The 228,496-nt window shown below is 57.3% G+C and carries 218 protein-coding genes, 4 tRNA genes and 2 pseudogenes (1 of these 224 cut by a window edge); 115 read left to right on the forward strand and 109 right to left on the reverse strand.

Features of this window, described 5'->3' with window-relative positions; all coding sequences use genetic code 11:
* The first annotated feature begins 136 nt into the window (after positions 1–136).
* The 7 genes from VOI23_RS03905 to VOI23_RS03935 all read left to right on the forward strand — a co-directional run bounded on the left by VOI23_RS03905 (position 137) and on the right by VOI23_RS03935 (position 7,236).
* Positions 137–820, forward strand: a complete 684-nt coding sequence (locus VOI23_RS03905; protein WP_323781879.1) for an adenylate kinase — start codon at positions 137–139, stop codon at positions 818–820.
* A gap of 58 nt (positions 821–878) precedes the next feature.
* Positions 879–1,151, forward strand: a complete 273-nt coding sequence (locus VOI23_RS03910) for a DUF4212 domain-containing protein (RefSeq protein WP_323781881.1) — start codon at positions 879–881, stop codon at positions 1,149–1,151.
* A gap of 3 nt (positions 1,152–1,154) precedes the next feature.
* The gene (locus VOI23_RS03915; RefSeq protein ID WP_323781884.1) at positions 1,155–2,942 is read left to right on the forward strand and encodes a sodium:solute symporter family protein; all 1,788 of its coding nucleotides are present in this window, start codon (positions 1,155–1,157) and stop codon (positions 2,940–2,942) included.
* Positions 2,943–3,153: 211 nt separating this feature from the next.
* On the forward strand, positions 3,154–4,977 hold the full coding sequence (locus tag VOI23_RS03920; protein WP_323781887.1) for a DUF294 nucleotidyltransferase-like domain-containing protein: 1,824 nt from the start codon (positions 3,154–3,156) through the stop codon (positions 4,975–4,977).
* Positions 4,978–4,998: 21 nt separating this feature from the next.
* Entirely contained in the window at positions 4,999–5,523 is a 525-nt protein-coding gene (locus tag VOI23_RS03925) for a hypothetical protein (protein ID WP_323781890.1), read from the forward strand.
* Entirely contained in the window at positions 5,523–6,935 is a 1,413-nt protein-coding gene (locus VOI23_RS03930) for an exonuclease domain-containing protein (protein ID WP_323781892.1), read from the forward strand. Before VOI23_RS03925 ends, VOI23_RS03930 begins: the two co-directional genes overlap by 1 nt.
* A 109-nt stretch (positions 6,936–7,044) precedes the next feature.
* On the forward strand, positions 7,045–7,236 hold the full coding sequence (locus VOI23_RS03935; RefSeq protein WP_323781896.1) for a hypothetical protein: 192 nt from the start codon (positions 7,045–7,047) through the stop codon (positions 7,234–7,236).
* A 15-nt stretch (positions 7,237–7,251) separates the two neighbouring features.
* On the opposite strand, the gene VOI23_RS03940 is transcribed toward VOI23_RS03935, so the two are convergent.
* Together VOI23_RS03940 and VOI23_RS03945 are read right to left on the reverse strand one after the other, a co-directional pair.
* Entirely contained in the window at positions 7,252–7,989 is a 738-nt protein-coding gene (locus VOI23_RS03940) for an RlmE family RNA methyltransferase (RefSeq protein ID WP_323781899.1), read from the reverse strand.
* A 74-nt stretch (positions 7,990–8,063) separates the two neighbouring features.
* Complete coding sequence (locus VOI23_RS03945; RefSeq protein ID WP_323781902.1) at positions 8,064–9,176, reverse strand: Ppx/GppA phosphatase family protein; 1,113 nt, start codon at positions 9,174–9,176, stop codon at positions 8,064–8,066.
* Between the two features lie 192 nt (positions 9,177–9,368).
* Between VOI23_RS03945 and VOI23_RS03950 the strand changes: the two genes are divergently transcribed.
* From VOI23_RS03950 to VOI23_RS03960, 3 genes are read left to right on the forward strand one after another with little or no spacing between them, the layout of a single operon-like run.
* Positions 9,369–9,671, forward strand: coding sequence for a virulence factor (locus VOI23_RS03950; protein ID WP_323781905.1), 303 nt, complete (start codon positions 9,369–9,371; stop codon positions 9,669–9,671).
* 32 nt (positions 9,672–9,703) lie between these two features.
* A complete protein-coding gene (locus VOI23_RS03955; RefSeq protein ID WP_323781907.1) occupies positions 9,704–10,636 on the forward strand; it encodes a methylenetetrahydrofolate reductase in 933 nt (310 codons plus the stop codon).
* 4 nt (positions 10,637–10,640) lie between these two features.
* On the forward strand, positions 10,641–11,699 hold the full coding sequence (locus VOI23_RS03960) for a methyltetrahydrofolate cobalamin methyltransferase (RefSeq protein ID WP_323781910.1): 1,059 nt from the start codon (positions 10,641–10,643) through the stop codon (positions 11,697–11,699).
* 171 nt (positions 11,700–11,870) lie between these two features.
* Here the strand turns inward: VOI23_RS03960 and VOI23_RS03965 are convergent, their stop codons facing one another.
* Complete coding sequence (locus VOI23_RS03965; RefSeq protein WP_323781913.1) at positions 11,871–12,485, reverse strand: response regulator transcription factor; 615 nt, start codon at positions 12,483–12,485, stop codon at positions 11,871–11,873.
* 361 nt (positions 12,486–12,846) lie between these two features.
* On the opposite strand from VOI23_RS03965, the gene VOI23_RS03970 reads away from it, so the two are divergent.
* Together VOI23_RS03970 and VOI23_RS03975 are read left to right on the forward strand one after the other, a co-directional pair.
* A complete protein-coding gene (locus tag VOI23_RS03970) occupies positions 12,847–13,212 on the forward strand; it encodes an oxidoreductase (RefSeq protein ID WP_323781918.1) in 366 nt (121 codons plus the stop codon).
* Positions 13,213–13,452: 240 nt separating this feature from the next.
* The gene (locus tag VOI23_RS03975; protein WP_323781921.1) at positions 13,453–15,906 is read left to right on the forward strand and encodes an ATP-binding protein; all 2,454 of its coding nucleotides are present in this window, start codon (positions 13,453–13,455) and stop codon (positions 15,904–15,906) included.
* 58 nt (positions 15,907–15,964) lie between these two features.
* Here VOI23_RS03975 and VOI23_RS03980 read toward each other — a convergent pair.
* Positions 15,965–16,054, reverse strand: a tRNA-Ser gene (locus tag VOI23_RS03980).
* A 310-nt stretch (positions 16,055–16,364) separates the two neighbouring features.
* Here VOI23_RS03980 and VOI23_RS03985 point away from each other — a divergent pair.
* The 7 genes from VOI23_RS03985 (at position 16,365) to VOI23_RS04015 (ending at position 22,599) form a co-directional block, all read left to right on the forward strand.
* Positions 16,365–17,183 (forward strand): hypothetical protein, encoded by an 819-nt coding sequence (locus VOI23_RS03985; protein ID WP_323781924.1) that lies wholly within the window; start codon positions 16,365–16,367, stop codon positions 17,181–17,183.
* Between the two features lie 244 nt (positions 17,184–17,427).
* Complete coding sequence (locus tag VOI23_RS03990) at positions 17,428–18,033, forward strand: 50S ribosomal protein L21 (RefSeq protein WP_323781926.1); 606 nt, start codon at positions 17,428–17,430, stop codon at positions 18,031–18,033.
* 22 nt (positions 18,034–18,055) lie between these two features.
* Positions 18,056–18,325: a 50S ribosomal protein L27 gene (rpmA, locus tag VOI23_RS03995; protein WP_058260937.1), complete on the forward strand. Its 270-nt coding sequence runs from the start codon at positions 18,056–18,058 to the stop codon at positions 18,323–18,325.
* 250 nt (positions 18,326–18,575) lie between these two features.
* A complete protein-coding gene (locus VOI23_RS04000) occupies positions 18,576–19,115 on the forward strand; it encodes a GNAT family N-acetyltransferase (RefSeq protein WP_323781931.1) in 540 nt (179 codons plus the stop codon).
* 48 nt (positions 19,116–19,163) lie between these two features.
* The gene (gene obgE, locus VOI23_RS04005) at positions 19,164–20,201 is read left to right on the forward strand and encodes a GTPase ObgE (RefSeq protein ID WP_323781934.1); all 1,038 of its coding nucleotides are present in this window, start codon (positions 19,164–19,166) and stop codon (positions 20,199–20,201) included.
* Positions 20,189–21,295 (forward strand): glutamate 5-kinase, encoded by a 1,107-nt coding sequence (gene proB / locus VOI23_RS04010; protein WP_323781937.1) that lies wholly within the window; start codon positions 20,189–20,191, stop codon positions 21,293–21,295. Before obgE ends, proB begins: the two co-directional genes overlap by 13 nt.
* 44 nt (positions 21,296–21,339) lie before the next feature.
* Complete coding sequence (locus VOI23_RS04015) at positions 21,340–22,599, forward strand: glutamate-5-semialdehyde dehydrogenase (RefSeq protein WP_323781941.1); 1,260 nt, start codon at positions 21,340–21,342, stop codon at positions 22,597–22,599.
* A 6-nt stretch (positions 22,600–22,605) separates the two neighbouring features.
* Here the strand turns inward: VOI23_RS04015 and VOI23_RS04020 are convergent, their stop codons facing one another.
* Positions 22,606–23,199 carry a histidine phosphotransferase family protein gene (locus VOI23_RS04020; protein WP_323781943.1) on the reverse strand — a complete coding sequence of 198 codons (594 nt, stop codon included), beginning with the start codon at positions 23,197–23,199 and terminating at the stop codon, positions 22,606–22,608.
* Between the two features lie 26 nt (positions 23,200–23,225).
* Here VOI23_RS04020 and VOI23_RS04025 point away from each other — a divergent pair, with 26 nt between their 5' ends.
* From VOI23_RS04025 to VOI23_RS04035, 3 genes are all read left to right on the forward strand, one after another.
* Positions 23,226–23,408, forward strand: coding sequence for a DUF3553 domain-containing protein (locus VOI23_RS04025; RefSeq protein WP_323781946.1), 183 nt, complete (start codon positions 23,226–23,228; stop codon positions 23,406–23,408).
* A 132-nt stretch (positions 23,409–23,540) separates the two neighbouring features.
* Positions 23,541–24,320: a GNAT family N-acetyltransferase gene (locus tag VOI23_RS04030; protein ID WP_323781949.1), complete on the forward strand. Its 780-nt coding sequence runs from the start codon at positions 23,541–23,543 to the stop codon at positions 24,318–24,320.
* A gap of 14 nt (positions 24,321–24,334) precedes the next feature.
* Positions 24,335–25,147 carry a lysophospholipid acyltransferase family protein gene (locus VOI23_RS04035; protein WP_323783677.1) on the forward strand — a complete coding sequence of 271 codons (813 nt, stop codon included), beginning with the start codon at positions 24,335–24,337 and terminating at the stop codon, positions 25,145–25,147.
* A 61-nt stretch (positions 25,148–25,208) separates the two neighbouring features.
* On the opposite strand, the gene mnmA is transcribed toward VOI23_RS04035, so the two are convergent.
* Positions 25,209–26,348, reverse strand: coding sequence for a tRNA 2-thiouridine(34) synthase MnmA (gene mnmA, locus VOI23_RS04040; RefSeq protein WP_323781951.1), 1,140 nt, complete (start codon positions 26,346–26,348; stop codon positions 25,209–25,211).
* A 124-nt stretch (positions 26,349–26,472) separates the two neighbouring features.
* Here mnmA and VOI23_RS04045 point away from each other — a divergent pair, with 124 nt between their 5' ends.
* The 5 genes from VOI23_RS04045 to VOI23_RS04065 all read left to right on the forward strand — a co-directional run bounded on the left by VOI23_RS04045 (position 26,473) and on the right by VOI23_RS04065 (position 32,422).
* Positions 26,473–26,751 carry a DUF1153 domain-containing protein gene (locus VOI23_RS04045; RefSeq protein WP_323781954.1) on the forward strand — a complete coding sequence of 93 codons (279 nt, stop codon included), beginning with the start codon at positions 26,473–26,475 and terminating at the stop codon, positions 26,749–26,751.
* Positions 26,752–26,855: 104 nt separating this feature from the next.
* Positions 26,856–27,572: a response regulator transcription factor CtrA gene (gene ctrA, locus VOI23_RS04050; RefSeq protein WP_323781956.1), complete on the forward strand. Its 717-nt coding sequence runs from the start codon at positions 26,856–26,858 to the stop codon at positions 27,570–27,572.
* Positions 27,573–27,648: 76 nt separating this feature from the next.
* A complete protein-coding gene (ligA, locus tag VOI23_RS04055; RefSeq protein ID WP_416376501.1) occupies positions 27,649–30,060 on the forward strand; it encodes an NAD-dependent DNA ligase LigA in 2,412 nt (803 codons plus the stop codon).
* Positions 30,057–32,147, forward strand: coding sequence for an ATP-dependent DNA helicase RecG (gene recG / locus VOI23_RS04060; protein ID WP_323781959.1), 2,091 nt, complete (start codon positions 30,057–30,059; stop codon positions 32,145–32,147). The genes ligA and recG overlap by 4 nt, the downstream gene beginning before the upstream one ends.
* A gap of 152 nt (positions 32,148–32,299) precedes the next feature.
* On the forward strand, positions 32,300–32,422 hold the full coding sequence (locus VOI23_RS04065; RefSeq protein ID WP_323781961.1) for a hypothetical protein: 123 nt from the start codon (positions 32,300–32,302) through the stop codon (positions 32,420–32,422).
* Positions 32,423–32,621: 199 nt separating this feature from the next.
* Here VOI23_RS04065 and VOI23_RS04070 read toward each other — a convergent pair whose 3' ends face one another.
* Positions 32,622–33,077, reverse strand: coding sequence for an iron-sulfur cluster assembly scaffold protein (locus VOI23_RS04070; protein ID WP_323781964.1), 456 nt, complete (start codon positions 33,075–33,077; stop codon positions 32,622–32,624).
* Between the two features lie 48 nt (positions 33,078–33,125).
* Here VOI23_RS04070 and hisI point away from each other — a divergent pair, with 48 nt between their 5' ends.
* Positions 33,126–33,503 (forward strand): phosphoribosyl-AMP cyclohydrolase, encoded by a 378-nt coding sequence (gene hisI, locus VOI23_RS04075; RefSeq protein ID WP_323781967.1) that lies wholly within the window; start codon positions 33,126–33,128, stop codon positions 33,501–33,503.
* 61 nt (positions 33,504–33,564) lie between these two features.
* Here hisI and gluQRS read toward each other — a convergent pair whose 3' ends face one another.
* The 4 genes from gluQRS to VOI23_RS04095 all read right to left on the reverse strand — a co-directional run bounded on the left by gluQRS (position 33,565) and on the right by VOI23_RS04095 (position 38,076).
* Positions 33,565–34,437 (reverse strand): tRNA glutamyl-Q(34) synthetase GluQRS, encoded by an 873-nt coding sequence (gluQRS, locus tag VOI23_RS04080; RefSeq protein ID WP_323781969.1) that lies wholly within the window; start codon positions 34,435–34,437, stop codon positions 33,565–33,567.
* Complete coding sequence (gene trmFO, locus VOI23_RS04085; RefSeq protein ID WP_323781971.1) at positions 34,434–35,780, reverse strand: methylenetetrahydrofolate--tRNA-(uracil(54)-C(5))-methyltransferase (FADH(2)-oxidizing) TrmFO; 1,347 nt, start codon at positions 35,778–35,780, stop codon at positions 34,434–34,436. Before trmFO ends, gluQRS begins: the two co-directional genes overlap by 4 nt.
* A 40-nt stretch (positions 35,781–35,820) precedes the next feature.
* The gene (locus VOI23_RS04090; protein ID WP_323781974.1) at positions 35,821–37,134 is read right to left on the reverse strand and encodes a cytochrome-c peroxidase; all 1,314 of its coding nucleotides are present in this window, start codon (positions 37,132–37,134) and stop codon (positions 35,821–35,823) included.
* Between the two features lie 156 nt (positions 37,135–37,290).
* Positions 37,291–38,076 (reverse strand): enoyl-CoA hydratase, encoded by a 786-nt coding sequence (locus tag VOI23_RS04095; protein WP_323781977.1) that lies wholly within the window; start codon positions 38,074–38,076, stop codon positions 37,291–37,293.
* Positions 38,077–38,133: 57 nt separating this feature from the next.
* Here VOI23_RS04095 and VOI23_RS04100 point away from each other — a divergent pair, with 57 nt between their 5' ends.
* On the forward strand, positions 38,134–38,553 hold the full coding sequence (locus VOI23_RS04100) for a PaaI family thioesterase (protein ID WP_323781980.1): 420 nt from the start codon (positions 38,134–38,136) through the stop codon (positions 38,551–38,553).
* A gap of 61 nt (positions 38,554–38,614) precedes the next feature.
* Positions 38,615–39,736: an acyltransferase gene (locus tag VOI23_RS04105; protein ID WP_323781983.1), complete on the forward strand. Its 1,122-nt coding sequence runs from the start codon at positions 38,615–38,617 to the stop codon at positions 39,734–39,736.
* A gap of 40 nt (positions 39,737–39,776) precedes the next feature.
* Here VOI23_RS04105 and VOI23_RS04110 read toward each other — a convergent pair whose 3' ends face one another.
* On the reverse strand, positions 39,777–40,010 hold the full coding sequence (locus VOI23_RS04110) for a DUF1127 domain-containing protein (protein WP_323781987.1): 234 nt from the start codon (positions 40,008–40,010) through the stop codon (positions 39,777–39,779).
* A 95-nt stretch (positions 40,011–40,105) separates the two neighbouring features.
* Between VOI23_RS04110 and VOI23_RS04115 the strand changes: the two genes are divergently transcribed.
* From VOI23_RS04115 to rpsI, 3 genes are all read left to right on the forward strand, one after another.
* On the forward strand, positions 40,106–41,482 hold the full coding sequence (locus tag VOI23_RS04115; protein ID WP_323781990.1) for a PLP-dependent aminotransferase family protein: 1,377 nt from the start codon (positions 40,106–40,108) through the stop codon (positions 41,480–41,482).
* A gap of 181 nt (positions 41,483–41,663) precedes the next feature.
* The gene (rplM, locus tag VOI23_RS04120) at positions 41,664–42,125 is read left to right on the forward strand and encodes a 50S ribosomal protein L13 (protein ID WP_058260957.1); all 462 of its coding nucleotides are present in this window, start codon (positions 41,664–41,666) and stop codon (positions 42,123–42,125) included.
* Positions 42,126–42,128: 3 nt separating this feature from the next.
* Positions 42,129–42,617: a 30S ribosomal protein S9 gene (rpsI, locus tag VOI23_RS04125; protein ID WP_323781993.1), complete on the forward strand. Its 489-nt coding sequence runs from the start codon at positions 42,129–42,131 to the stop codon at positions 42,615–42,617.
* A gap of 107 nt (positions 42,618–42,724) precedes the next feature.
* Here rpsI and VOI23_RS04130 read toward each other — a convergent pair whose 3' ends face one another.
* The 9 genes from VOI23_RS04130 to VOI23_RS04170 form a co-directional block, all read right to left on the reverse strand.
* Positions 42,725–43,369 (reverse strand): hypothetical protein, encoded by a 645-nt coding sequence (locus VOI23_RS04130; protein ID WP_323781995.1) that lies wholly within the window; start codon positions 43,367–43,369, stop codon positions 42,725–42,727.
* Positions 43,370–43,551: 182 nt separating this feature from the next.
* Positions 43,552–44,169 carry a TetR/AcrR family transcriptional regulator gene (locus VOI23_RS04135; RefSeq protein ID WP_323781998.1) on the reverse strand — a complete coding sequence of 206 codons (618 nt, stop codon included), beginning with the start codon at positions 44,167–44,169 and terminating at the stop codon, positions 43,552–43,554.
* Complete coding sequence (ppk2, locus tag VOI23_RS04140) at positions 44,162–45,031, reverse strand: polyphosphate kinase 2 (RefSeq protein ID WP_323782001.1); 870 nt, start codon at positions 45,029–45,031, stop codon at positions 44,162–44,164. Before ppk2 ends, VOI23_RS04135 begins: the two co-directional genes overlap by 8 nt.
* A 312-nt stretch (positions 45,032–45,343) precedes the next feature.
* Complete coding sequence (locus VOI23_RS04145; RefSeq protein WP_323782004.1) at positions 45,344–46,285, reverse strand: homoserine O-acetyltransferase/O-succinyltransferase family protein; 942 nt, start codon at positions 46,283–46,285, stop codon at positions 45,344–45,346.
* 52 nt (positions 46,286–46,337) lie between these two features.
* Positions 46,338–47,198 carry an ATPase gene (locus VOI23_RS04150; RefSeq protein WP_323782007.1) on the reverse strand — a complete coding sequence of 287 codons (861 nt, stop codon included), beginning with the start codon at positions 47,196–47,198 and terminating at the stop codon, positions 46,338–46,340.
* Between the two features lie 50 nt (positions 47,199–47,248).
* Complete coding sequence (locus tag VOI23_RS04155) at positions 47,249–48,166, reverse strand: DMT family transporter (protein ID WP_323782010.1); 918 nt, start codon at positions 48,164–48,166, stop codon at positions 47,249–47,251.
* A 52-nt stretch (positions 48,167–48,218) separates the two neighbouring features.
* A complete protein-coding gene (locus VOI23_RS04160) occupies positions 48,219–49,085 on the reverse strand; it encodes a DMT family transporter (RefSeq protein WP_323782013.1) in 867 nt (288 codons plus the stop codon).
* 85 nt (positions 49,086–49,170) lie between these two features.
* A complete protein-coding gene (gene guaA / locus VOI23_RS04165) occupies positions 49,171–50,742 on the reverse strand; it encodes a glutamine-hydrolyzing GMP synthase (protein WP_323782015.1) in 1,572 nt (523 codons plus the stop codon).
* Between the two features lie 137 nt (positions 50,743–50,879).
* On the reverse strand, positions 50,880–52,127 hold the full coding sequence (locus tag VOI23_RS04170; RefSeq protein ID WP_323782018.1) for an OmpP1/FadL family transporter: 1,248 nt from the start codon (positions 52,125–52,127) through the stop codon (positions 50,880–50,882).
* Positions 52,128–52,444: 317 nt separating this feature from the next.
* Here VOI23_RS04170 and VOI23_RS04175 point away from each other — a divergent pair, with 317 nt between their 5' ends.
* A complete protein-coding gene (locus VOI23_RS04175) occupies positions 52,445–53,989 on the forward strand; it encodes a trimethylamine methyltransferase family protein (protein ID WP_323782020.1) in 1,545 nt (514 codons plus the stop codon).
* Positions 53,990–53,996: 7 nt separating this feature from the next.
* Here the strand turns inward: VOI23_RS04175 and VOI23_RS04180 are convergent, their stop codons facing one another.
* The gene (locus VOI23_RS04180; RefSeq protein ID WP_323782023.1) at positions 53,997–54,299 is read right to left on the reverse strand and encodes a DUF6477 family protein; all 303 of its coding nucleotides are present in this window, start codon (positions 54,297–54,299) and stop codon (positions 53,997–53,999) included.
* Positions 54,300–54,783: 484 nt separating this feature from the next.
* Here VOI23_RS04180 and VOI23_RS04185 point away from each other — a divergent pair, with 484 nt between their 5' ends.
* Positions 54,784–55,629, forward strand: a complete 846-nt coding sequence (locus VOI23_RS04185; RefSeq protein ID WP_323782025.1) for a DUF6456 domain-containing protein — start codon at positions 54,784–54,786, stop codon at positions 55,627–55,629.
* A 165-nt stretch (positions 55,630–55,794) separates the two neighbouring features.
* A complete protein-coding gene (locus VOI23_RS04190) occupies positions 55,795–56,730 on the forward strand; it encodes a hydrogen peroxide-inducible genes activator (RefSeq protein WP_323782028.1) in 936 nt (311 codons plus the stop codon).
* 89 nt (positions 56,731–56,819) lie between these two features.
* On the opposite strand, the gene VOI23_RS04195 is transcribed toward VOI23_RS04190, so the two are convergent.
* On the reverse strand, positions 56,820–57,371 hold the full coding sequence (locus VOI23_RS04195) for a peroxiredoxin (RefSeq protein WP_323782031.1): 552 nt from the start codon (positions 57,369–57,371) through the stop codon (positions 56,820–56,822).
* 256 nt (positions 57,372–57,627) lie between these two features.
* Here VOI23_RS04195 and lipA point away from each other — a divergent pair, with 256 nt between their 5' ends.
* Positions 57,628–58,581 carry a lipoyl synthase gene (gene lipA / locus VOI23_RS04200; RefSeq protein ID WP_323782034.1) on the forward strand — a complete coding sequence of 318 codons (954 nt, stop codon included), beginning with the start codon at positions 57,628–57,630 and terminating at the stop codon, positions 58,579–58,581.
* Positions 58,582–58,777: 196 nt separating this feature from the next.
* Here the strand turns inward: lipA and VOI23_RS04205 are convergent, their stop codons facing one another.
* From VOI23_RS04205 to hpt (VOI23_RS04220), 4 genes are all read right to left on the reverse strand, one after another.
* Positions 58,778–59,668 (reverse strand): cytochrome c, encoded by an 891-nt coding sequence (locus tag VOI23_RS04205; RefSeq protein WP_323782037.1) that lies wholly within the window; start codon positions 59,666–59,668, stop codon positions 58,778–58,780.
* 16 nt (positions 59,669–59,684) lie between these two features.
* Complete coding sequence (locus VOI23_RS04210) at positions 59,685–60,158, reverse strand: cytochrome c (RefSeq protein WP_323782040.1); 474 nt, start codon at positions 60,156–60,158, stop codon at positions 59,685–59,687.
* An 82-nt stretch (positions 60,159–60,240) separates the two neighbouring features.
* A complete protein-coding gene (locus VOI23_RS04215) occupies positions 60,241–60,417 on the reverse strand; it encodes a hypothetical protein (RefSeq protein ID WP_323782044.1) in 177 nt (58 codons plus the stop codon).
* Positions 60,417–60,968 carry a hypoxanthine phosphoribosyltransferase gene (gene hpt / locus VOI23_RS04220; protein ID WP_323782047.1) on the reverse strand — a complete coding sequence of 184 codons (552 nt, stop codon included), beginning with the start codon at positions 60,966–60,968 and terminating at the stop codon, positions 60,417–60,419. The genes VOI23_RS04215 and hpt (VOI23_RS04220) overlap by 1 nt, the downstream gene beginning before the upstream one ends.
* 69 nt (positions 60,969–61,037) lie before the next feature.
* On the opposite strand from hpt (VOI23_RS04220), the gene VOI23_RS04225 reads away from it, so the two are divergent.
* Both VOI23_RS04225 and VOI23_RS04230 read left to right on the forward strand, forming a co-directional pair.
* On the forward strand, positions 61,038–61,484 hold the full coding sequence (locus tag VOI23_RS04225; RefSeq protein ID WP_323782051.1) for a type II toxin-antitoxin system RatA family toxin: 447 nt from the start codon (positions 61,038–61,040) through the stop codon (positions 61,482–61,484).
* Positions 61,485–61,587: 103 nt separating this feature from the next.
* Positions 61,588–63,147, forward strand: coding sequence for a calcium-binding protein (locus VOI23_RS04230; protein ID WP_323782053.1), 1,560 nt, complete (start codon positions 61,588–61,590; stop codon positions 63,145–63,147).
* A 247-nt stretch (positions 63,148–63,394) separates the two neighbouring features.
* Here VOI23_RS04230 and hpt (VOI23_RS04235) read toward each other — a convergent pair.
* Positions 63,395–63,941 (reverse strand): annotated as a pseudogene (hpt, locus tag VOI23_RS04235) (hypoxanthine phosphoribosyltransferase).
* Between the two features lie 69 nt (positions 63,942–64,010).
* Here hpt (VOI23_RS04235) and VOI23_RS04240 point away from each other — a divergent pair.
* Both VOI23_RS04240 and VOI23_RS04245 read left to right on the forward strand, forming a co-directional pair.
* Entirely contained in the window at positions 64,011–64,457 is a 447-nt protein-coding gene (locus tag VOI23_RS04240) for a type II toxin-antitoxin system RatA family toxin (protein WP_323782056.1), read from the forward strand.
* Positions 64,458–64,579: 122 nt separating this feature from the next.
* Complete coding sequence (locus tag VOI23_RS04245) at positions 64,580–65,689, forward strand: calcium-binding protein (protein ID WP_323782059.1); 1,110 nt, start codon at positions 64,580–64,582, stop codon at positions 65,687–65,689.
* An 88-nt stretch (positions 65,690–65,777) separates the two neighbouring features.
* On the opposite strand, the gene VOI23_RS04250 is transcribed toward VOI23_RS04245, so the two are convergent.
* The 4 genes from VOI23_RS04250 to VOI23_RS04265 all read right to left on the reverse strand — a co-directional run bounded on the left by VOI23_RS04250 (position 65,778) and on the right by VOI23_RS04265 (position 69,208).
* A complete protein-coding gene (locus tag VOI23_RS04250; RefSeq protein WP_323782062.1) occupies positions 65,778–66,956 on the reverse strand; it encodes an ammonium transporter in 1,179 nt (392 codons plus the stop codon).
* Between the two features lie 154 nt (positions 66,957–67,110).
* Entirely contained in the window at positions 67,111–67,584 is a 474-nt protein-coding gene (locus tag VOI23_RS04255) for a CinA family protein (RefSeq protein ID WP_323782064.1), read from the reverse strand.
* Positions 67,581–68,072, reverse strand: a complete 492-nt coding sequence (locus VOI23_RS04260) for a phosphatidylglycerophosphatase A (protein WP_323782068.1) — start codon at positions 68,070–68,072, stop codon at positions 67,581–67,583. Before VOI23_RS04260 ends, VOI23_RS04255 begins: the two co-directional genes overlap by 4 nt.
* Positions 68,069–69,208, reverse strand: a complete 1,140-nt coding sequence (locus VOI23_RS04265) for a bifunctional 2-C-methyl-D-erythritol 4-phosphate cytidylyltransferase/2-C-methyl-D-erythritol 2,4-cyclodiphosphate synthase (protein ID WP_323782071.1) — start codon at positions 69,206–69,208, stop codon at positions 68,069–68,071. The genes VOI23_RS04260 and VOI23_RS04265 overlap by 4 nt, the downstream gene beginning before the upstream one ends.
* Before the next feature lie 205 nt (positions 69,209–69,413).
* On the opposite strand from VOI23_RS04265, the gene dusB reads away from it, so the two are divergent.
* The 5 genes from dusB (at position 69,414) to VOI23_RS04290 (ending at position 76,659) form a co-directional block, all read left to right on the forward strand.
* The gene (gene dusB, locus VOI23_RS04270) at positions 69,414–70,397 is read left to right on the forward strand and encodes a tRNA dihydrouridine synthase DusB (RefSeq protein WP_323782074.1); all 984 of its coding nucleotides are present in this window, start codon (positions 69,414–69,416) and stop codon (positions 70,395–70,397) included.
* A complete protein-coding gene (locus VOI23_RS04275) occupies positions 70,394–71,491 on the forward strand; it encodes a two-component system sensor histidine kinase NtrB (RefSeq protein WP_323782077.1) in 1,098 nt (365 codons plus the stop codon). Before dusB ends, VOI23_RS04275 begins: the two co-directional genes overlap by 4 nt.
* Entirely contained in the window at positions 71,491–72,861 is a 1,371-nt protein-coding gene (locus VOI23_RS04280) for a sigma-54 dependent transcriptional regulator (protein WP_323782080.1), read from the forward strand. Before VOI23_RS04275 ends, VOI23_RS04280 begins: the two co-directional genes overlap by 1 nt.
* A 174-nt stretch (positions 72,862–73,035) precedes the next feature.
* Positions 73,036–75,216, forward strand: coding sequence for an ATP-binding protein (locus VOI23_RS04285; RefSeq protein ID WP_416376502.1), 2,181 nt, complete (start codon positions 73,036–73,038; stop codon positions 75,214–75,216).
* Between the two features lie 30 nt (positions 75,217–75,246).
* Positions 75,247–76,659: a sigma-54 dependent transcriptional regulator gene (locus VOI23_RS04290; protein WP_323782085.1), complete on the forward strand. Its 1,413-nt coding sequence runs from the start codon at positions 75,247–75,249 to the stop codon at positions 76,657–76,659.
* 64 nt (positions 76,660–76,723) lie between these two features.
* On the opposite strand, the gene VOI23_RS04295 is transcribed toward VOI23_RS04290, so the two are convergent.
* From VOI23_RS04295 to VOI23_RS04315, 5 genes and pseudogenes are all read right to left on the reverse strand, one after another.
* On the reverse strand, positions 76,724–76,912 hold the full coding sequence (locus VOI23_RS04295; protein ID WP_323782087.1) for a DUF2892 domain-containing protein: 189 nt from the start codon (positions 76,910–76,912) through the stop codon (positions 76,724–76,726).
* 69 nt (positions 76,913–76,981) lie between these two features.
* Complete coding sequence (gene mmsB / locus VOI23_RS04300) at positions 76,982–77,854, reverse strand: 3-hydroxyisobutyrate dehydrogenase (RefSeq protein ID WP_323783681.1); 873 nt, start codon at positions 77,852–77,854, stop codon at positions 76,982–76,984.
* A 96-nt stretch (positions 77,855–77,950) separates the two neighbouring features.
* Positions 77,951–78,901, reverse strand: a pseudogene (locus VOI23_RS04305) (enoyl-CoA hydratase/isomerase family protein); the annotation flags it as partial.
* Positions 78,898–80,043 carry an acyl-CoA dehydrogenase family protein gene (locus tag VOI23_RS04310; RefSeq protein ID WP_323782090.1) on the reverse strand — a complete coding sequence of 382 codons (1,146 nt, stop codon included), beginning with the start codon at positions 80,041–80,043 and terminating at the stop codon, positions 78,898–78,900. The gene VOI23_RS04310 and the pseudogene VOI23_RS04305, both read right to left, overlap by 4 nt.
* Before the next feature lie 168 nt (positions 80,044–80,211).
* Positions 80,212–81,345 (reverse strand): carboxylate-amine ligase, encoded by a 1,134-nt coding sequence (locus VOI23_RS04315; RefSeq protein ID WP_323782092.1) that lies wholly within the window; start codon positions 81,343–81,345, stop codon positions 80,212–80,214.
* A 158-nt stretch (positions 81,346–81,503) separates the two neighbouring features.
* On the opposite strand from VOI23_RS04315, the gene VOI23_RS04320 reads away from it, so the two are divergent.
* Complete coding sequence (locus VOI23_RS04320) at positions 81,504–81,965, forward strand: DsrE family protein (protein ID WP_323782094.1); 462 nt, start codon at positions 81,504–81,506, stop codon at positions 81,963–81,965.
* 74 nt (positions 81,966–82,039) lie between these two features.
* On the opposite strand, the gene VOI23_RS04325 is transcribed toward VOI23_RS04320, so the two are convergent.
* From VOI23_RS04325 to VOI23_RS04335, 3 genes are all read right to left on the reverse strand, one after another.
* Positions 82,040–82,465 (reverse strand): hypothetical protein, encoded by a 426-nt coding sequence (locus tag VOI23_RS04325; RefSeq protein WP_323782096.1) that lies wholly within the window; start codon positions 82,463–82,465, stop codon positions 82,040–82,042.
* 89 nt (positions 82,466–82,554) lie between these two features.
* Positions 82,555–82,974, reverse strand: a complete 420-nt coding sequence (locus VOI23_RS04330) for a hypothetical protein (RefSeq protein WP_323782098.1) — start codon at positions 82,972–82,974, stop codon at positions 82,555–82,557.
* An 81-nt stretch (positions 82,975–83,055) separates the two neighbouring features.
* Positions 83,056–84,555 (reverse strand): CoA-acylating methylmalonate-semialdehyde dehydrogenase, encoded by a 1,500-nt coding sequence (locus tag VOI23_RS04335; RefSeq protein ID WP_323782100.1) that lies wholly within the window; start codon positions 84,553–84,555, stop codon positions 83,056–83,058.
* Positions 84,556–84,659: 104 nt separating this feature from the next.
* Between VOI23_RS04335 and VOI23_RS04340 the strand changes: the two genes are divergently transcribed.
* The 4 genes from VOI23_RS04340 to VOI23_RS04355 all read left to right on the forward strand — a co-directional run bounded on the left by VOI23_RS04340 (position 84,660) and on the right by VOI23_RS04355 (position 87,127).
* On the forward strand, positions 84,660–85,550 hold the full coding sequence (locus VOI23_RS04340; RefSeq protein ID WP_323782101.1) for a LysR family transcriptional regulator: 891 nt from the start codon (positions 84,660–84,662) through the stop codon (positions 85,548–85,550).
* Positions 85,551–85,608: 58 nt separating this feature from the next.
* Entirely contained in the window at positions 85,609–86,043 is a 435-nt protein-coding gene (locus tag VOI23_RS04345; RefSeq protein ID WP_323782103.1) for a CBS domain-containing protein, read from the forward strand.
* 93 nt (positions 86,044–86,136) lie between these two features.
* On the forward strand, positions 86,137–86,631 hold the full coding sequence (gene coaD, locus VOI23_RS04350) for a pantetheine-phosphate adenylyltransferase (protein ID WP_323782105.1): 495 nt from the start codon (positions 86,137–86,139) through the stop codon (positions 86,629–86,631).
* A 4-nt stretch (positions 86,632–86,635) separates the two neighbouring features.
* Positions 86,636–87,127 (forward strand): hypothetical protein, encoded by a 492-nt coding sequence (locus tag VOI23_RS04355; protein WP_323782107.1) that lies wholly within the window; start codon positions 86,636–86,638, stop codon positions 87,125–87,127.
* Here VOI23_RS04355 and VOI23_RS04360 read toward each other — a convergent pair.
* The 3 genes from VOI23_RS04360 to gap form a co-directional block, all read right to left on the reverse strand.
* Positions 87,077–88,063 carry an alpha/beta hydrolase gene (locus tag VOI23_RS04360; RefSeq protein ID WP_323782109.1) on the reverse strand — a complete coding sequence of 329 codons (987 nt, stop codon included), beginning with the start codon at positions 88,061–88,063 and terminating at the stop codon, positions 87,077–87,079. The genes VOI23_RS04355 and VOI23_RS04360 overlap by 51 nt on opposite strands.
* An 85-nt stretch (positions 88,064–88,148) precedes the next feature.
* Complete coding sequence (locus VOI23_RS04365; protein ID WP_323782111.1) at positions 88,149–88,292, reverse strand: hypothetical protein; 144 nt, start codon at positions 88,290–88,292, stop codon at positions 88,149–88,151.
* Positions 88,293–88,319: 27 nt separating this feature from the next.
* Positions 88,320–89,366 (reverse strand): type I glyceraldehyde-3-phosphate dehydrogenase, encoded by a 1,047-nt coding sequence (gene gap / locus VOI23_RS04370; protein WP_323782113.1) that lies wholly within the window; start codon positions 89,364–89,366, stop codon positions 88,320–88,322.
* A 193-nt stretch (positions 89,367–89,559) separates the two neighbouring features.
* Here gap and VOI23_RS04375 point away from each other — a divergent pair, with 193 nt between their 5' ends.
* Entirely contained in the window at positions 89,560–90,519 is a 960-nt protein-coding gene (locus tag VOI23_RS04375; RefSeq protein ID WP_323782115.1) for a DUF808 domain-containing protein, read from the forward strand.
* A gap of 636 nt (positions 90,520–91,155) precedes the next feature.
* Positions 91,156–93,204, forward strand: a complete 2,049-nt coding sequence (locus VOI23_RS04380; protein WP_323782117.1) for a HAMP domain-containing methyl-accepting chemotaxis protein — start codon at positions 91,156–91,158, stop codon at positions 93,202–93,204.
* Between the two features lie 205 nt (positions 93,205–93,409).
* Here the strand turns inward: VOI23_RS04380 and tkt are convergent, their stop codons facing one another.
* Positions 93,410–95,428 carry a transketolase gene (gene tkt, locus VOI23_RS04385; protein ID WP_323782119.1) on the reverse strand — a complete coding sequence of 673 codons (2,019 nt, stop codon included), beginning with the start codon at positions 95,426–95,428 and terminating at the stop codon, positions 93,410–93,412.
* Between the two features lie 200 nt (positions 95,429–95,628).
* Between tkt and VOI23_RS04390 the strand changes: the two genes are divergently transcribed.
* Together VOI23_RS04390 and VOI23_RS04395 are read left to right on the forward strand one after the other, a co-directional pair.
* Positions 95,629–96,132, forward strand: coding sequence for a hypothetical protein (locus VOI23_RS04390; protein WP_323782121.1), 504 nt, complete (start codon positions 95,629–95,631; stop codon positions 96,130–96,132).
* On the forward strand, positions 96,132–96,527 hold the full coding sequence (locus VOI23_RS04395; protein ID WP_323782123.1) for a cell division protein ZapA: 396 nt from the start codon (positions 96,132–96,134) through the stop codon (positions 96,525–96,527). Before VOI23_RS04390 ends, VOI23_RS04395 begins: the two co-directional genes overlap by 1 nt.
* Before the next feature lie 9 nt (positions 96,528–96,536).
* On the opposite strand, the gene VOI23_RS04400 is transcribed toward VOI23_RS04395, so the two are convergent.
* From VOI23_RS04400 to VOI23_RS04425, 6 genes are all read right to left on the reverse strand, one after another.
* The gene (locus tag VOI23_RS04400; protein WP_323782125.1) at positions 96,537–97,154 is read right to left on the reverse strand and encodes a VTT domain-containing protein; all 618 of its coding nucleotides are present in this window, start codon (positions 97,152–97,154) and stop codon (positions 96,537–96,539) included.
* Positions 97,151–97,495, reverse strand: coding sequence for a hypothetical protein (locus tag VOI23_RS04405; protein ID WP_323782127.1), 345 nt, complete (start codon positions 97,493–97,495; stop codon positions 97,151–97,153). The genes VOI23_RS04400 and VOI23_RS04405 overlap by 4 nt, the downstream gene beginning before the upstream one ends.
* A gap of 54 nt (positions 97,496–97,549) precedes the next feature.
* Positions 97,550–97,912 carry a Grx4 family monothiol glutaredoxin gene (gene grxD, locus VOI23_RS04410; RefSeq protein WP_323782130.1) on the reverse strand — a complete coding sequence of 121 codons (363 nt, stop codon included), beginning with the start codon at positions 97,910–97,912 and terminating at the stop codon, positions 97,550–97,552.
* A 141-nt stretch (positions 97,913–98,053) separates the two neighbouring features.
* A complete protein-coding gene (locus VOI23_RS04415) occupies positions 98,054–98,290 on the reverse strand; it encodes a BolA/IbaG family iron-sulfur metabolism protein (protein ID WP_323782133.1) in 237 nt (78 codons plus the stop codon).
* Between the two features lie 136 nt (positions 98,291–98,426).
* Positions 98,427–100,586, reverse strand: coding sequence for a phosphoribosylformylglycinamidine synthase subunit PurL (gene purL / locus VOI23_RS04420; protein ID WP_323782136.1), 2,160 nt, complete (start codon positions 100,584–100,586; stop codon positions 98,427–98,429).
* A gap of 454 nt (positions 100,587–101,040) precedes the next feature.
* Positions 101,041–101,946: a LysR family transcriptional regulator gene (locus VOI23_RS04425; protein WP_323782138.1), complete on the reverse strand. Its 906-nt coding sequence runs from the start codon at positions 101,944–101,946 to the stop codon at positions 101,041–101,043.
* A gap of 172 nt (positions 101,947–102,118) precedes the next feature.
* Here VOI23_RS04425 and VOI23_RS04430 point away from each other — a divergent pair, with 172 nt between their 5' ends.
* The 9 genes from VOI23_RS04430 to VOI23_RS04470 all read left to right on the forward strand — a co-directional run bounded on the left by VOI23_RS04430 (position 102,119) and on the right by VOI23_RS04470 (position 112,583).
* Complete coding sequence (locus VOI23_RS04430; RefSeq protein WP_323782141.1) at positions 102,119–105,541, forward strand: indolepyruvate ferredoxin oxidoreductase family protein; 3,423 nt, start codon at positions 102,119–102,121, stop codon at positions 105,539–105,541.
* 115 nt (positions 105,542–105,656) lie between these two features.
* Positions 105,657–106,535, forward strand: coding sequence for a lysophospholipid acyltransferase family protein (locus VOI23_RS04435; protein ID WP_323782144.1), 879 nt, complete (start codon positions 105,657–105,659; stop codon positions 106,533–106,535).
* Between the two features lie 24 nt (positions 106,536–106,559).
* Positions 106,560–107,372, forward strand: a complete 813-nt coding sequence (gene murI / locus VOI23_RS04440) for a glutamate racemase (RefSeq protein ID WP_323782147.1) — start codon at positions 106,560–106,562, stop codon at positions 107,370–107,372.
* 142 nt (positions 107,373–107,514) lie between these two features.
* Positions 107,515–107,958: a cytochrome c maturation protein CcmE gene (gene ccmE, locus VOI23_RS04445; protein WP_323782150.1), complete on the forward strand. Its 444-nt coding sequence runs from the start codon at positions 107,515–107,517 to the stop codon at positions 107,956–107,958.
* 86 nt (positions 107,959–108,044) lie between these two features.
* On the forward strand, positions 108,045–108,656 hold the full coding sequence (locus VOI23_RS04450) for a holin-associated N-acetylmuramidase (RefSeq protein ID WP_323782153.1): 612 nt from the start codon (positions 108,045–108,047) through the stop codon (positions 108,654–108,656).
* Positions 108,647–109,204 (forward strand): holin family protein, encoded by a 558-nt coding sequence (locus VOI23_RS04455; protein WP_323782156.1) that lies wholly within the window; start codon positions 108,647–108,649, stop codon positions 109,202–109,204. The genes VOI23_RS04450 and VOI23_RS04455 overlap by 10 nt, the downstream gene beginning before the upstream one ends.
* A 122-nt stretch (positions 109,205–109,326) precedes the next feature.
* The gene (locus tag VOI23_RS04460; RefSeq protein WP_323782158.1) at positions 109,327–111,294 is read left to right on the forward strand and encodes a heme lyase CcmF/NrfE family subunit; all 1,968 of its coding nucleotides are present in this window, start codon (positions 109,327–109,329) and stop codon (positions 111,292–111,294) included.
* Positions 111,291–111,743, forward strand: a complete 453-nt coding sequence (locus tag VOI23_RS04465) for a cytochrome c-type biogenesis protein (protein WP_323782161.1) — start codon at positions 111,291–111,293, stop codon at positions 111,741–111,743. Before VOI23_RS04460 ends, VOI23_RS04465 begins: the two co-directional genes overlap by 4 nt.
* A 66-nt stretch (positions 111,744–111,809) precedes the next feature.
* A complete protein-coding gene (locus VOI23_RS04470) occupies positions 111,810–112,583 on the forward strand; it encodes an enoyl-CoA hydratase-related protein (RefSeq protein ID WP_323782164.1) in 774 nt (257 codons plus the stop codon).
* A gap of 88 nt (positions 112,584–112,671) precedes the next feature.
* Here the strand turns inward: VOI23_RS04470 and gltA are convergent, their stop codons facing one another.
* Both gltA and gltX read right to left on the reverse strand, forming a co-directional pair.
* On the reverse strand, positions 112,672–113,967 hold the full coding sequence (gene gltA / locus VOI23_RS04475; protein WP_323782168.1) for a citrate synthase: 1,296 nt from the start codon (positions 113,965–113,967) through the stop codon (positions 112,672–112,674).
* An 83-nt stretch (positions 113,968–114,050) separates the two neighbouring features.
* Positions 114,051–115,451, reverse strand: a complete 1,401-nt coding sequence (gene gltX / locus VOI23_RS04480) for a glutamate--tRNA ligase (protein WP_323782171.1) — start codon at positions 115,449–115,451, stop codon at positions 114,051–114,053.
* A gap of 78 nt (positions 115,452–115,529) precedes the next feature.
* On the opposite strand from gltX, the gene VOI23_RS04485 reads away from it, so the two are divergent.
* On the forward strand, positions 115,530–117,533 hold the full coding sequence (locus VOI23_RS04485; RefSeq protein ID WP_323782174.1) for a ComEC/Rec2 family competence protein: 2,004 nt from the start codon (positions 115,530–115,532) through the stop codon (positions 117,531–117,533).
* Here the strand turns inward: VOI23_RS04485 and lexA are convergent.
* The 7 genes from lexA to VOI23_RS04520 form a co-directional block, all read right to left on the reverse strand.
* Positions 117,527–118,219: a transcriptional repressor LexA gene (gene lexA / locus VOI23_RS04490; RefSeq protein WP_323782176.1), complete on the reverse strand. Its 693-nt coding sequence runs from the start codon at positions 118,217–118,219 to the stop codon at positions 117,527–117,529. The genes VOI23_RS04485 and lexA overlap by 7 nt on opposite strands.
* A gap of 69 nt (positions 118,220–118,288) precedes the next feature.
* A complete protein-coding gene (gene glp / locus VOI23_RS04495; RefSeq protein ID WP_323782179.1) occupies positions 118,289–119,461 on the reverse strand; it encodes a gephyrin-like molybdotransferase Glp in 1,173 nt (390 codons plus the stop codon).
* Entirely contained in the window at positions 119,458–119,934 is a 477-nt protein-coding gene (gene moaC, locus VOI23_RS04500; RefSeq protein WP_323782182.1) for a cyclic pyranopterin monophosphate synthase MoaC, read from the reverse strand. Before moaC ends, glp begins: the two co-directional genes overlap by 4 nt.
* A gap of 2 nt (positions 119,935–119,936) precedes the next feature.
* Positions 119,937–120,749, reverse strand: coding sequence for an indole-3-glycerol phosphate synthase TrpC (trpC, locus tag VOI23_RS04505; protein WP_323782185.1), 813 nt, complete (start codon positions 120,747–120,749; stop codon positions 119,937–119,939).
* Positions 120,746–121,408, reverse strand: a complete 663-nt coding sequence (locus VOI23_RS04510; protein WP_323782188.1) for a uracil-DNA glycosylase — start codon at positions 121,406–121,408, stop codon at positions 120,746–120,748. The genes trpC and VOI23_RS04510 overlap by 4 nt, the downstream gene beginning before the upstream one ends.
* Positions 121,408–122,430 carry an anthranilate phosphoribosyltransferase gene (trpD, locus tag VOI23_RS04515; protein WP_323782191.1) on the reverse strand — a complete coding sequence of 341 codons (1,023 nt, stop codon included), beginning with the start codon at positions 122,428–122,430 and terminating at the stop codon, positions 121,408–121,410. The genes VOI23_RS04510 and trpD overlap by 1 nt, the downstream gene beginning before the upstream one ends.
* Positions 122,427–123,008, reverse strand: a complete 582-nt coding sequence (locus tag VOI23_RS04520; protein WP_323782194.1) for an aminodeoxychorismate/anthranilate synthase component II — start codon at positions 123,006–123,008, stop codon at positions 122,427–122,429. The genes trpD and VOI23_RS04520 overlap by 4 nt, the downstream gene beginning before the upstream one ends.
* A 132-nt stretch (positions 123,009–123,140) precedes the next feature.
* Between VOI23_RS04520 and VOI23_RS04525 the strand changes: the two genes are divergently transcribed.
* Positions 123,141–124,568 (forward strand): divergent polysaccharide deacetylase family protein, encoded by a 1,428-nt coding sequence (locus VOI23_RS04525; protein WP_323782198.1) that lies wholly within the window; start codon positions 123,141–123,143, stop codon positions 124,566–124,568.
* Here the strand turns inward: VOI23_RS04525 and VOI23_RS04530 are convergent.
* The 7 genes from VOI23_RS04530 to fabI all read right to left on the reverse strand — a co-directional run bounded on the left by VOI23_RS04530 (position 124,565) and on the right by fabI (position 132,194).
* Entirely contained in the window at positions 124,565–125,110 is a 546-nt protein-coding gene (locus VOI23_RS04530; protein ID WP_323782201.1) for a pseudouridine synthase, read from the reverse strand. The two genes, VOI23_RS04525 and VOI23_RS04530, sit on opposite strands and share 4 nt — an antisense overlap.
* Positions 125,111–125,237: 127 nt before the next feature.
* The gene (gene trpE / locus VOI23_RS04535; RefSeq protein WP_323782204.1) at positions 125,238–126,749 is read right to left on the reverse strand and encodes an anthranilate synthase component I; all 1,512 of its coding nucleotides are present in this window, start codon (positions 126,747–126,749) and stop codon (positions 125,238–125,240) included.
* A 15-nt stretch (positions 126,750–126,764) separates the two neighbouring features.
* Entirely contained in the window at positions 126,765–128,591 is a 1,827-nt protein-coding gene (locus VOI23_RS04540; RefSeq protein WP_323782205.1) for a peptidyl-prolyl cis-trans isomerase, read from the reverse strand.
* Positions 128,592–128,643: 52 nt separating this feature from the next.
* Complete coding sequence (locus tag VOI23_RS04545) at positions 128,644–129,840, reverse strand: aminotransferase (protein ID WP_323782207.1); 1,197 nt, start codon at positions 129,838–129,840, stop codon at positions 128,644–128,646.
* 85 nt (positions 129,841–129,925) lie between these two features.
* On the reverse strand, positions 129,926–130,861 hold the full coding sequence (locus VOI23_RS04550) for an acyltransferase (protein ID WP_323782210.1): 936 nt from the start codon (positions 130,859–130,861) through the stop codon (positions 129,926–129,928).
* A complete protein-coding gene (gene gpt / locus VOI23_RS04555) occupies positions 130,861–131,370 on the reverse strand; it encodes a xanthine phosphoribosyltransferase (RefSeq protein WP_323782213.1) in 510 nt (169 codons plus the stop codon). Before gpt ends, VOI23_RS04550 begins: the two co-directional genes overlap by 1 nt.
* Positions 131,367–132,194: an enoyl-ACP reductase FabI gene (gene fabI, locus VOI23_RS04560; RefSeq protein WP_323782215.1), complete on the reverse strand. Its 828-nt coding sequence runs from the start codon at positions 132,192–132,194 to the stop codon at positions 131,367–131,369. The genes gpt and fabI overlap by 4 nt, the downstream gene beginning before the upstream one ends.
* A 131-nt stretch (positions 132,195–132,325) precedes the next feature.
* On the opposite strand from fabI, the gene pdxH reads away from it, so the two are divergent.
* From pdxH to VOI23_RS04590, 6 genes are all read left to right on the forward strand, one after another.
* On the forward strand, positions 132,326–132,931 hold the full coding sequence (gene pdxH, locus VOI23_RS04565) for a pyridoxamine 5'-phosphate oxidase (protein ID WP_323782217.1): 606 nt from the start codon (positions 132,326–132,328) through the stop codon (positions 132,929–132,931).
* A gap of 106 nt (positions 132,932–133,037) precedes the next feature.
* A complete protein-coding gene (locus VOI23_RS04570; RefSeq protein ID WP_323783683.1) occupies positions 133,038–133,583 on the forward strand; it encodes a cold shock domain-containing protein in 546 nt (181 codons plus the stop codon).
* A gap of 3 nt (positions 133,584–133,586) precedes the next feature.
* Positions 133,587–134,069, forward strand: a complete 483-nt coding sequence (locus tag VOI23_RS04575) for a DUF192 domain-containing protein (RefSeq protein WP_323782220.1) — start codon at positions 133,587–133,589, stop codon at positions 134,067–134,069.
* Between the two features lie 43 nt (positions 134,070–134,112).
* Positions 134,113–134,189, forward strand: a tRNA-Pro gene (locus VOI23_RS04580).
* Between the two features lie 709 nt (positions 134,190–134,898).
* A complete protein-coding gene (locus VOI23_RS04585) occupies positions 134,899–138,573 on the forward strand; it encodes a vitamin B12-dependent ribonucleotide reductase (protein WP_323782223.1) in 3,675 nt (1,224 codons plus the stop codon).
* A gap of 244 nt (positions 138,574–138,817) precedes the next feature.
* Positions 138,818–140,260 carry a methyl-accepting chemotaxis protein gene (locus VOI23_RS04590; protein ID WP_323782226.1) on the forward strand — a complete coding sequence of 481 codons (1,443 nt, stop codon included), beginning with the start codon at positions 138,818–138,820 and terminating at the stop codon, positions 140,258–140,260.
* A gap of 45 nt (positions 140,261–140,305) precedes the next feature.
* On the opposite strand, the gene VOI23_RS04595 is transcribed toward VOI23_RS04590, so the two are convergent.
* A complete protein-coding gene (locus VOI23_RS04595) occupies positions 140,306–140,767 on the reverse strand; it encodes a disulfide bond formation protein B (protein WP_323782228.1) in 462 nt (153 codons plus the stop codon).
* Positions 140,764–141,342, reverse strand: coding sequence for a YqaA family protein (locus tag VOI23_RS04600; RefSeq protein WP_323782231.1), 579 nt, complete (start codon positions 141,340–141,342; stop codon positions 140,764–140,766). Before VOI23_RS04600 ends, VOI23_RS04595 begins: the two co-directional genes overlap by 4 nt.
* Before the next feature lie 181 nt (positions 141,343–141,523).
* On the opposite strand from VOI23_RS04600, the gene VOI23_RS04605 reads away from it, so the two are divergent.
* The 3 genes from VOI23_RS04605 (at position 141,524) to VOI23_RS04615 (ending at position 147,847) form a co-directional block, all read left to right on the forward strand.
* Positions 141,524–141,609: transfer RNA gene (locus VOI23_RS04605), tRNA-Leu, on the forward strand.
* 817 nt (positions 141,610–142,426) lie between these two features.
* Complete coding sequence (locus tag VOI23_RS04610) at positions 142,427–144,694, forward strand: Hint domain-containing protein (RefSeq protein ID WP_323782234.1); 2,268 nt, start codon at positions 142,427–142,429, stop codon at positions 144,692–144,694.
* Positions 144,695–145,162: 468 nt separating this feature from the next.
* On the forward strand, positions 145,163–147,847 hold the full coding sequence (locus tag VOI23_RS04615; RefSeq protein WP_323782237.1) for a Hint domain-containing protein: 2,685 nt from the start codon (positions 145,163–145,165) through the stop codon (positions 147,845–147,847).
* Here the strand turns inward: VOI23_RS04615 and VOI23_RS04620 are convergent.
* From VOI23_RS04620 to VOI23_RS04635, 4 genes are all read right to left on the reverse strand, one after another.
* Entirely contained in the window at positions 147,836–148,429 is a 594-nt protein-coding gene (locus VOI23_RS04620; protein ID WP_323782240.1) for a nucleotidyltransferase family protein, read from the reverse strand. The genes VOI23_RS04615 and VOI23_RS04620 overlap by 12 nt on opposite strands.
* Positions 148,430–148,847: 418 nt before the next feature.
* Entirely contained in the window at positions 148,848–150,155 is a 1,308-nt protein-coding gene (locus tag VOI23_RS04625; RefSeq protein WP_323782242.1) for an HlyC/CorC family transporter, read from the reverse strand.
* Positions 150,156–150,249: 94 nt separating this feature from the next.
* Positions 150,250–151,176: a site-specific tyrosine recombinase XerD gene (locus VOI23_RS04630; protein WP_323782245.1), complete on the reverse strand. Its 927-nt coding sequence runs from the start codon at positions 151,174–151,176 to the stop codon at positions 150,250–150,252.
* A 3-nt stretch (positions 151,177–151,179) separates the two neighbouring features.
* Positions 151,180–152,691 carry a hypothetical protein gene (locus tag VOI23_RS04635; protein WP_323782249.1) on the reverse strand — a complete coding sequence of 504 codons (1,512 nt, stop codon included), beginning with the start codon at positions 152,689–152,691 and terminating at the stop codon, positions 151,180–151,182.
* Between the two features lie 257 nt (positions 152,692–152,948).
* Here VOI23_RS04635 and VOI23_RS04640 point away from each other — a divergent pair, with 257 nt between their 5' ends.
* The 3 genes from VOI23_RS04640 (at position 152,949) to VOI23_RS04650 (ending at position 156,314) form a co-directional block, all read left to right on the forward strand.
* Positions 152,949–153,494: a shikimate kinase gene (locus tag VOI23_RS04640; RefSeq protein WP_323782252.1), complete on the forward strand. Its 546-nt coding sequence runs from the start codon at positions 152,949–152,951 to the stop codon at positions 153,492–153,494.
* On the forward strand, positions 153,494–154,606 hold the full coding sequence (gene aroB / locus VOI23_RS04645; RefSeq protein ID WP_323782254.1) for a 3-dehydroquinate synthase: 1,113 nt from the start codon (positions 153,494–153,496) through the stop codon (positions 154,604–154,606). Before VOI23_RS04640 ends, aroB begins: the two co-directional genes overlap by 1 nt.
* A gap of 61 nt (positions 154,607–154,667) precedes the next feature.
* The gene (locus VOI23_RS04650; protein WP_323782257.1) at positions 154,668–156,314 is read left to right on the forward strand and encodes a U32 family peptidase; all 1,647 of its coding nucleotides are present in this window, start codon (positions 154,668–154,670) and stop codon (positions 156,312–156,314) included.
* Between the two features lie 111 nt (positions 156,315–156,425).
* Here VOI23_RS04650 and VOI23_RS04655 read toward each other — a convergent pair whose 3' ends face one another.
* Both VOI23_RS04655 and tyrS read right to left on the reverse strand, forming a co-directional pair.
* Positions 156,426–156,683 (reverse strand): hypothetical protein, encoded by a 258-nt coding sequence (locus VOI23_RS04655; RefSeq protein WP_323782260.1) that lies wholly within the window; start codon positions 156,681–156,683, stop codon positions 156,426–156,428.
* Between the two features lie 127 nt (positions 156,684–156,810).
* A complete protein-coding gene (gene tyrS, locus VOI23_RS04660; RefSeq protein WP_323782261.1) occupies positions 156,811–158,064 on the reverse strand; it encodes a tyrosine--tRNA ligase in 1,254 nt (417 codons plus the stop codon).
* Between the two features lie 95 nt (positions 158,065–158,159).
* On the opposite strand from tyrS, the gene VOI23_RS04665 reads away from it, so the two are divergent.
* Positions 158,160–159,260: an anhydro-N-acetylmuramic acid kinase gene (locus VOI23_RS04665; RefSeq protein WP_323782263.1), complete on the forward strand. Its 1,101-nt coding sequence runs from the start codon at positions 158,160–158,162 to the stop codon at positions 159,258–159,260.
* A 104-nt stretch (positions 159,261–159,364) separates the two neighbouring features.
* Here the strand turns inward: VOI23_RS04665 and VOI23_RS04670 are convergent, their stop codons facing one another.
* Positions 159,365–160,318, reverse strand: a complete 954-nt coding sequence (locus tag VOI23_RS04670; protein WP_323782265.1) for a radical SAM protein — start codon at positions 160,316–160,318, stop codon at positions 159,365–159,367.
* Positions 160,319–160,513: 195 nt separating this feature from the next.
* Here VOI23_RS04670 and zwf point away from each other — a divergent pair, with 195 nt between their 5' ends.
* The 3 genes from zwf to pgi are packed head-to-tail and all read left to right on the forward strand — an operon-like array spanning position 160,514 to position 164,237.
* Positions 160,514–161,968 (forward strand): glucose-6-phosphate dehydrogenase, encoded by a 1,455-nt coding sequence (gene zwf / locus VOI23_RS04675; RefSeq protein WP_323782268.1) that lies wholly within the window; start codon positions 160,514–160,516, stop codon positions 161,966–161,968.
* Positions 161,965–162,636 (forward strand): 6-phosphogluconolactonase, encoded by a 672-nt coding sequence (gene pgl / locus VOI23_RS04680; RefSeq protein ID WP_323782271.1) that lies wholly within the window; start codon positions 161,965–161,967, stop codon positions 162,634–162,636. The genes zwf and pgl overlap by 4 nt, the downstream gene beginning before the upstream one ends.
* Positions 162,636–164,237, forward strand: coding sequence for a glucose-6-phosphate isomerase (pgi, locus tag VOI23_RS04685; protein WP_323782274.1), 1,602 nt, complete (start codon positions 162,636–162,638; stop codon positions 164,235–164,237). Before pgl ends, pgi begins: the two co-directional genes overlap by 1 nt.
* Before the next feature lie 46 nt (positions 164,238–164,283).
* On the opposite strand, the gene VOI23_RS04690 is transcribed toward pgi, so the two are convergent.
* Together VOI23_RS04690 and VOI23_RS04695 are read right to left on the reverse strand one after the other, a co-directional pair.
* Complete coding sequence (locus VOI23_RS04690) at positions 164,284–164,784, reverse strand: DUF1097 domain-containing protein (RefSeq protein ID WP_323782277.1); 501 nt, start codon at positions 164,782–164,784, stop codon at positions 164,284–164,286.
* A gap of 141 nt (positions 164,785–164,925) precedes the next feature.
* The gene (locus VOI23_RS04695; RefSeq protein WP_323782280.1) at positions 164,926–165,354 is read right to left on the reverse strand and encodes a cupin domain-containing protein; all 429 of its coding nucleotides are present in this window, start codon (positions 165,352–165,354) and stop codon (positions 164,926–164,928) included.
* 198 nt (positions 165,355–165,552) lie between these two features.
* Here VOI23_RS04695 and VOI23_RS04700 point away from each other — a divergent pair, with 198 nt between their 5' ends.
* Positions 165,553–166,230 (forward strand): hypothetical protein, encoded by a 678-nt coding sequence (locus VOI23_RS04700; RefSeq protein ID WP_323782283.1) that lies wholly within the window; start codon positions 165,553–165,555, stop codon positions 166,228–166,230.
* Positions 166,231–166,298: 68 nt separating this feature from the next.
* On the opposite strand, the gene eno is transcribed toward VOI23_RS04700, so the two are convergent.
* From eno to VOI23_RS04735, 7 genes are all read right to left on the reverse strand, one after another.
* The gene (eno, locus tag VOI23_RS04705) at positions 166,299–167,573 is read right to left on the reverse strand and encodes a phosphopyruvate hydratase (RefSeq protein WP_323782285.1); all 1,275 of its coding nucleotides are present in this window, start codon (positions 167,571–167,573) and stop codon (positions 166,299–166,301) included.
* A 111-nt stretch (positions 167,574–167,684) separates the two neighbouring features.
* Positions 167,685–168,581 carry a DMT family transporter gene (locus tag VOI23_RS04710; RefSeq protein ID WP_323782288.1) on the reverse strand — a complete coding sequence of 299 codons (897 nt, stop codon included), beginning with the start codon at positions 168,579–168,581 and terminating at the stop codon, positions 167,685–167,687.
* A 136-nt stretch (positions 168,582–168,717) separates the two neighbouring features.
* On the reverse strand, positions 168,718–169,131 hold the full coding sequence (locus VOI23_RS04715; RefSeq protein WP_323782291.1) for a Fur family transcriptional regulator: 414 nt from the start codon (positions 169,129–169,131) through the stop codon (positions 168,718–168,720).
* Positions 169,132–169,243: 112 nt separating this feature from the next.
* Positions 169,244–170,092, reverse strand: a complete 849-nt coding sequence (locus tag VOI23_RS04720) for a PhzF family phenazine biosynthesis protein (protein ID WP_323782294.1) — start codon at positions 170,090–170,092, stop codon at positions 169,244–169,246.
* Positions 170,089–170,631 (reverse strand): DUF1697 domain-containing protein, encoded by a 543-nt coding sequence (locus tag VOI23_RS04725; RefSeq protein ID WP_323782297.1) that lies wholly within the window; start codon positions 170,629–170,631, stop codon positions 170,089–170,091. The genes VOI23_RS04720 and VOI23_RS04725 overlap by 4 nt, the downstream gene beginning before the upstream one ends.
* An 8-nt stretch (positions 170,632–170,639) precedes the next feature.
* Positions 170,640–171,899, reverse strand: coding sequence for a sodium:proton antiporter (locus VOI23_RS04730; protein WP_323782300.1), 1,260 nt, complete (start codon positions 171,897–171,899; stop codon positions 170,640–170,642).
* A gap of 54 nt (positions 171,900–171,953) precedes the next feature.
* Entirely contained in the window at positions 171,954–172,676 is a 723-nt protein-coding gene (locus VOI23_RS04735; protein WP_323782303.1) for an endonuclease/exonuclease/phosphatase family protein, read from the reverse strand.
* A 37-nt stretch (positions 172,677–172,713) separates the two neighbouring features.
* Between VOI23_RS04735 and VOI23_RS04740 the strand changes: the two genes are divergently transcribed.
* Together VOI23_RS04740 and VOI23_RS04745 are read left to right on the forward strand one after the other, a co-directional pair.
* A complete protein-coding gene (locus tag VOI23_RS04740) occupies positions 172,714–173,349 on the forward strand; it encodes a hypothetical protein (protein WP_323782306.1) in 636 nt (211 codons plus the stop codon).
* Between the two features lie 45 nt (positions 173,350–173,394).
* Entirely contained in the window at positions 173,395–174,276 is an 882-nt protein-coding gene (locus VOI23_RS04745; RefSeq protein WP_416376503.1) for a DMT family transporter, read from the forward strand.
* Positions 174,277–174,278: 2 nt separating this feature from the next.
* On the opposite strand, the gene VOI23_RS04750 is transcribed toward VOI23_RS04745, so the two are convergent.
* The 5 genes from VOI23_RS04750 to mazG all read right to left on the reverse strand — a co-directional run bounded on the left by VOI23_RS04750 (position 174,279) and on the right by mazG (position 179,243).
* Positions 174,279–175,697, reverse strand: a complete 1,419-nt coding sequence (locus tag VOI23_RS04750) for a protein adenylyltransferase SelO (RefSeq protein WP_323782309.1) — start codon at positions 175,695–175,697, stop codon at positions 174,279–174,281.
* Between the two features lie 37 nt (positions 175,698–175,734).
* Positions 175,735–176,181, reverse strand: a complete 447-nt coding sequence (locus VOI23_RS04755; RefSeq protein WP_323782312.1) for a GNAT family N-acetyltransferase — start codon at positions 176,179–176,181, stop codon at positions 175,735–175,737.
* On the reverse strand, positions 176,178–177,119 hold the full coding sequence (locus VOI23_RS04760) for a nucleoside hydrolase (RefSeq protein ID WP_323782315.1): 942 nt from the start codon (positions 177,117–177,119) through the stop codon (positions 176,178–176,180). Before VOI23_RS04760 ends, VOI23_RS04755 begins: the two co-directional genes overlap by 4 nt.
* Before the next feature lie 199 nt (positions 177,120–177,318).
* Positions 177,319–178,332 (reverse strand): Fe(3+) ABC transporter substrate-binding protein, encoded by a 1,014-nt coding sequence (locus VOI23_RS04765; protein WP_323782318.1) that lies wholly within the window; start codon positions 178,330–178,332, stop codon positions 177,319–177,321.
* Between the two features lie 77 nt (positions 178,333–178,409).
* A complete protein-coding gene (mazG, locus tag VOI23_RS04770; RefSeq protein WP_323782322.1) occupies positions 178,410–179,243 on the reverse strand; it encodes a nucleoside triphosphate pyrophosphohydrolase in 834 nt (277 codons plus the stop codon).
* A 64-nt stretch (positions 179,244–179,307) separates the two neighbouring features.
* On the opposite strand from mazG, the gene VOI23_RS04775 reads away from it, so the two are divergent.
* The 3 genes from VOI23_RS04775 (at position 179,308) to VOI23_RS04785 (ending at position 182,000) form a co-directional block, all read left to right on the forward strand.
* The gene (locus tag VOI23_RS04775) at positions 179,308–180,483 is read left to right on the forward strand and encodes a M20 aminoacylase family protein (RefSeq protein ID WP_323782325.1); all 1,176 of its coding nucleotides are present in this window, start codon (positions 179,308–179,310) and stop codon (positions 180,481–180,483) included.
* 56 nt (positions 180,484–180,539) lie between these two features.
* Complete coding sequence (gene speB, locus VOI23_RS04780) at positions 180,540–181,499, forward strand: agmatinase (RefSeq protein WP_323782328.1); 960 nt, start codon at positions 180,540–180,542, stop codon at positions 181,497–181,499.
* Positions 181,500–181,595: 96 nt separating this feature from the next.
* Positions 181,596–182,000, forward strand: coding sequence for a DUF1499 domain-containing protein (locus VOI23_RS04785; protein WP_323782331.1), 405 nt, complete (start codon positions 181,596–181,598; stop codon positions 181,998–182,000).
* Here VOI23_RS04785 and VOI23_RS04790 read toward each other — a convergent pair.
* Positions 181,923–182,222, reverse strand: a complete 300-nt coding sequence (locus VOI23_RS04790) for a hypothetical protein (protein ID WP_323782334.1) — start codon at positions 182,220–182,222, stop codon at positions 181,923–181,925. The genes VOI23_RS04785 and VOI23_RS04790 overlap by 78 nt on opposite strands.
* Positions 182,223–182,285: 63 nt before the next feature.
* On the opposite strand from VOI23_RS04790, the gene prfA reads away from it, so the two are divergent.
* The 3 genes from prfA (at position 182,286) to VOI23_RS04805 (ending at position 185,024) form a co-directional block, all read left to right on the forward strand.
* Positions 182,286–183,335, forward strand: coding sequence for a peptide chain release factor 1 (gene prfA, locus VOI23_RS04795; protein WP_323782336.1), 1,050 nt, complete (start codon positions 182,286–182,288; stop codon positions 183,333–183,335).
* Entirely contained in the window at positions 183,332–184,189 is an 858-nt protein-coding gene (prmC, locus tag VOI23_RS04800; RefSeq protein ID WP_323782339.1) for a peptide chain release factor N(5)-glutamine methyltransferase, read from the forward strand. The genes prfA and prmC overlap by 4 nt, the downstream gene beginning before the upstream one ends.
* 232 nt (positions 184,190–184,421) lie before the next feature.
* Positions 184,422–185,024 (forward strand): DUF4167 domain-containing protein, encoded by a 603-nt coding sequence (locus VOI23_RS04805; protein ID WP_323782342.1) that lies wholly within the window; start codon positions 184,422–184,424, stop codon positions 185,022–185,024.
* Between the two features lie 76 nt (positions 185,025–185,100).
* On the opposite strand, the gene rsmA is transcribed toward VOI23_RS04805, so the two are convergent.
* Genes rsmA through lptF form a run of 6 tightly spaced genes read right to left on the reverse strand, consistent with a single transcriptional unit; the run spans position 185,101 to position 192,523 of the window.
* Positions 185,101–185,943, reverse strand: a complete 843-nt coding sequence (gene rsmA, locus VOI23_RS04810; protein ID WP_323782344.1) for a 16S rRNA (adenine(1518)-N(6)/adenine(1519)-N(6))-dimethyltransferase RsmA — start codon at positions 185,941–185,943, stop codon at positions 185,101–185,103.
* The gene (gene pdxA, locus VOI23_RS04815) at positions 185,940–186,914 is read right to left on the reverse strand and encodes a 4-hydroxythreonine-4-phosphate dehydrogenase PdxA (protein WP_323782347.1); all 975 of its coding nucleotides are present in this window, start codon (positions 186,912–186,914) and stop codon (positions 185,940–185,942) included. Before pdxA ends, rsmA begins: the two co-directional genes overlap by 4 nt.
* A complete protein-coding gene (locus VOI23_RS04820; RefSeq protein WP_323782349.1) occupies positions 186,911–188,137 on the reverse strand; it encodes a peptidylprolyl isomerase in 1,227 nt (408 codons plus the stop codon). Before VOI23_RS04820 ends, pdxA begins: the two co-directional genes overlap by 4 nt.
* On the reverse strand, positions 188,134–190,299 hold the full coding sequence (locus tag VOI23_RS04825) for an LPS-assembly protein LptD (RefSeq protein ID WP_323782352.1): 2,166 nt from the start codon (positions 190,297–190,299) through the stop codon (positions 188,134–188,136). The genes VOI23_RS04820 and VOI23_RS04825 overlap by 4 nt, the downstream gene beginning before the upstream one ends.
* Positions 190,299–191,396: an LPS export ABC transporter permease LptG gene (gene lptG / locus VOI23_RS04830; RefSeq protein WP_323782354.1), complete on the reverse strand. Its 1,098-nt coding sequence runs from the start codon at positions 191,394–191,396 to the stop codon at positions 190,299–190,301. The genes VOI23_RS04825 and lptG overlap by 1 nt, the downstream gene beginning before the upstream one ends.
* Positions 191,393–192,523: an LPS export ABC transporter permease LptF gene (lptF, locus tag VOI23_RS04835; protein WP_323782356.1), complete on the reverse strand. Its 1,131-nt coding sequence runs from the start codon at positions 192,521–192,523 to the stop codon at positions 191,393–191,395. Before lptF ends, lptG begins: the two co-directional genes overlap by 4 nt.
* A 129-nt stretch (positions 192,524–192,652) precedes the next feature.
* On the opposite strand from lptF, the gene VOI23_RS04840 reads away from it, so the two are divergent.
* A complete protein-coding gene (locus VOI23_RS04840; protein WP_323782360.1) occupies positions 192,653–194,122 on the forward strand; it encodes a leucyl aminopeptidase in 1,470 nt (489 codons plus the stop codon).
* A gap of 6 nt (positions 194,123–194,128) precedes the next feature.
* Positions 194,129–194,590 (forward strand): DNA polymerase III subunit chi, encoded by a 462-nt coding sequence (locus VOI23_RS04845; RefSeq protein ID WP_323782363.1) that lies wholly within the window; start codon positions 194,129–194,131, stop codon positions 194,588–194,590.
* 82 nt (positions 194,591–194,672) lie between these two features.
* Here VOI23_RS04845 and VOI23_RS04850 read toward each other — a convergent pair whose 3' ends face one another.
* Both VOI23_RS04850 and hemB read right to left on the reverse strand, forming a co-directional pair.
* On the reverse strand, positions 194,673–195,233 hold the full coding sequence (locus VOI23_RS04850) for a YSC84-related protein (RefSeq protein ID WP_323782365.1): 561 nt from the start codon (positions 195,231–195,233) through the stop codon (positions 194,673–194,675).
* A 109-nt stretch (positions 195,234–195,342) separates the two neighbouring features.
* Positions 195,343–196,350 (reverse strand): porphobilinogen synthase, encoded by a 1,008-nt coding sequence (hemB, locus tag VOI23_RS04855; RefSeq protein ID WP_323782368.1) that lies wholly within the window; start codon positions 196,348–196,350, stop codon positions 195,343–195,345.
* 116 nt (positions 196,351–196,466) lie between these two features.
* Between hemB and VOI23_RS04860 the strand changes: the two genes are divergently transcribed.
* Positions 196,467–197,066, forward strand: coding sequence for a component of SufBCD complex (locus tag VOI23_RS04860; RefSeq protein ID WP_323782371.1), 600 nt, complete (start codon positions 196,467–196,469; stop codon positions 197,064–197,066).
* The gene (gene mfd / locus VOI23_RS04865; RefSeq protein ID WP_323782374.1) at positions 197,023–200,481 is read left to right on the forward strand and encodes a transcription-repair coupling factor; all 3,459 of its coding nucleotides are present in this window, start codon (positions 197,023–197,025) and stop codon (positions 200,479–200,481) included. Before VOI23_RS04860 ends, mfd begins: the two co-directional genes overlap by 44 nt.
* A 283-nt stretch (positions 200,482–200,764) precedes the next feature.
* Here the strand turns inward: mfd and VOI23_RS04870 are convergent, their stop codons facing one another.
* The 3 genes from VOI23_RS04870 to VOI23_RS04880 are packed head-to-tail and all read right to left on the reverse strand — an operon-like array spanning position 200,765 to position 202,738.
* Positions 200,765–201,838 carry an HD domain-containing protein gene (locus VOI23_RS04870; protein WP_323782377.1) on the reverse strand — a complete coding sequence of 358 codons (1,074 nt, stop codon included), beginning with the start codon at positions 201,836–201,838 and terminating at the stop codon, positions 200,765–200,767.
* Positions 201,835–202,074: a hypothetical protein gene (locus VOI23_RS04875; protein WP_323782380.1), complete on the reverse strand. Its 240-nt coding sequence runs from the start codon at positions 202,072–202,074 to the stop codon at positions 201,835–201,837. Before VOI23_RS04875 ends, VOI23_RS04870 begins: the two co-directional genes overlap by 4 nt.
* Positions 202,075–202,081: 7 nt before the next feature.
* Positions 202,082–202,738 (reverse strand): alpha/beta hydrolase, encoded by a 657-nt coding sequence (locus tag VOI23_RS04880; RefSeq protein ID WP_323782382.1) that lies wholly within the window; start codon positions 202,736–202,738, stop codon positions 202,082–202,084.
* 159 nt (positions 202,739–202,897) lie between these two features.
* On the opposite strand from VOI23_RS04880, the gene VOI23_RS04885 reads away from it, so the two are divergent.
* The 15 genes from VOI23_RS04885 (at position 202,898) to VOI23_RS04955 (ending at position 215,488) form a co-directional block, all read left to right on the forward strand.
* Entirely contained in the window at positions 202,898–203,359 is a 462-nt protein-coding gene (locus VOI23_RS04885; RefSeq protein ID WP_323782385.1) for an Rrf2 family transcriptional regulator, read from the forward strand.
* 115 nt (positions 203,360–203,474) lie between these two features.
* Positions 203,475–204,518, forward strand: a complete 1,044-nt coding sequence (locus tag VOI23_RS04890) for a cysteine desulfurase family protein (protein WP_323782388.1) — start codon at positions 203,475–203,477, stop codon at positions 204,516–204,518.
* A gap of 27 nt (positions 204,519–204,545) precedes the next feature.
* Positions 204,546–206,081: a Fe-S cluster assembly protein SufB gene (sufB, locus tag VOI23_RS04895; RefSeq protein WP_323782391.1), complete on the forward strand. Its 1,536-nt coding sequence runs from the start codon at positions 204,546–204,548 to the stop codon at positions 206,079–206,081.
* 21 nt (positions 206,082–206,102) lie between these two features.
* Positions 206,103–206,975: an FkbM family methyltransferase gene (locus VOI23_RS04900; RefSeq protein WP_323782394.1), complete on the forward strand. Its 873-nt coding sequence runs from the start codon at positions 206,103–206,105 to the stop codon at positions 206,973–206,975.
* Positions 206,972–207,178 (forward strand): hypothetical protein, encoded by a 207-nt coding sequence (locus VOI23_RS04905; protein ID WP_323782397.1) that lies wholly within the window; start codon positions 206,972–206,974, stop codon positions 207,176–207,178. Before VOI23_RS04900 ends, VOI23_RS04905 begins: the two co-directional genes overlap by 4 nt.
* Before the next feature lie 4 nt (positions 207,179–207,182).
* Positions 207,183–207,497 (forward strand): heavy metal-binding domain-containing protein, encoded by a 315-nt coding sequence (locus tag VOI23_RS04910; protein WP_323782400.1) that lies wholly within the window; start codon positions 207,183–207,185, stop codon positions 207,495–207,497.
* A 2-nt stretch (positions 207,498–207,499) separates the two neighbouring features.
* Positions 207,500–208,099: a hypothetical protein gene (locus VOI23_RS04915; protein WP_323782403.1), complete on the forward strand. Its 600-nt coding sequence runs from the start codon at positions 207,500–207,502 to the stop codon at positions 208,097–208,099.
* Between the two features lie 32 nt (positions 208,100–208,131).
* Entirely contained in the window at positions 208,132–208,887 is a 756-nt protein-coding gene (gene sufC, locus VOI23_RS04920; protein WP_323782406.1) for a Fe-S cluster assembly ATPase SufC, read from the forward strand.
* A complete protein-coding gene (gene sufD / locus VOI23_RS04925; protein WP_323782409.1) occupies positions 208,887–210,170 on the forward strand; it encodes a Fe-S cluster assembly protein SufD in 1,284 nt (427 codons plus the stop codon). Before sufC ends, sufD begins: the two co-directional genes overlap by 1 nt.
* The gene (locus VOI23_RS04930) at positions 210,170–210,667 is read left to right on the forward strand and encodes a YIP1 family protein (RefSeq protein WP_323782411.1); all 498 of its coding nucleotides are present in this window, start codon (positions 210,170–210,172) and stop codon (positions 210,665–210,667) included. The genes sufD and VOI23_RS04930 overlap by 1 nt, the downstream gene beginning before the upstream one ends.
* On the forward strand, positions 210,654–211,235 hold the full coding sequence (locus VOI23_RS04935; RefSeq protein ID WP_323782414.1) for a Yip1 family protein: 582 nt from the start codon (positions 210,654–210,656) through the stop codon (positions 211,233–211,235). The genes VOI23_RS04930 and VOI23_RS04935 overlap by 14 nt, the downstream gene beginning before the upstream one ends.
* Before the next feature lie 2 nt (positions 211,236–211,237).
* Positions 211,238–212,458, forward strand: a complete 1,221-nt coding sequence (locus VOI23_RS04940) for a cysteine desulfurase (protein ID WP_323782417.1) — start codon at positions 211,238–211,240, stop codon at positions 212,456–212,458.
* 109 nt (positions 212,459–212,567) lie between these two features.
* Positions 212,568–213,581, forward strand: a complete 1,014-nt coding sequence (locus tag VOI23_RS04945) for a methyltransferase (RefSeq protein WP_323782420.1) — start codon at positions 212,568–212,570, stop codon at positions 213,579–213,581.
* 186 nt (positions 213,582–213,767) lie between these two features.
* Positions 213,768–213,844 (forward strand) — tRNA-Arg (locus VOI23_RS04950).
* Positions 213,845–213,979: 135 nt separating this feature from the next.
* Entirely contained in the window at positions 213,980–215,488 is a 1,509-nt protein-coding gene (locus VOI23_RS04955) for an SDR family NAD(P)-dependent oxidoreductase (RefSeq protein WP_323782423.1), read from the forward strand.
* Positions 215,489–215,565: 77 nt separating this feature from the next.
* Here the strand turns inward: VOI23_RS04955 and VOI23_RS04960 are convergent, their stop codons facing one another.
* Together VOI23_RS04960 and VOI23_RS04965 are read right to left on the reverse strand one after the other, a co-directional pair.
* Positions 215,566–216,303 carry a glutamine amidotransferase gene (locus VOI23_RS04960; RefSeq protein ID WP_323782426.1) on the reverse strand — a complete coding sequence of 246 codons (738 nt, stop codon included), beginning with the start codon at positions 216,301–216,303 and terminating at the stop codon, positions 215,566–215,568.
* 145 nt (positions 216,304–216,448) lie between these two features.
* On the reverse strand, positions 216,449–217,018 hold the full coding sequence (locus VOI23_RS04965; protein ID WP_323782429.1) for a YcbK family protein: 570 nt from the start codon (positions 217,016–217,018) through the stop codon (positions 216,449–216,451).
* 325 nt (positions 217,019–217,343) lie between these two features.
* On the opposite strand from VOI23_RS04965, the gene VOI23_RS04970 reads away from it, so the two are divergent.
* The 4 genes from VOI23_RS04970 to VOI23_RS04985 are packed head-to-tail and all read left to right on the forward strand — an operon-like array spanning position 217,344 to position 221,588.
* Positions 217,344–218,963, forward strand: coding sequence for a L,D-transpeptidase family protein (locus VOI23_RS04970; RefSeq protein WP_416376504.1), 1,620 nt, complete (start codon positions 217,344–217,346; stop codon positions 218,961–218,963).
* Positions 218,964–218,997: 34 nt separating this feature from the next.
* Positions 218,998–220,089 (forward strand): UDP-3-O-(3-hydroxymyristoyl)glucosamine N-acyltransferase, encoded by a 1,092-nt coding sequence (gene lpxD / locus VOI23_RS04975; protein WP_323782432.1) that lies wholly within the window; start codon positions 218,998–219,000, stop codon positions 220,087–220,089.
* A 33-nt stretch (positions 220,090–220,122) separates the two neighbouring features.
* On the forward strand, positions 220,123–220,383 hold the full coding sequence (locus VOI23_RS04980) for an acyl carrier protein (RefSeq protein WP_323782435.1): 261 nt from the start codon (positions 220,123–220,125) through the stop codon (positions 220,381–220,383).
* The gene (locus tag VOI23_RS04985) at positions 220,380–221,588 is read left to right on the forward strand and encodes a beta-ketoacyl-[acyl-carrier-protein] synthase family protein (RefSeq protein ID WP_323782438.1); all 1,209 of its coding nucleotides are present in this window, start codon (positions 220,380–220,382) and stop codon (positions 221,586–221,588) included. The genes VOI23_RS04980 and VOI23_RS04985 overlap by 4 nt, the downstream gene beginning before the upstream one ends.
* A gap of 94 nt (positions 221,589–221,682) precedes the next feature.
* On the opposite strand, the gene VOI23_RS04990 is transcribed toward VOI23_RS04985, so the two are convergent.
* Positions 221,683–222,294: an invasion associated locus B family protein gene (locus VOI23_RS04990; protein ID WP_323782441.1), complete on the reverse strand. Its 612-nt coding sequence runs from the start codon at positions 222,292–222,294 to the stop codon at positions 221,683–221,685.
* 425 nt (positions 222,295–222,719) lie between these two features.
* Here VOI23_RS04990 and VOI23_RS04995 point away from each other — a divergent pair, with 425 nt between their 5' ends.
* On the forward strand, positions 222,720–224,270 hold the full coding sequence (locus tag VOI23_RS04995; protein WP_323782443.1) for a helicase HerA-like domain-containing protein: 1,551 nt from the start codon (positions 222,720–222,722) through the stop codon (positions 224,268–224,270).
* A gap of 156 nt (positions 224,271–224,426) precedes the next feature.
* Here VOI23_RS04995 and VOI23_RS05000 read toward each other — a convergent pair whose 3' ends face one another.
* From VOI23_RS05000 to VOI23_RS05020, 5 genes are all read right to left on the reverse strand, one after another.
* Positions 224,427–225,731 carry a branched-chain amino acid ABC transporter permease gene (locus VOI23_RS05000; protein WP_323782446.1) on the reverse strand — a complete coding sequence of 435 codons (1,305 nt, stop codon included), beginning with the start codon at positions 225,729–225,731 and terminating at the stop codon, positions 224,427–224,429.
* Entirely contained in the window at positions 225,728–226,738 is a 1,011-nt protein-coding gene (locus tag VOI23_RS05005) for a branched-chain amino acid ABC transporter permease (protein ID WP_323782449.1), read from the reverse strand. Before VOI23_RS05005 ends, VOI23_RS05000 begins: the two co-directional genes overlap by 4 nt.
* Before the next feature lie 2 nt (positions 226,739–226,740).
* Positions 226,741–227,565 carry an ABC transporter ATP-binding protein gene (locus VOI23_RS05010; protein ID WP_323782452.1) on the reverse strand — a complete coding sequence of 275 codons (825 nt, stop codon included), beginning with the start codon at positions 227,563–227,565 and terminating at the stop codon, positions 226,741–226,743.
* Entirely contained in the window at positions 227,562–228,344 is a 783-nt protein-coding gene (locus VOI23_RS05015; RefSeq protein WP_323782454.1) for an ABC transporter ATP-binding protein, read from the reverse strand. Before VOI23_RS05015 ends, VOI23_RS05010 begins: the two co-directional genes overlap by 4 nt.
* Before the next feature lie 116 nt (positions 228,345–228,460).
* On the reverse strand, positions 228,461–228,496 hold the 3' end of the coding sequence (locus VOI23_RS05020; protein ID WP_323782459.1) for an ABC transporter substrate-binding protein. Its footprint extends 1,155 nt past the window's final position; the window shows 36 of its 1,191 coding nt (coding positions 1,156–1,191); the start codon falls outside the window, past its right edge; it ends in the stop codon at positions 228,461–228,463.

Genomic DNA, 228,496 nt, shown 5'->3' on the forward strand with positions numbered 1-228,496 from the left:
GTCCGGCAAGATCATGCGCCGGATCCTGCGCAAGATCGCCGAAAACGACTACGGCGCGCTTGGCGACACATCAACCCTCGCCGACCCTTCCGTCGTCGACGACCTCATCGAAAACAGGATGAATAAGGGGTAAGTCATGGAATCTGTTGTAAAAACGATCCCTTCCGTCCTGATCTTGCTGGGACCTCCTGGGGCCGGTAAGGGCACTCAGGCGCGGATGCTGGAGGAAGAATTCGGTTTGGTGCAGTTGTCGACTGGCGATCTTTTACGCGCCGCCGTGGCCGCTGGAACAGAAACCGGCCAGAAGGCCAAGGCGGTGATGGACGCTGGCGATCTGGTCAGCGATGACATCGTCATCGCCATCCTGCGTGACCGTCTGGGCGAACCCGATTGCGCACGTGGCGTTATCCTTGACGGGTTCCCGCGCACAACGGTGCAGGCCGAAGCGCTGGATGATCTGCTCGCGGAAACCGGGCAGAAAATCAATGCTGCGGTCAGCCTTGAGGTCGATGATGCCGCGATGGTGGCCCGGATTTCGGGCCGCTACACCTGCGCCGGGTGTGGCGAAGGCTATCACGACAGGTTCAAACAGCCACAACGCACGGGCATGTGCGACAAATGCGGCGGCGCAGATTTCAAGCGGCGGGCGGATGACAACGCCGAAACCGTTGCTCAGCGGTTGCAGGCCTATCACGCCCAGACGGCCCCTTTGATCACGTATTACGACAGTAAAGACGTGCTGCAGCGTATCGACGCGATGGGGGACATCGCAGCGATTGCGACAGATCTTACGGCCATGGTCGAAAAATCCATGACGTGAGTTCAGCCCCCGGCGGAACGGTCCGGCGGGGTTCAGGAGGAAGAGGAGGACCCGCATTATGGCGGACCACAACACACCACAAGCGTCGGATGGGGCCTATTGGGCCGCTAATCTGCGTATCATTTTTATCAGCCTGGTGATTTGGGCATTGGTTTCATTCGGGTTCGGCATTTTGCTGCGACCGGCCTTATCGGGTATTGCCGTCGGCGGAACCGATCTGGGCTTCTGGTTCGCTCAGCAGGGCAGCATCCTGGTGTTCCTGGTGCTGATCTTCAACTACGCGTGGCGCATGAACAAGCTGGACCGTGAATACGGCGTGGATGAGGAATAAGTCATGGATCAGTTTACCATCAACCTGCTGTTCGTGGGTGCGTCTTTCGCGCTTTATATCGGCATCGCGATTTGGGCCCGCGCCGGGTCCACGTCTGAATTCTACGCCGCAGGCCGTGGCGTCCACCCGGTCACCAACGGGATGGCCACGGCGGCCGACTGGATGTCGGCGGCCTCTTTTATCTCGATGGCGGGGCTCATCGCCTTTACCGGTTATGACAATTCGTCCTTCCTGATGGGGTGGACCGGCGGTTACGTGCTGCTGGCGCTGCTGCTGGCGCCTTATCTGCGCAAGTTCGGCAAATTCACCGTGTCGGAATTCATCGGCGACCGGTTCTATAGCCCGACCGCACGTTTGGTGGCGGTGGTCTGCCTTATCGTAGCCTCGACCACTTATGTGATTGGTCAGATGACCGGCGTCGGCGTTGCATTTGGCCGCTTTCTGGAAGTGGACAATACTACCGGGCTGCTGATCGGCGCTGTGATCGTGTTCGCCTATGCTGTGTTTGGCGGCATGAAAGGGGTGACCTATACTCAGGTTGCACAATATTGTGTGCTGATCCTGGCCTATACGATCCCGGCGATTTTCATCTCGTTGCAGCTGACCGGCAATCCAATCCCCGCTCTGGGTCTGTTTGGCGATCACGCTGCCAGCGGCGAGCCTTTGCTGGCCAAGCTGGATGCCATCGTCAAGGAGCTGGGCTTCAACGAATATACCGCGCATCATGCCGATACATTGAACATGGTATTGTTTACCCTTTCGCTGATGATCGGAACGGCGGGGCTGCCGCATGTGATCATGCGCTTTTTCACCGTGCCGAAAGTGGCGGATGCCCGTTGGTCGGCCGGTTGGGCGCTGGTTTTTATTGCGCTGCTGTATCTGACCGCCCCGGCGGTGGGCGCGATGGCGCGTCTCAACATCACTGAAATGATGTGGCCCAATGGCGGTATCGATGGTGGTGCGGTGACCGTTCAACAGATCGAAAACGACCAACGCTATGCCTGGATGGCAACCTGGGAAAAAACCGGTCTGTTGGGCTGGGAAGACAAGAACGGCGATGGTGCGATCCAGTACTATAACGATCAAAGCGCCGATCTACAGGCCATTGCTGCTGAAAAGGGTTGGACCGGGAACGAATTGACCAACTTCAACCGCGACATCCTTGTGTTGGCCAATCCCGAAATTGCCAACCTGCCGGGTTGGGTGATCGGTCTGGTCGCGGCTGGTGGTCTGGCCGCGGCGCTGTCGACTGCTGCCGGTCTGTTGTTGGCAATCTCGTCGGCCGTGTCGCACGATCTCATCAAAGGTTCGCTCAATCCGAACATTTCGGAAAAGGGTGAACTTATGTCGGCTCGTGTCGCCATGGCAGTCGCGATCTGTGTGGCAACCTATCTGGGGCTGAACCCCCCGGGTTTCGCGGCTCAAACCGTGGCTTTGGCGTTTGGTTTGGCGGCGGCTTCGATCTTCCCGGCTCTGATGATGGGGATCTTTTCGACCAAGATCAACAATACTGGTGCTGTGGCGGGTATGCTGGCTGGTCTGACCGTGACCTTGGTCTATATCTTCCTGCACAAGGGGTGGTTCTTCGTCCCCGACACCAACAGTTTCACAGATGCTGAGCCGCTGCTGGGAACTGTGAAGTCGACCTCGTTCGGGGCCATTGGCGCGATGATCAACTTTGCTGTGGCCTATCTGGTCGCAGGAATGACCAAGGAGACTCCGGAAGAGATCAAGGCCCTGGTTGAGAGCGTGCGCATCCCTCGTGGCGCAGGCACTGCCCAGGATCATTGATCCATGGATCGGACCTGCCTCCCCGGGTCCGATCCTAAAATCAGCATCCCGCCCGGTTTTTTTGCCGGGCGGGATGTTTCGAATTTGCCTCAATTTTTGAATGACGATGTCCGGGCCTGTCGCGGCTGACCCCGGAGAAACCGCCCGGGCGGGTTGTAGCCCGGTAGAATTGACGTAAACCTGTCCCTGCCTTCTTTTTTCGGAGCGCCCCATGCCTGCAAGCTTGCCTGATCTGCATCGCTTTCTGACCTCGGTCCATCCCTATGATGCGATCCCGGCAGAGGAGTTGGCGCGGCTCGTTGAGGCATTCGAATTGCACAAGTTTAGCGCCGGTCAGCAAGTCTATGGTTTTGGTGACGCATTGGAAGGTCTTTATCTGATCCATTCCGGCCAAATCGAAATTCGTGATGAAAACGACGTCCCGGTTTCCCTTTTGGGGGTGCGTAACAGCTTTGGCGAACGCGGGCTGATCCGCGATGGGCATGCCGCTACCACGGCGCGCGCATTGGAAGAAACCGTTTTGCTGTTGTTGCCAAAAATGGCGTTCGAAACGCTGATCGAAACCAATGATGCGGCGCGGCGGTTTTTCGACAGGTCCCGCGCGCCCCGACCCAAATCAAATGATCTGGCGACCAGCCGGGTCGAAGAACTTATGACACGAAACCCGATTTCCTGCGCTCCGGATACAACCGTGCAGCAGGCGGCGCGGATGATGCGCGATAAACGGATCGCGGCGCTTTGCGTGACCGAAGGCGACCAGCTGGTCGGGATATTGAGCGTGCGCGATCTGGCGGGGCGTGTTTTGGCGGATGCAATGGCGCTGGATACGCCTGCCAACCAGGTCATGACCGTGGGGCCTTTGACATTGCCCCCGTCCGCGATCGGATCGGACGTGCTGCATGCGATGATGGAACGCAAGATCAGTCATATACCGATTTGTGAATCCGGGCGATTGATCGGCATGGTCAGTCAGACCGATCTGACCCGGTTTCAGGCTGTGTCTTCGGGCGAACTGGTTTCGCAGATCGTCCATGCCGATACGGCAGAGGATATGGCCATTGTCACTGCCCGCATTCCTCAGTTGCTGGTGCAACTGGTCGGCGCGGGCAACCGGCATGAGGTGGTCACCCGACTGATCACCGATGTCGCCGATACCGCGACTCGCCGCTTGCTGATGCTCGCAGAAGAAAAGCTGGGTCCGCCGCCGGTGCCTTATCTGTGGCTGGCCTGCGGCAGTCAGGGACGGCAGGAACAGACCGGGGTCAGTGATCAGGACAATTGCCTGTTTTTGGACGATACGGTGACGGACGACCAGATGCCCTATTTCACGGCGTTGGCGCAGTTCGTTTGCGATGGGCTCAATACCTGCGGTTATGTCTATTGCCCGGGCGACATGATGGCGACCAATCCGAAATGGTGTCAGCCGTTACGGGTCTGGCGCGACTATTTTCATCGCTGGATCACGCAACCTGATCCAATGGCGCAGATGCTGGCCAGCGTAATGTTTGACCTGCGCCCGATTGGCGGCACGCTGTCGTTGTTTAACGATCTGCAACGGGAAACGCTGATCAAGGCCAGTGCAAATTCGATTTTCGTGGCGCATATGGTTGGCAATTCTTTGAAACATACGCCGCCATTGGGTCTTTTGCGCGGGTTTGCTACGATCCGCTCCGGAGATCACAAAAATAGCCTTGATCTGAAACACAACGGAGTGGTGCCGGTTGTCGATCTGGGCCGCATTTATGCGCTGATGGGCCAGATCGAACCGGTCAACACACGGGCACGTTTGGAACTGGCGGGCGGGGCAGGGGGGCTCAGCCTCTCAGGTGCGCGCGACCTGCTGGATGCCTATGATTTGATTGCCGAAACCCGACTGGCACATCAGGCCCGACAGGTGCGGCGCGGCGACGTGCCCGACAACTATATGGAACCGGCGGAATTGTCGGATCTGGAACGCAGCCACCTGCGCAATGCATTCGTGGTGATTAAATCGCTGCAATCGGCCTTGGGGCACAGTCGCAGCGTCGGCGGTTAACGCCGAGGGGGAGAAAAAGAGATGTTTCTGGAGCTAATAGCAACCTTTGTGGCCGGGATCGCTGCGGCGGGCGTGATGCTACTATTGAATATGGGGATGGGCGGGCGATTGCCGCGCTGGTTGATCCCGGTGGCCGCCGGGGCGGCGATGATTGTTGCCACGATATCCAACGAATATAGCTGGTATGGGCGGACAACGTCGAACCTGCCACCGGAAATCGTTGTCGCGCAGAGGGTGGAAAGTAAGGCCATCTATCGCCCATGGACCTACCTGCATCCGTTTGTGACCCGTTTCATGGCGGCCGATACCGCGTCCATTCGTACCAACGCAGCTGTGCCAGATCAGAAAATGGCCGATCTGCTGTTTTTTGGCCGCTGGGCACCGGTTCAGGCCCGGCCGGTTCTGGTGGATTGCGCCAATCGCCGTCAGGCGCCGCTGACACCCGGTGCGACCTTCGATGAGACCGGCCAGGTGACCGATGCAAACTGGTCCGCTCTCGCTACCGAGCATGGACTTTTCGAAGTGCTATGCGCCGAGGTCGACTGATGTTCCTGCAACTGAGCCTGCGCCTGCGTGTTTTCCTTTTCTTTGTTCTGGTCGCCTTTGGTGGCATCGCGGCGATTTGTGCAGGACTTTATGTCGGATATCTCAGGGCGCTGTCGGGTGATTTGCTGTCGGCTTTCGTACAGGCTGGCATAATCGCCGCGTTTGGCATTCTGGGGTTGGCGGTAGGGATCTGGCTGTTGTTCGATGAAAATGTCGCCAAACCGATTGAGCGCCTCTCGGCCCGGCTGCGGGTCGGGGCCCACGCCGGAGTGTTTGGCGGCGTGGATATCGGTGATGCGCGCTATCTCGGAGATCTGGCCCCGGCGGCCGATGCGCTATCGCGGCAATTGGCCGAGAGTACTCTCGATAGCGCGGGCGAAATCGCCAGGAAAACAGCACGGTTGCAGCAGGAAATGGAGCGTTTGACCGCGCTATTATCCGATATCCCGGTGGCGATGGTCCTGATCAATGCCCGTCACCAAATCGTGCTATATGATGCGCAATCGGCAGCGGTTCTGGGGCAAATCCACACGCCCCGACTGAATGCGTCGATTTTCGACTATTTTGAACGCACTGCCATTGAAACGGCATGGGCCAAGCTGATCAAAACCGGACAAGAGGTGGCGTTTAACGCGGACGGTGCAGAGGGCGAACAGGATTTCGAACTGAGAATGACGCCGCTGGACAACGGATCGGGTTACATGCTGATCATCGACGAAGCCCATGCGACGATAGAACCGGAAGCCGCGCGGCCTTTGATCTATGATTTCGATCTGCTGGAACAGGCTGATGGTACCTGTGCCGATGACACCCGGCTGTCAGACCTGACTTTCGTGGTGTTTGACAGTGAAACCACCGGCCTGCTGCCACACAAGGACGAAATCGTGCAGCTTGGCGCGCTGCGCGTCGTGCGCGGCAAAATCGTTCAGGGTGAAGCTCTGGATATGCTGGTGAACCCGTCGATGCCGATCCCGCCCGGGTCGACAAAGGTGCATGGGATCACGGATGCGATGGTGGCGGATGCGGCCCCGGTCGATAGCGCGGTACGGGCGTTTCACAAATTTTCCCGTGATGCAGTGATCGTCGCCCATAACGCGCCTTTCGATATGGCCTTCATGCACCGGCACGGCAATCGGCTGGGCTTGGGTTGGGATCATCCGGTGCTGGATACGGTGTTGGTTTCAGCGGTGCTGTTTGGGGCTAGCGAAAACCATACACTGGATGCGCTATGTGATCGGTTGGGGGTAGAGATCCCTGAGGCGGAGCGTCATAGCGCGTTGGGCGATGCGTGCGCCACGGCACGGGTGTTGTGCCGAATGCTGCCAATGCTGGAAGCGCGCGGTCTCGTCACCTTTGGTGATTTACTGAATGAGATGCGCAAACATGGTCGTTTGTTGAAGGACCTGAACTGAACAGGAGTTGAGCCGAAACGTGGATTTTCCCTGCTTTCGCTGCGAAGGCGATCAAAATCCGCCACAATTGGGCGTGAGAGTACTTGTCTAGTCAAAGATGAGGCAGGCAATGCAGCCCATGGTCAATGATATCATTCGCGCCCGGCACGGGCGTCTGTTCGAATTGATCCGCCAGGAAAACCTGTCGGACCAACGCCGCAGACATTGTGAAGAACCGCTGAAAGCGCCGCTGGCCGCAGCGTTGCGCCATTCCGCATGCACAAGCCTGAGCCCGTTTTCTCAGCGGACCGGCCGGGCCTGAAGTAACTTTTACAGGCTAGTCTTCTTCCGATCCGGTGTCGCCTCGAAAACCGGTGGCCACAACGAATTTTTCCGAACTGTCGGATCGCGATGCAGGCGGTTTCACATTCACCACCTTGGTGAACTTTTGCTTCAGTAGCTTTTGCAGCTCACCCTCGGCACCGCCGGCCAGAACCTTGGCGACGAAAGTGCCTCCGTCTTCCAGAACGTCGAAGGCGAAATAGGCGGCTGCTTCGCAGAGCGCGATAATGCGCAAATGGTCGGTCTGTTTGTGCCCCGAGGCCGAGGCAGCCATATCCGACATCACCACATCGGCCATACCGCCCAGCCAATCCTTGACCTGCTGGTCGGCATCGTCCTCCATGAAATCCAACTGATGGGTTTCAGCCCCGGCAATGGGTTCGACTTCCTGCAGGTCGATGCCCAGAACAGTCCCGACTTTTTTGCCCTGTTTTTCGCCCAGCGCATTGACCCGGCCTACCGCGACCTGACACCAGCCGCCGGGGGCGCAGCCCAGATCGACCACCCGCGCACCGGGTACGAGGAAACGGAACTTATCGTCCAGTTCAAGAATTTTGAATGCCGCGCGACCACGGTAGCCTTCGGCCTTGGCACGTTTGACATAAGGGTCGTTCAACTGACGCTGTAGCCAGAGGGTCGAGCTCATCTTGCGCCCGCGTGCAGTCTTGACCTTGACGGTCAGGTCGCGCTGCCCGCGCCCGGAGGTGTTTTTGGTGCTTGGTTTCTTTGCCATTGTCTCAACTATTCGTTCTAAGGGGGCCAAATGTTAAATTTCTGGCCCGGAATCAAGGTGGTTCAGGGGACGCGTCAGAACGGTCCGTCTTCCAAAACCCCGTCCGCGCTCATCTGCGCATAAAGCAACCCTTCGCGCAGACCGCGGTCGGCTACTGACAATCGGTCGGTTGGCCAGCAGCGCAGCAACGCTTGCAGGATCGCTGCACCCGACATGATCAGTGCCTGTCGGTCCTGGCCAATACGCGGATCGCGGCGGCGGCCTTGCGGGCCCAACATCAGGTAGTTGCGGATCACCTTGTCGATCTGATCCGAGGTCATGCGCAGCCCATCCACCTTGGTCCGGTCATAGCGTTTCAACCCCAGATGCGAAGCCGCCACTGTGGTCACGGTGCCGCTGGTGCCGACGATCTGAAACCCTTCGCGTATCTGTTCATTAGCATAAGGCGCAAATTCGGACAGGTTTTCTTCGAAGAACCAGCTCATCAGGGCGAAGCGGGCAGAGTCGTCTTCGACATCGCGGAACTGATCGCGCAGCGTTGCCACGCCCAGCGGAACACTGATCCAGTCGACCACCTTGGCTGCTGGAAAGGGGCTGTCGCTGGGATGGAAACCGGCATGCAGCCGCATGATCGCCCGGGGACGATCCCGATTTGGCACCGATCTCAGGTCGATCCAGACCAGTTCAGTCGATCCGCCGCCGATATCAACCACGAGCAATTGTTCGGTCTTTGTGGACACCAGTGGCGCACAAGATATCACCGCCAACCGGGCTTCTTCTTCGGGTTGGATAATTTCCAGCTGCAGGCCGGTGTCACGGCGGACCTGGCGAATGAATTCACGGGAATTCTTGGCGCGGCGGCAGGCTTCGGTGGCCACAAGCCGCATCCGCTTGACCTTGTGCCGCTTCAGCTTCTGCTGGCAAATGCGCAGTGCCTGTGTGGTGCGCGCCATCGACGCCCGGCTTAGACGGCCGGTCGTTTCCAAGCCCGATCCCAGTTGGACGGACTTGGAAAAACTATCCACCACATGAAACTGGCTGCCCTTTGGTTGGGCAATCAGCATGCGACAACTATTGGTCCCCAGATCCAGCGCGGCATAAAGCTCAGCTGTATCCGGCGGTTTCGGCGCGGGGCTCTCAACCGGTTTTGGGAATGCGCCCGCACCTTTGGGACGCTTGGGCGCCATAACAACACGCCCTCCATTTCGAGTTGCCTCCAAGGTAGTGATAACTTTGTCCTTGCGCAAGCGGCACGTCGGCAAATCTGTCACGATGCTGCATTTGGTCGCTCGACGTCGCGGGAATGTCGAAAACCGTCCTCGTACCGCAAATTGACCGGTTTAAGCATGAAGGAGAAGAACAGGAGAATCACACCGACCATGCCAGATGTCACCATCGTTTATTGGCGCGATATTCCGGCGCAAGTGATTGTCGGAAAGGGACGTCGCGGGGCCAAAAAGCCATTGGCCGAACGGTTTGAGCAAGCCATTGATCGCGCCGCAATGAAGGTGGGGGCGTCAGATACCGACAGCTATCTGGCCGAATGGCGCAAAGCGGCACCATATCCGGTTGAGGGTGATCCGGTGGAAATCGCAACGCGCGAAGCGGCGCGGCTTGAAGACGAATTTGATCAACAGCGCCTGAAGGCGTTGATCGACAATGAAGGATGGGACCGGGCGTGAGCCTTGATCCAGCAAAATTGAAGGAAACTGTGATGGCATTGCTGAATTTCCGCAGACGCGAAGAAACGTCGGCAACGACGGTCATTCCTCAGGTCGAGGCTTTGTTGCAGGGCTATTCGATCGAAGTCATGCCGCGCACGGCGGCGAAAGTGGACAATTTCCGCGATCTGTTGCCCGAGGGAACACGCGTCTATATCGCCCATATTGACGGCACCCCCATCGAAGAGATGGTGGCGACCGCCGCGCGGCTGGCTGCCGACGGTTTCAATGTGATGCCGCATTTCCCGGCGCGGATCATCAGGGACGCCGCGACGTTGTCCGACTGGATCGCCCGCTACCAGGGCGAGGCCGGAGTCAAACAGGGTTTGCTGCTGGCCGGTGGCGTTGCCGACCCGGTTGGGGAATTTGAGTCCTCGATGCAGCTTCTCGAAACCGGCCTGTTCGACAAGGCTGGGTTCGACCGGCTGCACGTGGCGGGGCATCCCGAGGGCAACAAGGATATCGATCCTGATGGCGGCGACGCGCAGGTGATGCAGGCGCTGCGCTGGAAGCAGGCGTTCAACGACCGAACAGATGCTCAGATGGCTCTGGCGACGCAGTTCTGCTTCGAGGCAAAACCGATCATCGAATGGGCCAACCGTCTACAGACCGAAGGCATCGACCTGCCAATCCATATCGGCATCGCCGGTCCGGCAAAGTTGCAAACTCTGATCAGGTTCGCCGTGGCCTGTGGTGTGGGTCCGTCGCTGAGAGTTTTGCAAAAACGTGCGATGGACGTGACCAAGCTGGTCCTGCCATATGAGCCGACCGAGGTGATCGCAGAGCTGGCTGCACACAAGGCGGCCAACCCCGATTTCAATATTGAACACGTTCATTTCTTCCCGTTGGGCGGCATCACGAGCAATGCCAACTGGGCGATCAAAAACGGCGGCGCTGCGGCGACCCCCGCCAACCAGCAAGGATAACACTATGACCCGCACCATCGTTGAATCGAAATCCAAGACCGCGATCATCGGCTTCGATCAGCCTTTCTGCGTGATCGGCGAGCGGATCAATCCCACGGGCCGCAAGAAACTGGCCGCAGAACTGGAAGCGGGCGATTATTCGACCGTCGAAAAGGACGCGCTGGCGCAGGTCGCCGCCGGGGCGACCGTTTTGGATATCAATGCGGGGGTGGTCTATAATTCGAACCCCAATCCGAATGAAACCGAACCGCCCTTGATGCGCGATCTGATCAACCTTGTGCAGGGGCTGGTCGACGTGCCGCTGTGCATCGATAGCTCGGTGCCGGCGGCTTTGGAGGCAGGTCTGGAAGCCTGTGAGGGCCGCCCGCTGTTGAATTCGGTGACGGGCGAAGAAGAGCGGCTGGAATTCGTGCTGCCGCTGGTTAAGAAATACAATGTGCCGGTGGTGGCGATCTCCAATGACGATACCGGTATTTCCGAAGACCCCGACGTGCGCTTCGCGGTGGCCAAAAAGATCGTCGAACGCGCTGCGGATTTCGGCATTCCTGCCCATGACATCGTGGTTGACCCGCTGGTGATGCCGATCGGCGCGATGGCGACGGCAGGCAATCAGGTGTTTCAGTTGGTCCGGCGATTGCGTGAAGAATTGGGGGTCAACACCACATGTGGCGCTTCGAACATTTCTTTCGGCCTGCCCAATCGGCATGGCATTAACAACGCCTTTTTGCCGATGGCAATGGGGGCGGGCATGACCAGTGCGATCATGAATCCGGTGGCTCTGCCCATTTCGCAGATGAAAATCGCCGAGAAAAAGGCGCTGATTGAAGCGACGGGCATCATCCTGCCGGCGGATATGGATGATGAAGACTTTGTGAAGATATTTGGCATGGGGTCGACCCAGCCACGTGCGGGGTCTGAAATGGAGGCGATCCGCGCGGCCAACCTGCTGACCGACAACGATCCGCATGGCGCCGCCTGGATTCGAACCAACAAGGCCCCCGAAACGCCCGGCGCCGCCGAAGGGCGTGGTCGGCGTAGCGGCGGGCGCCGTCGGCGAGCGTAAACCTTGAGATCACGGCGATATGGTGCTGTGTAAATGACGTTTGCCTGATTAACGGAAAACGCTTTTGCTTGATTTGGCTGGGGATATCAGCGCCCCCAGCGGTCGCTCTGCATTCGTGCAAGGCGGGTTCCTGTGTCGTTGCCAAGACGGTATATGCAGCAGGGGTGGCGGTTAGGGCCAGATCAGGTTCATATCCCGTGCGATCATCGCCGCATGGGTGCGGTTACGGGCCTGTAGCTTTCGGCTGAGTGTTTTAACATGCAGCTTGATCGTCACTTCCTGCACCTCCAGATCGCGGGCAATTTCTTTGTTCGCTTTGCCTTCGCAAATTCCGCGCAGCACATCCAATTCACGCGGGGTCAAATGTGGGGCATGGTCACCACCTTTTTCCGATTCCAGAAATTGTTGAGGCGTGTAGATGCCTCCGCTCAGCAAATGACGCACCGCGCTGATCAGGGTTTCCGGTGCGATCGTTTTGGGCAGAAAACCCGCAGCTCCAGAGGCCAGCGCGCGGCGCGCAGTTTCTGGCGAAGCGGTACCGGAAATGATTGCGACCGGATGGTTCGAATTTGCTTCCAGCGTATGCAGAAGCCCGTCGGGCAATGTCATGCCCGGCATGGTGAAATCAAGAAGCACCAAATCGTAGGCGCCGTTTTGATGGATCTGGTCAAGGCATTCATCAAGGCTGGAGGCTTGATCGACGCTGAATTCACCGGCATTGCGAATATAATCGGCGAGCGTTTCCCGGACGAGATCATGATCGTCCGCGATCAAAATTTTCTTCATGTGAAATGCTCCACCAATTTGCCGAAATTTGGCAATCCAAAACAGTCTTGGGACCTATGAACCTTGATAGTAATCAGATTAAGCAAAGTGAATTTACAATATCCTATGCTTAGGGATAGGGCTATAGACAGCTTAGTTTTTTCTGGTGATCTTTCGAGCACCTATGTGGAGGTACTGAACTGACATGCCACGATTCGTTTGCGCTATCCTGGCTGCCTCTGCAGCGTTAGGTATATGGGGAAGTGTTGCGGTCGCCGAAGATGCGGCCTCCAACACGTCTGAACAAGGCCAATCCGTCGCGACACAAGAACAGAAATTCGTTCTCGAGTTTCAGTATCCGGAGGCGTCCGGACAAGAGCCGGTGCGTATGACTGTGGAGGATTTGAAAAAGCTGCCCCATGCCGGGTTCGAGACCTCGACCATATGGACCGAAGGGCTTCAGACATTCGAAGGGGTTTGGCTGAAAGATTTGATCCGGCATCTGGACGTAAGCGAAGGCACGCTGGAGTTGAGCGCGCTGAATGAATATTTGATCGAGATCGAAGTCGAGGAAGTCGGCGATCTTGGTGCACTTGTCGCCTATATGCGCAATGGCAAACCGATGACGGCGCGCGATAAGGGGCCGCTATGGGTCGTGTTTCCTTATGATAGCGATGTGAAATTCCAATCCGAAACCACCTATGCCCGCAGCGTCTGGCAGTTGGATCGCATCGCGCTGCTGCAATAGGCTGTTCTGCCCGCAACATTTCTTATAGCTTTAAGGCCGTCCACACCAATGTCAGTTTTACTGGCTTCGTTGGGACGAATCTTTTTTGCTGAATTGGAAAAGGACGGTTGCATGAGCGGGCCGCGGGATTTGAGGGGTAATTTTCGCTGGGTCCACATTTTTCTGCTTTGCCTTGCCATCGGAGTAACCTTGGTGCTCTCGATCCAGCTTTGGACATTATCGGCGCAAAAGATAAGGGATTTGCGCAGCTCGCAAACGGATAACGTGGTTTGGACGCTGGGCCAGCTCGAAGTTGAGTTTTTACAGCTTGAAATAAGTCTGATAAACCTATCCGTGGCGCAGGCCGATCCCGCCGAGGCCGCGGTCGAAGTGCAGCGGCGTTTCAATGTCTATTACAGTCGGATTGAAACGCTTTGGAACAGTCCGCTTTACCGGGCTGCGCTGATTGCCTCCGGCAACATTGAAACATTAGAGAAATTAAGGGTTCAGAACGATAATCTGGCACCGCTGATTGATGTTGATAACAGTGTGTTGGCTTCCAATGCTTCGCGCCTTGCTGCCGAATATGGCGCGGTCGAAAAACTGGTGCGGCAGCTTGCCGTGCGGGGCAATGCGGTCGGAGTGGTACAGGGGCAGCAGGCGCGTGAAGAGGTAGGCCGTGTCATGCTGCGGCTGTCCATCGTGACAGTGATCCTGATGGCATCCCTGGCCATGTTGGCGGCGTTGCTTTTCCGGCTCAACCTGAAGACCGCTAAAAGTGCCAGGGAACATCAGGCTACATCGGTGCGGTTGGCCGAAGTTTTGGGTACCACGTCGGATGCGCTTATTGTGACCGACGGAAACGGTCATATAGTTGAATTCAATCACGCCGCCGAGGAACTGCTGAAAATCGAAAGGGATGCCGCGTTGGGCCAAGCTTTCGACCGTTCGTTGATGAACGAACACGGCGAATTCGCCAGTTTACCCTTTGTGTCCAGCGGCCGGATTGCTGGGCTGCAATTGCGGCTTGGATCTGCCGATGGACGGGAAATCCCGGTAGAGGTTTCTCAGGGGGTGGCTGAGGTTGGAACCAGCAAGTTCCACGTCTACTTTCTGCGCGATATCACCGAACGGAAGAACGCCGAACAGGCGTTGCGGCAATCGCGCGACAGGGCTTTGGCTGGAGAGCGGGCGAAATCCCGGTTCCTCGCGGTGATGAGCCATGAAATGCGCACCCCGCTCAATGGGATTTTGGGCGTCGTCGATCTGATGCGCGATGAGCAACATCAAACACACTACGAAATCGAACATTATCTCGATCTGCTGCAGAATTCTGGCGAGACGCTTCTCAATCATGTCAACGACGTTCTTGATATTGCCCGGTTAGAAGCGGACGAGATAACGCTGAACGAAACCAGTTTCGATTTGGATAAGCTTCTCGAACGGTCAATTGCGCCGATGAAACTTGCTGCGTCACGACGCGGGAACCGGCTTTTGCTGGAAAAACATCCTGAAAATCTGGGCTGTTTCCATGGCGATGAAAAACGATTGCACCAGGTTCTTCTTAATCTTCTTGGAAACGCGGTGAAGTTCACCGAAAACGGCGATATCACCGTTACCGTGAATGCTTCCCGGTCCAAGGGACAGGGGTCGACCAGTCTGGAAGTGCAGGTCGCTGATACCGGGGTTGGTGTGCCGGAGGACGAACAGGCGCGCATTTTCGACGACTTCGCTCGTGTTGAAGACAACAATCGGGAACAGCGCGAAGGCACCGGACTGGGGCTTGGCATTGCCCGGCGTATCATCACTGCAATGGGGGGCGAAATCGGGGTCGACAGTATCCCCGGCGAAGGCAGCGTGTTCTGGATCCGCATCGCATTGCGACCGGCGGACCCTGCCGAATTGTTGCTTTCCGACGACGACGATGTGGCACCACCGGAAAAGGCGCTATCGATTCTGATCGTCGAAGACAATCCCACCAATCGTTTCGTGCTGCGCAATTTGCTGCAGCGGGACGGCCATCAGGTGACCGAGGCCGTCAACGGCAAGGATGGGCTGGAAAGGGCGCGCGAAACGCGGTTCGATACCATCCTGATGGATATCAGCATGCCGGTCATGGGTGGGATTGAAGCCACCCGCTTGATCCGCGCTGGCGGGGCTTCTTGCGAAAGCCGGATCGTCGCGGTGACGGCCCATGTCTTTGATCAGGACACAACCGAGTTCAGCGACGCGGGAATGGATGCGGTCGTGTCCAAGCCGATCAGTCGCAGCAGCGTGCGGGCGGTGTTGACCGGCGAAGGCGGGATGGAAATGAACCGCAATGAATCTGTCTTGCTGGACCAAGCGCATCTGCGACAGGTCATTCAGAATCTGGGACCGGATAAGGGGCGCGAACTGATCAAAGATTTCTGCCGCGAAGTCCAGGAGGTATTGGCAGGGCTGGACCAAACCGATTGGCAGGTACCGGGCGATATCGCCATCAAGCTGCATCGGCTGGCCGGCACCGCGGCGATTACAGGGGCAGAGCGGTTTCGTGCCGCTCTTAACCAGATGGAAAGCAGTCTGCAAACCGGGGATGACTGTGACCTGAACAACTTGGGTCCGATTATTTCATCGCTCTGGAACGATACCCGGACCGAGCTGAAAGAGTTTCTTGCCAACGCCGATATCCCTGATCTCAACGACCAGACTATCCGAACGCAATACTCCAATTGACCAAGCCCGGTGCTCATACGCAAACGGGTGGCCGACACCAGTCGATTCTGGGGTAAAATGGCGGAGAGACAGGGATTCGAACCCTGGGTGGGCTTGCACCCACAACGGTTTTCGAGACCGCCCCGTTCGACCACTCCGGCACCTCTCCGCGGGGGTCTGTGGAAGGTGCGTTTAATCACTCTTTGAACGGGTGGCAAGGGCGTTTCGTCCGAAATGCGAAACTTTTTCAGACCGGGTCTTGAAGGAGTGTAGCCGCCGCAGATCGTGGCGCTGGATCGCGGTTTTGCCCGGGAGGAGGCGGCATGGACCGGTACTGTCCCGGTTGTGGGGTTGTCGCAAAATTTTTGCCCCACGCTTGAGCAAGCCTGCCACCTGCGCTAGGTTTTGAGGACCAGGAGCGCCAAGCAAAGGATCGTCGCGTGTTTCGATCCGCCCGCCCCATCCCGTCTGGAGGATCGATGCGTAAATTTCTGATTGCATTTAGCCTTTTGGTTCTGACCGCACACTCTGCCGCCGCTGCAACGCGGGCTCAAATCGACGCATTGTTCGACCTGTTGTCGATGGATGCGATGTTTGAGGTAATGCGTGATGAAGGTCTCGCTTATAGTGATGAACTGGCCGACGAAATGCTGCCCGGGGGCACCGGGCCGGGCTGGCAGGGCATTGCACGGCGCATTCATGACCCTGAGAAGATGCGGATGATCGTAAAAGCCGAGTTTCTGGCAAGTTTCGGAGATGCAGATGCCGCGCCGCTGCTGGAGTTTTTTGCCAGTGAGACCGGTCAGCGGATCGTGGAGCTGGAAGTGCAGACCCGTCGCGCTTTCCTGAACGATGCCATCAGTGATCAGGCCTTAGAAGCGTTTCATGATCGACAGGAACCTTATGATCCTCATCTGCGAGCGATCTCGGACTATATCGAGGCCAATCAGTTGGTCGAATATAACGTGTCGGGCGCTTTGAATTCCAATTTCATGTTCTATCGCGGGTTGGTCGAAGGCGATGCCTTTGCCATGACCGAAGAGGATATTTTGCGCGAGGTCTGGACCGGTGAAGACGCGACCCGTGCCGATACTCGTGACTGGCTCTATTCTTTCCTGATGGTTGCCTATGCGCCGTTAAGCGTTGAAACAATCGGAGCCTATGTCGAGTTGTCAAAAACCGCCGAAGGGCAGGCGCTGAACCGGGCGTTGTTTGCCGGGTTTGACGAGATGTACAAGGCAATCTCCCTGTCGCTTGGAATGGCGCTGGCGCGACAGATGCAGGGGGAAACTCTGTAAAGTGCCAGAACCAATTCGCAGGTCGGGCGATGTCGCGGCTGTTGGGTGTGAAACTTCGGAAATCCCGCTCAAAATGCCTTGACTTCCCGGCATGAACCGACAATAAGCCCGCAACTCGGGTAGGGGTTTCTCTGCCCTTGTTTGTTTTAATGACTGTCTGACAAGACGCGCTGTTCTCGGTGGCCTATGCCGAAACTCCCATGACTGGGGACCAAAGAACGCGGTAAAAATGAAGGAAAAGCAAATGTTTGCGGTCCTAAAAACCGGCGGCAAGCAGTACAAGGTTCAATCGGGCGATCTGCTCCGCGTTGAAAAGTTGGCTGCCGATGCAGGTGAAAAAATCCAATTCAATGAAATTCTGATGCTGGGCGGGGACGATATGGTCGTCGGCGCGCCTCTGGTTGATGGTGCTGCGGTCCAGGCCGAAGTTGTCGATCAGATCAAAGGCGAGAAGCTGATCCACTTCGTCAAGCGTCGCCGGAAGCACAGCTCGAAGCGCACCAAGGGTCACCGTCAGCAGCTGACGCTGATCAAGATCACCGACATCCTGGCCTCGGGCGCGGATGCGTCGGGCGTCAAGGCTGCCATCGGTGCCGGTTCGGTTTCGTCTTCTGCGGCTCCTGCCGCTGCCAAGCCCGCCAAGAAAGCTGCTGCCAAGGCCGAAGCGCCGGCCGCCGCTGCGGGCGGTGACGACCTGACCACCATCACCGGTGTCGGTCCGGCCGCCGCCAAGAAGCTGGCCGAAGCCGGCATCACCACTTTTGCACAGCTGGCTGCTGTTGACGTCGACACGTTCGAAGTCAAAGTCAAACCCGAATGGGTTGAGCAGGCCAACGAGCTGGCGAAGTAAGATAGGTTAAAGGAGACACCCCATGGCACATAAAAAAGCTGGCGGTTCATCCCGTAACGGTCGCGACTCAGCCGGTCGCCGCCTTGGCGTCAAGCTCTTCGGTGGCCAAGCAGCCATTCCGGGCAACATCATCGCGCGTCAGCGCGGCACCAAGTGGTGGCCGGGTGAAGGCGTTGGCATGGGCAAGGATCACACGATCTTTGCGACCATCGAAGGCAAGGTGACTTTCCACAAGGGCCTCAAGGGGCGCACCTTTATTTCGGTAATGCCAGCCGCGGAGGCAGCCGAGTAAGCCGATCGTTTCGGATGACGAAATTGGGGGATCGGCTAAGATGCCGGTCCCCTTTTCCGTTTTAAAGACTTATGGCTGAAAGGTATTTTGCGGCAGCCGCACGAAAGAGTGAGCAACGAACGATCTTGTGTCAGATCGTACCATTGCCATCTGTTTGACATCTCGACGATCTATTTTGGCGTTCCAATCGGTTGGAGGAACCGGGGCAGCACCGGGTAGGTCGGTGATTAATATTCGGAGGAGTATGTTTATGATGCTCGAAACTGTGCCGCAGCAGGCGGTCATTGAAACGGAACGGTTCGATCTGCGCCCGTTGCGCAAGTCGGATAAAGGATTGATCGAAATGCATGGGGGTGACAAGCGCGTTGCCCGCTTTACCCGGTCAATTCCGCATCCGCTGCCACCCGGAGCCGCCGACGCTTTCATTGCCCGCGCATTGTCGGCCGAGCGTAGCGAAGATGTTTGGGCCATCGATGGCACCAAATCGAATGGTGGCGAATTGATGGGAATTATCTCATTGGAACACATGGATCGCGATCAGTCGCAGATCGGTTACTGGGTGGCACCGCCCTATTGGAATACCGGCATCGCGTCAGAAGCGGTCACCGCCCTGATTGAAGCCAATCCGCAGAACTGCAATACGCTGTTTGCTGAAGTGTTTCAGGACAACGCAGCTTCGGCCCGGGTGCTGACCAATTGCGGTTTTGAATATCTGGGTGATGCCGAAACTTTTTCGGTTGCCCGCAATGCCAAGGTTGCAACCTGGACCTATAGCTGCCGACTGGATTAAGCAAAGACCGGATTGAGCATCCCCGGGCCTTTGCGATAGGAGAGACGTATGAAATTTCTTGATCTCGCAAAGGTCTATATTCGTTCGGGTTCCGGCGGGAATGGCTGTGTCAGCTTCCGCCGCGAGAAGTACATCGAATATGGCGGCCCCGATGGCGGCGATGGCGGCACTGGCGGCTCGGTCTGGGCCGAGGCGGTCGATGGCCTCAATACGCTTATTGATTTTCGCTATCAGCAACATTTCTTTGCCAATAACGGAATTCCCGGAATGGGGCGGCAACGCACCGGTGCGGACGGTGACGATATCGTCCTGCGGGTGCCGGTGGGAACTGAAATCCTTGATGAAGACGAAGAAACCCTGATCGCCGACATGACCGAAATCGGTCAGCGCGTGTTGCTGGCCAAGGGCGGCAATGGCGGCTGGGGCAACCTGCATTTTAAAAGCTCGACAAATCAGGCGCCGCGCCGGGCCAATCCGGGTCAGGAAGGGGTTGAACGGACCCTTTGGCTGCGGCTGAAGCTGATCGCCGATGTCGGCCTATTAGGTTTGCCCAACGCCGGAAAGTCGACCTTTTTGGCCGCCACATCGAATGCAAGACCGAAGATCGCCGATTATCCCTTCACGACCCTGCATCCCAATCTGGGCGTGGTGGGCATCGACGGGGTGGAATTTGTCGTCGCCGATATTCCCGGCCTGATCGAAGGCGCCAGCGAAGGCCGCGGATTGGGGGATCTGTTCCTCGGCCATGTCGAGCGCTGTTCGGTGCTGTTGCATCTGGTCGATGGCAGCTCGGGCACGTTGATCGAGGATTACCATACCATCATTGGTGAATTGGAAGCCTATGGCGGGGCCTTGGCCGACAAGCCACGGGTGACGGTGCTGAACAAAATCGACACAATGGATGAAGAAGAACGCGATTTCCTGAAGTCCGAGCTGGAAGAGGCGTGCGGTCGTCCTGTTTTGTTGATGTCAGGGGTATCAGGTGAAGGAACCGATACCGTGTTGCGCGCGCTTCGGGCACAGATCGACGATGATCGTCTGCGCCACAAAGAACCCGAGGAAGAGGACGAAACGTGGCATCCCTGAGCCAGGCACAACGGGTTGTTATTAAAATCGGTTCGGCGCTTCTGGTGGATCGTCAGACCGGTCAGTTGCGCGCCGATTGGCTGCGCGGATTGGCTGAGGATCTAGACTGGCTGAAAGGGCTGGGGTTGGATGTGGTTCTGGTGTCCTCGGGCTCCATCGCTTTGGGTCGCGGTGTGCTTGGGCTGCCAGCCAGCGAACTGCCGCTGGAACAAGCGCAGGCTGCCGCCGCCGTCGGGCAAATCCGTCTGGCCCGCGCCTATGAAGAAGTGCTTGCGCCGCATGGGATTACCACCGCGCAGGTGTTGGTGACACTGGAAGACAGCGCAGACCGCCGCCGGTATCTGAACAGCCGTGCCACGCTGGAAACGCTGATCAGGCTCGGCGTGGTACCGATTGTGAACGAAAACGACACCATTGCGACCGATGAAATCCGCTATGGCGACAATGACCGACTGGCCGCGCAGGTCGCCGTGACGGTGGGGGCGGATCAGTTGATTTTGCTGTCGGATGTCGATGGGTTCTATTCCGCAAATCCGCAGACCGATCCGACCGCCCGACGGTATGATGTGATCGACATTATAACGCCAGAGATCGAATCTATGGCGGGCGATGCCGGATCTGGCCTGTCCAAGGGTGGCATGAAAACCAAACTGATGGCTGCCAAGACCGCCACCGGTGCGGGCTGCGCAATGGCGATCACCGAAGGGTCGGTTCTGCGTCCGCTGCAAGCGCTGGAAAATGGTGCCAATGCGACATGGTTCAGTGCGCATGGCAACCCGCATGAGGCCCGCAAGGGCTGGATCGCGGCAATGAAGCCAAAAGGCGAGGTTGTCTTGGATGCCGGAGCCGTGGCGGCGTTGAAATCCGGCAACAGCCTGCTGCCGGCAGGTGTTTCCGGCGTGACCGGCGTGTTTGGTCGTGGCGATCCGGTGGCGATCCTGGGGCCTGATGGGGCCAGACTGGGGCAGGGGCTCGCGCGTTATACCGCACAGGAAGCCTTTACCATCAAGGGTCACCGGTCCGATGAAATCGAAGCGCTTTTGGGCTATCCAGGCCGCGCTGCGCTGATCCACCGTGATGATATGGCGCTTTGATCGGGCGCCATGATAGAACAGACGAAGTTTTCGAGGGCTGAGACATGAAAGACACCGATGATATTGCCGGCCTGATGACCGCGATCGGTAGACGCGCCAAGGCAGCTGCGACGGAATTGGGCTATGCCAGCGCCGAAGCCAAGCGTCAGGCTCTTGAAGCGGCGGCCGATGCGGTATGGGTCAACCGGGCCGACATTATCGCGGCCAACGAAAAGGACATGGAATTTGGTCGCCAGAAGGGCCTGACCCCGGCGATGATGGACCGGCTGATGCTGGACGAAGACCGCATTCTGGGCATTGTGAACGGTCTGCGCGCCGTTGCCGCGCAGGACGATCCGGTGGGCGAGGTGATGACCGAATGGGACATGCCCACGGGGCTGCATATCCGCCGTGTGCGCACACCGCTGGGCGTGATCGGAGTGATCTATGAAAGCCGCCCCAACGTGACCGCCGATGCCGGTGCTCTGTGTTTGAAATCGGGCAATGCGGTGATCCTGCGTGGCGGATCGGAAAGTTTCCATTCCAGCCAGGCCATCCATGCCTGTCTGGTGGTCGGTCTGAAAGCCGCAGGCTTGCCCCAAGACGCCATTCAACTGGTACCGACCCGCGACCGTGCGGCGGTGCAGGCGCTGCTGACCATGACTGATTATGTCGACGTCATCGTGCCGCGTGGCGGCAAAGGCCTGGTCGGGTTGGTGCAACGCGAAGCGCGGGTGCCGGTTTTCGCCCATCTCGAAGGCATAGTGCATATTTTCGTCGACAAAGCCGCCGATCCTGAGAAAGCCTTGCGCGTTGTGCTGAATGCCAAGACCCGCCGCACGGGCATTTGCGGGGCCGCGGAATGCCTGCTGATCCATGCCGATATCGCCGAAACGTTGGGTGCGGACCTGATCCGTGCCTTGATAGAGGCAGGCGTCGAGGTGCGCGCCGAAGGCCTGCCGGTGGAGGGTGTGGTTCCGGCCACCGAGGACGACTGGGGCAAGGAATACCTCGACAGTATCATCGCGGCCAAGGTGGTTGCGGATGTTGATGGCGCTATCGCCCATATCCGCCGCTACGGGTCCAATCACACCGACTGCGTGATCACCGAAGATGATGCTGTGGCAGAGCGGTTTTTTGAACGGTTGGACAGCGCGATTCTGATGCGTAACGCCTCGACCCAGTTTGCCGATGGCGGTGAATTCGGCATGGGGGCTGAAATCGGCATCGCCACCGGTAAAATGCACGCTCGCGGACCGGTCGGTGCGACCCAACTGACCAGCTTTAAGTATCTGGTCGATGGGGATGGCAGCATCCGCGCTTGAACGGTTTCAAAACGTGATAGCGATCGTCTCGTCGGTGACGTCAACCTCTGCTGCCCGACCGATCTGGTCCAGCGCGTTGGGCAACAGAGCAAAATGCACCTGATTAGCGGCGATATCGCCGGGGCACCATGGACCGTCCCACAGCGCCGTATCCCAATCCACCCGCCGCCCGCTTCCGCGGATGTGCCAGCGGCCCGCGGACCGGTCAATCACGATCTTGCCGCCGAACGGCAGCGCGCTTTCCATACAGAGCAACGCCAGGAACACCGCCCGAGCTTCGCGTCTTTCACAATCCATGGTTTCTTGCCAGTCATAGGTCTGACGACCGCTGCGCATCAGGTCACCCAAAATCGATTGCAGCTCATTGGCGCTGACCATCTGACCGTCAGAGGCGTGCCCGAACGCGATCCGGAAAAACCGAATACGCGCATTGGCGTTTTCCAAGCTGTCGGTAATCAAGCTCATCTCAGCGGATGGGGACGCAGGGGTTTCCATCTGAAGCAACTCTAAACCGTTGCCAATTGCGCCGATCGGGCTGATAAGATCGTGGCAAATACGGGACGCGATCAACTGGGGCAGATCAGGTTTATTCTGGTTCATGGCCGGTCCTCCGAAAGGATGATGTGATGACAAACCTGAACAGTTTTCTGGAACCCGGAATGCGGGTGCGCCATCCAACGCAGCCGGATTGGGGCATCGGACAGGTACAATCGAATATCGGTGGTAAAATCACGGTGAATTTCCCCGAATCTGGAAAAGTCGTCATTGATGGGTCCCGTATCGAATTGGTACCGGTGTTTGATGAATGAGATTGGTTTGCAAACCGTTAACTCCACTCTAGCGGGAATATTCTGTCATTAAAACGCGTATTTATACGTCCTGTTGCCAAGCCACGCCTGCTTGCCTAAAACCCCAGTAAAATACGGGATAAGAAAGAACCGATGGCCATGAGCGCGCCGCAATTTTCTGTAAAACTGGCGGAATCCGAGGCGGAATTGCAAAGTGCACAGCGTCTGCGCTACAGGGTCTTTGTGGAGGAACTTGGCGCTGGCGGTGCTTTGGTCGATCATGATCAAAGACTGGAAAAAGACCGGTTCGATCCGTTTTTCGATCATCTGATCCTGTGCGATGAGAGCTATGAAGGTGATGCGTCCCAACAAGTGGTCGGCGTTTACAGGGTGCTTCGTGATGATCAGGCCCTGAAAGCGGGGCAGTTCTATTCCGAAGATGAATATGATCTGACCGTTTTGAAAAACAGCGGTCGCAAATTGCTGGAACTGGGCCGATCCTGCCTGCACCCGGATTATCGCGGTGGGGCGGCGATGTATCATTTGTGGAATGCGCTGGCGGCCTATGTTTTCGAACACGAGATCGAAGTTCTGTTTGGCGTGGCCAGTTTCCACGGCACCGACCTGGACTCTTTGGCGCAGCCGCTATCGATGCTTTATCACAACCATCTGGCACCCGAAGACCTGCGGGTGCGGGCGCAGGCAGATCACTATGCAGATATGAATCTGGTGCCCAAAGCACAGCTTGACCGGCGCCGGGCAATGCTGGAAGTGCCCGCGCTGATCAAAGCCTATCTGCGATTGGGCGGTTTCGTCGGCGATGGTGCTTTTGTTGACCACAATTTCAACACCACAGATGTGTGTCTGATTATGGATACAAAACGTCTGAACGAAAAACAAAAAAGCATTTATACAAAAGGGATTGCACGGTGATCTCAAACTGGGAGATGCCGCCGGAACCGGCACCGGAACCGATCCCGGCAATGGGATGGGTCAGGGTCATTCGGCGGGGTGTGCCGCTGGCAATCCTGGTCTTTGGCGGTTTGCTGATCCTGTTGTTTGTACGGCTTATCGAGCGTCCGATCTGTGGCCTGAAACGCCCCGCTACGCCGCATATCACTCAATTCGTCTGCCGCAATGCATTCCGGATTCTTGGGATACGCTTTGCCACCCAGGGTCAGCGGATGGAGCAGCGTGGTGCGGTGGTCGCGAACCATTCGTCCTGGCTTGATATCTTCACGCTGAACGCGCGCAAACGGATTTATTTCGTATCGAAGTCCGAAGTCGCCGAATGGCCCGGTATCGGCTGGCTGGCTCGCGCAACCGGAACCGTGTTCATCAACCGCAATCCGAAAGAAGCGAAAGCGCAGCAGAAAATTTTCGAGGACAGGCTTCTGGCCGGGCACAAATTGCTGTTCTTTCCAGAAGGGACCTCGACTGATGGAATGGTGGTTTTGCCATTTAAATCAACTCTTTTTCAGGCGTTTTTCAGTGATCACCTCAGACATGAAATGCACATACAGCCGGTGACGGTAGTTTATCATGCCCCACATTCGGAGGATGAAAGGTTCTATGGCTGGTGGGGCGATATGGATTTCGGGTCGCATCTGCTCAAGGTGCTGGCGGCACCACGACAGGGCAAAGTTGACGTGATTTATCACATCCCGGTCGCGGTTGACGATTTTCCGAACCGTAAAACGCTTGCTGCTCATGTTGAGACGGTAGTGCGATCGGGCATGCCATATGGCAGACAGGGTTAGTGGGCGTTTACTGACCCGGTAAACGGATCGAAATCCGGCACGGATTCCGGTCTGCTGCCGCTTAGCCTTTCCAGATCCAGCCGCCGCCATAGATGCGGCTGCCGCCGGTTTCATAAAATACGCAGGCCTGACCCGGTGAAACGCCTTCTTCTGGTGCCAGAAGTTCTATCTCGGCTTCGGTAGACGACAGCGGTCGAAGGATCGCTTCGTGCGGGGGACGGGTAGAACGGACCTTGACCGAAAGATGCCATTCGGGCCGTGAATCAAAGGGTTCATCCCCGAGCCAGTTGATTTCGCGCACCGGCACACGGCGGGTGGCCAGCATTTCCTTGGGGCCAACGACGACCTGTTTGTTATCCACATCGAGTTTGACCACATAAAGCGGGTCGCTCAACCCGCCGATGCCCAACCCGCGGCGTTGACCGATCGTGTAATGAATCACACCTTTATGATGCCCCAGAACATGGCCTTCCAAATCCACGATATCGCCCGGTTCCGCCGCGCCCGGGCGCAGTTTTTCGATCACGCTGGCGTAATCGCCATTCGGGACAAAGCAGATGTCCTGACTGTCAGGTTTGTCGGCTACTGCCAGCCCGTATTTCGCCGCCAAGGCGCGCGTGGCATGCTTAGAGGGCAGGTGCCCCAACGGGAAGCGCAGGTATTCCAATTGTTCAGGCGTGGTGGAGAACAGGAAATAGCTTTGGTCGCGATTCGCGTCCTCGGCACTATGCAGTTCCGGGCCATTCGGGCCCGTCTTGCGCTGAATATAGTGGCCGGTGGCCATGCAGTCGGCCTCCAGATCACGGGCGGTTTGCAGCAGATCCTTGAATTTTACCCGTTCATTGCAGCGGATGCAGGGCACTGGTGTCGCGCCCCCCAGATAGCTGTCGGCAAATTCATTGATCACCGCATCCTGGAATATGTTTTCGTAATCCAGAACGTAATGCGGGAACCCCATTTCTTCGGCGACCCGGCGGGCATCGTAGATATCGATCCCGGCGCAGCAGGCCCCCTTTTTGGCCAGAGCCGCGCCGTGGTCGTACAGTTGCAGCGTCACACCGACTACGTCATAGCCTTCTTCTGCCAGTTGCGCCGCAACGACGGAACTGTCGACGCCTCCCGACATCGCAACCACCACCCGCGTTTCCGACGGGGGTTTGGCAAAGCCAAGCGAATTGAGTTTGGTGCTATCGTCCAACATGTAAACGACTCCTCTGGAAAGTCTGCGAGAATATAGGAAAATTGCAGATACTCTCAAGTCCCGCTTTCACTTCCCGTTAAACCTGACAGGCAACACTGCCCCAGAACACACAAGGAGCAGGGCGATGTATTTGAAAAAGGTGGAAGGGCCGCGCGCGATAAGGTTGCCGGACGGGACAGTAATGACCATAGCAGATCTGCCTTCGATCAAGACCCGCCGATGGGTCGCCAGCCGCAAAGCGGCTGTGGTGCGAGGGGTTCTTTATGGTCTGATTTCTCAGGATGACGCGATGAAACGTTATGGTCTCAGCGATGAAGAGTTTGGTGAATGGGCGACGGCCATGTCATCCCATGGCGAAAATGCGCTTAAGGTAACGGCATTGAAAAAGTATAGACAACCATAGGTAGTTATCTATAATTGGTCATACGGCGATAACGGGCGGTTAACCTTTTTTCTTCACGGTTAATTCCAGCGAAATCTGTCCAAGACCGATTATGGAGATTTATGATGCGTATTTTATTAGTCGAAGACGATCCGACCACGTCCAAGAGCATTGAATTGATGCTGACCCATGCCAACCTGAACGTCTATACGACCGATCTGGGCGAGGAAGGGATCGATCTGGCCAAACTTTATGATTACGATTTGATTCTTCTTGATTTGGGGCTTCCGGATATGAACGGGCACGAAGTGCTGCGCCAGTTACGTTTGGCGCGGGTGGAAACCCCGATCTTAATCCTGTCAGGCGCCGATGACACCGAAAGCAAGATCAAGGGCTTCGGCTTTGGCGCAGATGATTATCTGACCAAGCCGTTCCACAGGGATGAGCTGGTGGCGCGGATTCACGCCATCATCCGTCGCTCAAAGGGCCACGCGCAATCGGTCATCCGAACCGGCAAGGTGAATGTCAATCTGGATGCGAAAACCGTGGACGCCGGTGGCAAGGCGGTTCATCTGACTGGCAAAGAGTATCAAATGCTGGAACTTTTGTCTTTGCGCAAAGGCACGACGCTGACAAAAGAAATGTTTCTCAACCATCTATATGGCGGGATGGATGAGCCGGAATTGAAGATCATCGATGTCTTTATCTGCAAACTGCGCAAGAAACTAAGTAACGCTACCGAGGGCGAGAATTATATCGAAACCGTCTGGGGCCGCGGCTATGTGCTGCGCGATCCCGAACCGGTCAGTGCCGCAAGCGAATACGTTGCTGTCAGCGCCTGAAATCTGACGCTCGGCTCTGGACCTCGCGCGCACGCACCCCTATCACTTTCAGCGGTTGAACAGGGGGCGCAGCAGAGTGTCGGACAAGGCGATCGATGATCTGAACGAAACGGAAGCCAGCGCGGAACTGGAACGTTTGGCGCGCTTGCTGATGCAAGCCAATACCGCTTACCACGGCGAAGACGCGCCGGAGATTTCCGATGCCGAATACGATGCGCTGAAGCGACGCAATGCGGCGATTGAGAACCGCTTTCCCCATCTCAAACGCGCCGACAGCCCGACCGAACAGGTCGGCGCTGCCCCGGCGGAAGGGTTCGGCAAGATCATCCATGCGGTGCGGATGATGTCGCTGGGCAACGCCTTTGAAGACGAGGATGTTCAGGAATTCGATGATTTCATCCGCAAATACCTGGGCCGGGGCACTAATCCGGTGGCCTATACTGCCGAGCCGAAAATCGACGGGCTGAGCCTGTCGTTGCGCTATGAAAGCGGGCAATTGATCCAGGCGGCGACGCGCGGCGATGGCGAGGTCGGCGAAAACGTCACAGAAAATGCGCGCACCATTGCCGATATTCCTCAGGTCCTGACCGGCGCGCCCGAGGTTCTGGAAGTGCGTGGCGAAGTCTACATGGCACATGTCGATTTCGAGGCGCTGAACGTGCGGCAGGCGGACAAGGGCGACAAAGTGTTCGCCAATCCGCGCAACGCCGCCGCCGGTTCGCTGCGCCAGCTGAACCCGGAGATTACCCGCGAGAGGCCGCTGAAATTTTTTGCCTATGGCTGGGGGGAGCTGTCAGAGCCCCTGTCTGACACCCAGAAGGGCGCAATCGACCGGCTGGCGGCGCTTGGGTTCCAGACCAACGATCTGACGCGTCTGTGCGATGGCATTGGCGACATGATCGAACATTACCGGATGATCGAACAGAAACGCGCCACGCTTGGCTATGACATCGACGGTGTGGTCTACAAGGTCAACGACCTGGGCTTGCAGAGCAGGCTCGGTTTCCGCTCGACCACGCCGCGTTGGGCGATCGCGCATAAATTCCCCGCCGAACTGGCCTGGACAAGGCTGGAAGCGATAGACATTCAGGTTGGTCGAACCGGCGCGCTGAGCCCGGTGGCGCGGCTGACCCCGGTGACGGTGGGCGGCGTGGTGGTCAGCAACGCCACCCTGCATAACGAAGACTATATCGCCGGACGCGACGCCAAGGGCGAAGAGATCAGGGGCGGCAAGGATATCCGCGTGGGCGACTGGGTGCAGGTTTACCGCGCCGGCGATGTCATCCCGAAATTGGCCGATGTGGACCTGTCAAAACGGCCCGAGGAGGCAGCCCCTTATGTTTTCCCCCACACATGCCCCGAATGTGGATCGGACGCGGTACGAGAAGAGGGCGATGCGGTGCGTCGCTGCACCGGCGGTATCATTTGCCCCGCGCAAGCGGTTGAGAAACTGAAGCATTTCGTATCCCGCGCCGCGTTTGATATCGAAGGGCTTGGCGCCAAGCAGGTGGAATTTTTTTATTACATCTGCAGGATCACCGAACCGGCAGACATTTTCCGGCTGCGGGACCGCGATGGCAACCCCGATCTATTGACCGCCGATCCGCGCGACCGCATCCAACAACAACTGAACGATCCGGAACGGCGGTTCGAAACGTTGGACAAACTGGCCGAGATGCTGCGCGCTTCGGGCGTGCCGGTGGATGAGCAGGACGTAGACCACGTGATTGCAGGCGTCCGGCATCTGGCGGGAAAGCCGCTGTCACAGGTGAAGGGTTGGGGCGAAAAATCGGCGCAGAACCTCTTCGCCGCGATCACGGAACGGCGCACTGTCCCGCTGAACCGAGTGATATTTGCTCTTGGTATCCGGCATGTCGGCGAAGTTGGGGCTTCGGATCTTGCCCGGCATTATATGACTTGGGAGGCGATGATTGATGCGCTAGACGCGGCGCGTCCAGCGTTGGATCGGCATCTGAGAGCCGAAGCTGCAGTTGCCGCCGAGCGGGTCGAGGCCGCGCGGGATGGCCGCCGTGCCCGCATCGCAGACACCCGCGAGAAGGTCTGGACCGAGGCTCCTGTGGTGCCTCAAGCGGCGCGGGCGGCGTGGGAAGACCTGGTTGGCGTAGATGGCATCGGCACCACCGTCGCGGTGGCGCTTGTCACTGCGTTCAGCCAACCGGCCGAACGCGCCTCGATCGACCGGCTGGCGCGGGAATTGGCCATTCAGCCGGTAGAAGTGCCGGAAACCACCGGTAGCCCGGTGGCGGGCAAGACGGTGGTGTTCACTGGCACGCTGGAAAAAATGACCCGGGCCGAGGCCAAGGCGCGGGCCGAGGCTTTGGGCGCCAAGGTATCGGGATCGGTGAGCAAGAAGACCGATCTTCTGGTGGCCGGACCCGGGGCCGGGTCAAAGGCGAAAAAGGCTGCCGACTTGGGCGTTGAAACTATCGACGAAGACACCTGGCTGGAGATGATCGAGGGGCTATGAGCGGGCGTCCGGAACAGCTTTTCCCGCTTTTCGCGGATCTGGAAACGCTGGAGGGCGTGGGGCCAAAGACGGTGCAGAATCTGGCCCATCTCGATGTGACGCGCCCGCGCGACCTGATCTTCACGTTGCCTCATTCCGGCGTCGACCGGACCAGACGTGACACGGTGCAAGGCGCTGTCCTGCCAGATGTTTTGACCGTGGAGGTGACGGTGGTGGCACATCGCGCGCCACGCTCACGCGGTGGTGCCTACCGGGTAACGGTGGAAGATTCCCAAACCTCATTTCAGTTGGTGTTCTTTCATGCGCGTGGAGAATATCTGAAAACCATCCTGCCCGTTGGCGAACGACGGGTGGTTTCGGGCAAGATCGAGATATTTGACGGGATTGCCCAAATGGTGCATCCCGACCACGTTCTTCCGATCGAGGATGCGGACGAAATTCCTGCCTTTGAACCGGTTTACCCGCTGACTGCTGGGGTCAGTCTGAAACAGATGACCAAAGCGGCGCGGGCGGCCGTGGCGCGGGTGCCCGATCTGCCCGAATGGATCGATGCGGAACAGAAAGCGCGGTCTGGCTGGCCCGACTGGTCCGAAGCCGTGCGGGCGGCGCATGCGCCGCAAAACCTTGAAGATCTGGCCGCGACCGCGCCAGCGCGGGAACGTCTGGCTTATGATGAATTGATGGCGCATCAACTGACTCTGGCCCTAGCGCGATCCAAATTGCGCCGGGCCAAGGGGCACCGGACAAAGGGCACTGGTGCGTTGCAGGCGCGGGTAATGACCGCGCTGCCTTACAAGCCCACCGGGGCGCAGATGCGGGCGATTGACGAAATTCAGACCGACATGGCCGCGCCGTTACGGATGAACAGGCTGCTGCAGGGCGATGTGGGGGCGGGTAAGACGCTGGTGGCCTTCATGGCATTGCTCTTCGCTGTCGAAGCGGGCGGGCAGGGTGTCATGATGGCCCCGACCGAAATCCTGGCCCGGCAGCATCTGGAAGGGCTGCAACCGCTGGCCGAAAATGCCGGGGTAGTGGTGGAGATTTTGACCGGGCGCGACAAGGGGGCTGAGCGCAAGGCCAAGCTGGCGGCTTTGGCGCGCGGAGATATTCATATTCTGGTCGGTACCCATGCGGTGTTTCAGAAGGACGTGGAATTTCACGATCTGCGGCTCGCCGTGGTCGATGAACAGCACCGGTTCGGTGTCCGGCAACGGCTGGAACTGGGCAAGAAGGGGGCCGCGGCGGATGTTCTTGTGATGACCGCGACACCGATCCCGCGGTCGCTGGCTTTGGCACAATATGGCGATATGGACGTGTCAGTGTTGGATGAAAAGCCGCCCGGACGCAAGCCGATCAAGACCGTCCTGGTGTCCTCGGGCCGGATGGACGAGGTGGTCGAGCATCTGCGCCGTGCAGTCGCCGAGGGCAAACAAGCCTATTGGGTTTGTCCGTTAGTCGAAGAAAGCGAGGTCGTCGATCTGACCGCTGCAGAGGATCGGTTCAAACGGCTGCGGGCAGCCTTGGGCGAAGGGGTGGTCGGATTGGTGCATGGACAAATGCCCCCGGCAGAAAAAGATGCGGCGATGGCCCGTTTCATGTCCGGCGAAACTGCCGTTCTGGTCGCCACCACTGTGATCGAAGTCGGGGTGAATGTGCCCAATGCGACCATCATGGTGATTGAGCGGGCCGAGATTTTCGGGCTGGCGCAGTTGCATCAGCTGCGCGGTCGCGTCGGACGCGGGAGCGCTGAATCGACCTGCTTGCTGATGTATCAGCCACCGTTGAGCGAGAGCGGAGAGCGCCGCCTGACCACGCTGCGCGATACAGAGGACGGATTCCACATCTCGGAAGTCGATCTGGAGATGCGAGGGGCGGGGGATTTAATCGGAACCGCGCAGTCCGGTGTGCCGCGGTTCCGGGTCGCCGACCTGGAACGACAATCGGCGCTCATGGCCGTGGCGCAATCGGATGCACGCACGCTGATGGCGGAAGACCCGACTCTTGAAGGAGATCGCGGCAAAGCGGCAAGAATTCTGCTATGGCTGATGGAGCAGGATCAGGCAATCCGTTTGATTTCAGTCGGATAGAGAAAAATTTGCCTTCTCAAACGCGGTTAGCGTGACGGCTCTTTTCGCTTGGAAAAACATTTTGTTCACAAATGTTCTCAAAAAGTTCTTTACTCGACTCGGTCGATATGAGAACAAAGTGGCAACAAATGAGTTACCAGGGAGAGCCGCCCATGTTTCGCGAAATCAAATCTATCATCGACAGGTCACAAGATACCTTGCTGGCCGATGCGATTGGCGCGGCAGCCCTGATCATCATGTTCGTGATCGGTCTTCATCTGCCGCTGATTGCCTGATTTTCTGCCTGCACGGTCCTGCCGGCCCCATCTGTCGCGCGATCAGTCCCCATGATGCGCATAGTGACACTGCCTGTCCCACGTCACCGGGAATTGCCTCTTCCCCTTTGACGGGTCACCGGAACTGCACTGGACCGTGCGACTTCTCCGCCGCCACCCTAACGGGTGTGCGGCGGTTTTTTCGGAATTTGGAAAAAGGTCAGGCGCAGCTGCTGGCGTCAAGCGCGTGATCGAAGGCTTCCAGCGTCGCTTCGAGAACCAGCATGATTGAGGCGTGGCGGTTTTTGTATTCCCGTGCCGGGCGCAGCACTTCGAGCCCGTCGAACGGGGCAGAGGGCGTCGGCCCGTCGGATTTCAGCATCTCTTTCAATTCGTCGCGGGCACGTTCGATTTGTTCGCGGCTGCAACCCTGAACATGTGCCCCGACAACAGAGGCTGCAGCCTGGCCCAAGGCGCAGGCTTTGACGTCCTGACCGAATTCATCGATCTTACCGTCCTTCAGCGTGATATCCACTGTTACGGTCGAGCCGCATAGCGGCGAACGGCGTTTGGAGCTGGCGTCGGGATGGTCAAGCCGATCCGTATGCGGAATATCGGCGGCCAGTTCTAGAATCCGTGCTGAATAGAGTTTGATCAGATCGCTGGTATCGCTCATGGCTTTTCCTTTTGGCCGCTTCCCCATAGATAGGGGGCGGATGCGGAGATGCAAAAGGTTTTTCACATGTCATTCGATGCTGCGACACTAAAGTATGATGCCAACGGGTTGATCCCCGCGATTGCACAGGACGACGCTTCGGGCGAGGTTCTGATGATGGCCTGGATGAACCGGGAGGCGGTAGACCGCACGCTAACAAGCGGCAAGGTTACGTATTGGAGCCGGTCGCGGCAAAGTTTCTGGGTCAAGGGAGAAAGCAGCGGTCATGTTCAGGAACTGGTCGATCTGCGGGTCGATTGTGATCGAGATTGCCTGTTGGTGGTGGTGACGCAGACCGGCCCGGCCTGCCACACCAATCGGCGCAGCTGTTTTTATACCGCGATCCGAGATGGGGACGAGGTTGAGTTAATGAAGCCTGAATCATAAGGGGGCGCTGCCCCCGTCGCGCATTGCGCGACTCCCCCGGAGTATTTCGACCAAGATGAAATCACAGGCCAACCATTGCCCGGATGTCGTGTGGCGTTACGCCTTCGGCACGGTATTTGGCGATGGCACGGGCGTCGTCGCGCTTGGCGAGGCGTTTACCAGTCTCGTCGCGGATCAGCTTGTGATGCGTGTAGACCGGGGTTTTGAGACTCAGGAGCTGCTGCAGGACCACATGGATTTTTGTTGCTTCGAACAGGTCTTTACCACGGATCACATGGCTGATGCCCTGAGCCGCGTCATCAAGCACCACGGAGAGGTGGTAGGAGCCGAGGAAATCTTTTCGTGACAGGACGATATCACCGACGGTTTCAATCATGCTCTGCGCGGTGAAGCGGATGCGCGTCGGGGTATCAGTTAAGATCGGGCCGGTTTCTTCAAAACAGAACGGGGCGTTATCGCGAAGCCGATGCAGAGCTTCGTGCATATCCAGACGCAGCGCCGTGTCGTCTGGCAATGGTCCTGACCGGGTGCTGGTACCCCTGCAGGTGCCCGGATAGATCAGCCCGTCAGGCCCGTAGGCCGGTTCGGCGCCTTCCTGCGGGGCGCTGGCGGCGGCGGCGATATCGCGTCGGCTGCAATGACAGGGATAAAGCAGGCCGCGGTCCCACAAGGATTGCAGAGCGGCGCGATAGGCCGGCAGACGGTCGGATTGCCGCATCGGCGATCCGTCCCAATGGATCCCCAGCCAGGAAAGGTCACTATAGATTAGCTCTTCCCATTCCGGGCGCGACCGGGCGGTATCGACATCCTCGATCCTGAGCAAGAACCGCCCATCCGTCGCGCGCGCGAAGTCATGGGCCAGCAAGGCCGAGTAGGCATGGCCCAGATGCATCGGTCCGGTCGGGCTGGGAGCGAACCGGGTCGTGAATTTCAATGGGTTTGGCCTTCAAGCCATTGACAAAACGCAACTTTGGCACGGTCTGTATATGCTTTGTAACGATCCTTGCGACCACGGCGTCCGCCCTTCAGCCCGTCCACCGGGCGGAACAGTCCGAAATTCACGTTCATCGGTTGGAACGTCTTGGCCTCGGCGCCACCAGTGATGTGATGGATCAATGCTCCCATGGCGCTATCCTGCGGCGCAGTTTCCAATGTGGTGCCGAGGATTTCAGCCGCGGCTAAACGACCTGCCAAAAGCCCCATCGCGGCGCTTTCGACATAGCCCTCGACGCCTGTTACCTGACCGGCAAAGCGGATATTTGGTTTCGATTTCAACCGCATTTGGTTGTCCAGCAGCGTCGGCGAGTTCAGGAAGGTGTTGCGGTGAATGCCGCCCAGACGTGCAAAACTGGCATTTTCCAGCCCCGGGATCATCCGAAACACGTCTGTCTGGGCGCCGTATTTCATTTTTGTCTGAAATCCTACAATGTTATACAGCGTTCCTAAGGCATTGTCGCGGCGTAGTTGCACCACCGCATAGGCCTTTTCCTCAGGCTTGTGGCTGTTGGTCAGACCGACCGGCTTCATTGGGCCGTGGCGCAGCGTTTCCCGGCCGCGTTCGGCCATAACTTCGATCGGCAGGCAGCCGTCGAAATACCCTGCAGTTTCGCTTTCGTGGAATTCGGTTTTGTCGGCGGCCAGAAGAGCGTCGATGAACGCCTCATACTGGTCCTTGGTCATCGGGCAATTAAGATAGGCTTTTTGTTCTTCTTCGGTTTCGCCCTTGTCGTAGCGCGACTGCAGCCAGGCCACGTTCATGTCGATGCTTTCGGCATAGACGATGGGGGCGATAGCATCGAAAAAGGCCAGCCGCTCGGCCCCGGTTTCGGCCTGAATTGCCGCGCCAAGAGAGCTCGACGTTAGAGGACCGGTGGCGATGATCCAATGCCCGTCTTCGGGCAGTTCGCGGATCTCGCCCGGTTCCACGGTTACATTCGGATGATCCGCCAATGCTTTGGTAACGCAGTCAGAAAAATCTTCACGATCCACAGCCAGAGCGCCGCCAGCGGGCAGACGGCAGCGGTCGGCCATCGCCATGATCAAGCCGTTCGCCGCGCGCATTTCCCAATGCAGCAGACCCACCGCATTCTGTTCGTCATCGTCCGAGCGGAACGAATTGGAACACACCATTTCGCCCAGCTTGCCGGTCTGATGGGCAAAGGTTTCGACCTCAGGGCGCATTTCGTGGATGACCACCTCAACGCCCATATTGGCGGCCTGCCAGGCCGCTTCGGAACCGGCCATACCGCCGCCGACAATATGTAATTTTTTATCCATGTCGCGCGATGTAGGCCAAGCAGCGCGGTTTGGGAAGCCCTCAGCGATCCACTGGTAGGCCAGAGGGCACTGTTTCGGGAATTCCCAGACGGCCTTTGGCGGCTTCCTTGTCGGTCAGCGCGTTCAAAAACGCCAGAATGTCGTCGACTTCGCTGTCGCTCAACGCTATCGGTTCCAGTTCGATCGCGGCGGCGATGAAGGCGACTTCCAGACCTTCATCATAGGCTTGCCAGTCATCGATGACATCGACATCCTGCAGGATGGCCTGCTTGCGGTCATAATGGACCAGAGATTTCACCGGATCGAGGTGATGGCGTACCATTCCCTCTAGCGTCGGGAAGGCACCGGAATGACCGTAGGGTGCGGTCAGCGCTACATTGCGCAGCGCCGGGGTGCGGAAGCGGTAGCTGTCACGCGGATCTCCGGTCACCATTTCGCGGCCCAGATCGACATAGGGGCGGTCATCCTCTTCCTGATCACCTTTGCCGGGGCCAAACTGTGGCACGCCGATGGCGTGAAAATCCTGATCGCTCAGGAACGTACCAGAATGGCAATCGGCACAATCGGCTTTGCCGTAAAACAGGTCCATACCGCGTTTTTCGGCGTCGTTCAGCGCCGTTTCGTCGCCAGCCAGGTAGGCATCGAATGGACTTTCGCAGGCTTGGAATTCGAAATTGATGAATTCAGCCATCGCTATGGCGATGTCGGTGATGTGGACTGGTTTGTCGGCACCAATCAACGCATCAAATTGCTTGCGGTATTCGGGGATAGCATCGACCCGCTCGGCCAGTATTTTCCAGCCTTTTCGTTCATTTCCTCTATCTACGGCATCGGCGACAGGATTTTCACCTTCCACTCCAGCCATTTCATCCTGAGAAAGAAGCGGCATCAATGCCTGTACCGACAGAGAGGATGGCATCAACCGGTCCAGCGGACGGTTTCTGGGGGTCATGAAGCCGAAGGTGGCATCGCTTTCGACTTCAACCCGGCCATCATGAAACTGCGAGATGTATTCCAGCGCACCGACGTTCCAAAGTGCCGGTGCATTTCTCGGCACACGGTTTTCCACTTTCACACCGTTGGGCAACTTTCGATCGGGACCCAGTCCAATTCCGCCTTCGCCGATCGACAGCGAAACGCCATCTGCGCTGCCGAACTTGGGATGGTGACAGGTTGCGCAGCTGATATTCTTGTTGCCCGACAGGATCGGATCGTAAAAAAGCTGCTGACCCAGTTTGACACGCGCCATATCGGGTTCGGGAAATGTATCATGGGAGACGGGCGAGGGCAGGTTCGCGGCATGCACCAATCCGGCCTGAAGCATCAATGCGCCGACCGCTAATAAATTTTTCATTTTGAAAATTTCCATTGAACAAAAAACTCCCGTTCAGAGCTTCTACAGAGTAGCAGACCGGACCTTATGCAGGAAGACCTTAGCGAAAAGATGCTTTCGGTATCAAACTGCCGACAAGTTAAAGTTCACTAAATCTTACTCCATCGTCCCTGATTTCTACTGATCCCAGTCAGGAGGGCGCTTTTCCAGAAAGGCCGAAATGCCCTCGGCAGTGTCGCGGTAGAGCATGTTTTGTGCCATCACATCGCCAGCGTATTCATACGCCTCGGCAACCGGCATCTGGATCTGACTGTAAAACGCTTCTTTACCGATCTTGACCGCCACGCCCAGCTTGGATGCGACCAGTTCAGCCAATTCCAAGGTTGCCGTGTCGAGTTGTTCATGCGGCACAACCTTGTTCACCAAACCCAACGCTTCGGCCTTTTCGGCGGAAATGAACTGTCCAGTGGTGAGCATTTCAAAGGCCTGCTTGCGCGGAATGTTTCGGGACAGGGCGACCATCGGTGTCGAACAAAACAGCCCGATATTCACGCCATTGACGCCAAAGCGGGTGCCTTCGGCTGCGATTGCCATATCGCAGGCAGCGACAAGCTGGCAGCCTGCGGCGGTGGCGATTCCATGCGCTTGGGCAATTACGGGTTGTGGCAGTTTCTGGATCGACATCATCATCCGCGCGCAACGTTCAAACAGGTCTTTGAAATAGGCCTTGCCACCGTCTTCAGCCTGACGACCAGCGGTCATTTCTTTCAGGTCGTGTCCGGCGCAGAATACCTTGCCCGCCCCGGAAAGCGTAATGGCGCGAATCGCCGTATCATCAGCGAGCCGGTCAAATTCGTCCTGAAGCGCCGCCAACATGGCATCGCTCAGTGGATTGAGCTTTTCGGGATTGTTCAGTGTCAGACGGGCAACCGCGCCGGTGTCGTGACGTTCCAATAATGCCATCTTGTCCTCCTCGATTTCCCGGGTAACTCTAAGCGCTGAGTTTGAGGGAGGGAAGAGATGTCGGCAAAAATGACCGGTCCGGAACTGATGGATTTTCTGGAAACCGTATTTCCACAGGTGAAGAGCGATTTCGATGTCGAAGAGGTTGCCGATATGCGGGTGCGGGTGCGGATGAAAATTGCCGAACGGCATTTGCGCCCGGGTGGTACGGTTTCAGGCCCCTCGATGTTCGCACTGGCTGATTGTTCGGTTTACATGGCGGTACTGGCGATGATCGGACCCGAAGCTTTGGCGGTCACTACGAACTGTTCGATGGATTTCATGCGCAAACCCGCCGCCGCGACGGATTTGATCGCGGAATGCCGGTTATTGAAGCTGGGTCGCGTGCTGGCCGTTGGGGATGTTCTGATTTATTCCGAGGGGATAGAGGCCCCGGTGGCACGTGCAAGCATGACTTATTCGATCCCGCCGCGTTGATCTTTGCGTAGCTTGTGAAGCGTGTTAGGAGCAACGCACAGGCGTTGTAAGGATATCTTTCGTGGCTGCAACCGACATCGCGGACAATCAGGATCGCCATGCCGCGTTTAAAGCCTATCGAGACACCACCCGTTTCGGAAGTCTCGACGGTCTGCGTTTCTTGTGTATTTTGGCCGTTCTCTGGCATCATTCGCCGCTGACACCGATCTATCTTGACCAATTGCAGCTGGCTGGGCGGGGCTTTGCCGGAGTGGATTTCTTTTTTGTCCTCAGCGGTTTTCTGATCACGACGCTGTTGTTGCGGGAAGAGGCGGAGAAGGGGGGATTTTCCCTGCGCGGTTTTTATTGGCGGCGAATACTGCGGATCGTGCCGGTATATTTTTTGGTCGTAACGCTGGTGGCGGTCTATTTCATTGGCTGGAAAGGGCAAGGGCAGTGGTCGGAACTACTGCCTTACTATTATCTGTTCCTGTCGAATTTTCTGGTCGGTGATATTCCGCTACTTGATCCAACCTGGTCGCTTGCGGTCGAAGAGCAGTATTATCTCATCTGGCCGCTGACTTTGCTGATCCTGCCGCGGCGTTGGGTTGCGCCTGTTTTGATCGCAGGTATCGCGGTGAACGTCTTGGGCGGGGCTGGCTTGGGGCAGCTGATCGGGATCACGGCCTTTGATATCGGACCCTTGCATATTGCCCTGCCAACGGCGACCTATGCGCCGATCCTGATGGGGTCTCTTCTGGCGTTGATGCTGCGCTCGCCGCGTGGATTTGCGATGCTGTTCAGACTATGCGGTGGCCGTTTCGCGGCTCTGTTCTGGATGCTGACGGTGCTGTTTGCGCTCCAGTATCTGCCCTTCGATCTGAACGGCTGGCCCAATCTGGTGCTGCATGTGACGATGGCATTGGCGCTATCGTCTCTGGTCGTGCGGGAAGATAACGGTTTGCGTCCGGTCCTAAGCTGGTCCCCGATACGACGGGTTGGGCAGGTAAGCTATGGCATTTACCTTTACCATCTCATTGCCCTGCATTTTGCGACCGCCGGTCTGGCGGCATTCGGGGTCAGCAATGGCTGGATTGTGTTTATGGTCTATATCGCCCTGTCGGTTTTGATCGCCGATCTGAGTTTTCGTTTTTTCGAAGCCCGTTTTTTGGCACTGCAGCGGCCACAAAAAAAGCCGGGGTAAAAACCCCGGCTTCAAGTACGCCCTGGCACGGACGGGGATGTCAAGCGTGCCAGAACGGGCGACGGGCCTCCGTATAAGCCGCGTCACGTGTCAACCCGATGTCATGAAGCAGGCTGTCAGGCAGCTGCGCCAGAGCTTTGCGGGTGTGATGTCGCATGTGCCATTTGGTGACCGTCACAGCAAACGCCAGCGCAAAACGGGCCACGACAGGCGCGTTCAGGTTCAGGTCATAATTAATGATCTGAGCGGTGAGGATGGGCTGTTGCTGTGACATTGAACAAATCCTTCAATTGTATTGACACAATATAGCTATGTTGCTACATAAAAAGAATACAATTAGAGACACAATATATCCAGAGAAACATTGTTATGGGTACAAATTGGACGCCTGTTCTGGCTGCCGGCGGGAAATCGAAATACAAAGCCTTGGCCGACAATATTCGTGACGCGGTGGCTGAAGGGCTGTTGCCCAGTGGTGAAAAACTGCCTCCGGTGCGCGATTTGGCCTATCAGCTATCGGTGACGCCGGGCACGGTGGCCCGGGCCTATTCGATCCTCACGCAAGAGGGCGTTTTGCAGGCAGGGGTAGGGCGCGGCACCTTTGTGGCTGAGAACCAGGCCCGGGCCGATCCCGCGCATGCGTGGCCACAGGTGTTGAACCTGCGTAGCCCGCAATTGCCGGATGTCGGTCAAAGCCAGTTACTGCGTGATGCGTTGCGCGAAACTGCGGATACCGTTGTTTCCGAAGACCTGCTTTCCTATCCCAGCCGGGCGATGGATTTGCCGCTACGACGGGCGCTGCGCCGTTGGATGGCCGACTTGCCTATAGGGGCATTTACCGCAGAAGATATGGTTTTGGCCCATGGCGCGCAAAGCGCGATTTCACTTGTGATGCAGACTGTCTTGCGCGGGAGCGATCCGGTGGTGGCTGTGGAAAACCTGACCTATCCCGGATTCCGCCGTGCGGCTGAATTGTGCCGGGCCCGGGTGGTTGGGATTGATTGTGATGAAGAAGGACCACGTGTCGATCATTTAGAACAAATGGTCCGTGATCATGGGGTTCAGTTGTTTTGCACTTCGTCCGAGGTAAGTAATCCCACCGTGCAATTCACTACAGACCGCCGTCGCCGAGAAATTGCAGCCTTGGCGCAGCGACTGGGGCTGAATGTTTTGGATGACGATTGCTATGCTCTGGGCACGCATCGCGCCGAAAGTTACCATTCTCTGGTGCCTGAATTCGGCTGGTATGTTTCATCCCTGTCGAAAACGCTGACACCGGCTTTGCGCATCGGCTATGTCGTTGCGCCGCGTGACCGGGTGCAGGATTTGGCGCGAACGGCGGCCTTCAGTCATTTCGGAATGTCGCGCCCACTGACCGAACTGACCCTGAATTTCATGTCTGACCCGCGTTTGTTAAGCGTCGCCGCGCGGGGACGGGCGCGGATTAACGAACTGGTTCGCATAACCGTCAATCATCTTGGCCGGTATGACGTGATCTGGAACGAAGACGTCCCTTTCATTTGGCTGCAATTGCCGAAGGGATGGCGCGGCCCCATTTTCGTGCGTGCAGCCGAAGAGCAGAATATCCTGTTGAAGGGTGCCGAGGAATTCACCCTGCGCGACGCCCGTACGCCACATGCTGTGCGCATCGCAATCAATGGGTTGGTCGACCCGGCCTGTTATGAGGCCGGAATCATCCGCCTGCGCATACTTTTGGACAATCCGAGGGAAGAAATCACGGTTTGAGCCGATGGGCGTCGAAAGATGTGGGGTAAAATGATACCTATTTTGTAAGACATTGATTGCAATTGATTTATTCGTTGTTGTTGTGCTTGACGTGAAGTTTATGCCCTGTATAACCCGGCAATCGAATTCGGAACGCGGGACTTGTACCCGCCTCCATAACTGAACCAAGGGTAATCCCGCGATGAAAACTTTCTCTGCTACTCCGGCAGACATCGAGAAGAAGTGGATCGTGATCGACGCTGAAGGCGTCGTTCTGGGTCGTCTCGCCTCGATCGTTGCCATGCGCCTGCGCGGCAAGCACAAAGCGACCTTCACTCCCCATATGGATATGGGTGACAATGTGATCGTCATTAACGCTGACAAAATTCAGCTGACCGGCAAGAAGCGCTCGGACAAGAACTACTACTGGCATACTGGCCACCCTGGCGGCATCAAGAGCCGTACAGCCGGTCAGATCCTGGAAGGTGCCTATCCTGAACGTGTCGTGACCGCAGCGGTCAAGCGCATGCTCCCGGGTAACCGCCTGAGCCGTCAGCAAATGACAAATCTGCGCGTTTATGCCGGTGGCGAACACCCGCATGAAGCCCAGAACCCTGAAGTTCTGGACGTAAAATCCATGAACTCGAAAAACACCCGGAGCTAATCGATGACCGATCAAATCAATTCGCTCGAAGAGCTGGGTGCAGTGGCCGGCGAAGTCGCCGCTGTAGTCGAAGAAACCATCGTTCGTGAACCCGTTCGTGACGATCTGGGCCGCTCCTATGCCACCGGCAAGCGGAAAGACGCGGTTGCTCGCGTTTGGATCAAGCCGGGCTCCGGTAAGGTCACCGTGAACGGTAAGGACCAGGATACGTATTTCGCCCGTCCCGTGCTGCAGTTGATTCTGCGCCAGCCGTTCCAGGTTGCCGGTGTCGAAGGGGAATTCGACGTGGTTGCCACCGTCAAGGGCGGCGGTCTGACTGGTCAGGCGGGTGCGGTCAAGCACGGCATTTCCAAAGCTCTGCAGCTTTACGAACCCAGCCTGCGCGCGCCGCTGAAAGCGGCCGGTTTCCTGACCCGCGACAGTCGCGTTGTGGAACGTAAAAAATATGGTAAGCGCAAAGCCCGCCGTTCGTTCCAGTTCTCGAAGCGTTAATCTGCTTCAACCGGACTTGCGAAAGGCCGCCCTTGGGGCGGCCTTTTTCTTTTATCGGGAAAAGGGGGGTAAGAACCCGCCTGCGTTCGATTGAAACCCGATCCCGGTTATCCGCCCAGCAGACCGAAATCGTACGAAACGCTCAAAGACAAAGCGCCTGCGCTGTCATCGGCGTCTTCATAGAGCAGTTCAAGCGCTGTATTTTCTGTCAAAGCATAGCTGATACCGATTTCGCCAAACATGTTGTTATCCGCTTCGCTGCGGCCGATTTCACCGGCCAGAGTGAATTTGTCGGTTAGCGCGTATTCCAAGCCGATGGTGGTTTCGATCGTTTCGGCCTCAGGGTCCCATATGACCTCGAGTGCGCCGTTGGTCCGACCGTTCAGCACCGCTGAAAGTTCGAATGCGATGTCATAGTTCTGATAACCACCGTTGTTCAGATAGTAGCGCGTCGCTGTGATGTCATAGCCCAGAGTATCGCTGATATTGCCGCCGTAACCCAGTGACAATTCGTATTCTGCGTCATCGGTCGGATCGTCGAACAGAGATCCGATCCAGACGCCGGCATGGACTCCGTTCAACTCGCCTTCGATATAGCCTTCAACAGTGTTTTCTGAATGGCTCAGCCCGTTAGCGGCGTCGAAAGCCGCAGTGGCGGCAACGCCGCCAGACAGCGTCAATCCATCTGCGCTTGCCATGATGGGTAAAAGCCAAGCCGCCGATATTCCGGCAAAGGTTAATCTTATATTCATATTTGCGTCCCTCATTTAGTCAAAAAAGACCCACCGCGAGGGATTATGCCCTCCGGTTGGAGAAGTTTTTGGCTGGCGGGGAAGCGGACTAATAAACCTGAGTAAATTAATTAGTTAATGCATGCGCAAAGGTCCAGAGGCAAAGCATAGAGAGAGAAGGCTTTCTATCATCACGACGGGTATTACTGGTCCGGGTCGATCAACCCGAGCCCACGCAGATATATTCCGATGCCGGATTCCAGTAGATCCTCCGGTGAAAACGGCGATTGGCGCCCAGGCGAATTTCGCGCGAACAGTTCGACAACACCATGGCTTAGCGCCCAGATATGGGCGGAAAACATGCTGGCAGGCGGGCGTTTATCCTGTGGGATATGTTGGGACAGATCCGAAGCTGCTTTTTCCAATACGCCCCAGGCGCGTTGCGCTACCGATGCCAGTTCGGGTGTCCGGTTCACCGATACGCCGCTTTCGAACATCGCGATATAATGACCGGGATATTTGCGGGCAAAGGCCAGATATGCCCGCCCGGTCGCTTCGAACGCGGACAGCGCCGAAGGCTGGCCCTTGTCATACGCATATTGCATCACATCGGCAAAAATCTCATAGCCCTGGCGCGCGGCTTCGGCAATCAGGTCTTCGCGCCCATCGAAGTGGCGATAGACCGCTGCCGGAGTTACCCCCGCCTGCTTGGCCGCTTCGGACAAGGTAAACCCGGTCGGGCCTTTTGCCTCAATCAGCTGCAACGCGGCTTCGACCAAAGCCTGCCGCAGATTGCCATGATGGTAGCCGCGTTTAGCCATCCCAGAGTTCCGGGCCACCGCAAATCGATGCATCGATTTTCCCGATCGCCTTGAAATCCTTGCGATCATAATTGATGCTACTCAAGACCCGGCGCATCGCCGCCAGCCTGGCCCGTTTTTTGTCATCGGATCTGATCACGGTCCAGGGGGCGTGAACGGTATGGCTCAGTGACAGGGTTTCGCCGATCGCTTTGGAATAGTCGTCCCATTTTTTCAGCCCCTCGACATCGATCCAGCTCAGTTTCCACTGTTTCAACAGGTCTTTTTCGCGGGCGAGAAAGCGCTTCAACTGTTCAGCCCGGCCGACATTGAGCCAGAATTTGAACAGCATGATACCTTCATCCACCAGCATTTTTTCAAACTCCGGCGCCTGACCGAAGAAATGGTCACGCTGTTGATCCGTACAGAAACCGAAAACCTTCTCCACCACTCCGCGATTGTACCAACTGCGGTCGAAGAACACGATTTCGCCCCCCGCAGGCAAGTAGTCGACATAGCGCTGGAAATACCATTGAGTGGCTTCCTTTTCGGTGGGTTTGGGCAGGGCCACCACACGCGCGCCGCGCGGGTTAAGGTTTTCACGGAACCGTTTGATTGTTCCCCCTTTGCCAGCCGCATCACGACCTTCGAACAAGATCGCCACGCGGGCACCGGTATCGCGCACCCAACCTTGCATTTTTGCCAGCTCGATCTGCAGGGCCAGCAAATCCTTTTCATAGTGTTTCCGCCCCATCCGTTCCGAATGCGGATACTTGGGGTTCAAGATATCGTCCTTGTCAGCGCGCCTGATCGCTTCGCGGATGTGTTTGGGGGCATCGTTTTCGAAAAACTTGGTGATCGCACCGTCAAAGGGCAAATCCATCCGCCACTCCTTTATTCTTTGTTTTCAATATGGGGCGATATGCAGGTCAGCGCAATCCGGCTCTTTTCGTGTCCCGGCAAAGGACCGCTGCCTCATCAACCCCGGCAACATGGCGAACTGCAGTTGCGGATTTTTTCATAAATCACTCGCATATCGGGTTCGTTGAGGTGCATCAACGCCAGACCAAGTGCACGAAATTTTTAGCAATTCACCCCTGAATCGATAGCTGGTTTCGGAGTGCAGGTGCCTTTCAGTCCCGCCCGCCTTGGCCAGCTTTGAGGCCCAGTGCCAAGGCTGGCTTCACGGTGTCGGCTATTTACGCCAATCGGTGCTGGCCTGTCCGATCTGATCCATGTCGAACGGCGTGGTCAGATAGATTTCCGACACCCAATTGCCAAAAAGCAGATGCGCATGACTGCGCCAGCGGTTTTGCGGCGTCTTGCTGGGATCGTCATTGGGGTAATAATTGGCCGGAATATTGATTGGTGTGCCAGAGGCGATATCGCGGTCGTATTCTTCCTTCAGTGTGTTGCTGTCATATTCGAAATGGTTGAAAACATAGAGCGCGCGATGAGCGGTATCTTCGACCAGCGCTGGACCGGTTTCGTCGGAATCGATCAGGATTGTCAGACCGGCGGCTTCTATTTCATCGCGCCTAAGCTCGGTCCAGCGGCTGACCGGGATGACCATGTCGTCGGAAAACCCGCGCAGATAAGGCGAGGATGGTGCGCAATTGCGATGCCGGATACAACCAAAGGCCTTGTGGTCCAGGATGTGTTTGGGCACGCCGTGGAAATAGTTGATCATTGCCATGCCGCCCCAGCACACACCGAAGGTGGAATGGACATGGGTCTGGGTCCAGTCGAAAATCCGGGTCAGTTCTTCCCAGTATGTGACCTCTTGGAAATCCAGATGTTCGATTGGTGCGCCGGTGATGATCAGACCGTCGAACTTGGTGCCTGCCGCTTCGACTTCGCTGAAGGGGCTGTAAAACGCCTCCATATGATCTGAGGCGGTGTTCTTGGCTTGGTGTTCGCTCATCCGGATCAGATGAAATTCGATCTGCAGCGGCGTGGCTCCGATTAGCCGGGCGAATTGGTTTTCCGTCTGGATTTTCTTCGGCATCAGGTTCAAAAGCCCGATCCGGATCGGCCTGATATCCTGCTGTGCCGCGCTGTGTTCCGGCATGACCATGACACCCTCACGCGACAGCACGTCGAAGGCAGGTAGGTCCGCTGGAAGTTTAATCGGCATTGGTCAGGCTCCGGATATATATGAAACGGGAAACGGTCAGATTGGTCATGGCTCAGTCGCGTTCAAGTGCGCTGGCGATCAGCGTATTGAAATCGTCTACGGTTTTTATCTTGGCGATCTCGTCGGCGGTGACGGTGATTCCCCAGTTTCTGGCCATCGCTTCATAGCGCGGCTGGCGATGCGCCAGCGCCTGAGCATAAGCCCAACGAATGAAATCGTCCGGATCTACCTGCGCTTCGGTCTGCTGAAACAGCGTCAGATATTCCTGCCAGACCCGGTCCAGAAACGCCGGCTGATAAGACATCGGCTTGGGTGCCTTGTCGAACCGCCGGATCAATTCGTCGGTGTGGGCGTCATCGCCTTTGATCCAGACCATCAAAGTATTGTTGGCCAGAGTTTTTAGCACTGTGTCGCTGGAATCTTCGGGGTCTACCCATTCGCAGATCGATCCGCCGGTATCGCAGATGAAATGCGGATAGCGATACAGCGCCTCGGCCCGTTCTATGAAATAAGGCGTGTCCATCAACGCCTTGATTTCAGCCTGACGAAACTGGTCCTGGCGGCGAGTGAATTCGGCATAGGGCAGGCCACCCTTGGCAGGATTGCCCGGCTTGCCCAGATAGGCCGCCACCGGGGTGAGATTGTCAAAGGTAATATTCGAACCGATATAGATCGAATCTGACATCAGCAGGTCGCGCAGGAACGGCACCTTCATCGCTTCGCGCTTTGCGTTGTCGGCGATGTATTCTCCCATGTAGCGGGTGCCGATGCGGTAATCTATGGAATAGTGGAACCAGTCGCCGTGGTCGCGCAGGATGTTCGAAACATAGGTTTTACCCAAGCCTGACATGCCGAAAAACAGCACCCGCTTTTGCGGCGCTCGCAGCCAGTCCTGTGCGGATTTATAGATCATGGGTCACCTGTCAGTCGTTCATGATTTCCTATCTTTGCCGGATCGGGGGGTCAAACCCTATTCCTGTTCCAGCCCGCCAGCCGCAATACGCGCCCGTCAATTACCAAGAGCCCAAGCGCCAGCAGAAGGAACCCGCCATAGGCGCGTGGCGGCAAGTCTTCGCCCAGTACCAGCGCCCCCAAAAGGATGGCGACCGGCGTCAGCAGCAGCGTGACCAGCAGCAGGTTTCCGGCACCGGCCATCGCCAGCACCCGGTAGTACAGCAGGTAAGCCCCGGCGGTGGCGATGATCGACAGATAGAACAGCGCCATCCAGGTCGTCGCGGAGAAGGCCAGATCCGGCACGCCCTCGGTTGCCAACGCGACCGGGATCATGATGAGAGTGCTCATGCTCAGCATTCCTGCCGCTGCCATCTGCGGTGGCAGCCCGCCCAGCCGTGCCCGCGCCCAACTGCCCGCCAATCCATAGCTGATCGCGGTGCCCAGCATCGCCAGCTGCGCCAGCGACGTCATGTCGATCTGCGCCAGCGCCGAGGGACCGATCACCACCGCCGCCCCGGCAAAGCCCAGCGTGATGCCGGTCAGCTTGCGGCGGGTCAATCGTTCATCGGCGAAAACCAGTGCCGCGATCAGCACCCCGAATATGGCGGTCGAGGCGTTGAGGATACCGGTCAGGCCGGTTGGGATATGTTGCTGTGCCCAGGTGATCAGGGTGAAGGGGATGGCATTGTTCAGCAGCCCCATCACCGCGAAGGCGGCCCAGATGCGCGGGCTGCGCGGCACCGGCACCCGCCGGATCAGCACCACGGCCCACAACGCCACCATCGCCCCAAAAAGCCGCAGCGCGACTGCGCTCAGATAGTCGACCTCGCGCAGGATCAGCGCGGTGGACAAAAAGGACGCGCCCCAGATCAATGCCAACAACAGCAATTCGGACCAAGCGCGCAGGGAAAGGGTTTTCTGTGTCATGGCGCGACGCTAAGGCGGCGGAAGTTTCCACTCAATCCGAATGATGCGAAAATCAACGGCGGGTCTCGCCCCAGATATTCAGGTAGTTGCCGGCAAAGATGACCAAAGCCCCGACGACGACCCAGATATCGATCATCTCGCCGTAAAAGAGCATTCCAACCACTGCGATAATCGGCAGCCGGGTGAAATCGATTGGCATCACCACCCCGGCCGGGGCCAGCGACAAGGCTGTCGTCAGGCAGAAATGCGCAAACAGACCGGCGCAGCCGATTAACACCAGCCAAGGAAGCGATTGCCCCGAAGGCAGGGTCACATCGCCATCAATACCGGCGCAGATCATGCCAAACACCGCCTGCATGACAGTCAGGTAAAACAGAATGCTGATAACGGTCTCGGTGCGGGTCAGCTTGCGGGTGAAAATCGCGGTGCAGGCAAAGGCGATGGCGGTCATCGCCGCCGCCACCTGACCAAATTCCAGCGTCCCGGCCGTTGGCCGGGCAACGATCAGGATGCCGATGAACCCGATCATGGCACCGGTGGCGCGGATCGGCGTGATCCGTTCCCCCAGCAACAGAGGCGACAGTACAACCACCCAAAGCGGAGAGGTGAATTCCAGCGCGAATACCTGAGCCAAAGGTATGACGGTGATGGCAAAGAACCAAAGGTTCTGGCCGGTGAAATGGCACAGATTGCGGATCAGGTGCAGTCGTATGTTGCGTTTGTGGATTTGATTCAGTGTGCCGCTGCCCACTGCAACGGCCAGAACGATGCAGATACCGACAAAGCTGCGGTACATCATGATTTCGAACGTATCGAGTTCGAAACTGATCGCGCGTCCCGCCACCGCCATCGAGGTGAAGGACGCAATCGCGCCGCTCATCCAGAGCGCCGCTTTGAAAACATCTGCTCTGGCAGTCATCTACGCTTTAGCTTCTTCTTTTTTTTAATAAATCTTGAGGGCGGCTCTTGAGGGCGGCACCCCCTTACTCCGCCCTCAAGAGCCACTATTCCAGTTCGATGGTTCCCGGCGGCTTTGATGTGCAATCGTAAAACACCCGGTTCACGCCCTTCACCTCGTTGATGATCCGTGTCGCGGTTTCGCCCAGAAACTCGTGGCTATAGGGATAATAATCCGCCGTCATTCCGTCGACGCTGGTCACCGCGCGCAGGGCGAGCGCGTAATCATAGGTCCGGCCGTCGCCCATCACGCCGACAGTGCGCATCGGAAGGATTGCCGCAAACGCCTGCCAGATCTCGTCATAGAGCCCGTGTTTGCGGATCTGGTCGATGTAAACCGCGTCGGCTTCGCGCAGGATATCGAGCTTTTCACGGGTAATTTCGCCGGGACAACGGATCGCAAGGCCCGGTCCGGGGAAGGGATGCCGGCCGATGAAAGAGGCCGGAAGACCCAGTTCATGGCCCAATGCCCGCACTTCGTCCTTGAACAATTCGCGCAACGGTTCGACCAGTTTCAGACCCATCTTTTCCGGCAAACCGCCCACGTTGTGGTGCGACTTGATGGTCACCGACGGCCCACCCGAAAAACTGACCGATTCAATCACGTCCGGATAGAGCGTGCCCTGAGCCAGGAATTCCGCATCGTCGATCTGATCGGCGTATTTCTGGAACACGTCAATGAACAGCTTGCCGATGATCTTGCGCTTGGTTTCGGGGTCGGACACGCCGTCCAGTTCGCCCAGGAACAGGTCCGATTCATCGGCGTGAATCAGCGGGATGTTGTAGTTGTCACGGAACATCGTGACGACCTCGTCGGCCTCGTTCTTGCGCAGCAACCCGTGATCGACAAAGACGCAGGTAAGCTGATCGCCGATCGCTTCGTGGATCAGAACGGCAGCGACAGAACTGTCGACCCCGCCGGACAGACCACAGATGACCTGACGGTCGCCCACTTGCTCGCGGATCTGCTTGATCGCTTCCTCTCGATAGGCGCCCATGGTCCAGTCGCCCTTGAACCCGGCTGTGCGCACAAAGTTCTCATAGAGCGTCTTGCCGTTCGGCGTGTGGTGTACCTCGGGATGGAACTGCACCGCGTAAAAGCGGCGGTTCAGGTCGGCGGTGATTGCGAAAGGCGCCCCCGGCGAGGTTCCGAATACTTCGAAACCAGGTGCGATTTCAGACACATGGTCGCCATGGCTCATCCATACTTGTTCGCGGCCCAATCCGTCCATGAACCAGCCGGTCAGGAAATCGGTGCGGTCCTCGGTCGGGGTCACATAGGCGCGGCCAAACTCGGCGGTGGCGTGTTCGCCGGCTTCTACCTTGCCGCCCAAATCGTGCATCATCACCTGCTGGCCATAGCAGATGCCCAAAATCGGCACGCCCATTTCGTAGACCGATTTCGGCGGCCGCGGCGATCCTTCGCGCATCACGCTGTCGGGCCCGCCCGAGAAGATCACCGCTTTCGGCCTGAATTCGGCCAGAAACGCGTCGGTGACGTTCTGATAGGGGTGGATTTCGCAATAGACGTTCAGTTCGCGCAGACGACGCGCAATCAGCTGCGTTACCTGGCTGCCGAAGTCGATGATGAGAAGGCGGTCATGCGATATCTGTGTCATGTTTGCCTAGTAGGGCTGAAGCCGCGCAAGGTCAATGCAGGACAGACCACAGGGCGCTTTCGGATTGATATTTCGGCGCGCTACGAAAAACGCGAGGCCCCAAAGGGCCCCGCGCTGCAAGATTCGACACTGGCTGTCTACCACTTCCAGGTCATGGCGAAGGACAGCTCGTCCTGACTCATCTGAGTTGAAATGGGTGCCGCGCCAGGGAAAGGCGGGCTGGGAAGCGCCCCGGACAGTGAATTGTCGAAGGCGTGGGTGTAAGCGATGTGGAATTCGCGCCGGTCGTTGATACGCATCGTGCCACCGATCGAAGCGTGCCATTGCGGCGTTGCAGGGGCGAGAGCATTCAGCGTGGTCTGACTGGAATCGGTGAACATCGTGTTGTAGGAAACACCACCACGCAGCGTCCATTTCGGGTTCATCTGATATTCGGCCCCGATGCGGATCACGTCCATGTCTTTCCAGCCGAAACCGGGACCATTCGCGGCCCCAAGCGGACCGGCTGAAGGGAACTGGTTTCCCAAGGCGGCCACCTTGGAATAGAAAATCCGTTCCCATTCCGCGGTGAGGGTCAAGGCGGCGTTCGATTGCGGAGTGTAGGACAGGCCGAGTTTCGCTGTGGCCGGGATGTCGAAATCGCCACCTTCGGCGAACAGCCCCTGATATTTTTGGAACGGCTCCATATAGATGCGCGACCGGTAACTGGCTCCGAAGGTGAACCCGTTGCCCGCATCGACGGTGGCACCGATCATTGCACCGGCGCCGAAGGACCAGTCATCGCCGTTATCGGTCAGTGCCGTCGGGTCCGCAGAAAAACCGCTGAACCCAGCAAGGCCAGAAGCCGAGAACCTCTGCGCGGCTAAAATCGGCGCAAAGCCAAGAGAGACCCCGCTGTCCAGTTCTTTGGCGTAGTTCACCTGAATGAAAAGCTGTTCGAGATTAACCCCCAACGGACCGGGTACCACGCCACCGCCAAAGAAATTGGTCTGATATTCGGTGTTCATGCCGCCGTTGCCGTACATCAGTACGCCGAGCGTGGCGTTGTTCTTCAGCCTGAAATTCGCCCCGCCGCAGGGGACCGGGAAAAACTCCTTGTCGCTTTGAAAGGTGCCCATACCGGTGATTGTGGTCGACCGCTTGGGCGAAAAGAAACTCAGGCAGGCAGCAGCCTGGTCTGGATAACGGGTGCCCATGGCAGGGTTAGCGGTGAGGCCCATAATGCCGGTGCCGATGGCGACGCCGTTCCCGGCCAATCCCTTTGATTCAACGCTGGTACCATTGGAAAAATAGCCGTTCGTGGCTGCCGCCGGCGCGGCCGCGAGTGCAAGCGCTGTGGATGCCAGAACGCACCAATGGCGCTGGCTGTCGAGTAGTCTTATCATTTCTTCTCCTCCCAGAGGGGGTGATCCCCAGAAGCCGGGCCTGCGAAGTTTCCTTTCGCTTGACCTGGTCTTCACGCAACATAGTTAAATGCGAATATTTTAATGTAAACATAAAATGCGACTTTCCGAATATAAGATCGCAGTCCGTGTCTTGTCGCGTCCTGTTTTGCCGGGCCAGAGGTGCGCATGGGTGTCCCGGGCAATGTCGCATTTTTCCCCCGAAAGCCGCAAAACGCGCAAGCTTTCGTACTCTCATGGAATAAACATATCTCAGCGGCGGGATCCGCTTCGCGCAATGGACAAGGGCAAGACCAAAGATGACCGAAACATCAACACGGCGGCGGACCAGATCAGGCGGCGGCGCGGCGCGGCGGGCGGAACGCTCTGCTGTGTCATTTGAAACCGCAAAATATATCGAACGCAACATTCCAAATTTCGAAGTGCTGACCGAAGAAGCGCTGGAAATCATCGAAACCAACGCCGAAACGATACTTGAAGAAATTGGCGTCAATTTCGTGAACAATCCTGCAGCGTTGCAACGCTGGCGCGACGCCGGCGCCGATGTCAAAGGAGAACGGGTCCATATCCCACGTGGACTGGCGCGCGAACTGTGCAAGACCGCACCGGCCAGCTTCACCCAGCATGCCCGCAACCCAGACCGCAACGTGGAAATCGGCGGCAAGAACCTTGTACTTGCGCCGGTCTATGGCCCGCCTTTCGTGCATGATGTCAAAGGTGGCCGCCGCTATGCCACGATGGAAGATTTCCGCAATTTCGTGAAGCTTGGCTATATGTCCAAATGGCTGCACCATTCCGGCGGAACCGTGTGCGAACCAACCGATGTTGCTGTGAACAAACGCCATCTGGATATGTTGCACGCCCATATGACGTTATCCGACAAACCCTTCATGGGATCGGTGACCGAACCCAGCCGGGCGCAGGATAGTGTCGATATGTGCAGCATCCTGTTCGGCAAAGATTTTGTGCAGGACAACACCGTTCTGACCTCGCTGATCAACATCAATTCGCCGATGACGTTCGACGACGTGATGATGGGCGCGCTGGAGGTCTATGCGCAGAACAATCAGGCCTGCATCATTTCGCCCTTCATTGTTGGCGGTGCGATGGCTCCGGTTTCGGTGGCCGGAACGCTGACGCAGGTTATGGCCGAGGTTCTGGCAGGAATCGCCTATAGCCAATTGATCCGCAAAGGGGCGCCGGTCATTATGGGGGCCTTCGTGACCTCAATCGACATGAACTCAGGGGCCCCGACCTTCGGGACGCCAGAGGCCAGCCATATTACGTATGGTGCGGGGCAGCTGGCCCGGCGGCTGAACTTGCCGTTCCGGTCGTCGGGATCGTTCTGCGGATCGAAACTACCGGATGCGCAGGCAGCTTACGAAACTGCAAACAGCCTGAATATGGGGCTGCTCTCAGGGGTCAATTTCATGCTGCACGCCTGTGGCTGGCTGGAAGGCGGGCTGGTGGCATCCTTTGAGAAATTCGTGATGGATGCCGACCAGCTGGGTGCATTGCACAAATTTGCTGCCGGTGTCGCCATCGATGAAAACGCTCAGGCGATGGACGCCATCCGCGAAGTCGGCCCTGGCGGTCATTATCTGGGATGCGCCCATACTCAGGCGAATTTCAAATCTGCGTTCTGGCGGTCGGATTTGTTTGATTACAAACCGTTTGAAACCTGGGCCGAAGAAGGCAGTCGCGATACCATGGCTCTAGCCTCGGCGCGCGTTGAGAAATTGTTGTCCGAATACCAGCCGCCAGCCATGGATCCGACGGTGAACGAAGCTCTAGCGGTCTATGTGGCCGAAAAGAAAGCCGCGATGCCAGACTCTCTGGGCTGATCCGGTTTCAGGATGGGGTGAGATCGTCAACAGAGGCGCGCAGCAGCCGCGCCTCACCCATCATCGCGACCAGAACCTCGATATGATTTGCGCAGGAATAGCTTGCGCTGTCTTTTTGGCGCTGTTGGTTCAGTTCATCCTCGATCTCCAGCAGGCGCGATAGAGCCGGACCATTCGCCGGCAAGGTAATGGTCGCAAGAAGGCGGCGCAAATGCAGGTTTCGATTATATTCTGTTGCACCGTGCCGCGCCGCACGGATCAACAATGAAGGCCGGCGCAATTGCTGCAGAATTCCAAGCAAATCGGTCATTTTATGAACTCCAACTCGAAAATTACCCACTTTCGCTAACACAACCAAAGAGGGTGTTGCGCTTTTGTTGCACTCTGCGTGCGGGCGTTTCCGATACTGTTCATAATTTGGAAACAATGATTGCTAACGAGGAAACCGTTAACCAACAGTTAGCAATACCATTCCTAGGTTGTGGATTGTTTGGGGGGAAAGTTGTGCATAAGCAAGGAATTACCCCTGACCTAAAGGAATAGACTATGTCGGACAGTATGTTGTCAGATATCAGCCCAAACCGATTGCCTGGATGGGTCCCGTCGGCGGCATGGTTATATCTGGAACACACTGAAAAAGGCCTGTCGATGCGCCAGCTGGCGCAGCGAACTGGATGTCATGCCTCGACCGTGATGACCGATTGGTTGATGAGGCGTTGAAACGACTGGGTCGACAATATTGCAAAACAGCCAAAACGGAATCCTCGCCCCCTCATAAGCACAAGGATTCCACGATGAATATGCAAAACCCTGCGGTGTCTGTGTTGCCTGACGACGCTCTTTTGAATGACGAAGCCTTGCGCATCTTGCGCCGACTTGCTGAACCTGCTGCCGTGCTTGCGGTGGCGGCAGAACTGGAAAAAGCAGTGGTTGTGCGAGAGACCGAAAGTGGCGCGAACACCCGCACCGCTGTGGTCGATCGTCACGTTGCTGAGGCAATGGCATTAAAAAACTGGATCGACTGTGCTGAGCCGGGGCGGATTTCCAGATATCATATCACGTCTGAGGGGCGCACGGCGCTGGCGCAGTTGCTGGCGTGGTCTGAATCGCGGGTCCAGAATGGTTCAGTTGAAGCACAAACGCCCTTTGTCAGCTGGACCAGAAATAGGAAAGGCCAAACCGACGGAAGAACGCGCAGACTACGCTATAATGCTGCGGAATCGCCCTTGATTTTGTTGGCGCGGCGCAAGGATAGAAACGGAGAACCGTTTTTAGGGGCCGATCTGGTCGCAGCAGGTGAAAGACTGCGGGAAGATTTCGAACTGTCGCGTTTGGGCGCGCACGGGGTGCAGAACTGGGATCGTTTTCTGACCGAGGCGGAACACTTTGGTTCGCCTGCTTTGGAACAGGGCTATAGACCGGATGTGGCACGTGAACGCGTTACCGGTGCGCTAAGGGAACTGGGCCCCGGTCTGGGCGATGTTGCGCTGCGCTGCTGCTGTTACCTGGAAGGGTTGGAGGCTGCGGAAAAACGGATGGGTTGGTCGGCGCGATCCGGCAAGATCGTTCTGAGGATCGCGTTGCAACGGCTGAAGCGCCATTACCGATCGTTAGGAGAGGCCGGTGCCATGATCGGGTAGGGTGCCGTCGTCGGCTTCTTAGAGTTTGGAAACATCTCCGCTACTTTAGATCACGGTCTTACAGCGCTTTGGCGCTTTGCGCGGAGCGCCAACCGTAGTACCAGCATTGTGTTTCCTTCTATAGCGAAGGCTTGCGGGATTTTTCAATTGTGATAACCGGATATTATGAATGTCACTCTGAAACAACTTGAATATTTCGTGGCTCTAACCCGGCATCGCAATTTCGGTCGGGCGGCTGCTTCCGTCCATATTTCCCAGCCAGCGCTGTCGGTACAAATCAGGGAGCTCGAGGCACAATTGGGGCAGCCACTGGTCGAGCGCAAAATCCGCGACGTCGCCCTGACACCGTTCGGCCGGACGATTCTGGAGCACGCGGAGAGGGTTTTGGGGGAAATGCGGGCGCTCAGGGAAGCTGCGCGCTGGCATGATGGTTTGTCGGGGCAATTGCGGCTGGGCATCATTCCCACCGTCGCTCCTTATATCTTGCCGGCTGCGCTTGCGGCACTACGCTCGCGCGATATTTCACTCGATGTACAGGTGCAGGAAGCCGTGACCGCCCGGCTGATCGACAGGCTGCGTTCCGGGGCTCTTGATGTCGCCCTGATGGCGTTGCCCTGCAACAAAGAAGGGATGAACGAAGTGCCTCTGTTCGAAGACCGCTTCGTTCTGGCAGGTACCCGATCAAGGCTTGAGGCATTGGGGGCGTTGCGGGAAAATCTGCGCCCGACCGAGTTAGGGCAAAATTCTTTGATGCTGCTGGAAGATGGGCACTGTCTGACCGATCAGGCGCTTGAGGTCTGTGGCCGGGGCAGCGGGCACGCGCAGATCAACATGGGAGCCTCGTCGCTCGCGACGCTTTCGCGCCTTGTCGAGGCAGGCTTCGGTCTGACCCTGATGCCGGAACTGGCACTGCGGTCTGAAGCACTGGCAACGCCAAATCTGCGGCTGGCCCGGTTTGCTGATCCGCAACCGGCGCGGCAGATCGGTCTGGTGCACCGGAAAACCACCAACGAAGGCAAGTGGTTGCAGGATCTCGCAGAGATACTGACCAAAGCGGGGCGGGAACAGATCGCCCAGGCAAATGATCTTGTCATGGCCTGACTGCTGTTGTCCGGCTGAATCGAAACGTTAACAAAAACGCCCGCAGGTTCCGGAACCTGCGGGCGGGTATTGGTCGGACTCGGTTTTTTTTATTCTGCGGCCACGGCGGATGCTGCGGTTTCCAGATATTTCATCAGGTTTTCCGGCGAACTTTCGCCATAGGGGTCTTCACCGTGATTATCGGCACGACCGGGTTCTTCGAACCAGGCCTCGACGGTGCCATTGTTAACGATGGCGGCATAGCGCCACGACCGCATGCCGAAGCCCAAGTTGTCCTTGGCGACCAACATGCCGATCTTGCGGGTAAACTCGCCCGATCCGTCGGGGATCACCTTGACGTTGGCAATACCCTGAGCTTCGGCCCATTTGTTCATAACGAAGCTGTCATTCACCGACATGCAGTAAATGTCGTCGATACCAAGGTCCTGAAATTTTCCGGCATTATTTTCAAAACCGGGAAGCTGATAGGTTGAACAGGTCGGCGTGAACGCTCCGGGCAGCGAAAACAGGATCACCCGCTTGCCGGAGAAATAATCTGCGGTGGTCATATTCTGCCAACGGAAGGGATTCGAGCCGCCGATGGAGTCGTCGCGTACTCGGGTGTGGAAGGTAACGTCGGGCAGTTTCAGGCCAGCTTGCATTTTTTGGGAATCCTTTTTGTTGGTTCGGCCCCAATTAATAATCATTCTAAAACTGACGGCAATTTGTTTCTGCGGGTGCATTGTAAGTATTACTGTGACAAATCATGGTATTGGTTTGATTAGAGCCGTGATAACGTTGAAAAATGCCGCGCCTGCAGCGTTGTGCCAGTAGGGATTTGCATGGCGGCTATGCGGCTCTGGCGGTTCTGGCGTCGAAGAATTATAGTATGGATTGAAAAACATCAGGACAGACCCCGTGCGCGATTTAAAAATCCCCCAGCAACGGCATCCGGAAAAGGCGCATCGCCCCGATAATGCCCAGCCCAAGAAACCCGAATGGATTCGCGTCAAGGCACCGGTTTCCGAAGGCTATAAAAAAACTCACAAAATCATGCGTGACCACAAGTTGGTCACGGTTTGTGAAGAAGCTGGGTGTCCCAATGCCGGCGAATGCTGGAGCCAGGGTCACGCCACCATGATGATCATGGGCGAGGTTTGTACCCGGGCCTGTACCTTCTGCAACATCGCCACCGGCAAACCGCCCGAAGCGTTGGATGCGTTTGAACCGGGACGTGTCGCCGACGCGGTGCAAAAACTGGGTCTCAACCACGTGGTGATAACTTCGGTGGATCGTGATGACATCACTGATGGCGGGGCAGAGCATTTCGCCCAGACCATCCGTGCCATCCGGCATCGCAGCCCGAAAACCACGATCGAGATTCTGACCCCGGATTTCATAAAATGCGATCCTTCGGTGCTTGAAGTGGTGGTCGAGGCCAAGCCCGACGTCTTCAACCACAATCTGGAAACCGTGCCCGGTCTCTATCCCGAGGTGCGCCCGGGCGCGCGATATTTCCATTCCCTGCGGCTGTTGCAGCGGGTCAAGGAACTGGACCCGACGATGTTCACCAAATCCGGCATTATGGTAGGGCTGGGCGAAGACCGGCAGGGCGTTCATCAGGTTATGGACGACATGCGCGCTGCCGATATCGATTTCCTGACCATCGGGCAATATTTGCAGCCGACGCCAAAACATCATGCGGTCGATCGGTTCGTGCATCCGGATGAATTCAAATCCTATGAAAAAACCGCCTATGGCAAAGGGTTCCTGATGGTTTCGGCTACCCCGCTGACCCGGTCGTCCTACCACGCTGGCGACGATTTCGCCCGGCTGCGTGCGGCGCGGCTGAAAAAGCTCGGCCAGGCCTGATTTCAGTCAACGCCCGATTTTACTGGCGGATGGGGGCTCCGCCCCCAAACCCCCGGAGTATTTTTTCCAAGAAGAAGAGCAGAGATAATGGCGTTTCTTCTTGGCGCAAATACTCCCGCCGGAGGCATACCTGAGGATAATCCGGCAGGGATTGTCCTGAGATATTCTGCACGCCGGGCACGGGCGCACCTTTTGGTTAGTCTACCGCGGGCACGATTTTCAGATAAACCGCAATGGCATGGAGGTCCTCCCGCGGCAGGTTAGCCAGATTTTGGACCACCTCTGCCATTTCGCCACCGGCGCTGTCGTATTCAGGCGTGAAGCCAGACGTGAAATATTCCACCAGATCAGCCTCTGACCAGTGGAGTTTCGCGGGGGTGATATTGGGAATTCTGCCTTTGCCAGATGGGTTTGGCGCGCCACCGAGCCAGCGGGCGTAATCAATCCCGCCAAGCGCGTTGCGGGGACTGTGACATTCGCCGCAATGGCCCAGCCCTTCGACCAGATCACGGCCCCGGGTTGCCATCGGAGGCAACGTCCCGGACAGAATCTGTGCCGGGCCGCCGAACAGAATTTTCCATCCCCCCAGAGCCCGGCGGATGGAGAATGGAAACCCAACCTCGTGTCTTTTGCTGGGGATGTCGGAGGCAGGTAGTGTTTGCAGAAAAGCCCAGAGATCGGCGACGTCCTGCGGACTTATTCTTGCATAGGAGGTGTAGGGAAAGGCCGGGTAGTAATGTTGCCCCGACGGAGAAGTTCCATGCAACATGGCATTGGCCAGGTCGACCAGTTCCCAGGTCCCGATCCCATTTTCAGGGTCGGGTGTAATATTGGGCGCGTAAAAAGTGCCAAAGTCGGTGATGAAGCTGCGCCCGCCTGACAGGATCGTTCTTTCCGCGTCTTCCGAACGTGGGGCCGAGTGGCAGGCGGCACAGCCCCCTGCCCAGAACACGGTTTCGCCATGTGCTGCATCGCCGCTCAGCGCTGCGAACTGCGCTTCGGAAACGCGTTCGGGCGCGGTGGCCCACCAGCCAGCCGCGCCCGCCAAGAGGGCAAACAGGACGCCATATCGCAGCAGTCGTTTCATCCCCGACGGTCCCGGATCAATTTTCCGGAGCGCGGTAGGTTTTGTGGCAGCCACCACAGGCGCCGCCCAGTGGTCCCATTGCGCCTTGCAGGGCTTCGAGGCTGGTGCCTGCTGCCATTTCCATTGCGGCCGCAGCTTCGGAAAGCGCTGCGGCTTTTTTCATCACATCGTCCTGATTTTCCCACAGGTCGGGCAGGGCGCGGGTGTCGTCGGCTGACATTTCATCCGAACCTTGTGGCCACAAACGCGACGCGTCTAGTTGGGTCAACAGAACCAGACTGGAGGCCGCAGCCTTGGCGGCATCAGCGTTATAGGGAATAGCCCCTTTGGCCATGCCGCCCAGAAGGCCCAAATTATGAGCGTAAAGGCGCATCTGCCCCTGGCGGGCCTCGATCACGCTGTTGATTGCGCTGTCATTTTCAGCAAACACCGCGCTGCCGAGCCCGGTGATAAAGGCCGCGGTTAGAACACATTTGGAAATGGCTTTCATTGGCGAAACTCCTGTTGAATGAAAAACACTCGCAGCTTAGCGGCGCGAAGCATGAATGGTGTTCACAAAATCGTTAGCGATGCTAGCGGAGCGGGAAACGGCCAGTGCCGGCTTCAATCGTCATCCAGCCCGGCCAGCCGATCCAGCGCTCTATTGCAAAAATCAATAAACACAAGGCGATCACCGCGAGCACAAGTTTGACCCGGCGCTCGGACGGTGGGCGGTGGGCCCATTTCGACATGCGAAACAGCCAATGCATCAGCCGTCTTTAGCCTCAACAAAGCGGACCTTGCCGATAAACGGCAGGTTGCGGTTGCGTTGTGCGAAATCAATGCCATAGCCGACAACGAAGTCATCGGGAATATCAAAGCCGATCCAGTCGGCTTTCACGTCGGTTTCCCGGCGCGACGGCTTGTCAAGCAGGGCGATTGTCCGCAATCGTCTGGGATTGCGAGATTTCAGCAGTCCCAGGACATGAGAGAGCGTATAACCAGTATCGACGATATCCTCGACAACCAGAACGTCGCGGCCTTCGATTTCACCGCGCAGATCCTTCAAGATACGCACTTCGCGACTGCTTTCCATTGCATCCCCGTAAGAAGAAGCTTCCAGGAAATCTACTTCGACCGGCAGGTCCAGTTCGCGCACCAGATCAGCGATGAAAACGAAACTGCCACGCAACAATCCAACAACAATCAGTTTGTTGGTTGTGGCGAATTCCGTTTCGATTTCGCGCGCCAATGCTTCAATCCGCGCGGCGATCTGCTTGGCTGAGATGATTTCGTCGATGACATATGGACGCTCTGGCATGACACCCCCTTGCATTTTCGTGCTCAGTCTACGAAATGGTCCCCCATTGTCACGCGAAATAGGGGCGACATGCCGACCCATTCCGAAACCCGGTACCTGCCATATAGCGCGCAGCAGATGTACGATCTGGTCGCCGATGTAGCGGCTTATCCGAAATTCCTGCCTTGGTGCGCGGCGGCACGGATCCGTAGTGTGACCGCTCAGTGCGATGGGTCGCAGCTCATGGAGGCGGATCTTGTGATCAGCTTCAAAGTGTTCCGCGAAAGATTCGGCAGCCGGGTGGTTTTGCATCCGGAAACCAAACAGATCGACACCGAATATCTGGACGGTCCGTTCAAATACATGAAGCCGAACTGGGCGTTTGCCGAAGCCGAGGGCGGTTGCGAAGTGTCTTTCTTTGTCGATTTCGAAATTAAGAATGCCGTGCTGCAGGGTATCATCGGCGTGGTCTTCAACGAGGCGATGCACCGCATCGAGAAAGCCTTCGAGGACGGGGCCGAGGTGCTCTACGGCTAACCGTTCCGCGCCAGCGACAACCCGCATCATTGTTCATTTTCGCCCCTTGTTGCGCAGCTATAGGGGGGGGTAGGATGTGGGTGCTGCTAGTAGGGGTTGATTTATGGAAGTGCTGTTGATGTTGTTGGGTCTGGGAGGCGTCGCCGCCCTGATGGGGATGTTTGAAGCGGAGGGGGAAAGTGAATTTGAAGCGGAGGGGGAAAGTGAAGAGGAACCGGATATTGAGATCGAAGGCACTCACGCTGCGTTTGAAAACTTTGCGGTCTTAAACGACACTGTTTTTTTGGCAGACGGCTGGCGTGATGAAGAGATCATTGTTGATTCGCAAGGTGTTGAGGCGGGCGTGGATCGTGTGGGTGTTTATCTCGAAAGCAATCCTGGTGAGCAATCCGATATTCAGTTCGAATTGAATGATGACGAAAACCTGGAAATTCAGGGCTTGCCTTGGACACCGTCAATTGTTCTTGAGGGGGTTTCGTCTGCGCCAGAAGGGCTAATGGAAGTTCATTTCGGCTATGTTGGGTCGGATGGGGTTGTCGAAGCCGAAGACATTGACGCGAGTTTCGAAAGCGTTGAGGTTTTGACCGGCAATGAATCCGACGAGCATTTGACGGTTGAAGCCGGTGGACTTGATTTAGCTGCGGTGCTCGGCGAAGGCGGCGAAGATACCATCAGTTATAGCAATGACGCCATTCTCCGCGCTTATGGTGGCGACGGAAACGACCATATTGACACCTCTGAGGCATCTTCCAGCTATGAAGGGCAAGCCATTCTCGACCATGATTCCACAGTAACGATCTTCCGCATTCTGAATGACGGTGGCAGCTTTGAACCCGTTTTGATTGATGGCATTTATGGCCAAGCAGGCGATGATCAAATCCTGCTCGGCGAACGAATGGCCGTCGTCGATGGCGGAGAAGGTGATGACGTTATCACCGGCACTGCGGACGCTGCGTTGTTGGTGTCAGGCGGCGCCGGGAACGATTTGATCGACATGCGCACAACCGGTGATACCAGCGATATTGTTGCCTTTGGAGGAGACGGAACAGACACATTTTTGGGCGGCGCGGGTGATGATGTTTTTATTGACTACGGCGACGACGGTGACGGTATCGAGCATTTCGACGGTGGTGGCGGCGATGACACCATCTGGGGCAACACTGGCTCGGCCCTAATCGAAGGTGGGACCGGAGACGACTTCATCTCGGGCTATGATGTCAGTGAAGACTATGCCTACTTCGCGACCACACCGTTTAGTTCCTGGATCGACAATGCGCCTGATACGCTCGACGGTGGCACGGGCGACGACACGCTGGTCGGCAGCACCGGGGATGTGATGGCCGGAGGCGACGGAAATGATACATTCGAAATCTATTCCGCTCTGGGCGCTGCTGAGGATGGTGAGGCAGCGGTGATCACTGATTTCGAACCCGGCGAGGAACAACTGACCGTGACCATCCATTTCGACGACATCGGAGCCAGCTCAGATTATTGGGTGGATGACGAAGATTGGGACGCTGGATTCAACCCCGATCTGGTGGAGGTGGATGGCGATACCCATGTGATGTTCGAAGGCCAGACTCTGGTGGTGTTGGAAGGGACGACGGGGGTTTCGGCGGACTCAATCAGCGGCGAGGTCTTCCTGCCCTATCACCGCTGGTAGGATCTGCTCAGAAACCCGCAAAAGGCCGCTTCTCCAGCGGCCTTTTTTGTTGCGACTGGCAAGGAAGGTCACCGCAGGAACCGGCCGCGCCCGTTGTCGATCTCCATCCAGTCCGGCCAGCCGATCCAGCGTTCCACCGCATAGAGCGCCAGGCACAGCCCCAGCACGGCAAGCACCAGCTTGACCCGTTGTTGGCTCGGCGGGCGACGGGCCCATTTGGCCACGCGAAAAAAAACCAGAGCATAGCTCAGTCCTGTCTGGTGAAGCGCACCTTGCCGATCACCGGCAGGTTGCGGTTGCGTTGGGCAAAGTCGATGCCGTAGCCGACGACAAATTCATCCGGGATTTCAAAGCCGATCCAATCGGCGCGCACATCGGTTTCGCGCCGCGACGGCTTGTCCAGCAGCGCGATCGTCTTCAACTTTTTGGGATTGCGGACCTGCAGCAGGTTCAGCACATGGCGCAGGGTAAAACCGGTATCGACAATATCCTCGACCAGCAGCACATAGCGCCCCTCGATCTCGCCGTGCAGGTCTTTCAGAATCCGCACCTCGCGGCTGCTTTACGTTGCATTGCCATAAGAGGAGGCCTCGAGAAAATCGACCTCGACCGGCAGGTCGAGTTCGCGCACCAGATCAGCGATGAAAACGAAACTGCCACGCAACAACCCAACAACAATCAGTTTGTTGGTTGTGGCGAATTCCGTTTCGATTTCGCGCGCCAATGCTTCAATCCGCGCGGCGATCTGCTTGGCTGAGATGATTTCGTCGATGACATTATGGACGCTCTGTCATGACACCCCCTTGCATTTTCGTGCTCAGTCTACGAAATGGTCCCCCATTGTCACGCGAAATAGGGGCGACATGCCGACCCATTCCGAAACCCGGTACCTGCCATATAGCGCGCAGCAGATGTACGATCTGGTCGCCGATGTAGCGGCTTATCCGAAATTCCTGCCTTGGTGCGCGGCGGCACGGATCCGTAGTGTGACCGCTCAGTGCGATGGGTCGCAGCTCATGGAGGCGGATCTTGTGATCAGCTTCAAAGTGTTCCGCGAAAGATTCGGCAGCCGGGTGGTTTTGCATCCGGAAACCAAACAGATCGACACCGAATATCTGGACGGTCCGTTCAAATACATGAAGTCGAACTGGGCGTTTGCCGAAGCCGAAGGCGGTTGCGACGTGTCCTTTTTTGTCGATTTCGAGTTCAAGAATGCGGTGCTGCAGAAAATCATCGGCGTTGTGTTCAACGAGGCGATGCACCGCATTGTGCGGGCGTTCGAAGCACGGGCGGCGCAGCTTTATGCCTGATGTGATCGGGTTGCGGTCAAGAAAATACCTGTTTCTCAACGGAAAGTTTCATAAATCTGCCTTGTTTATTCTACTACGGGTAGGCTAGGCTTGTCCAAACACATGTCAAAGTGAGGCAAGGGATGGAACTTCTTCTTCTTCTTTTTCTGGGGTTGGGCGGAATTGCCGCCATGGCGATGGATGGTTCGGAGCAAGATGAAGTCGATACTGCGCCAGAGGATGACGGGCAGTGGGAAACAATCACCGGGACCGAGGGGAATGACACGCTCAGCATTGCGGGCGCTGATGGCCCGGAAGGTGTAAGTGATCTGCACATTCACGAATTCTCTCTGGCGGAGTGGGCGATTTTTCCGGTTGGATCTCAGCAATATGAGGACATCGTGGATCCCTCACAGCTGGACGCTGGCGAAGGGGATGACCTGATCCAGGTGCATGATGGTGCTTCCTCTGTTGATGCAGGAGCGGGCAACGACACGGTGACAGGCAGCGCAGCCAGCGTGACGATCGTGGACGCGGGCACCGGTGACGACCTGATTGACATGAGCGCGGGTGAAGCGGGTCATGCCAGCAGTCTGGTCGTTTCCGGGACCGGTGCGGATACCTTTATGGGGGGGGAAGGGGAGGATTGGTTTTTCGGCACATCTTCCTTCAATGGCGAACAGGGGACGGGCGGAGACATTGCATACGGTAATGGAGGTAACGACACCCTTCTGGGAAGCTATGATGCCGATTTGATTGACGGTGGCGACGGGGATGATTTCCTTTCTTCCGTGCGAGATGTTGTCGAATACCACCCCAGTGAGGGATCCGGGTTCCCAAATGTCGATGCGCTGGACTACGCCGATAGCAGCGCCGACACGCTGATCGGTGGTGAGGGCAATGACACGCTGACCGGCGATGGTATGGACGTCATGACGGGCGGCGCAGGTGTCGATACATTCAATGCTTACCTTCGGCCACAGGATCCGGGCGAAGCGGTCACGGTTACGGATTTTGATCCTGAGACGGAATCGCTGACCCTGACCATTCATTTCGATGAAATCACCACACCCCCGTCCCATTGGGACGATGCGCTTGACTGGGAGGCCGGTATCATCCTCGATTTGATGGAAGCTGGGGGTGATACGCTGGTCCAGTTCGAAGGCGAAACATTGGCTGTTTTGCAGGGGGTTACCGGTGTTCCGGCCAGCGCTGTGGCTGGCGAGGTCTTCATGCCCTATGATCGCTGGTAGGTTACGGCAAGCTCCAGATCAGAAAACAGAACAACTTGAAAAGGCCGCCCCGCAGGGCGGCCATGCTGCGTTCCGTGCGTAAACGCCTTTACGAGCTGTGATCGTAGGCCCGTTCGCCATGAACGCTCAGGTCCAGACCGTTGGTTTCGGTTTCGACATCCACCCGCAGCGGCGTCACCAAGCTGACCAGCTTGGCAAGGATCACCGAAACGACCAGGGTGAACGCCCCGACAATCGCCAGGCTGCCCAGCTGCGCCGCCCAGGTTCCCGCCCCAAAGGCTGCGATCATGATGGTGCCAAAGATGCCGCCAACACCGTGTACAGCAAACACATCCAGCGTGTCGTCGATTTTTACCTTGTTGCGGATGAGATTCACCGCTTCCTGACACAGGATACCAGCGATCGTCCCGATCATCAGCGCCTCCACTGGACCGACAAAGCCGGAGGCCGGGGTTATAGAGGCCAGACCGGCAATGGTGCCGGTAACAAGCCCGACCAATGAAGCTTTGCCGTATTTGATCCGTTCCCACAACGCCCAGCTGAGCGAGGCTGCTGCGGCAGAAAGATGGGTCACGGTCAGAGCCATCGCAGCGCCGCCATCAGCGGCCAGTTGCGACCCGCCGTTGAAGCCGAACCACCCGACCCACAACATTGCTGCCCCGATCATCACGTAACCGGGATTGTGCGGCGGGGTGGTATGATTGCGCCGGGGGCCAAGAAGAAAGGCAATAACCAAAGCTGCAATGCCTGCGGTTTCATGCACAACGATGCCACCGGCGAAATCCTTTACTCCGGTGTCGCCGAAGATGCCGCCGTCAGCCAGAAAACCACCGCCCCAGATCCAATGCGTTACCGGCGCATAGACCAAAAGCATCCACAAAGCCGAAAACAACAGGACAAAGCCAAAGCCGATCCGTTCAACATAAGCGCCAACGATCAGCGCCGGGGTGATGATGGCAAAGGTCATCTGGAAGGCAAAGAACAGCACTTCGGGCAGTGTCCCCGACAGGCTGTTGGCATCAATGCCGTTGAGGAAGGCCTTGCCCAATCCGCCCCAATAGCCGTTGCCGTCGCCAAAGGCGATGGAATAGCCCGCGATGAACCATAAAACACTCATTAAACAAGCGATGGCATAGCAATGCATGAAAACGCTCAGCACGTTGCGCGCACGCACCAGGCCACCGTAAAACAGCGCCAGACCGGGCAGCGTCATGAACAGCACAAGAGCTGTCGCAACGATGATCCATGCGGTATCCGCTCCGTTCATTGATCCTTCCTTCCTTTGTTGGTTGGCGCGGATCAATCGTGGATTTGCCGCAAAAGAAAGCAGCAATCCGTTTTCAGAGCGATTAAAAAACGCTCAATACGCAAAACGATTACAAATTAGGCTGATAAATTGACTATTGACGAAATAATGGTCGTTAGTTGTCTGCCGCATTTAACAGCAGCTTGAGCGATTTTTGAACAGATCGGGCGCGCACTTCTGCCCGTCCAAGCGGGCCGAATTCGACGGTTTCCGTCGCCGTAGCGCGTCCTTTGACCGCGATACCAAAGCAGACGCGGCCTTCGGGTTTGAAGTCTGATCCGCCCGGACCGGCGATACCGGTGACGGCCACGGCGACATTGGATTCGGATCGGGCCAGCGCCCCTTCGGCCATTTCCCGGGCAACCTGTTCCGACACCGCGCCGTGGGCGTCGAGCGTGGCTTGCGACACGCCCAGCATCTGAACCTTTGCAGCATTGGTATAGGTGACAAAGCCGCGATCAACCACGTCGGAAGATCCCGGCACATCGGTCAATGCGGCCATCACCATGCCGCCGGTGCAGCTTTCAGCGGCGGCAATATGTAGTCCGAGGGCCCGATAACGGTCGAGGATGTCGGACGCCGCGCTCATAGCCCCAGCACCCCGTGCGAGATGCCGGCACCGATCATCACCACGATCCCCGCGAAAACTCCGGCGATGACATCGTCCAGCATTACGCCCAAGGCGTCGCCGCGCCGGTCGGCCCATCCGATGGGGCCGGGTTTCCAGATGTCGAACAGGCGGAAGGCAAGGAAAGCGGTGACCCAGCCGGGCCAAAGCGCCAAAACATCCGCCCCGTTCATGTCAGCACCGATCAGCGCCGGGGCTAAGGCAATCCATTGACCGGCGACTTCGTCGATGACGATTTCGCTGGGATCGTGATCGTCCTTGCCCGCGGTATCCTTTGCTGTGGCCCACCAGCCGAGGCCGAAAACCGCGACGGTGGCAATCAGGAACAGCGGCACGCCGCCCAGCAGGTAAAGCGCGTAGGCGGCGGGCAGGGCGGCCAGTGACCCCCAGGTGCCGGGGGCAGGGCGCAGATGGCCGACATAGAAAAAGGTCGCGATCAGATGTGTCATGGTTTCACCAATGTTGCTGTTGCCAACGCGGCGATGCCTTCGCCGCGGCCAGTGAAGCCCAGCCTTTCGCTGGTCGTGGCCTTGACCGATACGCGGTCAGGCGCCAATCCCATGATCCGGGCCATTTCCGCCTGCATCGCGGCGGCGTGCGGCCCGATCTTGGGATATTCGCAAACCAGGGTACAATCGACATTGCCGATGCCAAAGCCCTTCGATGTCGCAAGTTCGACGGCGTGGCGCAGAAAAATCTCGCTCGCCGCGCCTTTCCACTGTGGATCGGAGGGCGGGAAGTGGCGGCCAATGTCGCCTTCGGCCAGGGCACCGTAGATCGCATCGGTCACCGCATGCATGCCGACATCGGCATCGGAATGGCCTTGCAGCCCGCGATCATGCGGCACGGTGACGCCGCACAGCACCACGTGATCGCCATCCCCGAAACGGTGCACGTCATAACCATTGCCCAATCGTATATCCATCTGACCTCGCAGAATGTTTTCGGCCCGGGTGAAATCCTCTGGCCGGGTAATTTTGAGATTAGTTTCTTCGCCTGATACGATGGCAACTTCGATTCCGGCGGCACGGGCGACCTCGACATCATCGGCGGCGGGATCCGAATGGGTGCGGTGCGCTGCCAGCACTGCTGCAAAATGAAACCCCTGCGGCGTCTGTGCCCGATAAAGCCCGTCGCGGTCCCGTATCTCCTGAACCAATCCGTCTGCACCCTGCCAAAGCGCATCGACCACCGGCAGGGCCGGGGCGGCGCCTTGATGGCTGTACAGCGCTTTCAGAACTCGGTCGATAATATCTGAGCTTAGACAGGGGCGGGCGACATCATGAATCAGAACATTCCCGATCACTTCCTCTGTCAGAGCATCCAGTCCATTGCGAACCGAGGCGTCGCGGGTCGCGCCGCCATAGCATATCCGGATCTTGTCATGGTTCACCCAGTCCCCCAATTGGCCCTGATCGTCGGGATGAATGACCAGCATCACCAGATCAATCGCGGCATGGTCCACGAAGGCCTGCAAGGTCCAGTCCGCCACACGGCGTCCGGCCAGTGCGCGCCATTGCTTGGGTTGCCCGCCGCCAGCACGTGTGCCACGGCCAGCAGCAACAATCAGCGCGGCGGTCTTCATCTCGCTTAGGTCCCTTGGAATGAACTTGCTTTCAGCACATCCGTGCATAGGCCCTGTGGGTCCAAAGGGCAATCCGTCCGATTGGTTCGGGTTGCATGCTTAAATATTAGGCATATATGAAGTTGCAGGTATAAAACTGGGCGTGATTTATTGATGCTGCTCCGCCACTGAGGTAGCCAGAGGCAAATGCACAAGGATTAGGCATGTGTCTCTGACGCTCGCTGACAAGACCCTCACACCTTCGGTTTTCTTGGCTCCGCTAGCGGGAATCACCGATTTGCCGTTTCGCGATCTGGTCGCAGATTTCGGCGCTGGTCTGGTGGTCAGCGAAATGGTCGCCAGTCAGGAAATGGTGCAGGCCAAGCCCGGCGTACGGGAACGGGCCGAACTGGGATTTGAAAAGGCCAACACCGCTGTGCAACTGGCCGGACGCGATCCCGAATGGATGGCGTTGGCCGCGCGCATGGTCGAAGACAATGGCGCCCGGATCATCGATATCAACATGGGATGCCCAGCCAAAAAGGTGGTGAACGGCTATTCCGGATCGGCTTTGCTGAAAGACCTCGATCATGCGCTGACCCTGATCGAGGCGGTGGTGGAGGCGGTTGACCTGCCGGTGACGCTGAAAACACGGCTTGGTTGGGACGAAGCGATGATGAATGCCCCGGTGTTGGCCAAACGGGCAGAAGATGCAGGTGTTCGTATGATCACCATCCATGGCCGTACCCGGTGCCAGTTTTACAAGGGACGCGCCGATTGGGCGGCGATCCGGGCGGTAAAAGACGCCGTGTCGATCCCGGTCATCGCGAATGGGGATATCTGTTCGGCCGATGATGCCCGTCGGGCCATGAAACAATCCGGCGCAGATGGGGTGATGATCGGGCGCGGTGCGCAGGGGCGGCCCTGGCTGCTGGCGCAGGTGGCCGCCGAACTGTTTGGCCATACGCCGCCGCAGGTGCCCGAAGGGCAGGATCTGGTGGATATGGTAATCGCCCATTACGAGGCGATGCTGGATTTCTATGGTCTCGATCTGGGTCTGCGCGTCGCACGCAAACATCTGGGCTGGTACATGGATGAAGTCGGAACCGGGCCATCCCGTCGCCGCGCCATCCTGACGCAACGCGATCCCGCGCAGGTGATCGCTGATTTGCCCACAGCATTGTTAGAAGCGGAGCGCGTGGTCGCATGATACAGGATGCCGAAGAAAAAATGATCTGGTCGTCACTTCCAATTCCGGGCGTGATCGTCGATCCCGGGGACAAGATCACTGAGATAAATTCTGCGGCTGAAGGTTTCCTCAACGCATCCTCCAAGACGATTATCGGCGAACCGGTCTGGGACCGGATCATGATTGATGCGCCGCTTGAAGAAGCTTTCGAACGTGCCCGAAGCAGCAATTCCCCGCTTTTCGTCAACGACGTGGATGTCGGCACCGGCAGCCGCGCGCCATTGCATTGCAACCTGCAGATAGCGCCGTTGCAGGGGCGCCCCGGTTATATGATTTTCCTGATTTCACCGCGCGAACTGGCAGGTCGCATGACCCAGAGCCATTCGGTGAAATCGGCTGCCAAATCCGCCATCGGCATGGCCGAAATGTTGGCGCATGAGATCAAGAACCCGCTGGCAGGTATCACCGGTGCGGCGCAGCTGTTGTCAATGAATCTGAGCGCCGAAGACATGGAATTGACCGATCTGATCGTGGCTGAAAGCCGCCGGATCGTAAAGCTGTTGGAACAGGTCGAACAGTTCGGCAATCTGAGTGAGCCGCACCGGGTTCCGGTTAATGTGCATGATGTGCTGGACCGGGCGCGTCGGTCCGCGCTGTTGGGATTCGGGGCGCATATGAAGATCGTAGAGGATTACGATCCGTCGCTGCCCCTGGCGATGGGGGATCCCGATCAACTGCTTCAAGTGGTTCTTAACCTGATTAAGAACGCATCGGAAGCTGCAGATAAGAAAGGTGGAAATATCCGCCTGCACACTTTTTACGAACATTCTTTCCGACTGCGCCGGGCCGATGGAACCGGGCAGTCCCTGCCGCTTCAGATCGAAATCATAGATGACGGTCCCGGCCTGCCCGAAGATATCAAGGGCGATATTTTCGACCCCTTTGTGTCGGGCCGCGAAAACGGCACCGGGTTGGGGCTGGCTTTGGTCAGCAAGATCATATCCGACCATGACGGTTGGATTTCCGTCGAGTCCGTGCCTGGTCGCACGGTGTTTAAAATTTCCCTTCCGATGGCGCCCGATCCCACGCGGCGTAATAAAAAGGAGAGCAGCTAATGGACGGTACAGTTCTGGTCGCAGATGACGACCGCACGATCCGAACGGTTTTGACACAGGCCCTGACCCGGGCGGGGTGCAAAGTACACGCCACGTCGTCGTTGACCACGCTGATGCGATGGATCGGCGAAGGCAAAGGCGATGTGGTGATCTCGGATGTGATGATGCCAGACGGCAATGGGTTGGAAATGCTGCCGAAGATCGCCGAAGATCGCCCCGGCCTTCCAGTCATCGTGATCTCCGCCCAAAACACGATCATGACCGCCATCCAGGCGGCCGAGGCGGAAGCCTATGATTATCTGCCCAAGCCTTTCGATTTGCCTGACCTGATGAAGAGGACGGCCAAGGCGTTGGAGCAGCGCCGGCGTGCTGTGCCCCCATCCCCGGTTGAGCAGGAAAAAGAGCGCCCAGATGATCTGCCTCTGGTCGGGCGTACGGCGGCAATGCAATCGTTGTACCGGTTGGTTGCGCGGGTGATGAATACTGACCTTCCAGTGCTGATCGCCGGAGAATCGGGCACCGGTAAATCACTTATCGCCCGGGCTATCCACGATTTTTCTGATCGACGCACCCTGCCTTTTATCACTGTCACAGCGGCTGATTTGCAGGATATTGAAGGTCCGGCGCGCGTTCTGGCCCGGGTCAAGGGCGGCACCGTTTTGTTCGATGAAATCGGCGATGTCGATGCGGATATTCAGGCGCGTATCGTGCGGATGATGGACAATCCCGGCGATCACGTCCCGCGCTTCATGGCCACTAGTCAGGGCGATCTGTCGGACGCGCTGGACAACGGCAAGATGCGGCAGGATCTTTATTATCGTCTCAGCGGGGCCACTATCCAGGTCCCGTCTTTGCGCGAACGGGTCGAAGATATTCCGCTGCTGGCTGAACATTTTCTGTTGCGTGCAGAACGCGATGGGGCGCCATCACGCAGTCTGTCGCCCGAAGCTCAGGAACTGATGCGCACCTATAGCTGGCCGGGCAACGTGCGACAGTTGGAAAACGCTGTGCGGCGGTTGGTCCTGACCTCGCGGGCCGAAGAAATTACCCGGTCCGAGGTTGAAATGGTGTTGGGCAATCAGCCCGAGATGGAACCGGTACTTGGCGGTGGCGATGCCGAAAAACTGTCGGCCTCGGTCGCGCGTCATCTGCGCCGCTATTTCGACTTGCATGGCAACATGTTGCCGCCACCGGGGCTTCATGCCCGAATCCTGCGTGAAGTCGAACAGCCGCTTATTGAAATCGCGCTGGAAGCGACCGGCGGAAATCAGGCGAAATGCGCAGATCTGCTAGGCATAAATCGAAATACTCTGCGTAAGAAGATCAACGATTTGGATATTCGCGTGACACGCCGACGCAAGTTGATGTAAAACCGCAACATAACGTTGCAAATGGGTGTCAAAGGCGCCTAGGAGCACAAGAATTAGCGGTAAGTCGCGCAAAGCGGCGCATCAGGAAGAGGGCAGCGGGTGGCAACCCGGGCACATAGAAAACGCGGCTGGGCGAAAATCAGCAGATTGCGGCGTCAGCGTCGGGTTCAAACCATGGCCACGATTGGGCTGGTGGTGTTGGGGCCGGTTCTGACGATCGCAACCTTCTTGATTCTGGGACCATTGGATCAGGGGGCGGCCTCGACCAGTCTGCGGATGATTCTGCTGGCCGATTTCGTCTATGTCTTGTTGGTGGCTGCGCTGGTGCTGCAGAGGATCGTGGCTCTTATTTCGGCGCGGCGGGCTAAATCGGCCGGATCGAGGCTTCACCTGCGGTTGACCGGCGTCTTTGCGATTTTGGCGCTGCTTCCGACCGTCACGGTGGCCATATTTGCCGCATTAACCGTCAATATCGGGCTTGAGGGCTGGTTTTCAGACCGGGTTAGGCAGGTGGTTGGTACGTCGCTGGAAGCGGCGCAGGCCTATGAGGGCGAACACCGACGCGATTTGACCGTCGATGTCGAAGCGCTGGCGGCGCATATCAACCAGACCGGAAAAACGACCTTCTTCATTACCGATGCCGATATCCGCCAAGTGCTGACATCTGGGCAAACACAGATTCAGCGCGGCTTGCGTGAAGCGTATGTGATCGACGGGACCGGTGAAATCCGTGCCCGTGGCGACCGGTCCTATCTTTTCGATTTCGAGAAACCGACACCAGAACAGATCGAACTGGCCAGTTCCGAAGGCGTTCAGATCATTGAGGACTGGGCCAATAACGAATTCCGTGCTCTGGTACGGCTCGATGCTTTTGCCGACCGCTTTCTCTATGTCAGCCGCGCCGTTGATGGTGAACTGCTGAGTCTGCTGGACGATACTCAGGAAACCGCGCAATTCTACCAGCAATTGGAAAGCGAACGGGGCAGGGTCCTGTTTGAATTCGGCCTAATCTATCTGGGTTTTGCGGTGATCTTGATCCTTGCGGCGATCTGGCTGGGCCTGTGGTTTGCAGAGCGTTTGTCGCGCCCGGTCGGTCGGTTGACCGGGGCAGCACAACGGGTTGGCGCGGGCGATCTGGATGTGCAGGTGGTCGAGGAGGAGGGCGACGACGAAATCGCCATGCTGGGCCGGTATTTCAACCAGATGACTCGCCAGTTGAAAGGGCAGCGCGATACGCTGCTGAAAACCAACCACCAGATTGAACGCCGACGGCGGCTGTTTGACTCTGTGCTTGGTTCGGTCACTTCGGGCGTGGTTGGGCTGGACGCCGACGGGCGGGTGACCTTCGTCAACCGGTCGGCAGAACGCTTGCTTGATTGGAACGAGGACCAGCAATTGCTGTCGCTTTCCGTTACGGTGCCGGAATTCAGCGCCCTGTTCGAGCGGTTGCAGCAGGGTGGTTTACAAACGGTTCAGGACGAAATCAAAGTGTCCCGGGGCGGACGGTTAGAAAATCTTTTGGTTCGAATGGCCCCCCGGTTCAACGAAGATGGCCAATTGGAAGGCTATGTTGTCGCCTTTGACGATGTCAGCGATCTTGTCGCGGCTCAACGGATGGCCGCGTGGGGCGATGTGGCGCGGCGCATTGCGCATGAGATCAAGAACCCGCTGACCCCGATCCAGCTATCTGCGGAACGTATCAAACGTAAATTTAGCCGCCATCTGGACCCGGTAGAGGCCGAAAGCCTGGAACAACTAACCGAAGTTATTGTGCGTCAGACCAATGATTTACGGCGCATTGTTGATGAGTTTTCGAAATTTGCCCGTATGCCGGAACCCGAACGCCGCCCGGAAAGCCTGACGCAATTGATCCGGGATGCAATCCTGCTTCAGCAATCTGGTCAACCGGATGTCGAAATCATCACTGATCTGATCGAAGATCCATTGCTGGCCGAACTGGATTCGACCATGATACATCAGGCGCTAACGAATTTGTTAAAGAACGCCGGTGAAGCCATTGAAAGTTATGTAAATTCAAAGGATCTGAAAAAATATCACGGGGTCATTCAGGTCAGTAGTGAAATTGAGGGTCACAGCGCCATCTTAAGGATTGCTGATAATGGCATCGGTTTGCCCGAAGACCGGACCCGGCTTTTCGAACCTTATGTGACCACACGGTCGGAAGGCACCGGACTTGGGCTGCCGATTGTGAAAAAGATCATCGAAGAACATGGTGGCACACTCAGCCTTGAGAATGCACCTGTGTTCAATCCCGACGACTCCGATGCCCATATGGGTGCAATGGCCGTGATCCGGATTTCGCTGAGCGAAACCTTGGACAAGGCCGCAGAATAAGCGGAATAACAAGACGCATTTGAGGACGATATGAGTGATATTTTGATCGTGGATGACGAAAAGGACATCCGGGAGCTGATCTCGGATATTCTTCAGGATGAAGGTTTCACGACACGTCTGGCCGGTACCTCCGACGAGGCGATGAGCGAAATCAATAGCGAGCCGCCGTCGCTTCTGATCCTTGATATCTGGTTGAAGGACAGCCAAATGGACGGAATTGATATTCTCAAGACCGTCAAACGAGACAATCCGGATGTCCCCGTGGTGATCATTTCCGGCCACGGCAACATAGAAATCGCGGTCGCGGCGATCAAACAGGGGGCTTACGATTTCATCGAAAAGCCCTTCAATATTGATCAGCTTTTGGTGGTTATCCGGCGGGCTATGGAAACGGCGCGACTGCGGCGGGAAAATCAGATTTTGCGCCGAAACGATTCCCAGAACTCAGAAATGATCGGCAATTCAGCGACGTTCCGGGCGATGATCGGGCAATTGGAAAAGGTGACCAAATCCAACGGCCGGGTGATGCTGTCGGGGCCGTCGGGCGTCGGCAAGGAAGTCGCAGCGCGCTTTATTCACGCGCATTCCAACCGATCCGACGGGCCATTTGTAACGGTGGGCTGCGCCTCTATCGAACCGGAACGGATGGAAGAGGTCCTTTTTGGTCGCGAAACCCCCGAGCGCGGTGTCGAACCGGGACTGCTGGAACAGGCCCATGGCGGCGTGATCTACTTCGACGAAGTGGCAGATATGCCACCCGGATCGCAATCAAAAATCCTGCGCGTTTTGGTAGACCCGCAATTTCAGCGCGTCGGTGGATCTGACAAGGTGCGAGTCGATCTGCGGGTGATTTCATCCACCAGTCGGGATCTTGATTCCGAAATAGCCGCCGGCAGGTTCCGGCAGGAATTGTATCATCGCCTTAATGTGGTGCCGATCGCGGTGCCGTCGTTGGAGGAGCGGCGGGAAGATATTCCGGTTCTGGCCGCGCATTTCATCGAAAGCCTGAACAAATCCCAAGGGTTACCGCAGCGTGTCCTGAGCGAGGATGCCGCCGCGTTGATGCAAACGATGGTGTGGCCGGGCAATGTGCGCCAGCTGCGCAATCTTATCGAACGGGTCTTGATCCTGGGCGAAGGCAGCGGTCCGATCGAGGCCAAGGAATTGCCTGCCAGCGAAGAGAATACCTCCGAAGAAGACCGGGTCGTGCTGACCGGCAGTTTGGCAACCTTGCCGCTGCGCGAAGCGCGCGAGGTGTTCGAGCGTGAATATCTGCTGACTCAGATTAACCGCTTTGGCGGCAATATCAGCCGCACTGCGAATTTCGTCGGGATGGAACGCAGCGCGTTGCACCGCAAACTGAAATCGCTGGGGGTTGTGACAACCAGCAAATCCGGTGCCCGGGTGGCGCGGGTGGAAAAGATGGAAGAAGAGACCGAATAAAAACGGCCCCGCCTTTTTCCAAGGGCGGGGCCTCAATATGAGCCGTGCTAGGCCGGTATCCGAGCTACTTCCTGGGACAGGTGGATATTCCAAGGATCGAATAGATCAGGCAGCTTCCCATCAGTCCTGTGACCAAGGGGATTACCCCGATCCACATCCACACGCCATAGCCCATCAACGCCCCTGCGATCAGAAGCGCACCGATGACAATTCGCAGAACCTTGTCAATGGTACCAATATTCTTTCCAAACATCTCAAAGCTCCAATGATAACTTTCGAAGTCAGGTTAGAGCAAATTGCCAAGGTCGGAATATGATATGGATCAATCGTGACCGCGTTTTTCAAACCGGGGCAACATGGCGCTGAAATCGGTCCCTCGACCGTCTTCGTTTTCAACAAATTGCTCGTACAGCGCTTTGGCAAGTGCGCCCATCGGCGTGTCGGCATCCGCTGATTCCGCCGCCTTTTGCGACAGCCGCAGGTCTTTGAGCATCAACTCTGAGGCAAAGCCAGGTTTGTAGTCGTTGTCTGCCGGCGATTGCGGCCCGACACCGGGGGCAGGGCAATAGGCATTCATCGTCCAGCTATAGCCGGAAGATGTTGAAACCACATCGAACATCTTCTGCCGGTCCAGCCCCAGTTTGTCAGCCAGGGCAAAGGCTTCGCAGGTGGCGATCATGGTGACGCCCAGGATCATGTTATTGCAAATCTTGGCCGCTTGTCCGGCGCCCGAGGCGCCGCAATGCACCGCCTTCTGCCCCATGATGTCAAAGAGCGGCTTGACGGTGTTGAACGCGTCCTCGCTGCCGCCGACCATGAAGGTCAGGGTGCCGGCGGTCGCGCCGCCGACACCGCCTGAAACCGGCGCGTCCAATGCGCCCAGACCTGCCGCCTCGGCCTTTTCGGCCACGGCGCGGGCGCTGTCCACGTCGACGGTAGAGCAATCGCAGAGTACTGCACCGCGTTGCATCGCCGGGATGATTTCTTCTGCGACGGATCGCAGGATTTCGCCGTTTGGCAGCATGGTGATGACAACGTCTGCGCCATCCGCTACGGCTGCGGCGCTGGCGGCTTTACTGACGCCTTCGGGCATGGGCGCGGCAAGGTCGAAGCCGGTTACCTCATGTCCCGCTTTAATCAAATTGGCGGCCATCGGCCCGCCCATATTGCCCAACCCGATGAATCCGATCTTCATGGTCTTTTCCTCCTCCTCGAAACTCAGTGTGTCTTGGCCCAGCGGCATCAGCATTTTCGAAACGGCGATAGCTGGCAGGCTGTCTTGATCATAACGCCATTGCGGATTGCGATCCTTGTCGATGATCTGTGCCCGGATGCCTTCGAGAAAATCGCCATGCTCCATGATCCGGTGCGAGACGCGATATTCCATTTCCAGCGCTTTGCGGATGGTCAGCGACGGGCCGCGCAAACGGTGGATCATCTCAATTGTCACCGCCATCGACAGCGGGGCGTTGCGCATCAGGGTTTTCAGCGTCTTGGCCGCGAAATCACTGTCCGATGCGCGCAGGAGATTCAAAATGTCTTGCAAGGCTTCGCCGCCGAACAGGGCGTCGATATCGTCCTGTTGCGCGGCCAACGGGGTGTCCGGGGCAGGGGATGCCATATCAGGCAATACCTTGATGTCGCCTGTTTCTGCCAGACGGGCGATTAAATCGGGCCAGCGGTCCTGCGGGACGTAATGATCGGCAAATCCCGCATGGATCGCGTCGCCAGGGCCCATCCGCGCGGCTGTCAGGCCCAGATATTCTCCCAACCGGCCCGGCGCGCGGGCCAGCAGGAAACTGCCGCCAACATCGGGCACGAAACCGATGCCGCATTCCGGCATCGAAATCTGCGATGTTTCGCAAACGACACGATGGCTGACATGACCGCCAAGCCCGACGCCGCCGCCCATCGTGAAACCCTGCATAAGGCTGACGATTGGCTTGGGATATTCCGCCAGCTTGGCATTCATCCGGTATTCGTCACGCCAGAATTTGCGACCATAGCTGTAATCGCCCGCGATTCCGGTACGATACATCTCGGCTATGTCGCCGCCCGCACAGAACGCTTTGTCGCCTTCTGCGTCGATCACGATCACTGCGACATCGTCATTTTCCCGCCAAGCGTCCAGCGCCTTTTCGGTCGCCATGCACATGTCATAGCTCAGCGCATTCAGAGCTTTGGGCCGGGTCAGGGTGATATGACCGACCCGGCCTTCGATACGGATGGAAATGTCACTCATGCGCGGTCGCTCAGCAATTGACGCGCCACGATCAGGCGCATGATTTCATTGGTGCCCTCAAGAATTTCATGGACCCGCAGATCGCGGACGATCTTTTCGATGCCGTAATCGGCCAGGTAGCCGTAACCGCCATGCAGTTGCAGGCACTGGTTGGCGACCTTCGACCCGGTTTCGGTGACGAAACGTTTCGCCATAGCGCAGAACTTGGTCGCGTCCGGCGTGCCCTGGTCCAGTTTCCACGCTGCCTGACGCAGGAAGGTGCGGGCGGCTTGCAGCTCGGTCTCCATATCAGCCAAACGGAATTGCAGTGCCTGAAACTGGTCGATGGGTTTGCCGAAGGCTTTGCGTTCACCCATATAGGTCAGGGTCTTGTCCAGTGCCGACTGCGCCGCGCCCAATGAACAGGCAGAAATGTTCAGCCGCCCGCCATCAAGCCCCATCATCGCGTATTTGAAACCCTTGCCTTCCTCGCCGACGAGGTTGTCTGCGGGCACTTTGCAATCGTCGAACTGGACCTGACGGGTGGGTTGGCTTTTCCAACCCATCTTGTCTTCCAGCCCGCCAAAGCTGAGACCGTCATTGCCGTCCTCGACCACTACGGTGGAAATGCCTTTCGGCCCATCGTCGCCGGTGCGACACATCACAACATACGCATCCGAATAGCCGCCGCCCGAGATGAAGGCTTTGGTGCCGTTCAGCACATAACCGTCATTGCTGCGTTCGGCACGGGTTTTCAGGGCGGCCGCGTCGCTGCCCGATCCCGGTTCGGTCAGGCAGTAGGACAAAACCGTGTCCATGCTAATCGCAGGGGTTAGATAGCGGGCTTTCACGTCGTCACTGCCGAAAGCATCGAGCATCTTGGCGCACATGTTATGGATCGACAGGAAGGACGCGACCGACGCGCAGGACATCGACAACGCTTCAAAAATAAGCGTGGCATCCAACCGCGACAACCCCGATCCGCCGCTTTCTTCCGACACATAAATACCGCCCAAACCCAGTGCACCGATCTCGGTCCAAAGGGTTTTGGGGATGGTTCCTTGTCTTTCCCAGTCCTGAGCGAAGGGGGCGATTTTTTCTTCGCCGAACGCTTTCGCCATGTCGAATATGGCGGTCTGTTCCTCGGTCAATGCGAAATCCATTCGTCTCCTCCAAGATGGCGTATTTCGACGTTATTGAACGTATGTTTAATTATGAAATCCTACAGAAGTTTTGCAAACTTCACCAGAGTTTGTCTGAGGCCTACAGACAGTTTCTGAAGACCCCGATATGCGCGGTTTTGTGCAATGCTTTACTACAAGTTGTCACGGTTAGAGATCGGCGTGGAATTCTTCGACCAGATGTTTGACAACGCGTTTCAGGGCATCCTGCGGAGTGTCTTCGGCATGGATGGCGTCCTGATATATCTGTCTTTGCACCTGGGCTGCGGTTCCCCGGGTCAGGATGGATCGGGCATTTTCCACCTCGGCGGTGCAATTCAGCGCGGCGGCATCTTCGGCAACCAGACTTATCAAGTCCTCCACCAGAATATCAAAGGGGACGATTTCATGCGCGCCATAGTCGATCAGACCTGCTTCGGTTCCGTATCGCTGTGCCCGCCAGCGGTTTTCCGAGAGCAGGAAATTGTCATAGATGCGCCAACGCTGGTTTTTCTGTGACAACCGCCACAACATTCGGGTCAGAGACTGGATCAAAGCAGCAAGGGTCAGTGTGGTTTCCAACCGGGGGGAGACATCGCAAATCCGCGATTCGATGGTGGGAAACCGCGATGAGGGGCGCAGATCCCACCAGATTTTCGAAGCGTCCTCAATCAGTCCCATATCAACCAACGCATGGACGGATCGTTCGAAACTGGACCAACTGTCGAATTGCGGCGGCAAGCCGGTGCGCGGCAGGTTGTCGAACACGGTGAGGCGATAGCAGGATAAACCGGTATCTTCGCCCTGCCAGAACGGCGATGAACTGCTGAGCGCCAAAAGGTGTGGCAGGAAATATTTCAACTGATTCATCAGGTCGATACGCTGATCTTCGTAGGCGATACCGACATGGACATGCATACCGCAGATCAACATGCGCCGCACAACACCAGCCAGATCGTCACGCAAATGGTTGTAGCGTTCCTTGTCTGTGTGATGCTGATCGCGCCAATCCGAAAACGGATGGCAAGAGGCCGCGATCGGCGCGAGATTGTAGTCTTTTGCCACCCGCGCCACTGTCGAACGCAGATGTTTCAGGTCTTCGCGCGCTTCGGCCACATCGACGCAAACGCGACTGCCGATTTCCACCTGGCAATCCAGAAATTCCGGGCTGAACTGGCCTTGCAGCTCGGTGCCGCAACGGGCCATCAATTCAGGCGGCGCGGTCGCCAGGTCAAGTGTTTCCAGATCGACAAGAAGATATTCCTCTTCAACACCGATGGTGAAATCCGGTTCGGGGATCGACATATACGGGGCTCCCGTTTGTCTCTGTGACAGGTCGACTAGACCACGGTCGTCTTAGCCGTGCAACTGCTGTAAAATTCTGAATTTGGAATATTTTGATGTGGATCATGGAGTGCCCGTTTGCCGCTGTAGAAGTTCCTTTTGCAACCAAGGAGTTTTTTATGAAAAGAATCACAACGTTATTTTTGACCATGGCGCTGATGACGCTGGCCTTTTTCGGTCCGGTTCAACAGGTCTCTGCCCAAGACGCCAAGCCGGGACTGTTTGTTAACCTGACCACCGATGATACCTGGGCCGCCGCCAAAGCGATCCATTTCGCCCATGCAAAGGCGCTGAAAAACGGGCATGAGCCCGTCGTGATCTGGTTGAATGTGCGTGGCGTTTATCTGGCCGACAAGAAACGACCCAGTAATTTGCCGGGCCTGATGCGTGAGGCCGACAAGTCGATCCAAGACATGTTGAAAGATTTCATTTCTGATGGCGGTCAGGTGATCATGTGTCAGGCCTGTTCGAATGCAGCAGGACTGTCGCTCGATGACTATATCGACGGTGTCACCATGGGCACTTGGCCGGTTGTTGAAAAGTTCTTGTTCGATCCGAACATGAAAACGTTATCCTGGTAATTGCAGGTTCGAAACTGGAACTACCCCGGCGTACGCGCCGGGGGAATATGTGTCGTAACCGTTAGAAAAGCGATTTATAGACCAGTATTCAAAGCCTCGTCCGTTAGCCCGTCCCAGATTTCTTGCTCGATCTCCAGATGGGTCAGTAATTCGGTGTCGGATGAAAATACCTGATAAGTTACCATAGGGTGACTTGCCCATAATCCGCGTAGCAATTCGGCCATTGACAGGCTGGTTTCGGTGGGCGCCAGAACGGCGATACTGCCTCCTTCACGGGGAAAATTGCTGCCGACCTTTGCGACCTTGTCGGAACTTCGCGTCACGTCGATCTTGATCGTCGTCAGCCGGGACAAATCAAAAATGATCCTATGGATGCGTTCGAATTCCTGATCCGCAGTGAACGCAGCCACCAAGTCGTCGGCCTTGCCGAACAGGAAGGGTTCCTCGAATCTAAGATAGAGACAGCCATATTGGGGCAGGAATTTGTATCTTGCTGGCATCTGGCACCCTTAGTTTCGTTGCACGACTGGCTGTTGTTCCAATCGTCATTCGTAGTGCTGAACTTTGCTTCGACGATAGGCAAGTCGGCTCATGCCGTGTGTTCCAGAAGCTGTTCGAAACTCGTCATTTGCATACCAAGGATCGAAAGAGCATCGGCTTCATTTTCCTGAATGACCGCGATAACGCCGGGAAAAGGTTCCCAACTGCGTTGAATCATTTGCGCGATTTTGTGCGTTGCGGGGGACGGCGCGTGATAAACGGCCAAGGTTTGCGTTCCTTCCGCAAGGAACACGTCGGCCTTGCGCGCCTGCAATTCCATCAGCTTGGGAAAATCTTCGTCAAATCCGGTGACCCGGGCAAGATCAACCAGCTGTTTCTGACCCGGACGGCAATCAGGGTGGTGCGCGTAGTCATTGAACGCGGCGAAGCTTTCAGCGGCGGTAATTGTGCCTTCGTAGCGTACAAAGACCAATCCTTGTGGCGGTATGATGCGAAAGCTGACGGACATGAAATAATGTTATCGGGTAAAAACAAATAGTGAAGGGGGCGTGAAACACGCCCCCTTCAGAAAATTATTCAGAGTTGCAGATTAATCCATTGCCTTGAAGGCAAATTCGCCACCGTCTTTGATGCCCGAGAACCAGCGTGCGGTTACAGTCTTGGTCTTGGTGTAGAAGCGGAACGCGTCAGGACCATACTGGTTCAGGTCGCCGAAGGCCGACTTCTTCCATCCGCCGAAGGTGAAGTAGGACAGCGGAACCGGGATCGGGAAGTTGATGCCGACCATGCCGACATTCACCTTGGCGGCGAAATCGCGCGCGGTGTCGCCGTCGGCGGTATAGATTGAGGTGCCGTTGCCGTAGTTGTTCTTCATGATCAGATCCAGCGCTTCGTCATAGGACTTGGCGCGCACCTGGCTCAGAACCGGGCCAAAGATTTCTTCTTTGTAGATGTCCATGTCCGGCGTGACGTTGTCGAACAGCGACGGGCCAACGAAGAAACCGTCCTCATAGCCCTGCAGGCTGAAGTCGCGACCATCGACGACCAGGTTGGCGCCTTGATCCACACCACTATTGACCAGTCCGTTGATCCGATCCTTGGCCTGGGCGGTGATAACCGGGCCGAAATCGACGTCGTCGCCAGCAGTGTAGGGGCCGACCTTCAGCGCTTCGATGCGCGGGATCAGACGTTCGATCAGCGCGTCGGCGGTTTTGTCGCCGACCGGAACCGCAACCGAGATCGCCATGCAGCGTTCGCCCGCTGCGCCGAAACCGGCGCCGACCAGCGCATCGGCGGCCTTGTCCATGTCAGCATCGGGCATGATGATCATGTGGTTCTTGGCACCGCCGAAGCACTGGGCGCGCTTGCCGTTGGTGGCTGCGCGGCCGTAGATGTACTGTGCAATCGGGGTTGAACCGACAAAACCCACCGCCTGAATGGTTTCATTGTCGAGGATTGCATCGACGACTTCCTTGTCACCGTTGACGACCTGCAAGACGCCATCGGGCAGACCTGCTTCTTGCAGCAGTTCGGCCAGCATCAGCGAAGTGGTCGGGCAGCGTTCGGATGGTTTCAGGATCATCGCGTTACCGCAAACCAGCGCCGGCGCCATTTTCCACAGCGGGATCATGGCGGGGAAGTTGAACGGGGTGATGCCGGCAACAACGCCAAGCGCCTGACGCATCGAATACAGGTCGATGCCCGGGCCGCCGTCGTTCATGTATTCGCCCTTCAGCATGGCGGGGGCGCCGATGCAGACTTCGACCACTTCCAGACCACGCTGTACGTCGCCACGGGCGTCGGGCAGGGTCTTGCCATGTTCGCGGCTCAGAACTTCGGCCAGCTTGTCCATATTTTCGTTGATCAGCGCGGCGAATTTCATCATCACGCGGGCACGACGCTGCGGGTTGGTTGCCCCCCATGCGACTTGTGCCGCAGCGGCTTTTTCTACCGCTGCATCCAGTTCGGCCTTGGTCGCCAACGACACTTTGGCCTGAACTTCGCCAGTGGCCGGGTTGTACACATCGGAAAAGCGTCCCGAAGTCCCTTTGACTTCGGCACCATCGATATAGTGATGAATTTCTTGCATAGCACACCTCCATTTTGGGTTTGGCGCTACAATAGGCTTGCAAATTTCGCCTGAAAAGGCAGAAAAGATCAAAAAGGTTTTGCAATAATGCAGAGTGGGGCAAGATGAACTGGGATGATCTAAAGGTTTTTCTGGCCGTCGCGCGGTTTGAAAGTCTATCGGCGGCAGGGCGAGAATTAAGGGTCGACCCAGCCACGGTGGGGCGACGTATCGCACGACTGGAAGAAGAACTCGGCGCGCCTCTTTTTGGAAAATCGCCGCAGGGTTATGCCATGACGGATGCCGGGCAGCGGCTTCTGGCCCATGCAGAACGCGCCGAGCAGGCAATGGCCGGTGCGGTCGAGGAATTGGCCGGACAAGCGGGCGACCTGTCAGGCCAGATACGCATCGGTGCACCAGATGGCTGCGCCAACTACCTGTTGCCGCAGGTCTGTTCCAACATCATGGATGAAAATCCCAACCTTGAAGTGCAGATTGTTGCGCTGCCACGCGTGTTCAACCTGTCGAAACGCGAAGCAGATATGGCCATCGGGGTCAGTCCCCCGGCTGCGGGTCGGCTGACCGTACAAAAGATAACCGATTACAAACTGCACCTGGCCGCCGCGCGGCAATATTTGATCAAGCACCCCAAGATCACCAGAATCGAGGATCTGAAAGACCATCGCGTTATTGGCTATATTCCTGATCTGATTTTCGACAAGGAACTGGATTACCTTGGTGAAGTCGGCATTGATTTGGTCAATCTGGCTTCGAATTCGGTTTCGGTTCAGTTCAACTGGGTGCGCAATGCTTGTGGGGTCGGAATCGTGCATGATTTTGCCATCCCGTTTGGGCGCGGGATTCGCAAGGTTCTGACCGACGAGCTTAGCCTGACGCGCAGCTTCTATCTGATCCGTCATGCCGATGACCGGCGGCTGGAACGACTTAACCGTTTCGCGGTTCTGCTCGGCGATGGATTGCGTGCCGAAGTGGCCCGGCTTGAAGCCATGACTTGACAGGTTGTCGCAGCTGGGTGACGCTGGGGAAGTAATAATATTGCGGAGGAGGCCCGCCATGCTTGTCCATCAAATCCTGAAAGCGAAAGGCGACAACGGTGTCGTGACGGTAAAACCGGGGACTCCGATTTCGGATGTGGCGCAGATATTGGCGGAGCGCAGGATCGGGGGGGTCATTGTATCGAAGGATGGTCAAGACGCCGAGGGCATCGTTTCCGAGCGTGATATCGTGCGGGCGCTGGCCGTGAAAGGCGCGATGTGTATGCAGGAAAATGTCGAAGACCTGATGACCCGCAATCCGGTCTGCTGCACCCGAAACGACAACGCCGATCATGTCCTGACCCGGATGACCGACGGACGGTTCCGGCACATGCCCGTTGTCGAAGATGGTGTGCTGATCGGGATTGTTACCATCGGGGATGTGGTTAAAGCGCGGCTAGAAGAACTTTCGATGGAACGAAATGCGCTCGAAGGGATGATCATGGGGCATTGACGCAGCGAATTGCGTTATTCTCCCTTGCATTCTGCGGCGCAATATTATTGCGTGCTCTCAACTTGAAACACTGCGTTTGAAGGGGGAACTTCCATGCGCATTGGCCTTTATCCGGGCACGTTCGATCCAATAACATTGGGTCACGTCGATATTATTCGCAGATCTGCTACGTTGGTCGATCGTTTGGTGGTTGGGGTTGCAATCAATCGCGACAAGGGACCGCTTTTCACGCTGGAAGAACGCGTTGAAATGATCGAAATGGAAATTTCGCAGTTGCAGCAGGAAACCGGCGTGGAAATCGTGGTTCATCCGTTTGAGAACCTCTTGATCAACTGCGCCCATGATGTCGGCGCGCAGATGATCGTGCGAGGTCTGAGGGCCGTTGCAGACTTCGAATATGAATTCCAGATGGTTGGCATGAACCGTGCATTGGACAGTTCAGTCGAGACAGTGTTCCTGATGGCCGAAGCAAAACATCAGGCAATTGCCTCGAAACTGGTCAAGGAAATAGCACGGCTCGGCGGCGATATTACGAAATTCGTCACTCCAAACGTAAAGGAGAAGCTGCGAGCCAAACTGGATAAGTGAGGCAATGCAGAAGTCTTCGCAGTCGGATGAAAACGAAGTCATCTTGGGTATTCCGCGTAAGCGCATGGTGCTGTGGCTGACCATAGCGCCTATGATCCTGATGTTGTGCTGGGTCAGTTGGAGCGTGTCCAAGAACCGATATGTTGTTACTGCCGAAATGGTTGAAATGGATGCGCCCAGGGAATGTTGGGAAGCCAGCGAAGGCGGGCTTTTCAGCGAGACGCGAAAGGCTTATCGAAGCCGCGAAACGTTGCGCCCATACTTGGGTTTTTGCGGTGTGGCGCGCACGAGCATGGGTGATTTTGCACTGCCCCCCAGCACACCACGGCCCTGGTTGGGGCAGAAACGGTCCGACATTTACAAACGACTGCACCACGGCTGTAAGTATGACCTGATCGTGATCAGCCCGGATGGACGACCGACAGAACGTGACCGGGGCAGGGGATCACCCAATCCGCCCCTGATCCGACGGGTTCTGTTCACCTATCCCTGCTGACTCTGCGGCGGCTTTACGAATGAATTTTTCACAGATCTCCGGCTGTGTGACCGGCAGCATGTGACCTCCATCGATCAGCGTCAGATGGATTGCCGGGTTTTGCCGGGCGAATTCCGCGCCGTGCAAATTGGCGTCAAGGATCCGGTCTTCTCGGGCAAATAACACCGAAACTGGAACCGGTAGGTGATCGTATTGGCTGTTCATCCATTTCAGGTCTCTGGCGGAGGCCAGAAAGTCGCGGCAGGTATTGCGGAATGACACCGGCCGTAATCCCAACAATCCACCGCCCTGTATCGAATAGGCTTTTGGGACCGTCTCAGGCCCGAACGTGTAATTGAGAACCATATCCGTGTTACGGATGCTGTTCGGGATAGCGAGCGTCCAGCTTAGCAGGAAACGCTTTAGGCCCGACTTTACCGCCAGTGCCTGAAACGGCGGCGCAACCTTGCCGCCCAACATTGTCAGCGGGGCAAGCAGCGCTAGCCCTCGGGTTTTGTGTGGGAAATCCAACGCCAAACATAGTGAAATTGCGCCGCCCAGAGAATGTCCAACCACCAAAGGCCGGTCGAGGTCCAGAGCATCTATCAGTTCGACGATCTGGGCAGCTTGGGCGCGCGGGTTGGCGGGAGTCTCATCTCCGCGTTCCGACCATCCCATACCGGGGCGGTCTATAGCAATAACACGGTGATCACGGGCGAGTCCGTCGATCAACCCCATGTCGAAATTGCCCAGTTGTGCGCCCAGCCCGTGAATCAGTACAATCGCTGGCCCTTCACCCCTGTCGACATAATGTTGCCGCCCGGTGGAGGTCTGAAGAAACGTGCCGCGCGGTGGCACGGCCTTTTCAACTCGCCGCTTGATCAGCCAGGTTTTCAACGGCAACCAGCCTACAGCACACAGCAGGCCGAGCCCCGCCAATCCGATGATCCAAAACACAAGCTTTCTCCCCTAAATCCCCAACGTGATGCTAGGGATGGGGTGGACTGCGGGCTAGCGGTAGATTGGAAAACGTCGCGTCAGTTCAGCGCCAAAAGGCCAGCCATTCCAGCATGTCGGCGAATTTCTTAGCCACAAAGAGCAGGTTGTCACCGCCTGTCAAAATAAAATCGCCGCCGATTACGGCAGCGATCAAAATTCCAAGTCCAATGGCAATATGGTCAGTCATAAGTCCAAGGGTCCGGATGAAATGGCGTTACACCAATTCATGCCGGACTGTCCCGCTCGGCGCAACCTCAGACTTCAAGAGCTTTCCCATGGCCACCGCCACATCCGCCATCCGGCAAGAAAAGCCCCATTCGTTATCATACCAGCTCAGCACCCGCACCAGACGCCCGCCGATAACCTTGGTCTGATCGGCGGCAAAAATCGAGCTTGCCTCGGTATGGTTGAAATCGATCGACACTTTCGGTTCGGTATCGAATTCCAGAATACCCTTCATCGCGCCTTGTGCGGCTTCGGCCATGATGGCGTTGACCTCTTCCTCGGTCACGTCACGAGAGGCGACAAAAGTCAGGTCTACCGCCGATACATTCGGAGTCGGCACCCGGATGGCGGACCCGTCCAGCTTGCCTTTCAAGGCGGGCAGTACTTCGCCCAAGGCTTTGGCGGCCCCGGTCGAGGTCGGGATCATCGACATCGCCGCCGCACGGGCGCGGTACAAATCCTTGTGACGGCGGTCCAGCGTCGGCTGATCCCCGGTATAGGAATGGATCGTTGTCATGATGCCCGATTCAATTCCGATCTTGTCATTCAGCACCTTGGCCAGCGGTGCGAGGCAATTGGTGGTGCAGGACCCGTTCGAAACCATCACATCGCTCGCGGTCAGCTGTTCGTCATTCACGCCCATCACGATGGTTTTTTGCACGTTCTTGGCCGGGGCCGAGATCAGAACCGATTTTGCACCGCGTTCGATGTGCTTTTTGGCTTTGTCGCCATCATTAAAATTGCCGGTGCATTCCAGAACCACATCGACGCCGGACCAGTCCAGTTCGTCCATGTCATAGGTCGACATTACCTCAAAGCGGCCCCGGCCCAGATCCATCCAACCTTCGCCGGTGGTCACTTCACCGGGAAACCGACCATGCACGGAATCGTAGCGTATCAGGTGTGCCGCAGTGTCCAGCGGGCCGGTTGCGTTGATCTTGACCACCTTGATGTCTTCGCGGGCGCTTTCCGCAATATGCGAGAGGGTGCAGCGGCCGATGCGGCCAAATCCGTTGATGCCAACAGTGATGGTCATGGAACATGCTCCTGAAATACAAGGTTTAGGGGGCGTATAGCCGCGCCCGCAAGCTGCGTGAAGGCAAAAAGTGTTTATTTGGCAGTCTGTTAGCGAAAACATGGTTCGGTTGCGCTAACGGTTGGTCAGGGTTCGGGCTTGCCCTGTACCGTACATCCACTAAGTTGGCGCTACCAATGGATGAGGTACAGGTATGAGCGGTCTTCTCGCGCTTTTGGACGACGTCGCGGCCATCGCTAAAGTGGCGGCCACCAGCGTCGATGACATCGCCGCCGCCGCGTCGAAGGCGGGCGGCAAGACTGCCGGGGTGATCATCGACGACGCGGCAGTGACCCCGAAATACGTGCATGGGTTTGCGCCGGCGCGGGAATTGCCGATCATCTGGAAAATCGCTCTGGGGTCGTTTTTCAACAAGCTGGTGATCCTGCTGCCCGCCGCGATGCTGATGTCGAATTTCGCGCCCTGGCTGATCACGCCCTTGCTGATGCTGGGGGGCAGCTATTTGTGTTTCGAAGGTGCGGAAAAGATTTTCCACGCGCTGTTCCCGCATGGCGACAAGCATATCGAACAGGATATGTCGGTGCAGGCCCCTGGTCACCTGGAGCAGCAAAAGGTCAGCGGCGCGATCAAGACCGATTTCATCCTGTCGGCGGAAATCATGACCATCGCGCTTTCAGCGATCCCCGAAGGCGCGCTCTGGCTCGAAGCCGCCGCCCTTGGGCTTGTCGGCATCGTGGTGACGATGGCGATCTACGGGTCGGTGGCGCTGATCGTGAAGATGGACGATGTTGGGCTCTACGTCGCGCAAAACGCCCGCACCGGATTGGGCCAGAGCTTTGGGCGCGGCTTGGTAAAATTCATGCCGGTGCTGATGCGTATCCTGTCGGTGGTGGGCACTGCGGCGATGCTGTGGGTCGGCGGTTCGATCATGATCCACGGGCTTCACGATCTGGGTCTGCATCATCCCTATGGAGATATCCACGACATCGCGGTCGCCGCTGGCCATTTGGTATCCGAAACTGCGCGCGGCGCGGTGGAATGGGGCGTTACAGCTTTGGCCGACGGCATTTTGGGCCTGGCCTATGGGATCATTCTTATCCCGGTCGCAACCCGTGTGATCGGCCCACTTTTTCGAAAGAAAAAGGCGCACTGATCTTCAACTTATCCTTTTCGTGAATACCCCGCCGCGCATTATTACGCGCGATGGGGGAGCAGAGGTGTGGGCCTGTCCCTGCCATTCAACTATTGTCCTTACTGAAACGCCTACTTTTCCATAGAAAAAAGATGAAAAGTCCCGTGGCGTTAGAAATCATTCGGCGCAATCTGCATGACTGGTAATTAGGTCCAGCCCAAGGGTACGAGTTGTATACTTGCGGGAGGGTGAGATCTGAGATTCAGTTTCTCGCTATATACGCATTTTTGCAAAATTGAATTCTGCCTGGCAGTAAATAAATGTGGCGTTGTACCGTTCCTATTGGGGATCAGTCCGATAAAGGAGCGTGTGACGCGGTATGAAATCACTCTTTCTTGTTCGTATCCGCCGTACAAAAGAATCGGCGCATCCGAACGAGTTCGGAGATGATCCGACGACTTCATCGCAACTGCTGCAAAGGGTCGAGGGATGTTGGGAGCTTGTCAGGAGGCACCAGCATTTTGGGTTGCGCCAAGCGTCGCATGAAAAATGACAGTATCACCGTCTCGGGTGTTGGGTGGATCGTCGAAGAACTATGGGGGGCAGTTACGCTGCCCGCCGCTAGTGAAATGTTAAAGTGGTAGGGAGGATTTTTGGATGACCCTAAAGTTCAAGTTAACCGTTGTTTTTGCCCTCGTGGTGCTATTGGCCGCGGCAGGAATGGGGCTCGGCATCATGAAGATGGGCGAACTCAAAGCAGAATTCGACGATGTGTTGGATCGCAAAGTTCTTGGTGTGGCGCTGGCCAATGAAATCGCCACACAATCTGTTTCGGTCGCGCGGAACGAAAAAAAACTGATCCTTGCCCCTCAGAAAAAGGAAAAGGATGAGCTTGCGGTTGAAATCGACGCCAACGTTGCGAAAATCGCAGAGCTGATGTCAGAGCTTCGTGGAGTTTCGGAAGTCGAGGATCAGTCCCTGCTCGACGCCTTCGATGAGGATTGGCAACGTTACCTTCAGGCGAACTCGAAAATTCAGGAAGCGTCGGGATTGCAGTCCATCCTGAAAGGTCGTCAAATCCTTCAAGAGCAGGAAACACAGGCCTATCAGGTGCTGGCGGAGGCCCTGAAGGCATTGCAGGACCTTCTCGTTCTGGATGCAAGCGGATCGTCGGATTTCGACGGCAGCGATGAAATTGCAGTGATGTCCGTGGTGGAAGCCGAGCTTCTGCGCGTCCGGGTCAATGTTTACAGCACGATGGCGTCTTCTGCCCAGCCAGATATCGTAAAGGCCCTGTCAGAACGCACGCATGAACAGATTAAGAAATTACAAAGTGCGGTCAGCGTTGCCGAATTGTCTTTGCCGGATGAATATTGGGATGCCGTGGTCGCCATCGAAGATAAGTTGGAAGTATGGTTGCCGCTTGTCGAAATGGCACTTGAGAAGGCCCTTGAGAATGGCGATTACGAGGCGCTGACGATCAGCAACGGCACCGCTGCCGAGGCCCTCGATAACGCAGAAGAACAGCTCAGCACTTTGGTGAAACGGCTGCAGGTTCGCATGGAACAGGCTAGCGAAAACGTTGCGGCGACTTATACCCTCAGCAAACAAATTCAGATTGGTGCGCTTATTGCGATGGTGCTGATCGCCAGTGCCGCGGCATTGCTGATCGTACGCGGTATCTACCGTCAGCTTGGCGGCGAACCCGCTTATGCACAAGATGCGTTGCGCCAGATCGCCGATGGCGATCTCGGGCTTGTCATTCAGACCCGGGCGGGTGACCAAGACAGCCTGCTTGCTGCGCTGTCCAACATGACTGAACGGCTGAAATCCGTGGTTGGGGATGTCAGCGCGGCGGCGCGCGGCGTTGCAGCCGGCAGCGAGCAAATGGCGGCCAGTTCCGAACAGCTTAACCAAGGGGCCGCGGAACAAGCCGCGTCGTCAGAGGAAACCTCGGCCTCGATCGAGGAAATGGCAGCAACGATCGGTCAGAACGCTGAAAATACCATTCAGACGGAACAGATCGCTCGTAAGGCAGCGAAAGATGCCGAAACCAGCGGCGAAGCCGTAGGCGATGCAGTCAAGGCAATGGAAACCATTGCGGATAAGATCATGGTGATCCAGGAAATCGCCCGGCAGACAGATCTGCTGGCCCTGAATGCAGCAGTCGAAGCGGCGCGGGCGGGCGATCATGGGCGCGGTTTCGCTGTCGTGGCCGCAGAAGTCCGCAAGTTGGCCGAGAGATCGCAGGAAGCCGCGACGGAAATCTCGGGGCTGTCGGGGCAAACGGTTCGTTCGGCTCGATCAGCGGGCGATCTACTCAACAGCCTCGTGCCTGATATCCAGAAGACAGCAGAACTTGTCGGAGGTATCTCGGCAGCTAACGCCGAGATGAATGTTGGCGCGGGCCAGATCAACGAAGCGATCCAGCAACTTGACTCGGTGACGCAACAGAACAGTTTGGCATCTGACGACATGTCGACGGCAGCGACAGGATTGTCGGAACAAGCCGAGCGGCTGCAAAACAGCATTAGCTTCTTTAAACTGGACAGCTTAGCCGTAGACGCGCCGCAGCCTGGCGAGGCTGAAACCGACGAAAGCAGCGCCGACACTTCTGGCGCGGTGGAGAATGGTGGTTTCGTCCTTGATATCTCGGATCAAAGCGATGAACCGGACGCCGATTTCATCCGCGTCGTAAACAGGTGATGGTGTAAAGCCAACAGAGGTGATCCACTCAGAAAGGGGCGGCTGGATTTCCGGTCGCCCTTCGTCTTTCCTCCGTTCCTTCGATCAGGGCAGCAGAGGAGCGAGGCGCGGCAGAAAAGGGAATCCTTTTGAAAAGCAAAGGGCCGCGCCTGCGCGCAGCCCAATCTCAAATACCGAAAGGGTGGGGTTTCACCCCACCAGTCGCTTACCCCAGCAATTCCTTAACTTTCGCGGCAGTTGCCTCCGCAGTGATGCCGAATTTTTCGTACAACACATTGGCCGGGGCCGAGGCACCGAAATCGGACATGCCGATGAAACCCGCCTTGGCTTCACGCCCACGTTCGCCCAGCAGCCAGCGGTCCCAACCCTGACGCATTGCGGCTTCGATGCCGACGCGCACTGGCCCGGCGGGCAGAACGCGCTTGCGATAGGCTTCGTCCTGCGCGGCGAACAGCTCCATGCAGGGCATCGACACGACGCGGGTGCCGATACCTTCGGCCTGCAACAGATCGCGGGCGGCCAGCGCGATTTCCACTTCCGATCCGGTCGCGATCAGGATCGCCCGGCGCTTGCCTTCGGAATCGGCCAAAACATAAGCGCCCTGCGCCGTCAGATTCTTAGCGGTATGCTTGCTGCGCACGGTCGGCAGGCCCTGACGGGTCAGCGACAGTACGGATGGCGTGTCCTTGGTGGTGAGCGCCAGTTCCCAGGCTTCCGCCGTCTCGATCGTGTCGGCGGGGCGGAACACATGAGTGTTGGGGGTCGCGCGGCTGATCGCGAGATGTTCCACCGGCTGGTGGGTAGGACCGTCTTCTCCCAGCCCGATCGAATCGTGGGTCATCACGAAAACGGTGGGGATCTTCATCAATGCTGCCAGCCGCATCGCCGGACGCGCGTAATCGGTGAAGGCCATGAAGGTGCCGCCGTAGGGACGGATGCCACCATGCAGCGCCATGCCGTTCATTGCAGCGGCCATACCATGTTCGCGGATGCCCCAGTGGATATAGCGGCCGCCGCGGTTGTCGGTGTCGAACACGCCCAAGTCGCCGGTCAGGGTGTTGTTCGATCCCGTCAGGTCGGCCGAACCGCCGACGGTTTCGGTCATCACCGGATTGATCACTTCCAGCACCATTTCGCTGGATTTGCGGGTGGCGACTTTCGGGCCTTCTTCGCTGATTTGCTTTTTCAGGGCCCGAATGGTGGGGGACAGGCGTTTGGGAACGTCGCGGTCGAAGATGCGTTTGAACTCTGCCTGTTTGCGGTCCGAAACCGACGCCAGTCGCGCCTCCCATTCCGAACGGTCTGCGGTACCGCGCGAACCGATTTCTTCCCACGCCTGCTTGATCTCGGCAGGCACTTCGAACGGACCATAGGGCCAGCCATAAGCAGCCTTGGTGTCCGCAATCAACGTCTCGTCCGTCAGCGCGCCATGGCCCTTGGAGGTGTCCTGCGCCGAGGAGCCGAGTGCAATATGGGTCTTGCACGCGATCATCGACGGTTTGCCAGCTTTCTTTGCCGCTGAGATGGCGGCGTCGATAGCTTCCGGATCGTGACCGTCGATTTCCTGTACATGCCAGCCGGAGGCCTTGAACCGCTGAATCTGATCGGTGCGGTCGGCCAGATCGACGGTGCCGTCGATGGTGATACCGTTATTATCCCAGAACACCACCAGTTTGGACAGTTGATGACGTCCGGCAAGAGCAATTGCTTCATGGCTGACGCCTTCCATCAGGCACCCGTCGCCAGCGATCACGTAGGTATGGTGGTCGACCAGTTTCTTGCCATACTGCGCGCGCAGGATTTCCTCGGCCATGGCGAACCCGACCGCGTTGGAAATGCCTTGGCCCAGCGGACCGGTAGTGGTTTCGATCCCCGAGGCGTGGCCGTATTCCGGATGTCCTGCTGTTTTCGCGCCCCACTGGCGGAAATTGCGGATCTCTTCCAGAGTGATGTCTTCGTTGCCGGTGAGGTAGAGCAGCGAATAAAGCAACATCGATCCGTGACCCGCAGACAGGATGAACCGGTCACGGTCCGGCCAATACGGGGCCGCTGCATCGAATTTCAGGTGCTTTTCGAACAAGACGGTGGCAACGTCGGCCATCCCCATCGGCATACCGGAATGGCCCGAATTCGCCGCGTGGATCGCATCGAGCGTCAAGGTGCGGATTGCGGCCGCTTTTGACCAATGTTCTGGGTTCGCAGTGCGCAGGGCAGAAATATCCACAAGAGGCATCCTTTGATCTGGCTGAGTTAGCGCTGCTCATACCAGCCCGTGTCCGAAGATCAAGCGGTTGGGCGTGATATCCGGTGCTTGGGGGGCGCATTTTCCCTGCTCATTAGGTAAACTTTGCCCCAAGGAACGCCATCTTGATTCGCGCAGGCGAATTTTCGAGCGTTCTGATAATAACCGGAAGGCAGAGGCGCATGAGCGACATAACCGAACTGGAACGCCGTATCACCGCCGCGATGGATCGTATCGCGAAAGGCGTGGAAGATTTGGGGCACCCTCAAACGGACGCTCCCGATACCGATGCGGCCGCATCGGACACGGACACAGAGCTGCGCCAAGCGTTGGAAGAAGAACAGCTGGCCAATGCCCAGTTGCAGGAACGTCTGAAAGCGCTGCATGGCAAAATCGACAAGAAAGATGCCGAAACCGAGGAGGAACTCTCGGGTCTGAAATCGGCGCTTGCCGAAATGGGCGCCGCCCTGTCAGAACTGAAATCGACAAGCGAAGAACTGCGTGCGGCCAATCAGGCCCTGCGCGAGGCGCAGACCGGAGATATCGCCGAAGCGTTAGATGCCGGGCTCAAGGCCGAACTAGAGGCGCTCAGGGCCGAACGTGCGGCAGAGGCGGCGGAATCGCAGGCTATTGCCGCTGCGCTTGAGCCGCTGATAGATACCAGCAAGAATAAGGAAACCGCCTGATGCCCGAAGTTATCATCCATATCGGCGGTCGCGCCTTTGAAGTTTCCTGTCAGGATGGTGAAGAACATTACCTGCATTCCGCCGCCGGTATGCTCGATACCGAAGCGAGTACTCTGGCGCAGCAGATCGGCCGCCTGCCGGAATCGCGCATGTTGCTGATGGCAGGGCTGATGCTGGCGGATAAAACCGCCGGGCTAGAAGACCAGTTGAAGGATGTTGAGGCCAAGTTAGCCGAAACAACGGCCGAAATGGAAAAACTGCGAGCCGCACCGGCGCCGGATCCCGAACGTGTCGAAGTCCCGGTGATCCCGCAAATCGTGCAGGACACTCTGGCCGAAATCGCCGCACGCGCCGAAGCGCTTGCCGATGAGGTCGAAGAAAAAGCAGCTCCCTGATCGCGCGGTTCAACGCCGCTTCGTGTGGTTCAGTTGGCGGTGAAGCTGCAGCATGTGGTGCAATCGCAGCGCCAGCAGCAGCGCTACCGCCAGCGCTGCCAATAGGCCCAGCATATCGCTGATCACCGGCCAGAGATAGCCGAACTGATCTGCTGCGCCGGCGCCGATACCAACATAGATCGCCACCCAGGTGACTTCACCTGCGGCACTGGCCAAGGTGAATTTGTGCCAACGCAATCGTGCAGCCCCGGCAACAAAGTTCACATATGGGCCAAGCGGGCTGAGCAACCAGCGTGACAGGAACACCGCGATATTGCCGCGTTTGCGGGTCAGGGCAGAGGCACGCGACAGCGCCATTGCCTGTTTGCCACCACGGTTTTCGATCCGTTGCAGCCAACCCGCGCCCGACCGCCCCAAGGCATAGCCTATCTGGTCGCCAATCATCGCACCTGACAGCGCGGCGAGGATGGTAAGTCCGAGCGGCAGATCGCCAGCGGCGGCGAACCCACCTGCTGCCATCATGAATAATGACGCGGGCACCGGCAGGGCGAGGCAGCTCAACAGCGTGACTACCCCCAAGAGAGGAGCGCCGTAGTCGGGCAACAGCGCCAGCAACTCCTCCGTCATTGCGCATCCTTTTCCAGAAATGCGCTTAGTTCGGAAATCAGCGCTGCAACCGGGCGGTTCTGGTCATGCGCTATTTCTTCCAATGTCTTACGGCGAATGTCTTCGGGCTGGCCCAATACGTTGGCCAAGACAAGCGGCTCGGCGTGCCAAGCGTGGGCGACATAGCCAACGGTCATCCAAGGTTCGATATCCGGGCGCAAATGGCGGTGATCCTGCCAATAAACCCAATGCAGCATAAACCGCACCGAAAAAAATAACGCGACCACCAAGGCCAGGCCCAGCAGGATCATCGTCGGTTTATGATGATCCCATAATACACGAAGAGGCGCTGGCCGTTTCATCGCCGCGCCTCTCGCAAATTCGGGCAAGAGCTTTGATCTCTTGCCGGCAGCATCTTAAGCGTTCGCTTCGCGGATTTTCTCCGCCGCGTCCTTGTCAAAAGAGACATCGCTGTTTTCAAACAGTGTGTCCAGCTCGCCCGACAAGGTCATTTCGGTGATGATGTCGCAGCCACCAACGAATTCGCCCTTCACGTAAAGCTGCGGGATCGTGGGCCAGTCGGAATAGTCCTTGATACCCTGGCGAATTTCATCGTCGGCCAAAACGTTCACGTCGGCGTAATCGACGCCCATGTAGTTTAGAACACCTGCCACGCGCTGCGAGAAACCGCATTGCGGCATGTCCTTGGTGCCTTTCATGTAAAGCACCACATCATTGGATTTCACGATTTCATCGATACGCGTTTTTGCATCGGTCATTGGAATTTTCCTTATCGTTTACTGCGCCAATTCTGTTCGGCGCATTTCTGGCACTCTAGGGCCGTTTTTTTCTAAATCTTCGAATAACATTCGCCCCCAAATGGGTCTCTGATCAATCCTGTCGAGAGCGATGATCAACTGCTATTCCGGCACTTTGGTGGTCAGGGCCAGCGCATGCAAATCGCCATCCGGACCGTCCATCTTGCCTTTCAAAGCGGCATAGACAGCGCGTTGCTGCTGCACCCGGTTCATGCCGCGAAAACTTTCATCGACGACCATGGCGGACATGTGCCGCCCATCGCTGCCTTCCACGGCGATTTCGGCATTGGGAAACGATTGGCGAAGCAGGTCTTCGAGTTCCTGGGCGAAAATGGCCATATGGGTCTCCGGGTCTTTCTTCTGTCACTGAAAATCTAGGGCGAGAAAACGGTCCGTACAAGGCGTGCAAAACAAGGCGTGCAAAACCCCCGCACGTAAAAAGTTACGTGCAAGGGATATGTTTATCGCCGCCGGGTCAACCGACTGTGTTTTCAAACGCGCTGCGATAGAGGGTAGATAGCGCATCCAGAGGGGCATCCGAATGGCCCAGACGAACCACATCGCCTGTAAAGTGGCCGACGGTGTGCAACGCCACACCAGCCTGGCCTGCGGCGACCATCAATGCCTCGGCTTCGTCGAAGTTGCAGGCAATCAGGTAACGTGCCTGATCTTCGCCGAACAGCTGCGCCATATCGGTCTGGTCGATCTGCACACCGACACCGCCGGCTTCGGCCATTTCAAATGCTGCCAAAGCCAGGCCGCCATCGGACAGGTCTGTACAAGCCTTGATCATTGCACGATTGTCGCGAATGAAGTCGCCATTTCGCTTTTCCGCATCCAGATCGACATGCGGCGCATCGCCGTCTTCGCGGTTGAACACTTCGGCCAATAGCGCTGATTGACCCAGATGGCCTTCGGTTGTCCCCAAGAGCAAAGCGATATGGCCATCGCGGGCCGTCCCGACGATGGCATCCTCGGGCCTGGCGATCAACCCAACTGCGCAGATGGTCGGGGTCGGCAGGATGCCCTGACCGTCGGTTTCGTTATACAGCGAAACATTGCCAGACACGATCGGCACATTGAGCGCAGAAACTGCCTGACCAATGCCTTGGATCGCGCCGACGAATTGCCCCATGATCTCGGGCTTTTCGGGATTGCCGAAATTCAGGTTGTCGGTGGTGGCCAGCGGCGTCGCACCGACCGCGGTCAGGTTGCGATAGGCTTCGGCCACCGCCTGTTTGCCGCCTTCGACCGGATTGGCCTTAACATAGCGCGGCGTCACGTCGCTGGTGAAAGCCAGCGATTTATCGGTGCCATGCACCCGCACGATCCCAGCCCCAAGGCCCGGCGCACGCACCGTGTCAGCCATCACCATGGTGTCGTATTGTTCATAAACCCACTGTTTTGCGGCATAGTTCGGCGATCCGATCAGCGCCTTCAAACCGTCAATAGGATCAACTTCCGGCACATCCGCCAGCGGCTCTGCCTTCGGAGTGGCTTGCCAGGGGCGATCATATTCCGGGGCACTCGAACTCAGCTGTGACAGCGGCAGATCGGCCTTCACATCATTGCCATGCAGGATCAAGAAACGGTCTTCGGGGATGGTTTCGCCGACAATGGCAAAATCCAGATCCCATTTATCAAAAACGGCGCGCGCCTCGGCCTCTTTTTCCGGACGCAGCACCATCAACATGCGCTCCTGGCTTTCTGACAGCATCATTTCGTAGGCGGTCATATGCTCTTCACGCTGTGGCACATCGTCGAGCTGCAGCTTGATACCCAAACCGCCCTTGTCGCCCATTTCCACCGCCGAACAGGTCAATCCAGCGGCCCCCATGTCCTGAATGGAAATGACCGCACCGGTTTTCATCAGTTCAAGCGTGGCTTCCATCAACCGCTTTTCGGTGAACGGGTCGCCAACCTGAACGGTGGGTCGCTTTTCCTCGATGGTTTCATCGAACTCGGCCGAGGCCATGGTCGCACCGCCAACACCGTCGCGCCCGGTCTTGGCGCCCAGATAAACCACCGGCATACCCACGCCGGAAGCCGCCGAATAGAAAATCTTGTCGGCATCGGCCAATCCGGCTGCAAAGGCATTGACCAGGCAATTTCCACTATATGCCGGATGAAAACGCACTTCGCCGCCTACGGTCGGCACGCCGAAACAATTGCCATATCCGCCGATACCTTCGACCACGCCATGCACCAGCTGTTTGGTCTTGGGATGATCGATCGCTCCAAAACTCAGCGAATTCATCGCAGCGATGGGCCGCGCGCCCATGGTGAAGACGTCGCGCAGAATACCGCCCATACCGGTTGCTGCGCCCTGATACGGTTCGATGTAGGAGGGGTGATTGTGGCTTTCCATCTTGAAAACCACGGCCTGTCCATCGCCGATATCCACAACACCGGCGTTTTCACCCGGGCCACAGATCACCTGCGGGCCTTCGGTGGGCAGGGTGCGTAACCATTTCTTTGACGACTTGTAAGAGCAATGCTCGTTCCACATCGCCGAAAACACGCCCAGCTCGGTGAAATTCGGTTCCCGGTTCAGTATCCGCAGAATATTGGCGTATTCTTCGGCATTGATGCCGTGTGCTTCGATGATCTCCGGCGTGATGGCTGGGTCTTGCATATCGGATTTTCCTGCAAAGGCTCTGTTTGTGCGCCTCTTTACGCCATGCCTGCGCATGGGGAAAGGGGCAGAAACCCCTTGGTACCGATCCAAAGGGCAAATATCTTGGCTATCCGGGGTGGTTGGGCGCTGTCATTCAGCTTCGGCATTGCTTCTTCTTTTGAAAATATCCCTGCTGGAGCAAACCAGAGAAGAGCTCCGTTGGGGGGCGGGCGACCAGATGTAAAGCGTGCCGAAGGCGCAGATTTTTACATTGCCCCATTTCGAGTCGGCAAAAAAAAGGCCGAGCACTAAGCTCGGCCGAAGTCCAACAGGGAGGTATGAAGATGATGCTAAAAGGTTCAACATCACCGTCGATTGCTGAAATAGGCATCAGAAATGAATCGATCAAGCACCATTTTGCCGCAGGTGCAGCATGGCTGTTATGCGTCAAGCGCATGGCTAACTTAACACATTAGCTAAGAGTCTGATTCTTCATCTGTTTACGATATGCGATGATTTCATCCTGCACGAAATCTCGGAAAGTAGAAATCCGCTTCGAATGGCGCAATTCTTCCGGATAGGCGAGAAAAACAGGTACTTCGATCGATTGGACGTCCGGCAACACCCGCACCAGATTGGGGAAATCCTGCAATAGGTAGTCGGGTAGTACCCCGATACCAAGATGATTGATCACAGCCTGTAGCACGCCAAAGTAATTGTTCACTGTCAGCGTTGCTCTGACGTCATAGGTCAGTAGATGCTGCACCAGACTCGCGCCTGCACCGACCTGAGCCGATGTAGGGTTTTGGCAGACCAATCTATGCCCGGCGATTTGTTCGATCGTTTCCGGCGTACCGTGTCGATCCAGATAGTCGGGCGATGCATAAAGCAGCATGCGCACCGCCATCAATCGCTTGCGGATCAGATCAGCCTGGCTGGGTTCCTTCATCCGGATTGCGACATCGGCTTCGCGCATCGGCAGGTCCAGCACCCGCTCTTCCAGCATCAGATCGATATTGAGATCGGGATATTTCTCGTACAGTTTAGGCAGTCTTGGGGCGAGCCAAAGCGTCCCGAAACCGGTTGTGGTGGTCACCCTCAATTGTCCGAACACTTCTTCTTCGCTGTCCCGAATGCGCGCTTCTGCGGCTTCCAGACGTTTTGCCATGGCGCGGGTCGCATCGAACAACAGCTCGCCCTGTTCGGTGAGAATCAGCCCCCGCGCGTGGCGGTGAAAAAGCGTTGCGTTCAGGCTCTCTTCCAGCGCTCGAACCTGCCGACTGACTGCGGATTGCGATAAATGCAGCACGTCTCCGGCGTGAGTCAGGCTTCCGGCATCTGCGACCGCGTGAAATATTCTTAATTTATCCCAGTCCATTCCCACAACTTTCAGATTCGCTCGACCCACTTACACGAAACACTTTGAACTTTAAGGTCTTTCAAAGCATGTCTGTAGATAAAGTTGGATTTTTTTGTTTGTAGGTCAAAATATATGACCTATTATTGCACTATAATCATGCATGCACGTAGTGTTGGGAGGAGACACGTTAATGACAGACCAAAAGGTTTCGCTAACAGACCGTTTCGATCTGGAAAAATCGCCCGTTCTTTTGAATGGGACCCAAGCGCTGGTGCGGTTGATGCTCACGCAAAAAGCCCGCGACAAGGCGGCCGGTCTGAACACCGCCGGGTATGTCACCGGCTATCGCGGTTCGCCGCTTGGCGCGGTCGATTTGCAAATGAACCGGGCAGCTAAGCAACTTCATGCGGCTGATGTTTTGTTTCACGAAGGATTGAACGAAGATCTGGCCGCAACAGCTTTGTGGGGGAGTCAGCAGGCCGAACTGCGCGGCGAAGGTAAATTCGATGGTGTTTTCGGGTTGTGGTACGGCAAAGGGCCGGGGGTTGATCGTACCGGTGATGTGATGCGGCACGCTAATATGGCGGGCACCTCCAAGAACGGCGGCGTGCTGATGGCCATGGGCGATGACCATACCGGCGAAAGCTCCACCGTTCTGCACCAATCAGAATGGGCGTTGGTCGATGCCTATATGCCTGTGGTCAGCCCTGCCGGGGTTCAGGAAGTTCTCGATTACGGTATCTACGGCATCGCGCTCAGCCGGTTTTCCGGGCTTTGGGTCGGACTGAAAACAATGAAGGACACGATCGAAGCAACAGCCGTGGTCGATGGTCGGATCGACCGGATGAAGCTTGTCACGCCTGAGTTCGACATGCCCGAAGGCGGGCTGAATATCCGACTGATAGACAGTCCGACCGAACAAGAGGCCCGGATGATCGATTACAAGCGTTTCGCGGCCGAAGCGTTTTCCCACGCCAACAAGATGGACAAGCGGATGTGGGGCAAGCCGGGGGCCAAGATCGGGTTCGTGGCTGCGGGCAAGAACTGGCTCGATCTGGTCCATGCGATGGCATTGCTGAATATTGACGAGGCCGAAGCCGAACGCTTGGGCATCACCACCTACAAGGTTGGCCAAACATTTCCATTGGATATGCGGGGGTTCCACGATTGGGCCGAAGGGTTGGACCTGATCGTCGTTGTGGAAGAAAAGCGCAAGTTGATCGAAGTACAGGTCAAGGAAGCCATTTTTGACGACCGGCGTGGGCGCCGGGTCTATGGCTGGCACAAAGGCGGCGGTGCCGGGTCTATGCACGGGCCGGAACTGTTCCAAACCAAGGGCGCACTCGATCCGATCATGATCGCTGAACGGCTGGGCGAAATCCTGATCGAAGAAGGTCGTGGCACCGATGGGGTCAAGGCAGGTCTAAGCGCGTTGGAGGACGTCCGCCGAAACGATAATGCCGAAGAAATCGCATCGCGCTTGCCATATTTCTGTTCGGGCTGCCCGCACAACACCTCGACCAAGGTGCCCGACGGTAGTCGCGCTTATGCCGGAATTGGCTGCCATTACATGGTGCAGTGGATGGACCGCGACACGCTGGGGTTCACCCAAATGGGCGGCGAAGGGGCGAACTGGATCGGCGAAGCGCCATTTTCCAGCCGCAACCACGTGTTCCAGAATCTGGGCGACGGTACCTATAACCATTCGGGCATTCAGGCGATCCGTGCGGCTTTGGCGGCAGGGACCAATATCACCTACAAGATCCTGTTCAATGACGCGGTGGCAATGACCGGCGGACAGAAAAACGAAGGCGGCCTGACAGCCTATAAGATCGTCGATGAAATCAAAGCAATGGGCGTTGAACATATTGGGGTGGTTTACGACGAGAAGGAAGAGGTAGACCTCAATGCCTTCCCCGCCGGAGTGGAAAAGCACGAACGCGCCGAACTGTTGCAAGTCGAAGAGAAATTCCGCAATTTCGAAGGCGTTTCGGCGATCGTCTATATTCAAACCTGCGCCGCCGAAAAACGCCGCCGGCGCAAACGCGGACAATTTCCCGACCCCGATCGCAGGGTGTTCATCAATACCGACGTCTGCGAAGGCTGCGGCGATTGCGGCGTTCAGTCAAACTGCGTGTCGATCGTGCCTGCGGAAACAGAACTCGGTCGGAAACGCGCCATCGATCAATCCAGCTGCAACAAGGATTTCAGCTGTCTCAACGGGTTTTGCCCCAGCTTCGTGACGCTGGAAGGGGCCAAATTGAAAAAGGCCGAGACAGCACAACTGGACCTGCCACATCTGCCACAGCCCGAGTTGCCGGATATCAAGGGCACCTTTAATGTGGTGATCACTGGGGTCGGCGGCACCGGTGTCGTGACAATCGGCGCAGTTCTGGCGCAGGCAGCACAGATCGACGGCAAAGGTGCGGGCATGATGGAAATGGCCGGGCTGGCGCAGAAAGGCGGTGCGGTCCATATCCATTGCCGGATTGCGGAACAACCCGATGATATTAGTGCAGTACGCGTCGCAACCGGCGAAGCGGATGCGCTGATCGGTGGCGATTTGGTGGTGTCGGCCGGGGCAAAAACACTCGGCCTGACCAAGACTGGACGCACCGGCGCTGTGGTCAACAGTCATGAAATTATCACTGGCGATTTCACTCACAACACCGAATTCAGCCTGCCATCCGACCGGCTGGAACTGCAATTGCAGGCGCGGTTGCAGGACAAGGTGATCCTGTTTGATGCTTCCGAACTGGCGCGGGCGACATTGGGGGATTCGATCTTTTCCAACATGATGGTTTTCGGTGCCGCCTGGCAGCGCGGGCTGATCCCGCTGAGCCATCAGGCGCTTGTCGATGCGATCGAACTGAACGGCGCCGCAGTAGAACGCAATCTGCGTGCGTTTGAAATTGGCCGCTGGGCTGCTGTGCACCCGGACCAGGCACAGGAACTGTTGACCCCGAAAGTGGTCGATAAACCAAAAACGCTGGAGGAAAAAATCGCCTTCCGCGCCGATCATCTGGTTGGGTATCAGGGTAAGCGGCTGGCGAAGAAATATCGCAAGCTGGTCGACCGTTTTGACGATCCGCGTCTGAAAGAGGCGGTCGCCAAGGGGTATCACAAGCTACTGGCCTATAAAGACGAATACGAAGTAGCCCGGTTGCTTTTGGACACCAAAAGCAAGGCAGATTCTGAATTTGAAGGTGATTTCACCATGAAATTCCATCTGGCCCCGCCGATCCTGGCAAAGAAGGGATATAAGGGTCGCCCGCAAAAGCGTGAATTCGGGCCGGGCATGATGCGGATGTTCCGCCTGTTGGCGCGGATGAAAAGACTGCGGGGGACTCCATTCGATCCATTCGGTCGGTCAGAAGAGCGGAAGATGGAACGTGCGCTGATCCAACAATATGAAACCGACATGGTGAAGTTGGCGCAGACCCTGTCACCGGATGCGATGGATGCTGCGGTGGCATTGGCCGAATTACCGCTGCAAATCCGCGGTTTCGGACCGGTTAAAGCGCAAAACGAAGTCAAGGCGTCAAAGCAAAGAGAGGCGCTTTGGGACCGGATTGCAAATCCCGGCACAGGGCTTGCTACTGCGGCAGAGTAATAAAACGGGACGGCCGGGCAGGGGGATCTTGCCCGGCACGTTTCCAAAGTAAACTCTGTTCTCACGCGGCCGAATTTCCTATTTGATGCGGGGAATCTGTAACTGGCAAAACAGCATGACCCGGAAAAACCATATTGCGCGCGACATCAGCTATGCCCATTCAGCGCAAAGCAGGGTTGGACGAAGGGTGATACGAACCCTGGAAAATACGACCGGGCGTATCGGTTTGATCAAACGTGCTCGGGGATATGACACCGACATCGCCAATGGCGGCGATTTCTGGAAGGTGATGGTGGATCGCTATGGCCTGTCGCTGGATGTGGCGGGCGGGTCATTGGAAAACATCCCCTCCGAAGGGCCGCTTATCCTGATCGCCAATCACCCCTACGGTATCCTTGACGGGTTGATGATGGGCCATATCCTATCCATGACGCGTGGCGATTTTCGCATTCTCGCACATCAGGTATTCCGTAAATCTTCCGATCTGAACCAGAATATTTTGCCGATCTCCTTTGATGAAACCAAGGAATCGATGCAGTTAAACCTGCAAACGCGCAAGAATAGCCTGAACTATCTGAGGCAGGGCGGTGCGGTCGGTATATTCCCCGGCGGCACGGTTTCGACATCGGCGAAACCCTTTGCCCATCCAATGGATCCCAGTTGGCGAAAATTCACCGCGCGGATGGTGGCAAAATCAGAAGCAACGGTCGTTCCAATATTCTTTGATGGCCATACAAGTCGTTTATTTCAGATCGCCAGCCATTTGCACAACACTCTGCGCATGGGGCTTTTGATCAAAGAATTCGCCAAGAGAGTCGATACGCCGGTACGTGTCGCTGTCGGGCAACCGATTGAGAGAAAAGAGATTAACGCGCGGAAAAACGATTCCAAAGCATTGATGGATTTCCTGCGCAAATCGACGTATGAGCTGTCTCCGACACCGCTCATCACCTTGGATTACGGGTATGAGTTCGAAGAGAAACATCGCGCGTAAGCGCTTGTGCAGGCGGTAGGGCTGATGGCAGTAGGAATTTTTGACAGCGGTCTGGGGGGATTGACGGTTCTGGACGCCGTGACAAAGCGGTTGCCCGAGCTGCCGATCGTCTATTTTGGCGACAATGCCAACGCGCCCTACGGCGTGAGAGATGCCGATGACGTTTACAACCTGACCACCAAGGCGGTGGAACGGATGTGGGACGCGGGCTGCGATCTGGTCATTCTGGCGTGTAACACGGCCAGTGCCGCGGCGCTGCGCCGGATGCAGGAAAGCTGGATCCCGCCAAACAAACGTGTTCTGGGCGTCTTTGTCCCGCTGATCGAAGCGTTGACCGAACGCAAATGGGGCGACAACAGTCCCCCGCGCGAAGTCGAGGTCCATCATGTGGCGCTATTTGCGACGCCCGCCACCGTGGCCAGCCGCGCCTTTCAGCGCGAACTGGCTTTTCGCGCCATCGGCGTCGATGTCGAGGCGCAGGCCTGCGGTGGCGTGGTTGATGCGATCGAAGACGGCGACATGATTTTAGCCGAAGCGTTGGTGCGGTCCCATGTCGACGCGCTGAAGCGCAAAATGCCTCATCCCGAAGCGGCTGTTTTGGGCTGCACGCATTATCCACTGATGCAGGACGCCTTTCAGGATGCTCTCGGTGCCGAGGTCGAAGTGTATTCGCAAGCCAATCTCGTGGCAGAGAGTCTGGCCGATTATCTGGAACGTCATCCCAAAATGATCGGCGCAGGGAAGGAAACGATGTTTCTGACCACCGGGAATCCGCTGAAGGTATCGGATCGGGCTACTCAATTCCTGCGCCGTAAAATCACGTTCCAAGCGGCCTGATTTGTGTCGTTCATAGCCGACATCACGACGCCCGGACAAAAAGTAGCATGGCGCAGACCTTGCGCTTTGCGGGATCAATGTTAACTCTGACATGTCTGTTTGACGCCAAATAGCGTCAACCCGAGCGGTGAGGAGCAAGCGCATGAGAGGCTTGAAAAAGAAACGTCGTATTCAGGTGATTGCGGTGGCAGTTTTCGCTTTGGCGCTGTCCACTGGTTTAATCGGCTATGCCATGCGTGACGGCATCAATTTTTTCCGCTCTCCTTCGCAGGTTATGGCTGAACCTCCGGGGCCCGATGAAACCTTTCGCATTGGCGGGTTGGTCGAAGACGGCAGCCTGCAGCGCGGACAGGGGGAAACCATCCGCTTCAATGTCACCGATGGTGGCGCGTCAGTGCCCGTCGTCTTTACCGGTGTTTTGCCTGATCTCTTTGACGAAAACCAAGGCATGATCGGCACCGGCAAATACGTCGGCGGCGTTTTTGAAGCCTCTGAAATCCTTGCCAAACATGACGAAAGCTACATGCCCAAGGAAGTCGTGGACGCGCTGAAAGAACAGGGCGTCTATAAAGACCCAGAAAGCTGAGCTGAGCAGGATCGGTACGGTCGTTTTTCCAGTCGTTAACGGTTTAACCCCAGCCTGATCCCGCAACAGGCAAAGCGGGGTTCTTCATGCTGGATGTCAGGCGAATCGCCCAAGCGATCATCGCGCGAGAAGGCGGGTATGTGAACGATCCCGACGACCCGGGCGGTGCGACCAATCACGGCGTCACGCTTCGCACGATGCGGCGGCTCGGGTTGGATTTGGACCGTGACGGAGATGTGGATGCGGACGATGTGCGCCGGTTGAGCCGGGCACAGGCGCAGAACATTTTCCTGACAAACTATTTCAAACGACCGAAAATCGACCAGTTGCCTGAACAACTGCAAGCCAGCGTTTTCGACATGTATGTCAATTCCGGAGCCAATGCGGTGAAGATTCTCCAACGCCTGTTGCGCCAAATGGGCCATGATGTGAGCGTCGACGGGGTGATCGGTCCGCAAACCGCAGGTGCGGCTCAAACGGCGGCATTGTCTGCGCCGGATCTTCTGACCGATGCCTATGGTATAGCCCGGCGCAATTATTACTTCCGCCTGGCCGATGCCCGTCCTGCCAGCCGCAAATACGCCCGCTCCCGATCTGGAGGCAAAGGCGGCTGGATCAAACGAGCCGAAGAATTCATTTCGCCGCGCTATCATCTCAGCTCGACGGAGTTCCTGGAAAGGGTAAATAAATGGGGCTAATGCGGCAGATTCTGAACTTGTTGTTTGGGTCGGGACAACACGAATTTCGAAAAACGGTGGAGGTTTTTCGTGAAAACGCTGAAGCCGGTGCAATCCGCGCAGCAGAAGGACAGGCGGCATCGTTAGGCCAATTCGCTCAGGAATTCTATGCACCAGAGCGCGGACGATTTGACCGGCTGATGGATGCCATCAACCGGTTCCCGCGTCCGGCGATGGCGCTTGGAACGCTGGGATTGTTTTGCGCTGCAATGATCAACCCGGTCTGGTTCGCCAGTCGGATGCAGGGAATCGCGCTGGTACCGGAACCGCTATGGTGGTTGCTGGGCGCGATCGTGTCGTTCTACTTTGGGGCCCGGCATCAAACCAAAGGGCAGGAATTCCAGACCAGGATGTCTCAGGCAATCGCGCGCATGCCGCAAACGAAGAAAAAAAATGCTGCCCCCGATAGAGAGGCAAATGCGGATACCGGGCACGACGCAGACTTGACACTGGAGGCGATAGTCCCAGAACGCAATCCCGCGCTGGAGGATTGGCGAGAGTACAAGTAGCGTTTCGGCAATGTGATCCGGACCGTGGGTTTCTTTTCCCAAACATTATCCCGCGACAATGTGAACACCTGGCATAGGCGAATTCCATTGGCCCCACTCGGTCAAAGCTCTATAACTGAGGCATGATTACAGAGCTCGGTCACTTCGCCCTCATCCTAGCCTTTCTTGTCGCCTGCATTCAGGCCACTGTACCGTTGATCGGCGCACATAAACGCTGGCCCGGCTGGATGGCCGTCGCTGAACCTGCTGCGAACGCTCAGTTTTTACTAGTCGCCTTTTCCTTTGCTGCGTTGATGCACGCTTTCGTCACTTCGGATTTTTCCGTGCGTCTGGTGGTGCTAAATTCCCATTCGCTGAAACCGATGCTGTATAAAATCTCTGGTGTCTGGGGCAATCACGAAGGATCGATGCTGCTTTGGGTGCTGATCCTGTCGCTGTTTGGTGCCTCGGCCGCATGGTTCGGCGGCGCCTTGCCGCCAACGCTGAAAGCGCGGGTTTTGGCAGTTCAGTCGGCAATCGGCGTTGCTTTTTACGGCTTCATCCTGTTCACCTCCAACCCCTTTTTACGGGTTGCTGTGCCGCCCTTTGACGGCGAAGATCTGAACCCGTTGCTTCAGGATCCCGGCCTCGCATTTCATCCACCGTTTCTCTATCTTGGTTATGTCGGGCTTTCGATGGCGTTTTCCTTTGCCGTCGCGGCCCTGATCGAAGGCCGTGTCGACGCCGCCTGGGGCCGCTGGGTGCGGCCGTGGACCTTGGCGGCGTGGATTTTCCTGACCATCGGGATTGGGCTGGGATCATGGTGGGCCTATTACGAATTGGGCTGGGGTGGGTTCTGGTTCTGGGATCCGGTTGAAAACGCGTCTTTCATGCCCTGGTTGCTCGCGGTGGCGCTGCTGCATTCCTCTATCGTGGTGGAAAAACGCGAAAGCCTGAAAAGCTGGACCATCCTGCTGGCAATCATGGCCTTTGGGTTTTCGCTGATCGGGACCTTCATTGTGCGCTCTGGCGTGATCACTTCCGTACATGCCTTTGCCAATGACCCCGAACGCGGGGTGTTCATCTTGGCCATTCTTGCTCTCTTCATGGGGGGCGCACTGACACTTTACGCTGCGCGCGCCGGCGCAATGGAAGCCAAGGGCGCCTTTTCCATGGTCAGCCGCGAAAGCGGGCTGGTGTTGAACAACCTGCTTCTGGCGGTCGCGGCCTTTGTCGTCTTTATCGGAACGATCTGGCCGCTGGTAGCTGAATTGACCTTTGGGCGCAAACTGTCGGTCGGGGCACCGTTTTTCAACATGGCCTTTACCCCGTTCATGGTGGTTCTGGGGCTGGTTTTGCCGGTGGGCGCGATGCTGCCTTGGAAACGGGCGTCTCTCACCCGAACGTTCAAGGCACTTGTACCCGCATTTGTGCTTGCACTCTCACTGGCCTGCCTTGCCTGGGCGGTGCAATCGGGGCGCAGTATGCTTGGACCGATTGGTCTGTTCCTTGGCAGTTGGTTGATCTTTGGGTCCGCCATTGATCTGTGGAGCCGCACCGGGCGATCCCGGCAAATCTCGCGCCTGCTACGACTGCCCCGCGCTGACTGGGGTAAATCGGTCGCGCATGCGGGTCTGGGTATCACGATGTTGGGTATTTCCGGGCTGATGGCTTGGGAAGCAGAAGATATTCGTGTTGTTCAGATCGGTGAACCCTTCGATATCGCAGGCTATACGTTGGTGCTGGACAAGGTCGAAGACGTGCGCGGGCCGAACTACTTTTCGACCATGGGAACCGTGCGATTGTCCAAAGACGGCAAACCGATTTCAACGATGTATCCGGAAAAGAGAAATTATCCTGTCGCCAAGATGCCCACCACAGAAGCCGCGATCAACAGTGGGTTCCTGCGTGACATCTACGTGGTGATCGGCGATCCGCAAGACGGCGGTGGTTGGGCTGTGCGAAGTTATTACAAACCGCTGGCGAACTGGATCTGGGGTGGGGCAATCATGATGGCGATTGGCGGATTGCTAAGCCTGTCTGACCGGCGCTACCGCGTGGCCGCAGGGGCGCGTAAAACCCGTGTCGCCGCCGGAGTACCCGCAGAATGAAACGGCTGGCTCTTGCTCTTTGCTTGATCGCAGCGCCTGTTTGGGCGGTGCAGCCCGACGAAATCCTGAACGACCCGGCTTTGGAGGCGCGTGCACGCGACATTTCAAAGGAATTACGCTGCCTGGTCTGTCGCAACGAGAATATCGACGATTCTCATGCTGAACTTGCGCGCGACCTGCGCTTGTTGGTGCGCGAACGGCTGACGGCAGGTGATAGCGATGTCGAAGTCGTAAACTATATTGTCGACCGCTATGGCGAATATGTGCTGCTTAACCCGACCGCACGCGGCGCCAATTGGTTGCTTTGGGCGGCAGGGCCGATGATGTTGATTGCCGGGATGGGGCTTGGTTTGGGTTATCTGCGCCGCCGACAATCCGCGCCGGAACAAAAGCTTGAAGCGTTGAGCGAAGCGGAAAAGACGCGGCTGGCCGAAATTATGGACGACTGACTCTAGTTAGGGTTTTAGCCTACCACGCGGTCGGTTATATTCTGGCCAACAGAGGAGGCATGCCCCATGTATGAAACAATTACCCTTGCCATTGAAGACGATATCGCGGTTCTGACGCTTAACCGTGCTGACAAGATGAACGCTCTTAACACGCTGATGCGGGCAGAAATCGCTGATGCGGCGCGCGAAGCTGCCAAGAGCGCACGGGTTCTGGTCCTCACTGGATCGGGCAAAGCATTTTGTTCCGGTCAGGATCTGAGCGACCGGGCCAACGCGGCCAATCTGGATCTCGAACGCACCTTGCGCGACGAATACGCGCCGATGCTCAAGGCGATCTACGATTGCCCGATCCCCACAATTTGCGCTGTGAACGGTGCCGCAGCAGGGGCAGGGGCCAATTTGGCGCTGGCAGCCGATGTGGTGATCGCCTCTGAAAGCGCCTATTTCCTGCAGGCGTTCACCCGTATCGGGCTGATCCCGGATGCCGGTGGCACCTACTGGATGACCCGTAACATGGGGATGGCCAAAGCGATGGGGGCTGCGTTGTTTGCCGACAAGATCAGCGCCCGTCAGGCCGATGACTGGGGGCTGATCTGGGAAGCCGTGCCAGACGCGGAATTCGCGGCGATCTGGAAATCCCGCGCCGCGCATCTGGCCAAAGGACCGACGCTGGCCTACGCCCACGTTAAAGAAGCGATCCGCGGTAGCTGGGACAACACGCTGGACCGGCAACTGGAGGTCGAGGGGCGCAAGCAAGGTGCCTGCGGCCAAAGTCGTGATTTCAAGGAAGGGGTTCTGGCCTTTACCGAGAAACGCCCGCCGCATTTCGAGGGACGCTGAGGTCTGCTGCAAACCGCAGCTGGTTCACAAACTAAAACACCCCGGCAATTTCTTGCCGGGGTGTTTTTTATGCCAAAAGAAGAAACGCTTAGCGGTCTTCGACATCTACATAATCGCGCTGGGTTTCACCCAGGTAAAGCTGCCGCGGACGACCGATCTTGTTTTGCGGATCGGCGATCATTTCTTTCCACTGGCTGACCCAGCCAACGGTGCGCGACAGAGCGAAGATCGGGGTGAACATTGAAGTTGGGAAGCCCATCGCTTCGAGGATGATACCCGAATAGAAGTCCACGTTCGGGAACAGCTTCTTTTCCTTGAAATACGGATCGTTCAGCGCGATCTTTTCCAGTTCCTTGGCGACCTGCAGCAACGGGTTGTCTTCGATGCCCAGCAGTTCCAGAACTTCGTCGGCCGATTGCTTCATCACGGTCGCACGCGGGTCGATGTTTTTGTAGACGCGGTGGCCAAATCCCATCAGGCGGAAAGGATCATTCTTATCCTTGGCCCGTTCGATGAATTCGGGGATCCGGTCGGGGGTGCCGATTTCGCGCAGCATTTCCAGGCAGGCCTGGTTGGCGCCACCATGAGCGGGCCCCCACAGGCAGGCGATGCCAGCAGCGATACAAGCGAACGGGTTGGCTCCCGAGGACGAGGCCAGACGCACAGTCGAGGTCGACGCGTTCTGTTCATGGTCGGCATGCAGGGTGAAAATCCGGTCCATCGCGCGGCTCAGGATCGGGTTCACGTGATATTCCTCTGCAGGAACGCTGAAGCACATGTGCAGGAAATTCGCTGCGTAATCCAGATCGTTGCGCGGATAAACGAAGGGCTGACCGATCGAATACTTATACGCCATTGCCGCGATGGTCGGCATTTTGGCAATCAGCCGGTGTGACGCGATTTCACGCTGCCAGGGATCGGCGACATCGGTTGAATCATGATAGAAGGCCGACATCGCGCCGACAACGCCCACCATGGTTGCCATCGGATGCGCATCGCGGCGGAACCCGCGGAAGAAATTGTGCATCTGCTCATGGATCATGGTGTGGCGGGTGATGGTGGTTTCGAATATTTCCAGCTCACCTGCTGTCGGCAGTTCTCCGTAAAGCAGCAAATAGCAGACTTCCAGATAATGCGATTTGGATGCCAGCTGACCGATCGGATAACCGCGATGCAACAGAACGCCTTCATCACCATCGATATAGGTGATGGTGCTGTCGCAGGAGGCCGTCGAGGTAAAGCCGGGGTCATACGTAAAAACGTGACCCTGAGCGTAGAGCTTACGGATGTCGATTACATCGGGGCCCTCGGTCGGGGTAAACATGGGCAATTCAAGCGTCTTGCCGTCAAAACTCAACGTTGCGGTTTTGGTGGATTCAGTCATGGTTTTCCCTTCATCACGAAGCCTCTGTGTCGGACGACACGGGCATGATTCTTATTCTTTTGCTCTGACTGGCGACTATCCTGTCAGGCAGCTGCGTCGGTCAACCGGGCAAGTGTTTCGTCCTGCCCAAGGACCAGCATCATATCGAACACGCTTGGAGTTGCCGCACGGCCTGCCAAAGCTGCCCTGAGAGGACCCGCAAGCTTGCCAAACTTCATCTCCCGAGCCTCGGCAAATTGGTTGGCAACTGTTTCCAGTTCCTCACGCGACCAGCTAGCATTTTGCAAATGCGGCGTCAATTCTTTCAGTATACCACGGGATACATCATCAAGGTTTTTCGCCGCTTTTTCATCTGGCTGAATCGGGCGGTTTGCCAGAGCAAATTCCGCCTTTTCAATCAGTTGGGGAAAAGTTTTGGCGCGATCTTTTAGACAGTACATCGCCTTACGTAGAAGTACTGATTTCGTATCGTCCAGCCTTGGTTGACCAATTGCAGACAGGAATTCCTGTAGTTCATGCAGCAGCGCAGCATCATCGGCAGCGGCGATGTGCTGACCACAAAGGTTTTCCAGCTTTTTGAAGTCGAACCGGGCAGGTGATTTTCCAATCCCGCTCAGATCGAACCATTCTTTCGCCTGTTCGTCGGTAAAGAATTCGTCATCCCCGTGGCTCCACCCCAACCGCGCGAGGTAATTCCGCATGCCTGCCGCCGGATAGCCCATTTTCTGATATTCATCGACACCCAGAGCCCCATGGCGCTTGGACAGTTTTTTACCATCCGGCCCATGGATCAGAGGAATATGGGCCCAGATTGGCACATCCCACCCCATTGCATTATAAATCATCATCTGGCGCGCGGCATTATTCAGGTGATCGTCTCCCCGGATCACATGGGTCACGCCCATATCATGATCATCGACAACAACGGCCAGCATATAGACAGGGGTGCCATCGGAACGTAACAGGATCATGTCATCGAGCTGATCGTTGCGAATTGTCACATCGCCCTGCACCTGATCGCGGATCACGGTTTCACCGTCATGCGGTGCCTTGATCCGCACCACAAACGGTGCATCAGGATGGGTTGCCGGATCGGCATCCCGCCAAGGGCTGTGGAACAATGTCGATTTACCTTCGGCCCGGGCTGCATCGCGGAAGGCCTGAATTTCTTCCTGCGTGGCGAAGCATTTATAGGCCTTGCCCTCGGCCAGCAACTGTTCGGCCACCGCGGCATGGCGCGCGGCGTTTTCGAACTGACTGACGATCTCACCATCGTGATCCAGCCCCAGCCAATTGAGACCTTCTAGGATCGCCTCGGTTGCTTCAGGGGTCGACCGTTCCCTGTCGGTATCTTCGATTCGCAGCAGGAACTTGCCGCCGCGGCCGCGGGCGTAGAGCCAGTTGAACAGCGCGGTGCGCGCGCCGCCGATATGCAGGAAACCGGTGGGCGATGGGGCGAAGCGGGTCACGATCTGTGAAGACATGCGGGTTTAACCTTTCGGTAACCAGGAGGGGAGTAGCGTTTTCGTCTGTCTATCTACCTGCCGATGCAAGGACAAGACTTGGCACCCTTTAACCGGATCGGAACGGCGCTTCTTGCGCAACGAGGGGCGTTGTTCCCTTGGGCTCCGGTCTTCTTTGGCATCGGCATCGGTATCTATTTCTATTTGCCGGCGGAACCGTCATGGACGGCCCGGTGTCTGCTGCTTGGCGGCGCGATTTGCACGGCCATCGTGGCCATGCGGACCGGCCCAGCGGTTTCACCGCTGATCTGGGCGGTGTCGCTGATCGTTTGCGGCGTGGTATGGGCCGGGGCCCGCAGTAATTGGGTCGCCGCCCCGGTGCTTCAGTATCGGTATTATGGTCCGGTCGAAGGCACGGTAATCACGATCGACCGCTCCAGCAGCGATGCGGTGCGGCTTACACTGGACCAGGTCGTGTTGTCTGGCTTTGATCCGGGTAAAACCCCGGCGCGGATACGGGTGGCTTTGCATGGGGATCAGGACGGATACCAACCGGCCCCAGGCGATATCGTTATTCTCACCGCGCATCTCCTGCCCCCGTCCGGACCGGCCGAACCGGGCGGTTTCGACTTTCAGCGTCATGCCTGGTTCCAGCGGATTGGCGGCGTCGGCTATACGCGCACGCCGGTCCTGCTGTTGCAGCCGCGCCGGGCAGGGCTGAACATTGTTGCCGCCCGAATGGTATTATCCGCCCGGGTTCAGAAGGCGTTACCGGGCGAAGCCGGGGCGTTCGCCGCCGCAGTGATGACCGGTGATCGCTCTGCGATCGGGCAAACCACGCTAGACGCACTGCGCCGCTCCAACCTGGCGCATCTGCTGGCGATATCGGGGTTGCATATGGGGTTGGTGGTCGGATTTGTCTTTGCGTTGATCCGGGTATTCCTGTTGCTGGTACCAGGCATCGGACTGCGGATCGTGGTCAAGAAAATCGCGGCAGTAGGGGCGCTGATCGTGTCGGCCGGGTATCTGATCTTGTCGGGCGGTAATGTGGCAACCGAACGGGCCTTCGTCATGGTCGGGGTGTTTCTTCTGGCGATTGTGTTCGACCATCGGGCGCTGTCGCTGCGTGCTGTCGCAGTGGCGGCGGGAATCGTTCTATTGCTTAGACCGGAAAGCCTGCTGAGCCCGGGATTTCAGATGTCCTTTGCTGCAACGACCGCCCTGGTGTTCGTTTTCAGCCTATTGCGCGATACCGGAGCACTGGGCGGACGCCGCTTGCTAAAACCTGTATTTGCGATCGTCCTGTCTTCTGCGGTGGCAGGCGCGGCAACCGCGCCATTCGCGGCGGCTCATTTCAACCAGATTGCGGTACTGGGTCTGCCTGCCAACCTTCTTTCGGTGCCGTTGATGGGCATTCTGGTGATTCCGGCGGCGGTTCTGGCCGCACTGGTTATGCCCTTCGGGGCCGAGGGTCCGGTTTTATGGCTGATGGGGCTTGGGCTCCGTTGGATTTTAGCAGTGGCACGATTCGTCGCAGAACAGGACGGCGCGGTGCGTATGGTTCCGAGCCCGGATTGGCGGATATTGCCGGTGTTTTCCCTAGCGGCCTTGTTTGTGGTGCTGTGGCGCGGACGAGCCAGATGGGGGGGCGCTGTTCCGACGCTCCTCGCTTTGATGCTGTGGGGGCAAAACGACCGTCCGGATCTGCTGATTGCCGAAGACGGTGCATTGGTCGGACTGATGACGGCCAAAGGCAGGGCGATGAGCAAGGAGAACGGATCCGCATTCGTTGCGGCGATCTGGTTGGAAAACGACGGCGATCCGGCGGCACAGTTTGAAACAGTTAACCGTTGGCCAGACGATCATAACATGGTTCAGGTCGTTTCGGGAAAACGGGCGGCTGAAAGCGCCACTTGTGACAAGGATGAATGGCTGATCGCCAACAAGACTATTGCTCAGGACTTGCCCTGTCGGGTCTTCGATCCCGACACCCTGCGCAAGACCGGGGCAGTGGCGGTCTATTTCGACGATGCAGGCCCCAGAATCGTCACCGCCCGCCAATTGGCGGGCGACAGACCATGGACGTCATCCCAATCTCAGTAACTCCGGATCAAACCGACCAGACGGCCCTGAACTTTGACCATATGATCGGGTAAAACACGGGTTTCATAAGCTGGGTTGGCAGCTTCAAGGGCAATACTGTTGCCTTTGCGGCGAAAGGTTTTCAGCGTCGCTTCGAGATCTTCCACCAGTGCGACCACGATATCGCCGTTTTGCGCTGTACTGGTTTCGCGGATGATCACCACGTCGCCGTCATTGATACCGGCATTGATCATTGAATCGCCCTTCACCTCGAGCGCGTAATGTTCGCCCTGACTGCTGAGCATGGACCCGGGCACTGCAATCTGCCGCGATGCATGGCTGATCGCTTCGATCGGGACGCCGGCAGCGATCTGTCCCATCACCGGCAATTCCATCGCGTGAACCGCTTCAATCGGGATTGCATCACGCGGTGTGGTTTCAGGGCGTCCGCCTTCGATCACCTTGGGGGTAAATCCGGTATCGCCGCTCAGGCTATCGGGCAGTTTCACAATCTCTATCGCGCGGGCCCGATGTGCCAGGCGGCGGATGAAGCCGCGTTCTTCCAATGCGGTGATCAGACGGTGAATGCCTGATTTGGACCGTAGGTCCAGCGCTTCCTTCATTTCATCAAAGGATGGCGGTACGCCATCACGCTGCATCCGCTGGTGAATAAATGTCAGCAGATCGAGCTGTTTTTTGGTCAGCATGAACGCCCCTCCGGTTCAATCGGTTTGGGTTTGTTCTACACATGTTCCCGTTTTGTGTCAACGGTCTGGTCAGATTGGGATATAATCTACCAAGTGACCGGCAGGACGTGCAGGATCGCCGATAGGTCGAACCAATAAAGCGTTTGCCTGGCTTAGAACCGACAGAAGCGAACTGTCCTGATTGTTCAGCGGTGTCAGCAGGTCATCGGCCAATACAGCGCGCATGTAATGTTCACGCGATCCGTTGGCTGCAACATCTACGGCCAGTTCACCTTGCCGCAGTTCAGGAGATCGGGCTGGCAGACCCATCATTGCATGGATCACCGGCACCGCGAATAACACGCCGCACACCATGGCCGAAACCGGATTGCCCGGTAGCCCCATCATCATCGCCCCGTCGATGGTTCCGGCCATCAGCGGTTTGCCGGGGCGCATCGCGACCTTGTAAAACGCGCGCTGTAATCCCAAATCGGTCGCCACCTGTGCCACCAGATCATGATCCCCGACCGAGGCACCGCCAATGGTGACGACCAGATCGGCGCCCCTGGCCAGATCCAGCGCAGTTTTCAGTGATGCCACATTGTCCCGCGCAATCGGCAGAATTCGCGCTTGCGCCCCGGCCTGATCAAACAACGCCTTCAGGCCGAACGTGTTCGAGGCGATGATCTGATCGGGACCGGGCGTTTCACCTGGCATCACCAGTTCATCACCGGTGGAAATCAGCGCCACGTCGGGTTTGCGTGTGACCGTTACCTTGGAAATATTCATGGACGCCAGCAGCGCGATGTCGGCAGGCCCCAGCCGTTTCGGCGCGGCAAAAACCTGACCTTCTGCGAAATCGCCGCCAGCGGGTCGGATATTGGAATTTTCGCCTGTGTTGCCGATGATCGTGATGGTGTCGCCAACCCGGTCGACGTCTTCCTGTATCACGACAAAACCAACATCGTCGGGCACCGGTGCGCCGGTAAAAATGCGCACGGCCTGTCCCGGACCAACCGGACCAGAAAATCGCGATCCGGCGGCGGCTTCTCCGATGACCCGAAACGATGCCCCATTGGTGATCTCATCGGCACGCACCCCATATCCATCCATAGCCGAGGCAGGAAAGGGCGGCTGAGTTCGTTGCGCTTCCACGTCACGGGCCAGCACACGATTCCTGGCCTCGACCAGCGGCACGGTTTCTTCTGGCATCTGGTGGGCCAGTTCAAACAGCAGGGCGCGGGCATCTTCTACCGAAATCATTTAGATTCATACCGTCCTGATTTGCCGCCATCTTTCAGCGTCACGTGGATGCCGCCGATTTCCATCGCCTTATCGACAGCCTTGATCATGTCATAGACGGTCAGGGCAGCGGTGCTGACGGCCGTGAGCGCCTCCATCTCGACGCCGGTCTGGCCCGTTGTTTTCACCGTGGCTTCGATCCGCACGCCCGGCAGATCGGGGGCCAGTATCAGATCGACCGAAACCTTCGTAACTGGCAGGGGGTGGCAAAGCGGGATCAGGTCGGGGGTTTTCTTGGCCCCCATGATACCGGCCAGCCGTGCCACGCCCAGAACGTCGCCCTTCTTGGCCCGGCCTTCGGAAATGATGTCAAAGGTGTCCTGCGCCATCCGCACCCATCCGGCGGCTGTGGCGATGCGCGATGTTACCGCCTTGTCGGACACGTCGACCATATGCGCATCACCTTTGGCGTCAAAATGAGTAAGGCCTGTCATGCTTACATCCCCACCGCTGTCAGAGGGTTAGCCAGTAACGTCCGGGTGGCCATTTCCACATCCTGGTTTCGCATCAGGCTTTCGCCAATAAGGAAACAACGGGCCCCATAACGGGCCATTTCGGCCAGATCTTCGGGCGTGTTGAGGCCGCTCTCGGATACCAACATCCGGTCGGCAGGGACGTATTTCGACAGCTCACGTGTGGTGTCCAGCGACGTCTCGAAGGTTTTCAGATTACGGTTGTTGATACCGATCAGCGGAGATTTCAACAGGGTGGCGCGTTCCAGTTCGTCGCCATCATGCACCTCGATCAGCGCGTCCATACCCCATGCAACGGCTGCCGCTTCCAACTCCTGCGCTTGCGCGTCGCTGACGCTTGCCATGATGATCAGAATGCAATCGGCTCCCAAGGCGCGGGCTTCGGCCACCTGATAGGTGTCATACATGAAATCCTTGCGCAGCACCGGCAATGACACAGCCTCGCGTGCGGCGACGAGAAATTCCTTTGCCCCCTGGAAAGAGGGGGTGTCGGTGAGTACCGACAGGCAGGTCGCGCCACCTGCCTCATAGGCTTGCGCCAGTTCCGGCGGGTAGAAATCTTCACGGATCAGCCCCTTGGACGGGCTTGCCTTCTTGATTTCTGCGATCAACCCATATCCTGTGCGGCTGGCTTTTTGCAGCGCTTGGGCAAAGGGGCGTACCGGGGACGCGGCGCGGGCCTCGGCCTCGACCGTTGCAAGCGGTTTGGCTGCCTTGTCGGCGGCCACTTCTTCAAGCTTATAGGCTTTGATCTTGTCGAGAACCGTTACGGTCATGCTGCCTCCGAATTTCGGGCCCAGTCAATTTCTTGCTCTCCCCGACTATTAAGCCATGTGTTTACGGCTGAAAATGGTTTGGACCCGAAAAATCCGCGACTGGCGGACAGTGGTGACGGGTGTGCCGATGTCAGGATCAGGTGGTCGCCCGGCAGGATATTGGATTCGAGCGTCTGCGCCGACTTGCCCCACAGGATATACGCCGTAGGCCGGGCAGATGTGCGTTTCAGCACCTGATGCACCAAACGCTGCCAGCCGAGTTTTTTGTGCCCGTTGGCGTCACCCGCAGGGACGCTGAGCGAGGTATTGAGCAACAACACACCTTGTTTTGCCCAATCGCGCAAATCACCGTTGGGCCGCGTAATGCCCAGATCGTTTTGCAATTCCATATAGATATTCTTAAGCGACCGGGGCAGGGGGACCACATCCGGTTCCACCGAAAAGGCCAAACCATGGGCATGTCCGGGGGTCGGATAGGGGTCCTGTCCCAATATCACCACCCGTGTGTTTTCGGGCGGCGTCAGTTGCAAGGCGGCAAAACGCTGTGTGGCAGGAGGCAGAATATCGCGATCATCCTGTGCGAGTGCGGCTTCGATACCGGGCCAGTCAGAGGCGAAGAAATCCAGATCGCGCCATGCTCCGATATCCGGTAGCGGCATCAGATGGCCTCGGACGTGATGCGCGCAAGTGTTTCCAGTTTGGTCTTGGCGGCCCCGCTGTCGATGCTTTCGCGCGCCAGGGCGACACCGTCTTTCAGATCGCCCACCTTGCCCGCCACATGCAGGGCTGCGGCGGCGTTCAGCAGCACCGCATCGCGATAGGCCGACTGTTCCCCCGCCAGCAGCGCCCGGAAGGCCGCGGCATTTTCTTCGGGATCGCCACCAACGATGGCTTCGAAGGGATGCACCGGCAGGCCGAAATCTTCCGGATGCAGGTCAAGATCGGTGACGGTGCCGTCTTCATTCAAAGACGCGACATAGGTTTCGCCGGTAATGGTCATTTCATCGGTACCGTCCGATCCATGCACCAGCCAGGCCTTTTCGCTGCCCAATGCGCCAAGGGTTTCAGCCATCGGCCGGATCATCGCGCGGCTGAATGCGCCGGTCAGCTGACGCTTTACCCCTGCCGGATTGGTCAACGGCCCGAGAATATTGAAAATCGTCCGCGTCCCCAGTTCGGCCCGCGCCGGACCGACATGGGCCATGGCCGGATGATGCATTGGTGCCATCATGAATGCAATACCAGCTTCTTTCAAAGCCTTTTCAACCACTTCCGGCCCAACCATAACGTTGATACCCATCCGGGTCTGGACATCCGCCGTCCCGGATTTGGAACTCAGGTTGCGATTTCCATGCTTAGCTACAGGCACCCCGGCACCCGCCACGACGAAAGCGGTGGCGGTGGAAATATTCAGCGTGTTTTTTCCATCGCCGCCGGTGCCGACGATATCCATGGCACCGTGCGGGGCTTTGACCTTGTTACATTTTGCCCGCATCACCGTGGCAGCGGCGGTATATTCATCGACTGTCTCCCCGCGTGTGCGCAGCGCCATCAGGAAACCGCCGATCTGCGCCGGGGTCGCTTCGCCCTCGAACAGAATGGCAAAGGCCGTTTCGGCCTCATTCAGGCTCAGCACCCGGTCGGCCGCAGCCCCGATCAGTGGTTTGAGTGCATCGCTCATGCCGGCACCTTCATGACATCGAGGAAATTTTGCAACAGCTTGTGACCATGCTGCGAGGCAATGGATTCAGGGTGGAACTGCACCCCGTGGATCGGCAGATCCTTGTGCTGCAGCCCCATGATCGTGCCATCATCCAGCTCAGCGGTGATTTCCAGACAATCGGGCAGGGAGTCACGATCAACAACCAGCGAATGATAGCGCGTCGCCTCGAACGGGGTGGGCAGTCCGGCGAACAACCCCTTGCCGGTATGATGTATCAGCCCCATCTTGCCATGCACAATCTCGTGGCAACGCACCACTTTGCCTCCAAATGCCTGGCCAATGGTCTGATGCCCCAAACAGACCCCCAAAAGCGGTGTTCCGGTTTCCGCCGCAGCTTTGGTCAGCGCCAGACAAATCCCCGCCTGATCCGGATCACAGGGCCCCGGTGACAGCAAAATTCCCTCTGGCCGCATCGCCATGGCATCCTGCACATTCAGTGCGTCGTTGCGGCGGACTTCGATTTTGGCCCCTAATTCACCTAAATAGTGAACAAGGTTATAGGTGAAACTGTCATAATTATCGATCAGCAGCAGCATCTGGTCTATCTTTGCAATTGGGGGCTGGAGGCCCTACTTCGTCGCGTTATACTTGTTCAGGCTTGCGCCGGAGCGTCAAGGGGGGCAAACCGCGCAACAGGATGATGATAAAGAAGCTTGAGGGGGCAGACCTTGGCCAAAGGAGCATTGGGCGGATTTTTAACCGGCACCGTGGTTGCGGTGATTGCAACCGCGACCATATCGGTCATCACGGGACCTGAAACACCCCGCCCCGACGCGGCGGCGGTCGAAGTGCCGGCAGGTTCGGAATTTGACGGTGCCCGCGACGATACCCAGGCCAGCCTGCCCGCAGCCGATCCGGTCGATCGGACACCAGAAACGCCGCGCGCTGCCGAACCAGAACCCGACGACCTGAACAGCCTGTCAGAAGACCAGATCACCCCGGGCAATCAGCCCGAACCGGTCGAAGCCGAAACCGGCATGATCGCACCCGACACGGAAACCGCCCCATTGGCGATCGGCACACCCGACAGCGGCAATCAAGCGCCCGCGATGACATCCCCTCCCACCGCGCCTGAAGCGCCCGCCGATGAAGACCTGTCGATTTCGACCACACCGGCACAGCCGGCCTTGCCTGACGACAGCGAAAGCTCGGACTTCATGGCAGATGACCCTGTTGCCGCACCGGCCCCGGTGATCAAGCAACCCGAAACGCCAGTGAAGCAAGACCGCGAACCGGCCCAGATCATCGCGCTCGACCCAGACACACCGGCAGAGCGGCCGACGCCATTGCCACGGGTTGGCCAGAATAAGCAAGAGACGCCGCGCATCGGCACCCCGGCGGGGCGGCTGACCGATCAGCCGTCCGAAGCTGACACTGAAAATGTCCCTGCGGACACTCCCGTAATTGCCGCGCCGCAATCGCCGCTCGATGCTTATGCTGCCCCCTTCGAGAACCCGGAAGACAAACCGCTGATGGCGATTTTGTTGCTCGATCAGGGCGACAGCAAGATCGGTCTGGATGCCTTGGCCAGCTTTCCATATCCGATCAGTTTCGCCGTGGATGCAACCAAACCCAATGCCAAAACCGCCATGAAACGCTACCGCGATGCCGGTTTCGAAGTTCTGGCTTTGTCGGACATACCGCTGGGCGCGACGGCGGCCGATACCGAAATGCTGCTGCGTGCCACCCTGCGCGAATTACCCCAAACTGTCGCCGTGATGGAGGGGGATCAGACCGGGTTGCAGGCTGACAAGGCAGTGTCCGATCAGGCCGCGGCATTGTTGGCGGAAACCGGTCATGGTCTGGTGCTGTTCTCCAAGGGCCTCAACACCGCGCAGAAGCTCGCCGCCAAGGCAGGCGTCCCTGCGGTGACCGTGTTCCGCGATTTCGACGGCCAGAATCAAAGTGCTGCAGTCATTCGCCGTTTCCTCGATCAGGCGGCGTTCAAGGCGCGGCAAACCGAAACCGGCGTAGTCATGGTCGGACGTTTGCGCGCTGAAACCATATCGGCGCTGTTGCTTTGGGGCTTACAGGATCGTGCCAGCCAAGTGGCACTGGCACCGGTTTCGGCGGTTCTGCAAGCAGAACGTCACTAGGCGTCGCGCCACTGACCAGGAGCCAGGCCGTCAAGGCTCCAATCGCCGACCCGAACCCGGATCAACCGCAAAGTTGGAAACCCCACCGCTGCCGTCATCCGTCTGACCTGCCGGTTCCGTCCTTCGCTGATCGTCAGGCTCAGCCAACTGTCAGGGACCGATTTTCGGTATCGGATCGGCGCATTGCGCGGCCAGATATCGGGGGCCTCCATCGCGGCGGCCGAGGCGGGCCGCGTCGGTCCGTCCTTCAATTCGACGCCGCGGCGAAGTTGCTCCAGCGCATCGTCGTTCACCGTACCCTCGACCTGCACCCAGTAGGTCTTTTCCATCTTGTTGCGGGGATTGGAAATCCGCGCCTGCAACCGTCCGTCATCGGTCAGCACCATCAATCCTTCGCTGTCCCGGTCCAGCCGTCCGGCAGGATAGACCTTGGGCGCGTCGATGAAATCCGACAGGGTTGCCCGCTTGGTTCCCGTCGTCCCTTTGTCGGTGAATTGCGACAGCACGTCGAAGGGCTTGTTGAACAGGATTACCCGCGTCATCGCAACTCCATTCCGATTTCATCTTGGTCGAAAGACCCTTGGGGAGTCGATGACAAACCTAGGGTCTTCAACGACGAGGTCAGCCCCCATGCCAGCGCATGCGGCCGAAGGTCCGCGACCATCAGGATCAGCCGTTGCCGTCCTTGGTAAACCGTGCCGCATCCGCCGCCGCCCGCCGGATCGCGTTCGACTTGTGCACGGTTTCCATATATTCCGCTTCCGGATCACTGTCATAGACAACGCCGCCGCCCGCCTGAATGTAAAGCTTTCGGTCTTTCACGATGGCCGTGCGCAGTGCGATACACATATCCATATCGCCGCCAGCGCTGAAATAGCCCAAACCGCCACCGTAAACTCCACGCTTTTCCGGCTCCAGCTCGTCGATAATCTCCATCGCCCGCACCTTTGGCGCGCCCGATACCGTGCCCGCAGGCATGCCCGCAAAAAAGGCGCTCAGCGCATCCTGATCGTCGGCCAGCTCGCCCACCACGTTCGAAACGATATGCATCACGTGGCTGTAGCGTTCGATAATGAATTTCTCGGTCGGATGAACACTGCCGATCTTGGCCACCCGGCCAACATCGTTGCGGCCCAGATCGAGCAACATCAGATGTTCTGCCAATTCCTTCTTGTCGGCCAGCAGGTCCTGTTCCAGCGCCTTGTCCTGTTCCGGTGTTTCACCGCGCGGACGGGTTCCGGCAATCGGGCGGATGGTGATCTGGCGATCAAAGACCCGCACCAGAATCTCGGGGCTGGCCCCTACCACCTGAAAACCACCGAAATTGAAATAGAACATGAAGGGCGACGGGTTGGTGCGCCGCAGCGACCGGTAGAGCGCGAAGGGCGGCAGCGGAAAATCCTGTGTCCAGCGCTGGCTTGGCACAACCTGAAAAATATCTCCTGCGCGGATATAGTCCTTAGCTTTTTCAACGGCCGCCATATAGGCGTCCTTGCTGAAATTCGATTGCGGCGGCGCGATTTCCTCGGCCTCTCCCAGGTCGCGGGCTTGCTGGGGCAGGGCGCGTTCCATGTCGCGCACCGCATCCATCACCCGTTCGGCGGCCTGAGCATAAGCGGCGCGCGCCGACTGCGCCGCGTCGGCCCACGCGGGGGAAACCACCGTGACCTCACCTTTGACCCCATCCAGAACCGCGACAACAGACGGGCGCAGCATGACCGCATCGGGCAGGCCCAGCGGGTCGGGATTCACATTTGGCAACCGTTCCACCAACCGGATCGTGTCATAGCCGAGATAGCCGAACAGACCCGATGACGCCGCCGGCAGATCCCGAGGCAGATCAATCCGGCTTTCGCCGATCAGGGCGCGCAGATTGTCCAACGGATTGCCGGATTGGTCTTCGAACGCATCCGCATCGAACCGCGCGGCGCGATTGATCCGGCTGGTGTCACCATGGCATTTCCAGATCACGTCGGGTTTCATACCGATGATCGAATAGCGACCACGCACCTCGCCGCCGGTTACCGATTCCAGCACAAAGGCGTCTTTCTGAGCGCCGGTCAGTTTCAGCATCAGCGAAACCGGCGTATCCAGATCGGCGGCCATTCTGGCATAGACCACCTGATTTTCACCCGCCTCGTAAGCTTGGGCGAAATCGTCGAAAGAGGGGATCAGTTCCACAGGTCCTGTCCTAACTTAGCGGAAATTGGCATGAACCGCGTTCAGCGCGGCCTGATCCAGCTGGATCCCGGCCTGCGACTGGATCGAACGGGCATAGGCGGCATAGATGTCCTGTGACATGCCGGAATTGGCCCGTTGCAACAGCGCTGCGCGGAAGCTTTCGACCTCGGCATTTGCCGTATCGGGTCCCAGAACATCATCCAGCCGGACAATGGCAACGCTGTCGGAGGTGGTGATCACAGTGACATCGCCGGGCTTCATTTCAAACACGGTCTTGAGGAAGGTTTCATCGGTGTCGGGGATGAACTGGTCGCGGGTGATATCGGTTTCCACCTGAGCGGTCAGGCCCAAAGCAGCCATGTCGCCGCTGACGGCCAGTTGTGCCACCAGTTCCTGTGCCTGAGCTGCAAGTGCCTTGCTGGTGGCCTGAGCCTTCCAACCATCAATAACCGCGCCGCGAACTGCATCCAGATCCTGAAGTTCCGCAGGAATTTCCTGTTCCAGCCGCAAGGCAACGATACCGCCATCCTCCAGATGGATCACAGCGGGATAATCATCCGCCTGAACCGCTGCTGCAGCATCCTGAAAGGCGGAATAGGCCGCGATCGGATCGGGTGCATCGGCATACCAGTCGATGCTGTTCAGCGTCATGCCGGCTTCGCCTTGCAACTCTTCCAAGGTGGCACCACCGGCCAGAAGATCATCAACGGTTTCGGCCACGGTTTCAATCTTGCGCCGGGCCGCGTCCGAGGCAAGTTCGCCCTGCAGTTCGGCCCGCGCCTCGTCCAGGGACACGCTGTGCCCCGGCAATACGCCGTTGATCCGGAACAGTGCCGGACCGAGCGAGGTTTCAAACGGCCCGACCACATCATTCACGTCCGCATTGAAGACAGCACCCCCCGCTGCCCCCAATTCGTCCTGAGCGACATCGCCCATGTCGACATCCTGCAATTCCAGACCGCGTTCGGAGACCAGGGTTTCGAAATCAGTCTCATCGCGTTCGTAAGCGACCTTGGCAGTTTCTGCGCTGTCCTGATCGGGAAACACCAACCGCTCGACCAAGCGACGTTCCGGTGTATTGAAGTCTTCGCCACGGCTGTCATACAGCGCCCTGATCCGGTCTTCTTCGACCGGAATATCGGCGACGAGATCATCTGGAGACAGCCAGACATAGGCGATCCGCTTCAATTCAGGTGTGGTGAAATCGGCTGCATTTTCCTGATGATAGGCGATCAGCTCCTGTTCGCTCGGTTCGGGTAGTTCAGTCGCGAGGTCACTGGCATTCAAGCGGGCCCACGTGAAATTCCGCCGTTCAGCGGCATAATCGACCAGAGACTTGGCATAGATCTGCGGCATGGACACGCCCGATACCACCGCGCTTTGCAGCATTCCCCGAACACTATCGGCGCGAAGCTGTTCTTCGAATTTGGTTTCGGTCATCCCGATCCGGTCCAGCTGAAACTTATAAGCCTCCCGATCAAAGCCGTTCGGGCCCTGAAAAACATCTAGCTCGACAATCTGACGGCTGAGGTTTTCGTCACCGATCGAAAGCCCGATCTTTTTGGCTTCATTGTCCAACGCAGCCTGACCAATCAGCCGACCCAGCACATTGCCGTCAATACCAAAAGCTTCGACCTGATCGAAGGTCAACGACTCGCCTGTCTGAGCTTCGACTGCGCGGATGTCTTCCTGCAAGGCACGGGCATAATCATCAACCGAGATATCGATATCGCCAACCGATCCGACATTACGGATATTGCCCGACAGGTTACTGACGCCGAAGCCGCCAAGCCCCAGTATCAGAAGCCCCATAAGGCCCCACATGAATGTTTTCGAGGTCACGCCACTCGCCATATTCGTCCTGCCTTGGGTCTCAATTTTCGCTCGCTCGTGTTTAGGCCGAGACCCGGTTGGGCACAAGGGCCGAGCGCAGCCCGCCCAGCCTCTCGAACAACTGCCCGATCCCGGCCCGGTCGATATTGGCAAACGCAATACGCAACTGGCGCAGTCCTGCGGGATCGTCTGCGGGCATGAACATGGTGCCCGGCAGGGCAAGCACACCGATAGCTTCTACCATTTCCTGCGCCAGCTGATCCGATCCTCGCTTGAAGGGGTGTTCGACATAAGCGAAATAGGCCCCCGCGCCCAAAAGTTTCCAACCCTGATCAGACAGTGCGGGAAACCCGTCTTCAATCGCCGCCCGCCGGTCGAGTATTTCGGCGCGTTCCCCGGCCAGCCACTGACCCAGGTTGCGCATTCCCCAAAGGGCTGCCTGCTGGCCCAGCTGATTGGGGCAGATCGTGACGGTGTCGAGGAATTTTTCCACTTCGGTCAACCGCGCTGGCGAGGCGACCATCGCTCCGACCCGATGACCGGTCAACCGGTACGCCTTGGAAAAGGAGTAAAGCTGAATCAAGGTATCATCCCAATCGGGATCGGTAAAAAGATCATGCGCCGGGCCGCTTTCACTGTGAAAATCGCGATAGGTTTCGTCAACGATCAACGCGATACCTGCCTTGCGTGCGACATCGCGGAAAGCAGCGATCAGATCCGCGGGATATTCAACCCCGCCGGGATTGTTCGGCGTCACCAGAACGATGGCCCGCGTCCGGTCGGTAATCATCGCCTGGGCGAGATCGGGATCAGGCAGCAATCCGGCCCCGGTCGGTAAAGCCACCGCCCGCACCCCGGTCATGTCGAGCCACATTTTATGATTGAAATACCAAGGGGTTGGCAGGATCACTTCGTCGCCTTCGCCGGTCAATGTCATCAGCGCGGCACAAAAGGCCTGATTACAGCCCGAGGTGATACAGACGTTTTCCGCGCCGATATCGCCACCATAGGCGGCGCCGAATTGACCGGCCACTTCCTGACGCAGTTCGGGCAGGCCCAGAACAGGGCCGTAAAGATGCGCCTGCGGCAGGTTCATAGCCGCGTCGGCGATTGCCTGTCGCAACGGTTCGGGGGGCAGGTCGACCGGAGCGGCTTGACTGACGTTGATCAAGGGACGGTCCGGTGGGAAGGTAACGCCTTCGATCCAGCGCCGGGCTTCCATCACCGGCGGCGAGAATGTCTGTTTTGTGCGGATCATCGGCGCGTCCTCGTTATTCGTCGTGCCGAGGATAATCGAGGCGGCACTGGGCACAAGCCCAAGTTTGGCGCGAATGTGTATCGGATCAGTGAGTAAGAAGCCTTTTAAGTCCCGGCTTGATCCGCTGATAGGCGAAAACAAAGATGGTCGCGCTAGAAAATGCGATTACCGTCATCAGCCAACGACCGGCCTCGAATGGTATCAACTTGTAACAAAGCAAGATTATCAGCTGATGCGAGAGGTAAATCCCGAAGGTTGTTGCCCCTAGGGTTTCTGCCCAGGTCCCCGGCAGATCAATATGATCGGCAAGCCAAAGAACCACAGCCGAAAGTGCCAGATAACCAGCGATAAGATAGCCTTTCAAAGCCATCGCCAGCGCCACCAGCATTGCGAGCAGGGCCAATGGCAACACTGCAGGAAAATCCGCTGCCAACAGGCCGTAAGAGGTCGGCGGCAGCGCCAGCGCCCATTGCGAATAAGGTTCCGGCAGCGAGGCTCGCATCTCCAGGAAAACAGCACCCAGCCCGAGCAGGGAAAAGACGCCCATAACGGCTGCGAAGCCAATCGCATTACGCGGTGCGCGCACCGCCAGATAGATAATCGGAGTGATAAGTACCATGTAAACCAGAAACCAAAGATGGATCGTGGAGCCGATCAGCAAAGAGTTGGGGTCGGTAAAGGTCAACGCCGAAGGACCGAATTGATAAACTTTGACCGCCTCGTAGATCACGCACCAGATCAACCAGGGAATCAGGATGCGGGAAACCCGAGTCCGAAACACTTCGGAAAAAGGTTTCGTCGCCAGCGATCCGCCCGACAGCCGGACGCTGAGAATTATGAAGATCGACAGCGCCGTGAAACCGAAGAACCGGGGTTGGTCGACATGCGAAGCAACAACAAAGAACATACAAATAAAACGCAGAAACTCATAAGATTGCCTGCGTTTTTTCCGCACTGGCACTGCGGGCCTGCGGGACGGATCACCGGAAAACTCTTTTATTCCGCCATCCCGTTCTGACATCAGTCAGTGCCGCGGTATGGTTCGACATATTGCAGCGCCATGTCCCAGGGAAAGAAAATCCAGGTGTCCTGACTGACCTCGGTGATATAGCTATCAACCTGTGCCCGGCCTTTGGGCTTGGCATAGACGGTGGCAAAATGGGCTTTGGGGTACATTGCGCGTACCAGTTCAAGCGTTTTACCACTGTCGACCAGATCGTCGATGATCAGTATGCCGGTGCCGTCGCCCATCAGGTCTGGATCGGGGCGGCTCAGCACCTGCGCAGCGCCTTGGTTCTGATGGTCGTAGGATTTTACGCTGATCGTATCGACGGTGCGAATATCCAGTTCCCGCGCGATGATCATCGCCGGGGCCATGCCGCCGCGGGTGATCGCCACGATGGCGCGCCAACCGCCATCCTCTGGGCCTTGCCCATCCAGACGCCAGGCCAGCGCCCGGCTGTCCCGATGAATCTGGTCCCAACTGATATGAAAGCCCTTTTCGTGGGGCAGGCGGTTGGTCTCGGTCATTTGGCATCCTTCCGGCCGGTAACCACATCGATATCCGGCGCATCCACCGCCTTCATCCCGACCACGTGATACCCTGCGTCGACATGCAGGTTTTCCCCGGTCACACCCGATCCCAGATCGGACAGCAGGTAAAGCGCCGATTTGCCGACATCGTCGATGGTCACATTGCGGCGGAGCGGCGAATTCAATTCGTTCCATTTTAGGATATAACGGAAATCGCCGATCCCACTGGCGGCAAGCGTCTTGATAGGACCGGCGGAAATCGCGTTGACGCGGATGCCATCCTTGCCCAGATCCTCGGCCAGGTACATGACCGATGCTTCCAGCGCCGCTTTGGCCACGCCCATCACGTTGTAATGCGGCATCACCTGTTCGGCACCGTAATAGGTAAGTGTCAGGGCGCTGGCGCCTTCGTTCATGATCTTTTCGGCCCGCTGCATCACCGCAGTGAAGGAATAGACCGAGATATCCATCGTCATCAGGAAATTGTCGCGGCTGGTTTCGACATAGCGGCCACGCAATTCGTTCTTGTCGGAAAATCCGATGGCATGGACCAGAAAGTCGATCTTACCCCATTTGGCTTCGATTTCGGCAAAGGCCGCGTCGATCGAGGCCGGATCGGAGACGTCGCAATCGATCAGCGTGTCGACACCCAGCTGATCGGCCAAAGGCGCCACCCGCTTGCGAAAAGCGTCGCCCATATAAGTAAAGGCCATTTCAGCGCCAGCATCGGCACAGGCTTTGGCGATCCCCCAGGCGATCGACTTGTCATTAGCAAGCCCCATGATCAACCCGCGTTTCCCCGCCATCAATTGGTTTGACATTCCGTATTCTCCGCCCAAATGTTTGCGTGGATTTCCTTTAGGGGATCGTCCGTCATCCATCAAGTGTCGCTTATCTCAGGCGAAGGCCATAGACACGGTCGCGGACCCCTTGTCAGGCAGAAAGGCAGAACATGAGCGACAGAACAGGTATTTTTACCGGCGACGATCCATTCATCATCGCGCGACGCTGGCTGGAAGAAGCGGAACAGGCCGAAATCAACGATCCCAACGCGATCGCATTATCCACAGTCGACAAAGACGGATTGCCGAATGTTCGCATGGTTCTGCTCAAGGAAATCGAAGACGCGGCCTTTGTTTTCTACACCAATTACGAAAGCAAGAAAGGACAAGAGCTTGATCAGGCGGGAAAAGCCGCGTTTGTGATGCATTGGAAATCTTTGCGGCGTCAAATCCGTGTTCGTGGTATAGTGAATCATGTAGAAGGGCCGCAGGCAGACGCCTATTACAAGTCGCGCTCGCTTAAAAGCAGGTTAGGCGCATGGGCGTCGAAACAGTCTCGTCCGTTGAGTTCTCGTAGCGCTTTGATGGCGGAAGTGGCTAAAGTGACGGCGTTGCATGGGCCAAATCCTGCCCGACCATCCTTTTGGGGAGGTTACAGAATCGATCCAGTTGAGATTGAGTTCTGGGCAGACGGAGCGTTTCGGCTTCATGACAGGTTTGTCTGGCGGCGCGAAATTGGTGAGAAAAACTGGGCAGTAACTCGCCTAAACCCATGATTTTCACGTGACGCGAAATGCAAACAGTTGAAAAAATTTCAATTTTTGCCTTGCAAGCGTTAAGTGCTTATCACATGAAATAGGTGGGGATGACGATCATGTGGGTATCAAAGTTGTGAATACTGATGTTAGCGGCACCCGCAGGGTATGCGGTCAAGTTAAATGGTTCGATCCCGTAAAAGGGTTCGGTTTTGTTGTAGCTGATGAAGGTGGGCCAGATATCCTGCTGCACGCCAATGTTCTGCGCAATTTTGGTCAGAGCTCGGTGGCAGACGGTGCAATACTAGAGATCGTGGTTCAGGAAACGGATCGCGGAATACAAGCGACCGAGGTGTTCAAAATCGAACCGCCATCGGGAACAGGTGCGGCTGCGCTTGCGGATTTCGAGGATATCGATCCTGAAGTGATCCGCACCGCTCCATTGGAACCTGCACGCGTGAAGTGGTTCGACAAAGGCAAAGGATTTGGCTTTGCCAATATTTTCGGACGCAATGAAGACGTATTCGTCCATGTCGAGGTCCTGCGCCGATCAGGTTTGGCCGATCTGCAACCGGGCGAAGCCGTCGGGCTGCGGGTGATCGATGGCAAACGCGGCAGGATGGCGACCGAAGTGTCGGCATGGGAAGCCGCTTTGAAACTGGATCAATTATAAAAAATGAAGCGGTTGGTGCTTCTTGCGCTGGCCGTTTTTTGGCCAATGACCGCAGCAGCGCAAAGCTGCCGCGAGGATTCGGTCTATCTCCGGGGCGATTGGGGTCAGGCCCGGTTTTCTGTCGAATTGGCCGATAGCGGCGACGAACGGGCGCGTGGATTAATGTTTCGCGAATCCCTGCCGCGATCAAGCGGTATGCTGTTCATCTATCCAACCCCGAGGACCGTTTCGTTCTGGATGCAGAATACGCTGATCCCACTGGATATGATTTTCGTCGACACCAGTGGCACCGTGCGTAAGGTGCATCGTAGCGCAATCCCCGGAGATACCACTGGGATCAGCAGTGACAGCCAGATTGCGGCGGTACTGGAAATTAACGGTGGTTTGTCAGAAGCAATGGGCATTTCGCCGGGCACGGTATTGCATCATCCTGCCTTCGATCCGGACCAAGCCGCCTGGCCCTGTAAAGACAAAACCTCCGATTAGGACTTTTCAATCCCGTCGGACCGCGCTAGAGACAGCCTCGGTTCGGGGCGTGGCGCAGTCTGGTAGCGCACCTGTTTTGGGTACAGGGGGTCGGAAGTTCGAATCTTCTCGCCCCGACCAATTTCAATATATCTGTCTATGATGAGGCTCTCCCTTGGGAGAGCCGATCCGGACGAACGGCTTTATCCCGTCGGATGAATCGTGATGCGCCGGTTTGAGCGGGCACGTCTGAATGCCCCGGATCTGTACCCTTGATAAGGCGCTGAAAATTTCAGCGCACCGGCCTGGGGAGCAAGGCACTTCGCAAAACTATCCTTAGAATCACCCGCCTCAAATAAATGCGGCAAGCAATGGCAGGCGAAAGATTCATATATGTTGTGTTAGGGATTTCTGCCGAGCCAGATTTTGTGGGTTCTCAGCAGGTCGTCACAAATATTCCAAATTTTCTTTGTATCATAAGCGGTTCTTGACCACCCTTAGCACGATGGCAGAATGATGCCGCATTGCAGAACCGTTTCAGGGAATCGGAACCGACAAAAACCCAAGGCTCAGAAGCCTCCGGGTCAACCGGCAAAATTTGAGAATTTGGGAAATAAAGCCGTTGACCTGATAGGGTGCGATACGTCAGATTGTGGAGGTCGGCCAAAGCTGCACAACATGTAGTGGCGTCGGGCGGTGGGGACAATATCTTATCAGTGAGCTATAGCTCTGAATTCGGCGTGAAACAGTGCGTTTTCGCGGCTGTTGAAGATGTTCTTTTCCGGTCCGATACAGGCGGCAAAGGGTGCAATGACATCCCAATGCGGGAAGCTGAATACGGGGCAGCGAAATGAAAATCGAAAGAAAATTCACCAAGGCCGGGCAGGATGCCTATGACGATCTCGACTTCGTCACGACATCATCGGAGATTCGTAATCCCAACGGGACGATCGTATTCAAGTTGGACAATGTCGAAATCCCATCCAGCTGGAGTCAGGTGGCGTCCGACGTCATTGCACAGAAATATTTCCGCAAGGCTGGTGTTCCATCGCAACTGAAAAAGGTCAAGGAAACAGGCGTTCCGGAATTTCTTTGGCGTTCTGTTCCGGCCTCCAAGGATGTCGAATTCAACGGTGAAACCAGTTCCAAGCAGGTGTTTGACCGTCTTGCCGGGGCCTGGGCCTATTGGGGTTGGAAGGGGGGCTATTTTTCCTCCGAAGAAGATGCGCGCGCCTATTACGATGAAATGCGCTTCATGCTGGCGACCCAGCGGGCGGCCCCAAACAGCCCGCAATGGTTCAACACCGGTTTGCATTGGGCTTACGGTATCGACGGGCCGGGGCAGGGGCACCATTATGTCGATTACAAATCCGGCAAGCTGGTCAAATCGAAATCCGCCTACGAACATCCGCAACCGCATGCCTGTTTCATCCAGTCTGTTTCTGATGATCTGGTAAACGAAGGCGGCATCATGGATCTGTGGGTCCGCGAAGCGCGACTGTTCAAATATGGTTCGGGCACCGGCACCAACTTTTCCTCGCTGCGCGCGGCAGACGAACCGCTTTCCGGTGGCGGCAAGTCGTCGGGCCTGATGGGGTTCCTTAAAATCGGCGACCGCGCCGCCGGTGCGATCAAATCGGGTGGGACAACCCGTCGGGCCGCAAAAATGGTGATCTGTGATGTCGACCATCCCGATATCGAAGAATTCATCAACTGGAAGGTCAAAGAAGAACAAAAAGTCGCCAGCATCGTCGCCGGGTCGAAGATGCACGAGGAAAAGCTGAACGCGATCTTCGGGGCGATACGCGCATGGGATGGCAGCGGCGAAGATGCGGTCGATCCGAAAAAGAACCCTGCGCTGAAAGATGCCATTCGCGGCGCAAAGAAGGTTTCGATCCCGGAAACCTATGTAAAACGGGTGCTGGATTACGCGCGTCAGGGGTATGACAGCATCGAATTCCCCACCTATGACACCGATTGGGACAGCGAAGCTTATGCGTCTGTTTCCGGGCAGAATTCGAACAATTCGGTACGCGTTACCGATGCCTTCCTGAAGGCGGTCGAAAACGACGCCGATTGGGAATTGCTGCGCCGGACCGATGGCAAAGTCGCCAAAACCATCAAGGCACGTGATTTGTGGGAAGATATCGGTCATGCGGCCTGGGCCTGCGCCGATCCGGGAATTCAGTTCCACGACACCGTGAACGCCTGGCATACCTGTCCCGAAGACGGCGCGATCCGCGGTTCCAATCCGTGCTCTGAATATATGTTTCTGGACGATACGGCCTGTAACCTGGCTTCGATGAACCTGCTGACCTTCTTCAAGGATGGCGAATTCCAAGCCGAGGACTATGTCCACGCCACCCGTTTGTGGACCATTACGCTGGAAATCAGTGTGATGATGGCCCAGTTCCCATCCAGGGAAATCGCGCAGCTTTCCTATGATTTTCGCACCCTGGGTTTGGGCTATGCCAATATCGGGGGTCTGCTGATGAATATGGGGCTGGGATATGACAGCGACGAAGGCCGAGCCATGGGGGCCGCGCTGACTGCGATCATGACCGGTGTCGCATATGCGACCAGCGCAGAAATGGCATCCGAGCTTGGCACTTTTGCGGGCTATAAGCGGAATGAACAGCATATGCTGCGGGTGATCCGTAATCACCGTACGGCTGCCTATGGCGCATCCGAAGGCTATCATTCGCTGGAAGTGAAACCGGTACCGCTTGACCTGTCGAATGTGCCCGATCAGCGATTGGCGCAAATGGCGATGAGGTCCTGGGACGAAGCATTGGAGCTGGGTGAAAAGCATGGCTATCGCAATGCGCAGGTGTCTGTGATTGCGCCAACCGGCACGATCGGTCTGGTGATGGATTGTGACACCACCGGGATTGAACCGGATTTCGCATTGGTGAAATTCAAGAAACTGGCAGGCGGCGGATATTTCAAGATCATCAACCGCTCGGTTCCTGCGGCATTGGAAAAGCTGGGCTATTCCAGCGCACAGATCGAAGAAATCATCGGCTATGCGGTCGGTCATGGCACCATGGGCAACGCCCCTGGTATCAACCACACCTCTTTGATTGGTCACGGGTTCACCAGTAACGAAATCGAAAAGATCGAGGCGGCGCTGGGATCAGCTTTTGATATCCGCTTTGTGTTTAACCAGTGGACGCTGGGCGAAGAATTCTGCCGCAATGCCTTGGGCATCCCGGCGGAAAAACTGAACGATCCCGGTTTTGACATTTTGACCCATCTGGGATTCAGCAAGAAAGACATCGAGCAGGCCAACGACCATGTCTGCGGCACCATGACCCTCGAAGGGGCGCCGCATCTGAAAGAAGAGCACTATCACATCTTCGACTGTGCCAATGCCTGTGGCAAAAAGGGCAAGCGCTATCTGTCGGTCAACAGCCACATCACCATGATGGCAGCGGCGCAAAGCTTCATCTCGGGCGCGATTTCCAAAACAATCAACATGCCCAATGACGCCACCATCGAAGACTGCAAGGCGGCCTATGAGCTGAGCTGGTCGCTGGGGATCAAGGCCAACGCACTGTACCGCGACGGATCGAAGCTGAGCCAGCCATTGGCTTCGGCGCTGATCGAAGACGATGAAGAGGCCGCAGAAGTTCTCGAAACCGGTACTCCGCAAGAAAAAGCAAAGGTTCTTGCCGAAAAGATCGTCGAAAAGGTCGTGATCAAGGAAATCGTTCGCAGCCACCGTGAAAAGATGCCGGAACGGCGCAAGGGTTATACCCAGAAAGCGGTTGTCGGCGGCCACAAGGTGTATCTGCGGACCGGCGAATATGAAGATGGTCAGCTTGGTGAAATCTTCATCGACATGCATAAGGAAGGCGCTGGTTTCCGGGCGATGATGAACAATTTCGCCATCGCCGTGTCGGTTGGTCTGCAATATGGTGTGCCGCTGGAAGAATTCGTCGATGCCTTCACCTTTACCAAATTCGAACCGGCCGGGATGGTGCAGGGCAACGATTCGATCAAGAACGCGACTTCTATCCTCGACTATATCTTCCGCGAACTGGCGGTCAGCTATCTGGACCGGACCGATCTGGCCCATGTCAAACCGCAAGGGGCCAGCTTTGACGACGTCGGCCGCGGAGTCGAAGAGGGCGTATCCAATCTCGAGGAACTGTCCGAAACGGCAGCCTCGCGCAGTCTGGAAGTTCTGAAGCAAATCAGCTCGACCGGCTATCTGCGTAAACGTTTGCCACAAGAGCTGATTGTTTTGCAGGGCGGTCAGACCGCCGGGGCGACCGCGCTGGCGGGATCGGATCCGGAGATGGCCTTGCAGACGCTGGTGCCGGAAACGGTGGGCGGGGCCGATACCTTGACGACGACCACCGCCATGGCATCGGGGTCGGTCAGCATGACCGCCCGCACCAAGGCCAAGATGCAGGGCTACGAAGGCGATCCCTGCGGCGATTGCGGCAATTACACATTGGTGCGCAACGGCACCTGCATGAAATGTAACACCTGCGGCGCGACCTCGGGGTGTAGTTGAACAAGTTTCGGGGCGGGTGCGCTCGCCCCTGAACATGGATTGGGACACAGGCAAAAAAACGGGCGGTACTCAATACAACCTGATCCATGAAACTGGGCCCCCGCAAGGGGGCCTTTTTCTTTTCTGTCTACGACCTTTTACCCCCACCATACCCAAAGCATTCAAGGCGAAACTTCTAAAATTCTCGCATCGGGAACCGTTGCTGTTGGTACAAGATTGCTCAGTGACTTAGTGAGGTTCCTAAATGGACGCGAGCCAGATCAACGCCCAAGGCGCAACTCCGGTTGCAATGGACGGGAATGACGTCGATGACCGGTTTAAGGCCATCACCGAAATTGCCACCCGGATCGGCAGCCTTAGTATTTCGATTGCCGAAGTCTCGGGCGAGATCACAGATACGTCGAACCGCGTTGACCGGCAGGCCGAAGTATTTCAGGAAATCGCGGCGCAAACCGAACAGATGTCATCGCAAAGCCGGGCAGTTCTGGCCTCGGCCAATACCGCAGTAGAGATTTCAGGCAATGCCGAAGAACGCGTTATTGCCACCAGCGACAAGCTTAGCGCAATGGTGACCGAAGTCACCGGACTGATCGATAATGTGTCGCGCATCTTCGCTCAACTCTCGTCGCTGGAAACCGCGCTGCAACGGGTTGCGCAGGTTTCGGGAGAGGTCGATAATATTTCGCGCAAAACCAATCTTTTGTCGCTCAACGCATCAATTGAAGCGGCCCGCGCCGGTCGGCACGGTCGTGGCTTCATGGTGGTGGCGCAAGAGGTCAAGGACCTCTCGACCCTGACCGGAGAAGCCACCGGCGAAATCCAGGAAACGATTTCCACTCTGTCGAGCGAATTGCGTGAAGTGATGAAGATCGCGGATGGCGCAGTCAAATCGGCCGGCGATATCCGCCAGCAAACCGACGGCATCGGTGGTGAAATCGATGCCCTGCCAGCGACGTTGAGCGAAGTCAGCAGTGCCCAACGGGATATTCTGGCCGCGACCGGCGACATCAGCCAGGCCGTCGGCGATGTACGCAATGCAGTAACGGAGTTGTCGGGTGAAGTGACGGACTCTTCGGAAAGCCTGAAAACTGCCATTTCGACGATGGCCCATATCACCGAGAATTCCGAAGCACTGACCGGTATGGCCTCACGGCTGGGCGTCGATACCATCGATACGCCCTATATCAACGCGATTAAGGGTCTGGCAAAACAGATTTCCGATTGTTTTGGACAGGCGGTAAAGTCGGGTCGTATCCAGATGTCGGACCTGATGGACCGCAGCTATACGCCGATCCCGGGCACCAACCCGGAACAGGTTATGGCGCGGTTCACCAATTTCACCGACTCGGTATTGCCAGCCTTTCAGGAACCGATGCTGGAATTTTCCGAAAATGTCGTGTTCTGCGCGGCAGTGAACAAGGACGGCTATCTGCCGACCCATAACAAGAAATTCTCGATGCCGCAGATGAAGGACCAGCTGGACTGGAACACTGCCTATTGCCGCAATCGCCGGATCTTTAATGACCGGGTCGGCCTGGCCGCTGGACAAAGCACCCGTCCGTTCCTGCTTCAGGCCTATCGCCGCGACATGGGAAATGGGGAATTCGTGATGATGAAGGACCTTTCAGCACCGATCTTTGTCGACGGGGTCCATTGGGGCGGTGTGCGCTTCGCCTACAAAGTCTGAATCGATCCTGAACCGGGCAGGCAGAAGGCCGAGCCCGGTCGGATTTCAATCGCGGCGCAGCGCAGTCAGCAGCCACACAACAGCCAGACCAAAAGACGCCAGCGCATTCCAGCTGGCCATCGACAAGCCCAGCATTTCCCAACTGACCTGATCGCAGAGCACAACATTCGTACCATCTGTGGACAGCAGGCTGTTCACATCCAGACCGCCCGATCCGGTGCAGCTGCTTGGACCCTGCCACCATTGGCGTTCAACCCCGGTGTGATAAATCCCAAGACCGCCGGTGATGGTCGCAGCCAATGCGCCGAACCAGGCCAGGCCGCCATATCCCAATGACAGCGCGACCGCACCGATCACAATCGCAGCACCGTGCGGCCATCGTTGCCACAGGCATAGTTCGCACGGGGCAAATCCAAAAAACTGAAACAGGAAAGCCCCACCCAACAGGGCGCAGGATCCGGCCGTGGCAAGAGAAATCAGTGTTTTTCGGTCAAGCTGAGTAATCATAGATATTTCACCATATAGAAGCCCCCCAGAAGGACGAGGACAAAGAGGATCGACATCAAGCCCAGACGGCGTTCGATGAAATCGCGAATGGGTTCACCATATTTCCATAACAATACCGCGACAGCAAAGAAACGGATACCTCGGGCGATGATAGCAGTAACGACGAAGGTCGCCAGCGGAAGACCTGTCCATCCGGACATAATGGTGATGACCTTGAACGGGAAGGGGGTCAGCCCGGCGATCAGTACCGACCAGAACCCAAACGAGTTGAATTTGACGTTGAAGGCCGCCATTGCGTCGGCCTTTCCCATGGTTTCCAGAATGGGCCGCCCAATTTCTTCGTAAAACAACGCACCGATCATATAGCCCAGCAGACCGCCAATAACCGACGCTATCAAAGCTACGCTGGCTATGATCCAGGCACGTGACGGTCTGGCCAGAATCATAGGGATCATCAAGACATCCGGCGGGATTGGAAAGATCGACGATTCGACAAAAGAGATCAGAGCAAGGACCCAAAGCGCCCTTGGATGATCGGCCAACCCCATGGTCCATTGATAAAGTCTGCTGATCATGCCTGCGACTGCCCTTTTGAGCCTGTTACGCCATGTTGCGGCCAAAGCGTCAACAGCAATCGCGGTTAAGTGATGGATCAACGAAATTCCTGTTGCGGCTGTCGGGTGCAATATTTGTATAAACTCTGGGCGCTTTGCCTCTGGACGGCGCCAAAAGAGAAGGGTAATCCTATCGCCGCGTGCCCAAGTGGCGGAATGGTAGACGCAGCGGATTCAAAATCCGCCGGCTTAACGGCCGTGCCGGTTCGAATCCGGCCTTGGGTACCAATTTCCATTCCAGATAGTCCTACTCTGTTTGAATCTCCCTTTTTTCTGGTAGTGCTTGCGTGACATCGGGAAAAGTGGCCCGAATTTGTTGAATGCTACGGAATACGGGCGTCAGAGGGTAGCCGAAGCCTTGTTTTGGCTTGATTGATTCGACGAAAACTTGAAATTGATTCGTCCTGAATTTGTTGTGCGCGGGAAAATGGATACTGTTTTCGAGAGATTGTCGCCAATTCGATAACATTTGAACCAGTTTTGCGGCAGAAATTTGACGGGACCAAAGTCCAGTGAGCTGTCATAGCTTTGGAAACAGTATTTCAACTTAAAATAGAAATAGCGCATTTTATCCGCCATTAGTTCGCAAAGCGGAATTTATTTCTACCGTTTTGTGAGAAAACTCTGGTTAATAGAGGCCGATTTGGAACCAATCAAACACCTGTCTGTCTGATTTTTTGACGACGTTAGACGGAATGTCGGCAATTCAATGAAAATCATCCCTTTGTCTGAAGTGAACTCTTAAGTATGTATAGGGTGTAGCCCTACTGGGGGGGCAACGTCTGCTGGCTGCGGGGGCGGCCAACTAAGTATAGGTCAAGCATTCGGATGGATGCGAGGTACCGCGCGAAAGAGGGATTGCATCCTCTGATCTGCGGCCCGGCCGGTACGCCTATTTGGCGGCCGGACGGAGAAGTGTTGCCTTTCTCATCCTGAATATCGCGCGACCTGTTGGATTTGGCTTCGGGCCGGACCGTGAAGGTTTGGCCACTGCACTCGCAGTATGGGGAACGCCCCATCGCAATTAAGGTGAAAGAGGGTTCAAATGGCTGATTTGGTTCTGGACTGGTCTCTGTTCGGCACATACGGCACCAACTTGGGTGCCTCGACCACCGTGGATACTGGCGGTGTGGCTGTAAACGTAGACTTTACTGCAGAGGACGAAGGTGCCGAGGCGCTGACCGTCAACACGGATAACTATGTTGCGTCGGGTGAAGATTTCGATCCTAACTCGGCACTGAAACTGCTGGGTCTGGGCGGCGAAGGCGGCACTGACGCAACATCGACCGTGGCGCTGTCGTTTACGTCCACCGACGATGCTTTTGACAGCAACGTTCAAAATGTCAGCTTTCGGCTGAACGATGTTGATTTTGGCGCCGACCCGAATAACGAAGGCGGTGTGCATCTCGATGGGGTCACGATCAACGGTTACGACGCCGAAGGCAATCTCGTTCCGGTGACGATCACGCCCGGTTCGGATGTCGGCCTGAGCGGCAACACCCTCAGCGGTATGGCATCCACCTATGAGGCGACCGACGAAGAATCCAGCGCCCTGGTCGAAATCGAAGGTCCGGTTATCCGGATCGAAATTTCCTATACCAACGGCGGTGAAGATGCACAGCGCGTCTATGTCAGCGATGTGCATTTTTCGACCCTCGAAGGCTGTGAAGAACATCCCGAAGATGGCTTGGATGGCATTGTCGAAGGGACCGATGGCGACGACCTGATCGACATCGCCTACACTGGCGATCCCGAAGGTGACATGGTCGACAACGAAGACAACATCTGGCCCGACCAGTCGGAAAATGACGATATCATTGAAGCTTATGATGGCGACGACACCGTTCTGGGCGGCGCCAGCGATGACACGATCGATGGCGGCGATGGCAGCGACTCGATCGAAGGCGGCGACGGGTCCGACGTGATCACGTCCGGCCCCGGCGCGTTGGATGGTGCTTTGCCTGATATGGGCTATCCCGGCCTCTATCCAGCAGATGGCGACACCGAAAATGACCGCGATTATGTCGATGGCGGTGATGGTGCAGACACCATTTCGACCGGTGACGACGCCGATACGATCATGGGTGGTCGCGGCGCTGACAGCATCGATGGCGGCCTTGACGCTGACGAAATCGACGGCGGCAGCGGCGGCGACACCATTATCGGCGGCGAAGGGTCCGACACCATCATGGCCAGCTCGGGCGATGACCTTGTTTATGGCGGTCTCGATCCGATCTATCCCGATGCGGTCAACATCCCTGACGATACCGATCTGCGTCCCGACAATGGTCAGGACTATATCCATGCCGGTGCCGGTGACGACACCGTTTACGGTGCTGACGACGATGACACCCTGTATGGCAGCGCCGGGAACGATTACCTCGATGGTCAGATCGACGAAGACGAGATCTATGGCGGGTCGGGTGATGACACCCTCATCGGTGGTGCTGGTGGCGACCTGCTGCAAGGCGGCGGCGGTGTCGATGAAATCGACGGCGGCGACGATGCCGATACCATCATGGGCATCACAATGGGTGAAGCTGTCCATGGCGGGTCCGGTGGTGACGATGACGATACTCTGATGATTTATGGCATTGGTGATTACAACATCACCGATCTGGTCACGGACAGTGACGGCAACGGGTTTGACGGAACGGTCGAATTCCTTGATGGCACTGGCGCTGTCACCGGCACTGCAACCTTCACCAACATCGAGAATATCGTTCCCTGCTTCACTCCGGGCACGCTGATCGCGACGCCTCAGGGGGCTCGGATGGTCGAAACGCTGCGGGAAGGCGACAAGGTCATCACCCGTGACAACGGCATTCAGGAAATCCGCTGGGTCGGTGCCCGCCGTATGAACGGAATCGAACTGGCGCGCGAACCGAAACTGCAACCGATCCTGGTCCGCAAAGGGGCGCTTGGCAACGGTCTGCCGGAACGCGATATGATGGTCAGCCCGAACCACCGGATGCTGGTGACCAACGAGAAGGTCAACCTGTACTTCAACGAAACCGAAGTTCTGGCATCCGCCAAGCACTTGGTCGGGCTGGAGGGCATCCATAAGGTGAACGTGGTGGGCACCACCTATATTCACTTCATGTTCGACCAGCACGAAGTGGTGCTGTCGGACGGGGCCTGGACCGAAAGCTTCCAGCCCGGCGATATGTCTCTGAACGGCATCGGCAAAGAGCAGCGGGAAGAAATCTTCGCCCTGTTCCCCGAACTGCGCGAACAAGAAGGCGTTGGTAACTACCACGCCGCACGCCGGTCGCTGAAGAAGCACGAAGCCACGCTTCTGACCCTTAAGTAATCTGCAAGTTGCAGCACTGATCCCCGCATCGCGGGGATCAGATGGAAAAGGGGCCGGGGGCTGTCCCTTTTCCACCTTTTCAGCCGTCGTGTTGATTTAGTCACCCAGTTTTAGCCATTTTTCACCTGACTAACGTTTAAGTTCCAGTGGGGGTTTTTGCGTAATGCGCGGGTATGGTTGAAATTCTTCAAGCGGGTAGAAACAGTGACACCTGTTTTTCACATCGAAACAGAACGACCTAAGTTCAGCCGCAATTTTGCCGAAAACTTTCGGTGAATTAGCGTTATCGAATTTCCTTGCGATCGACGCTTTAACACAGGGAGTTTCGGTCGTTATTGAGTCTGAGGTAAAAATGACCATCGTAGATCAAGCATTCGTTTCGGCAGGTGTATCGTCTGCCTCGTCCGCGTCGCTCTGCGGTCACGAACGTTTGGTCCCTCAGACCAACCTCAACCTGGGGGAAGAGAGTTGAACAGCTCATTCATTATCTACGGGATCGACCTTGTTTCCGATGCCAGTGTCACGTCGCAATCCGGCATCGGTCAGGATGGCGCGGGGCAAGTCTCCCTACAAAGCGGTACCCAGATTTTCGGCGATACACAGATCATCGAAGTTCTCGTCGAAGAGATCGAAAGCAACGGTGAACTGACCGGCGCGTCCCGGATTGTCGGCGTCAACGTCTATGATACTCAGACCGATTATGACGCTGGCACGGTTCTCTACTCTTACGAGCCGGGGATAGCTGGCGATTACGCCCAAGCTGCCGATACTCTGAACGGGCAGGGCGACACCTACCTGCTATTCGATGCGAGCATGTTGGTGTCGCTTGATGCCGGTGCGCCGGCGCTGACGACACTTTTCCTTGCGCCAGGAACGGACGCAAATGATAGCTACGGTTCGCTCAGCATAGATAACCACGCTAACGTTGATCTTGACGTAGACGGGTCTGTTTCTGCTGGGGCGCCCGAGACCGGCAATGGCCTGTTCAATATTGCAGCAGCCAGAAGCGCATACGCCCCGGACCTCAGCGGTAACTATGTCGTCGAAGGTGACGGTGGCGATAACTATATCGATTCCATGTATCTCGGCGACCCTGAGGGCGACCGCGTCGATACCAATGATGCTGCAGATGGATCTAACGATGATGTCATCGCGGCCGGGGATGGGAACGACACTGTTCTCGCCGATGCCGGAAACGATTACGTCGATGGCGGTGCCGGGGACGATACTCTGGAAGGCGGCGACGGCAACGACACATTGGTTGGCGGTTCAGGCAGCGACATGTTGTATGGCGGCGTCGGCAATGACAGCGCAATCGGCGGCAGCGGTGCAGACAGTTTCGAAGCCTATGACGGTGACGACTATTTCGACGGTGGTGATGGCGACGACTGGATGAACGGCGACAAGGGTGACGACACCCTTCTTGGTGGCGCTGGCAATGATTGGATGCGTTCCAGTTACGGCAACGATTCCCTGGCTGGCGGTACTGGCGACGATTATATCTGGTCTGGCTATGGTGACGACACCATCACGCTGGAAAATGATTTCGGCAATGACACCATTCTGATGGAAGGTCAGGACGAGGTCTATGGCGACATCTTGGACATGAGCGCCGTTACCGACGATCTGACAATCGACCTGCGAGACACCAACGAGGGCGCAGGCACGATATCCGACGGTACCTCGACCGCTACGTTTTCTTCGGTCGAACATCTGATCCTGGGCAGCGGCACCAATACGCTGGTCTTGGCGGACCTGTCCGGCTCTGATCGGGTCGAAGGGTTTGACGCACCGACGAATAACGGTGACGGCAGCTTTACCGGACAGGATCATCTGGATGTTTCCGGCCTGACTAATTACGAATCGAACCCGATCACGACAGCCGATGTGACGGTCTCCGATGATGGCTCCGGCAATGCGATGCTGAGCTTCCCAAAAGGCGAAGCTCTGACCCTTGTCGGAGTATCCCCATCGGATGTCGCAACTGTAGAGCAACTCGCGGCCCTGGGCATTCCGACCGTTTCGCTGAACGGGATCGTAGAAGGCGATTCCAGCAGCGAATTGATCGACGATGCTTATGTCGGTGATCCCGACGGGGACAGAGTCGATGGGGACGACGCCATCGATCCTTTGGCCGGGTCAAATGATGACAGCATCCGCGCGGGGTTTGGCAACGACACCGTGCGCGCCGGACTTGGCGATGACAATATCGACGGTGAGTTTGGCGATGACAGCCTAGATGGCGGCAGCGGCAATGACACGCTGACCGGCGGGTTGGGGGCCGATACCATGCTGGGCGGCATTGGCAACGATGTCTTTAACATTTCCAGCGGTGATTCCGCGATGGGCGGCAAGGGTGACGATTCCTTTACCGTTGATGACAGCCTGCGCGACGGGGATCATTTCAATATTGATGGTGGGTCCGAATATGAAACAGATGGCGATACGCTGTATGTGAATGGCCCGGCGACGATCAACTATGACCCAACCAATCATGAAACCGGTACGGTGGAATGGATGGACGGCAGCGTCCTGCATTTCGCTGAAATAGAAAATGTCATTCATGTTCCGTGTTTTACAGAACATAGTTCAATCAAAACATTGCGCGGGGAAAAACCGGCTAGTGAGATACGCGAGGGCGATTTGGTCCTGACCCGCGATGATGGGTTCCAGCCCGTCAAATGGGCAGGGTCACGTAAAATGGGCCCGGCCGAACTGGGTTCTAATCCGTCCCTGCGGCCGGTGTTAATCCGTAAAGGCGCTCTCGGGGATAATGTTCCTGATCGCGATCTGATCGTATCGCCGCAACACCGTATGCTGATTTCCGATGCCAAGACCGAACTTTGGTTTGGAAACGAAGAGGTTTTTGTTCCGGCAATTCACCTGACCTGCCTTGACGGTGTCGAACAATTGGGGGCGGAGGCAGTGACCTACGTGCATTTCATGTTCGAACATCATCAGGTCGTGCAGGGCGACGGTGCCTGGAGCGAAAGTTTCCAACCTGGCGATCTGAGCCTTTTGAGCATGGACCACGCGCAGCGGAATGAAATCGTTGCGTTGTTCCCCGAACTGAACGCATTCAGCGCAGACAAGATCTACCCTGCGGCGCGCCCGACCTTATCGGCAAAGGAAGTCACCGTTCTATTCGGCTAAATGTCCCGAGCGCCAGCTAGCCCAGGCTTCAGGCGTATCGAGATCGACAAGCGCGTGGCAATCGGGCAGCGGAACCAGTGTTATCCGGTCGCTATGACCGGTCAGAACAGCACGCGCGCCCTGATCTCCGCGCAGGTTTTGTAGTTCCTCAAAACACTCACGCGGAAAAATTACCGGGTGCCCCGGTTGGCCATCAGCACTGCACCCCCTTGTGATTGCACCGGGGGTATGGGCGCTCAACATCTTGCGCAAATCCTCTGTCGTCAGTTCGGGCATATCGGCAGGCAGGATCATCGCCGCGTCGATCCCGTCGGGCAGGGCGCTTATTCCGGTCCGGATCGAGGCGCCCATACCTTCTGCCGCATCGGCGACCCAGATCGGTTCCGCAATGCGATCAAACAACCGGGCCCGGGGATGAGCGCGAGAGGGCAGGCAGACATAGACCACCGCTCCGGTAGCGAATGCACGTTCCAACACCAGCGTCAGCAATGGCATACCGGCGACCGGTTCCAAAAGTTTGTCGCGTTCTGGCCCCATGCGGGTGGAGCCGCCAGCGGCAAGAACAAGGATTGCGATTGTCATGTGTAACTATGTCTCGCCGCTAAAGGAGAGCCAAGCGCCGCTACGGTCCTGGCAAAGATGTCTTTCATCGTATCAATCCAAAAATAGTTAACAAAAGGCAAAATACTACCCATTATAGAATTTGCCAATTTCATACCGAAGGGAGTTTTCGATGCGGTCCATAATGATCGTCCTTGTGTTGTTCATATATGTCACGGCGACACCGGTAGCTTGGGCGGACACAACAGGGTCATCAGGCAACTTGATCGACAAGTTGCAGCATGCGCAAGGTCACGCACCGATCTATAGCGCAAGCTGCTGCAAGACCTGCCGCAAGGGCAAAGCCTGTGGCAATAGCTGCATTTCCAAAACCAAATCCTGTCGCAAAGCTGGCGGGTGTGCCTGTGACGGATAGGCCGGGTCGGGAATAGTCGCAGCTTTAAAGAGGCCTGATTTTCAGTTTGGTGATCCGGTTTTCCTTGCGGTTGACGACTTCGAACCGAAAACCGTGGAACGAAAAGACCTGCCCAACTGTCGGGATCATTTGCGCTTCGTGTATCACCAGCCCGGCGACGGTGTTGGCTTCTTCATCCGGCAGATGCCAGTCCTTAGCACGGTTGAGGTCGCGGATCGTCATCGCACCTTCGATCAGGAATTGCCCATCCTTGGTTTTCTGGATCGAAAGTTCGGCATCGGGGTCGAATTCGTCGGTGATCTCTCCAACGATTTCTTCCAGAATATCTTCGAGCGTGATCAACCCTTCCAGCGAACCATATTCATCCACCACCAAGGCGAAATGGGTTCGCCGACGCAGGAATTGCCGCATCTGGTCGTCCAGAGTCGTGGTGTCGGGTACGAAATAGGGCGGCATGGCAACGTCGAGAATATTGAATTCCCGCAAACCTTTGGGCGATGCATCGGGACCGAACATCAATTTATGCATGCCGCGCAGCAGATCCTTGGCATGGACCACACCGACGATATTGTCCGGATCATTGCGATAGACCGGCAGCCGCGTATGGTTGCTTTCCAGACATTGGGACAGGATCGTTTCGGCATCGCTGTCGGCGTTGATCATTTCGATTTGGCTGCGATGCAACATAATTTCTTCGACCGCCCGATCCCCCAGATCAAGCGCCCCGAGAATACGGTCGCGGTCTTCTTTTTCCACAACGCCTTCGGAATGGCCCAGTTGCAGCGCGCCGGCGATTTCTTCTCGTACCGCCAAAATCTGACTGTCGGGATCGGCACGGACCCCGAAGATGCGCAGGATGGCGCGCACGAACCAACGCACCGCAGACACAACTGGCGCGAAGACCGTGATCACCACTTGGATGGTGGACGCCACTTTTGCTGCGGCGGTTTCGGCATTGGTGATGGCATAGGTCTTGGGCAGAACCTCGGCGAAAATCAGCACCAGTAGCGTCATCACCAGAGTTGCCAGAGCCACGCCGCTATCGCCAAAGACGCGGGTGAAGAGAGACGTGGCAAGCGAAGCTGCCAGAATGTTCACAAGGTTATTGCCCAGCAGTACCGACCCAATCAGCCGCTCATTATCTTCGGTGATTTTCAGCGCTTGCGCCGCGCCGCGCGATCCCTTGTCAGCATTGTTGCGTAATTTGCCGCGCGACGCGGCGGTCAGCGCGGTTTCGGAACCAGAAAAGAACCCCGACAAGACGAGCAAAAACAGGATCGCCAGAGCCGTGATCCAAAAGGCGCTGTCCAGAGTGATGGCGGTGGTTTCCATGTTGAGCGTATTCCCTTGTATGAAAAGGGTTATGGGCATCAAATCGGTTCGATTCAAGATGGTTGTAGATTGGAGTTGCCCGAAGAGAGGTGCTCTATTCCTTGCGCGCCAGGGGATGATGGTCCAGCACTAAGGCTTTCAGCCGTTCATCCAGAACATGGGTGTAAATTTCGGTCGTGGCCACATCGGAATGTCCCAGTAATGTCTGAATCGCTCGCAGATCCGCGCCATGGGCCAGCAGATGGGTCGCGAAAGCATGCCGTAACGTATGTGGCGTAACCGTATCAGGGCTGACACCTGAGGCAACGGCCAGATCCTTGATGATCTGGAAAAAGCGATGCCGGGTCAAGTGCCCCGATTTACCCCGGCTGGGAAACAGAAACCGTGACTCTGGCGATCCTTTTTCGCGTGCTTGCGCTTCGGACGCGTCGCGCGAAATCAGCCATTCCGACAGCGCTGCGCGGGCCGGCGACGACAAAGGCACCATCCGTTCTTTTCCGCCCTTGCCCAATATCAGTAGCAATCTTGGATCGCCCCGCGCCGCAGCCACGGGAAGCGAGACCAGCTCGCTGACCCGCATGCCTGTGGCATAGAGCAGCTCCATCAGGCAGGTATTGCGCAGCCGGTCCGATCCGCGCCCAACCGTGCGGGCCGCGGTGAGAAGCCGGTCAACCTCGGCTTCGCTTAATGTCTTGGGCAGTTTTTTGGCGCGTCCGGGCCCGCGAATTTGTATTGCCGGATTATCCGGGCGCAATCCCTCTTCAAAGGTAAAGCGGAATAGCTGCTTGATTGCCGACAACCGCCGGGCGCGGGTCGATCGCGCCAGCCCTTGTGCTTCGCAATCGATCAAATAAGTTTCGATCTGATCGCGGCTGACCTGAGTGAAATCTGACTGCCGTGTGGCTAACCAGTCGGTGAAATCCTTCAGATCGCGGCCATAGGCCAGACGGGTGTTGTCGGCCGCACCCAATTCGGCGGCCTGCGCATCGAGAAAGGCGGAAATCCAATGTAAATCCGTCATCGCCTATAACCTGCGATCCAGCAGCAATATTTGCAGCGCGGCCTGCCGCGCGGCGTCTTCCAAACCCACGGCGCGGAAGGTTGCCAAAGCGGTCGCCAGCTCGTTCACTTCTCCACGTACGGCGCGTTCATATAGCAGCATGGCGCGCAGAATCACTTCGCCCAGACGGCCGGCATCCATATCAATGCGGAAAAGGTCGGGCAGGGTTGTTGCCCCGAAACCCTGAAGAATGGCACGTTCAAGTTCTGTCTTCGCAACGGCCTGCTGGGGGTGCCCCTGAGCCAGAGCGGTGAGGAACGTCATTGATCTGAATTCACCACCAAATTTTTGCGCCGCCGTTTCATATTGCGGTGATAACAGCGCCACGCGATAGGCCGCCCGTGCCGTTTCACCGCGTAATGGAAGTTCAAGCAGCTTGGCCGCGAACAGCTTGGCGAATGGAACCTCCAATCGCGCCACTTTCATCGCAATGAAAGCCTTGGGCAGGGTTCTTGCCACTGCTTCGGGGTCGCGCGCATGAAGCGCGATGTCGAAACGCTGCACGGCATCAACACGGTCCCAGATGCCACCAGATGCCGCCGGTAGCCGTTCTGTATAAATCCCCAAAAGCCGGTTTTCCGCCAAAGCACCGGTCTGAGCCAATCGTTCGGCGGCAGCGATCTGGGCTTTCCAGCCCATCGTGCCGCGCAGGTCGGATACAGAGAAAGCACGCGGCAAAGGCGTCGTCGGCATCGGTTCGCCGATCGCCTCTCGAAGGCGGAAAATCAATGGCGACGGTCGCACTGGCGGATGCGGCAGTGGTTCGCCTTCAAACGGCTCCGGGTCAAGGAAGCGATGCAGCAATGCCTCTTCCTGACCGTTCAAGAATCCAAGCGCACGCGCTGTATCCATGGTCAAAGCGGCAGTGGACCAATCGCCGTTCCGCGCGGTGCAGAACACCCGCGCGGCATAGGACGGCGCCAAATGCGGCTGCGAAACCAGCTTGGCGCAGGCCAGATCTTCGTCTCCGGTCAGCAGCGTGGCATCGAACCAGCGCGAAAACAGCGCGGCATTGCCTGTGCCAGTGCGATCCAGCAGCGCCTGCACGGGTTCAACCGCCCCCAGTTGCAGCAAGGCATCCAAACGGGCCTGCAGAAAAAGATTTTCCGGTCCCGTTCCCGCAGGCGCTTCGGCCTCGGCCAGAAGTAAGGTGTAAAACAAGGCCTGCATGGCTGGCAACGACGTCAGGTTTTGCGCCGCGATCAAATCGCCCAAATCCGCAGAATGGCTATGACGCCAAAGGCCAGACGGCAGCCCGGTCATCTGCGGCGGCAACAAACCAACCGCGTCGGCCTGTACTTCGCCCAGCCGGGACGTGTCGATCATCGGCGTCGCAGCCGTATCTGTAACGGGAGGTTCGTCAGGCTGTATCAGCGGCTTTGGCGCCGGATCATTCAGCCAGTCAATCGCAGAAAGTGGCGCCTGGGCCAGCGCCATAGAAGGGCAAAGCAGAAAAACAGCCAGCCTAGCCCGCATCCAGCACCACCTTTAGATGGATTTCTTGCTGTGGGGCCGAAAAATCAACGCCAAGCCAGGGCCCGATATAGGCATAGGCTGCCAGCGCAACGAATCCGATTATCACCAAAATTAAAAGCCATTTTAAGATGCGCCCCATGTCCTGCTGCCCGTTTGTTAATGATTTTCCCTAACTTATAACTGGCCTTTTCAACAAGATCACGTCATTCAGTCGTGAAATTGAAAAATTGGCAATCTATGGCCGAGATCGAAGAACTATGGGCTGGGAATTGAAAAAAACCGTTGTGCTGGTGGGCATGATGGGAGCCGGAAAAACCGCTGTCGGTAAAGCTTTGGCAGCCAAACTTGGCGTGCCATTCATTGATTCGGACGCCGAAATAGAAGCGGCGGCCAATATGACCATCGCCGAAATCTTTGAACGTGATGGCGAACGCTTTTTTCGAAAAAAAGAAAGTCAGATCATCGAACGGTTGCTGACGAATGAGTGCTGCATCCTGTCGACCGGCGGCGGTGCCTTCTTGGCAGACAACAATCGCGATCTGATTTCCCAACGGGGCGTGGCGGTCTGGCTTGATGCCGGTCTGAATCTGCTATGGCAGCGGGTCAGGCATAAAAACACGCGCCCCTTGCTGCGCACCCCCGATCCATTTGCGACCCTGTCGGAACTCTATGAAAAGCGCACGCCGATTTATGCGCAGGCCGATTTGAAGGTCGCGGTTGGCCCGGAATACACCATAGAAGAAACGTGCGACCTTGTGGTTGCTGCGCTCGAAACACGGCCCGACGTAGTGGAGAAAACTTGATGCAGGAAACTGTCCATGTCGGTTTAGGCGACCGCGCCTATGACATCCATATCGGCCCGGGGCTTCTGGCTCGATCCGGTGACCTGATTGCACCGCTGCTGAAACGCAAAAGGGTGGCTGTGGTAAGCGATGAAAACGTTGCGGCGCTGCATTTGGATGCCCTGAAAAGCGGCTTGCAAAACGCTGATATTGAAATGGTTTCGATGGTTTTACCTGCCGGTGAGGCAACCAAAAGCTGGCCTCATTTCACGACCACAGTGGAATGGCTTCTGGAACAGAAGGTCGAACGCAACGATGTGGTTTTGGCTTTCGGTGGCGGGGTGATCGGCGATCTGGTTGGTTTTGCGGCGGCGGTGCTGCGCCGGGGTGTACGCTTCGTGCAGGTTCCGACCTCGCTTCTGGCGCAGGTGGACAGTTCGGTGGGTGGCAAGACCGGGATCAATTCACCGTATGGCAAGAACCTGATCGGCGCGTTTCATCAACCCTCGTTGGTGCTGGCCGATACCGAGGTTCTGGGCACCCTGACAGAGCGTGATTTTCTGGCCGGTTACGGCGAAGTTGTGAAATACGGGTTGCTGGGAGATTTCAAATTCTTCCAATGGCTTGAGGAGAATGCTTCACGCGCTGCTGCAGGCGATATGGAGGCCCGTATCTACGCGGTGAAACGATCGGTCGAAATGAAGGCCGAAATTGTCGAACGGGACGAAACCGAACAGGGTGACCGCGCGCTTTTGAACCTTGGCCACACCTTCTGCCATGCGCTGGAGGCCGCCACCAGCTATTCCGACCGGTTGCTGCATGGCGAAGGGGTCGCCATCGGTTGCGCGCTGGCCTTCGAGGTGAGCGCCCGCATGGGGCTGAGCCCTCAGGAGGACCCCAGCCGCATCCGCGCCCATCTGCGCGAGATGGGCACCAAGGTGGACCTGTCGGACATTCCCGGCGACCTGCCGGATGCCGACGGTCTGCTGGAGCTGATGGCGCAGGACAAGAAGGTCGTCGCGGGCAAGTTGAACTTCATCCTGGCGCGCGGCATCGGACAGGCCTTCGTCACCTCGGAGGTCGACCGCGATCTGGTGCGTAGGGTTCTGCAAGAGGCTCTGGCGGCGCGCTGATCCCCCTTTGCAAAAAGGCGAAAATCGTGCAAAAGGCCCGGTCTGTGAAAGGATGGGTCCGATGAAACGTTCCGAATTGCTGATGCCGGCGGGCAATCTGCGCAAGCTGAAGATGGCGGTGCTTTACGGCGCCGATGCCGTTTACCTCGGCACGCCGGACATGAGCCTGCGGACGAAATCGGAATTCTCGCTCGATGAAGTGATCGAGGGGGTGCAGTTCTGCCATGACCATGGCAAGCGCGCCTATCTGACACTGAACCTGTTTTCGCACAACAAGGACATCCCGAAACTCAACGAATATATTGAAACTATTCGGAAAGTTTCCCCTGACGGGTTGATCATCGCCGATCCGGGCGTGTTCCAATACGTGCGCGAACGGGCGCCGGAAATCCCGCTGCATATCTCGACCCAGGCCAATGTCTGTTCCTGGCTCAGCGTGAAGTTTTGGCAGGATCAAGGCGCGTCGCTGGTGGTGCTGGCGCGCGAAGTGTCATATCCGGAACTGGCCGAGATCCGCCAAAAATGCCCCGATGTGCAGCTTGAGGCCTTCATCCACGGCGCCATGTGCATGACCTATTCGGGCCGCTGCCTGCTGTCGAATTTCATGGCCGAACGGGGCGCCAACCAGGGCAATTGCGCCAATTCCTGCCGCTGGAATTACGGCGTGCGGATGCGACTGAAGGACGGTACGGTCGAGGACCTGAATATCACCCCGGAAAATTCTGATATGTTTGAGTTTTTGCTCGAAGAAGGCTGCCGTCCGGGCGAGTTGATGCCGATCGAGGAGGACGGGCGCGGGTCCTATATCATGAATTCGCGCGACCTGTGCCTGCTGCCCAAGCTGGACGATTACCTGAAGATCGGCGTCGATAGTCTTAAGGTCGAAGGGCGCGGCAAGTCGGAATATTACTGCGCCATCGTCGCGCGGGCCTACCGGATGGCGATTGATGCGTATTACGAGGACCCGGAAAACTGGGACCCGCGCCCCTATATGGAAGAATTAGAAACGGTCTCTAACCGTGGATATACATTGGCTTTTCATGAAGGTCGCCTGACTCATCACGCGCATGGCTATGAGCACACCGCGTCGATTGCCCAGTGGGAATATGCGGGCGTCGTGGCTGAGGTGACCGAGGATGCGTTCCTGGTCGAGGTGAAGAACAAGCTGGAAGCGGGCGAGGTTCTGGATTTCGTGTCGCCGGTGGCGAAGGATACCGTATTGCTGCGTCTGTACGATTTCGAAGTGGCGGCGACGGGCGAACGCAAAGACGTCATTCACGGATCGACCAAGACTATCATCCGGGTACCCTTCGCGCTGTTCGACCATGAAGATACTGAATGGCTGAAGGCGCATTTCCCCGTCTTTACCGTGCTGCGCAAGGAAAAGGCGCTGACCCCGGATCAATGGGCGCGGATCAAACTCGACAAGACCGTGCAGGGGATCGAGACGAGCGGCAAGGATCGCCCGGCCGCCTATGCCCGCCAGCGCGACGCCTTGGTTGACGCCATCGGCGAGGGCGCGAAAGAGCGGCGGCACAAGACAAACCGGGTGGGCACCGAAGGCTGCTGCGGGCGCGGCTGCAACGGCTGCATGATGTTCTGGCAGGACCCGATCTATGAAAAGGCGCGCGAGGAATTACTGACCCGCAAGCAGGGCGAACAGCTGAGCCGGGAAGAGGCCAAGGCGCTGAAATTGCCTGCGGAGTAGGGCGTGGTGGGGTGAAACTCCACCCCTACATCTTTCGATGAACGTAAAATCGCCCGACCAAATGACCAGGCGTTTCTAATTCCGTCGCGTGGGGTATCAGCTCACTGCGGCTTATTCACCATAACGGCAAAGCAGCGTCAGCTCCATCGGCTTGTCTTTGGAAAGTTTGAAAACTTCCACTCCGCAGTTTTTCAAGTTCGCAATTTTCTTCGCGATCTTTTTCGCTGCCGCGTTTGAGGAGCAAGGTTTCCCTTGCCCGTCGAACACCAACCCGGTTGTCATGCGATGATCATTATCGGTGAAATGGGGTTTTGGGAAAAAAGCGATGTGATCATCCCATATGCGCCGGCTGTACACCCTAAAAGGCATGTCTTTTTCCAAAGCGCAGACTAATTCGTATTTGGTCGGATCTTGGAAATAACTCTTCGGCGGTCAGGCATTCGCCCCCGAGGCAACCACGGAGGCGAAGATGACTATTGCAGCGCGCCGCAGCATTTCACTCCGCCAGCTTGACCAGCGCATGCCGCTTCTTGCCCGCCGAAAGCTTGATCGGTTCGGCCAGCGCCGCCGCGTCAATCATCAACCCGGCATCGCTCAGAGGAGCGTCGTTGATCCGCGCGCCGTTTTCACCGATCAGCCGCTTGGCGTCCTTACCCGATTTCGACAGGCCCGATTTGACAAACAGCTGCACGATGGACACGCCTTCGCCCAGATCTGCAGCAGAGAGCTCCACCGTCGGAAGGTCATCACCGACACCACCTTTTTCAAACACTTCGCGCGCGGTGGCTTCGGCGGCTTGTGCCGCCTCGGCACCGTGGCACAAAGTGGTGACTTCATTGGCAAGAATGATCTTGGCCGCATTGATCTCGGACCCTTCCAATGCACCCAGCCTGTCGCATTCCTCGACCGGCAATTCAGTATAGAGTTTCAGGAAACGACCGGTATCGGCATCGGTGGTGTTACGCCAGAACTGCCAGAATTCATAAGGGCTGCGCATGTCGGCATTGAGCCATACCGCGCCATCGGCCGATTTCCCCATCTTCTTGCCGTCCGACGTGGTCAGAAGTGGTGAGGTCAGGCCATAAATTTCGTGATCCAGAACCCGACGGGTCAGGTCGATCCCGTTAACGATATTGCCCCACTGGTCCGACCCGCCCATCTGTAGCAGGCAGCCGTACCGCCGGTTCAGTTCCAGAAAGTCATAAGCCTGCAGGATCATGTAGTTGAATTCGAGGAACGACAGCGATTGTTCCCGGTCGAGCCGCGATTTCACAGATTCAAACGCCAGCATCCGGTTCACCGAAAAATGCCGTCCGATATCGCGCAGGAAATCGAGGTAATTCAGCTCGTCCAGCCACTCGGCATTATTGATCATCATCGCACCAGTCGGTACGTCCGAATAATCCAGGTATTTGGCAAAGACCTGCTTGATCCCGGCAATATTGTCGTCAATCTGGTCTGGTGTCAGCAAGGGCCGTTCATCGGCGCGGAAGGATGGATCACCCACCTTGGTAGTGCCACCGCCCATCAGAGTGATCGGCTTGTGCCCGGTCTTTTGCAGCCAGCGCAGCATCATGATCTGGATCAGCGATCCGACATGCAGCGATTTGGCCGTGGCGTCAAACCCAATATAAGCAGGGACCATCCCGTCGCTCAATGCCTCGTCGAGGCCCTGATAATCGGTGCAATCGGCGACAAAGCCGCGCTCCATCATGACATGCATGAAGTCCGATTTTGGATGGTAGGTCATCTCTTTTGTCCCTTACAGCGTTGCGCGGCACTGTATAGTGTGCATTGCAAAAAGGGGAAACCGCTTTTCGCGGTCGAAATCGCCGGATAACGAAGATGACGAGTATCAAAGACGATCAACCGCTATGGGCCCTGGGCACGATGTCGGGCACGTCGCTGGATGGGGTGGATGCCGCGATGGTGCTGACCGACGGGCAGCGGATCGTGGAATTTGGCGACAGCGCTTATCGCGCCTATTCCGACAGCGAACAGGCGCTGCTGCGAGAGGCCTTGGGAAAATGGCCCGAAGACGACGTGGCAGCGGTCGCACGTCTGGTCGAAGACGCGCATATTGATGTGCTGCAAAAATTCAACCGGGCGCAAATCGTCGGTTTTCACGGCCAGACCCTGGCGCATGATCCCAGGGGCAGGGGCACCCATCAGGCCGGCAACGGCGCACGGCTGGCTGAAACGCTCAACCTGCCGGTGGCGTGGGATTTCCGCAGTGCCGATGTGCGGCTGGGCGGGGAAGGCGCACCATTGGCACCGTTTTTTCATTTTGCCTGTGCAAAATGGATCGGGGCAACCGACCCGCTTTGCTTTCTCAATCTGGGGGGCGTTGGCAATCTGACCTGGGTTGATCCGCGCAAGACCCGAGCAGAGGACGAAGGGGCGTTGCTGGCTTTCGATACCGGCCCCGCCAATGCGCCGCTTAACGATCTGATGATGGCGCGACGTGCGCTGCCCTACGATCAGAACGGCGCGCTGGCGGCAACGGGTGACGTAGTCGCGGGTGCGTTGGAGCTGTTCCTGGACGATCCCTATTTCCTGAAGATTCCACCCAAATCACTGGATCGCGATGCGTTTTCCGACATGCTTGAGCTGGTGCGGGAACTTGGCGACGCCGATGCGGCGGCCACCATGACTGGCATGGCAGCGGCGGCGGTGATGCAGGCAATGGAGCATTGCCCCGAACCGCCCGCCAAAATCCTTGTTACCGGCGGTGGTCGCCATAATCCGGTGATGATGGGCATGTTGCGCGCCGGGCTCGACTGCGTTGTGGAACCGGTGGAATGCGTCGGTCTCGATGGTGATATGCTCGAAGCTCAGGCCTTCGCCTATCTCGCCGTCCGGGTGGCTCGTGGTCTGCCCACCTCCGGACCCGGCACCACCGGTGTACGCGCCCTGATCGGCGGCGGCACGCTCAGCCGCCCCTGATCTTCTTCTTTTTGAAAATATCCCGGGGGTGAATACATTCAAAATCCACCGGATTTTCGTGGAGAGGGGGAAGCGCCCCCTTTACCTGCTCCCCGCAGGGGAAATCAGGCCGAACAGCTCGCCCCGCCCAAAACGCAGAATTTCGCACAATGAGGATGGTTCAACGCGACGTCTCGCTCGGCTTCGGCCAAAGTCGTTCCCAGTTCGAACTGGGGATCGTAGGCCAGCAAGGTACAGGCCAGAACTGCTGGCTTTTCAGCCCCTTTGCGTTTCACCACCATGCGAGAAGACGAACACATCACCGCCTCGGGCGATTTGTCCAAAATGCCCCAGCAGGCGGTGGTGATTTCCGGCACTTCGGCGCCCATATCCATTTCCGGGAACAAAACGCATTGCCCCGGATTCCCGGCGTCTATCGGATAACACCGCTCGGAGAAGAGCCGCCGATACCCATCCCGCGCGGCAGCATCGCTTTCATGCCAAAGCGCCCGTCCGGCCACGGCCATCGGAATGCCTGCATCGCGCAGGAAATCCATACCCTGCAGCGTTTTATCGAAACTTCCCGTTCCGCGTTCCTGATCGTGGCGATCACGGTCCCAATGATCCAGCGATACGCGCAAAGTCATCTGCCCGGGAAAATCCATATTCAGCTGCTGCAAATCGCGCTTTATGGCTGGCCGCATCATCGGCAGCATCGCGTTGGTCAGAACCAAAACCTCATAACCTCGTTGCAGCGCCGCACGCAACATGTCGGGCATATCCGGATTCAGGAACGGTTCGCCGCCGGTGAAACCGATTTCCCGCACATTCCAGCCGCGCTCTTCTAGCTGATCAAGATAATCGACCACGTCAGCCGTACTGATGTAGACAAGTGCATCATTGCTGGGAGAGCTTTCGATATAACAGTTCACACAAGCGATATTGCACAGCGTACCAGTATTGAACCAAAGAGTTTCCGGCTGGTTCAACGCCACGGTTGCTCTCGGTTGTCCATCGGCCGTGACGGCAGGGTCGATGAATTTACCTATATTGGCGGTTATTTTGCTGGAATCTTTCATATGAACCCTACGTCTTTCGATTACCGGACAAACTAGCGCCACAAGTCGGTCGTTGAAACCTCGGGTTTTACTGGTGACACCATTGTGAATGGCTTATTGGATGCTACAGTGCAGCATACTATTCGACTGATACAGTCATGATGGCGCTAACATAGGCCTAAATACCCCATTTTCGGGCAAAATTGAGGTTAACCCATGGCATCACGAGTCATTCCTGTGGACCCATTCGATCTGGTTATCTTCGGCGGCACCGGAGATTTGGCTCGGCGTAAAATTTTGCCAGCACTGTTTCGCCGCTTTTGTGCAGGTCAGATTCCGGAAGGGGCAAGAGTGATCGGGGCCGCGCGATCCGATATGGACGACGATCAGTATCGTGTTTTCGTGGCCGAAACGATCAGGGAATTCAACAGCTCGTTTCATCTTGAAGAGGACGACTTGCAGGGGTTCTTGTTGTCGCTGTCCTACGTCAAGACCGATGCACTTGGCGATGAAGGCTGGGCGGAGCTTGCCGCCAAAATGCATCCTGGTCGGGTACGAGGTTTCTATTTCTCGGTTGGGCCCAGCCTGTTTGGCCCGCTGGCAGAACGGTTGCACAGCTATGGTATGGCCGATCAGGACACCCGGATCGTGGTTGAAAAACCTTTTGGCCGCGATCTGGAAACCGCGCGGGCACTGAACCGGTCTCTCGCAGATCATTTTACCGAAGATCAGATTTACCGGATCGATCACTATCTGGGCAAGGAAACGGTGCAGAACCTGATGGCGATCCGGTTCGGTAACATGCTGTTTGAACCGTTATGGAACAGCCAATATGTCGATCACATCCAGATCACCGTCGCTGAAACCGTGGGTGTGCAGGGGCGTGGGGAATACTATGATCGTTCCGGCGCGATGCGCGATATGGTGCAAAACCACCTGATGCAGCTGTTGTGTCTGATCGCCATGGAACCACCGTCAAAATTCGAACCCGATTCGGTGCGCGACGAGAAACTAAAGGTGATCCGCGCGCTTGATCCGGTCGAACCGGAAGATATCGTGCGCGGACAATATTTGGCCGATGGGGATCGCGCCGGATATCTGGCCGATGTCGGTGATCCCGATTCCACCACCGAAAGCTTCATTGCGTTAAAGCTCCATCTCAGTAACTGGCGCTGGGCCGCCACGCCGTTTTATTTACGCACGGGCAAACGAATGCGGGCGCGTACAAGTGAAATAGCTGTGGTTTTCAAGGAAACACCGCATTCGATTTTCGATGACGAAGCCGGACGACATCGCAACATCCTGACCATTCGGCTTCAGCCGAACGAAGGTATCGATCTGGATGTGACCATCAAGGAACCGGGACCGGGCGGTATGCGGCTGGTTGATGTTCCTCTGGACATGACCTTTACCGAAGCCCTTGGACCAGAAGCAGAAAATGTATCGGACGCTTATGAACGTCTGATCATGGACGTGATCCGCGGCAACCAGACCTTGTTCATGCGCGGCGATGAAGTCGAAGCCGCCTGGGCCTGGACCGATCCGGTCATCGCGGATTGGGAAAAGCGCGGCGCCAAACCCGTACCTTATGAATCGGGCAGTTCCGGACCGGAAGAAGCCTTGATGCTCATGCATCATGATGGCCGCCGCTGGCGCGAGGTTCGGTCATGAATCTTATCGAATACGCCGACCGCGATATGATGGCGATTGATCTGGCCAACCAGTTGGCTGGCGAACTGAACGCCGTGTTGCAACATCAGGACCGGGCCACGCTGGTAGTGCCCGGCGGCACCACGCCGGGTCCCATTTTCGATGATTTGTGCGATGTGGAATTCGATTGGGACCGGATTGATGTGCTTCTGAGCGACGAACGTTGGGTGCCGCAGGATCACCCCCGTTCGAATGCCAGGCTAATCCGTGACCGGTTATTGACCGGACATGCCGGGAAGGCACGGTTGTTTCCGCTATACTTGCCCACGGCCACCCCCGAAGAGGCGATACCCGAATTGGCGGCACAACTGACCCCTTTTTTGCCGATTTCGGTCGCGTTACTGGGAATGGGCGAGGACATGCACACAGCGTCGCTTTTTCCGCGCGGCGACAATCTGCGTTTGGCGCTGGATTCGCATGCGCCGTTGTTGGTCCCGATGCAGGCAGAAGGATTGGAGGAACAACGCATTACCCTCAGTGCGAGGGTGTTGAGAAACGCGCTGAACCTGCATATTGTCATCACCGGCGACGACAAGAAAGAAGCAGTGATGCGGGCCGAACATCTTTCCCCGGAAGAAGCCCCGGTGAAAGCGATTCTGGATACCGCAACCATTCATTGGGCAAAATAATGAATTTAGAAGACCTGGCGGAATTGGCCGCTAAAGTAAAGGACAGGCCAATACTGTCCCTGTTTGAAACATCTGACAGGGCTACAAGGTTTTCCCGTCGCTTTGACGGGCTGTATTTTGATTTTTCCAAGACCAATATCGACGAAGCGACTATGGCAGCGTTGCTGAACCTGGCCCAATGCGCCAATGTGGAAGGCAAGCGCGATGCAATGTTTTCCGGCGACCGGATCAACGAAACCGAAGGTCGTGCAGTGTTGCATACCGCGCTACGCGCCCCCGACAGAGCCGAAATACGGGTGGACGGTACCGATGTCATGCCCGGTGTTGTTGCCACCCGGAACCGTATGGCAGATTTTGCCAATGCTGTCCGTTCAGGTACTTTTACCGGGCAGGGTGGTGCGATTACCGATGTGGTCAATATCGGCATCGGCGGGTCTGATCTGGGCCCGGTCATGGGCATCAGGGCGTTGGCACCGTATCACGACGGACCAAAGATCCATTTTGTGTCGAACGTCGATGGCGCGCATATTTCCGATACGTTGGCCGGGCTGCCCCCGGAAACCACGCTGGTGATCGTGGCGTCGAAAACCTTCAGCACGATAGAAACAATGACCAATGCCGCGACCGCCCGGGACTGGATCGGCCGGAAAGTGTCCGACCCGGGGCATCACTTTGCGGCTCTGTCGACGGCAGATGACAAGACCGCCGAATTTGGCATCGCGCCGGAACGCGTTTTCGGGTTCGAAGACTGGGTCGGTGGACGCTATTCGATGTGGGGCCCGATCGGGCTAAGCCTGATGATCGCCATCGGACCGAAACGTTTCAATGAGTTTTTGCAGGGCGGCGCGTCGATGGATGCCCATTTCCGCGATACGCCTCTCGCCGATAACCTGCCAGTGCTGCTGGCGCTGGTCGGCCTGTGGCACCATCAGGGCATGGGGTATGCAACCCGCGCTGTGCTGCCTTATGAACAGCGACTGGAAAGGTTGCCCGCCTATCTGCAACAGCTTGAAATGGAAAGCAACGGCAAGCGCGTGGCGATGGATGGCAGCGATTTACAGACCGCTGCGGGGCCGGTTGTCTGGGGTGAACCGGGCACCAATGGGCAACATGCATTTTACCAACTGATCCATCAGGGCACGGCAATCGTGCCGTGTGAATTCATGGTCGGTGCCAAGGGACATGAACCAGATATGGACCATCAACACCGGCTGTTGGTCGCCAATTGTTTGGCCCAATCCGAAGCGTTGCTGAAAGGTCGGTCGCTGGATCAGGCGTGCGAATTGATGTCTGCCAAAGGGTTTCAGGGCGATGAACTGAAACGGCAGGCACGGCATCGGGTGTTTCCCGGCAACCGGCCGTCGACCATGCTGGTCTATGATCTGCTGACGCCCTATCGGCTGGGTCAGATTATCGCGCTTTACGAACACCGGGTGTTTGTCGAGGGCGTCGTTCTGGGCATCAATTCATTCGACCAGTGGGGGGTCGAACTTGGCAAGGAACTGGCTCTGGCGCTACAACCTGTTCTGGATGGGAAAGCATCCGCTGCGGACAAGGATGGGTCAACCCGTGCGTTGATTGACGTGATCCAATCCGTCTGAGAGTTAATTCACGCGAACGCCGAAACATCCGCGCGAAAAGAGGTTATCAGCCTTCGGCATTCGCGGTCAGGATGCCAGCACCTTTTTCGGAGACGAAGCCGAATGCGTTGCCCAACACCAGCGAGACAAAGATGGTCACAGCCGCCATACCGAGCGCCGGAATTTCGGCCAAGGCAACTCCGCTCAGCAGGCAAAACCCCGCAGTTGAGGCATAGCCATAAACGGCGGCCGGAATGGTGGCGAGCGCTGGCACATGTGCGCCCATCACCAGCACGACCACCGATGCGCCCACGATCGCCGAAGTCACAGCAACGCTACCACCGACGGTAGCGACCAGAAACAACGCGACCGCAGCGACGATGACGCCCCATGCATGATTGGTGGCAGATTTGGTAAACCCGTCGACACCTCCGCCAGTGTGATAAAAACTGCCCCAGCCAATGAACAGCGCCCAAACAGCCAGCCCAAAGGTCGTGCCCAGACAGAGATAGGTCGCCACTGCCGCCAATACGCCAATGGATAGTGCCAATGCATTGATAAGATTCATTTGGTTTGTCCTCCCGTTTGTTCCCACGTCCGGTCCGCTTGTGCGACCGGGACGCGCCGAAACCTTAGGGGCGGCGAAAATTTAAGCGAATGCGACCATGGTTTATACGACCCCAAAGGGAGTGACATTTCAGAATTACATCTATGCCTTTGGAATATCAAAATTATCTTCGGCCAATTCAAAACCCTCGAAACGAAATCCGGGTGAAACCGTGCACCCGACCAAAGTATAGTCACCGGTTGTTCTGGCTGCCTGCCAATGGTGTTTGGGAACGATTAGCTGTGGCGATTGTCCCGCATTCAAATCTGGTCCCAGAACATAGTCACGGGCCGGACCGGTCCCGGTTTCGGCAACCGACAGGATCAGCGGGGCACCTGTATAATGGTGCCAGATCTCGACCGCATCGACCCGGTGCCAATGGCTGCGTTCGCCAGATTTGAGCAGGAAATAGATACAGGTCCCGCTCGGGCGCTGATCGTCATCACGTGGCTCAATCCAGGTCTGGCGGTAGTATCCACCCTCGGGATGCGGTTGCAGGTTGAGTTTTTCGATGATGTCTTTTGCGGTCATGTCGGGCGGCCAGACTCCGGTTGCAGGCGGGGGTAGCTGTAGACCAAGGCAGGACGCATCGCAATCGATGGGCGCCGGCTTCAACGGGGCTAATTCTCATTAAGGTTGCCACAGTTGCGGGTTTGTTGACTTGCAATTGTCGCGACTTCTATCATCCGAGTATTTTCGAAGCTACGAATAGTTTAAGGAGTTCCCATTATGCCCAAATTTCCCACCGCTTTGGTTGCCGCATTCGTCCTTACCACGTCCGCCTGCACCCCGAACCTGCCTTCGCGCGACATCGGGGGACGCGAATTGCGGCCGCCGCGAAGCGGGATCAAGGTTGGGTCGCTTTATTTCGTGCGCGAAACGCCGACCATGGATATGACCGAACACGCCAACCTGGAAAAGCTCTGCGTGTTCGACCTGGCCAATGCCGGGGTCGAGCTGGAGGCGCCGGAACGCGTCGCAGATATCGACCTGCTGCGCGATCTGAACGCATCGGGAGAGTTGGATGCGATCAAGACCCAGATGGTCGCCGCCGGTCTGAGCGGCGACCTGACCCGGCATTTCAGCTTCAAGTTGACCAATGCCTACCAGTCCTCGATCTCGCTTGTCGAAGCCGAAACCCTGTTCAGGTATCTGGGCAATCGCCGGAAATGCGAAGGTTGGCGCAGCAGCATCGACCGGTTCGACTGGGCCGCCTATCAGGTCCAGTCAGTGATCTATGGCGATCTGGAATTCGAAACTAAATCGGATACCCAGGCGGATGCCGGGGTCGCGGCAAAACTGCGCCTGTTCGAACCCAAGCTGAAGGCGGCGATCGGCAACAGCTACAGCAGTAATTTCACCGGCAAGGGGCTTGTCGTCAGCTTCCTGTCGATCCCGCGAAACTGACGGGCATCGCTTGGGGCCGCTAAACGCCCCCCCGATCCGGGATCGGGGGGCACATCAGGGTCGCAGGGTCACTTCAGGATCGAACGCCCAGCATATTCGGCCGTTTCACCCAGAAGTTCCTCGATCCGGATCAACTGATTATACTTGGCCAGACGGTCCGAACGCGACAAAGACCCGGTCTTGATCTGACCGCAATTGGTCGCCACGGCCAGATCGGCGATGGTGGCGTCCTCGGTTTCGCCCGACCGGTGCGACATCACGTTGGTATAGCGCGCGCGGTGGGCCATATCGACCGCCTGCAGGGTTTCGGTCAGTGTTCCGATCTGGTTCACCTTGACAAGCATCGAGTTTGCCACGCCCTGCGCGATGCCATCGGCAAGGCGCACCGGGTTGGTCACAAAGAGGTCGTCACCGACCAGTTGCACCTTATCGCCCAGTTTCTCGGTCAGCAGCTTCCAGCCTTCCCAGTCGTCTTCGGCCATGCCGTCCTCGATCGAAATGATCGGATAGTCGTTGCATAGTTCGGCCAGGTAATCGGCGTTTTCGGCGGATGTCAGCGATTTGCCTTCGCCTTTCATCTCGTACTTGCCGCCCTCGTAATATTCGGTAGATGCACAATCGAGCGCGAGATAGATGTCTTCACCCGCCTTGTAGCCGGCCTTCTCGATCGACTGCATAACGAAATCGAGCGCCTTGCGGGTCGATTCCAGAGCAGGGGCAAAGCCGCCTTCATCCCCGATCCCGGTATTGTACCCGGCTGCTGACAACTCTTTCTTCAGCGTATGGAACACTTCCGATCCCATGCGGATCGCTTCTTTCACGTTCGCTGCCGATACCGGCATGATCATGAATTCCTGAATGTCGATCGGGTTGTCGGCATGTTCGCCGCCATTGATGATGTTCATCATTGGCACCGGCAGAACCCGGGCAGAGGTACCGCCAACATAGCGGTAAAGCGGCTGCGCGGTGAAATCGGCGGCGGCCTTGGCGCAGGCCAGCGAAACGCCCAGAATGGCGTTGGCACCCAAACGGCTCTTGTTCGGGGTGCCGTCCAGTTCGATCATCGCTTGGTCAATGGCCACCTGTTCGGTCACGTCCATGCCGACCAGATCTTCGGCAATTTCACCATTCACGGCGGCGACCGCTTCCAGCACGCCCTTGCCCAAATACCGCGCCTTGTCGCCATCGCGTTTTTCGACGGCCTCATGCGCGCCGGTCGAGGCACCCGAAGGAACCGCTGCGCGACCCAAGGTGCCGTCTTCGAGGATCACGTCGACCTCAACCGTGGGATTGCCGCGGCTATCGAGGATTTCGCGGGCGTGAATGTCGATGATGGTGCTCATTGGGTGTGTTTCCCTTGTGAAAAGACCGTTTGAGCGTCCTTGTAGAGCCCCGTTGCAGGGGTGAAAAGGGGCAGGGGACAAGTTTGCGATAACGGAAATGGAAAACCCGGATCAGAGCGGACCGGCGGCGATGATCAGGGCGGCCCGTTTGTTCAATCGGCGTTCGCGCAAATAGGTATAAAGCCCCGATGCGATGATCAGAGCGGCACCTGCATAGGTCATTAAATCTGGACGTTCCCCCAACAGAAGAATGCCCAATCCCATGCTGAAAACCATTCGGGAATAGCGAAACGGGGCCAATGCCGACACTTCACCGATGCGCATAGCAACGATCATCGCTGCATAGCCGACCACGCCAAGTCCGACTGTTGACGCCAGATACCCCCATTGACCCGCCGTAGGCTGGACCGGATTCTGCTGCAGAACCAACCCCAGAACCGGCCCGGCAACGATCAGCGCGGCAAAGCCCTGAAACGACACCACGGAGCTGGGCAGTTCCACCGGCAATCGACGCGAAATGACATCGCGCACGGAAATCGCCAAGACCGCCGCCAGCACCAGCAATGTCGCGCTGTCAAATCCGCTGGACCCGGGGCGGATGATCATCAATACGCCACAAAACCCGACAGCAATGGCCAGCCAGCGGCGCCAGCCGACCTGTTCCTTCAAGAATACCGCCGCGCCCATTGTCACCACCAGCGGCACCGCCTGAAACACAGTGGCAAAGGTCGCCAACGGGACAGTTGAAAGCGATGTAATGATGAAGATGGCGCAAAATGCTTCGCTAACCGTGCGCAGATAAAGCAAGGGGTAGACGGAAATGGGTGGAAACAGTGTCTTGCCCGTCCGCAACGCAATTGCCGCGAAAATGATAGCCGCGCCAAGGCCGAGGAAAAAGATTACCTCGCTTGCCGGGACGTGCACAGTCAGACGTTTGACGAACAGGTCCTGAACTGCAAACAGGGCCATCGCAAGAACGAACAGCAGATTGGCTTTGGTATTATTCATGGGCTGAGTCCGAATGGGGGCGCCCAGACAGGCAAAGCCCAAGCGATGTCAGGGCGCAAGAGATATTCTGACGCTACATATGATACGTCGTTAATTCGTTAATCACATTTAGTCATGGATCGCAGTGCGGAACGGCTCAGTCTTTGTTGATCGGCACACCGTAAAGTTCAAGCCGGTGTCCCTTCAGCCGATATCCCAGCTTTTGAGCTATTTTTTCCTGAAGCTTCTCAATCTCAGGATCGACGAATTCGATCACTTCACCGGAATGCATGTCGATAAGATGGTCATGGTGATCGCGTTCGGCATCCTCATAGCGGGCGCGGCCATCACCGAATTCAAGTTTGTCGAGGATCCCGGCTTCTTCGAACAGTTTCACCGTACGATAGACGGTGGCGATGGAAATGCGCGGGTCCCGGGCGCTGGCGCGGGCATAGAGTTCGTCAACATCGGGATGATCATGCGATTCCTGCAAAACGGCAGCGATGGTCCGGCGCTGACCGGTCATCCGAAGCCCCATGGTTTCACAGCGCGAAATGATCGTGTCTGACATGGCTGTCCCTGTTTTGCCGCATTCTGTTTAACGTTTGAGCCGGATGTGTTCCACCCACTTTGCAGTGGAGTGGTCAGATAACGACCTTTCCGGCACGCTGCAATCTCTCCGGTCAGGGTTCCACAATAAATCGGCCTTCCATCACCTTGACGGCTGATCCCGACACAGTCACCGCACCGTTTCGGGTCTGAACGCCGATCACGCTGGGCCGGCCCATGTCGTCGCCCTGATGCAGTTGCAGATTCAGATCATGCCCTTCCAGTTGTGACAGATACGCCGCAAGGGTCGCCGCAGCACTGCCGGTGGCGGGATCTTCGGGGATGTTATCCAATGGCGCGAACATACGGGCATGAATGGTGTTTCTGTCCCGGACATATGCGAATTGCGCAAAATCAAGCGTTGCCGGATATTGGTCCGCGCCGTCGCGAAAGGCCGATATGTCGGTGACAATGGCGGATAACGCAGCACGGTCGGTCAGTTCTGTAAAGGTAAAGGGCAGACCGAGGCTTGCCATGACCGGGGCATGAACAGAGGTCGAAATCCGATCCGCACTCAGCCCAAGCGCGCGCGCGATCAAGGCGATGTCAGGCTGCCCCATCTGGTCCAGTCCCGCACGGGTGGTGAAACGCGCCGTCCCGTTTTCAGCGTAACAGACCAGCGGCCCAACGCCCAGTTCGAGAACCATATCGGGACCATGACCCAATCCGGCCATCGCCACCGCAGTGCCGATGGTAGGATGTCCGGCAAAGGGCACCTCCATCATCGGGGTGAAAATGCGCACCTTGGCGGTATGAGCCGGATCTTCTGGCGGAAAAACAAAGGTGGTTTCGGAGTAATTGAATTCCCGCGCTATCTTCTGCAACTGCGCTTCGGCCAGATTGGTGGCATCAGGAATAACGGCCAACTGATTGCCGCCATAGGGAGTTTCGGAAAAGACATCGAGAACAAGAAAGTCGGTCACTTGGGTTTTCCCCCTAACATCGCCTGCACCTTGCGCAGGCTGTTCAGATTGCGCGCGGTCGCGCGATTTTTCAAAAACCGATCCAGCGGGGCGGCCAGTTTCGACCGGCCAATCCCATTCGGGGTAAAAACAGCAATTGCGTTGGGCAGCAGCAAAACCTCTTCGCCTTGGGTGCAATAGGGGGACATTTTCGTCGGAAGGTCCGGTGGCGGGTCGCCATCGAGAAGATAGACATGGATGTTTTTTGGCTCAATCGTGTCGGGCGGTTTCAGGGCGCTGATCAGAGTGTCTAATGCCTCGGGGGGTATCGCGACAGCCGTAGGCCGGAACCCGAAATCCTTTTCGATCAAACCGGACACCATTTCAGAGATAGCTGACGCGCTGTCTTCGTCGTGATCCATCACGATATTGCCCGACTGGATATTGGTGGCGACATTTACAGCGCCGATTGCCCTGAGCGACCGGCGCAGATCAGCCATCGGCAGTTTGCCATGCCCACCGACATTCACCCCGCGCAGAAAAATCGCCCAGCGTGTCATGGTTCTGATCACATCAGATCGGGTTCGCGGCCAAAGCGATTGGCGACCTGTGCCACGGTCAATCCCTGAACAATGATCGAAAAGATCACCACCAGATAAGTCGCGGTCAGGATCATGGTTTTCCATTCGCCGTCAGGGACCGACAGCGCCAGCGCGACCGATATCCCCCCCTTCAACCCGCCCCAGGTCATGATCGGGATCACCCCGCGGCCAAAGCCGCGGAATGGGCGCAATAGAAAGATTGGTATCGCAACGGCCATAAGCCGAGCGAACAGTGCAAGAGCAATGGCAGACGCCCCGGCAGTTAAATATTGCATGTCCAGCGTGACAGCGAAGACTTCGAATCCGATCAGCAAAAACAAAACCGCATTCAGAATTTCATCGATCAGTTTCCAGAATGCCTCGACATAGCGGCGGGTTTCTTCGGACATCCCGTGCTTGGTGCCGATATCACCAATTAACAACCCGGCGCAGACGGCCATGATCGGGGCGGACACATGCAACCAAACCGCCAGTTCGTAGCCGCCGAAAGCCAATCCAAGCGTGATCAGAACCTCAAGCGAATAGTCGTCAATGCGCCGCATCACCCGAAAGGTCAGCCAGCCGAGAACAATGCCGAGGATGGCACCGCCAAAAGCTTCCTGCACGAAAAGCGTGATCGCGGTCATCGCAGTGGTTTCGTGACCGCCACCATGTCCGCCGACAGCAGGAAAGGCGAGCGCGACCAACACCAGGAACACGACATAGCCAACCCCGTCATTGAACAGAGATTCCCCAGCGATCTTGGTTTCCAACGATTTGCGCAGACTGGCTTCGCGCAACACCCCCATGACTGCGACCGGATCGGTCGGCGAAATCAGCGCCCCGAAGACCAGCGCCACCATAAGCGGCATCCCGGTGATCCAGCTGAAACCAAAACCTACAATCGCCGTGGACAGCCCCACACCCAGTGTCGCCATCAACACGACCACGGTCCATTGTTGCCGCAGATCGGCAAGCTTCACATGCAGAGCCCCGGCAAACAGCAAAAGGCCCAACATGCCTTCCAGTAAGGCGTCGGAAAAATCGATACCCAACACCACTTTGCGTGCTGTGGCTGCCATGTTTAAACCGGGCAAGACCAGATCCATCACAAGCACCGACATCGACGCAAGAAGCGACACGATCAATATCCCGATGGCAGAAGGCAGCCGCAGAAACAGATAATTGATCGCGCCGAACATACCGGCAAGAACGATCAGGGTGGATGTGATCTGAAGAATCGTCATTGGAAACTCATTTGATGCAAGCCGTGGGTTCCGGCTAGCACACTCCCGGTGATTTCAAAAGCGTTTCACCGGGGGGCATTGCGCCATGGCGATATCAATCCAGACCGGTAGATGATCCGATGCGATGCGCGCCGGTTGTCCCCGATGCGCCTTGGTTTGAACGGCCTGCAGGTGATCGGACAGTGCGAAACGGTCCAAAGCAGCCACAGGACGCGGGGCTGGAAAGCTGAGCGCGGCCGGGATGAAGCGCAATCCATGCGCTACCGTATCGAGTGGCCGCACCGACCCCCATTCGTTGAAATCCCCGGCCAGCACCGTCGGCATATCCGGCAGGTCGCGCAAATGGCGGATGATCGCGCCGACCTGCAACAGTCGATAACGGCGGATCAGCCCCAGATGCGCCCCGATCACCCGCAACGGACCGATGGATGTGTCCAGTTCTGCCCGGATCGCACCGCGTGGTTCCAGCCCCGGCAATTCGATATGCGCAGTTTGTTGCAGTGCCACCCCGGGCCGGACCAGCATCGCATTGCCGTGCCAACCGATCGACCCGCCGGGCTGACCGAAAGGCAGAATGGTCCAGCCATCATCCTCGATCATCTCATGGGGCAGGGCGGCTGGACGCGGCGGTAACCGCTTGTCGGCTTCCTGCAGCACCACCACCTGAGCGTTCAAGTCCGCGATCACGCTAAGCGACCTGTCCGGCCGGCGGCGCAGGTCCAGACCAACGCATTTTTGAAGATTGTAGCTTGCAATGCGACAGGTGGGTAAGATCATAAGAACTGGATACAGGTTTGATACGGGAAGTCACGGAATGTTTGCCGAACAGACATGGGTTGCCCGCACGATATGGGCATTGCTGTTCATTTTTGCAGCGGTCTCTTTGATCGTCGGGCGGTGGTACCCGGCCTTTGTGGCGCTGGCGACATTGGGTTTGTCGCTGACGCCACTGTTCCTGTCCCGCTGGGCCAATGTGGTGATCCCGCCCAGTTTCATCGCCGCGGCAACACTATTCGCCGGATCGACGCTGTTACTGGGCGAAGCTTTCGATTTCTACGACCGGTTTTGGTGGTGGGACATTGTCATGCACGGCACCGGGGCCGTCGGCGTAGGTCTGATCGGTTTCGTTTTGATCTTCATCATGTTTCAGGGCGACAAATACGCGGCTCCTCCCTACGCCGTCGCATTGTTTGCCTTCTGCTTTGCGATGGCGGTAGGCACGATGTGGGAAATCTTCGAATTCACCATGGATTCCCTTTTCGGCTTCAATACCCAAAAATCGGGGCTGCAGGACACGATGGGCGACCTGATCGTCGACGGGACCGGGGCCATATTCGGGGCAGGGGCGGGATGGTTCTACCTCAAGTCTCGGGAACATGGTGGCCTGACCGGCGTCATCGACGAATTTGTCAGGCATAATCCGAGATTATTTCAACGCTGGCGAAAATAAATTCCGCATCTTGACGCCGTCTGCGGTTCGGCTTCATTTAGCGCCATGGAAAGAAAAAACAGCATAGACGGGCTTGGCGCGCTGATGTTGACGGGCTTCGCCGTGGTGCTTGCCTTCAATCAAGTCGTTGTAAAGTTGGGAAACACCGGGTTTCAGCCGGTCTTCATGGCGGGCATCCGTTCGGTTGGCGCATTGATCGTTCTGACCCTCTGGATGGTCGCGCGCGGCATTCCGATCCGGTTGCCACGGGAATTCTGGGCCTCGGGGTTGCTGTTAGGTGCATTGTTCGCCGGGGAATTCATCTGCTTGTTCTGGGCGCTCGACCATACCACGGTGGGGCGCGCTTCGATCCTGTTCTATTCAATGCCTGTGATCCTGTCGCTGTCAGCGCATTTCCTGTTGCCCGGCGAACGGCTGACACCAGTCCGGGCGCTTGGCCTTGCTCTTGCTATGGGCGGGGTGGCCTTGGTCTTGTCGGCGCGCAATGGTGGCGAAGCCAGCCTGTTGGGCGATCTGGCCGCGTTGGCGGGGGCCTGCGGTTGGGCCGGGATCGCGCTGACCGCGCGACTGACCCGGATTTCGGAACAGGTGCCGGAAATGCAGTTGTGGTGGCAATTGTCGGTTTCGGCGGTGATCCTGATGATAGTCGCGCCGTTTTTTGGCCCTCTTTTACGTGATCCCTCGATCTGGCACATGGCGGGGCTTGCCTATCAGGTTATCGTCGTGGCCAGTTTCGGATTTCTGTTCTGGTTTTTCCTGCTGAAGATGTACCCGGCTTCGGGCGTGGCAAGTTTCAGCTTCTTGTCCCCGGTGATCAGTGTTGTTCTGGGCTGGCTTCTGCTGGAAGAACAGATCGGTCTGCCGGTCATTATGGCGCTGCTTCTGGTGGCAGTGGGGATCGTCCTGATCAACCGGCGCAGCGCCTGATCTCAGGTCCCGCAAAAAGTCTGCTGCACCACTTCCGTTGAGAGCGGCGGACGCGTCAGATCCTCGGCCCCGGGCTGATCCTCATACGGGCGCGACAACACTTTCAGAAGCCGTTCGAACGGGGCATAATCGCCCGCCCGCGCCGATTGAATCATTTGTTCCACCCGGTGATTGCGCGGGATGAAGGCGGGATTGACGCTGCGCATCAACGCCTCGGGGTCGGTTTCCCGCTGCAACCGCTGCCGCCACTGCGTCGCCCAAGCATCGAACGCGGTCGGATCGGTGAACTGATCGCGCGCGTCGCCATGGATCAGCGCCCGGAACGTATTGGTGAAATCGGCCTGATTATCGGCCATCGAAGTCAGCAGTTCGCCAATCAGCGCCTCATCCTCGTCCGTCGCCGACTCTAACCCGATCTTACGCCCGAAGGCCGAAATCCATTCGGTCCGGATCATGCCGGACATCGCATGAACTGTTTCGGTGAACGCCTTGATCGCCACATCGCTGTCGGGCATCAGCGGCACAAGGCTGGTGGCCAGCTGCGCCATGTTCCAGGCGATGGCATTGGCCTGATTGTCATAGGCATAGCGCCCGTGATGATCGATCGAAGAATAGACCGTCACCGGATGGTAGATATCCAAAAACGCCGCTGGTCCGTAATCAATGGTTTCACCAGAAATCGAGGTGTTATCGGTATTCATAACCCCGTGGATGAACCCGATGGACAGCCATTGCACCACCAGTTTCACCTGACGTTCGATCACTGCCCGCAGGAAATCCAAAGGGGTTTCAGCCTGCGGATAATGCCGGTCCCGGGCGTAAGTAAAAAGCGCCTCAAGCGCCTCAATATCCTGTCGCGCGGCAAAATACTGGAACGTGCCCACACGGATATGGCTGCCTGCCACCCGGGTCAGAACCGCACCCGGCAAGGCCTCTTCACGATAAACAGCTTCGCCCGTGAGCACCGCTGCCAATGCCCGCGTGGTCGGGATACCAAGGCAATGCATCGCTTCGCTCAGCACATATTCCCGTAGCACCGGCCCCAGCCAGGCGCGGCCATCGCCCCGGCGGGAATAGGGTGTGCGCCCAGATCCCTTCAGTTGAATATCGCGGCGGTTGCCACCCCGATCGACCACTTCCCCCAAAAGCACGGCACGACCATCGCCCAGCTGCGGTGAAAATCCGCCAAATTGATGCCCGGCATAGACCTGCGCCAGTGGCGCCGCGCCATCTGGCATCTTATTGCCAGCAAAGATTTCGGCCATTACCGACGCGCTTGCGGCTCCGATCCTCAATTCGGCAGCCAAATCCGAGTTGAAGGCGACCAGTTCGGGCGCCGCTACCGGATCGGGTGAAACCCGAGTGAAAAATCGTGCAGGCAAAGCCGCATAGCTGTTATCGAAAGGGATCTGCAAACTCATGACCGTCACCTAAACCGCTGGTACAAAATAGCAAGGTTCAGTACTCCAGAGTCATCAGAAAATGGTCCGAATGTTCCCGGAATCGCAGCCTTGCATAGAAATCCCGGGATTTTTCATCGCCCCGGTTCAGGTCCACATGCAGCGCCTTCAGACCGGCACCGACCAGCGCCTTTGTCAGCGCGGTCAAAACTTCTGTTCCGATGCCGCGCCCGCGCACGCTGGGACGGACATAGATTTCATCAATGAAACCGGTCATACCGCCGACCTCCAAGGACCACCCGAAACTGATCACGACATGACCGATCGGAGCCCGTTTTGGTCCGAACAGATAAACAGCGCCATGCGGCGACCCCTCCAATAGCGGCCTCAGCGCTGCGGCGCGGTCGTCGTCGCTGCGTGTAATGCCCCGATCATCCTGAAATGACCGCACCTGCGGCAGCAAGCAGTCCAGATCGTCGGGTCCAGCCAGATGCAGCGCGGTCATAATCGCGACAGTCGGTCAGTCAGCAGGCTAAAAAACCCGTCTGCGTCGATATCGCGGATGAACATGGCATTGGGATCGCGCCCAGATACCCGCCACCAATCCGCCACGGTCATGCCCATTGTCAGTTCCGAACTGGTTTCGATCTCAACATTGATATGGCGGCCGGAAAACAGCTCGGGCCGGATCAGATAGGCGGTGACGCAGGGGTCATGCAAAGGCGCGCCCTGCGCGCCATATTTTTCCATGTCGTAGCGTTCAAAGAAATCGGTCATCTCAGCCACCGCCACCCCGACCCGGTTGCCAATGGCGCGGAAGGCGTCATTGCGGGCCGGTGTTACCAGAGCCTTGTGTGTCACATCCAGTGGCATCACTGTGATCTGCACGCCCGAGCCGAAAACGATCCGGGCCGCCTGAGGGTCTACATAGATATTGAACTCGGCCGTCGGCGTGATGTTACCCACCTCGAAATAGGCCCCGCCCATCAGCACAATTTCACGCACCCGTTCCGTGATGTCGGGGGCCTTTTCAAACGCCATCGCGATATTGGTCAGCGGTCCCAATGGGCACAATGTCACCGATCCGGCGGGTTCCGCACGTAGCGTGTCAATGATGAAATCCACCGCATGGCCGTCCTGAAGCTGCATTTTCGGATCGGGCAGAACCGGCCCGTCCAACCCGGATTTGCCATGAACATGTTCGGCGGTGACCAACTTGCGCCCAAACGGACGGTCGCAACCGGCAAACACTTTCATATCCGGCCGTCCGGCCAATTCGCAGACCTTGCGCGCGTTCAGTTCGGTTAGAGGCAGCGGCACATTGCCAGCAACTGCAGTGATCCCCAGAACCTCGATCTCCTCCGGGCTGGACAGCGCCAGCAGAATGGCCACCGCATCGTCCTGCCCGGGATCGGTATCAATGATGATCCTGTGCTTATCCATTCGCCCCTCCGTGGTTGCAGAAACCTTTTCAGGTTCAACTAACGAAGTCCAGAGAGCTGAGCCACAGGCCGATTTCCAGCGCTGGTTCTGCTGTTTCTCCTTGGACAAATACTCACCGGCGCAGCCGGCACGCCCTGATGCTGCCACAGAAAAGGGCGGCACCCTCTGGTGCCGCCCTTTTCCGATGATCTCGCAGAACTTAACCGTCGAAATCGACTTCCTCGATGATCCGTAAAGCGATGGGGCGCAACTTGGCCAATTCCATCAGATTGACATCATCAGGAACAAAATCGCCCCAGCTTTTCACCAACTCACCCGGTTCGACCCCCGGCGCGATCGGGTATTCGTGATTGGCCACCGCATAAATCCGCTGCGCCTCGGGTGCGGTCAGAAATTCCATCAGCTTGAGCGCGTTTTCCTTGTTCGGGGCGGATTTGGTCATCGCCACACCGGAAATATTCACATGCGCACCACCGCCTTCGAACACGGGAAAAACGATATTGACGCTTTCGGCCCATTCTTTCTGTTCAGGGTCTTCCAGCATTTCTCCCATATAATAGGTGTTGCCGATGGCGATATCGCATTCGCCGGCCCAGATTGCCTTGACCTGCGCACGGTCGTTACCTTGCGGCTTGCGAGCCAGGTTGGCCTTGAGACCTTCCAGCCATGCCTTGGCACCATCTTCGCCCAAATGATGGATCACCGCCGCAGTCAGCGCGACGTTATAGGCATGGGTACCCGAGCGGGTGCAGATGCGGCCCTTCCATTTCGGATCTGCCAGATCCTCATAGGTGGTAACCTCGCCTGGCTTCACGCGGTCCTTGCTGGCATAGACCACCCGGGCACGGGTAGTCAGGCCCCACCATTGGCCCTCAGGGTCGTGATAGGCCGCGGGAACATTCGCGGTCAGGATATCGCTTTCCACCGGCTGGGTCAGCCCGGCATCGACCACCGCAGCAAGGCGTGAGATGTCGACGGTCAGCACCAGATCGGCGGGCGACCGTTTGCCCTCAGCGGTCAGACGTTCGACCATACCCTTGCTCAGATAGGCAACATTGACGTCGATTCCGGTTTCCGCCTCGAATGCGTCCGTTAGTGGCTTTAGAAGATCGGGCTGACGGTAGGAATAAAGGTTAACCTCTTCGGCCATCGCCGGGGCCGCCATCGCAAGGCCTAGAACAGCAAGGGCAATGGGTTTGATTTTAGTGAGCATGCAAGACCTCCGATACTCAACAGACATTTGAGCAACGTTAAACCCGACTCTTTCGGTCGGGTCAATACCCGATTAAATCAATCAGATTTTGAGCACTGACCCCGTTCTTCCAGTTTGACCCGATCCCACAAGGCATCCATCTCTTTTAGATTCGACTCTGACGGCATCTTTCCCATCTCGGCCAGTTTGGCCTCAATCCCTTCGAACCGACGAATGAACTTGGCATTGGCAGCCCGCAAAGCGGCTTCGGGTTCGACCTCCAGATGCCGGGCCAGATTGGCCATCACAAACAGAAGATCGCCAAACTCTTCCTCGATCTCTTTCTGGGTCAATTCGTTTCGGGCCTCGGTGAGTTCTTCGGCCTCTTCCTTTATCTTGTCGAGCACGTCGTCGACATGTGGCCAGTCAAACCCAACCCTTGCAGCACGTTTTTGCAATTTCACTGCCCTCAGCAGCGCCGGAAGCCCGACCGCGACACCGTCAAGCGTTCCCTTTTGTGCCTTCTGTGCCCGTTCAGCAGCCTTGATCTGTTCCCAGTCGACCGTTTGTTGTTCGGCGGATTTATCGCGGCTTTCATCACCAAAAACATGCGGATGCCGTGCCACCATCTTGTCTGACATGGTGTCGGCCACATCGTCGAAACTGAACATCCCGGCCTCTTCTGCCATTTGGGCATGAAACACCGATTGGAACAAAAGGTCGCCCAATTCGCCCTTCAACTCGTCCCAGGCTTTCCGTTCGATTGCATCGGCGACTTCATAGGCTTCTTCGATCGTATACGGCGCGATGGTACTGAAATCCTGCTCGATATCCCACGGGCAGCCTGTTTGGGGGTCGCGCAATCGGCGCATGATTTCCAGCAAACGCGGCATTCCTCCTTTGGGGTCGTTTATCAGCGTGTCATCGGGCATTGCGGCGGCTCCCATATTACGATTGAGTGTGACCCTGACCTTTAGACCAGCCGGAGTCCAGTACATGGCCGTGATCAATCGCATCGCCGGGTTCACCGACGAAATGACCGCTTGGCGGCGGCACCTGCATCAGCATCCCGAGCTGAAATTCGACTGTTTCCAAACCGCGGCCTTCGTCGAGGAACGGCTGAAGGAATTTGGCGTGGATGAGATCCATACCGGGATCGCGAAAACCGGCATCGTAGCGCTGATCCGGGGGCAGGGGGATGGCCCGGTGATCGGGTTGCGCGCCGATATGGATGCGCTGCCAATCGAGGAAGAAACCGGCGCCGACTATGCCTCCACCACACCGGGCGTGATGCACGCCTGTGGTCATGACGGCCATACCACGATGTTGCTAGGGGCGGCAAAATACCTGTCTGAGACGCGCAATTTCAACGGCACCGTCGCGCTGATTTTCCAACCGGCCGAGGAAGATGGCGGCGGCGGCGGCGTGATGGTCCAAGAAGGCATCATGGACACATTCGCCATCGAAGAAGTCTATGCGCTGCACAACCTGCCGGGTTTCACCGAAGGTGGGTTCTACACCACACCCGGACCAATCATGGCGGCGGTAGATACTTTCCACATTCGTGTCAAAGGCATCGGCGGTCATGGTGCGATGCCACATGAAACCCGCGATCCGGTGATCGCCGCCGTGGGAATCGTTCAGGCGATACAATCGATTTCCAGCCGCAATCACTATGCACTGAATGATCTGGTAATTTCGGTCACTCAGATCCATACCGGATCGGCGGAAAACATCATTCCCGAAACGGCCTATATCAATGGTACCGTGCGCACCTTTGACCGGGATGTGCAGGCAATGGTGATGCGCCGAATGCAGGAAATTGTCGATGGGATGGGCCCGGCCTATGGGGTCGATGCAGAGCTGAATTACGAAGTCTGGTATCCGGCCACGGTCAACGATCCGGCGAAAACTGCCTTTGCTGCCGGAGTGGCGCGGCAGGTTTCCGGGGAAAGCATGGTGATAGACGACGGCACCCGCGACATGGGGGCCGAAGATTTTTCCTATATGCTGCAGGCTCGTCCGGGCGCCTATCTGTACATCGGTGGTGGCGAAGGTGCGGGGCTGCATCAACCGGGCTTCGATTTCAACGATGCGATCGCACCGATTGGCGCATCGTTTTTTTCCCGGTTGGTCGAAACCGCGTTGCCGATCAAGAACAGGGATCGTTGACCAGGGCGCGCGGCTCTGCAATATTTTGATCAAATTTCTTAAACGGGAGTCGCCACATGGGCCTGGAAGATGCAAAAACGCAAATCGATCACGCCTTTACCCGCGATGATTTGCGCGGATTGAGCTTTGAAAACGCTTTTGGCGGGGCCACTTCTTTCCTGCGCCGCCGCTATTCCAAGGATCTGACCGGGGTTGACCTGGCAATCACTGGCGTGCCGTTCGATCAGGCGGTGACGCACCGGCCCGGCACCCGTTTCGGTCCGCGTGCGATCCGCGAAGCCAGCAGCCTGCAACCCTATGATCCGCCCTATGGCTGGGGTTATGACCCGCTGGGCAGCTTTTCCATCGTCGATTATGGCGATCTGGCCTTTGACTACGCCAAGACGTCTGAATTTCCTGCCACATTGGAAAACCATTTCCGCACAATTCTGGCCGCCGATGTCGGCACTGTAACATTGGGCGGCGATCACTATATCGCGCTGCCGATCCTGAAAGCCTATGCCGAAAAATATGGACCGATGAGCGTGATCCAGTTCGATGCCCATTCCGACCTGTGGGCGGATGACGATTACGACCGGATCGATCACGGTACATTCATGTACAAGGCGGTGAAGCTGGGGCTGGTGGACCCGAAACGCTCGGTTCAGATCGGAATTCGCACCGAATGCGACGATTATCTAGGCATGAATGTGATTGATGCGCGCGAAGTGCATGAAAGCGCACCCGCCGATATCGCGAAAAAGGTCAAAGCGATCGTTGGCGATGCACCGACCTATCTGACCTTTGACATTGATGCGCTCGATCCGGCCTATGCGCCGGGCACCGGAACGCCGGTCTGGGGCGGACTGACCAGTGCCCAGAGCGCTATCATCCTGCGCGATCTGGCCGGGATCAATCTGAAAGGGGGCGATATCGTCGAGGTGTCGCCGCCCTATGATACCACCGGGGCCACCGCCGTGGCCGGGGCGCATGTGGCGATGGAACTGATCTGCCTTTGGGGCTGGAACCGGCGCTAAAACAAAGCGGAACGCCGCGTCAATCTTGTCTTTGAGCCGCTCCTGGCCCCCAATGGGGTTTCTTGAATATCTCTGGAACAGTGAAAGTGGCAGGCGATGAAATTTGTTGGGTTTTTCGTTTTAATACTGTTGGGTTTGATGGCCTATATCCGTCTTTCCCCGAATGACCCGACCCGCTGGCATCAACCGATCAAGGGCGATCAGGACAAGCAGTTCAGCGCCGGCATCGTCCGCGTCATCCCGGCAAACGCCAGGCAATTCGCCCGGCTACATGAGATCGCGCTGAGCTGGCCGCGCACAAAGGTTCTGGCCGGTTCAGTGGAGGAAGGCCTGATCACCTATATCAGCCGCAGTGCATTCTGGGGCTTTCCTGACTTCACCACCGTGGAACAACGCAGCGATCAGATTGCGTTATATGGCAGATTACGATTTGGCCGCAACGATTTCGGAGTAAACGCCGAACGCATCGCCAACTGGCTTGACGCTTTGGCGCAGCGATGAACTGAGGCAGCCCTGCGCCACTTCACGCCACATTGGTACATTCAGGGACATCTGGCATTGCGCCATGAACATGCGACCATCGACCTGCAGGCAAATGGTCTGACCCAGTTCGACCCGGGCACCGGACTTATCAGTGCAATAGCAATCCACCACCTTGCCACCGATGGTCTGATCGGACAGGGCAGGCGTGGCAAGCAGAACAAAAGCCAGAGTTTTCCACATGAAAAGAAGTCTAGCATATCCACCCCTCTTGACCAAATCACGTGAATGGGAAAAAGCAGGGATATGATTTCACTGGACCGACTAGATCAGATCACCAACCGTTTTGAATTCCTCGAAGCGCAGATGTCCGAAGGTCGCGGCGACATTGCCGTGATCGGCAAGGAATATGCCGATCTGCGTCCGGTGGTTGAGCAGATCAAGGTTTATAAGCAACTGCTCAACGACCTCGAAGACGCCGAAGAGATGCTGAACGATCCCGAAATGAAGGCCCTTGCCGAAGAAGAATTGCCAGACCTCAAGGGGCAGATTCCAGAGGTGGAAAAGGCGTTGCAACTGGCGCTGCTGCCCAAGGATGCGGCCGATGCGCGCCCGGCGATGATCGAGATACGGCCGGGAACGGGGGGCGACGAGGCAGCGCTGTTCGCCGGTGACCTGCTGCGGATGTATCAGCGGTACGCCGAGGCGCGGGGCTGGACGTTCCAGATCATTGATCTGGCCGAAACCGAACTGGGAGGAATCAAGGAAGTTACCGCTCATGTCAAAGGTGAAGGTGTCTTTGCCCGGCTGAAATACGAAAGCGGTGTGCACCGGGTGCAGCGCGTGCCGGAAACGGAATCGGGGGGGCGCATTCACACCTCGGCCGCTACCGTGGCGGTTCTGCCCGAAGCCGAAGATGTCGATATCCATATCGACCAGAACGATCTGCGCATCGACACCATGCGTAGTTCAGGCGCAGGCGGACAGCATGTGAATACGACGGATTCGGCGGTTCGCATCACCCATATCCCGACCGGAATCGTGGTGACTTCATCAGAAAAGTCGCAGCACCAGAACCGTGCCATCGCCATGCAGGTTCTCAAGACGCGGCTGTTCGATCTGGAACGTCAGCGGATCGATACCGAACGCGCCGCAGACCGCAAGGCACAGGTTGGCGGCGGCGACCGGTCGGAACGCATCCGCACCTATAATTTTCCGCAAGGCCGAATGACCGATCATCGCATCAACCTGACGCTCTACAAGCTGGACCAGATCATGCAGGGCGATCTGGATGACGTGATTGACGCGCTGATCGCCCATCATCAGGCCGAAATGCTGGCGGAGATGAACGGGTGACCCCGCTCAAAGCGCGATCCGCAGGCCAGGCCTTGTCGATGGCGCTCAAGCTGGGACAAGAAACCCTGGCAAACACGGACAACCCCGCCCGCGAAGCGCGTTTGCTGCTGGCCCATGCGGCAGGCGTCGATCAGGCTGGGCTGATCCAGTTGGATATCAGCGATTTCAATACCGAGGTCATGTCGCGTTATGCCGATCTGCTGCAGCGCCGCAGCGTAGGAGAACCGGTATCAAAAATCATCGGCTATCGTGATTTCTGGAACCATCGCTTTGAAATCAGCGCCGATGTTCTGGACCCGCGTCCCGATACTGAAACACTGGTTGCGGCTGCGCTGAAAGGGCCCGCACCAGACCGCATCCTGGATCTGGGTACCGGCAGCGGCTGTATTCTGCTTAGCTTGCTGGACGAATGGCCCCGCGCGACCGGCATTGGCAGCGATCTGAGCGACAAGGCGCTTGATGTTGCACAACGCAATGCGGATACGCTGAAATTGACCGATCGGGTTGCATTCATGGTTTCGGACTGGTTTTCCGCGATCGACGGCAGGTTCGATTTGATTGTATCCAATCCCCCGTATATTTCGGCCGATGAAATGCGCGGATTGTCGCGGGAGGTTTTGAACCACGATCCGCATCTGGCGCTTACCCCCGGTGGGGATGGGCTGGCCCCCTATCGGGTCATAGCCGCCGGTGTAGCAGAGCATTTGACTGAAACCGGACGGTTGCTGGTAGAAATCGGCTTGCACCAAGGTCCCGATGTATCGGCAATTTTCCGTCAAGCGGGGTTTGTGAATGTAGAAACCCTGCCCGATCTGGAAGGGCGTGATCGCGTCGTCACGGCAACAGTCCGCTGATTTTCTGTGGATAAACCTGCTGCAAGGACGAGAAACATCAGATTTTTGTCTGGTTGCCTCTTGCCACGATACGCTCAACCGACTACTCAGAAGGGGTCGAGGCGCAGGATGCTCTAATCCGCTCCCGCCCGACGCCAAGCCACAAAACGTTTTGAACCCGGTTGGTAATTGAGCGCAAGAGGCGTGAAACGGGTCCTACGACGCTGAAATGTGAAGGCTGGACAGCAGTAAGATGAGATCTTCCAAATCCCGTTCGCGGTCAAAGTCGAACCGTAGCAACAATAACCGTAATGTCGGAAATATCGTTAATCGTGTATTCGATAGTTCCGGCCCCGAAGGTAAAGTGCGCGGTACGCCGCAGCAAATTATCGATAAGTATAATCAACTGGCCCGCGACGCGCAGCTGAGCAATGACCGTGTGGCGGCTGAGAATTTTCAGCAGCACGCCGAACATTACCTGCGCATGTTGAGTCAGGCGCAGCGCGAAATGGACGCACGGCGCGAACAGCAGGAACGCGAAAACCGCGAACGTCAGGCCGAGCGCGACCGCGAACGCGCGACACGTCAGGACCGCGATCCCTCTGAGGCGCCGAAAACTTCGGCTGAAGGCACTGAGGATCCCGGCAGCTCCGAGCAGCCCGATATTGTCGATCTGGGCAATGATAAAGACAGCGGACTGGTGGAAACACCCGAGGCCGCTTCGGAAAAACCGGCCAAGCCGAAACCGGCCCGCAAACCGCGCAAACCCCGTGCCAAGAAAACGGTCGAAGACGGGTCTGCGCCAGATGCGCCGAAAGATCCACCTGCACCCGGGGCACCAGAAGCCGCAGAGTGATCTTTGAAAGCTTGATTTGAAAGGCCCCGAGAGGGGCCTTTTTGCTTGCGCGACCACTTTCTACAGGTGCGGACCCTCAGCCTGCGGACAAGTTCCGCGTCAGGGCGCAGAATTGTTCCAGCCCCACAGTTTCAGCCCGGTCGGTCGGCTTGATACCGGACGCGATCAAACGATCCTCAATATCCGGAGCGACACCTTTCAAAGCTGCGCGCAACATTTTGCGCCGCTGATTGAACGCGCGAGCAACCACCTGTTCCAACTTTTTCGGATCGGCAGGGAAGCGAGGTTCGGGCAGGGCGGTCAGATGTACCACGGCAGAATGCACTTTGGGCGGCGGGCTGAAGGCTTCGGGTGGCAATTGCAGCGCGATCCGCGTATCGCAACGCCATTGCGCCAGGATCGCCAACCGGCCATAGGCCTTGGATCCGGGTTGTGCCACGATCCGTTCCGCGACTTCCTTCTGAAACATCAATGTCAAAGATGTCCAGAACGGCGGCCATTCTTTTGGCGTCAACCAGCGGACCAACAATTCTGTCCCGACATTATATGGCAGGTTGGCAGCGATCCGGATCGGCGGCGTCAGGTATTGTAGCGGATCGATTTCCAATGCGTCGCCGTTGATCACCTGTAACCGGCCCGGATAGATTTGCGCGATTTCGTCCAGGGCGGCCATGCAGCGGCTGTCTTTTTCGATCGCCAGCACCTTGCGTGCACCTTCGGCCAGCAATCCGCGAGTCAATCCGCCGGGTCCAGGTCCGATTTCCAGAATGTCACAGCCGCTCAGATCGCCCGCGATCCGGGCAATTTTTGACGTCAGGTTCAAATCAAGCAGGAAATTCTGACCCAGTGATTTCCTGGCTGCAATGCCATGACTGTCGATCACGTCGCGCAGCGGCGGAAGGGGATCAATCTGGCTCATGTGCGGGTCCGGTTCGAAGCCATTTTATTGGCCAGTTTCAACGCGGCAATCGTCGATGTCGGATCGGCCAGCCCTTTGCCCGCGATATCGAATGCGGTTCCGTGATCAGGTGAGGTCCGGATAAAGGGCAGCCCAAGTGTTACATTGACGCCGCCCGCGAAATCTATGGTCTTGATCGGGATCAAGGCCTGATCGTGATACATGCAGATCGCAGCGTCGTAATGTGACCGTGCTGCCGCATGGAACATCGTGTCGGCAGACTTGGGTCCGTCCAAATGCAATCCCTCGGCCCGCAGCCGATCAAGGACGGGATTGATCAGTTCGATCTCTTCGCGCCCCATCGTGCCACCTTCGCCAGCGTGCGGATTCAGCCCGGCCACGGCCAAACGCGGACTGCTAAGTCCGAAATCCCGACGCAACGCCGCGTCCGTGATCCGGATTGTTTCGGTCAGCAGATCGGCGGTCAGCTGTTTCGGCACCTCGTTGATCGCGATATGGATCGTGGTCGGCACCACCCGCAACGCATCGCTGGCCAGCATCATCACAACGCGGTCCACATTGGCCAGCGCGGCAAGGAATTCGGTATGACCGGGATAGGCGAAATCCGCCCCATCCTTCAGCGCTTTTTTGTGAATGGGCAGCGTGCACAAGGCCGAAGCTGCACCGCTTTGCGTCAATTCAACTCCACGCGCGATCACATCGATCACGCCTTGTGCATTTTCCGGATCGGGCTGCCCGGGCCTGGCCGCGGCGGGAAAGTCATGCCGCAGCACCGGCACACCACGGCGGCTGGCTGCAATCGCGTCTTCGGGGCTGTCGATAATCACCACCGGGGCGGTGTCCGGCAAATGCCGCTGGTCGCCGATATAGAAAAACGGCAGGCTGTCGCCCAGCACGTCCCAGGCATGAAGCGCGATTTCGGGACCGACCCCCGCAGGTTCGCCGCAACTGAGCGCGATTGGCGCCCTCATCGAGAGGTGATCCGGGCTTCGGAACGCAGTTCTTCCAGAAATCCATTGGCAAAGGATTCCAGTTGGCGGTTACGCAGTTGGGCGGCGATTTCTTCGCGCGACGCACCTTCGGCAATCGCGGGTGTGCGACCACAGAGCATCAGGAAAACCAACTGCTGCCCATCGGCCCGGGTCAGGTTGGTCGACACTTCGCCCTTGTCGAGCTTCGCCAGTTCCATCGCGATATCTTGCGGCAATTCTGCGGGCGTGGTGGTTACCCGGTCCAGCAATTCGTCTGGCTGGCCCTGATTGACACCGTAAAGGTCGTCGCAGGTATCGATATGCTCACGCAGCTTTTCAGCTTTAGCCAGAGTTTCGGGGCTACGTCCGCCCGGCATGTAATAGGCCGCATATTCAATCGCTGAATATTCTGGCACCTTGTAGTCAGATTCTTCGATCGCGCGCAGCTGGAACACCGCCAGCGCGCCTTGAAACGGCAGCGGTGCGGTGGTTTTGCCCGGTGCCAGCCCCAACAGAACAGGACGCAAGGCCGGGGGCAGCTTGGTAATCGGCATCCAGCCCAGTCGCCCGCCGACATTGCGGCTGTTAGCGGCGGAATACTTCCGCGCGGCCTCGGAAAAGGCGCTGAGGCTTTCGATCTGGCTAATCTCCTCGGCCCGCGCCTGAACCTCTTCTTCGCGCCCCTGAGGTACGGGAATGATGATTTCCGAAACCAGCACCCGCACCGAACTGCCACCTGTAACGGCATTGAGCGCTTTGTCGATTTCGGCCTCGGATACCGAAACCCGGCCGTTGTATTTGGCCTGAATCAACTCACGCCAGCTGAGCCCCGGTAGCATAAAATCCAGAAAGCTTTGTTTGTCGACGCCTTCCTTTGCCAGTAGTTGATAGAGCTGTTCTGGCTTCAAGTTGGCGCGGCCAGCGAATTCGGCCACCCCAGCGTCGATCCCCTCGGGAGAAATCTGCAGTCCGACCGCGTCGGCCGCTTCGAGTTTCAGACGATCCTCTATCAACTGTTCGCGGGCCAGTTCGTTCCTGTTGCCGGCCGCGTTTAGCACCCCCAACAGCAATTCTCGCTGCTCGATTTCATATTGCGTGATAACCCGGTCATTGACCTTGATCACCGGATCAAAAAGCCCTTGGGCCAGCGCCAGCACGGGGGCGGTCAGAACGGTTCCGACGGCCGCGGCGGCAAAAAGAATCTGGCGCATGGTCTGTTTCATAGTCCTTGGTTCCTGCAACTGCGGGTATAGCTTTTGTCGACCTTGCCCGCGCTAAACCCAGTCAGTTTGACTGTGAAGCCCAAAGAGGTCGACGGCTCGACGATAGTGGAAGAGGTGAAGCGGCGCGAGAGGGAAAGGTTTACCTGAACGCATTCATTTCGGTAAACTAATCCCAGACTGGCTTCGGCAGTCTTGTCGCTGGCAACGTCATAACGCCAATCAGCGGTGCCCGACCACTGGTTGGAAAACCGGTAATAGCCATCCAAAAGCCATTCCGACACCGTACTGCTGCGATCTTCGGCCAAGTCGGCCCCAAGCCAGACATACGAGGCGCCAAAGCCACCACGTGCCAACTGCCACGCGGCGCGGGCTTCGGCCTTGGACACGTCGAATCCCTGATCGCTCAGCAACGTGCGCGCGCTAAGCGACAAGCCATTTACACTTTTCAGCTGACCCGCCAACAACAAATCCGACGTGGTTCCTGACAGGCCTGACGAAACCGAAAAATCGCTTTCGGACGTTTCGCGATAGACCTGCCCAAAAGCCAGAGTCGAACTGCCTCCCTTGGGTCCAAGCCGGGTCCAGACCAATCCCAAAGCAGCCTGCGCACCGCGTTCGCGCCGGTCATAGGACGGAAATCGCGATAGCGCCAACAGGTTGCTTTCGTCGAATTCAACTCGGGTGCTTTCATCGTTGGGCACATTAGAATTGGTCCCACCAGTCCAACCAATCATGGCCACCGGTTCAATCACATGAATGGCGCCGTTTCGCGCAGTTTTCATCCATGGCCACCGCAGCGTTACCCGGGTTTGCGGGGTCACCACGGTTTCCTTATCGACGGAACTGCTGTCTTGCTTGACTGAAAAAGCATCAACCGCAACGCCGGCATAATATTCCATACGGATACCCGCCGGACCGGTCCAGGTATTGCGCCAGCTTAGTTCCGTATCTGCCCGGCTAACGTCGCGCCCGTCGATATCCAGATCGGAATAGCGGTAATGTGAATGGGCACCCAACGACAATCTGACCTCACCGCCGATCGATTTTGGGAAAAAACGCTTTTCGTAATCGATATCGCCGATGATCGTGGGCAGGGTGGAATTGTCTTCACCATCGCGTAGCGTCTGGTAGGAGGTCAGCGCACCGCGGATATATTCGTCGCGTCTGACCCGGGTCAACGCGACCTCGCTTTCCAACCGGTCCTTATCGGAATAGTCGTATTCTACCAGATAGGCACGGTCAGTGACCGCTTCGACATTGAAACTCAGTTGGTAATCGTTTCGCAAATTGAACAAGCCTTGGCCGAACAGGTATCCGCGGCGGCCTGATTGAATAGAATCGTCGGATACCGCGCCGTTGAATTCAATCCGGCCATGACGAAACGCCTGTCGATAGCGCAGTTCCAGCGTACGCGTCTTGGACGACAGGTATGGGGTCAACATCAGATCGCGATGATCGCCCATCTTGATGAAATAGGGCATCTTGAACCCCAACCCCAGCAGAGAATTCTGCTTCAAAGACGGGATCATGAACCCGGTGGCGCGTTCCAAAGTTGGATCGGGCAACCGCAACCGTGGCAGCCAGAACACTGGTACATTCATGATCCGCAATTGCGCGTTTTCAAAATAAAGCTGGCGCTCTTTTTGATCATGTGTGGTTTTCGTGGCCCTGATCTGCCACAGCGGTGGCGTATCGCTGTTACAAACCCTGCATGAGGTCGCCGCGACCTTGTACAATTGAGAATAGCGTCCGCCAACGCGGCTAATCTGTGCTGCGGCCAACTGGACTTGCTGATTCATGATCATCCGCGCACCGCGCAGCAGCCCGTTTTCCAATCTGGCATCCAGTTCACCGGATTCGGCCAAAACGATGGTGTCTTCCCCTTCGCTCAGGGTGACCGGCCCCTCTATGGTCAGCTTGTCCTCGGCGCGATCATAGATCACGCGCGCGGCCTTCAATCGGATATCGTCATAAAAGGCTTCGACATTGCCTTCGGCGATCAACCGGTTGCGGCCTTCGACCCGCAGGTTATCAGCAACCAAAACCGCGTTTTTGACCTCTTGCACGGGCACAGGATCGTCCTGCTGCTGCGCGATAGCGGGCAACACATGACCGGCACAAAGCAATGCCGCCAGAAGGACTGAAGGAAGACGTCGTTTCATCACCCGTCCTCCATATGCAAAAGCAGTCCGAGCGCAAGCAGAACCGACGCCGATGGCGGCGCCCACGCTGCAAGCATGATCGGAATTTGTCCATTTTCGCCAAGTATTTGTGCGAAATTTCTAATGTAATAAAGACTAAAGCCGAGCATGATCGACGCCAGAACGGCAATCCCGGTGCGCCCAGACCGGGTGTGCCGCATCGTGAAAGCCGAGGCAATCAGCACCATCGCCATCAGAAACATCGGTCGAGCCAGTTCCATCTGCAACCAAACGGCGTGACGGCGGGCGGAAAACCCGGCTTCTTCCAATTGGGCGATATAGCTGGGCAAATTCCAGATCGATATCGAGCTGGGCAATCCAAAACTGTCGCGTATCCGTTCCTGCGTCAGTGACGAAGGCAGGGTCATTTCGGCAAAGGTTTCCGCAGCGCCTTCGGGATTTAGCTGAGGATTAAGAGGCCAGACCTTGGCGTGGGTCAGGGTCCACTGACCGTTCCCCAGAACGGCCCATTCGGCCTCGATCCGGCGCATGGGGCCGCCATCGGCGGAATAGCTGAGGAACGTAACGTCATAGAAGGTGGTGCCTTCGGGATTGGCCCGGGCGGCGCGGATCACGGTCTGGCCATCTTTCCCGCCCTGACGCAGCCACAACCCTTCTTTGCTGATCGAAAACGCATTGGCCGATCCACTTTGATAGGCTTCGAACAGTTCATTATACCGCTTGGAGGTTGCCGCGACGATCGGATTGAACATCGCTACGGTCAGTGTCCCGATGGTCGCAGCCACGATCAATGGCGACAGCAGACTGCGTAGGGCAGAACGCCCCGAAGCCCGCACCACCACCAGTTCCGACGACCGGGCCAGCCCCAGAAACAGGGTGATCGTGGACAGGATCATAATCAGCGGCATAATGCTGTACAGCCCTTCGGGCGTGTTCAGCAACGTCAGTTCGAAAATATCGGTGAGCGATACACCACTGGCAGAAAACCGGCTGATCTGTTCGACCAGATCGATCAACAGCATCAGCAGAAAAAATACCCCGCTGATGCCAGCAAAAATGGTGAAGAACTTGCGCCCGAAATAGAGGTCTAGTTTCATAGCGCCGCCTCCGGTTGGCGCTGTCGCCGCCGTCTGCGTGGTTTGGCCGCCCAATAGAGCAGGGTCACGGACATCATCGCGCCGGTCACCGAGGGGCTATAGACCAGCGGCCAAAGGTCGGGATTGGAACGTACCGCATCCGTCACCAACCCCTCGACCAGTTTGACGATGACCAGCAGCACCAGCGCGGCCACGATCTGGCGCCAGACGCCAAAGCGGGAAAAACCGCCGACCAGCAGGGTGGAAAATCCGATCAACGCCGCCACGACACAGAGAAACGCCTGATTCACCCGGTAATGCAATTCCTCGATGGCGCGGCCGATGCTTTCACCGGTTTCCGCCGCGATAGCCGCCGGTTCGCGCATCAATTCCCAAGTGGGGCTATTACGAATTTGCCTGATATCGACATCAGCAACACCAATCAACTTACTGATATCATATGTGAAATCTACGAAATGCGTGGTAAAAAGCCGATTGCCGTCACGCAAATAGCTCTGAGCCAGCCCATCTACCATCACCAGTTTGGTTGCCCCATTATCATTAATCAGATAGGCGCGGTTGGCGGTATAGGTCATCGCCCTTTTTTCGCTGCGCCGATCCGACAGAAATACATCCTCCAGCGCGCCATCAGGGGTGATATCGCGGATGTAGAAAGTCACACCGTCGGCTGGATGTAAAAAGGTTCCTTCGGTCAGTAACTTGGCAGTAATGTTGCGGGAAATTTCGTTTTCGCGCAGCTTCATCTGGCCCAGACTGATCGGCACCAAAACATGCGTCAGAACCGACATCATCACCCCAACGATCAACCCGTAATACAACACGGGCCGCGCCAACCGCCACGGGCTGAATCCGGTTGCCTGCATCACGACCAGCTCGGATTCACTCGACAATCTGTTGGTGACATAGACCGATGCGGCGAATACAGACATTGGCAACACCAGCCGGATCACGTTGGGCAAGGTCAGCGCGGTGAATTCGATAAAGACAAAGGCGGACTGACCGTCACCGATCAAGCGGTCGAACAGACGCACGGCCTGGTTGATCCAATAGATCGACACCAGCACCAGCGCAAAAAAGCCGAACAGCACCATTAGCTGCGACAGCACATATCTGTCGAATCTGGACACGAGCCCCCCAAGGCAATGCGTAATTTATGCCGGACGTTACAAGATGTGGACCGGGGGGGTAAACTGCTATCTGGCAATGTCGGCAAAGCGGCGCTAGGTATCAATGGGTATCAACGAGGAGAGCACCAGATGACCGCGCCGATTTCCATCCGTTTTGTCGAAACCGATCTAGATACCATTGCCACTCAGAAAGGCCGGGTGGCGGTGATTGTCGATGGCGAAGGTAAACTGGACCCCGGCGCGCGCCGGGTGAACCGGTTGACCAAGGGGGCGCTGGCGCGCTTTGCCGGGTCCGAGCGGTTCGCCAAGATGAAAGACGGGCAGGTGGCAACAATCGCTTTTCCGGTCGGAATGGAAGCCGAGGCCCTGGATATTTTACGCCTGCCGCGTAACCCCCAGTCCGAACTGGCGCGCAAGGGCGGGGCGGCTCTGGCCAAGGCAAAAGGAAGCAAGGAACAACTGATCCTGGCGGGCAATCTGCGCCATGCCGACGACCTTGCAATGGGGCTTGCGCTGCGCGGCTACGCCTTCACCGATCATAAAACCGCCGAACAGGACAAAGTCGAAGCCACCGTGATCGCCTGTTCCAAACCGGACGAGGCGAACGCCTCTGCCGCCCCTTTGCTCAACGTTGCCGACGGCGTGTTTTTCACCCGCGATCTGATCAGCGAACCGGCCAATGTTCTGACCACGACCGAATTTGCCGACCGGCTGCAGGCAATGACCGATCTGGGCCTGACGGTGGAGGTTCTGGAAGAAGACGCTTTGGAAAAACTGGGCATGGGCAGCCTGTTATCGGTGGGTCAGGGCAGCGTCAGCCCATCCAAAGTGGTGGTGATGCAATGGAATGGTGGCGAAAAAGATGCCGCACCATTGGCTCTGGTCGGCAAAGGCGTGGTGTTCGACACTGGCGGTATCAGCCTGAAGCCTGCGGGCGGCATGGAAGACATGACCATGGATATGGGCGGTGCCGGTGTGGTCGCAGGGGTGATGCGCGCGCTGGCCTTGCGCAAAGCCAAGGCCAATGTCGTGGGGCTGGTCGGGCTGGTGGAAAACATGCCCTCGGGCAATGCTACCCGCCCAGGCGACGTGGTAAAATCGATGAAGGGCGACACCATCGAGGTGATCAACACCGATGCTGAGGGCCGGTTGGTTCTGGCCGATGTTCTGTGGTACGCGCAAGACCGGTTCAATCCGGCGGGCGTGATCGACCTTGCGACCTTGACCGGCGCGATCATTGTCGGGCTGGGGCATGAAAACGCGGGCGTTTTTTCCAATGACGATGGATTGTGCAAGGATTTCCTCAAAGCCGCCGACGCCGAAGGCGAAGGTGCCTGGCGGATGCCGTTGGGCAAAGCCTATGATAACCTGATCAAATCACAGATCGCCGATATCAAGAATTCCGGCGGACGTCCTGCCGGGTCGATCACCGCGGCCCAGTTCCTGCAACGCTTCATCAAGGAAGACATGCCGTGGATTCACCTCGATATCGCTGGCGTGGCGAGTGTGAAGGCGGAAACCAAATATGCGCCCAAGGGGGCGACAGGCTGGGGCGTGATGGCGCTGAACCGTTTGATTGCCGATAAGTTCGAGGGTTAATCCCTTATGGGGGCTGCGTTTTTCTATCATCTTACCCGTGCGCCGCTCGAAGCGACCCTGCCCATATTGTTGGGCAAGTCGCTGGGTGCTGGCTGGAAGGTGGCTGTGCGCGGCCCCAATCGCGATCGGATGGAATGGCTGGATCAGAAGTTGTGGCTGGGACCAGAGGACGCATTTCTGCCGCATGGTCTTTCCGGTGGGCCGCATGACGCCCAGCAGCCGGTTCTGCTGACCACGGTGGGTCAGGCGGCGGCAAATGACCCGGCCTGCCTGATGGCGATCGATGGAGCAGAGGTGAGCCCGGAAGAAGTAAAAGCGATGGAGCGCGTTTGCATCCTGTTCGACGGAACCGACGAAGACGCGATGCAAGTGGCGCGCGGTCAGTGGAAGGCGCTGACCGGAGCGGGCTGTTCGGCGCAATACTGGTCGGAAGAATCGGGCCGGTGGGAAAAGAAGGCGGAAAGCTGACGCGATCTAAGCGGTGCCCGTCACCCTGCGTTCACGTTCGGAAAACCGGGCGAAATCCTGCATCAGATTTCGCCCAATGGGATCACGGAATGATCCGGGTGTATTTCACACCTTCCAGAGTAGCACCCGCCATCAGACCAGCCTGACCGAAGATCACCGCCACGACCGGGCTGGTCGATGTCGTAGTTTCGGCCCTCATGTTGCCGCCTTTGTCGTTCAGCGCATATTCCACATCGGCACCCGCCGCCCAGCCCGGAGAATGGCGGAACCGCATCAGCGCGTCTTCGGTCATGAAAAACAGAACATGAGCGAATTGTTGCGCCCCGATCTGAAACCCGATGCTGCCCTTGGTCGACGAATAGTAATCTACCGTCACCCCATCGACGCGCAGCGCGCCACGGCCATAGCCGCCGCCGATACCGAACCCGGCCTCGGTGACCAGCGGCATTACCAACTGTCCATTGGATTTTTCGGCCAGATTGCGGGTGTTGGGGTAGGTATTATAGAGATAGTCCAAAGTCTTATCGACCCGCGCATCGATCTTGAGGCCGGCATTGCTGCCGATGCCATTACCGCAAGCTGCGGTCACACCTGCGCCGGCCAAAGCCGCCAGCGTAAAGCCGCGTCGTGAAAACTGTGTCATGATATTGCCTGTTCATTGCCTGACTGCTGCCGACTATACTGCCGGTTTCTGCCTTGAGTATAAGCGCAGGACCGCGTCCTGTCACGCCCAACCCGCACGCGTCGGCAGGTTACCGCAACCCCTGCAATTTCTTTGCAACTGCAGGCGCAAAATAGGTCAGAATGCCATCACAGCCTGCGCGCTTGAAGCACAGCAGACTTTCCATCATTGCCTTTTCGCCGTCGATCCACCCATTCAGCGACGCCGCCTGAATCATCGCGTATTCGCCTGACACCTGATAGGCATAGGTCGGCACTGCAAAACGGTCTTTCACCCGGCGGCAGATATCCAGATAAGGCATACCCGGCTTGACCATCACCATGTCGGCGCCTTCGCTGAGATCCCGTTCGATCAGGCGCAACGCCTCGTCGGTATTGCCCGGGTTCATCTGATAGGTGGTCTTGTCGCCCTTCAGCGCCCCGCTGGCGCCAACCGCGTCGCGGAAAGGGCCGTAGAAGGCGCTGGCATATTTTGCAGAATAGGACAACAGCATGGTATCCTGAAATCCCTCGGCTTCCAGCGCCGCGCGCATCGCACCGATGCGGCCGTCCATCATGTCCGAGGGTCCGATAATATCTACGCCCGCGCGGGCCTGAGACAACGCCTGTTTGACCAGCGCGTCGACGGTTTCGTCATTGATGATCTTGCCGTCGACGACAAAGCCGTCATGGCCGTCAGAATTATAGGGGTCCAGCGCCACATCCGACATCACTGCGATATCAATCCCGGCGTCCTTGATCGCGCGGGTCGCGCGGTTTGAAAGGTTGTCAGGATTCCACGCCTCTTCACAGGTCGGAGTCTTCAGCGCCGGATCGGTATAGGGAAACAGACAAATCACCGGGATGCCCAGATCAGCGGCTTCACGCGCGGCATCGACGATTTTATCGACCGAGCGGCGCATCACCCCGGGCATCGAAGACACCGGTTCTTCTACTCCTTCGCCGTCACGCACGAAGACCGGCCAAATCAGATCGCCAACCCCCAAAGTATTTTCCTGCACCAGCGCCCGTATCTGCGGTGATTGGCGGGTACGGCGGAACCGGGTTGTTGGGAAGGGGGCTTGGCCGAGATGTGACATGGACGCGTCCTTTCTGATTGCGACATGGGTGCCATGTAATTTCCCGCATCTCAAGGGTAGGAATTGCCGCGCGGGCAAAGTATGCAGACGATAACGAACTGACGGGAAACAAAAGCGTGAGCTGGTATCAGACGCTGAATGAAGTCTTGGATCTGCGATCCTTCTCGAATCTCTGGTTCTGGATCGCCCTTGCGGTGATGTGGTCCAGTGCCAGTCATTGGGTTCTGGGTGTGCCTTTTGACATGGTGGTGCGCGCGGCACGCAATGGCGACCAGGCGCAGACCGATCTGGAAGACATGGCGCGGATCAATATCAACCGACAACTCTATATCGTGGATGTGTCGGGGTTGTGGATTTTGGGGTTCGCCTGCTTCCTGCTGACCTCATTGACGATCCTGGGGTTTGTCTATGACCTGCAGATTGCGCAGGCTTTGTTTTGCCTCGCCTTTCCGATGGCGATTGTCCGGCTTCTTGCCCTCAGAACCGCCCGCCGCATCCACATCGAAGAAGCCACCGGTGCGCTGCTGCGCAAACGATTGAGCCGACAACGGCTCTGGACCCAGGTGATTGGAATGATATCCATTTTCCTCACCTCCATGTGGGGAATTTTTTCCTCTTTGTCCGACCGGTTCAACGAAGACCACTTCAAACCTCTGGGATACAACATCTTCCATGACGCAGAGCAGCCAGATCATCACGGCGGGGGGCGCACCTGAAGGCTATGACGCCAAGCTGATTCTAGACGAGATCGGCAAAAGCGGCGGCCCGGTGATCCATATTGCCCGTGATGACAAACGCATGGCCGCGATGGAATCTGCCCTCAGATTCTTCGCTCCCGATATTCCGATCCTCAGTTTTCCGGGCTGGGACTGTCTGGCTTATGACCGGGTCAGCCCGCATGCTGATATCTCGGCCGCACGGATGGCGACGCTGGCCGGGCTGGTTCATGGCGCACCCAAGCAATTCGTGCTGCTGACGACGGTATCGGCAGCGATGCAGCGGGTACCAGCGCGCGATGTGCTGCGAGAAGCGGCCTTTACCGCCCGCGTCGGATACCAGATTGACGAAAAGGCGCTGCGCAATTTCCTTGTCCGGATGGGGTTTTCCCAAGCTCCAACGGTTATGGAACCAGGCGATTACGCCATTCGCGGCGGTATCATCGACATCTTTCCACCGGGCGACGGCGGTCCGGTTCGGCTGGACCTGTTTGGCGACGTGCTGGACGGCGCGCGGCGGTTCGATCCCGTCAGTCAGCGTACCACTGAAAAACTGGATGTGATCGAACTGGCCCCGGTTTCCGAAGTCATTCTGGACGACCCTGCGATCCTGCGGTTTCGTCAGAATTACCGGCTGGAATTTGGCGCGGCAGGCACAGACGATCCGCTCTACGAAGCGGTCAGCGCCGGACGCAAGCATCAGGGCATCGAACACTGGCTGCCATTCTTCCACGACAGGCTGGAGGTACTGTTCGATTACCTGCCCGAGGCGACGGTGACGCTTGACGATCAGGTGACGCCGACACGGTTGAGCCGGTATGAGACCATCGAGGATCAATATGAAACCCGTCGCATTGCCTTGGGACAAAAGGGGCGGATGGACACGGTTTACAAACCGGTACCACCCGGTCTGCTTTATCTCGACGATGCCAGCTGGAACGTTGCCGTTGCAGGTCGGCGGGCGGTGCAATTCCATCCGTTAGCACAGGCGTCTGGCGCCGGTGTAATTGATGCAGGCGGGCGTATCGGGCGCAATTTTTCCCCTGAAAGACAACAGGAAAATATAAACTTATTCAGTTCTTTAGCGGACCATGTTCGTAAAAAATTAGAAACGGGACCGGTTCTGATCGCTTCTTATTCCGAAGGCGCGCGGGAACGCCTTGAAGGGCTGCTGGAAGACGAAGACATGATCGGCGCGGTCACGGTGCGTGACGTCAAGGGGATCGGAAAACACGGGCTACATTTGACCGTCTGGCCACTCGAACACGGGTTTCAGGCGCCCGGTCTGACGGTGATTTCGGAACAGGATGTTCTGGGGGACCGGCTGATCCGAAAATCGCAGCGCAAGCGCCGGGCCGAAAATTTCCTGACCGAGACACAATCGCTGTCGCCGGGTGATTTGGTGGTGCATCTCGACCACGGAATCGGCCGCTACATGGGATTGGAAGTCATCACCGCCGCCGGAGCGGCGCATGAATGTATCCTGTTGGAATATGCCGAACAGGCCAAGCTCTACCTGCCGGTGGAAAATATCGAGCTTTTGACCAAATATGGCCATGACGAAGCGCTGCTGGACCGTTTGGGCGGCGGTGCCTGGCAGGCCAAGAAAGCCAAGCTCAAAGAACGCATACGGGAAATGGCCGACCGGTTGATCCGGGTGGCTGCTGAACGCGAATTGCGTACCGCGCCGATGTTGGAGGCACAGCATCACGCCTGGGAAGCCTTCAGCGCCCGTTTCCCATATCAGGAAACCGATGATCAGCTCAGGGCGATTGAGGACGTGCTGGACGACATGACGTCCGGGCGCCCAATGGACCGATTGATCTGCGGCGATGTGGGTTTTGGGAAAACCGAAGTGGCGATGCGCGCCGCGTTCGTAGCTGCTATGTCCGGCGTTCAGGTTGCCGTGATCGCGCCCACGACGCTGCTGGCGCGCCAGCATTACAAGAGTTTCGCAGAGCGATTCCGTGGATTTCCCATCGAAGTCAGACCCTTGTCCCGCTTTGTTACAGCCAAGGATGCCAACGTGACCCGCGACGCCATGTCCCGTGGCACCGCCGATATCGTGGTCGGCACCCATGCGTTGCTGGCGAAAAACATTAAGTTCAAGAACCTCGGCCTGCTGATCATCGACGAGGAACAGCATTTTGGCGTCGCGCATAAAGAACGGTTGAAACAGATGCGCACGGACATCCATGTGTTAACCCTGACCGCCACGCCGATCCCGCGCACCCTGCAACTGTCGCTGTCAGGGGTACGTGACCTGTCAATCATCGGCACGCCGCCGGTGGATCGTCTGGCGATCCGCACCTATGTCAGCGAATTCGATGCTGTTACCGTCCGCGAAGCACTGCTGCGCGAACATTATCGCGGCGGGCAAAGTTTCTATGTGGTGCCACGGATTCGCGATCTGGGCGAGATCGAGGAGTTTCTGCGCGAACAGGTACCCGAGGTCAGTTTCATCACCGCCCATGGTCAGCTTGCCGCAGGTGATCTCGATGAGCGGATGAATGCGTTTTACGATGGGAAATACGATGTTCTTCTGGCGACGACGATTGTCGAAAGCGGACTGGACATCCCCACGGCCAACACAATGGTGGTACACCGCGCCGACATGTTCGGTCTGGCGCAGCTTTATCAGATCCGCGGCCGGGTCGGACGCAGCAAAACCCGCGCTTATGCCTATCTGACCACGAAACCCCGTACCAAACTGACGCCGACAGCAGAAAAGCGTCTACGGGTTCTGGGCAGTCTCGATTCGCTTGGCGCAGGCTTCACCCTGGCCAGTCAGGATCTCGATATCCGGGGTGCGGGCAACCTTCTGGGCGAAGAGCAATCCGGCCAGATGCGCGATGTCGGATACGAGCTTTATCAGTCGATGCTGGAAGAGGCGATCGCCAAGATCAAGGCAGGCGAGCTTGAAGGTTTGAGCGATGCCGACGACCAGTGGGCACCACAGATCAACCTCGGTGTGCCGGTGCTGATCCCCGAAACCTACGTGCCTGATCTCGATGTGCGCTTGGGATTGTATCGTCGTCTCAGTGGCTTGTCTGGAAAAGTTGAACTTGAAGGCTTCGCCGCTGAACTGATCGACCGGTTCGGAAAACTGCCCAAAGAGGTCAATACGCTGATGCTGATCGTGCGCATCAAGGAGATGTGCAAAAAGGCTGGCATTGCCAAACTGGATGGCGGCCCCAAGGGTGCAACGATCCAGTTCCACAACGACAAATTCGCCTCGCCGCAGGGATTGGTGGAATATATTCAAGCGCAGAACGGGCTTGCCAAAGTCAAAGACAACAAAATCGTCATCCGCCGCGACTGGAAAGCCGATAGCGACAAGATCAAGGGTGCCTTCGCCATCGCCCGCGATCTGGCGCAGAAGGTCATCGACGACCGGAAACGGAAACAGAAATGACGCTGGATGATAAACCGCGTCACAGAGATCGCCTGAGGGCATCCGATCAAGCGGTTTAATGTCCATAACTGCACGCTGGATCATCCCGCCGCATTCGGTTTCTGCTGCCGTTCCGGTTTCAAACCGATCAAGCGGCAGATCGAAGTCGTGCCTGATCCGCGCGTGACCGGCACGCTTACCGAACCGGCCGCCGGACCTATTCCGATCCTGCGGTGATCGGGTTTCATCTCGGTCCAAATACCCCGGGAAGACTGCGTGCGAAGCGCGCAGAGGGGGTGGCCCTTCACCGTGTCTGGTCTAGGAAATCCTTGATTTTCGGTGCGATCCAATCCCACAAAACGGGCGCTCCATTAGCGATTTTCGCACCGACCCGGGTCGAAATCATTTCGAAATCGACATCATAATCTATCCAGGACCCGCCACCCGAGGCCAGGTTCTGGTTCGGCGGCTGGAACCGGTCCAGTGCTTTGGCAAAACGTGCATCTGCCGTTTCATTCGTTTCGAATTCTAACCAGAGCGCCAGCAGCTCTTCGGCCTGGTCTTGAGGCAAAAGCCCGAAAATCCGCCGGGCCGCCGCCAATTCCTCGGCTTCCTTCGTGGCCACGTCATGGCTGCCGAAAATCGGCGCGTCACCGGCATCGATTTCGACCAGATCGTGGATCAGTAACATGCGGATCACCCGGGCAATATCGACGCCTTTTTCGGCATGTTCAGCCAGAACAAGCGCATAGAGCGCCAGATGCCAGCTATGTTCAGCGCTGTTTTCGAACCGGTTACCGCCAGCAATCCGAGTGGCGCGATAGACGGATTTCAACGCATCCGCTTCGTTGAGAAAGGCAATGCGCCCGGACAGGTCCGAGGCGGATAGCCCGGCAGTGTCCTGCATTATCGCAAATTGTTCACCGTGCCCTGTTTTGGGTGACGCCGCCTGAAAGATTGTTTGAACCTGATCCATTTGCCCGGCCAGCCGCGCCGCCTCGCTGTCTCCGGCTTCGAATTCATCCCGCAGGGCGTGGAGCCGCTGCGCCTGATCAGAGGGTAAGAAGCCAAAAATCCGGTCGCTGGCGGCAGGTTCAGTGCCGATGCCGTTATCAGCATCTCGGTTTTCATGGACCGAAGGATCAACGGCTTCGATTTCGGCCAGATCATGCAGCAGGATCATTGCAATCGCACGATCCGTCAGACCGGGATCTGCCCCCCGGGGCAGCATGATCAGCCCGTAAAGCGCCACGTGCCATATGTGTTCAGCGAAGTTTTCTGGCCGCGACTGGTCGTGCAGACGCGTATGCCGGTCGACCTGTTTGAGCCGGCACGCTTCGGTCAGAAAGGCAAGCTGTGCATCGAGCCGTTGGCTCATTCCGATGTGCTCTTGGCTTGGTCCAAAGCGCGCGACAGGCGGGCATCGAGGAACTTGCGCGCGCGCTTTTCCGACAGCCGCACCCGAACGGCTGTCAGGAACGCCTCTTGCATGGTTTGCGATGACGCACCCAGCTGTTTGGCGACCTGATCGATCAGGTCGAGATCATCAAGCGCCTCGACCGCCTCAATTACGTCCTTGGCCAGCGCATCGGAAAGATCCTCGGCTATCCCCATTGCGAGCTCAGCGGGTGCTTTCGGTCAAACGACGCTTCACATAGTCGGAAACAGTTCCAATCATCTGATCCATATGTTCGGGCTTTTCAAAGAAATGGCCGGCGCCTTCGACCTGTTCATGAGAGATGGTGATGCCCTTTTGTTCATGCAGTTTGTTCACCAGAGTCTCGGTATCGGCAGGCGGCGCGACGCGGTCGGCGGTGCCGTTGATGATCAGACCCGAACTGGGGCAGGGGGCGAGGAAAGAAAAGTCATACATGTTCGCAGGTGGTGCGACCGAGATGAAGCCGGTGATTTCAGGCCGCCGCATCAGCAATTGCATGCCGATCCAGGCGCCAAAGCTGAAGCCCGCGACCCAGCAATGTTTCGAATTGGAATTCATCGACTGCAGGTAATCCAGCGCCGAGGCCGCATCGCTGAGTTCGCCAATGCCCTGATCGTATTCGCCCTGGCTGCGCCCAACACCGCGGAAATTGAACCGCAGCACGGTGAATCCCATATTATAGAAGGCATAGTGCAGGTTGTAGACCACCTTGTTGTTCATTGTCCCGCCGAATTGCGGGTGCGGATGAAGGACAATCGCGATCGGTGCATCCCGGTCTTTTTGCGGGTGATAGCGACCTTCAAGACGGCCTTCGGGACCGGGAAAAATAACCTCGGGCATGGGATGCCTGTCTCCTTCAAACAGTGCGGCGGTTATTCTTGACGAATTCGCTCAAGCACTCTAGAACTGTTCTAAATTGTCGGCTATTACGCCGGATGGCTTAAAGCGAGATAAGCCTTGCTGGCCTTATCGTCAATCAGTTCGCAAAGGAAGTTCGCGGTGAAACTCAGTACCAAGGGCCGTTATGCCATGGTTGCGCTGGCAGATATCGCGTTGCAAGAGGGTGGTGCGCTGGTCACGCTGGGTGGTATTTCCAAACGACAAGACATTTCGCTGCCCTATCTTGAGCAGCTTTTCGTCAAGCTGCGCCGGGCGGGATTGGTCGAATCGGTGCGCGGTCCCGGGGGCGGGTACCGGCTGGCCCGTGCGCCCAGCGATATCCGCGTGGTCGAAGTATTGGCAGCGGTCGATGAATCGGTGGACGCGATGCATAAAGGGGCCGGGGCCAGTGGCGCGGCGTCGGGATCGAAGGCGCAATCGGTAACCAACCGGTTGTGGCAAAGTCTGTCAGCCCATGTCTATGTTTTCCTGCATCAGGCCAGATTGTCGGATGTGGTGGACAACAGTCTGGCCCCCTGTCCGGCAGTACCGAATTTGTTCGATGTGGTGGATGAGGAATGAGAGGGCCTGCGGCATATCATGTCGCCTGCGGCGGGCAGGGTCAGGGGGCGCTGCCCCCGTCGCCCGTCGGGCGACTCCCCCGGAGTATTTCTGCCAAGATGAAACGGGGATTGTGATGGGGCGGGTCTATCTGGATCATAACGCCACCACGCCCCTGCGCCCCGAGGCACGCGATGCGATGATCGCGGCGATGGAGGTCTACGGCAATCCGTCTTCGGTGCATGCCGAAGGACGGGAAGCCAAAGCGTTGATCGAGGCTGCGCGGGCACAGGTTGCAGCAGCGCTTGGCGCGGATGGGGCCGATGTGATCTTCGTGTCCAGCGCCACCGAAGCTGCGGCACTGTTCTGTTCGGGGCGGAATTTGCACGGGGCCTTGGTCGAGCATGACTCGGTCAGTGTCTGGATCGAAACAGGTTTGCCGGTCGATCAGAACGGGCGGGTCGATATTGACGCCCCGGAAACGTCGGTGCTGCAACTGGCCAATTCCGAAACCGGCGTCGTGCAGGAGCTTCCCGAAGGGTTGGCGCTGAGCGACATGACGCAAGCGTTTGGCAAGCTGCCGCTGAGTTTCAACTGGACCGGGGTCACGGCGGCATTGGTTTCGGCCCATAAACTGGGCGGGCCCAAGGGTATCGGGGCGCTGGTGGTTCGGCGTGGCACCGATATCGGCGCACAGCTGAAAGGCGGCGGACAGGAAATGGGCCGCCGAGCAGGCACCGAAAACGTGATCGGGATTGCTGGTTTTGGCGCTGCGGCAGAAGCGGCTGCGCGCGATCTGGCCACGGGTGCATGGGCGCGGATCGAAGTTTTGCGAGACAAGATGGAAGCGGTCATCGCGGCCGAAGCGCCACAGACCGTTTTTGCCGGTCAGTCAGCGCGGCGGCTGCCCAATACCAGTTGTTTTGCCACGCCCGGTTGGAAAGGCGAAACCCAGGTGATGCAGATGGATTTGTCGGGCTTTGCCATCAGCGCCGGATCGGCTTGTTCCAGCGGCAAGGTTCGCGCCAGCAAGGTGCTGACCGCGATGGGCTATGGCGACGATGTGGCCACGGGTGCGATCCGGGTGTCGCTGGGTCTGCAAACCGCAGAAGACGACGTAATGCGCTTTGCCGAAAACTGGCTGGCGAAGCAAAAGAAATTCACCGCCCGCGCTGCGTGAGGCGAGACGCGAACAGGAGTTGAAACGATGACAGTTTTGGAAAACCCACCGGGCGGAGATCAGGTAAAAGAAGGCGTCGATCAGGAAACGGTCGATGCGGTTCGCGAAGTCGGAGGCAAGTACAAATACGGCTGGGAAACCGAGATCGAAATGGAATACGCGCCCAAGGGCGTGAATGCAGATATCGTGCGACTGATTTCCAGCAAGAATGACGAACCCGCCTGGATGACAGACTGGCGGCTGCAGGCGCTGGAACGCTGGCAGAAAATGGAAGAGCCGAAATGGGCGATGGTAAATTACCCGGAAATCGATTTTCAGGACCAGTATTACTATGCCCGTCCGAAATCGATGGAGGAGAAGCCGAAATCGCTCGACGAGGTCGATCCCAAGCTGTTGGCGACCTATGAAAAACTGGGCATCCCGCTGAAGGAACAGATGATCCTGGCCGGGATCGAAGGGGCCGAGGATGCGCCGGCCGAGGGCCGCAAGGTCGCAGTGGATGCCGTGTTTGATTCTGTGTCGGTCGGCACCACATTCCAGGCCGAACTGCAGAAGGCCGGTGTCATTTTCTGTTCGATTTCCGAAGCAATCCGCGAACATCCTGAACTGGTGAAGAAATACCTCGGGTCGGTCGTGCCGCAATCGGACAATTTCTATGCGACGCTGAACAGCGCCGTGTTCTCGGACGGGTCATTCGTTTATGTACCGCCCGGTGTGCGCTGTCCTATGGAATTGTCGACCTATTTCCGCATCAACGCCGAAAATACCGGCCAGTTCGAACGCACGCTGATCATCGCCGACAAGGGGTCTTATGTCAGCTATCTGGAAGGCTGCACCGCGCCGCAGCGCGACGTCGCACAGCTCCATGCGGCGGTGGTGGAAATCATTGTCGAAGAAGATGCCGAGGTGAAATATTCAACCGTGCAGAACTGGTATCCCGGCGACGAGGAAGGCCGCGGCGGTATCTACAACTTTGTCACCAAGCGTGCCGATTGCCGTGGTGACCGGTCCAAGGTGATGTGGACCCAGGTGGAAACCGGGTCGGCGGTAACTTGGAAATACCCGTCCTGCATCCTGCGTGGCGATGACAGTCAGGGCGAATTCTATTCGATCGCGATCGCCAATAATTACCAGCAGGCCGATACCGGCACCAAAATGGTGCATTTGGGCAAGAACACCAAATCGCGCATCGTGTCCAAGGGGATCAGCGCAGGGCATGCGCAGAATACTTACCGCGGGCTGGTGTCGATGCACCCGAAGGCGAAGAAAGCGCGCAATTATACCCAGTGCGATTCCCTGCTGATAGGCGACAAATGCGGCGCTCATACGGTGCCTTACATCGAGGTGCGCAACAATTCGGCGCGGGTTGAACACGAGGCGACCACATCCAAAGTCGATGACGATCAGCTGTTTTACTGCCGACAGCGCGGCATGGACGAGGAAGAGGCCGTGGCGCTGGTCGTCAACGGGTTCTGCAGGGACGTGTTGCAGGCTCTGCCGATGGAATTTGCCATGGAAGCGCAGCAGCTTGTGGCGATCAGTCTTGAAGGATCGGTGGGCTAAGGCCCATCATTCGGGGAACGCATGGCACATCTGGCCGCGAAATTGATGACCTATCTGGCGGAAGGGCTTGCCCCCATCCGTCCGATACGTGTTGCCGATGTCGGGGCCAATCCGATCGAAGCGCCACCCTATCATGCGCTGGCCGAGGCCGGTCTGGCGCAAGTCTGGGGTTTCGAACCCAATGACACGGCCCGTGCCGATTTGGAGGCTGGAAAACCGGACTGGCTTCACGTTTTGGAGCAAGCGGTCGGGCAACCGGGCAGGGCGGTGTTCAATGCCTATCCTGCGTCGGAAATGTCTTCGCTTTACAAGCTGTCGCGCAAAAGCATCGGCTATCTGGGTCATTTTCGCCGTCATCTGGGCTCCGAATCCGAAATGACGGTCGATCTGGTGGGGCTGGACCAGTTAGACGATCTGCCGCTCTTGGACCTGTTGAAGGTCGATGCGCAGGGAGCCGAGGTTCAGGTGCTGCAATCGGGGCGCGGAAAGCTGTCGCAGGCCATCGCCGTGATCGCAGAAATGCGGTTTTATCGCCTCTATGATGGTGAACCGGATTTGCACGAACTCGACGCTGAACTGCGTCATCAGGGTTTTGTTTTGCATAAATTCATCCAACCGAAATCGCGGATGCTGCACAATTCGCAAAGCCAGCGGCTCAACCGCCGCGCCATCGGAAGCCAGCTGATCGATGGCGATGCCGTTTATATCCGGTCGTTCGAGGATCGCACGCAATGGAGCGACGAACAGATCGCGCATCTGGCGTGTCTGGCAGCGGCGGTGTTCGGCAGTCATGACCTCGCGTTGTTATGTCTCGACGAATTGGCCAATCGTAACGCAGGTGCGTCACTGGCGGCGGGCTATGTCAATCACTTACCAAGGGAGCTGCGCGCATGAGCCTGGCCTTGTTCAAATTTCTTGTCGTGAAATCCGCCGGGGTCGGTTTGGGTATCTTTTTAGGTGCGCTGCTGGGACTGAGCGTGCGCAAATCCCGTGGCAACAAAGAAGGGTTGCTGGCCGGGTCTGTTATCGCAACCTCTTTCGTGTTTGGTCTGGCGGCGATGGCCGTTTTCATGCTGATCACCTATTTCAGGTTCTAAAATCATGATTGTCACCACTACCAATTCCATCGAGGGTCGGAAAATCACCGGTTACAAGGGCATCGTTGTCGGAGAGGCTATCATGGGGGCCAATGTCGTGCGCGACATGTTCGCCGGGATCACCGACATCATCGGTGGCCGCTCTGGCGCCTATGAAAGCAAGTTGCAGGATGGCCGCGACACAGCTTTGCGGGAAATGGAAGAGCGCGCAGCAGCACTTGGTGCCAATGCGGTCGTAGGGGTCGATCTGGACTACGAAGTGGTCGGCCAGTCGATGCTGATGGTGTCGGCCAGCGGCACCGCCGTGGTGGTGGCGTAAGCGTGGACCAAAGCCCGGATATCCCCAACCGTCCCGAGTTGACGCTGCCGGAGGCAGAAGCCATTGCGTTAAGCAAGGCTTATGCTCAGGCGGACACCATACTGGAATATGGCAGTGGCGGATCAACGGTTGTCGCGGCCGAGCTGGGCAAATCCGTCTGGTCGGTGGAAAGCGACGCCGACTGGGCTCAAATGATGCGTGACTATTTCGTGGCCCATCCCCCGATGGGCGACGTGCATATCGTACATTCCGATATTGGAGCAACCAAGGAATGGGGTCATCCTGTCGATGACAGCGAATGGAAAAAATTTCCTCGCTACCCGTTGCAGATCTGGGACAACCCGGGCTTCGAACATCCCGACGTGGTGTTGGTCGATGGCCGTTTTCGGGTTGGCTGTGCACTGGCAACGGCGTTTCGCATCACCCGGCCGGTGACGCTTTATTTCGACGATTACAAGCGCCGGGAACGGTTTCACGTCGTCGAAGAATTCCTGGGCCAACCCGAAGAAATGATCGGACGGATGGCCCGTTTCGAAATCACACCCACCCCCGTGCCGCGCAAGAAGCTGCTCAAGGTGGTTCAACTCATGCTGCGGCCCTGATAGGGCGGACGAACAGGAAAAGGAACGACACCATGCTGGAAATCAAGAACCTGCAGGTCAAATTGGAAGACGAGGACAAGCAGATCCTCAAAGGTCTGGATCTGACCGTGGAAACCGGCAAGGTCCACGCGATCATGGGGCCGAACGGATCGGGTAAATCCACCCTGTCTTATGTCTTGTCGGGCAAGGGTGGCTATGAAGTCACCGGCGGCGAAGCATTGCTGGACGGCAAGGACATTTTGGACATGGACCCCGAAGATCGCGCCGCCGAAGGTCTGTTTCTAGCGTTCCAATATCCGGTCGAAATCCCCGGCGTCGGCAACATGACCTTTCTGCGCACGGCCGTGAACGCTCAACGCAAGGCGCGTGGAGAAGAAGAAATGTCTTCTACAGAGTTTCTCAAAGTGATCCGGGCCAAGGCCAAGACGCTGAAAATCGACGCTGAAATGCTGAAACGCCCGGTCAATGTCGGGTTTTCCGGCGGCGAGAAGAAGCGCAACGAAATCCTGCAAATGGCGATGCTGGAACCGAAAATGTGCATTCTGGACGAAACCGATTCCGGGCTTGATGTGGATGCGATGAAACTGGTTGCCGAAGGCGTCAATGCGCTGCGCAGCGAAGGCCGGTCTTTCCTGGTCATCACCCATTATCAACGGCTGTTGGATCACATCGCCCCGGACGTCGTTCATATCATGGCCGACGGTAAAATCATCAAAACAGGTGGTCCCGAACTGGCGCTGGAAGTCGAAAAGAACGGTTATGCCGACATCTTGGCGGAGGTGGCGTAATGGCATTGACGCAGGTAAAACTGGACGCGACCGAGGCACGGGTTTCGGGCCTGAACCTGCCTGCCGGGCCTGCATGGCTGACCGATGCGCGCAAAGGCGCACTGGGACGGCTGCGCGCGATGGGGCTGCCCGGGCGGCGAGATGAATACTGGAAATACACGCGGCCTGACACATTGATCGCGCCCGAGGTGACACCGGCGGCGCTGTTCGAAGCCGAGGAAGCAACGGTTTTCGGCGAAGTCGACCGTTTGCAAATCGTCTTCGTCGATGGTGTTTTCGATGCCGCGGCCAGTGATGACTTGGCCGGCGAGGGGATCGAGATTTCGCGCCTTGCCGATGTCGATGCCGATATTCATTGGGCGCATGGCCTCTACGGCGTTCTGGAAACCAACGGCCAGACCCCTGTGGAACGCCCGCTCGCGGCGCTGAACACCGCGTTTGCCACCGACGGCGTACTGATCCGGGTGACTGGAAAGGTGTCGAAGCCGGTGAACCTGACTTACTTCCACCGTTCGGAAACTTCGGACGCGATGCTGCACCACGTGGTGAAGCTGGAAGAAGGTGCCGAAATGACTCTGCTGGAAAACGGCCCGGCGGCGGCGCGGTTCAACAAGGTAATGGAGGTCGAGGTTGCCGACACGGCACGCTTCCACCATATCCGCACACAAGGGCGCGACCATGAACGGCGCGCTGCTACCCATATCTTTGCCCTGTTGGGCGAAGAAAGCCTGTTCAAATCCTTCACGCTGACCGCCAACGGGGTGATGACCCGCAACGAATGCGTGATCGAACTGACCGGCGACAACGCGGTGGCCCATGTTGCCGGGGCCTGCATGGGCGACGGTGATTTTCATCATGACGACACCGTTTTCATTACCCATGATGCGGTGAATTGCGAAAGCCGTCAGGTGTTCAAGAAGGTGCTGCGCAACGGCGCAACCGGGGTGTTTCAGGGCAAGATCCTGGTCAAGGAAGGCGCGCAGAAGACCGACGGCTATCAGATCAGCCAGTCGCTGCTGTTGGACGAGGACAGCCAGTTCCTGGCCAAGCCGGAATTGGAAATCTATGCCGATGACGTAGCCTGTTCGCACGGGTCCACCAGCGGCGCGATTGATGAAACCGCACTGTTTTACCTGCGGTCGCGTGGTGTCCCCGAAAACAAGGCTACCGACCTGCTGGTGCTGGCCTTCCTCGCCGAGGCGGTCGAGGAAATTGAGCACGAAGGACTTCGCGACGAAATCGTAGGCCGGCTGCATGGCTGGCTGGAACGCCGGCGCGGCTGATGTCGGTTACCCGCGATATCGTCGCAACCTATAAAGCCCCCGGCCGCGTCATGGCCCGGATGGTCGCGCGCGGACAGCGCGAAGACCGAGCGCTGATCATCCTGATGGTCGGGTGCATTCTGGTCTTCATCGCCCAATGGCCGCGCCTGGCGCGGCAGGCCTATATGACCGGACAAGACCTGAACATGCTGCTGGGCGGAACGCTTCTGGCATGGCTTTTCATCATGCCGCTGCTGCTTTACGTGATGGCCTTAATCGTTCATCTGGGCGCACGCACCTTTGGCGGCAAAGGCAGCGGTTATGGCGCCCGGTTGTCGTTGTTCTGGGCGCTTTTGGCGTCCTCCCCGGTGGTGCTGCTGCATGGATTGGTGGCTGGTTTCATCGGCAGCGGGCCGGCTCTGGACGGTGTTGGCCTGCTGTGGCTGATGCTGTTCGCATGGTTCTGGATCGCTGGCTTGATACGTATCGAATGGGGAGACCAGAGTGACCCTGCCTGATCTGAAACAACTGGCGCTCGACACGTTGCGCAGCCCGCGTGACGCCGCACGGCAAATCTTGGATATGCGGCTCGACAGCCCGGTTTTGTGGACCGCGCTGGCACTCATCGTGGTGCTGAACGCGATCCTGAACGGGATAACGATCCCGCTGTTGCCGCTACCGGAAACGGTACCAATGATCTTTGCCGCGCCGTGGATGTTCGCGATCGTTCTGGGCGGCGGGATCGTGATCAGCACCTTTCTGCTGACCTGGGTTGGTCGTATGCTGGGCGGTCGGGCCGAACTGGTCGATATTTTGGCCCTGATCGTGTGGCTGCAAGCCCTGCGCCTGGTCGTACAAGCGGCTGTTTTCGTGCTATTTTTCTTCTCCACACTGCTCAGCGATCTGATCGCACTGGCGGCCGGGTTGTACGGGCTTTGGATCACCATCGCCTTTCTGGACGAAGCCCAAGGATTTGGTTCGGTCTTGAAAACGATTATGGTTCTGGTGCTCACAATGCTGGGCGTGGCCTTTGGCTTGTCTTTCTTTCTGCTCCTGATCGGAGCCTCATCCGCAGGATTGTCCTGAACATGTACGACGTCGAAAAAATCCGTTCCGATTTCCCGATCCTGTCACGTCAGGTGAATGGCAAGCCGCTGACTTATCTCGACAACGGGGCCTCGGCGCAGAAACCCCAAGTGGTGATCGACGCGATTACCCAAGCCTATTCACAAGAATATGCCAACGTGCATCGCGGTTTGCATTTCCTGTCCAATCTGGCGACCGAAAAATACGAAGCCGTGCGCGGTACCATCGCACGTTTTCTGGGCGCGCCGGACGAAGACGATATCATCCTAAATTCCGGCACCACCGAAGGCATCAACATGGTCGCTTATGGCTGGGCGATGCCACGGATGCAGCCGGGCGATGAAATCATCCTGTCGGTGATGGAACATCACGCCAATATCGTGCCTTGGCATTTCCTGCGCGAACGGCAGGGCGTGGTGTTGAAATGGGTCGATGTCGATGCCACCGGGGCGCTGGACCCGCAAAAGGTGATCGACGCGATTACCCCAAAAACCAAACTGATCGCCATCACCCAGTGTTCCAATGTGCTGGGCACCGTGGTCGATGTGAAATCCATTTGCGCTGCGGCGCATGACAAGGGCGTGCCGGTATTGGTCGACGGATCGCAGGGCGCGGTTCATATGCCGGTGAACGTGGCCGACATAGGCTGCGATTTCTATGCCATCACCGGACACAAACTGTACGGGCCGTCAGGGTCCGGCGCGATCTATGTCGCCAAGGATCGTATGGCCGAAATGCGCCCCTTCATGGGCGGCGGCGACATGATCAAGGAAGTGTCGAAAGACGCGGTGGTCTACAACGATCCACCAATGAAATTCGAAGCCGGCACCCCGGGAATCGTGCAGATCATCGGGTTGGGCGTGGCGCTGGACTATATGATGGCGCTCGGCATGGAAAATATCGCCGCGCATGAGGCTGAGCTCGCGGGTTACGCCCGCGAAAAGCTAACTGGTCTCAATTGGCTGAACGTGCAGGGCATGGCGGCGGATAAGGCTGCGATTTTTTCTTTCACCATGGAAGGCGCCGCCCACGCGCATGACATCTCTACCATCCTGGACAAAAAGGGCGTCGCGGTACGTGCAGGTCATCATTGCGCCGGACCGCTGATGGATCATTTGGGGGTTTCCGCAACCTGCCGGGCGTCGTTCGGCCTCTATAACACCAAGGCCGAAATCGACACCCTGATCGAGGCGCTGGAACTGGCGCACGACCTCTTTGGCTGATCAATCTCTGAGCAAGTAGTATTCCATTTCCGACATCCTGATGTCGCTAATGGTATTTCCCGGTCTTAGTCGTTAGGTTCACGCCAACGCAACAGACAGGGGAATACACATGACCGTTTTGACCGAAGCCGACCAGATTTCCGACATCGCATTTGGGTTCATGGGGTCCAAGGCGCTCTTTGCCGCGCTTGGGGCTGGCGTATTCACCCATCTTGCCGACGGTCCGCTTAGCTGCGCCGAACTGGCGGCGCTCTGCCCACTGGACGAGATTCGCACTGAGATTCTTCTGACCGCGTTGGCGGGGCTTGGTCTGGTCGAAGGTGAGAATGGAAAGTTCAAGAACTCTCCGGCCGCCGAATCCTTTCTGGTAAAAGGGGCAAAATACGATTTCGGCGATTACCTGCGTCTGCAAGTCGGTCAGCAGATGTACGGATTGCTTGATCAGATCGATGACGCGTTGCAGGACAATTTGCCGGACGAGGCCACGGCTTCTTATGCCGAATGGTTTTCCGACCCTGAAGAGGCCAGGATTTATTCCGCCAGCCAACATTCGGGCTCGCTTGGACCGGCGCGTCAACTGGCGCGCAAGATCGATCTCAGCGACGCGCAGCACCTGCTTGACGTGGGCGGTGGAACCGGGGCCTTCGCCATTACACTATGCAAAGCCTTCCCAAACCTGACGGCAACCATCGTCGACTTCCCAAATGTCGCAGCGCTGGGGCGTGAATATGTCGCCAAGGCTGGGCTGGAGGACCGGATTTCCTATGTCGAAGGCAATGCGCTGGAAACCGAATGGCCTGGTGAACAGGATGTGGTCCTGATGTCCTATCTGTTTTCCGGCGTCCCCGGCGAAGCCCATGATGGGTTGCTTGGCCGCGCATTGGATCAATTGAAACCGGGCGGGCGGTTCCTGCTGCATGATTTCGTGGTTCGAGAAGACCGCAGCGGGCCGAAATTGGCCGCGCTTTGGCAGCTGCAGCACACCGCATTTACCCCGCGCGCCCGTTCGCTGGATGAAGGTTGGCTACGCATGTCGCTGGACAAGGCCGGTTTCGAGGACATTTCGGTCGACGTCATGATTCCGGAAATGACCATGCTGGCAAGCGCGGTGAAACCTGCCTGATCCGATCTGAAGACCGACCCCGACCAGGTCGGCCATTCCGCCGGACGATCCGCGAAAATTTTGCTATGATGCCATGAGCGTTTCACACAAACGCTTTGGGCTGACAGTCAATCCACCGGCACCGGCAATCATCTGCATTTTACGATTGCGGTGCCTGTGGCTTTCGCCTATATCGCCATTCCACAGGCACCCATAGCTCAGCTGGATAGAGCGCTGCCCTCCGAAGGCAGAGGCCATAGGTTCGAATCCTATTGGGTGCACCATTTTCCCTTATAACTGATTTATTGCGGGTATTTAGCCGACGCGTGACTATCGGCCCCAAAACCATTCCGGGTATAAGGGATCGTCGCGAAGGGTTGATATGTGTCAATGCGGACAATCCGGTTTTTCCGTAAAAAATGTCCATTATCAGGCACAGGAAATATTGGACCGGCAAAACGCCAAGTTGGGAGGAACTTCCCTTGCTTACATTCAACCCTTTAAAACTATTCACACTTTTCGCTATCTTGGCGAGCCTTCTGGGATTTCATCCAAACCCGGCGCACGCCCAATCAGATCAGGACAGAAAAGCGGTCCTGATCACCGGGGCGACTTCCGGGATCGGCTTGCGGATGGCTCAGGTGATGTCGCAGAACGGGTTTTTCGTCTATGCAGGCGCGCGTAAGCCCGAGGATATGCAACGCCTGAACCAGATGCCCAACGTGAAATCGGTCCGGCTTGATGTCACGATCCAAAGCGATATCGACGACGCTGTCGCGCTGGTCCAATCCGAGGGGCGGGGCTTGTATGGGTTGATCAACAATGCCGGCATCGCTCATATCGGCCCGCTGATCGAAACCCCCGAAAGCGATTTGAATTTCCTGTTCGATGTGAACCTGCTGGGCCCGTATCGGGTGACCAAGGCATTTGCCGACCTGATCATCGAAAGCGAAGGCCGTATCATGAACGTGACTTCGATTGCCGGTGTGATTTCGTCACCGTTTTCTGGTGTTTACAGCATGAGCAAGCACGGGCTGGAGGCCTATACCGACAGTCTGGCCGCCGAGATGGAGCGGTTCAATGTGCGTGTCGCAGCCGTGGAACCGGGAAACTACAAATCGAAAATCGTGGCCTCGATGGTCAAGAGGATGCAGGCATCGGGCTATTCCGCGGAAGGTTCCCGCTATGGGTCCATGCTCGATCTCGTGACCGGGCCGCTGGACCGGTCACAATACAAAGACCCCGACGACGTTGCGTTCGCGGTGCTGGATTTCCTGACTGCTGATAAACCCAAACCGCGTTACATGGTGGTTCCCACACAGGCCGAGGCGGAGATGACAATTCGTCGGGCCTTGCAGGAAGCTGTGCAACTTAATCAGGAGCAGGCGTTCAGCTATAGCCGGGACGAACTGGTTGCGATGATAGACGACGTCCTGCAAACCGAGAAAGAGGCTTTGGTTAGTGAGCCAAAAACCGGCATCAGCCTGCACGGGGCCGCGTTCACGGGCGATATCGCGGCGCTGCAAAGCGCTCTGGCGCTCGGCGTCGATCCGGACGCTCTTGACCCTTCCGGAGCCACGGCACTGATCGTGGCGACAACTTTTGACAAACCGGATGCGGTAAAGGCGCTTCTGGCCGCAGGCGCAACCGTGGACAAGTCCAACCGGGATGGATCGACCCCACTGCACATGGCGGCGCTGCTGTGTCGTGAAGAGATACTGGAAACTCTACTCGAATATGGTGCAGATAAGTCGTTGCGCTCCAAATCCGGGGCGACGGCGCTCGAACTAGTGACGGTACCATTTGAAGAAATAAAGCCGCTCTATGACTTTCTGGGATCGATGCTCGCGCCTTACGGGCTTGTGCTCGACTATGCGCGTATTCAGGCACAAAGACCGGTCATCGCCGCGCTGCTTTCGAAATCTTAGTCCGTTCAGTCATCAGGTCAGCAAATGACGCGCCACTATTTCGCAGTCTGAGAATTCGTTGATATACGCACTAGATTTCAACAGCTGTAGCGGGACACGAAGTTCCGCAGGATGATTTCCGGCTGCGTCACATCGGCGGCGCGACACATGGCGATCAGGTCGTCGGCCTCATCGGGGTGGAAATACCCCTTGTCCTTGTATAGCCGGATACGCAATTCGAACACGGCGCTGTCGGCTTCGGGATGGAACTGCGTGGCATAGACATTCGATTTGTAGCGTACCATCTGGAACGGGCAGGGGCCGGAACCAAGCAAGTGCGCCGCCCCAATGGGCAGGTCTTGCATTGCCTCCTTATGGCCGACAAAGGCAGCAAAGCTCTCAGCCACACCGAGCAATAGCGGATCGGCTTTACCGGCCTCGGTCACAGTGCAGTCCACCGCGCCGACCGGTTCGCCAAATTGTTTCTTGCTGACCTCGGCACCCAGATGGTGACCCAGAATGCCGATACCGTAGCAGCAACCGAGAAACGGAATGTCGTTCTCGGTGATCCTCGGCATCAATGACAGGATTTGTTTCTCGATCCGGTCTTCGGTCGGGTCTTTGGTTTCGACCGGGTCGGAAACGCAGCCCGGTCCGCCACCAACGATCACCCCGGCATAATCGGTCAGATCGAGATCGGGCATGCTTTCCTGATCCAGCCGGATACGACGGGTTTGCCCGGCCCCGATCCCGCCCTTTTTCAGAAAGGCGTCATATTCGTCGTCGGCGGCCTGCGTTTCGGGACGTAGTTGCAGGATCAGGAAGGGTTTGGTCATGTCTTGGCTCCTCGGGCGTCAAAGATCGGGGTAGCGCGTTGCGGTCAACGGATCAATTGGCGGTTGGCACCATACCGGGAACAAAAAAACCCATCCGGATCGGACGGGCTTTTTGCGTTGCGAACGGAATATTTTCTCTAAAGGGTCAAGCGCCCCAATGCCGAACTGGACCGCAATCCATGTGAACAAAGTTTGATCGCGAATAGCGCCCGACACCACCAGCTTCGCACGCCAATGCGGCGCGTGCCATTTGATTGACCGACCGCGATCCCAACCGCAGATCAGCGGCCTGACCCTGCATGTGCAGCGAATTCTTGGCAACGCCACGCGAACGGGACCGCAGCATCGCATTGGTCTGCGGGCTACGATACCCCGACAACAACATGAACGGTTCGGTGACATCCAACAGATTATGCGATGCCGCCATGATATCTATGGTGCGCGCGTCAATCTTTTTGATGTCATTGGTACGCCAATCGCGCATGAAATGCGTGACTTCCTTCAGCGCGTCGGCGATATAATCGCCCTCGATCCAGTAGATCATATCAAGCTTTTCACCGGTGCGGCCTGAATACATCTTGATCCGGCGAATATCGCCAGAACCACGAAGGAACCCTGCTGCCTTGGAAAAAGTCGGTGCGGCCGTGAGTGTGGTCGCTGCAAAAGCACCAAGCAGCCCACGCCGCGTGAAGCTCAAAGAGCTGTGTTTAGTCATAATAGCGCCCGTCCTGTCGCTTACCTGTTGCCCGCGATGTTACGCGAGGCCTGCCATCTCATCCCCAGATGCAGGCGTTTTATGACATACAAGAAACATTCCACCAACCGCCCTTTTAGCACTTTTTTCCAAATTCAAGGGGATTCGGCGGTTTTTTGCTCAATAGTGCGATATTGTGACGATTAGGCCAAAATTGAGTGCAGCGCTGCATCAATCCCAAAGTGAAGACTGCGATATTACCTTTTGTGAATGGACAGAAACCCCAAAATTGGGGAGACAGAAGAACAGTTTATGTAACGCAGTATATTTCAGAAGGAACGCGCCAATGCTGCCAATGACACGTTCTGGGCTTGCCCGTATCGCGGTTGTCGTCGTGACGGCTTGTATGATTTCGACCCTTTCTCCCGCCCCCTCGGCGGCACAGGAACATATGACCGGCTTTCGCCAGGCCGTGGCAGAATACGCGTCGGATGACAGACAACTGGCCAAGTTTTACCGCGATTCGAAATTCGGTGCGGTCTGGACCGGTGAGGGTGCTGAATTCCTGCAACGGCGCAAAGCATTGATCGAAGCACTCGGCCGTGCGTCGTCGCATGGGTTGCCGCAGAGCCGTTATGACACTTCCGGATTGATGGTTCAGATGCGTACGGCCAAGACGCCGCGCGATCTGGGTGTTCTCGATGTGGCATTGTCAAAGGCCTATCTCAATTATGCCCATGACGTTCAGTCCGGCATCGTGGTCCCGTCCTCAATAGACAAAGGCATTGTGCGCAAGGTGAATTATCACGATCGCGCCGAACTGATGTCCGATCTGATCAACGGCGATCCGGCTGAAGTGATGCGCGCGCTGGCACCCAATGCCCCCGAATACACACGTCTGCGCAAAGAAATGATGCGCTTGCAAACACTGATGACGCAGGGCGGTTGGGGCGCGACCGTCCCGGAGAGGAAACTGGAACCCGGCGATAAAGGTGCCGCCGTGATCAAGCTGCGAGATCGCCTGATCGCAATGGGCTATCTCGGTCGCAGTGCGACGATGAGCTATGACAAGTCCATCGAATCTGCGGTTCAGCAATTTCAATCCGATCACGGCCTTGCCGCAGATGGCGTAGCTGGAACCAGCACACTGACGGAAATCAATGTTCCGGTAGAAGACAGGCTGAAATCGGTTCTCGTCGCGATGGAGCGGGAACGCTGGATGAATATGGAACGGGGCAAGCGCCACGTTCTGGTCAACCTTACCGATTTTACGGCCAAGATCGTCGATGACGGTAAGGTGACGTTCGAAACACGATCTGTCGTCGGAATGAACCAACATGACCGCCGCAGCCCGGAATTTTCCGATGTGATGGAGCACATGATCATCAATCCGACCTGGAATGTTCCCCGGTCGATCGCGGTCAAGGAATATCTGCCGCAGCTACAGAAAAATCCCAATGCTGCCTCGCATCTGCGTCTGACCGATATACGCGGTCGTCTGGTTGATCGTGAAGCTGTGGATTTCACCCAGTTCAACACGCGTAACTTTCCTTTCGATATGAAACAACCCCCGTCCAGCCGCAACGCGCTGGGGCTGGTGAAGTTCATGTTCCCTAATCCGCAGAACGTCTATCTGCACGATACTCCGGCCAAAAGCCTGTTCGGACGCGAAAGCCGCGCCTACAGCCATGGCTGCATCCGGCTGCAAAAGCCGTTCGAATTTGCCTATGCTCTACTGGCGCGGCAGACCGATGACCCGAAAGGTCAGTTCCAAAGCATTCTGAAAACCGGGCGCGAAACCAAAGTGGAACTGGAACAGCATATTCCGGTGCATATCATCTACCGCACCGCGACGATCCCTGCCAAAGGCAAGGCGCATTACCGCCGTGATGTCTATGGCCGTGACGCCCATATCTGGGACGCACTGGAACAGGCAGGGGTGGCCTTGGGCGCGGTTCGCGGCTAAGGCTTTCCTCGGACGAACCGCCGGGGATAACTGCATGAACCACAGTATCAAGGAAATCGCAGCCGCCTTGGGTGCCGAAGCCTTCGGCAATACCGATCTGCAGGTGAACGGCGTGGCCGAACCGGCGCAGGCAAGCGATACCGATCTGGCATTGGCGATGAAACCGGACTTCGCCGCTGGTCTGCCCGATGGTCAGGCCCGCGCAGCGATGCTCTGGGCCGGTGCCGATTGGCAAGCGCTGGGGCTGGAGGCCGCAATCACCGCGCCGCGCCCGCGTTTCGCTATGGCGGGGCTGTCAGCAATGATGGATCCGGGACAGGGTTTTGCCACTGGCATTCATCCCTCTGCGGTGATTGATCCCGCGGCAGAGCTTGGCGAAAATGTTTCCGTCGGGCCTCTGACAGTGATCGGAGCGGGGGCACGGATTGGCGCAGGATCGGTGATCGGGCCGCAATGTTTCATCGGTACGGATACAGTGCTGGGCGAAAGTGCCTACCTGCGCGAAGGGGTGAAGATCGGTGCCCGGGTGACCATCGGCGCGCGTTTTATCGCGCAGCCCGGCGCGATTGTGGGCGGCGACGGGTTTTCTTTTGTCACACCCGAGCAATCGACCATAGAACGGGTGCGCGACACCTTGGGCGATCAGGGCGATCTGGCCGCGCAAAGCTATGCCCGCATCCATTCGCTAGGCAGCGTCACCATCGGGGATGACGTCGAACTGGGCGCGAACAGCTGCATCGACCGCGGCACCGTGCGTGACACGCAGATCGGCAACGGGGTAAAATTCGATAATCTGGCCCAGATCGGTCATAATGTGGAAATCGGCAACGATTGTCTGATTTGTGCCCAGGTCGGTGTCGCAGGATCGTCACGTATCGGCAATAACGTCGTTCTGGGCGGGCAGACCGGGGTCAGTGATAACCTGTTTATTGGCGATCACGTGATCACCGGTGGGGCGACCAAGGTATTGGCGAATGTGCCAGCCGGCCGGGTGATGCTGGGCTATCCAGCTATGAAGATGGAGACCCATATCGAGGTCTACAAAGGATTGCGCCGTTTGCCGCGCCTATTCCGGGACGTGGCGACATTGCAGAAAGCTGTTTCCAAGTCGATCAAGAGCGACTAAATCAGCCTCAATCACGAGGAGAAGACCGGGATCATGAGCACCAAGGACAAAGTGATCGGAATCATCGCCGAACAGGCGGTACTGGAACCGTCAGATGTCACGATGGACAGCACGTTGGAAGATCTGGGCATCGATAGTCTGGGATTGGTGGAGAGCATCTTCGCCATTGAAGAAGCCTTTGATATTACAGTGCCGTTCAACGCCAACGAGCCCGAGCAAAGCGATTTCGACATTTCTTCGGTCTCTACGATCATCGCCGGAATCGAAAAATTGGTGGCCGAGCAAACCGCATGAACCGAGTAGTTATTACTGGCGCGGGGACGATTAACGCTCTTGGGCACTCGGTCGTGGAAACGCTAGGTGCCATGAAAGAAGGCCGCTGCGGCATCGGTGATCTGGAATTTCGCGATGTCGATCGGTTGGCGATCAAGATCGGTGGCCAGGTTAAAGGATTCGAGGCTGACGGGCGCTTTAACCGACAGCAGATGACGCTTTACGACCGCTTCACCCAATTCACCCTTGTCGCCGCAGAAGAAGCAATTACGCAGGCCGGGCTGGAATTCGTCGGTGAACTGGCCGCCAAGGCAGGTGTCGTTCTGGGCACGGCGGGCGGCGGTGTGTCTACTTGGGATGACAATTACCGCGCCGTCTACGAAGAAGGAAAGAACCGGGTTCATCCTTTCGTGGTCCCCAAGCTGATGAACAACGCTGCGGCCAGTCATCTGAGCATGAAATATAACCTGAAGGGCCCATCCTTCACGGTCTCGACTGCTTGTGCGTCGTCAAATCACGCGATGGCGCAGGCGTTCCAGATCGTGCGCTCTGGCATGTCCAAAGCGATGGTCACCGGCGGATCGGAATCGATGCTGTGCTTTGGTGGCGTGAAAGCCTGGGAAGGGCTGCGGGTAATGTCCAAAGACGCCTGCCGCCCGTTCAGCGCCAACCGCAATGGCATGGTACAGGGCGAAGGTGCGGGTGTTTTCGTCTTCGAGGAATATGAACACGCTAAAGCACGCGGCGCAGAAATCCTCTGCGAAGTGGTCGGCTACGCGATGACCTCGGACGCCTCCGATATCGTGATGCCGTCGAAACAGGGCGCTGCGCGGGCGATATCCGGCGCGCTTCAGAATGCCGGGATCAACGCAGACCAGATTGGCTATATCAACGCTCACGGCACCGGCACAGCGGCAAATGATAAAACCGAATGCGCTGCGGTTGCCGATGTGTTCGGTCCGCATGCTGATAAGCTGATGATGTCATCGACCAAGGCGATGCATGGCCATCTGATTGGCGCCACGGGTGCTGTTGAGTTACTGGCTTGCATCATGGCCCTGCGCGACGGGGTGATCGCACCGACCATCGGGTACGAAGAATTCGATCCCGAATGCGCTCTGGACGTGGTGCCGAACGAAGCACGCGAAGCCAACATCGACTATGCATTGTCGAACGCGTTTGCCTTTGGTGGTCTGAACGCGGTTCTGGCGTTGAAGAAAGTCTGACGACAAGGATCGCCCCCGTCGCATTGAAACCGGATCGTAAATGCAAAAGGCCGCCCCAAGGGGCGGCCTTTGTGTTTTCGCACCGCGACTGTTGTTACTGCGAGGCAACCTCTGTCACCATGTCATATCCAGAGGTAAAGCCCTTCAGCGACATATCGACCCGCACGATTTGATCAGGGGCGACAAAAGGCACGATCGAAAGCGTCGCCTTGGCGCCACGCTTGAATTCTGCGATGTCTTCGGCACGTAGACCAATACGGGCGTAACATCCCAGCCGGTCGCAGACCGAGAACGGATACCGTTTTCCCGGGTTGCCATCCACTGCAATGGTCAGCTGTGCCGTCAGCAAGGTTTCAAGCGGCACGGCGATCATCGCGCCCGCCTCGGCGTCGCCGCCATTCTTAAGCCGGAACAGCCGTACGGTCGCGATCGGGTTACCGTCCCCGCCGTTCAGTTCCTGCATCAGTTGGCAGGGTTCTTCATCGGTGCCGGTCCGCAGGCATTCAAGGTTCCAATCACCCGAGGTTTCGCGAATATACGGTTCGACTTTCACCTCTTCGCCAAGGCTTAAACCCGGATCGGTGTTTGCGGCGGGGGTGTCGGCTGCTGAATCAGCTGCCGGTGTTTCGGCGGTATCCTGTGCAAATGCCGCCCCGGCAATGCTCAACGCGGCCAGAACGGAAACAATATTAAGAAATTTGGGCATGTTACCCCCATCAATTGCTCGGTTTTCATTGCCATGGCTCTAACATGCCAACGCCCGACTGTCAGGCAGGAAAACGCCCGCAAACCGGCTCTGTTGGCGAATTCCTGCCATGCTCGGATATCACGGAGCAAAACAACAAAAAGGGGTCACAAACGGACCCCTTTTCATACTTTTTTTCTCCCCGTCGGACTGGCCGACTTAGTCATTAACGGAACGCTAGGATGTTTGTAACGGTCCGTCAACAGGGTTTGCGGCAAGACGATTAAAAAAGAAACGCCGCCCCGAAACTTGGGACGGCGTGGCCATACGGGAGGGAGCCAACCGGTGCCCAAAGCGATGGCATCCCGGTGTTTTTCATCGTTACATGAAGAGGTTAACAATGTACTTTCAGAACAGAAACATTTGCTGAAAAAGAGGGCAGTCGGGTGCAGGACAGTATTTTCATTGGCGGTGGCGGCGACGATTATGGCGAAAAACAGGGGCTGTCGCTGAAATATGCCAATCGCCATGGTTTGGTTGCCGGGGCAACCGGCACCGGTAAAACCGTGACTCTGCAAATCATGGCAGAAGGCTTTTCCGCTCAGGGCGTGCCGGTGTTCCTGTCAGATGTCAAAGGCGACCTGTCGGGCCTGGCAGCAGCCGGATCGCCGGGATTCAAACTGCATGACGCGTTCATGGATCGTGCAGGCAAGATCGGGTTGGACGATTATAGCTATCAGGCGTTCCCGGTCACCTTCTGGGACCTTTTCGGCCAGCAGGGCCACCCGGTGCGCACCACGGTGGCGGAAATGGGTCCGCTGCTGCTGTCGCGCCTGCTGGAACTGTCCGAGGCACAAGAAGGCATCCTGAACATCGCTTTCCGTCTGGCCGACGAACAGGGGCTGCCGTTGCTGGACCTGAAGGATCTGCAGGCGCTGCTGGTCTGGGTCGGCGAAAACCGCGCCGATCTGAGCCTGCGTTACGGCAATATCTCGGTCCAGTCGGTGGGCGCGATTCAGCGCCGTCTGTTGGTGTTGGAAAACCAGGGCGGGGCGAAGCTGTTCGGCGAACCGGCGCTCGAATTATCCGACTTGATGCGCACCGATCTGGACGGGCGTGGGCGGATCAACATCCTGGCCGCCGACAAGCTGATGGCGTCGCCACGTCTCTACGCGACCTTCCTTCTGTGGCTGTTGTCGGAACTGTTCGAGGAACTGCCCGAAGTGGGCGACCCGGACAAACCGAAGCTGGTGTTTTTCTTCGACGAGGCGCATCTGCTGTTCGACGACGCGCCCAAGGCGCTGGTCGACAAGGTGGAACAGGTGGCGCGGCTGATCCGGTCCAAGGGGGTGGGGGTTTATTTCATCACCCAGAACCCGGCCGACGTGCCCGAAGACATCCTCGGCCAACTGGGCAACCGGGTGCAGCACGCGCTACGCGCCTTCACCGCACGCGACCGCAAGGAATTGCGGCTGGCCGCCGAAACCTATCGCGACAATCCCCGGTTCGACACCGAAGAGGCGATCCGTGAAGTCGGGGTTGGAGAAGCGGTGACGTCCTTTCTGCAAAAAAAGGGCGTGCCGGGTGTGGTCGAACGGACACTGATCCGTCCGCCATCCTCGCAGCTGGGACCGATAGATGCGGCCCTACGCAAAGCGTTGATCGACAGCTCGCCCGTCGCAGGGAAATACGAGGTGCTGCAAGACCGGCACTCGGCCTATGAAATTCTGACCAAGCGGGCGCAGGAGGCCGCGCAAGAAGCCGAAGCGGCCGAGCGGCGCGAGGTGGAAGCAGAAGAAGTAGAGCGTGAATTCAAGGCAGCCCGGCGCTATTCGGGATCGCGGGTGAAACGCTCGTCTTCGCGCTCGACCCGCAGCAATGCGCGTGGCGACACGGTGGGTGATGCGCTTGGCAAGGCTTTGGTCAAGGAACTGCGCGGCACTACCGGGCGGCGCATCGTGCGCGGCATTCTGGGGGGATTGTTCAAGGGCAAATGAGGCAGGAACTTGTCCGGAGGGCGGGCAGGGGGCGCTGCCCCCGTCGCCTGCGGGCGCTCGTCACTGAAATTGATTAACTGGATCAATTTCCGGGCGTTCCTTGCCCCCCCCCGGACATTTTTGAAAAGAAGAAAGGGCCCGGTAGGGCCCTTGCTGTTATTTTTCCGGGATCAAGCCGCGGGGGCTGAACCTGAGCACCAGCAGCAGCACCAGCCCCATCGTCAGCAGCCGCATATGCGCGGTGCTGTCCAGCAGGTGCGCCTTGAGCGCGCTGTCATCGGCCATGCCGTAGGTGATCAGCTGCATCAGCGCCTGTCCCAGAGGTTCGACCTGAACCCACAGGAGCCAGATCAGGAAGCCGCCCAGAACGGCCCCCAGATTGTTGCCCGACCCGCCAACGATCACCATCACCCAGATCAGGAAGGTAAAGCGCAGCGGCTGATAGGTACCCGGCGTCAGCTGCCCATCCAGCGTGGTCATCATCGCCCCGGCAATGCCGCAGATGGCCGAGCCGAGGATAAAAACCTGCAAGTGGCGGCGGGTCACATCCTTGCCCATCGCCTCGGACGCAACTTCATTGTCACGGATCGCCCGCATCATCCGGCCCCAAGGCGAATGCAACGCCTTCTGCGTCATCCATAGAAGGATCAGCAGAACCACGGTGAACAACCCGGCGTAAAGCAACTTGACCCAGAGCGTCGATGCGGTGGTTGCGGTCAGTCCGAGGCTGGTCGCGCGATCAACAAAAGCAGTGCTTTGTTGCAGATCGATTTCATAGGGCACCGGGCGGGGCAGGCCGATCACGTTTTTTACGCCACGCGCCAGCCAGTCTTCGTTTTTCATCATCGCAATGACGATTTCGGCAATCCCCAGCGTCGCAATGGCCAGATAATCCGAGCGCAATCCAAGCGCGGTTTTGCCGATGATCCAGGCCGCACCGGCGGCGAGCAACCCGCCCACCGGCCAGGCCAGCAGAACCGGCAGGCCCAGCCCGCCAATATTTCCCGCGACAGCCGGATTGATCGCTTCGACCGCTTCGACGGCCGGGTCGAACACCCAACGGTAAAGGAAAAAGCCAAGCACCAGAATCACCAGCATCGCCAGCGTCCGTGCCTTGCCTTTTGCCATGCGGCGATAGGTCAGGATTGCCGCAATGATCGTCGCCGCCCCCAGCACGAGTGCCATCAGGATACGGTAGCCACCCGCATTCCATGCCTCGGGTAGCGGATCAGTGGAAACCAGCACAGTGGCCAGTCCCCCCAGAGCGACAAAGCCCATGATGCCCACGTTAAAAAGCCCGGCAAACCCCCATTGCAGGTTCACGCCCAAAGCCATGATGGCGCTGATCAAGCCCATGTTGAGGATTTGCAGCGCCGTGTTCCAGCTTTGCATCACGCCTGTCAGCACGATCATCAGGCCGACAATGGCGAAAAGCCCGATTTTCTTGGTCGTATCGGTCATACGGATTTCCCCTTGAAGAGGCCCGTCGGCTTGAACAAAAGCACGATCACGAGGATCGCGAAGCTGACGGCGAATTTGTAGTCAGTCGACAGAAGCTGCACCAACCCCTCGGGGTCGAGATTGTCGGGCAATAGGTAGACCAGCACTTTTTTCCAGGCATAAGTGATGGTGACTTCGGAAAACGCGATCACGAACCCCCCGGCGATCGCGCCCAGAGGGCTACCCAGACCGCCGACAATCGCAGCGGCGAAGATCGGCAGCAGCAACTGGAAATATGTGAAAGGCTTGAACGTTTTGTCGAGCCCGTAAAGCGTACCCGCCACGGTGGCCAGCGCCGCCACGATCAACCAAGTGTAAAGCACGACCCGTTCGGGGTTGATCCCCGACAAGAGCGCCAGATCTTCGTTATCCGAATAGGCGCGCATCGATTTGCCAGTGCGGGTCCGGTTGAGGAACCAGAACAGCAGCGCCACCACCACAACGGCGGTGATCACGGTGATGCCCTGCGTTGTCTTGATCGCCAGCCCTTCGTGCAGGCCGGTCATCTGCTTGAAATCCCGCGCCGAAATGATGAAGCGTTCACCATCGGCAAAGCGTTGATCGTTGGGCCCAATGATGAAACGCACCAGACCGTTCATGATGAACATCACCCCCATCGACACGATCACGAGGATCACCGGCTTGGCCTTCTGTTCGCGGTAGAACCGGTAAACGATCCTATCGGTACCGATCACCAGCGCAGCACAGGCGATGATGCCGAAGGGCAGGGCCAGCAGCGCAGTGGGCAGCGGCCCCAGCGTGATGCCCATCGACTGGAACCACCAGGTGAAAAGCACAACCACCATGGTGCCAAACGCCATGGTGTCGCCATGGGCGAAGTTGGAAAACCGCAGGATGCCGTAGATCAAAGTCACCCCGAGCGCGCCCAGAGCCAATTGACTGCCATAGGCGATGGCGGGGACCAGAACGAAGTTGGAAAGCGCCACGATGGCGTTGAGAATGTCCATGATCAGCCCCCCAGAAACGATTGACGCACTTCCGGATCGGCGAGGAGTTCCTTGCCGGTGCCGGTATGTGCATTTGCGCCCTGCACGAGGACATAGCCTTTGTCCGCGATTTCAAGCGCTTGTCGGGCGTTTTGTTCCACCATCAGGATCGGAATGCCGGTGCGCGCCACCTCGATGATGCGGTCGAACAATTCATCCATCACGATCGGACTGACGCCCGCGGTGGGTTCATCCAGAAGCAAAACCTTGGGCCGGGTCATCAACGCCCGACCGACCGCGACCTGTTGGCGCTGACCACCGGACAATTCGCCCGCCGCCTGATAGCGCTTGTCCTTCAGGATCGGGAACAGGTCATAAACCTGCGCCATCGTATCGCTAAAATCGTCGGTACGGATAAAGGCCCCCATTTCAAGGTTTTCCTGCACCGTCATCGAGGTGAAAATATTGCTGGTCTGCGGCACAAAGCCCATGCCCTGCGCCACCCGTGCCTGCGGGCTGAGGTCGGTGATGTCCTGCCCGTCGAGCCGGACCGAGCCTTCGCGCAGGTGCAACATGCCAAAGGTCGCCTTCATCGCGGTTGATTTGCCCGCCCCGTTGGGGCCTACGATAACGGCGATTTCGCCCTTGTTCACCGCGATGGTGCAGTCGTGCAGGATGTCCGGCCCGGTTTTGCCATAACCGCCGGTCATGCTGTCGCCGATAAGGAAGGCGTTTTCGGTGTTCATTTCATGGTCGGTTCCGGTGGCCGTGTTCATCGTACCGCCGCCGTCCTTGGTGATCGTGCGGTCTTTGTTGCCGCGATCATTCTGATAGGGATTATTGGTCATGCCCCCACCTTGTCCTTATTCTTCAGACCTGTGCCAAGATAGGCCTCGATCACCTGTTCGTTCGCCTTGATCTCGGCCAGAGTACCCTCAGCCAATACCTTGCCTTCGGCCATGCAGATCACCGGATTGCACAGCTTTTCGATGAAATCCATGTCATGTTCGATCACTACGAAAGTGTATCCGCGTTCCTGGTTCAACTGCTTGATCGCGTCGGCAATGGTATAAAGCAGGGTGCGGTTCACGCCCGCGCCGACCTCGTCCAGAAACACGATTTTGGTGTCGACCATCATCGTGCGGCCCAGTTCCAGCAATTTCTTCTGGCCGCCAGACACTTCGCCTGCCTTCAGATCGGCGATATGGCCGATGGTCAGGAATTCCAGAACCTCGTCGGCCTTGGCGCGCAGTGCGCGTTCCTCGTCGGCGATACGTTTGCGCCCGAACCATGTATTCCACAAGGTTTCGCCCGATTGACCGCCCGGCACCATCATCAGATTTTCCCGGCAAGTCATCGAAGAGAACTCATGCGCGATCTGGAACGTGCGCAGCAACCCTTTGTGAAACAGTTCATGCGGCGGCAATCCGGTGATATCTTCGCCACCCATTGTGACCCGACCCGACGTCGGTGGAAGTACACCGGCTATTACATTGAAAAGAGTTGTTTTTCCGGCACCATTCGGACCGATCAGCCCGGTGATGGAGCCCTGTTCAATGGTCATCGACGCGCCGTCTACAGCGTGAAAACCACCGAAATGCTTATGGACGTCTTCTACGACGATCATCAAGCTTCCCCCGTCTTGGCACGGTTTCCGCGCCTTTTTTCATTATCTTCAAGAACGGTTATATCAGAACAGCCCGGCAACTGAGCCGGGCTGTTCACATTTTTTAAGGCGGGACCTTAGCGGTATTTCACCGTGGTCATCTTGCCGTCTTT

This window comes from Thalassovita sp., assembly GCF_034670005.1.
GTDB lineage: Bacteria > Pseudomonadota > Alphaproteobacteria > Rhodobacterales > Rhodobacteraceae > Thalassobius.

Excerpts from the sequence above, each read along its gene's own strand:
- VOI23_RS03905 (WP_323781879.1), top strand. The coding sequence starts at position 137 with ATGGAATCTGTTGTAAAAACGATCCCTTCCGTCCTGATCTTGCTGGGA.
- VOI23_RS03910 (WP_323781881.1), top strand. The coding sequence starts at position 879 with ATGGCGGACCACAACACACCACAAGCGTCGGATGGGGCCTATTGGGCC.
- VOI23_RS03915 (WP_323781884.1), top strand. The coding sequence starts at position 1,155 with ATGGATCAGTTTACCATCAACCTGCTGTTCGTGGGTGCGTCTTTCGCG.
- VOI23_RS03920 (WP_323781887.1), top strand. The coding sequence starts at position 3,154 with ATGCCTGCAAGCTTGCCTGATCTGCATCGCTTTCTGACCTCGGTCCAT.
- VOI23_RS03925 (WP_323781890.1), top strand. The coding sequence starts at position 4,999 with ATGTTTCTGGAGCTAATAGCAACCTTTGTGGCCGGGATCGCTGCGGCG.
- VOI23_RS03930 (WP_323781892.1), top strand. The coding sequence starts at position 5,523 with ATGTTCCTGCAACTGAGCCTGCGCCTGCGTGTTTTCCTTTTCTTTGTT.
- VOI23_RS03935 (WP_323781896.1), top strand. The coding sequence starts at position 7,045 with ATGCAGCCCATGGTCAATGATATCATTCGCGCCCGGCACGGGCGTCTG.
- VOI23_RS03940 (WP_323781899.1), bottom strand. The coding sequence starts at position 7,989 with ATGGCAAAGAAACCAAGCACCAAAAACACCTCCGGGCGCGGGCAGCGC.
- VOI23_RS03945 (WP_323781902.1), bottom strand. The coding sequence starts at position 9,176 with ATGGCGCCCAAGCGTCCCAAAGGTGCGGGCGCATTCCCAAAACCGGTT.
- VOI23_RS03950 (WP_323781905.1), top strand. The coding sequence starts at position 9,369 with ATGCCAGATGTCACCATCGTTTATTGGCGCGATATTCCGGCGCAAGTG.
- VOI23_RS03955 (WP_323781907.1), top strand. The coding sequence starts at position 9,704 with ATGGCATTGCTGAATTTCCGCAGACGCGAAGAAACGTCGGCAACGACG.
- VOI23_RS03960 (WP_323781910.1), top strand. The coding sequence starts at position 10,641 with ATGACCCGCACCATCGTTGAATCGAAATCCAAGACCGCGATCATCGGC.
- VOI23_RS03965 (WP_323781913.1), bottom strand. The coding sequence starts at position 12,485 with ATGAAGAAAATTTTGATCGCGGACGATCATGATCTCGTCCGGGAAACG.
- VOI23_RS03985 (WP_323781924.1), top strand. The coding sequence starts at position 16,365 with ATGCGTAAATTTCTGATTGCATTTAGCCTTTTGGTTCTGACCGCACAC.
- VOI23_RS03990 (WP_323781926.1), top strand. The coding sequence starts at position 17,428 with ATGTTTGCGGTCCTAAAAACCGGCGGCAAGCAGTACAAGGTTCAATCG.
- rpmA (WP_058260937.1), top strand. The coding sequence starts at position 18,056 with ATGGCACATAAAAAAGCTGGCGGTTCATCCCGTAACGGTCGCGACTCA.
- VOI23_RS04000 (WP_323781931.1), top strand. The coding sequence starts at position 18,576 with ATGATGCTCGAAACTGTGCCGCAGCAGGCGGTCATTGAAACGGAACGG.
- obgE (WP_323781934.1), top strand. The coding sequence starts at position 19,164 with ATGAAATTTCTTGATCTCGCAAAGGTCTATATTCGTTCGGGTTCCGGC.
- VOI23_RS04015 (WP_323781941.1), top strand. The coding sequence starts at position 21,340 with ATGAAAGACACCGATGATATTGCCGGCCTGATGACCGCGATCGGTAGA.
- VOI23_RS04020 (WP_323781943.1), bottom strand. The coding sequence starts at position 23,199 with ATGAACCAGAATAAACCTGATCTGCCCCAGTTGATCGCGTCCCGTATT.
- VOI23_RS04025 (WP_323781946.1), top strand. The coding sequence starts at position 23,226 with ATGACAAACCTGAACAGTTTTCTGGAACCCGGAATGCGGGTGCGCCAT.
- VOI23_RS04030 (WP_323781949.1), top strand. The coding sequence starts at position 23,541 with ATGGCCATGAGCGCGCCGCAATTTTCTGTAAAACTGGCGGAATCCGAG.
- VOI23_RS04035 (WP_323783677.1), top strand. The coding sequence starts at position 24,335 with ATGCCGCCGGAACCGGCACCGGAACCGATCCCGGCAATGGGATGGGTC.
- mnmA (WP_323781951.1), bottom strand. The coding sequence starts at position 26,348 with ATGTTGGACGATAGCACCAAACTCAATTCGCTTGGCTTTGCCAAACCC.
- VOI23_RS04045 (WP_323781954.1), top strand. The coding sequence starts at position 26,473 with ATGTATTTGAAAAAGGTGGAAGGGCCGCGCGCGATAAGGTTGCCGGAC.
- ctrA (WP_323781956.1), top strand. The coding sequence starts at position 26,856 with ATGCGTATTTTATTAGTCGAAGACGATCCGACCACGTCCAAGAGCATT.
- recG (WP_323781959.1), top strand. The coding sequence starts at position 30,057 with ATGAGCGGGCGTCCGGAACAGCTTTTCCCGCTTTTCGCGGATCTGGAA.
- VOI23_RS04065 (WP_323781961.1), top strand. The coding sequence starts at position 32,300 with ATGTTTCGCGAAATCAAATCTATCATCGACAGGTCACAAGATACCTTG.
- VOI23_RS04070 (WP_323781964.1), bottom strand. The coding sequence starts at position 33,077 with ATGAGCGATACCAGCGATCTGATCAAACTCTATTCAGCACGGATTCTA.
- hisI (WP_323781967.1), top strand. The coding sequence starts at position 33,126 with ATGCAAAAGGTTTTTCACATGTCATTCGATGCTGCGACACTAAAGTAT.
- trmFO (WP_323781971.1), bottom strand. The coding sequence starts at position 35,780 with ATGGATAAAAAATTACATATTGTCGGCGGCGGTATGGCCGGTTCCGAA.
- VOI23_RS04090 (WP_323781974.1), bottom strand. The coding sequence starts at position 37,134 with ATGAAAAATTTATTAGCGGTCGGCGCATTGATGCTTCAGGCCGGATTG.
- VOI23_RS04095 (WP_323781977.1), bottom strand. The coding sequence starts at position 38,076 with ATGGCATTATTGGAACGTCACGACACCGGCGCGGTTGCCCGTCTGACA.
- VOI23_RS04100 (WP_323781980.1), top strand. The coding sequence starts at position 38,134 with ATGTCGGCAAAAATGACCGGTCCGGAACTGATGGATTTTCTGGAAACC.
- VOI23_RS04110 (WP_323781987.1), bottom strand. The coding sequence starts at position 40,010 with ATGTCACAGCAACAGCCCATCCTCACCGCTCAGATCATTAATTATGAC.
- VOI23_RS04115 (WP_323781990.1), top strand. The coding sequence starts at position 40,106 with ATGGGTACAAATTGGACGCCTGTTCTGGCTGCCGGCGGGAAATCGAAA.
- rplM (WP_058260957.1), top strand. The coding sequence starts at position 41,664 with ATGAAAACTTTCTCTGCTACTCCGGCAGACATCGAGAAGAAGTGGATC.
- rpsI (WP_323781993.1), top strand. The coding sequence starts at position 42,129 with ATGACCGATCAAATCAATTCGCTCGAAGAGCTGGGTGCAGTGGCCGGC.
- VOI23_RS04130 (WP_323781995.1), bottom strand. The coding sequence starts at position 43,369 with ATGAATATAAGATTAACCTTTGCCGGAATATCGGCGGCTTGGCTTTTA.
- VOI23_RS04135 (WP_323781998.1), bottom strand. The coding sequence starts at position 44,169 with ATGGCTAAACGCGGCTACCATCATGGCAATCTGCGGCAGGCTTTGGTC.
- ppk2 (WP_323782001.1), bottom strand. The coding sequence starts at position 45,031 with ATGGATTTGCCCTTTGACGGTGCGATCACCAAGTTTTTCGAAAACGAT.
- VOI23_RS04145 (WP_323782004.1), bottom strand. The coding sequence starts at position 46,285 with ATGCCGATTAAACTTCCAGCGGACCTACCTGCCTTCGACGTGCTGTCG.
- VOI23_RS04150 (WP_323782007.1), bottom strand. The coding sequence starts at position 47,198 with ATGATCTATAAATCCGCACAGGACTGGCTGCGAGCGCCGCAAAAGCGG.
- VOI23_RS04155 (WP_323782010.1), bottom strand. The coding sequence starts at position 48,166 with ATGACACAGAAAACCCTTTCCCTGCGCGCTTGGTCCGAATTGCTGTTG.
- VOI23_RS04160 (WP_323782013.1), bottom strand. The coding sequence starts at position 49,085 with ATGACTGCCAGAGCAGATGTTTTCAAAGCGGCGCTCTGGATGAGCGGC.
- guaA (WP_323782015.1), bottom strand. The coding sequence starts at position 50,742 with ATGACACAGATATCGCATGACCGCCTTCTCATCATCGACTTCGGCAGC.
- VOI23_RS04170 (WP_323782018.1), bottom strand. The coding sequence starts at position 52,127 with ATGATAAGACTACTCGACAGCCAGCGCCATTGGTGCGTTCTGGCATCC.
- VOI23_RS04175 (WP_323782020.1), top strand. The coding sequence starts at position 52,445 with ATGACCGAAACATCAACACGGCGGCGGACCAGATCAGGCGGCGGCGCG.
- VOI23_RS04180 (WP_323782023.1), bottom strand. The coding sequence starts at position 54,299 with ATGACCGATTTGCTTGGAATTCTGCAGCAATTGCGCCGGCCTTCATTG.
- VOI23_RS04185 (WP_323782025.1), top strand. The coding sequence starts at position 54,784 with ATGAATATGCAAAACCCTGCGGTGTCTGTGTTGCCTGACGACGCTCTT.
- VOI23_RS04190 (WP_323782028.1), top strand. The coding sequence starts at position 55,795 with ATGAATGTCACTCTGAAACAACTTGAATATTTCGTGGCTCTAACCCGG.
- VOI23_RS04195 (WP_323782031.1), bottom strand. The coding sequence starts at position 57,371 with ATGCAAGCTGGCCTGAAACTGCCCGACGTTACCTTCCACACCCGAGTA.
- VOI23_RS04205 (WP_323782037.1), bottom strand. The coding sequence starts at position 59,668 with ATGAAACGACTGCTGCGATATGGCGTCCTGTTTGCCCTCTTGGCGGGC.
- VOI23_RS04210 (WP_323782040.1), bottom strand. The coding sequence starts at position 60,158 with ATGAAAGCCATTTCCAAATGTGTTCTAACCGCGGCCTTTATCACCGGG.
- VOI23_RS04215 (WP_323782044.1), bottom strand. The coding sequence starts at position 60,417 with ATGCATTGGCTGTTTCGCATGTCGAAATGGGCCCACCGCCCACCGTCC.
- hpt (WP_323782047.1), bottom strand. The coding sequence starts at position 60,968 with ATGCCAGAGCGTCCATATGTCATCGACGAAATCATCTCAGCCAAGCAG.
- VOI23_RS04225 (WP_323782051.1), top strand. The coding sequence starts at position 61,038 with ATGCCGACCCATTCCGAAACCCGGTACCTGCCATATAGCGCGCAGCAG.
- VOI23_RS04230 (WP_323782053.1), top strand. The coding sequence starts at position 61,588 with ATGGAAGTGCTGTTGATGTTGTTGGGTCTGGGAGGCGTCGCCGCCCTG.
- VOI23_RS04240 (WP_323782056.1), top strand. The coding sequence starts at position 64,011 with ATGCCGACCCATTCCGAAACCCGGTACCTGCCATATAGCGCGCAGCAG.
- VOI23_RS04245 (WP_323782059.1), top strand. The coding sequence starts at position 64,580 with ATGGAACTTCTTCTTCTTCTTTTTCTGGGGTTGGGCGGAATTGCCGCC.
- VOI23_RS04250 (WP_323782062.1), bottom strand. The coding sequence starts at position 66,956 with ATGAACGGAGCGGATACCGCATGGATCATCGTTGCGACAGCTCTTGTG.
- VOI23_RS04255 (WP_323782064.1), bottom strand. The coding sequence starts at position 67,584 with ATGAGCGCGGCGTCCGACATCCTCGACCGTTATCGGGCCCTCGGACTA.
- VOI23_RS04260 (WP_323782068.1), bottom strand. The coding sequence starts at position 68,072 with ATGACACATCTGATCGCGACCTTTTTCTATGTCGGCCATCTGCGCCCT.
- VOI23_RS04265 (WP_323782071.1), bottom strand. The coding sequence starts at position 69,208 with ATGAAGACCGCCGCGCTGATTGTTGCTGCTGGCCGTGGCACACGTGCT.
- VOI23_RS04275 (WP_323782077.1), top strand. The coding sequence starts at position 70,394 with ATGATACAGGATGCCGAAGAAAAAATGATCTGGTCGTCACTTCCAATT.
- VOI23_RS04280 (WP_323782080.1), top strand. The coding sequence starts at position 71,491 with ATGGACGGTACAGTTCTGGTCGCAGATGACGACCGCACGATCCGAACG.
- VOI23_RS04285 (WP_416376502.1), top strand. The coding sequence starts at position 73,036 with ATGGCCACGATTGGGCTGGTGGTGTTGGGGCCGGTTCTGACGATCGCA.
- VOI23_RS04290 (WP_323782085.1), top strand. The coding sequence starts at position 75,247 with ATGAGTGATATTTTGATCGTGGATGACGAAAAGGACATCCGGGAGCTG.
- VOI23_RS04295 (WP_323782087.1), bottom strand. The coding sequence starts at position 76,912 with ATGTTTGGAAAGAATATTGGTACCATTGACAAGGTTCTGCGAATTGTC.
- mmsB (WP_323783681.1), bottom strand. The coding sequence starts at position 77,854 with ATGAAGATCGGATTCATCGGGTTGGGCAATATGGGCGGGCCGATGGCC.
- VOI23_RS04310 (WP_323782090.1), bottom strand. The coding sequence starts at position 80,043 with ATGGATTTCGCATTGACCGAGGAACAGACCGCCATATTCGACATGGCG.
- VOI23_RS04315 (WP_323782092.1), bottom strand. The coding sequence starts at position 81,345 with ATGTCGATCCCCGAACCGGATTTCACCATCGGTGTTGAAGAGGAATAT.
- VOI23_RS04320 (WP_323782094.1), top strand. The coding sequence starts at position 81,504 with ATGAAAAGAATCACAACGTTATTTTTGACCATGGCGCTGATGACGCTG.
- VOI23_RS04325 (WP_323782096.1), bottom strand. The coding sequence starts at position 82,465 with ATGCCAGCAAGATACAAATTCCTGCCCCAATATGGCTGTCTCTATCTT.
- VOI23_RS04330 (WP_323782098.1), bottom strand. The coding sequence starts at position 82,974 with ATGTCCGTCAGCTTTCGCATCATACCGCCACAAGGATTGGTCTTTGTA.
- VOI23_RS04335 (WP_323782100.1), bottom strand. The coding sequence starts at position 84,555 with ATGCAAGAAATTCATCACTATATCGATGGTGCCGAAGTCAAAGGGACT.
- VOI23_RS04340 (WP_323782101.1), top strand. The coding sequence starts at position 84,660 with ATGAACTGGGATGATCTAAAGGTTTTTCTGGCCGTCGCGCGGTTTGAA.
- VOI23_RS04345 (WP_323782103.1), top strand. The coding sequence starts at position 85,609 with ATGCTTGTCCATCAAATCCTGAAAGCGAAAGGCGACAACGGTGTCGTG.
- coaD (WP_323782105.1), top strand. The coding sequence starts at position 86,137 with ATGCGCATTGGCCTTTATCCGGGCACGTTCGATCCAATAACATTGGGT.
- VOI23_RS04355 (WP_323782107.1), top strand. The coding sequence starts at position 86,636 with ATGCAGAAGTCTTCGCAGTCGGATGAAAACGAAGTCATCTTGGGTATT.
- VOI23_RS04365 (WP_323782111.1), bottom strand. The coding sequence starts at position 88,292 with ATGACTGACCATATTGCCATTGGACTTGGAATTTTGATCGCTGCCGTA.
- gap (WP_323782113.1), bottom strand. The coding sequence starts at position 89,366 with ATGACCATCACTGTTGGCATCAACGGATTTGGCCGCATCGGCCGCTGC.
- VOI23_RS04375 (WP_323782115.1), top strand. The coding sequence starts at position 89,560 with ATGAGCGGTCTTCTCGCGCTTTTGGACGACGTCGCGGCCATCGCTAAA.
- VOI23_RS04380 (WP_323782117.1), top strand. The coding sequence starts at position 91,156 with ATGACCCTAAAGTTCAAGTTAACCGTTGTTTTTGCCCTCGTGGTGCTA.
- VOI23_RS04390 (WP_323782121.1), top strand. The coding sequence starts at position 95,629 with ATGAGCGACATAACCGAACTGGAACGCCGTATCACCGCCGCGATGGAT.
- VOI23_RS04395 (WP_323782123.1), top strand. The coding sequence starts at position 96,132 with ATGCCCGAAGTTATCATCCATATCGGCGGTCGCGCCTTTGAAGTTTCC.
- VOI23_RS04400 (WP_323782125.1), bottom strand. The coding sequence starts at position 97,154 with ATGACGGAGGAGTTGCTGGCGCTGTTGCCCGACTACGGCGCTCCTCTC.
- VOI23_RS04405 (WP_323782127.1), bottom strand. The coding sequence starts at position 97,495 with ATGAAACGGCCAGCGCCTCTTCGTGTATTATGGGATCATCATAAACCG.
- grxD (WP_323782130.1), bottom strand. The coding sequence starts at position 97,912 with ATGACCGATGCAAAAACGCGTATCGATGAAATCGTGAAATCCAATGAT.
- VOI23_RS04415 (WP_323782133.1), bottom strand. The coding sequence starts at position 98,290 with ATGGCCATTTTCGCCCAGGAACTCGAAGACCTGCTTCGCCAATCGTTT.
- purL (WP_323782136.1), bottom strand. The coding sequence starts at position 100,586 with ATGCAAGACCCAGCCATCACGCCGGAGATCATCGAAGCACACGGCATC.
- VOI23_RS04425 (WP_323782138.1), bottom strand. The coding sequence starts at position 101,946 with ATGGACTGGGATAAATTAAGAATATTTCACGCGGTCGCAGATGCCGGA.
- VOI23_RS04430 (WP_323782141.1), top strand. The coding sequence starts at position 102,119 with ATGACAGACCAAAAGGTTTCGCTAACAGACCGTTTCGATCTGGAAAAA.
- VOI23_RS04435 (WP_323782144.1), top strand. The coding sequence starts at position 105,657 with ATGACCCGGAAAAACCATATTGCGCGCGACATCAGCTATGCCCATTCA.
- murI (WP_323782147.1), top strand. The coding sequence starts at position 106,560 with ATGGCAGTAGGAATTTTTGACAGCGGTCTGGGGGGATTGACGGTTCTG.
- ccmE (WP_323782150.1), top strand. The coding sequence starts at position 107,515 with ATGAGAGGCTTGAAAAAGAAACGTCGTATTCAGGTGATTGCGGTGGCA.
- VOI23_RS04450 (WP_323782153.1), top strand. The coding sequence starts at position 108,045 with ATGCTGGATGTCAGGCGAATCGCCCAAGCGATCATCGCGCGAGAAGGC.
- VOI23_RS04455 (WP_323782156.1), top strand. The coding sequence starts at position 108,647 with ATGGGGCTAATGCGGCAGATTCTGAACTTGTTGTTTGGGTCGGGACAA.
- VOI23_RS04460 (WP_323782158.1), top strand. The coding sequence starts at position 109,327 with ATGATTACAGAGCTCGGTCACTTCGCCCTCATCCTAGCCTTTCTTGTC.
- VOI23_RS04465 (WP_323782161.1), top strand. The coding sequence starts at position 111,291 with ATGAAACGGCTGGCTCTTGCTCTTTGCTTGATCGCAGCGCCTGTTTGG.
- VOI23_RS04470 (WP_323782164.1), top strand. The coding sequence starts at position 111,810 with ATGTATGAAACAATTACCCTTGCCATTGAAGACGATATCGCGGTTCTG.
- gltA (WP_323782168.1), bottom strand. The coding sequence starts at position 113,967 with ATGACTGAATCCACCAAAACCGCAACGTTGAGTTTTGACGGCAAGACG.
- gltX (WP_323782171.1), bottom strand. The coding sequence starts at position 115,451 with ATGTCTTCACAGATCGTGACCCGCTTCGCCCCATCGCCCACCGGTTTC.
- lexA (WP_323782176.1), bottom strand. The coding sequence starts at position 118,219 with ATGCTGACCAAAAAACAGCTCGATCTGCTGACATTTATTCACCAGCGG.
- glp (WP_323782179.1), bottom strand. The coding sequence starts at position 119,461 with ATGATTTCGGTAGAAGATGCCCGCGCCCTGCTGTTTGAACTGGCCCAC.
- moaC (WP_323782182.1), bottom strand. The coding sequence starts at position 119,934 with ATGACAGGCCTTACTCATTTTGACGCCAAAGGTGATGCGCATATGGTC.
- trpC (WP_323782185.1), bottom strand. The coding sequence starts at position 120,749 with ATGACCGTAACGGTTCTCGACAAGATCAAAGCCTATAAGCTTGAAGAA.
- VOI23_RS04510 (WP_323782188.1), bottom strand. The coding sequence starts at position 121,408 with ATGCCGCTACCGGATATCGGAGCATGGCGCGATCTGGATTTCTTCGCC.
- trpD (WP_323782191.1), bottom strand. The coding sequence starts at position 122,430 with ATGAGCGATGCACTCAAACCACTGATCGGGGCTGCGGCCGACCGGGTG.
- VOI23_RS04520 (WP_323782194.1), bottom strand. The coding sequence starts at position 123,008 with ATGCTGCTGCTGATCGATAATTATGACAGTTTCACCTATAACCTTGTT.
- VOI23_RS04530 (WP_323782201.1), bottom strand. The coding sequence starts at position 125,110 with ATGACGCGGGTAATCCTGTTCAACAAGCCCTTCGACGTGCTGTCGCAA.
- VOI23_RS04545 (WP_323782207.1), bottom strand. The coding sequence starts at position 129,840 with ATGATCCGCACAAAACAGACATTCTCGCCGCCGGTGATGGAAGCCCGG.
- VOI23_RS04550 (WP_323782210.1), bottom strand. The coding sequence starts at position 130,861 with ATGTCAGAACGGGATGGCGGAATAAAAGAGTTTTCCGGTGATCCGTCC.
- gpt (WP_323782213.1), bottom strand. The coding sequence starts at position 131,370 with ATGACCGAGACCAACCGCCTGCCCCACGAAAAGGGCTTTCATATCAGT.
- fabI (WP_323782215.1), bottom strand. The coding sequence starts at position 132,194 with ATGTCAAACCAATTGATGGCGGGGAAACGCGGGTTGATCATGGGGCTT.
- pdxH (WP_323782217.1), top strand. The coding sequence starts at position 132,326 with ATGAGCGACAGAACAGGTATTTTTACCGGCGACGATCCATTCATCATC.
- VOI23_RS04575 (WP_323782220.1), top strand. The coding sequence starts at position 133,587 with ATGAAGCGGTTGGTGCTTCTTGCGCTGGCCGTTTTTTGGCCAATGACC.
- VOI23_RS04585 (WP_323782223.1), top strand. The coding sequence starts at position 134,899 with ATGAAAATCGAAAGAAAATTCACCAAGGCCGGGCAGGATGCCTATGAC.
- VOI23_RS04590 (WP_323782226.1), top strand. The coding sequence starts at position 138,818 with ATGGACGCGAGCCAGATCAACGCCCAAGGCGCAACTCCGGTTGCAATG.
- VOI23_RS04595 (WP_323782228.1), bottom strand. The coding sequence starts at position 140,767 with ATGATTACTCAGCTTGACCGAAAAACACTGATTTCTCTTGCCACGGCC.
- VOI23_RS04600 (WP_323782231.1), bottom strand. The coding sequence starts at position 141,342 with ATGATCAGCAGACTTTATCAATGGACCATGGGGTTGGCCGATCATCCA.
- VOI23_RS04610 (WP_323782234.1), top strand. The coding sequence starts at position 142,427 with ATGGCTGATTTGGTTCTGGACTGGTCTCTGTTCGGCACATACGGCACC.
- VOI23_RS04620 (WP_323782240.1), bottom strand. The coding sequence starts at position 148,429 with ATGACAATCGCAATCCTTGTTCTTGCCGCTGGCGGCTCCACCCGCATG.
- VOI23_RS04625 (WP_323782242.1), bottom strand. The coding sequence starts at position 150,155 with ATGGAAACCACCGCCATCACTCTGGACAGCGCCTTTTGGATCACGGCT.
- VOI23_RS04630 (WP_323782245.1), bottom strand. The coding sequence starts at position 151,176 with ATGACGGATTTACATTGGATTTCCGCCTTTCTCGATGCGCAGGCCGCC.
- VOI23_RS04635 (WP_323782249.1), bottom strand. The coding sequence starts at position 152,691 with ATGCGGGCTAGGCTGGCTGTTTTTCTGCTTTGCCCTTCTATGGCGCTG.
- VOI23_RS04640 (WP_323782252.1), top strand. The coding sequence starts at position 152,949 with ATGGGCTGGGAATTGAAAAAAACCGTTGTGCTGGTGGGCATGATGGGA.
- aroB (WP_323782254.1), top strand. The coding sequence starts at position 153,494 with ATGCAGGAAACTGTCCATGTCGGTTTAGGCGACCGCGCCTATGACATC.
- VOI23_RS04650 (WP_323782257.1), top strand. The coding sequence starts at position 154,668 with ATGAAACGTTCCGAATTGCTGATGCCGGCGGGCAATCTGCGCAAGCTG.
- VOI23_RS04655 (WP_323782260.1), bottom strand. The coding sequence starts at position 156,683 with ATGCCTTTTAGGGTGTACAGCCGGCGCATATGGGATGATCACATCGCT.
- tyrS (WP_323782261.1), bottom strand. The coding sequence starts at position 158,064 with ATGACCTACCATCCAAAATCGGACTTCATGCATGTCATGATGGAGCGC.
- VOI23_RS04665 (WP_323782263.1), top strand. The coding sequence starts at position 158,160 with ATGACGAGTATCAAAGACGATCAACCGCTATGGGCCCTGGGCACGATG.
- VOI23_RS04670 (WP_323782265.1), bottom strand. The coding sequence starts at position 160,318 with ATGAAAGATTCCAGCAAAATAACCGCCAATATAGGTAAATTCATCGAC.
- zwf (WP_323782268.1), top strand. The coding sequence starts at position 160,514 with ATGGCATCACGAGTCATTCCTGTGGACCCATTCGATCTGGTTATCTTC.
- pgl (WP_323782271.1), top strand. The coding sequence starts at position 161,965 with ATGAATCTTATCGAATACGCCGACCGCGATATGATGGCGATTGATCTG.
- pgi (WP_323782274.1), top strand. The coding sequence starts at position 162,636 with ATGAATTTAGAAGACCTGGCGGAATTGGCCGCTAAAGTAAAGGACAGG.
- VOI23_RS04690 (WP_323782277.1), bottom strand. The coding sequence starts at position 164,784 with ATGAATCTTATCAATGCATTGGCACTATCCATTGGCGTATTGGCGGCA.
- VOI23_RS04695 (WP_323782280.1), bottom strand. The coding sequence starts at position 165,354 with ATGACCGCAAAAGACATCATCGAAAAACTCAACCTGCAACCGCATCCC.
- VOI23_RS04700 (WP_323782283.1), top strand. The coding sequence starts at position 165,553 with ATGCCCAAATTTCCCACCGCTTTGGTTGCCGCATTCGTCCTTACCACG.
- eno (WP_323782285.1), bottom strand. The coding sequence starts at position 167,573 with ATGAGCACCATCATCGACATTCACGCCCGCGAAATCCTCGATAGCCGC.
- VOI23_RS04710 (WP_323782288.1), bottom strand. The coding sequence starts at position 168,581 with ATGAATAATACCAAAGCCAATCTGCTGTTCGTTCTTGCGATGGCCCTG.
- VOI23_RS04715 (WP_323782291.1), bottom strand. The coding sequence starts at position 169,131 with ATGTCAGACACGATCATTTCGCGCTGTGAAACCATGGGGCTTCGGATG.
- VOI23_RS04725 (WP_323782297.1), bottom strand. The coding sequence starts at position 170,631 with ATGACACGCTGGGCGATTTTTCTGCGCGGGGTGAATGTCGGTGGGCAT.
- VOI23_RS04730 (WP_323782300.1), bottom strand. The coding sequence starts at position 171,899 with ATGACGATTCTTCAGATCACATCCACCCTGATCGTTCTTGCCGGTATG.
- VOI23_RS04735 (WP_323782303.1), bottom strand. The coding sequence starts at position 172,676 with ATGATCTTACCCACCTGTCGCATTGCAAGCTACAATCTTCAAAAATGC.
- VOI23_RS04740 (WP_323782306.1), top strand. The coding sequence starts at position 172,714 with ATGTTTGCCGAACAGACATGGGTTGCCCGCACGATATGGGCATTGCTG.
- VOI23_RS04745 (WP_416376503.1), top strand. The coding sequence starts at position 173,395 with ATGGAAAGAAAAAACAGCATAGACGGGCTTGGCGCGCTGATGTTGACG.
- VOI23_RS04750 (WP_323782309.1), bottom strand. The coding sequence starts at position 175,697 with ATGAGTTTGCAGATCCCTTTCGATAACAGCTATGCGGCTTTGCCTGCA.
- VOI23_RS04755 (WP_323782312.1), bottom strand. The coding sequence starts at position 176,181 with ATGACCGCGCTGCATCTGGCTGGACCCGACGATCTGGACTGCTTGCTG.
- VOI23_RS04760 (WP_323782315.1), bottom strand. The coding sequence starts at position 177,119 with ATGGATAAGCACAGGATCATCATTGATACCGATCCCGGGCAGGACGAT.
- VOI23_RS04765 (WP_323782318.1), bottom strand. The coding sequence starts at position 178,332 with ATGCTCACTAAAATCAAACCCATTGCCCTTGCTGTTCTAGGCCTTGCG.
- mazG (WP_323782322.1), bottom strand. The coding sequence starts at position 179,243 with ATGCCCGATGACACGCTGATAAACGACCCCAAAGGAGGAATGCCGCGT.
- VOI23_RS04775 (WP_323782325.1), top strand. The coding sequence starts at position 179,308 with ATGGCCGTGATCAATCGCATCGCCGGGTTCACCGACGAAATGACCGCT.
- speB (WP_323782328.1), top strand. The coding sequence starts at position 180,540 with ATGGGCCTGGAAGATGCAAAAACGCAAATCGATCACGCCTTTACCCGC.
- VOI23_RS04785 (WP_323782331.1), top strand. The coding sequence starts at position 181,596 with ATGAAATTTGTTGGGTTTTTCGTTTTAATACTGTTGGGTTTGATGGCC.
- VOI23_RS04790 (WP_323782334.1), bottom strand. The coding sequence starts at position 182,222 with ATGTGGAAAACTCTGGCTTTTGTTCTGCTTGCCACGCCTGCCCTGTCC.
- prfA (WP_323782336.1), top strand. The coding sequence starts at position 182,286 with ATGATTTCACTGGACCGACTAGATCAGATCACCAACCGTTTTGAATTC.
- VOI23_RS04805 (WP_323782342.1), top strand. The coding sequence starts at position 184,422 with ATGAGATCTTCCAAATCCCGTTCGCGGTCAAAGTCGAACCGTAGCAAC.
- rsmA (WP_323782344.1), bottom strand. The coding sequence starts at position 185,943 with ATGAGCCAGATTGATCCCCTTCCGCCGCTGCGCGACGTGATCGACAGT.
- pdxA (WP_323782347.1), bottom strand. The coding sequence starts at position 186,914 with ATGAGGGCGCCAATCGCGCTCAGTTGCGGCGAACCTGCGGGGGTCGGT.
- VOI23_RS04820 (WP_323782349.1), bottom strand. The coding sequence starts at position 188,137 with ATGAAACAGACCATGCGCCAGATTCTTTTTGCCGCCGCGGCCGTCGGA.
- VOI23_RS04825 (WP_323782352.1), bottom strand. The coding sequence starts at position 190,299 with ATGAAACGACGTCTTCCTTCAGTCCTTCTGGCGGCATTGCTTTGTGCC.
- lptG (WP_323782354.1), bottom strand. The coding sequence starts at position 191,396 with ATGAAACTAGACCTCTATTTCGGGCGCAAGTTCTTCACCATTTTTGCT.
- VOI23_RS04840 (WP_323782360.1), top strand. The coding sequence starts at position 192,653 with ATGACCGCGCCGATTTCCATCCGTTTTGTCGAAACCGATCTAGATACC.
- VOI23_RS04845 (WP_323782363.1), top strand. The coding sequence starts at position 194,129 with ATGGGGGCTGCGTTTTTCTATCATCTTACCCGTGCGCCGCTCGAAGCG.
- VOI23_RS04850 (WP_323782365.1), bottom strand. The coding sequence starts at position 195,233 with ATGACACAGTTTTCACGACGCGGCTTTACGCTGGCGGCTTTGGCCGGC.
- hemB (WP_323782368.1), bottom strand. The coding sequence starts at position 196,350 with ATGTCACATCTCGGCCAAGCCCCCTTCCCAACAACCCGGTTCCGCCGT.
- mfd (WP_323782374.1), top strand. The coding sequence starts at position 197,023 with ATGACGCAGAGCAGCCAGATCATCACGGCGGGGGGCGCACCTGAAGGC.
- VOI23_RS04870 (WP_323782377.1), bottom strand. The coding sequence starts at position 201,838 with ATGAGCCAACGGCTCGATGCACAGCTTGCCTTTCTGACCGAAGCGTGC.
- VOI23_RS04875 (WP_323782380.1), bottom strand. The coding sequence starts at position 202,074 with ATGGGGATAGCCGAGGATCTTTCCGATGCGCTGGCCAAGGACGTAATT.
- VOI23_RS04880 (WP_323782382.1), bottom strand. The coding sequence starts at position 202,738 with ATGCCCGAGGTTATTTTTCCCGGTCCCGAAGGCCGTCTTGAAGGTCGC.
- VOI23_RS04890 (WP_323782388.1), top strand. The coding sequence starts at position 203,475 with ATGGGGCGGGTCTATCTGGATCATAACGCCACCACGCCCCTGCGCCCC.
- sufB (WP_323782391.1), top strand. The coding sequence starts at position 204,546 with ATGACAGTTTTGGAAAACCCACCGGGCGGAGATCAGGTAAAAGAAGGC.
- VOI23_RS04900 (WP_323782394.1), top strand. The coding sequence starts at position 206,103 with ATGGCACATCTGGCCGCGAAATTGATGACCTATCTGGCGGAAGGGCTT.
- VOI23_RS04905 (WP_323782397.1), top strand. The coding sequence starts at position 206,972 with ATGAGCCTGGCCTTGTTCAAATTTCTTGTCGTGAAATCCGCCGGGGTC.
- VOI23_RS04910 (WP_323782400.1), top strand. The coding sequence starts at position 207,183 with ATGATTGTCACCACTACCAATTCCATCGAGGGTCGGAAAATCACCGGT.
- sufC (WP_323782406.1), top strand. The coding sequence starts at position 208,132 with ATGCTGGAAATCAAGAACCTGCAGGTCAAATTGGAAGACGAGGACAAG.
- sufD (WP_323782409.1), top strand. The coding sequence starts at position 208,887 with ATGGCATTGACGCAGGTAAAACTGGACGCGACCGAGGCACGGGTTTCG.
- VOI23_RS04930 (WP_323782411.1), top strand. The coding sequence starts at position 210,170 with ATGTCGGTTACCCGCGATATCGTCGCAACCTATAAAGCCCCCGGCCGC.
- VOI23_RS04940 (WP_323782417.1), top strand. The coding sequence starts at position 211,238 with ATGTACGACGTCGAAAAAATCCGTTCCGATTTCCCGATCCTGTCACGT.
- VOI23_RS04945 (WP_323782420.1), top strand. The coding sequence starts at position 212,568 with ATGACCGTTTTGACCGAAGCCGACCAGATTTCCGACATCGCATTTGGG.
- VOI23_RS04955 (WP_323782423.1), top strand. The coding sequence starts at position 213,980 with ATGTCCATTATCAGGCACAGGAAATATTGGACCGGCAAAACGCCAAGT.
- VOI23_RS04960 (WP_323782426.1), bottom strand. The coding sequence starts at position 216,303 with ATGACCAAACCCTTCCTGATCCTGCAACTACGTCCCGAAACGCAGGCC.
- VOI23_RS04965 (WP_323782429.1), bottom strand. The coding sequence starts at position 217,018 with ATGACTAAACACAGCTCTTTGAGCTTCACGCGGCGTGGGCTGCTTGGT.
- VOI23_RS04970 (WP_416376504.1), top strand. The coding sequence starts at position 217,344 with ATGCTGCCAATGACACGTTCTGGGCTTGCCCGTATCGCGGTTGTCGTC.
- lpxD (WP_323782432.1), top strand. The coding sequence starts at position 218,998 with ATGAACCACAGTATCAAGGAAATCGCAGCCGCCTTGGGTGCCGAAGCC.
- VOI23_RS04980 (WP_323782435.1), top strand. The coding sequence starts at position 220,123 with ATGAGCACCAAGGACAAAGTGATCGGAATCATCGCCGAACAGGCGGTA.
- VOI23_RS04985 (WP_323782438.1), top strand. The coding sequence starts at position 220,380 with ATGAACCGAGTAGTTATTACTGGCGCGGGGACGATTAACGCTCTTGGG.
- VOI23_RS04990 (WP_323782441.1), bottom strand. The coding sequence starts at position 222,294 with ATGCCCAAATTTCTTAATATTGTTTCCGTTCTGGCCGCGTTGAGCATT.
- VOI23_RS05000 (WP_323782446.1), bottom strand. The coding sequence starts at position 225,731 with ATGACCGATACGACCAAGAAAATCGGGCTTTTCGCCATTGTCGGCCTG.
- VOI23_RS05005 (WP_323782449.1), bottom strand. The coding sequence starts at position 226,738 with ATGGACATTCTCAACGCCATCGTGGCGCTTTCCAACTTCGTTCTGGTC.
- VOI23_RS05010 (WP_323782452.1), bottom strand. The coding sequence starts at position 227,565 with ATGACCAATAATCCCTATCAGAATGATCGCGGCAACAAAGACCGCACG.
- VOI23_RS05015 (WP_323782454.1), bottom strand. The coding sequence starts at position 228,344 with ATGATCGTCGTAGAAGACGTCCATAAGCATTTCGGTGGTTTTCACGCT.